Consider the following 230,686-nt stretch of genomic DNA (forward strand, 5'->3'; position numbering starts at 1 on the left):
AAAATCAGTTTAAGGAGCAGTAATGACCATTAAACAGTTATTACAGGAAGCCAATGCCATTCAGGTCGGGGTTGCGGCCAGCGACTGGCAACAGGTGATCGCCATGGCGGCCAAACCGCTGGTGGCGGGCGGCTATATTCGGGCCTCGTATCCTCAGGCTGTCATTGATAACACGCTCACGCACGGTGCCTATTATGTGTTTGAAGAAGGTATCGCCATTCCTCATGCCCGCCCGGAAACGGGCGTTATTCGCGACTGTTTTAGTCTAATTGTGCTGGCAGAACCGATCTCGTTTGAGGGCAGTGAAAAGGCCGATATCGTCATCATGTTCGGTGCCCGTGACAGTAATGCCCACATTGAAGAGGGCATTCGCGCGATTGTCTCGCTGCTTGACGATGACGCGACGCTGGTCAGACTACGCCAGGCCAGTAGCGTGGCGGACGTCATGGAGATCTTATGACCAGACAGGCAGAGAGTAAGCGAGTAGTACTGGTTAACGGAATTCCCGCCTCGGGTAAAAGTACGCTGACCCGGATGCTGTCCGGGCGTTTCACCTTACCGGTATTAACGCTGGACAGCATTAAGGAGCCCTTCATGTCCAGCTTCGCCCCGGTCGATCGTCAGCGTAACCGACAGCTCGGCTGTGCGGCTTACCAGGCGATCTGGAATATTGTGGGCCAGTCACCGGTGAACACGGTTTTTCTGATTGATGCCTGGTTTGGGTTTCAGTCGAAAAGCGTGCTGGAGCAGGGTTTACAGCGAGCGGGCGTGGATGAGGTGCTGGAGATCTGGATGCAGATCTCACCCGATGAGGCGGTGGCGCGTTACCAGGCTCGCCTGGCGCAACGCATGCCGGGTCACCCCGGCGCGGAGTATCTTCCGGAACTGCGTCGTCTGGCGGAAGAAGCACAACCCATGGCACTGGGGCCGCTGCTGCGGGTTAATGCCAGGGCCATCGATGAAGCGGCGGTTTGTCAGTGGCTGGCTCAGCATACGGGAAAGAAGGACTATACTGCGTCTGTTGAGGATGAAACAGAGGAGCCGCCCCATGCCACAGCCCCCTTATCTGCAAACGGGCGAGAGCGTCGTGCTTTATGATGGTGTATGCAAACTTTGTACAGGATGGGTGCGTTTCCTGTTGCGCCACCGGCTGGCGCGGCAGGTCCGTTTTGCTTCCGTCCAGAGTGAGGAGGGCAAAGCACTACTGAGATGGGCCGGCCTGCCTGACGACAATATCAGCACGATCGTCTACATTCGGGATGAACAGCACTGGCTTCGGGCGCAGGCTATTTTTCGCGTTTTTCAGCAGTTGCCGCTGCCGTGGCGCATTATGAGCGTGCTGCGCTGGTTGCCGAAACGCCTCAGTAACCTTTTTTACGACGCCATTGCGCTGAACCGCTACAGGCTGTTTGGCCGCTATGCGACGCAACAGCCCATTCGCGCCGATTATCCAGGCCGGTTCCTGTCGCATCAGGCCTGACGACACCGCTTTACCCGTCATCGCCTGCAAAGGTGAATTAAAACCATCATTTTTCTTCAGGTTTACTAATATTTTACAGGCAGGTTAACAACGTAATGGGAAGGTAATACGTTGTGCCTGGGCTGTATAACTATTGAAAATGGAGAAAATCATGCGCAACACCTCTGGACGATCGGCCATCGCCGTGACGCTTTACGCTCTCCTCGAACCTCTACCGGTGGGCTTTTTTGTAGCGGCCTGGCTGTTCGATATCGTCTATATGAAGACGACTGTCATCTTCTGGTCTGTCAGTGCCAGTTGGTTAATCGCAATAGGTCTGGTCATCGCTGTTCTGCCACGAGTAATTAGTCTTATTTATCTGTTCCGCGGCAGCAGCGCGCCAGAGAAAACCCATTTCTGGATCTCGCTGGTGGCTATCCTGCTGGCTATCGCCAACGCCTTTATTCACAGCCGTGATGCGTACGCAGTGGTGCCCACGGCGGTGATTCTCTCAACGCTGGTGGTGATACTGCTACTGCTGGCGAATGTGCAACTTGCCCTTCGTCAACGCATCGCTTAAGGAGAAGCCCCAATGAAAATACCACAATATTCCCTGATAGCGTTGGCGCTGACGGCCCTGTTAGCCGGGTGTGATAACGGTGCGTCGGTCGCGCCTGAAAAACAGATTGGTGCGAATCCTGAGCTGCCGGAAGCCAAAAATTTTATGGTACCGCCGATGCAGGTGCCCAAAGGTGTTCCGTGGAAGAACGGAGAAATGCCCAAGGTCGCCGAGGGGCTGAAGATAGAGAAGATTGCCGATAAGCTTCAGCATCCTCGTCAGGTCTACGTGCTGCCGAACAACGATATTTTGGTCGCGGAATCCAACGGCACACCCAAACCCACGACCAAGCCGAAAGAGCTGATTACGGGTCTGGTAAAAAATGCCTCAGGTAAAGGGGGCAAAGGCGGTAACCGCATCACCCTGTTGCGTAATGTGAATGGCAAGTGGGAGCAACACCGCTTTATCGAAAATCTGACCGCGCCGTTTGGCATGCAACTGGTCGGGAATACCCTGTATGTGGCAAATGCAGACAGTCTGGTGAAATTTCCCTACAGCGAAGGACAAACCGAGATTCGCACCGCGCCGGAAGAGGTGACCGAATTACCCGGCGGGCCCATTAACCACCACTGGACAAAAGCGCTGTTAGCCAGTCCTGATGGCAGCAAACTGTACGTCGGCGTCGGGTCGAACAGCAACATCACCGAAAACGGTATTGGTGCGGAATACCGCCGTGCCGCCGTGCTGGAGGTCGATGCCGCCAGCGGTGCCAGCCGCATTTATGCCAGCGGCTTGCGTAACCCGACGGGGCTCGACTGGGAGCCGCAGACGAAGCAGCTGTGGGCGGTTGTCAACGAGCGTGACGAAATTGGCTCGGATCTGGTGCCCGACTACCTGACGTCTGTTAAAGAGAAAGGCTTCTATGGCTGGCCCTACAGCTATTTTGGTCAACACGTTGATGTACGCGCTCAGCCGCAGCGACCGGATCTGGTCAAAACAGCCATCAAGCCTGATTACGCTCTGAGCTCGCATGTCGCCCCACTGGGCCTGTTGTTTTATGGTGCAGAGAATATGCCGCAGTACCGGGGCGGTGCCTTTATCAGCGAACACGGGAGCTGGAACCGTAAGCCACTGAACGGCTACAAGGTCATCTGGGTGAAATTCGAAAACGGGAAACCGGTGGGGCAACCGCAAACCGTGGTGTCCGGCTTTTTGACTGAGGATGAAAAAGAAGTGCACGGCTTACCGGTGGGCCTGGCCAGCGATAAGCAGGGCGGGTTAATTATCGCCGATGATGCAGGTGATACGATCTGGCGCGTCAGTTCAGCGAAGTAATTGCGACTGCGCAGGCATAAAAAAAGGATTTGGCATAACGCCAAATCCTTTTTTCTTTTGTTCGTCCTGCGGCGGGTAACCGGAGGACAAACGAGGTGCTCAGCACTCTCCACAGGTTGAGTGTAAAGAGTGACAGCGAAGACTTCAAGTTTGGCCAAAATACTGTATATTTATACATGTGTTGAGCGTCGGGCATCGCACCGTGGTTAACTGATTGCTTCCAGGGGAGCACGGTTATGTAAATCCCGGCAGGTCCCAGGTGGTGCTGGCCTGTGGCTTAAACCATGAGTGCCGCTCAGCCCTCTCCACAACGTTGTGCTCAGGCAGTCGGCGGGTAATGTCAGAGTCCTGGCTGCTGAACAGCGCGCTCCCTAAGCAGGAGAAGGAAAGTGATGGAACTGACTAAGCTGATTCTGGAGATTATCCGGGTCATCTTGCAGATCATCGTTGCCCTTTTGCAACTGACCGGTCATGCAAAATAACCGGAACTTTGACCAAGGCGGAGCTAACCACTCCGCCTTTTTCGTTGTCAATTGTCTGTCATGTTATCCGGCTACAGTGGCGCGGCAGTCAGGCGCCTTACGGGCATCACTTATCCAGACCTCAGACCAGAGCCGGGAGCGTTTCCATGTCACTTGCCGCGGTAAAACCCGCCAAACTTCAGCAAACCGAAATCGATGCCAGCGTACGCATGCGTGAAACGCAGATTGGCGCGCAGTGTGAAATTCTGGCTCACAGCTATCTGGAATACAGCACCCTGGGCGATTTCTCCTATGTAGGTGAACATTGTTGCATTGCCGACAGTGAGATTGGCCGTTTCACCGCGATCGCTAATCAGGTCCGGATTGGCGCGCCGAATCACCCGATGAATCGCGCGTCACAACACCGCTTTACCTATTGTCCGGAGTATTACGACGCGACCGCCACGCGCGACCACGGTTTTTTCACCGCCCGGCGAGAAGACAGAGTGATCATTGGCAATGACGTCTGGATCGGTCATGGCGTGATCGTATTGCCCGGCGTCACGGTGGGCGACGGGGCGGTGCTGGCGGCGGGCGCGGTGGTGACGAAAGACGTTGCAGCCTATACCGTGGTCGGTGGCGTGCCCGCCAAACCGATTCGGGTTCGCTTCCATCCGGCGATTGCCACGCGCTTACAACACATCGCCTGGTGGAACTGGCCACGGGAAAAGATCATGGCAAACCTTGCCGATTTTCAGTCAGAGGATATTGAGCAGTTTTGTGCAAAGCATGGCTGAATGCGACGGGGATAAAACGGTGGCGGATGCCACCGTTTGGCAGGGCGGTTTAGCGTTTAGCCCGCGCGTCCAGTACGGCCGTGGCGATGCGGTCGCCAATGGTTTTGTCGATATTGCGCCAGTACGCAAAAGCCCGCGACAGCACCGGCTCTTCCACGCCGTTTAACAGATGACCCGTAACGTTGTTGACCAGCCGGTCACGCGCGGCGTCATCCATCACCTTATTGATCAACGTATTCGCCTGGCCTACGTCGTCGTCGTCACGGCGCAGAGAATAGGGTGCCCGTACCATATCGCCGCTGGCAGACCAGACCGAGTCGGTTGGATAACGTTCACCATCGGCAACCGGGCCGCCTTTGCTGTTGGGCGCATAAACCGGGTCGGATACCGGGTTAATGCGCATCGCACCGTCTTTGCTGTAGCTGTTGACCGGCGACTGCGGGGCGTTAACCGGAATCTGCTTGTAATTTACCCCGAGTCGGGCGCGGTGGGCATCCGCATAGGCAAACACGCGCCCGAGCAGCATCTTATCCGGGCTCAGACCAATACCGGGCACCAGATTGTTAGGCTCAAAGGCAGCCTGTTCAATCTGCGCATGGTTGTCGGTAGGATTGCGGTTCAGCGTAAGTTTTCCAACCTTGATCAACGGGTAATCGCTGTGCGGCCAGACCTTGGTGAGATCGAACGGGTTGTAGCGGTATTCATCTGCCTCCGCAAAGGGCATGATCTGCATATAGAGCGTCCAGCTCGGAAAGTGGCCGTTTTTAATGGACATGAACAGATCGCGCATATGGTAATCGCCGTCCTCACCTGCCAGCTTATCAGCTTCCTGCTGCGTCAGGTTTTCAATGCCCTGATCGGTATGGAAGTGGTATTTCACCCAGAACTTCTCGCCCTGTGCGTTTACCCACATATAGGTGTGACTGGAGTAGCCGTTCATATGACGCCAGCTTTTGGGAATACCGCGATCGCCCATCAGCCACGTGACCTGGTGCGACGATTCCGGTGACAGCGTCCAGAAATCCCACTGCATATCGTTGTCACGCAGATTGTTGTCCGCACGGCGTTTTTGCGAGCGAATAAAATGCTGAAACTTCATCGGGTCGCGAATAAAAAACACCGGCGTATTGTTGCCCACCAGGTCGTAATTGCCTTCGCGGGTATAAAACTTGATGGAAAAACCGCGTGGATCGCGCCAGGTATCCGGGCTGCCGCGCTCACCGGCTACGGTTGAGAAGCGCATCAGCACATCCGTTTTCGTGCCGGGCTGAAAAACGTTGGCTTTGGTGTAGCGACTGACATCTTCAGTCACCTCAAAAAAGCCAAAGGCACCGCTCCCTTTTGCATGTGGCTGCCGTTCAGGAATACGTTCACGGTTAAAGTTCGCCATCTGCTCAATCAGATAGTGATCGTGCAGTACCAGCGGGCCGTCCGGTCCTACCGACAACGAGTGCTCATCGCTGGCAACCGGAATGCCTGCGTCGGTGGTGGTGGGTTTACGCGCATCGTGACTCATTCAATTAGTCTCCATGTTTATACGGGTATTGCATGGAGTAAGCGTAGCGTAAAACTGAGAAGCGCAACGGTGAATCGTTCATTCTTTATATGACGATCTGTTTATCTTCCTGTTCGCCTCTGACCCAGGCAGGCAGGGCTTTTCACGTCCCAGACCTGACAAACCCACCGGGATGGTGAGTGTTTTTGAATCATTCCACCTTCAGGTGTTGTCGCAAGCTCATCAGGCCGTGATGCAGGAGATCTCTCCCTTTCCGGGCGAGGCGTGGGCGGTGTGTTGCCCGTAAGGTGAGGCTGGTGGGTATGTAGGGGGACGTTTTGGCCGGTACTGGGTCAGACAGCTCGCTGTCGGTCGTGCTCTGCCGCAGGCATTGAAGGCGGCAATAACTGTTTTACCGTCCGGCAGATAAAAAAATGCAACGTCAGTGACGTTGCATTTTTAAGTGACTGGTGGGGTTACGAGGCCACTTTCACGACGGTTTTACCGAAGTTTTTACCGTTCAGCATATCGATAAACGCTTTAGGTGCGTTCTCCAGACCGTCAATCATGTGCTCGCGATAGTGGATCTTCTTACTCTCTACCAGCGGCGTCATGACTTTCAAAAACTCAGGATAGCGGTGGCCGTAATCCTGGAAAATGATAAAGCCCTGCATGCGAATGCGCCGGGTCAGAATACCGGCCATGATGCGTGAGGTACGGTCAGGGCCTGGCGGCAGCTCTTTTTGGCTGTAGGCAGAAACCAGTCCGCAAACCGGCACCCGCGCCGCCGGGTTCAGCAGCGGGAAGACCGCATCGAACACCTTACCGCCCACGTTTTCAAAATAGATATCAATGCCATCCGGGCAGGCATTTTTGAGCTGCTCTTCAAAGTCCTGGCTGTGGTGATCGATACAGGCATCAAAGCCCAGATTTTCCACCGCATGACGGCATTTTTCTTCACCACCCGCGACACCTACCACGCGGCAGCCTTTCATTTTTCCTAACTGGCCCACGGTCGCGCCCACCGGGCCGGTTGCCGCCGCGACAACCAGGGTTTCGCCTTCTTTCGGCTGACCGATATCCATTAATCCCATATAGGCCGTAAATCCGGGCATGCCGAGAATTCCCAGCGCCCAGGAGGGATGCGGCAGGTCGCTATTCAGACGGGCAACGTCTTTACCATCAGACACGGCATATTCCTGCCAGCCGCTCTGGCAAAGCACCCAGTCACCCGCTTTAAATTCACTGTTTTTGGATTCGGCGACCTGACAAACCGTGCCGCCAACCATCGGCTTATCCAGCTCTGCCGGTGGCGCGTAAGATTTCCCTTCATCCATACGTCCGCGCATATAAGGGTCGAGTGACAGATAAATCGTACGCAGTAAGATCTCGCCATCTTTGATTTCAGGTGTCGGCTGCGCAACATAACGGAAGTTGTCTTCCGTTGGTTCACCCTTGGGGCGTGAAGCCAAAAGCCAGGCGTGATTTGTTGTCGATTGTTCAGTCATAAAGTCGTCCTTTGCATGGGCAAACCGCTCAGGGTTGCCGGGAATGAATGGCTAAGTGTAGATGACAGAACAAAGCATGCTTAACCGTGCTGGCGGTCAACGGGCAGGGCAAACAGGACTCGCCCGGCGTACCGCTACGCACAGCGCGCGCCACGTGGCCCGTTCAGATTGCTCCGAATCCAGCGCGTCGTGACGGTGTCACACGAAGAACAGGGGGGCACAACGTTATACCGGTCTTCACGGCGTCTGAAGGGTGTGGTGACGCTGAAAGTCGCGTCAGGTGGCGGGGAAAAAGGGGGCGAAGATGCCCCAGCGTATAACCATGTCGCAGACGGTTCCCGCGCCGTTGGGCGACGGCGCGGGGGTGGGCTTAGTTAAATCGTTCCGGCCGGAAGGTCGCGAGCATGGGATGCCGGACATCGTTGAGGATCTCCTCCGTCAGCAATTCGCCCAGAATCAGTGCCAGCGTCGCGCCCGAATGGGTAAAGGCCACAAAGCAACCGGGGACTTTTTTCAGCTCCCCGACAACCGGTTCACCATCCCCCGGCACGGGTTTCAGGCCAATTTTCCAGCTGTCTGCTTCCAGTGGTGCGCCGTCGCCAAGCAGGTGACCCGCATCCGCCATTAACTGGCGAATAACGGCATGATCGATGCTGTACTGACCATCAGCATGCGCAACGATATCCTCTTCATACCAGTCATGATCGACCGCCAGCGTACGGCCAGGGTTGGGACGTATCGCCGCGCGGGGCGTATTTAATACCACGTTAAGATCGCGTTCCTGTGCGGTAGTGGTAACCAGCATGGACACCGGCGACCCGTTGGGAATGCGTACACCAAGCGGCGCAACGACATCGGGCGTCCAGGGACCACAGGCGACAAGCACCCGATCGGCCATGATGTCGCCCCGTTTCGCGCTGCGAATGCCTGTGGCCCGCCCTCCTGCGGTCAGCACACTGGCTTTGCCTGCCTGTTCAATCACTTCGCCGCCTGCGGCTTTGAAATCCTCTACCAGTTTTGCGGCCAGATGCGGCAGGCTTACCCAGCCCTCACCAGGGTTGGCAATAGCGACGCTGGCCAGCGCGCTGGGGTTAACCTGTGGATCCACCTCATGCACCGTGCGCGGATTAACCAGCCGGGAAGCATAGCCAAGGGCGTTTTCATAATCATGACGCGCTTTGGTGCCCGCCTCGTCATCCGCCGACCAGAACAGCGCGCCGTCAAAGCGCAGCCAGCTGAGATCGGGATGGCGGGCAAACAGGGTGCGGTAGCGGTCAATGCCCGCCATTCTCAGCGCATGGTAAGGCGCGGAACGCTCCCCGGCAGAGTTAAGCCAGGAAAGTGAACGTCCTGATGCGCCAGAGCAGAGTTCGGCTTCGGTGACCAGCGTCACTTTCGCGCCAGCCTGTGCCAGCTGGCATGCCGTGGAAACGCCTAAAATGCCGCCACCCAGTACAACAACGGTTTTGGCCACAGAGTTGTCAGTCATCATGGATTCCTTCTGTCAGAAAATACCCCATTCAGGCAAGGCGTACGCGACTTTGCCGATGGAGTTGCTCAATAAGTTTCAGCACGCCCAGCGCCTCGCTGGCGTCCACTGGCGGCGGGCCGCCGTGTACCAGGGCACGGGCAAGACGGTGATAAAATTCAGGGTAATTGCCGCGCTGCAGCGCCACCGCCTCACTTTGCTCCACGGTGCCCAGCCGGGCTGCGCGTTCAGGCGGCGTTACGCCGTAGGCGCTGTCAGTCGGGGACATGCCCGCGGCCAGTTGCGGCTCCTGGTTATCCAGGCCCCAGTGCGTAAAAGCTCGCTGGCTGCCCAGCAGATGGAAGCGGGGAGCATTAAGCGCGGCCTGGCCATTCATCCACAGCCGCGAACGCACGCCACAGGTATGTAGTAAAGAAACGAAGCAATCCTCATCGCTGTCGGACTGACTGCCGGAATAGCGTGCCAGATCGGCGCTGGCCTCCTGCACCGGACCAAACAGCTGTATCGCCTGATCGATCAGGTGGCTGCCCAGATCCAGCAGCAGGCCGCCCCCTTGCGCAAGCGAAACGCTGTCGCGCCAGTTACCAAATCCGTCAGGTCGCCACCACTCAAAGCGCGACTCAAAGCTTCTGACGGTGCCAAATGCCTCGTCCTGCACCAGACGTTGCAGCGTCAGAAAATCGCCGTCCCAGCGGCGATTGTGAAAGACCGTTAACAGGGTGCCAGCCTCTCGGGCGGCGTCAATCATCGCTTCCGCCGCGTTGACGTCAGGCGCAAAAGGTTTATCCACCACCAGATGAATACCGCGCAGGCTGGCCTGGACAGCCTGCTCACGGTGCTGAGCGGGCGGCGTCGCCAGCACAATAAGATCCACCGCGATGTCGCCGTTGTCGATCAACTGCAGCAGTGACGGCCAGTCCGGCACAATTCGCGCCTGGGGATAATGCGTTTTTGCCGCGGCGACGCGTTGCGCATTACCGGTCACGATCACCTCAAGACGGTAAGCGGCATCGTGTGAAATCAGTGGGGCATGAAAGACCTTGCCGGCAATGCCAAATCCCACCAGCGCCGTGCGGATGGGACCTGTCACCTTATGCTGTGCCATCAGAGCACCTCCGATAAAAAACGTTGTAAACGGGCAGATTGTGGACGTTCAAATAACTGATCGGGTGGCCCTGCTTCGACAATCTCGCCTTCATCCATAAACACCACCTGGTCGGCCACGCGGCGGGCAAATCCCATCTCATGCGTGACCACCACCATCGTCATGCCGCGCTCACAGAGTTCAGCCATCAGCGTCAGCACGCCTTTCACCAGTTCGGGATCGAGCGCCGACGTGGCCTCGTCAAACAGCATCACCTCGGGCTCCATCGCCAGCGCCCGGGCGATCGCGACACGTTGTTGCTGCCCGCCGGAGAGATCGCGCGGACGATGGTCGGCGCGCTGTGCTAAGCCGACCTCAGCCAGACGTTGCCGGGCAATTGTCTCTGCCTCCGTTTTCGAGCGGCCTTTGACTTTCCAGGGGGCCAGCGCGACGTTTTCCAGCGCACTGTGATCGGGGAACAGATTGAAGTGCTGAAAGACCATGCCAATGCGCAACCGCAGCGCATCGGGTTTGTCCTTCAGTACCGAACGCCCGGCCAGCAAGACGTCGCCGCTTTTGGGTTCATGCAGGCGATTGATACCGCGCAGCAGGGTCGATTTTCCCGATCCGGAAGGGCCGATGATGCAGGTAGTGGTGCCGGGCGCGATGGTCAGTGACACATTGCGCAGCACCTCAATCGGGCCGTACGCCAGGGTCAGATTACGCAGCTCCAGGCTTGCGCCGTGAAATGCAGTGGACGTTGCCATCTCAGTGTCCTCGTTCGCTGGTCAGGGAGGCCGTGGGCGTGACGGCGCGTTTTACCGCCACCTCATCAATTTCTTTCAGTCCGCTCTGCGGCGCCGTTGCCCGTCGGCGTCCGGTGCGGTAACGGACGTCAATATGGTTCACCGCATGGGTTAAGGGCACGGTAATCATCAGGTAGAACAGCCCCGCCAGCATCAGCGGTGACAGATTGCCGCTCAGCACCGCGGCATCCTGGCCAACCCGGAACAGTTCGCGCTGGCTGGACATCAGCCCCAGCAGATAAACCAGCGAAGAGTCTTTAATAATCGCGATGAACTGATTCACGATGGCAGGCAAGACGCGGCGGATGCCCTGAGGAATGATCACCAGCCGCATCGCCCGACCATAGCTCATGCCCAGCGCCCGGCAGGCTTCCATCTGGCCTTGCTCAATGCTCTGGATCCCTGAGCGAAAGATTTCGCCCATATAGGCGCTGGCAATCAGACTCAGGGCAAAAATGCCCAGCGGATAAGGTGAGGGGCCAAACAGCTGATAGCTGAAGCGCGCCAGCCCCTGACCAATCAGCAAAATGGTCAGGATAGAGGGCAGGCCGCGAAACAGATCGGTATACAGCCGGGCCGGTACACGCAGCCAGCGCGAAGGCGAAATCCCCATCAGCGCCAGAATCAGGCCGAAAAAGGTGCCCAGCAGCGTGGCGGCCAACGAGATGATCAACGTGTTGACCAGGCCCGTTGCCAGCAGCTGCGGCAGGACGTCCTTCATTGCAGAAAAATCAAAGAAGGTACGGGAAAGAATAGTGATCAGATCCATAGCCGATTCTCTGTTGCGGGTGACGGACAACGCCCGTCACCGAATGTATTCACTCGCACACCGGTTGCGCGGGGACTAATTGTGCTGAGGCAGATACTGTTCAGGCATAGGCGAGCCCGGAAACCACTTCTCATAAAGCTGTTTCCACGTCCCATCCTGCATCGCCGCTTTGATGGCTTTGTCCAGCGCCGCTTTAAAGGCCGGTTTGTTTTTCGCTATCGCCACGCCCGCCGGGGCGTCGAAAGAGGGGATGTTGGCTGCCGTCACCAGTTTGAAGCGGGTGGCATAATCTTTGGCGGCTTCGTAATCGAGGAACATGGCATCAATAGTGCCGTTGTTCAGCGCGGAAACGGCCGCGTTGTTATCGGGAAAGCGCACCAGATCGGTCTGTTTGAAGTTGGCCAGCGCATAGCTTTCCTGCAGCGTGCCCTGAATGACGCCCAGTCGCTTGTGCGCCAGCGTTGCCACGTTTTTCACGCCGGAATCGCTGCGGGTGAGCACCGTCAGGTAACCCGCCAGATAGCCCGTGGAGAAATCAACGGTTTTTTCACGGGCCGGTGTGATTCCGATCGCGGCCACGCCTGCATCATATTGTCCGTTGGCGACGGCGGGCAGGATGGCGGAAAAATCCTGTCCGACAAAATCCACCTTATCAATGCCCATGCGATGGGCGACATTTTTGAAAAATTCGACGTCAAAGCCGGTGAAATTTCCGTCTTTGTCCGTAAAGGTATAGGGTTTCGCGTCACCCAGGCTGGCGACACGCAGATGGCCCGGTTCAATCAGCCCATAGGGATTGTTGTCGCTGGCTGCCCGTGCACTGACGCTGGTTGAGAGCATTACCGCGAGGCCGAAGACAACGGCGGTTATTTTGGTTAAACGTTTATGCGATGTCATAAAGCTCTTCCATTTTGCAGGTGAAACGTCGAAGGTCACTGAGCCAGTACTGTCTGATTGAGACCGGTCTCAATGCGGGTCAAAATGAAACCGGTAGTTGTTGTGAGACCGGTCTCAAGTGGATACAATGATATTAAGCACACGCTTTCAGCAGCGTCAATTACGATGTTATCAACTTGTGATTCAAAATAATTATGACCAGCAAAAAACAGCAAGTACGCGGACCCACTGTGGCCGATGTGGCACGTCAGGCGGGCGTGTCAAAAGCCCAGGCGGCCAGAGCGTTGGGCGGCTATGGCGCCGTAAGTGAAGAGGTACAAATCCGCGTCACCCAGGCGGCAGAAACCCTGGGTTACCGGCCCAATGAGCTGGCGCGCAGCATGAATACCGGGCGTTCGAACACGATTGGCGTGATCGTGGGCGATATTGAAAACCCGCATTTCGGCCTTGCGCTGCGTGGCATGGCGGATGTGGCGCGCCAGGCGGGGTTTCATTTGCTGCTCAGCAACAGCGATGAAACCGTGGAAGAGGAACGGGAAGCCGTGCGCGTCATGCTGGACAAGCGCGTTGATGGCATCATCGTGGCCCCCTGCAGCTCGCTGGCGTGTGATAACGACCATCTTAAACAGGTGCTGACGGAAGGCCGCGCGCTGATGACCTTTGACCGTTCCGTCGAAGGGCTGGACGTGGAAACCATTCAGGCTGACTTTCTTAACGTGGCGAGGGATGCGACGCAGCTGTTGCTTAACGCCGGTCATCACCGTATCGCATACCTTTCCAGTATGCGCATTGCCGCGCCTTACACTCACGCGATGAGCTTAGGACCCACGCCGGTGGCGCAGCGGGTGAAAGGGATGATCGACGCCCACCACGATGCCGGTATGGCACTCGACCCGAATCTGGTGCGCCTGAATGCCCTTAACGAAGCGTGCATCGAACAGATTCTGACGGAGCTTCTCTCGCTTCCCGAACCGCCCAGTGCGCTGATTGCGTCCGACAATTTGATTGCAATGGGAATTCTACGTGGACTAGCCAGACGTGGGTTGCGTGTGCCCGAGGATATTTCGTTTGTTATGTACGATGATTTTCCCTGGACCGAACTGATGACGCCCGCGCTTACGGTCGTGGCCCAGCCGGTTTATGAGATGGGCCGCGAAGCCGCACGCCGGTTAATCTGCCATATCCGGCAGCAGCCCGCCGGCGCGTTACCGGCATTCGACAGCTGGATGGTGGTGCGGGGATCGGTCGGGCCAGTGCGGGCAGGAGGAAAGCCGGTTCCAGCCGCCTGGGCGCTGAGCAAATAGGGGATTGTTCTTACAGCGGTCTTACTGCCGTGTCCCGTCATTATCCTCAGACGAGCAGGCCCGAGCGGTCAGTCAGGCTGCCGAGGTTGCCTGCATGACGCAGTTTGCGCAGCAGCATGCCTTTTGCAGCGGAGTCGTTTACGCATCCTGTTGAAGGTCATACAAAAAATTTATTTTTTATTAGTGAATTAATTTCACCCGGTAATAATCAACGGAAACTATCACAACAATACATAATGCCAGGGTCTTAACAGCCGATAACCAGATTAGTCAACTCAGATTACGGTCGTGGTTATGCGCTTTAATGTATTAAAAAATGTCTTTTCCTTTCTTAACGATCTTCGCAGCGGGCGTAGATCGGCGCCGTTCAGGGCGCTTAACAGCGCGATGCCGGTTATTGAATTCAGTCCTGACGGAACGATTCAGAAAGCCAGCCCGCTTTTCCTGACCGCAATGGGCTACGAGGCGCACGAAATAATTGGGCAACATCACAGCATGTTCTGCCCGTCTTCCCTGACGGATTCACCTGAATACCGCCATTTCTGGCAGCGCCTTGCCGCCGGTGACGTTCGCAGTGGTAAACATCTGCGGCTGGCTAAAGGAAACCGTCCTGTCTGGCTGGAAGCCAGTTATATCCCGGTCAGGAACCGCCGTGGCAGGGTGTGCAAAATCATTAAGATAGCGGCGGACATCTCAGAACGCATAGAGGCAGGGCTGGAACAGGAATCTGTGATCAACGCCATCAACCGGTCAATGGCTGTGATTGAGTTCAGTCCTGACGGTCGTGTCCTGGATGCTAATGACAATTTCCTGAAAACGACCGGTTACAAACGTGAGCAGGTTGTGGGTCAACACCATCGGATGTTCTGTTCAGAACAGCTTTCTGCAAGCGACGAATACCGGCAGTTCTGGAAAAGGCTTAATCAGGGCGAATTTTTTTCGGGGCAGTTTCCCAGACTCAATCATCACGGGAAGCCACTCTGGCTGCGCGCGACGTATAATCCTGTTTTTAACAGCAATGGCGAATTATATAAAATCGTCAAGTTTGCCACGGATGTGACCGAACAGGTTTTGAATAACCAAAAAGAGCACGATGCCGCCGTACAGGCCTGGGAAATGGCTGTACAGACGCTGGGAAATGCGCAGAATGGGGCGAATGTAATTGAGAGTAGTATTGAAGTTGTGGACCGGATCGCGCAGGACATGAACGCGATCTCCGCTGACATCGCGCGCCTCAACAGCCAGTCAGGAAGCATTGACGGCATGGTAGAGACCATCAGACGGTTTGCGACACAAACACGGCTTATTGCCCTTAACGCCGCGATTGAAGCTGCCAGAGCAGGGGCGTCCGGCAGGAGCTTTGCGGTTGTGGCCGCCGAAGTGCGCGCGCTGGCGGCAAGCGTCAGCGGGGCCACAGAAGAAATAGAACAGGTGGTATCAAATAATAATCAGCTGGCCCGGGAAGTGCTGAAAGGTATGGAACTCAACCAGAAAAATACGGAGCAGGGCGTCATACTGATGCGCGAGGCCGGCGAGGTCATCGCCATCATTAAGAAAAACTCGGAACGCGTGGAAGGGGCGGTCAGGGAGTTTACGCATACGGTTGAAACTGAGTAACGAATCCGCTTTAGCCGTTTTATCATTCAGCATTATCCTGCTTTCTGAGCACAGGGATGTCCTTCAGTGCAGCGCCTTGCTTTTTTAACTTTTGCCTTTCAGGGAAAGGATACGCCATGTTGATAAACATTCGTCACGGAGCGCAGTCTTCGCCACGCTCCGCAGACATTCTGCGATTGCCCGATCAGGAGCGTGATGAGGTACTCAACCACTTCGCCGCCCTGACCAGCACGTTGCTGGGCATACCGACCAGCTTTATATCCGTTCTTGATGAGCAGCATCAGACGTTTCGCGCAAAGTACAACACGACGCTGTGTCAGACTGATCGCAAGGATGCATTCTGCCGCTTCGTCGTGGAGAGCGCGATTCCGGTCATTGTGCCAGATACCTTACTGGACGCACGTTTCGCCACGAATCCGCTTGTCACGGGGGAGCCTTACCTCCGCTTCTACGCGGGCGTGCCGTTGATCAACGCGCAAGGAAAGGTTATGGGGACGCTATGCGTCACAGACAGTCAGCCACACGCCTTTCCGGCTGAAAAGGTCAGGTTGCTCAGCCGACTTGCCGCGATGGTGACGGTCTTTCTGAAGGCCTGGCAGGTCGCGGGATTAACGGATGCGGTAACAGGCTTGCCTAACCGTCAGCAACTCATCCGCCATCTGGATCAACTGTCTGAGGCGGGGCATTCCGACGTCCTCAGGCTCACCGTTATCGACTGCATTGATATGCCCCGAGCCTATGAACTGGCCCGGGCACTGGGCATGCCGCCAGTGGAAGCGCTCCTGCGGGACAGCGGGCGTCTGTTGCAAAACAAGCTGGCGCTGGGGCCTGAAAAAATTTTTTACACGGTAGCCACAGGGCGCTTTGCCTTCCTGTCCCGCTCAGATGAGCCGTTTTCGGCCGATGCTGTTCTTGAAGCAATGCGCGACGTGCGGCCTCTCGCGCCCGAAGGTCTTGCTATGGACCTGACATTGTACGCGGGCGATGTCTGCTTTACGCCAGCGGCGCTACCGGCCCAGGAAGCCCTGCGGCGCGCGGTCAGCGCACTTCACGAAGCCATCAGCATCAATGGTGGCGCTCGTTCGTTTAGTGAGGTGAGTGACAGCAGGCGCAATGGCGATTTCATGTTGATGAACGATCTGTCGGCAGCCCTTAAAACCGGTACAGGCGGGCTGTATCTGGTTTATCAGCCCCGGCTTTCCTTATCTGATGTGCAACCGACGGGGTTTGAGGCGCTGATACGCTGGTGTCATCCCGAGCGGGGCGAGCTTTCGCCCGCCGAATTTCTGCCCGCAGCGCAGTTAACCAGTCTGATGAGCGATATCACTGACTGGGTGATCACGGAGGTGATCCATCAGCTGCGCGTCTGGTTATCCGAGGGCATCAGTCTGCCGGTATCCGTTAACGTCAGTGTCAGCGACCTTGCACGAAGTGGCTTTATTGACCACCTTGACGCGAAGATGGCGCAGGCCCAACTGCCACCCGCTCTGCTGGAGTTCGAATGTCTTGAAACGGAGCTGGCCACGGAAAATCCTGCCGCCCTGGCAATGATGGCGCAGTTAAGACAACGAGGATATCGTCTTTCGCTGGACGATTTTGGTGCCGGTTACAGTAATATTGGTTATCTGCGCAGGATGCCGGTGGACGTTATCAAGCTTGACAGGGCGCTGATAGCCGATTTGACCTCGAATGAAGCAAGCCGCATTATCGCATCGAGCGTGATAGGTATGCTGAAATCTCTGAACTATGTTGTTGTGGCTGAAGGCGTTGAAATACCAGAGGCTCTGGATATGCTCGCTTCATGGGGATGCGATCAGGCACAGGGTTTTTACATTTCTCATCCCTTGCTTCCGCAGGCACTAAAAAGCTGGCTCTCCACCTTTAAATACGGTCAGCTGGGCCACGCAACGTAAATAACGTCCGGTTGCTGGCCCGTTGGGTAAAGGATGACGGGCGGTAAGGTGTGGCCTGGCGCTTAACCAAGCCGGCTTATTCCACAGAGGGGGATAATCCTTTAAGTTTAGTCATTCCTTCATGATTAATTTCGTCATCCGCGCCATCGACAGCCCTCGAAATGGTGAGCAGGCTCTGAAATTCACTGAGCAGGAGCGCGGCGTCAGACTTCAGCAGATCATCGCATTCAGCAGAGTCGATGACGGTGTTAATGGCTTTGTTAGCACTTTCAATCATTTCAGTCACACCGCCTTCTTTACTCACCGCCAGCACAAGTGCGCTGATGAGCAGAGACTGCGCCTCAACACGGGCTGTTAACTGCTTCATCCCTGCGTCGATATGCGATATTTTAGCCAGCATGCTAAGTACAACGTTTTTCATTATCGTCCCTCTTAAACTTTCAAACGGAATCGGTCAGCAAGTTGCTCTCAAATTAAAACCGGTCTGTCCGGTTGGCCATAATCAGTGCCATTGTGCTTCTGTGGATAAGATGGGGCACTCTGCCGCCAGCCCCAGCCTGTCATCCCGTCTGAGATAATGACAAAACATCAGGCGTCAGGGTTCCGCTGTTCCGGCAATGCCTGGATAATTTTTTCCTGAACCTGTCTTATCCCGTCGCGCAGGCTGGCCAGGGTTTCAAACGGGATGCCCATTTCACAAATCATCGCTGCAGGTACGCCTGTAGCCCGCCTTTCAAGTTCACGGCCTGCTTCAGTCAGGCGAATAATCACTCTGCGTTCATCATGACCGGTATCGCGCAGGCGACTGATAAAGCCTGCCTGCTCAAGTCGCTTGAGGAGATGGCTGAGCGTGCCGGAGTCCAGTTGCACGCGCTGACCTACCTCAGAGACCGTGATGCCATCCTTTTCCCACAAGACCAGCAGCGCCAGATACTGTGGATAGGTCAGCCCCAGCGGTTTCAGGTGAGGCTGATAAAGCTTTGTCATAGCCAGCGAGGCCGAGTAAAGCGCAAAGCAGAGAAACTCCTCCAGACACTGAGGTTGGGTGTCTTTACTCGCGCTGGCGTCATTAATCTCTTTCATGCCGGGGCTCCAGATATGGGGGAAGCCGGCAAGCGTTCGGTGAATCGTGTGATGCGACAGACGTCAGGAAGCCGGAAACACAAGATATCACGGACACGTCATGGATGCTTTAAACCGCCGCCAAACTGAACGTGACCGCAATCATATCGACGTCAATTAAGTTGTGTTCAATTTATTTTGTAAAGTCTGTGCAGTTGACGCGTCTGCGGCCGATAGAACCTGACAATGACATAACATTCGGGAAAATATAATGAAGGTTTCGACGCGTCTTGCTACAGGCTTTGGTTTACTTGTTCTGCTTTTAATTATCTGTACGGGCACTGCGTTACATGCGCTGACCGATGCACAGCGCGGCATGAATGACGCGATAAACAACAAAATGAAACGGTTTGCGATCGTTCTGGATATGCGTGGTGATATCCGTGATATGGCCATCGCCGCACGCAATCTGGCGTTGCTGACGGATGAGAAGGAGTCCAGGCCCGAATGGGACCGTATGACGACACAGCGGGAAAAATATATCCACGAGCGGGAGCAACTGGTTGAAAGCATGACACACAGCGTCAGTGCACAGGGTAAAACCGTGCTGGATGAAATACTGGCAGCTGAAGATGACGCCATGCAAACCCTGATGACCGCGGCCAAAATGGGGCTGGAAAACCGTCAGCAGGACGCGACTGTCTACCTGATGAAGACCGCGCGACCGGCTCAGCAAAAGCTTCTGAAACTGCTCAACCAACTGACAGAGATTCAGAAGGCGCAGACCGTTCTTACGGTTGGCGAGACCAGCGAGACCGTTTCCCGCACAAGAGCTATGCTGATCGTGCTGACCCTGCTGTCAGTGCTGACTGCCGTAGCGGGCTGCATGATTGTCAGCCGCAGCCTGATGCGCCAGTTGGGTGGCGAACCGGCTCAGGCTCAGGCGCTCGCCGCCGCCATCGCCGCCGGAGACCTGACGGGACCGGTCGTGCTGCGCCGCAATGACACAACCAGCCTGCTGGCCTCACTGGATGGGATGCAGGCGAACCTGCGTGGCCTGGTGTCAAAAATCAAGGATTCGTCCGCCTCCGTTGCGCTGGCCGCCGATGAGATTTCACAAGGCAATACGGAACTGTCATCCCGCACCGAGCAACAGGCCGCGGCGCTGCAGGAAACCGCGGCCAGCATGGAGCAGCTTTCCGCCACTGTGAAAAGTAACGCGGCGGGTGCCCGGCAGACAGCCGAGTCCGCCCGTGAGACCGCGCAGCTGGCCCGCAGCGGCGAAACGGATGTGAAGCGTATGTCAGACACGATGCACGACATTTCCGTCAGCGCCACCAAAGTGCGTGACATCACCTCCGTCATTGAGAGCATCGCGTTCCAGACCAACATCCTTGCCCTGAACGCCGCTGTCGAAGCGGCGCGGGCAGGCGAGGACGGACGCGGGTTCGCCGTGGTGGCGGGTGAAGTCAGAACGCTCGCACAGCGCAGCGCCACGGCCGCAAAAGACATTAAAACGCTGATCGAACAGGCCGTTACGCAGGTGGAGAGCGGCGTCACGGTGGCCTCCTCAACCGGTCAAAGCATCCTGAAAATCGTCGGCATGGTCGGCGAACTGGCTGAATCCATGGACGAGCTTTCCCTGGCATCATCTGAACAGATGCAAGGCATCTCGCAGGTAAGTATCGCCGTCAGCCAGATGGACGGTGTGACGCAAAACAACGCGGCGCTGGTGGAGGAATCCTCCTCCGCCTCACAGTCGCTTTCTGAGCAGGCGCATGCCCTGCGCACGATGGTAGAAACCTTTAAGGTATGACACCCGGTAAATCAGACGCCGCGTAACGGCTCAGATGTATCCCTCTGAATGACGGCGTGGGAGGTCAGGGAGAATCAGCGGAGGTGGGGAATAACCCATTCACTTCCGCTTTCGCTAGCAAACTGCGTCATATGGGCCGGGCGTTAAGCCCGGCCCATCCCAGTGCTGTGTTAACGAGCGGCGCCGGGCAGAGGGGCTGCCTGCGGTCAGGATGTGCGACTGCGAGGGTGAACAATATTTTATGCTGTATGACAGGCCATAACGTGATTGGGCAGCTTCCCGTCAATCACGACTTCAACGTTTCTTATTATCTGCTTCATCTGAACCCCGCCTCAGAGCCTGTTCAGGCGCGACAGATCGCCTTCTCCATGGGGACGTTTTGCTTGCCGCTGGGTTCGGTTGCGGTGATGAATACGCTGCCGGCGGGAAGGGGCCGGACGGCCATCGAAAACGGAAATCATCCTGTTAACCGGGCAGTTTTTTGCGTCCTGCAGGAAGCGGTCCAGCAGGCGCTGCCGGGCCGCTTCGGTCAGGATGCTATACTGTAAGAACGTTTGCTTTACGGAGGCTTCATGGGGTCCAGAGAAGATACCGAAGAAAAAGCGCTTGAACTGGCGGGTAAAGTTATCTCGCAGTTGCTTAGCGAAAAAGCCAGTGTAAAGAAAGAAGAGATTATCTGCGCGCTACACCGCCTGGGGCAGGAAACCGGAGACTGGCGGGTGCGGGCAGGCTGTGAGAAGGCCGTGCTGATGATGAAACGCAGAGTTCACTGACCTCTGCGACACGCTCTGCCACGTGTATCAGCCGATGCTGTCAGGAAGTTAGTGGCCGTTTCCCGCCCATAACTGGAGATGTCTTTCTCCGAAAAAATTGCTGTCTTCACTGGCTGCGCCGCTTAAAAGTCTGCGGGTCTGGCGCAAAGCGTGATCGATAAGCTGACGCCGGGCATCATCAGTTTCCGTTTCGAGCATCCTGTTCAGCTGCACGCGCAGCGCCTCAGAACTTATGTCTGCATCATCTTCAAGCAGCGTCAGCAGGGCTTCGCCGATAACAATGTTTACCTTTTCTTCTTCACTCCTGAACATATCAACCTTCTTGTTGCTGGCAGTAAAAGTCCGTTGCGGCGGACAAGCGGTATTGCGCTAAAGCATCATTTTTGTATGTTTTTCGAGTGTAGTCCCGGCCACCCGAAACTGTAAAATCAGAACATGCCTTGTCCGCCCGGGAGCCAGCATCGTTAATAAGCATACGCTGCGTCAGGTCCCGCAGGCTGACTCCTGCAAGCGCTGTCTCGTAAAGAAGAAGACAAGCAGCAAACCTGTTCGGGATGGTGGTAAGAATCTTCTTAAAAGACCGGGTGTGGAAACTGTACACGACCCAATCATGGTGTACAAATTTTATTTTGTTAACGCTGTTTTAAATAGATAAAAAATCTGTAAAAAGCGAAGCGGTGAATCTAAAACCCTTTATTCTTCCGACGTAAATCTATGTTTATTCCTGTTTTTATTCAAAATTACAGCCATGCTTATATCCTCATCAACATTTTACACAATCAAAAGGTAACAGATATGAGCAACAGACGTGGTGGCGCGGGAAATTTCGCGGAAAATCCCCAGCGCGCGGCGGAAGCCGGAAGGAAAGGCGGAGCCGCCAGTAGCGGTAATTTTAAAAATAACCCGGAAAGAGCGGTTGAGGCCGGACGAAAAGGGGGTAAGGCAAGCCGCCGGGGCAGCGCACAGGAAACCGCTTCCCGGCCTGGTTGAGGGGCCGCCTTTGCGACTTGCGGGCTTGCGGCTTTCCCCGCCTGTTTTAAAGAGGACCTTAGCAGTACTGGATTAACAAGACGAAAGGGCTGTAAATCAGTGGCCCGGTAAGCCTGCCGGGCCGTCTCGTTAACAAGTTTTATACGCTGTTGGCCCTGTTCTTCAGGGCGGGCTCATGATTTTCAGTGAGGATACGCGAAAAGCGCCTGAACGGCTCATCACCCCTGATGATGTTGATTCTTCTCTGTTTTATCGGGATAAAAAAAACCGCCCGTAGGCGGTTAAGTCATCTTCCATGCAACAAGATCTTTCCTTAGAGGGATAGCCTCAATCAGCCTGGTCCTACAGGCACTTCCCTGCAAGCGTAAACGGCAAAAAACTTCCGCATTGATATTCCATCCCGCCCCCCGGTCATCACGCTTTTGTTATCCGTCAGCGTCCGAATGGTCCGGCTTTACGTCATGGTCAGAACTCTGCGCCTGACGGAGGCTGGCGCGAACGGCCGCTTTTTGCGCGTAGCGGAACCGTTACGCGCTCGGCCTGGCTGTGTTTCTCTCCCTCGCCGTACATTAAGAGCGAATTAAGATGCGTGTAATAACGCTTTAAAATAATTGATGTATGTCACAGTTAAAGAAAGTAACTACAGTGACGATAACTTTAAAACGGGATAAACGCGCTTTTACCAGAAGGATTTAACATGACCGTTAGCCACATAACCAGGCTGTCATGGGTTACCCAGACTAACCTCACGCTTTCACCGTCTTCACGGCGCAGGGCGATTGTGCGCCTGTCTTCTGTGCTGACGCAGGCCATGCTGTCACGACTGCGTTAATCAATGCGGAGGGACAGCCTGCGATGCCGTCTGATGCCGTTCCTCACGTACTTACGTCATGAGGAGGCCACAAACACGTATTTCTCTGTGCGGCCAGTCCCGTTAAACAGGGTGTTAAAACGGCACCTGATTATAAATTGTGCGCAGCTTGTTCCCGAACAGCTTAATCATCCTGATCGCTGTTTGCTGAAAGAGAGCGGTAAAACGCGCGCGGGATTAGGCTCGTCAGGTCTGAACCCTGGCTCTGAATAATTTTAATTTTCATATTTTAACCGAGGAAAGGTAATGAACAACATACGCATCGGCATTCGACTGGGTGCCGCTTTTGGCTTTATTCTGCTTCTTCTTATCGGTATTGCGCTGGCCGGTTTAATTCGTATCGACTCCCTGGGCGACACCGTGGATAAACTGGCTGGCGATCGTTTTGATAAGGCGACCGCTGCCAGTAACCTGCGCTTTTACGTTACGGATATGAGTCGTATGGTCCGCAGTATCGCACTGGTCGATGACCCGGCTCAAAAAGAAAGACTGAAACAAAACTATGAGCAGTCCCGCGCCCGGCTTGAAACGGCTTTTAATAAAGTCGATCAGATACTTCATGCGCCCAGAAGCCGTGAGCTCATCGCCGTGATGAAACGGGCCGGTACGCAGTATCTTGCCTACTCTGAACAGGCGGTAAAACTGGGCATGGAAGGTAAGCGGGATGAGGTAACGCGGCTGCTCACCGGACCCGCTTATGAGGCGCAGGACGAATACACAAAGGCTATCACAGACCTTGCGACCTTTCAGGGCCAGCAGATGAAGACCGCCGGTGCCAAAGCAGCGGCAGAACAGCGCAGCGCTCAGGTTGTTCTTGTCTCCCTCAGCGTGGCGGCTATTGTGCTGGCAGCAACCCTGGCCTGGTTTATTACCCGCAGCATTGTCAGGCCCGTAAACATCGCGCTGCAGGCCGCAGAGCGCATTGCTGACGGCGACCTGACCGCAGAAGTGCCGGTCAAAGGACGTGACGAAACCGGAAAACTCCTTATAGCGATTCGTGGGATGCAGCATTCACTGGTACAAACCGTCAGCGCTGTCCGGGCGAACGCGGAGAGTGTTGCCGCCGCGAGCCTGCAGATAGCTCAGGGAAACACCGATCTGTCACAGCGCACTGAAGAACAGGCCAGCGCGCTGGAACAGACCGCCGCCACAATGGGTGAACTGGGCGTCACGGTCAGGAATAACGCAGACAATGCCAGCCAGGCCGCGATGCTGGCGGTAACGGTGCGTGACGTTGCCCGCCAGGGTAATGACATCACCACAGATATCACCGGTACCATGAAGGGAATTGGTGAGAGCTCAGGACGCATTGCGGATATCACGTCAGTGATTGACAGCATTGCTTTCCAGACCAATATTCTGGCGCTTAATGCTGCTGTCGAAGCCGCGCGGGCAGGCGAGCAAGGGCGTGGCTTTGCCGTGGTGGCAGGTGAGGTCCGTTCGCTGGCGCAACGCAGTGCAACAGCGGCAGGGGAGATTCGTCAGCTCATCGAAGCCAACGCACAGCGCGTCAGCGAAGGGACTTCACTGGTGGCGCGTTCTGCTGACACCATGTCTGCCGTGGTTTCGTCGGTCGGTCAACTGACTGACAGGGTGGAGGAAATCACCGCCGCCACCGCAGAACAGGCTCGCGGAATTGAACAGGTCAGCATTGCCGTGACGGAAATTGATGATGTGACGCAGCAGAATGCTTCCCTGGTGGAAGAGTCCGCTTCAGCGGCAGCAAGTCTGCGCGAACAGGCCGATATATTGCTGCAGTCCGTCTCTGTTTTTACGCTGTCAGAGCCGTTATCGCCCGTCGCTCAAACCGCACTGGTTGAAGCGCCGGTCACGGTTTCCGCCTCAACGACAACGCCTCACTCCAGCCGACCAGCCGGGAAAGATGCGGAAGAAAACTGGACAACATTCTGAAACCGCCCCCCGGATTTGAGGGGGCTGATTTGAGCCAGAAGCGGATAACGTTGCGACCGTCTTGCATGCATTATTTTGTGACAGGTAGAAATACCTGTCGCTCTTTTTTCTCTGACTAAATTTTTACAAAATTGTGTCACTGTTTTAGGCCACCGGCGCCGATACTCATCTGTAAAGCAGGATCATCTCCGAACAGGTCGGTGAACTTTTCAAGGACAGCCGCATGAAATCCGTAACCAATGACCAACTGGGGGCCGCCGTGGCCAGAACGTCTCTTTGCGCAATATACCTGCTGTCTTCAACCGGAGAAGTCATGAGCTGGAATCTGGGGTGCCGCGAGATTAAGGGCTGGGACAGCCGTGATATCAGAGGGCAACATATTTCGGTTTTTTATGATGAAGATGAACAGGCCAGGAACATACCTGAGGCAAACCTGAGAGAGGCCCGCGAGCATGGCAAGTTTACAGGCGAAGGCTGGCGGCTGCGGAAAAACGGCAGCGCATTTCGTGCATCCGTAGAAATTGAATTCCTTAATCCCTCCGATCAGGAACATGCGGCATTTATTAAAATCGTGCGCGACGTCACGCATGATTATCAGGAAAGGGCGGCATTACGCATCGCTCAACAGGTTATCCTGAAAAGAGAAACGGAGTTGTCAGACACCAATAAGGTGCTTGACGCGGTTTTCTGTCACACGCCCTGTGCGCTTATCCTGTGTGACGCAAAATCCGGCGACATTATACGCGCCAACCCGACTGCCAGAAATTTGCCCTGTTTGCAGGAACTGGTGCTGAGCGGTAACACGCAAACCTCGCTTCACGCGGATTTGCCAGACGATCTGGCGGGTGTGTTCAGGCAAGCCTTTACGCTTCTTCCCGATGAAGGTTTCAGCGAAACGGTCTCGTCGACGGCGACAGAGCCGGCCTTTTCACTCCGCATCACGGCTGAAAGGCTTAATTCGGGCGGGGGAGAAGACTATCTCCTGTATACCATCCTGGACGTCACCGCGGAGTTTCAGGCTGCGGCAAGGGCGAATCACCTCGCCCTTCATGACCCACTGACAGGGCTCCTTAACCGGCGGGGCCTGATGCCCGAACTGGAGACGCTTCTTAGCGGTGACAGCCCCTTTGCCGTCATGGTGTCCGACATCGATCGTTTCAAAAGTATCAATGACGTGCTGGGACATCCTACCGGAGATGCACTGCTTATTGAGGTTTCCGCGCGGCTGCAATCCGTCCTGCGCCCTGAAGATATACTGGCCCGTACAGGCGGCGACGAGTTTGTTGCCGTCCTGCCAGGTATCAGCTCAGCCTCTGAAGCCAGCGAAACGGCATCACGCCTTACGGCCGTATTGCAGGAGCCGTTCATGCTGAAGGGCCGGAAAGTCACGTCGGGTTGCAGCTTCGGCGTCTGCCTCTTTCCCGGCTATGCGCGGGATGCTGAAAGTATGTTATCGGCGGCGGATATTGCCCTGTATGCGGCCAAGTCAGCCGGACGTAACGGCTGGGTCATCTTTACCGATGAGCTTGCCCGCTCTGCGGCAGAGCGCTTCAGCCTGGAAAACGACCTGCGTGGGGCACTGGAAAACGGTGAGCTACAGCTTTTTTATCAGCCTGTTGTCTGCAGCGTCAGTGAAGAGATTGTGGCTTATGAAGCTCTGCTGCGCTGGCATCATCCTGTGAGAGGAAGTGTGCCGCCAGATATTTTCATTCCTCTTGCTGAAAAAACCGGACTTATCCATGATATCGGTGCCTTCGCGCTTGCGCGCGCCTGTACGGATATGGCGGGCTGGTCAGGACAGGAGCGGATAGCCGTAAACATTTCCCCCCGACAGTTCAGGGACCCGCAACTGTCTGACAGGGTGAAAAACGTTCTCATCCATAGCGGGCTACATCCCAACAGGCTCGAACTGGAAATTACCGAATCGGCCTTGTTCGACAACCCGGATTTCAGTTACGAAGTGATACGGAAGTTTCGGGAGACAGGCATTAATGTCGTTCTGGATGATTTTGGCACGGGGTTTTCTTCACTGAGCCACCTCAGTTCCGGGCTTTTCAGCAGAATAAAGATAGACAGGTCATTTATCAGCGATCTGCACCAGGATGCCGGCGCGGCAGCCATCGTCAGTGCTGTCCTTTCACTGTGCCGTCAACTGAACGTGGAAGTCACTGCAGAGGGCGTGGAAACGTTGGCTCAGGCGGCCTGGCTCAGGACATATGAATGTCCTTTAATGCAAGGGTATCTTTTTGGCAGGCCGGGACCGTACTGGATCCAGACGTAAACGCATTACCGTCCTGAAAACCTGAATAAGAGGTTGCCCGGGCGGCATGACAAAGGTTCACCGGACAACCTGTTTAGTTGATGGCTGGCACAGAGCCTTACATTGACGCGTCCTGGGCGGACTTCAGGTGCTGCTCAACAACCGGAGTATGGGCGTCTGCCAGCGCCTTCACATCGGGATCTTTTATCTTTTTCGCGTCACTTTCCAGCGTCGACAACACCATCTTGTGGTCTTTGACGCCGGCATTTTCCATATACATCTTGTCAAAAGCCTTGCCGCTCTGTTTTTCCAGTTTAGTGGCCATGGCTTTATGTTTAGCATCAGGCGCGGTCGGCAGCGTAACCCCTTTTTGCTGGGCGACGGTCTGCACTTTGGTCAAGGCACTGGTGTGATCATCGATCATTTTCTGCGCGAAGGCTTTGGTTTCGCTGCTTTCAGCCTTACTCAGCGCGATTTTAGCGGCAGCGATTTCATTGATATTTGCCTGCGCCATGTCTTTGATTGCTTTTTCGTCACCGGAACTAAGCTTTGTCCCTGTTTGTCCAGCTGTGGTGCTCTGCGCCGCGCTCGTTGGTGTCTGCGCCTGCACGCTCACGCTGCTGAACATCGCGACGGCAGCTGAAACGGCCAGCAGGCCAGTTAACATCTTACTCTTTTTCATTTCGTTCTCCTGAAGCTTACAGGGAGGCTGACGACAGGGAATTTTCTGTGTACAGCCATGTAGGGAGATAACAAGTGCACTGGTCAGTATAGTGGAGTTTCGGATTTATCCAGCAATTTTTTTTATGTTTTAGGCGGTTGCAGAGAAGCGGAGCTGATATCTTTTTTCTTTTTGTTGTGTATTTAAGCCAAGCGAGACGTTGGATTAAGCCCCCTTTGTACAGCATGGTGACATCTTGGCGGCCTGGAAGGTGAAGTGGTTAATATAAATTTAATTAAAGTTTTTTGGCTGAGAAACGCCCCGGTGATGTTTTCTCGCCGGCTGCATTTTTGCCATAAAGCGTTAAACGCGGCAGCGCGGTAAGCGGGACGTGATGCTGATTGTGTGCTGCCCGTTCTTAACGGGAAACGATAAAACTCCCAGGAGTCAGCCTGTTTTCCTTACGCGTTGACGTCGTAAAGGAAAGAGGCGATAAAGTCAGCACCTTTCTACGGGAAGGGCACAGGCTGCTGTCCTCCAGACTCAGGATGCATGTAAAGCCGGTCAGCAGCTTATCAACGTCAAAAACACGTTTCCGCACAGGGAAAATAGATTCAAATTCCGCCTCTGGTTGTGACCGTAAACCCGGTGTGAGCGAGGCCCACTAAGCCAGAGGCAGGCACACAAATGAAAACCCACCCTGTGCGCGATGCAGGCGCGGGGCGACAGTTTTTTCAGCACAATAAGATCTGACAGAATAGTGTCATTTCCTGACGGGCTGGGTGGGGTAAGACGATGTCTTATATGATGCTGCACTTTCTGGATGCGCAAAAGACACTCACCGCACACAGTGACTGGATTAAGGACTGCCTGACGGCGACGCACAGACGTGCGGATAGCCTTATGTCTCTCCCGGCACTGGATGTGGTGGTTAAAACGGGAAACAGAGTTGTTCCGGAAAAAGGGCATAGCAGATTTTGCCCCGAACCCGGGATCGTGTATGTGACGGTTGATCCTGACAATCCTGCATTCTGCCAAAATGCGGCACATTCGCTTGAACGGATGTTCGCGCATGAACTTCATCATGCCTCGCGGTGGGCAGGTCCCGGCTATGGCACCACCTTGGGCGAAGCGTGTGTTTCTGAAGGGCTGGCCGGGCATTTCGTGCTTGAGCTTTTTGGCGGAGAACCTGAACTGTGGGAATGCATCAACGCCGAACTGATTCACGCTTATCTTCCACAACTGCATCAGGACTGGCTGTGCACCGATTACGATCACAGCAAATGGTTTTATGGCGCCGGCGATATGCCGCGCTGGCTGGGCTATACCCTGGGTTTTAATCTGGTGGCCAGCTATCTTGCTGCCAGGCCGGAACGTCGGGCTTCGCAGCTGGCCTATACAGAAGCCGATGCGTTCAGCGTCTTTATTTAGCATAACGCCGACATATGTATTGGTCTGTGTTCTGCCGCTGAGGGGGCGGGGCCACAATGAGCCCGTCTTTATAAAGCAAACGCCTTTATCCGGCTAAATCCTGCCGCTTTTTATCAGGCGGTGTGAAGCCTGCGGAGCAGGGGAATCTGCCCGTTTACGCGCCCTCGTTTAGCGTTTCGCTTATCCCAATAAGATATTGCATGCGTATTGAACAGGGCTGATGAGTGTTTTATGCTCGGGGGAAACCATGGAAGAAGTGAGGCTTTATGGACGAGCATTCAGTCGGACGCTTTCTGGCGTCTTTGTTAGCCGAATACAATATGAGCGTAGAGCAGCTCTGCCGCCGTTCCGGGCTGCAGATGCATGAGGCCCGGTTCCTCCTGCGCGGCACGCTGACCGTTACGCCAGCCGTGGCTGAAAAACTCGGTCGGGCGTTTTATTCCCCTGGCTTCTGGCTGGTTCGTCAGGCGATGTCTGAGCTTAATAAACTCAGTCGGGAAACTTAAATAACAGGGCTGCGTAGCCCCAAAAGCCTGGCTGGCTCGTCTGCATCACAATGCCTGCCTGGCGGAGTAGGGTCAGCATAAGGCGTGAAGGAATATTCAGTTGACAGGCTCTTCGCCCGACCAACACGAAAGTGCCGTTGAAAAGGGGATTCACAGCCGAAATCAGCACCTGATTCAGGTAAAAAAAATCCCGCCTGAAAAACGCGGCGGGCCATGCTCTGTTGCATGCAGGCTGAAGGCAATCGCGCGGCCCCCCTGAGCGTCCGCGCCATCGTTTATCCCTGTCGGTCTTTCCCGTCTTTCGCCTGCTGTGCGGCGCAGGCCATGAAATTTTCAATGATTTCTACGGCATAACTGATCGCCATCAGATCTGCCGTCAGCCGCACATCCGTGCGCAGCAACGTTTCGGTGACGCCGGGCCGACTCAGCAGGGGCTTTATGTCCTGAACCCGACGTATCAGATGCGCCCAGTTATTGGCAAAGGTGTCCATACTGGCGTAGCCACCGTGCCTGAGCTGAATAAAAATGACATCAATATCGGCCTTCAGCGCACTTATCTTCGCGATGTTAAGCGGATCGTTCTCTGGCGCATCAGGCTGCGGATGGGGCTCAGACACGGAACGCCTCCACCATGCCGCGCAGGGCATGCGCCTGTTCAGAAAGCGAACGCGAGGCCGTAGAAGACTCTTCAACCAGCGCGGCGTTGCTCTGCGTCACACCGTCCATCTGGCTCACCGCCACGCTGATCTGCGAAATACCCTGCATCTGCTCTGAAGAGGCCAGAGAGATGTTATCCATCGCCTCCGCGAGTTCGCCGACCATTCCCACAATTTTCAAAATGCTTTGTCCGGTGGAAGAGGCTACGTTCACGCCGCTTTCTACCTGTGTTACGGCCTGTTCAATCAGGATTTTAATATCCCGCGCGGCCGTGGCGCTGCGCTGTGCCAGCGTGCGTACTTCGCCTGCAACTACCGCGAAACCGCGCCCTTCCTCACCCGCGCGCGCCGCTTCTACTGCGGCATTGAGGGCCAGAATATTGGTTTGAAAGGCGATGCTCTCGATCACAGAGGTAATATCACGCACTTTGGTGGCGCTGACCGAAATGTCATGCATGGTATGTGTCATGCGTTGCATATCAGATTCCCCCTCGCGCGCCAGTTTCGCCGTCCCCCGTGCTGCGTCGGCTGTCTGCTGCGCACCCGCCGAGTTGCTCTTCACCGTTGCGGTAAGTTGCTCCATGCTGGCGGCGGTTTCCTGCAGGGCGGCGGCCTGTTGCTCGGTGCGGGATGAGAGTTCGGTGTTACCCTGGTCAATCTCATCAGCCGCCAGAGAAACGGAAGCCGAGGCATCCTTGATCTGCGAGACCAGCCCGCGCAGGTTCGCCTGCATACTGTCGAGCGAGGCCAGCAGGCTGGTGGTATCATTACGACGAAGCACGACAGGCGAGGTCAGGTCGCCAGCCGCAATGGTCGCAGCCAGTGCCTGGGCCTGGGCGGGCTCACCGCCCAGTTGACGCATGAGGATGCGGATCACCACGACGCAGGCACCCACGCCCACCAGCACCGAAGCCCCGGCGAGCAGCAAAAGAAAAAGGGTATCCTGGGCGGTAGCCGCGCTGTTTTGCTGCACCTCGGCCAGACTGGTTTTCTGCTGAATGTTAGTGACGACCAGCAGATCTTTCAGCATTTTATCCTGGACAGGTTGTACCTCTTTTGTCAGGCACTCGAAAAATTCTTTATCACGGTTGGCCAGCCCAAGCTGACTGGCTTTGGCGAAGATGCTGAAGAACTCGCTCTCGGTATCGGTCAGTCTTTTAAAGGCCGCGCGACCCGGCGGAAGCGAGTCAATCTGCAACAGATCGCCCAGCGCCTGACGATTGGCAATGAAGTCAGCTTTATTTTTTTCCATCTGCGCAGCGACGGGTTTCATAGCAACCGGATCGCTAAGCAGGCCAAGCGTTCTGACATCAATAGCCATCTCCCTTAACTCCCCCAGCATATCCTGCGCAAGCTGATATTTTTTCATCTTGATATTCACGACGATATCCATGCTTGCCCGGGCTTTATGAAGGGCATTGAGCGCCGTGCCTGTGCAGATAATAAACAGAAGGATAAGCAGACCGAAACCTGCAGTCAGACGGGTTGAAATTTTCATTTTGTTCTCGTTATAAAAGTGAATTTTGCTGTGTATCTTTCCCCGGCAACATTTAATGATGCCTGTCAAAGCGATTAAATTATAATTCGCCTTGACAATTTCGTATGTTTCCTGGTTATACCGTTCCTAAACAGACCTCAGATAAGGGTGCAGAATAACGGGATGGCCTTGGAACGACGGAATGCGCCATCCTGACATCCCTGTTACGGCTCGTATTCAGCCCGCCTCGCGTTGTCGCCAGGTACCTCAGCTAGCGTGTTATGAAGTGAAGCATTGAGCTTGACATGATAACCGCTGCAGATTTATATAGGAAATGATCATTTCCTAACTCTAGGCCCTGACAGAAGCGGGCGAACAGGACGGCTCTGTGGCGGCAACGGCGAATGAAACCGCTGCGGCAGAGAGCTTTCTGGCGCTTCACCAGGGAATGCGAGGAGTAGGTAAAGCATCGATTCTTACGCACGATACCGATCTATCGGCCGGACGCTGAAAATACTGGCGTACATCCAACGCTCGCGACGAGGTGTTCTTCCGACTGGAAGCCGGCTTCGATCCCGTACTCTGCGGACCTGACAGCGTACTGCCGAGCCGTTTCCCGACGTTGAGTCCGTTGCTGACCGAGTTAATGAACGGTTCAGGTCACACGAAATGAACAGGCCGATAATGCTGGCCGCTCAGGAAGCTGCGTACGAAAACGGGGCGGTGATCTCGATTGTGCGGGCGACTGCCGGTCAGGTTGGTTCACCAGAAAATCGCACGAGTCCGCCCATCGGATTTATTTTCATTCACGCACCTGTCGGTTGCCGACGAGTGATCGTATGACAAGAGGAACAGGTTATGTCTGCTTCTGTGATCCCTGATGCGCCCGACGGTTTTCGTCACTGCTTTGCACGTGTGGAAGGGTTGCGTTTTCATTATGTCACCGGTGGCCGACCGGATGGCTTTCCGCTGGTATTGCTGGCCGGTTTCCCTGAAAGCTGGTTTGCCTGGCGAAAGGTTATGCCCGGTCTGATGGCGCACTTTCGCATTGTGGCCATCGACTTACCCGGCCAGGGCGATACCGATAAACCGCTTGCGGGCTACGATACTCAAACGGTTGCCACCCGACTGCACGCCTTCGTCGCATCGCTAGCATTAGGCCGGTATTTTCTGGCTGGACACGACGTCGGTGCTTGGGTCGCCTTTACTTATGCGATGCTTTACGGCGAGGAGATCCGGGCGCTGACCCTGATGGACGCCGGTATTCCCGGCATATCGCTGCCGGATACGTTGCCCACAGATTCCCGTCAATCCTGGAAGACCTGGCACTTTGCCTTCAATGCCGTCGCGGATCTTCCCGAAGCCTTACTGGCGGGGCGTGAGCGCATTTATCTGGAATGGTTCTTTCGGGAGAAAGCGGCCGACCACCGTTGTTACGGCGAGACGGAAATTAACGAATATGAACGCCTGCTCAAAGCCCCTGGTGGATTGCGCGCAGGACTGGCGTTTTACCGCGCCCTGTCACAGTCAGCAGCACAGAATGCTGCGCTTGCACAGCAAACACGCCTGACGATGCCGGTACTGGGGCTGTCAGCCGATCAGGGCTCTATTGCGGATATGGCCGCCACCCTGAAAGCGTATGGGGACGATATTCACAGCCAGCGGCTGGCGGATTGCGGCCATTTTCAGCCGGAAGAGCAACCTGAAGCGACGGCCAGGGCACTGATTCAGTTTTTTGGACATTATGCCCATTAACGCCGACCCCTGCATACAACGTCCTGGCGCAAGCAGAAGGGGATTTCTGTCACGGACGTGCCTGATCCAGTCTGTAACGAGGAGCGGGGAATTCGCTGTCACTTTCTTTTTATTAAGGAAGTGACAGATAACGCCACGAGAAGAGTGATAAATATGACCGTGTTTCGTCATCAATGGCGTATATGAAGACGCTGAGCAACATCAAAACACGCGCTGTTATTTCAAAAAAGAAACCTGTTTAAGACATGATGTAATTCTTTTCGCGTCGATAACGTGCCTGATTTTGTCCAATGCTTATTACGCGATTACTCAATACCGCCTTTATTCTCATCTGTAGCAGGGAGTTATGCTGCTTCTGGTGCCACCCTGATGAACGTCATCACTGCTGGTAATATGTATGCAGGCTCGCCTCAGGGCGCGGGATTAACGCATACAGGGTATCTTATATGTACACACTCTATGGAAGCGCACGTTCGGGCGCCGCCGCGATTGAGATGGCGCTCAGTTTGGCCGGGGCGGAATACACAACGGTTGAGGCGAGTTCATGGCACAAAGACAGTGGGTTTGAAACCTTAAAGCGGTTGAATCCGCTGGTCCAGATCCCCACGCTCATCCTGCCTGACGGGGCCGTGCTGACTGAAAGCGCAGCCATCATGATTTATCTTGGTATGGCCTGTCCTGATGCCGGCATCCTTTCAACTGACGCCAACGTTCGTGCTCAGCAATTACGGGGGCTGGTGTATATAAGTGCAAACTGTTATGCCGCCATCGGCATCATTGATTACCCGGAAAGATGGCTGGATATGGGCTCGCCGGATCAGCGTAAGCAGCTGGCCGAGGGGGCGGTCAAAAAACTCTATGACCAGTGGGACATGTTCAGCGATCTCTTTTTTGACACGCGCGCATGGCAGCCTGCTAACCCCAGCGCGCTTGAAATGCTGGCCTGTGTCGTGAGCCGCTGGAGCAATGCGCGTGCGCATCTCAGCCGCACCAGACCCGCTTTCTGTGCTTCGCTGGAAGAGGCAGAAACACATCCTGTCATCAAGGCTGTTGTGCGCCGTCACTGGGGAACCTGACCGCGATGGAGACAGCGTTTTCTCCGCCTTTTCAGGTCTGATAACGCGCCGCTCATCGTACTAACTGAATACTGTCATAGACGAAGCCTGGGCTCAGAAATCCTGTGCCTTTTTGCCCCGAGGCCACATTAATATCCAGTGTGTTAATTCCTGCCTGCAGGGCGGAAGCCGGCAGGACAAAAGTAAAAAGCGCATTATTGCCCCGGAAAGTGCCGCGGGTGATCCCCCGACTCGCAGGCTGGCCAGAAGCCGGCGGAATCGGCGCGGTCCAGCGTTGATTGACGCTGACCTGAGGGCGTCCTCCAGACTGCGCCAGAGTAATAAAAATCCGTAAAGTTAAATCATGCACATCGTGACGGGACAGCATGAAACGGATGCGGGTTGGCGAGTTAATATCCCGCCACTGCGCGGCAGGAAAATCGCTTTCTGATGCGGTTCCCACAAGGTAATCAGCGGCTGTCCAGGGCGACATACGCCGATCGGACGGGTGAGCGGACATCATCAAGCGGGCGTTACGAAACCCCGACGGAGTGCCATCCGGTGAACCCGTCTGCCAAATAACCTGACCCGGTAAGGTCTGGGCGGCTAACGCAATCTGAGCTTGTCTGCCGGCCTGGATATCTGCTGTACGTTGCGCGACTTCTCGTTCCTTATCGTACAGCGTTATCTGATAGTGCCCCTGACGCACGCCCGTCAGTGTAAAACGCCCCTGGCTGTCCACGCGCGTCCAGTATTCGGCGCTGGCGTTTCGCAGGCCGACAACGGCGGCAGGACGATCGCTCATTCCTGTCACCACACCTGACAGCGTGCCGCGTTCAGTCTGATCGACAAACCCTTTCAGCCCCAGTGACGCATGAATAAATCCCACATCGTTTAACGTGGCGGGGGGCTTCTCTCCGGTCGTAAACAACAGCCCATAGATACCATGCAACCCCGGTCGAAACGGTTCTGTCTGGGTATGACTGGAATACATATAGTTGTACAGCTCGTGTGTCATCTGCGTTTTTTGCGTCGCGATGTCCTTAAAGAACGGGCCACCCGAACTGAGCTCATGATTGCCCGTCAGCATAAAGACCGCTACGCCCGGACCGTGGACGCCGTGCAGATCGTCATCAATCATGGGACGGGCGGAGTAAAACTTGGAACTGGTCCGTCCGTCAGGCAACAAAAAGACGTCGTTGCCTTCAATCGCTTTTCCGACGTTTGAATCGTTGCCCCAGTCGGCCTTTGGGAATTTTTTGACATCCAGACGCGTCACGAAACGCAGTTCCCCGACCGGCAGAAGCGCGGGCGCGTAGGTCGCCATATACAGGGCATTACGGCCTTTTTTGGCGATGTAGTAGTGGATAAGTTCCCCCGCCTGCGCACTGATGACAATGACATCGCCTGCCGTTTTCACTGCAACCTGCGCGTGCCCCAGTCCGGAGGCGACTTGTGAGACCTTGTGCTCTGGTGATGCCAGCTCACTGCCATGAAACCGCATTGATGTCAGATCACCGTTGCGGTCATCGATGCTAAACACCAGATCGGCACCGGTATCCACCACCAGAGTGTTGCCGGAGTGTGTCACGCCGAAGGCACTGGCAACGCCCAGCCTGCTGAACAGACAGAAGACAAAAATGCGCAACAATAAACGTGCCATCGGGGAAACCCTCACATTAAAAACTTACCGCACCGGACTGTGAATATGGCCCACGCCAGCTTCACGGGGCACCTGGACGCTGGCCACCTCTGCGGAAACAGGCGAGACGAGCCAGGCACGATCGTATCTGAAAGCCTCCAGGACCGTGATATCTTGTGGGCGATAGTCGGTGCCGCTCTGGGTTTGCAGATTACTGACACAGCGCCTGCCCAGATTTTTCAGACAGGCGTTTTCCCCAGCGGCGGCGTTCGTATCAAAAAGCGCGAAGGCATTACCGGGCTGCCTGATGTCGTTAAACAGCGGATGAGCCACATTCTCAAAGGCGTTACCTTCCACCAGCAGACGCGAAGAGGGTGTTCTGGACATTATCGCGCCCTGATACGTCAGATTGACAAAGACATTGTTAACCAGCTGCGCCAGGACACTAGCATTGCCCATCCCACCGGCATGCGGGGCACGCCCGGAGGTATCATGAACATAATTGCGCGCGACCGTTAATGTGTCATGCTGCCCCAGAAACAGCCAGACCCAGTAATGGTGGCCGTCGCAGGTCGCGGAATAGGGTGTTCTGCCGTCAAATTCGTTATCGGAAAGCGTGACATGGGACGCGGAGCCCCAGCCCGTGACAATCATCTGTCGGCCAATGCGGGCGAAAGTATTGTGATCAATCCACACACCCTCCGCATTATCAACGGTAAGGGCATCCCCTCCCCAGACCAGCTGCGGATTGATATCTGACAGTGTCAGATTGCGGATAATCACGTTGTGAACGCCGCCACCGACGTAAAGCCCGATGCCCTGAATCCCCGCATGTGCCCCTACACCAATCAGCGTCTTATTTGATCCCACCTTAAGACGGTCTAAACCGGCATTATCATAGGTCACCGAAACCGGCGCTTTGCCCTGACAAAACTGGTTGGCACCGTTGCGCGCCAATTGGCCACCGCCTCCTGGGCAGGCATTTGCCATGCAACCCCTTTCCGTGGTCGTGGCTTTGCCGTTGACCATGACCGTTCCACGAAAATCGACGGTATGATCCAGAGCGATGATCCGGGGACGATCATCCGTACAGTTTCCGTGTCGGTCATAGGTGGCGCACAACGCCTTCACCACATCATCAGTGCGGATGGGATGAACAACCGCGCCACCGCTACCGCCCGTCACGCCTTTTGCAAAGCCGTCCGGCAGATCGGCAGCGCGCGATAACGCGGACGTCAGGCAAAGAACCGCAAGGAGGAACATCGTGAACAATCCGTAAAAAGGGCGGAAAACAGCCTGTCTACAGAGCGTGTGAACTGAAAACCTGAAGCGACAGTGGGGGCTTTTCATTCCTGTCCTCTCAACGACGCCGTGTTGCGCTGACATACCGGGCCCGCATCGATATCGAGCGGGGGAAGAGCCTGTCGAACCCACCAGGCCACTCGCATCGTACAGGAAAGTCGAAATGAACGTACAGCCGTGACCCGCAGGTGCGTCACAGGACGATCATGGGCATACAGGCAACGTAAACATGTCCCTGCGCATCAGACCTCGCGCTCAGGGCTGATCGCGTCAGCCGAAAACTGCGCCGTTACCGCGCTGTTCCGCTGCCTGCCAGAAGTGGATGCAAATACAACAGTTTCTACTGTAAATAAGGACGCCATCCTGCCGATGTAAGGTTAAACCTGTCGCAACAACTGGAGCGAACATAAAGACATATGCGTCGTATAATTTATACTTCGCGTAGTGTGAAAAGTGCCATTTGTCATGTCTGCCTCAGGCTTTTACTCACCGAATCTGAACCATGTTGAACGTGCTGTTTATGTCCCCGGCCCAACTTTGTTTTCATCACCTGTCACAGTAATAGGTCATTCTCTGATCATTTTTATTAAATGATATTTTTCTCCCGCCGATAAATCGTCTGAATGTTTGAGTTAGTACTGATATTCATCAGTCATCAGAATCCCTTTATGGCAGGAAATAACATGACCATTACACAGCGTTTACTCTTTACCTTTTCACTCCTTTCTGCTGCCCTGGTGACAATGGTTATCGTTGCAGTGCTGGTGGCGGGCGGCTTTCAGTCCCGCTTTAACTATGTTCAGGAAAATACGGTTCCGTCCATTCTGGACATCGGGAAAATGGTCGACAGCAGTAATGCGCTTGTCATCTCACTTTACCGCCACCAGAGTGCGACAGATCCGCGCCGTCAGGCTGTGCTGGAAAAGGAAATCGAGGGGGCGATTAGCCAGATTAAGTCGCTCAACCAGTATTATCTGAAGAATGATATTTCAAGCGATGAGGACCGTCAGTTAACGGAAAATTCGTTTGCCGCTATCAAAAAAGTTGAGGACACTTTACCGGCTTTTCTGGTCGCCTCTCGTGCACAAAATGATGCGGCTTCACTCGGCTCCCTTCAGGGTAACGACGGCATTGGTGCCGCTGCGCGTCAGCTCAATGCCGGTTTTCAGAAACAGCTGAAACTCAACGTAGACATTGGTAATGCGCTGCGCAAACAAAATGATCACACTTATAACGTAACAGTGTGGAGCCTCATCGGCGGTTCTGCCATAGCCATTATCATTCTCGCATTCTTCGCCCTCAGAACCATTTTTGGCATCAAACGTCAGTTGAACGGCATGCGTCATGTAATGGAAACCGCCAGTGAACGCCTTGACCTGACGCTGCGTGCAGATGTGAGTCGCCGGGATGAAATTGGCCTGACCGCCAGCGCCTTTAACCATCTGATTGAGAATGTGTCAGACTCACTTTCTAAGGTTGAAGCGTCGGCTCAGTCTGTCAGTTCAGCATCGGCGCAGATTTCGGCCGGCAACGAAGATCTGTCTTCGCGCACGGAGGAGCAGGCCGCGTCGCTTGAGCAGACAGCAGCAAGCATGTCTGAACTCAGTGAAACCGTCCGTCAGACCGCAGAAAACACACGGCTTGCCAGCCAGCTGGCCAAAAATGCACAGGACATTTCAGAAGACAGCGCAGGCCGTGTCCGCACACTGCTGTTGACGATGGGCGATATCAAAGACAGTTCCGCAAAAATTACTGACATCATTGCGCTGATTGAAGGTATTGCCTTCCAGACCAATATTCTTGCCCTCAACGCCGCTGTTGAAGCGGCTCGGGCAGGGGAGCAGGGGCGCGGATTTGCCGTGGTGGCAGGTGAAGTCCGTAATCTTGCACAGCGGTCATCCTCTTCAGCCCGTGAAATTAAAGAGCTGATCGAATCGTCTATGAGTTTTGTCCAGGCAGGCTCCGAACAGGCTGAGGGTGTTGGCAGTAACATGTCACGCATGAATGATGCCGTCAGGCAGGTTACCGATCTTGTGGATGAAATCTCTGTGGCCGCCAGTGAGCAGTCACAGGGGATCAGCCAGGTGCATCAGGCCGTTAACCAGATGGATGATGTCACTCAGCAGAACGCCGCGCTGGTTGAAGAAGCCTCGGCTGCCTCAAATTCGCTGATGGAGCAGGCCGCATCACTGAACCAGTTGGTCAATAACTTTACCCTTAAACCGGTTTCACACGTCCCTGCGGTGGTCCGCAGCAAGGTGGTAACTTCTTCACACGCGCCATCGTCTTTTCGTTCAGGTCCTGCCGTTGCAGCAGCAGATGAAAACAACTGGCAGAGTTTCTGATCTTTACGTTAACAGCGTTTCATTTAATTAAGGGCTGACTCAGGCCCTTTTACTTTTTTATGCAGGAAACTTTTTCAGCATAAAAGCCTGAATCTGTTTATTAGTGCGTTTTATCATAAGCACCGTCTGCTATGATCCAGAAGCCGATGCTTAATGCGGGCCTGCATATTTAAATTCTGAATCGTGCAGGAGTGGTGCCAAATACCCTGCGAAACATGGCGATAAAGGCACTCACGTTGTCATATCCAAGTTCCAGTGCAACTGTCGTCACTTGCTTGCCTGCGGCAAGAAGCTCAAGAGCTTTGAGTAACCGTATGCGCTGTCGCCATTCATTAAAGCTAAAACCGGTTTCGGATCTGAAACGCCGTGTCAGTGTGCGTGACGATACTCCCGCCCAGAATGCCCATTCTTCAAGTGTGCGACCGTCATCTGGACTCTCAGACAGCACCTGAGCAACTTTTAAGAGCCGTATATCCTGCGGCATTGGCAACCCAAGATTAACGCTGGGAAGCGAACCGATTTCATCAAGGATAACGTCAGATAAACGTTTTTGAGGCGCATTAAGCTCTGCAACCTTCCAGGAGGCTGCTCGTGTTATCGCTTCGCGTAGCAGATTTGTAACTGAGAGCACAGCAGGCTTATCAGATAATGCGCCACAGGCCGCAGCAGATATATAAACACTCCATCCTGAATATGGGCCGTGCGAGCGCAGACCATGCGGAATATTTGGAGGTATCCACACGGCATGCGTTGCGGGTACGACCCAGCGACACTCTTCCGCATCGATCGTAAGCAGCCCATGCTCAGCGCCGAGTAACTGTCCACGAATGTGATGGTGACGTGGTGTTTCCCTTATTGCATCCGACTGGCGGGCCGCGACAATCAAAGTGGGTCCATCAGAAGAAAAAGCCCGGGAGAATGGAATTAACGGGTCGGTCATATTGGCTTATTTGAGGTATTTATTGTCTTTTATACCGTACCGAAGCCATCAGGTCGATTGTAGAGTACTGATAACTTATGATGAGGACTGACCATGAAAATGATTTCTATTGCTAACGTATTGGATGAGATTATTAACCAACAGGAAATCCCCCTGGAAGAGATACTTAATCGCCACTTTAGTCCCGGTTATCGGCAGCGCACTGATAATGAGTGGGGAAGTTTAGATAGCTTTGCTCATCATGCTCGTAAACTTCGCGAAATAATTTCTTTCGGCAAAATTGATGTGCATGACGAACTTCGTGAAGGCAATCTCTATGCTACCAGACATCGTGTATTGTGTACTAAGCGCAATGGGGAAGAGGTTGAGATGGAAGTTTATATGTTTGCTGAAACAGATGATTCAGGGCTATTTGTTCGTATTGAAGAAGCCACACTTATGCTTAAAGGTCTGGAAAGTGACCGGGACCTGGGTAGCACCAGGTAACAGGGGTTTAAATGTCCGCTTCTCGCTTATAGCGGACAAAGGAAGAGATTTTAGCGTCCGCTTTGTGCCAGAAGCGGACAGGCCAAATGCGCTTTGTATGACCCCGCCTTAACGGCCGGTTAATTGCTGTGTATCAATTTAAGTGACTGCGACAGGAATGTTCCTGCTGGCTGAGAAAGTCGCAAAGTCAGAAAAGTGTTTCCTTAATAATGATTTCATCCACCCGAAGGATTGAAGACATATCGAAACCTTCCATGTCTGACATGAACTCCTTGCTGGCCATATATTTCTGATTTATAGCTTGTATTTCGACATCCTCCTGATAGGTAACGGTTGCAATGACCTGACATTCTTTACCCAGATAAACATGATTTACATATATACCAAAGGCTGGGAGAGAGGCCATATGTCTGGGCCAGTGTCGGTGAAAATAAATTTCTGCTGACTGTTTATCTTTGAGTGTATAAATTCTGACCTGTTTCATATTTTCAATCCTGCTGTTAAGGCTTTCATACAGAACAAAGTCAAAGCATACCTATTCTATTTCTGAGAAATTAGCAAAAGACCACTTTTCGCGCATAGCGGACCTTCAGCTCAGTCAGCCTGTCCACTTTGTGCCAGAAGCGGGCCTTGCTGAAATGATGTCGGATTCATTAACGGCGAGCGCGCCAATGCCGCAATAAGCCGCAGCATACCGCCTGCCGGACACCGATACAAATAAACGGGAATTTGAGCACAGCCATCTGGATAAAGAAAAACCGGGTCGTCGCCCGGTTCGTTTCTCGTACAGCTTTTCTCTGATCTTAGTGAAACTGAATGCCATGCCTCATACCTGTGTCATGCCACCATCCACACAGATTTCAGCTCCGGCTATATAACTGCTTTCATCACTTGCAAGGAACAGGGCGGCACTGGCAATTTCTTCAGGTCTGCCCATTCTTGATAAGGGAATGGTGCTGATTATCTCATTTCGTAGCTCTTCAGAGGCTGCACGCATCATCTCCGTATCGACAGGGCCGGGGGCGACAACATTAACGCGGATGCCACGGGCGGAGAGTTCACGTGTCCATGTGCGGGCAAAAGAACGAAGTGCTGCTTTACTGGCACCATATACGCCATATCCCGGCGTGCCAATCACATCGGCAACCGAACCTATCAAAACGACGCTCGCTCCCTCCTTCATCAGAGGAAGGGCTGCCTGCAGAGCAAAAAGCGGTGAGCGCACATTCAGGCCAAAAACAGAATCAAAATGTGCCGGCGTGACGTCATCAATCGTCGAGTATTCGGCCATGCCGGCGTTGATGACCAGCACATCTATCTGGCGGGATTCTGTCTTGATTAAATCGACTATTCGCGTCAGTTCACTTATCTGGCTGACGTCAGCACGGACTGGCCTGGCAGTGCCCTTTATGGTCTGACTGGCTGCTTCTAACTCCTCATTACGGCGTGAGGTCAGCCAGGTTGTGGCACCTTCACTGGCAAATCGCTGGCTGATAGCCAGACCAATGCCTTTTGCACCGCCGAGTATCAGGGCAACTTTATTCTCTAATCTACTCATCTGCTCTCTCCTGTCAGGGTGGAAAACAGATGATATAATTTGTAAACTTAATAACAATTACGCACTTTATTTATATCAGGTATCGGGGAATATATCGCCATGTCTCAAACTGATTGTAATGACCTGAAAGAAATAGGGAAAACGCGGCCGGTTCTGGAGAACATAACCAATAAATGGTCAATTTTAATTCTCACTGTGCTTTGTAATGAACCTGTGCGCTTCAACGAACTCCGTCGCCGGCTGGAGGGTATTACGCACAAAGCATTGTCTGATGCGCTGAAGCGGCTTGAGCGCAATGGATTGGTGCTGCGAAAGGTGCTGCCTACTTCACCAGTGAGCGTGGAGTACAGCCTTACACCGCTGGCACAGACGCTTCAGGAGCCATTCAGTGCGCTGTATGGATGGGCGTTAAAACATGGAGCGGAAATGGAACGGGCTCAGTTGATGTACGATACCAGACAGGCGGAAGAGATTTGCTGAAGAGTCGTAATGTTGAATCCTGTTGCGATGCGCGCTCAGTTTTACAGGCCAGCATCGAAAAATGTTGATTAATGAAGCCCCACGTTTCCTGACAATGCTTTATGTGGATATCCGCTTTGTATCAGAAGCGGACATTTACGTATGAGGTAAGCACTCTGTCACCATGAGTTTTCCAGATTCATTTTCATCCTTGCGTAAGATGTGATGTATGGTTTGAACCGGGTAAGCTGATTTTCGACTGAATGTGATTTTGCTAACATGAAACGCCATTGCGTTTGTGAGAGGTAATAGTGATTCACTTAAGACAGGCTCAGCGCAGTGATGCCGATGCAATAGCACATCTGCACACCGCCGGATGGAGAGATACCTACACGAAAGTGATGTCTGCGGATTTCCTTGAAAATCAGGCGCAGGAAGATCGTCTTTCACACTGGCGCTCAGCTCTGAATCAGAGCAATGAAAGCGAAACAGTGTTTGTAGCTGAATATGATGGAAAGGTTGAAGGCTTCATATGTATTAAGCTCCACTATGACGCGCAGTGGGGCTGTTATATAGACAGCCTGCATGTAAGCTCTTCACTACGTGGTCACGGTGTAGGAAAACAACTTCTCTGGCGCGCAGCCGAATGGGTCAAGAGCAGGGATGATGAGTCACCGCTCTATTTGTGGGTGTTTGAAGATAACACCCAGGCAACAGCTTTTTATCAGCGCCTCGGGGGCACCATTGTGGAGAGAACATTATCCGATATGCCTTCATCAGATAATGCCCCGGTATTCAGAATCAGCTGGAAAAATGCCGGTCAGCTTCTGACAACTGCTTGCTGAAAGGTTAGCCGAAATGCTTTTTATTTGTATCAACAGCGGGCAGGGCGAAATTCCCCTTTTCGCACCTGACGGACCTTAATCTGTTTCAGAGGTTGCTTTGTACCTGAAGCGGATGTTGTCTGGCACGATACTTTTCTGAACATGAGGCTTGAGTGATACAGGCCTCATTACATATCCAGAACCTGACTGATAAAATAGCGGGTAAGCTCAAACACCTGATGTCGGTTTTTCTCCAGCACCATCATGTGTGTGGCTTCACCGATTTCTGTCCAGCGCTTCCAGGGGGTGCCTGTCGCTCGCAGGAACCAGTCCTGGATTGCATTCACAGGTACATCACGATCCCATTCACCATGTAAGAGCAATACGGGGACGCGGATGTCGGCGGGATCGTAGACGCCTTTATTTTTTGCCCAGTAACACCGTGTATCCTGAATCGGACCGGTGCTAACCCGGATTTTGCGCTGGGCTCTCAAAACCGGATCGGGTTCCTCATTCACTGTTTGCCGGGCCCACTGCATAAATCCGCCGGGACAAATAAGGCTGTTCTTTTTATTGTCTGGCGCGGCCTGAAGCCAGCGTGATTCCACTGCATCAATGTCAATATCGCGCCATGCGCCTATTTCGCCGCCGGGATCCAGCGCATATTTACCGTCCTGAATCCACTGTGGCGCAATAAGCGTCAGACGCCGCACGTTAGCGGTATTCCGTGTGGTGTAAAGCGACGCCACCGTTCCTCCCCATGACATCCCGATGAGGTTCAACTGCGTCAGTCCATGATGTGCAAGAACGTAATCAACCGCACTTCCTAAGTCCCTTACTGCGGTTTCAGCACGCGCTGACGGCGGATTTTCCCGCGCAGGCAAAGAGAAAGAAGGTAGTCTTGATGCGCGGCCGTATCCACGCACATCCACTGCCCAGACATCCAGACCGGCTGCGGCAAGGTAATCAAGGAAAGATTCCCCCTCAAGCGGTGTATCAAACAGACTTCCCGATGAGAAAGTGGCGCCGTGCATCAGCAGAACCGTCTGTGCCGCATCAAAGTCCGTAGTATCAGCGCGCCGCCTGTGACGCAGCCACAATGAAATGTCTCTGGTATCGGAGGGTATGGCGAAAGCTTCGCTGAACAGCGGTGGTGTGTTTGTCATGATATTCTCCTGTCAGGCGTGCTGCCAGGTTAACTGGCCGTTTGTATTGAGAACCCGTCCTGCCGAGCTGTCCGGAAAGTGAGAGGTAAAAACCAGCGCCCGGGTCTGAGCAGCAAAATTCATCATCACTGTCCGGGATTTTTTTGCCGTGTCGGGAAATTCGCAGTAGCGGCTGTTCCACTCGGGGAGGAATATCTGAAGCGGGCTGTGCACGACGTCACCCCAGAACAGGGCCGTCTCACCGCCGTCTGAGAAACTGAATGCCAGGTGATCAACGCTGTGCCCCGGTGTTCTGTGAATCTGCAGCCCGGCAACGACCTCTGTCTCGGCGCTGTCCAGAAACACGGCCTGCCCTGAAGCGACGACCGGATACACACTGTCATCCATTGCACCTGTGCTTTCCGGCATGACATTAAATGGGTTCTGATAAAAATGGTATTCATCTGCGGAGAAGTAGTAGCGGGCGTTCGGAAAAGTGGGGCGCCACTGACCTTTCTTCAAGACAGTATTCCAGCCGACGTGATCGACATGAAGGTGCGTTAAAACAACTGCATCCACCTGCTCAGGCTCAACGCCGGCCGCTCGCAGCGCATGCAGCCAGTGGCTGTTCATTTCATGAAACTTTGCATTGCCGGGGCGTTTTTTGCCGTTACCCGATGCGGTGTCAAGGATGATGACCTTACCGTCTTTTTCAATCAGCCAGCTGTGTGTGCTGAGCGACACGGTCTCGTCTGTAAAGTCCAGATCATGACGTTGAATGTGTTCAGCAAAACGCAAGGCTGACTGACGATCCCACTGTGGAAACAGAGACAACACGGGAATGCCGTTGCTCTGTTGCTCTGGAATCTTTGTGATTTTTGCGCCGGCGACGTGCCAGCTTAACAGCTTGCTCATGTGCTTTTCCGTTGGGGGAATGGACTGGATGGCCGTATATTCAGGGTTGTGGGCGTAATGAACAATCGGGCGCCAGGCAAACTTAAATTGCAGATACAGCAACAATAAGGCGGGGCATGGATAAATTTTCTGCGATACGCAGCTTTCTACAGGTCGTTGAATCCGGAGCCTTCACCCGTGCTGCGGAAAGTCTCGGGTTACCCAAGTCAACGGTGACACGGCAGATTCAGGCCCTCGAAAATGAGCTGGGTGTAAAACTCTTACATCGTTCTTCACGACGGCTAAGCCTCACGGAACAGGGTGAGGTTTACCACAAGGGCGCGCAGGCATTACTTATCCAGGCGGAAAAACTGGACAGCAGCGTTTCGGGAGCGGCTGGAACGTGGCGTGGCCAGCTCAGGGTAGACATGCCGGGCGCGCTGGCATACTGCCTGATTATTCCGAGGTTGGGGGATTTCATGGACCGCTATCCGGATTTACAGATCATCACAAGCGTGGGCAACCGAACCAGCGATCTCATTGAAAATCAGTTTGACTGCGTGATACGCATAGGACGACTTCACGATGACTCGCTTGTTGCCCGCTCTCTGGGAGCACTGCCCATGGTGGTATGCGCCGCGCCCGCATACCTTAAAAGACAGGGTAAACCCTCCCATCCCACGCAGTTAGTGCACTTTCATCATATTCAGGTGCGTTCCCCACAGAGTGGCAGACGTTTTGAGCATCAACTGATGAAAGCCAGCGAATCGTTTCCGCTTAGCGGTCCGTTTCAGATATCCGTCAACGACGCTTACGCGGCATTCAGTGCGGCGCGCGCGGGCCTGGGCATCGTAACGACCTATGATTTTCTGGTGGCAGACGCGCTGAGAGAGGGGGACCTTATCAGGCTGTTTGATGACTGGCTGGTTGATGAACTCCCGGTTCATATTGCCTGGCCGGAGAACCGCCAACTGGCTCCCCGTATACGATTATTTGCGGACTGGGTCAGGGAACAGTTTTCAGTAACAGGTATGACAGGACGTCCCTGAGGCAATGGTTGACGCTGACTATTCTGCAGGCAGGTATATTCGTATTCGCTCCCTGCTTTATGACATCAGCAGGGCACTGAAATATACCTGAACTAAACACCGACGGGTCTGATAAAGAAAGCGGTGCAGTTGCAAAAATACGCAGGTCATTCACAGTGCCAGTGATGATGGTAAGCATCAAGGCTCATCAGGCTGGTGGAAACGCTCAGGAACAGCTTAGCAGGAGACAACAGGGCGCTCAGGCACTCGCTGGTTACAGGACTCAGGGAACAGACAGAGCACGGATAAGATTATCCTTCCTGACGAATGATGATTTTCCTTAACATCCCTTATGTCTTTTAACCTGTTTTGACATGGCTCACTTATCAGGTGAAAAGAGGAATTGTCCGTTCTGTGGCAGAAGCGGACATCGTACAGGAAGGGCTTTATCGGGTTAAAGGGAAGTGATGCACACGGTATTGAACAGGGCGCTTTTTTTCAAAGCGCCATAATAAAATCCGACGTTCGTTATATACCCGAGCGTTTTTGGGTAAAAGCCCAGGTGTAATTTTCTTTATTTATGGGCACGTAACCAAATTTTTGATAAAGCCATGGGGCTGTCGGTGTGAATAAAATAATACTTCTCAATTTTTCACCAACCGGATGGTTGTGAATACATTCCATTAGCCATCTCCCCAGACCTTTACCCTGGTATTCATTGAGTACCTAAACATCACAGAGATACGCAAACGTAGTGTAGTCGGTTATCAGACGGGCAAAGCCTGTCTGTGATTTGTCGAGATAAACACCAAAATTAAGGCTGTTCGCCGTCGACATTTTAACTGTGTCAAAGTCGATTCCTTTCGCCCTCGTCGACTCTGTTAAATAATGATGCACGGCGTGCAAATCCAGTTTCATGCTGTCTGTACTTATCAGACAATTGTTTCCACGCCATTCATATATTGCTGAAAGATCCATTTCGATTATTAGCCTTATGATTCATTGAGAACGGATCTGCTGATTATATTTTTACAATCATGGTGCCAGAATAAGGTTAACCTTTCAGAAATCTGAATAACCGTCAAGCCCGCCCCTGGCGTTCATCCAGCCGTGTCGGGCTTCTTTTAGAACCCATCGGCCCAGCTCATACTGCCAGGGAAAAGTTTAAATATATTCACGTATTAAAGCTGTCACTGATTTATCTCATCCGTTTTGCTTCCGCTCTTCGTGACGAGCTGTACTCGCAACATAAAAATCAAGTTTTCCCTTTATTCGACGATTTAAATATAGCTATGCCTTTTTGTTTTTTTTTACCACACACAGGGTGAACTATGACCATTACACAGCGGCTTTTTCTTACATTTTCACTGCTCTCGGCATCACTGATTTCCATGGTTATCATTGCCATCGTGGTCGTCAGCGGCTTTCAGTACCGCTTTCACTACGTACAGATTAACGCCATTCCCTCAATCATCGATTTGAACGTGCTTATTGACGAAAACAATGAACTTATTATTAAGTTGTACAACTATCAGAGCGCAAAAGAGGCTGACAAACAGGCTGAAATTGCGGCGTATATGGATAAAGCGGTCGAACGCCTTAATAAGCTAAACCAGCATTATCTGGAAAACGACATCTCCAGTGATGAAGACCTGCAACTGACCAAAGATGCATTTGTCATGATAAAAAACATTCATGATAAATTGCCTGCTTTTCTGCAGGCCTACAGGCTGCCGGCGTCTTCACAAATTGCGGATGCTGCTGAAGCCAGTCAGAGCCTTAATGACGCAATCCGTACCCTGACCACCAGCTACCGCAAGCAACTGCAGATAAATATCGACATTGGTACACAGCTGGATGAAACCAATACCCGTATTTACTTCATGACGCTCTGGGGACTGAGCGCAGGCTCTGCCGTTGTCATCTTTATCCTGGGCTTCTTTACGGTCAAAACCATCCTGTCTATACGCAAACAGCTGAACGGCATGCGGCAGACCATGGAGCAGGCCAGCGAGAACCTGGACCTGACCCTCAGGGTTGATGCGTCGCGTCGTGATGAAATCGGCCTTACGGCAAGTGCTTTCAACCATCTGATCGAGAATGTTTCAGACTCACTGTCTAAAGTCGAAGCGTCTGCCCAGTCGGTCAGTTCCGCTTCGGCAGAGATATCAGCCGGTAACGAGGATCTGTCCTCGCGTACCGAGGAGCAGGCTGCCTCACTGGAACAGACGGCAGCCAGCATGTCTGAGCTCAGTGAAACCGTCCGCCAGACGGCAGAAAACACGCGGCTGGCCAGCCAGCTGGCCAGAAACGCCCGGGATATTTCAGAAGACAGCGCCGGTCGCGTGCGCACCCTGATGACCACAATGAGCGACATCCGTGGAAGCTCTGCCAAAATTACGGACATCATAGCGCTGATTGAGGGCATCGCCTTCCAGACCAATATCCTTGCGCTCAATGCCGCCGTCGAGGCGGCCCGTGCGGGTGAGCAGGGACGCGGCTTTGCGGTTGTGGCCGGCGAAGTCCGTAACCTGGCACAGCGTTCATCTTCTTCCGCCCGCGAAATCAAGGAGCTGATAGAGTCGTCAATGAGCTTTGTGCAGGCCGGTTCAGAGCAGGCTGAGGGCGTGGGTGCCAACATGTCCCGCATGAATGATGCGGTAAAACAGGTTACCGACCTTGTGGATGAAATATCTGTCGCTGCCAGTGAGCAGTCGCAGGGCATCAGTCAGGTCCATCAGGCTGTGAATCAGATGGATGATGCCACCCAGCAGAACGCCGCTCTGGTTGAAGAAGCCTCAGCAGCAACCCGCTCCCTGACGGAGCAGGCCTCAGTACTGAGCAGGCTGGTGAGCGCCTTCACTGTCAGCGTGTCAGCAATATCACCTGTTAATAAGCGGGAGAACCGTCGCCCCGAAGTGATTTCTGCGCCTGTCGTGAAAAAAACACAAACTGCTGTGGCTGGCGGACAGGATCAGAACTGGGAACAGTTCTGATAACGCAACACTCGTTATAAACTGAAAGGTAAAAACTGCCAGACGCCTGACGTTATGCGTCAGGCATTTTTTAACCGGAATATAAGACTGCCTGATGGTGCTAATGTCCGCTTTGTGCCATTAGCGGAAGTAGCTAGAACCACTCTGTTATGATTAACGGGGAGCAGGTCACAATCATGTCCCGCAACTGCTCCCTGCGTCAGCCCGTTTTTTATATCTCATTAAACTAACAATGGGCATAAGGCTCAATGTTTTTATCTTTTTATATCCGGACAGACTCTTCTATAGAATTATATTTTTCCGTGGTCGGTTCAAAGCAGAGTTCAATTATATTTTCTGAGCGAGAAAACTTCATGCGGTAGTAGCCAGGAGCAAAGTTTAAGGTTTCTCCTTCTCCATCGTTTACATCAAGGTCAATTGGTTCCAGATCCCCTCCAGACGTGAACTCTCCCGCTCCAATAAAAACGTTGCCTGACGGGAAGTGCAGATTTAGTGTACCTGCTTCACCTTCAATAGTTTCCGACACCTTAATGGTATAGTCACCATCAACTCCTAACCCAAGAAAAGCGATGTTGCCCTTGTTTACTTCAAGGATCTCATTCTCCTCCTCGCTCCACCAGTCACATAAATCTGCAACTCTGTGCTTAATCGCATCAATGTCAAATATTGAAAGAGTTGCAGTATCAGTGAAAATCGAAAATTCTTTTAACATACAGACCTCTTTTAAATATTTACGAACGAGTTTTATAGCTGATGTTTGTGCCTGTTGTTATCGCAGCCAGGCAACCCCAGAAAATCACCTTGCGCCTGCATGAAAAATGTCATGCTATGGTTTTGCAGCAGCGTATAAATTATCGCCATTTCAATTATCTCAGTCAAACGTAGCGCGAAAACGGGTTAGCTGAAGGAGATCCAACATGAATGACCAGCTCCCCGTTAATCAACACACGCAAATGTTAGTCCTACATCTCTGCGGTTATGACAAATGCGAACTTCCGCTTTTCGCTCAAAGCGGATAATGTCTGATGAAGACCAGAAACTTGTTTCATTAACCAACGCTGACGAGACTTACTGCAGGATTTTCACGTCGTACCACGCCAGTCAGCAGCCAGTGTCAGCCACGAAAAGTACCAGTGTAATCCACGCTGCACTTTCATCCAGAACAGCATAGCGAATCCGGCGACAATCAGTAACAGGCCAGAAAGGATATGAAACCAGGTGATTACCGTTTCCAGACTGTGCCCGCCCAGCGCCTCACTTTCGATAAAACTGGAGTTGATGATCTGGGAAAGGATAAGGACGGCGACGAGCAGATGGAGCCAACGAAAAAAAGGTGCATCATGATGAGGGAGCCAGTGCCTGTAAGAAACGTTCATAGCGATCCTGTAACTAAAATATGAGAACGCTATATTTTCATACGGAGATTAGGCTTACCTTAAGCGCTTTTCAGGACGTCCGGCGCTATATTCTCCAAACAAGCGAGATGAAGCTTCGATGAGGCTGCCGGGTAATGTTTCAACTGGCTGAAATGCACTTTTGACAGATTCTTTGTCCCAGCATCCTGTAACAGGGAATTCACTGAAAATCATTATTATTTCCTTTGTAAAGGGCTTCATTTGATTTTGTTATCTGGTTAAAGGTTGTTCAATATGCATGCCATGCACAACACATCATTATGTTGACAATTGGAACATTCATCACTCAGGAGAGTAGTGACATGATGCTTCATCATATTTTCGATAAAATGCGTTCCGATCATGGTTTCCTTACAATCAGCCAGATTGCGTTACTGTGCGAAAAGGGAAATATGATATTTGACCCGCTCTCCGTTTTGATTTCCGTTCATGCTGAAATTGGTACGGGCAATGTTTTTTACTTAGGAGTCACGCTAATCACAGGCTTGGGGTATGGCCTGACTGTGGGGAATCATAATTTTTTTCACAGCAATACTTTCATTGAAGCGACAGCCGGGTCTGTACATATCGGTTCCGAAAATCAGTTTGGCGAAGGTGGATGTACGCTCAAAGCTAATCGCAAAGGCGCACGAATAGAAGTCGGTAACAAAGGACGATATCTCGGCGGCGTTTCAGTTTCAGGACAGACACAGCTTGAAGACGGCAGTCAAATTCTTGGGCCGATAAACGTGGACAACTGTTGTCTGAAAAATGGCAGGAGTTGGCAGGAACCGGTGGCTGACGAGCGTGCAGGGTTATTGAAAGGCTATGGGACCGCCCGAAATCTGACAGTTGGAAGAGGGCGTGTCATTAACGGTAACGGAGCATTCAGCGAGTCAATGATTGAGGCTCAGTCCCGGTACCATCCTGCATCACCTCTGTGACCGATCCGCTTTGTGCCAGAAGCGGGCGGTACTCTTTCGATAGAAACAGCTGTTGAAACGAAACTGTTTAATGATAAAACTATAGAGATGATAGTAAATTCGGTGTAAAGTTTATTGGAAAATCACAAAGGAAAGTGAAATGAACGAGTATTTTCATTCATTTAACGAGATCTTTAAATTTATTATTGAGCATTATGGTTTCGAAGCTAAACCAGTTGATGATAGCAAGATTTTTTTAATAAAAGAAAATTATCAAATAGAATTTATAATGTGGAGGGAGGCTGTTGAAGTCAGCTTCTGTCAGGCTTGCTCAGATACAGAAATGTTAAAATATGATGTAAGGGATTTTATCATTACGCATATGACTGATGAGGATAGGGTTATTTCTGATAGTATTTCTTCCGTTAACGGGACGTCTGTCTATAGAAGAAATGTGAAAAGTCTTCACTATTTCTCTAATGCTCTAAAAAATCACTTTTCCTCTATGCTTGAAGGGAATATGGATTGGTTTCAGGCGTATGAGAAATCAGATTGGTATAGGCAACCAAGAATAGAAAAAATGACGAGAGCCATTCAGTAACTCTTTGTAACTTCTAATAGATCACAGGTGGTTGCTCAGGCTGCCTTCGAACTCGATAATAAAACGGCTCATTAAGAGTCGCCAATTCTGGATCGGCGTAATCTTTAGTACTAAAGTACGATAAAGAAGACAATTTCTCTCTCAGGCTGAAAGAGTTTATAATACTCAGCCACCTAAACGTCCGCTTTTCGCTCACAGCAGAAATTGGCCTGCATATAGTCCGCATTGTGCCAAGAGCGGTTGTTGGCGTGTTATGACGATTTCAGGATTACCCTTAGAATGGCTTTGTAGTTGAGATTAACGTGATCGGAATATTATCTCGCTGTATCCTGACAAAATTGTTTTTGATATCACTCACGCAAAATGTTTTGCGTAGTTGAAAAGAAGGAATTAGTATAATATGTCTCAAATTAAATTTGAACTGAGTCGTGGAGGCGACATATTACGTGATGGCATGTTTCTGGAATTATCTGTCAGCGAGACATCTCCTTTACGGCAAATTGCTGAAGTTTTCTATTCTGATGTTACACACGAATTCTTTTTGACCTGCTACGAAGAGAATATCCCTCTTGAAGCAGTGGAAAAACTGATTTCGGAGGCGAGGATATCTCTCCCGCCAGTGAAGCAAGAACAATCCACATAGCACAGACCACATATCAATGTCCGCTCGTCGCTCATAGCGGACATTGGTCTTTTCATGATTCTGATTTGTGCAAAAGTGGACGTTATAAACGCAACAGTAAGGTAATCAAACGGCGCTGGCCACGGTTACTGACGCTTTTTCATAAAGCGGCTATTGTTGATACAAAGCATTATCAAAGCTGCGCAACTGACTGACAAAAAAGGAATAATCAGTGTCATTCTGAAACCCGTCAGTTGAGCCATCAGTCCGGTAATCCCGTTTCCGGCAATCATTCCTGTACGCATGGCATTGAAGTAGAACGCTGATGCAAAACCGCTGCGTTCAGGCAACGCATCCTGAATAACTGATATGCCCAGAGCGGTAAAAATACCAAAGGACACTGCGTTTAAAATCTGTAATGCAATGAGTTCAGCCCTGTTACTGGCCAGTAGAAGCAGGCAGTAGTAGGCGGAGGCAAAAAGAAAGCCGGCCATAAAAAGCAGCTCTTTACCTGTCTTGTCTGCTAATCGTGAGGCAGCAAGCATAACGGGAATTTCTATGATTGCTGCAGAACCCAGCAAAAAACCGGGGAAAGAAACAGGTAAATTAAGATCCTTCACCAGATAAAGTGGCATAACAGTCATGTAAATTTTATTTGATAAGTTTGCCAGTATAATTACTGCACCTAACGCCCAGATATCACTACTGATACGGGGTTTCCTGACCTCATCTGATTTGGCAATCCCGGGGCCACTTGTTTTTTCCCCTACGGGAAGCATTAAGTGACACAGTAATATTGTCATTCCTGAAAGCAGGGCTGATATCAGGAAATCAAAGGCGAATCCAAATCTGTCAGCGAAGATAAATGCCAGCGTCGGGCCTGCTATCCATACAACAGACACACATGTACGCATCTGGGTATTCAGCCGCGTTGGGTTGATTCCTGCCTCCAGCGAATGCTTACGAATTATCGAAAGAAACAGCGTAACGCAAGCATTACCCGGCCCCAAAAGGAAAATGCCAATGAGCAGTGCCTGGACAGGATAACGGCAGTAAGCGAAAGCGATACCGGTCAGGGAAAGGGCCAAAACGGAAAGAATGAAAAGACGCTTATCCGGATAACCTTTATCCGAAAGGGAACCCATTAACTGGCAAAAAAACAATCCAGACAGTGAAGTTCCGAGGCTGTAAAAGGTAAGAAAAACCGGCGAGGCGTGTAATCCGTTTATCAAAAATATGCTCATCACTGGCAGGATAAACGTATAGGAAACGGCAACCGTTATATTTATCAGAAAGAGTCGCCAGGTAGAGCCGCAGAAAAATGCCATAGCAGTCATGCCTTCATGAAGTTTACTCCTGCGTTCTGAGAAGAATAACTTCATAAGATGCAGGAATAAAGAGAGATCCCGTACCCGCCTGCGCTGCACTAAGTTTTACTGTCATAGCTTTGTCAGCCTGATAATGTTTCCTTACCGGAAGCTGTGTCTCCATTCATCTGCTCTTTTCTCATAGTGTACCTCCATTTAAGTCAGCCTGTCCGCTTTGTGCCAGAAGCGGACACGGGAGCAGGAGTGACATTTTTACTAACGGTAGCACTGAACTGGAAAAGGTTGCTGGCAGTTTTTGCGGCACCGGGCATAACGAACCCGAATGTTAGACTCACGCTCTTTCATCTACTTCTTTTGAAATCTGGCCCGGTAAGGTTATGGTGAGAATTCAACTTAACTGGAAACAGGTGTTGCACATGTCAGCAGTACACTCAAATAAAGACTGGGTCAGAGTTGCACACACGCCGGGAAAAATTGAACGTCTGGAGGCCTTCTTCAGTGGATATGGTTATGAACCCCATCGTCATGATACCTATGCGATCGGCAGGACACTGTCTGGAGTACAAAGCTTTCGTTATCGAGATAGTAAAAAACATAGCTTACCAGGCGGGACAATAGTCCTGCATCCGGATGAAATTCATGATGGAGAGGCAGGAACGACAGAAGGGTTTCAGTACCGGATGGTCTATATCGAACCTGCGTTAATTCAGAAAATTTTGGGCGGAAAACCATTACCCTTTATTCCAGATGGAATATCAACGGATCCCCGGCTTTTTGCCGCCACTGGACCGCTGTTAAAAGCGTCAGAAGATGCTATTGATGTCCTTGAAGAGGAGGACGCCCTTTATGACCTTGCCCAGACTTTGGCCGTCGTGGGAGGGCAACGCTTACGTCGCTGCCTTTTGGATTATCAGTCTGCGGAGCGCGCGCGAGAATATATACAATCTGAATTCAGCCAGAACATTACGCTGGAAACCTTATCCACCGTCTGCGGTAAAGATCGCTGGAGCCTGAGCCGGGATTTTCGGGCACTTTTCGGCACGAGTCCTTATCGCTATGTAACAATGCGTCGTCTCGCATACTGCAGACATCTGATTCAGACAGGTCTGTCACTTGCAGAATCTGCTTTTGAGGCAGGATTCTCAGATCAAAGCCATATGACACGGCAGTTTATAAAGGCATACGGTATTTCTCCGGGCCGTTTGCAAAGTTTCATTCACCCCAACCGTGCCTGAGTTGCACGATCGTTCAAGACGGTCACAGCGACTTTATTTATTTTTGACGTTTCTTAACATTAAGGAATGTCATCATGTCTTTACCGGTAAATCTGGAACACAAATTCTCTCTTTTCGATGACCACTGGCAGCCAAGAGTCATTGCGCAGATGAACGATTACCAGTTCAAAATCGTGAAAATAGCGGGCGACTTTATCTGGCACTCGCATCCTGAAACTGATGAGGCCTTCATTGTAGTAGAGGGGGAATTGCGTATTGATTTTCGCGATAGCCACGTCCTCGTCTATCCGGGAGAAATCTTCGTTGTTCCAAAAGGTGTAGAACATAAAACGTCAGCTCAAACGACCGTAAAAATGATGATGATAGAACCTTGTGGTGTCCTGAATACTGGACACGAAGGGGGGGAACGAACCGCTGAAAACGATATCTGGATCTAGCCCGGTGGTATCAGACAGCCCGGCTGGCCTGTCTGATATATCACGACTACACAGATAACCTCAGGCTCACTACGGGCATGAACTTCCGCTCCTCGCTCATAGCGGACTACGCCTGGTTACCATTTTGATCGCTTAAGTCAGCAAAGTTTCAACTTAACCTGAAGTAGGGCATCCACATTTTTAAACCGTTCCAGACTGAGGCGTTGCTTTTAGAATCGCACGGCGGCAAGACCATTTCGCCTTGTCCGCTCCTGCTTGCGAAAAAGATCTGACCCGCTTTACGTCCGTCTGAACTGGCACTGGCCCGCCTTGACCCGTTTCTGGATGATAATCCCGACCAGTCTGTGTATCCGCGTCGGAGTGACCGCTAAGCTGCACCTCTGGCCGGGCGCGTTTCATGGTTTTAACAACAGCGATACGGCGGCGGTGTCGCTTCAGGTCTGAGAATTGACTCAGAACTGGCTGCACCGCTTTAATCCGAGACAGGGCGGTATTATTCGGCGGTAACCATAGTCAGCACTGGCCCTATGATGTGACCGAAAGTTCTTTTTCGGCTACCTTAAACGAATCCACTACACGATTAAGGTTTATAGTCTCATCCTCAACGACAGCAACCACCGATGAGGTCTCTTCAGCCAGGGCGGAGTTTTTCTGTGTGACAGTGTCGAGTTCAGAAACAGCAATATTAATCTGCTCAAGCCCCTTACTTTGCTCGTCCGAAGCCGTTCTGATGCTGTTCATGACATCATGTATTTCAAGTACAGATTCATATATCCCTGTAATCGAATCATGAGCGACATCAGACAGTCTGGCACCATCCTGAATTTCCGTTACTGAATCAGAAATAAGATTACTGATCTCCTTCGCCGATGATGAGCTTTTTTGGGCAAGGTTCCTGACTTCTGCCGCAACGACTGCGAAGCCTTTTCCGTGTTCGCCCGCCCTGGCAGCTTCAACGGCAGCATTTAGTGCCAGGATATTGGTCTGAAAGGCAATACTCTCAATGATGCCTGTGATATCGCTGATTTGTGATGATTTTTCCTGCATGTTTTTTAACAGGTCTGAAAGGGATAAGACTACAGATTTACCCTGTTCAGACTTGTCTCTGGTATGGTCAATCAGTTCAGATACCGCAGCGGAGTTTTGCGCATTGTTTTTTACAGCCACAGTAATTTCTTCCATACTGGACGCTGTCTGAACGATTGAGGCTGCCTGCTGCTCAGTGCGGGCTGAAAGTTCGCTGTTGCCGGCACTGACCTCACTGATACCTTTAACAATATTCTGTGCTCCCTCTTTAATCTCGGAAATCACCCTGATCAGTCCCGACTGCATCTCGCTGAGTTTCGCGAACAATGCCCCTATTTCAGTTTTACGATGGAATCCTGTCATCACCGCGCTGGTGAGGTCGCCTGACTCAATGCGTTCCAGTTGCGCATAAACCTGTGAAAGAGGCTTAATGAGCACATTTTTAAAAACACCGATGAGTCCGAGGATGAAAATGATATTAAAAATTATCGTGCCGTAGAAAAACACGGTTACATTATTATAAGTTTCGCTACTTTTTGAGGAAATATCAGCACTGATATCTGCCAGCTTGTTTCGCCATTTGTCATAATCGTTTTGCATTTTCTCCTTATAAGGGCCGGCATTTAATGAGAACATAAGGTTTACGTCCTTCTTATAGCCATTTTTCAGCGACTGCTGCAAAAGGGATGAGTAGGCCTGATAGCTTTCCTTTAACGCTTTCTGTATGTCTTCAGGCATTCCCTTAATATCGGCAAGTTGCTGATAGCTGTTGAAGTCATCCCTGGCTTTACTGAGCGTTTTTTCTCCGTGATTAATGAAGAAGTTTACTTTTTCGCTTTCCGTTCCCTCTTTGATTAACCACAGGGCAATCCGGTTAGTGTCCGCCCGCACCTCGTTTAACTGCGTCCATACGTCAGCGATAAGATGGACTTTTTTACTCACAACTTCAGCATTTCTGAAGTTATCCCTGTCAGAGCGTAAGTAATGGAGAAATATCAACCCAACCATCAATTGAATGATGACGATAAACACTGCGCTGATAAGTAATAAATTAGAAAGCCTGGCTTTTCTGATAACGGACATTTTTATCTCCTCTTATACACTAAAAGGGTTATCGGCAGCTTTACCGGTAACATTAGCGTGTAAATCATGAGGGGGAATCTTGTTTTCTTGATTATCTTTATGATTTTAAAATCACTTTGATTTTTAATGTTGCTTATTTTTCATGAAAAAGAAAGTAATGCCTACTTACTGCTCAGTTGAGCAAGATTATGTCCTTACGGTTTTGTTTTCTGCAAAACCATTTTTCCATAACAAAAGAATTAAGATGCAATAATAAGCAAGCAAATTCATTATTTCATTTGATGCTTATTTTTAGAGGCGTTTTCCCTTAAAGTGGTAATGATGAGTTAAAAGGGGGTGTAATGAAATTTCAGCATTTATTTTAATGCCGCGACCGGATTCCGCTAGCTCAGCATAAAAACACTGTGTTTCTCATATTCTAAACTATTCATCGTATAGTGATGGCAGGAAGCTTATTTAAGATGTCCGGGAAAAAGATTATGGGCGGCGGGCTGATCTGGGATTCAGTCAGCGCCACCACAGCGAAAATCCAGACAGAGTTCAGGAATATCGTAACGGAGCGGAGAGCCGTCATCGATAATAATAAATTCTGCCCTGTCAAGCAGGCTGGTCTGGTAGTTTTCCTGTTGCCGAAGTAAGCTGGTTACGGATGAAATCGTCTTTTAATTGCCGCAGAAATGCGTCACACACGTTATGTCAATGTGAGATTTATCCTCAGTATGCCGATTCACTCACTGCCTGATTAAAAGATTTAAAACGCCATCCATTTTCCGTGTCCACACTCAGCATGGAAATCTCTGAGTTCTCAAAGCTGCCATAAAAAAGTAATAAAGATCGCATTAATTAATTTTATACCTACCAGTAATTGTTTAAATCCCTTTGTTTACATCAAGTTATCTCACGTCAGGTTTTTATTACATTTTTACGGTGTTTGCCACGTCTCATCATTTCTTTAGCCACACACTGTTGTTTTGTGATCCATGCAACATTTGAAAGCTTTAGCCGGTGTGCCTTGTAAAGGCTCCCTGATAATCAGCCGATATCTGTGAGTAGGTCTGAGCGCGTTCTTGACAGGGCACAGGCGCGTTTCAGACGACAGATACGTTCCGCCTTCCGTTGAACATCCTCTTCATTTAATTAATTAAAGCACGGGAAACATACTCATGAAATTCAGTCGGGCGTCGGTACGTATGCAGCTTACGCTGGGTTTTGCATCACTCGTCATTATGGTTCTTCTTATCGCCTGCCTTTCTGTCAGGGCTTTGATGAACGCAAATGATACATTCCGAAACCACGTTGAGCAGGTTTCGGCCAGGGAAAGCCTGGTGAATACCATACTCGGGGATATTAAAACCAATTCTCTTGATATTTACGGTCTTGTTCTTGTCAGTGAGCCCGCTGACATTTTAGCGGGCAGGGAACAGGTCAGTCGGGCGGAAGCCAGCATGACGGCGGCGACGGAAAAACTGACCCGTGCTGTTAATTCACAGGCGGATATAACGGAGCGCGACAGACATTTCGTTCAGGCTATCGTTGATGCTGAGAAAACTTATCGTCCCGTGGCTGACCATATTGTTTCACTGGCGCTCGAGGAAAAGAAAGCTGAAGCCATAGACCGGCTTAACCGTGAACTCAGGCCAGGTTTGCAGCGACTCATCAGCGCTGCGAATGACTATCTGGACTACAGCAAACAACAGTCAGAAAACCGGGTGGAAGTTGCGCAGAAAACCTACCTGTCTACCCGGCTCGTCTTCATCTCTGTCACTCTTGTTTCGCTGGTTCTGTCAGTACTGTTGGGCGGAATAATCATCCGGACACTTTTGCGCGCCCTGGGTGAAGAGCCGGGGACATTGAAACATCTTGTTCAGCGGATTGCGGAAGGCGATCTTAATCCTGTACCTAATGCCTCGCAGGCACCGCAGGGCAGTGTTCTGGCCGCGCTGGGGCTGATGCAGAAAAACCTGGCGCAACTGATCAGTCAGGTAGCCCATTCTGCCGACAATATTCTCAAGGCAGCGGAAGAAATTCATCAGGGCAATGAGGACCTCAGTCGCCGTACTGAAGCACAGGCATCCGCACTGGAGCAAACCTCGGCCAGCATGGAACAACTGACGGCCACGGTAAAAAATAACGCTGCGAGCGCTCAGGAAGGCAATGAAAAGGTTTCAGGGGCCGCTCACACAGCACAACGCGGCGGCGATGTCGTGGCACGCGTCGTCTCCACTATGCAGGATATCTCCAGTAGCTCAGGGCATATCTCGCAGATTATCAGTGTTATTGAAGGTATCGCTTTTCAGACCAACATTCTTGCGCTGAACGCGGCGGTTGAAGCGGCGCGGGCAGGGGAGCAGGGGCGTGGATTTGCGGTGGTGGCCGGTGAAGTTCGTAACCTTGCGCAGCGCAGCGCCCTGGCCGCGAAAGAGATTAAAACGCTTATCGACGAATCTGTACAGCGTGTCGATACGGGGTCGGGTCTGGTCAGTGATGCAGGTGAAACCATGTCGGAAATTGTGAGCGCCGTAAACAGCGTCAAAACGCTGATGGCGGAAATTACCATTGCTTCGCGCGAACAGCATGCCGGCATTGAGCAGATAAATAAAGCTGTAACACAAATGGACCAGACCACCCAGCAGAATGCCGCGCTGGTTGAAGAAAGCAGCGCGGCTGCAGCAAATCTTGAGCAGCAGGCCCGGTTAATGCTGCAGGAAATTGCTGCTTTTGACATCTCACATACAGTCCCGGACGTGGCTGCTACAACGCATCTGTCAAGGAGTCTCCCGTGAACAGCCTTCGCCTTTATTTAGTTGTCACAGTTCTGGCGTTGCAGACAGGCTTTACCGGGTACGCTGCAGCAGCGACGACACCCGTTACGGTGGGTCTCATCACAAAAACGGACGCCAACCCTTACTTTGAAAAAATGAAGGCCGGTGCGCAACTGGGAGCAACCGTTCATAACATCAGGTTACTTACTGCATCCGGTAAATCAGACGGGGATGTGGCTTCGCAGATTACTGCTATTCAGTCCATGGTCGCAGCCGGTGCTACCACACTACTGATTACCCCCAGTGATGCCAAAGCCGTTGTGCCTGCCATTGAGGAAGCGCGAGCCAGAGGGGTACAGGTCATTGCTCTGGATTCGCCAACGGACCCGGCCAGCGCGGTTGACGCGCTTTTTGGCACGGATAATTACCAGGCCGGAGAGGCCATCGGTAAGTATGCCAGGGCCGTCATGCCCGTCAGATTCCCCGGGCAGTCAATGAAGATTGCCATGCTGGATTTGTCTCCGGGTAATCTGGTCGGGGCAAGACGTCACAATGGATTTATGAACGGTCTGGGGCTTAAAGCGGCGGACAGCGAGTCTTACATGCTTTCAGGCTCCCCGGAGGTGGTCTGCGCTGGCAGCACCGGTGGGGCGAAGCAGCAGGGACACGATGTGATGGCTACCTGCCTGAAAGATCATCCTGATATCAACCTGGTTTACACCATTAACGAGCCGGCAGCGGCCGGTGCCTATGAGGCACTCAGTGAGGCGGGGAAAGAAAGAGCCGTGTTACTGGTTTCCATAGACGGGGGATGTGAGGCAATCAAAAGTATTGGCCGCGGAGAGATAGCCGCGACAGCCCAGCAGTATCCCCTGACGATGGCGGCCATGGGAGTAGATGCGGCCGTTGCCTATGCGAAGCACGGAAAAAAAGCGAGTGGGTTCGTAAATACAGGCAGCCTGCTGATAGCGGCCAGGCCGGTTCAGGGGGTGCCCGGGGGAACCGTTACGGATGGCATGAATGCATGCTTTGGTGCTAAATAATGTAGCCATTTATGCAAGCCAAAAGGGGGGCTGTATAGTCTGGCCCCCCTGATTTAACGTGAGGTCGATGTATACGTCACTCCCTGGCACACCTTCACCGACACGTAGCAGGTACTCCTCATCAAGGGCTGTTTCTGTATATTTTTACTTCTGCGCCTCAGGAAGAGGAGTGAGTGGCGATAAGCCATACCACCAGTAAAATCTATTTAACAACCTAAGGCATCACTGATTAACGATTATTCCGGAGGGCGTTAATGAAAGAAGAAAATGAAGTGGCTGACCCTGATCACGATTTGCACCACATGAATGAAGAACAGTTGCTACAGGAGATAAAGCGACTGAGGGCAGCCATACGCGCGCATCGTGACGCTACGGGACACGACCTCTGCTGGTTTCATCCTGAATTGTGGTCACTTCTACCTGAACAAAAGAATTCACCGATACAGGTTCCTGACTGGCCGCAATTTATGGAGGGATGTGTGATATACCGCCAGTCGCTGGATGAAAAACCAGATTAAATCATCTGTTCTTCTGGCCCTTGTTTTGGAGAGGGAATACATATCTTCAGAGAAAGGTTAAGCAGACTAAAAAACTGTAGGCACTTTGCTTTTTATTAAAAACAGTACGGTTTGCCAAATCAGGCTAACCGGTGGCAAAGCTTTACATCGTTTACTGAACCGACCATGACTATAACGCTCACGTTGCGCCAGAAGCGATCATTCCTATACTGGAATTAATCACGCATTCTGCTGAATAACCTGCATCCACATTTTCTCTGCCTGCTGTCATGCGGCGGTCACTTTCTGCCAATGGTCATCCTGTAAAAAACGCCGCAAAGCAGCAGAAGTATTTTGCTGCTGCACACTTTTTGTGTTTAAGATGATAGAAATCTATCATATCGGGCTGTGTAATGAAAAAAATATCCATGTCAGCGGTAGCCAGAGCTGCGGGTGTCGGGGTGGCTACCGTTGATCGTGTTCTAAATAACAGAGCGTCAGTGAAGCAGGAAACCCGGGACCGCGTTCTGCGCGCAGCGGAAGCGCTCGGTTACCGGGAAGATCTGCGTAAGGTGATGACGCCAGAAGCCACGGCGGTTAAGAGCGCGGTGCGCACCGGGTTTATTCTGCTGCCCAGTGATTATTCGTTTTATCAGGTGCTGTCAGAGGAAATCCGCCGGTATGCGGACGGAAAACTGGCGACAGAGCCGGCGTTTGTATGGGCTGATATACATGATGTGGAGAAAGTTGTGTCGTCTCTTGAAGCTCTGGCAAAACGCGTCGATATCATTGGAGTAGTTGCGCTCGATCATCCTCTTATACGGCATACCATTAAGCAACTATCCGCATCAGGCGTGCAAATTTTCACTTTGTTTTCCGATCTTTCTCCCTGTGGTCAGGCGGGCTATATCGGTCTCGATAATCTGAAAGCAGGGCGTACAGCGGGATGGTTTGCTGAGCGCATGATGGAAAAAGACAGTGTTATTGATGTGCTGCTCGGCGATCACCGTTTCAACTGCCAGGAAAGCTGTGAAATAAGTTTTCGTTCGTACCTGCGCGAGAACAGACAAGATGCGGTGGTGCTTGAGCCGTTACAGACGCGGGAAAGCATCAGTGGGGGCTATCTGGCTGCCAGCCAACTGCTCAAAAACCATCCCAGTGTGACCATGATTTATGCGCCGTGCGGTGGCATAGAGGGCGTAATCAAGGCGGTCTGTGAAAGCGCGCGACATGATATAAAAATTCTCTGCCATGGCCCGTTCATCGGCGATGAAATGGCGCTTATCGCGGGGCATGTCGATGTGATGATACGCCACCGTATCGATGTTGTGGCTGAGACGATCGTCTCTGTTTTTATCCGCAGACATCAGGAAACCGACCGCAATCCTCTCTCTGTTACCGTTCCCTTCGATCTGGTTACCCGGGAAAATATCTGACGTCTCACGACGTATCACGCAGAGGGTTGTGCTGTCTGAGTTTGATGTAAATCTATCAATAATATGATTTAAAAAAATCATGATCTCTATCAAATAATCCACGAAGGAGGGTTGCTGGTATCAAAAAACCGGCGCAATACTGCGCGCACTGAGTCAGGCATTTGTCGCCTGCATGTCAGTGCTTACCTGTGTTGCCGCATCCGGAGAAAAACCATGACCATTTCCATCGCGACTGCACCCTGTAGCTGGGGAGTGGACGACCCGAAAAACCCGTTTCTTCCCCCCTGGCAGAGCGTGCTAAAAGAGGCCGCGCTCGCCGGATACAAAAGTCTGGAGCTGGGACCATGGGGATACTTGCCTGTTGAGCCCGAAGCCCTGACGTCTGCACTTCAGGAACATCAGCTGTCTGTTATTGCCGGCACCCTTTTCGACGATTTAGTCAGTGAAGAAAACTTCCCGGCAATGATCGATCTGACCCATAAGATCTGCCACAACCTGAGCGCCGTTACCCGGCAGGCTGACGCTGTCAATGAGGGGACATCGCCACCTTATCTTGTCATCATCGACTTTGGTGATCCTGAACGTGCCGCCACAGCCGGTCAGTCAGAAAAGGCCCCGCGGCTTAATCCCAGTGACTGGCAGACGATGATAAGACATATCACCATTCTGAGTGAGATTGCCTGGAAAGCGTACGGTGTCAGGCCGGTCATTCATCCCCATGCTGGTGGCTGCATTGAGTTTGCCGATGAACTGGAAAAGCTGGTCCACGATATTCCCCATACCGTAGCCGGGCTTTGCCTGGATACCGGCCATCTGTATTACGCTGGCATGGCGCCGGTGGCTACGCTGGAACGTTACTGGGACAGGATTGATTACCTGCACTTCAAGGATGTTAACGAGGCTGTCTGGCGCCGGGCAGTTAAAGAAGGGCTGGATTTTTTCACCGCCTGCGCCCAGGGCGTCATGTGTCCTCTTGGCAGCGGTGCCATCCACTATCCGGACGTTCATGCATTTCTGCGCCAGCGTCGTTACAAGGGCTGGATAACCATTGAACAGGAAAGAGATCCGCGTGATGCGGATACAAGCCTGCGTGATGTCACGGCCAGTCTGCATTATCTGCATTCCGTCGGTTTCTGAGGAGAATAATCATGATTAACGGCATTAAACCGCTCGAAAAATCACTTCGGTGGGGCATGGTCGGCGGTGGCGGAACCAGTCAGATTGGCTACATTCACCGCTCATCGGCACTCCGTGATCATACCTTTACGTTAGTCGCCGGCGCGTTCGATATCGATGCCGCACGTGGGCGCGCCTTTGGTGAGGCACTGGGCCTTTCACCAGACCGGTGCTATGCCGACTACGAAACCCTGTTTGCTACAGAAGGACAACGCGAGGACGGTATTCAGGCCGTCTCCATCGCCACACCAAACAATACGCATTTTGCTGTCTGCTGCGCCGCGCTTGAAGCGGGACTTCATGTGATATGTGAGAAGCCGCTGTGCTTTACGGTCGAAGAGGCTGAGCATCTGGCGAAACTGAGCCGGGAGATAAACAAGATCATCGGCGTGACATATGGTTATACCGGTCATCAGCTCATTCTCCAGGCCAGAGAAATGATTGCGGAGGGGCTTCTTGGCGACATCCGCATTGTTAACATGCAGTTTGCACACGGTTTTCACAACGAATCCGTTGAACAAAATAACGCCAGTACCAGCTGGCGCGTTAACCCGCGCTTTGTCGGACCCAGTTACGTGCTGGGGGACCTGGCAACCCATCCGTTGTGCATCGCTGAAACTATGGCTCCCGGCTTAAAAATCAGGCGACTGCTGTGCTCGCGTCAGAGCTTTGTTAAAAGCCGCGCTCCCCTCGAAGATAACGCGTTTGTCCTGATGGAATATGAGAATGGCGCAGTCGGCAGTCTGTGGGCCTCCGCCGTTAACTGCGGCTCCATGCATGGGCAAAAAGTGCGCATCGTCGGCGCTAAAGCCAGTATCGAGTGGTGGGATGAACAGCCGAACCAGCTCCGGTTTGAAATTCAGGGCGAGCCGATACGCATCCTGGAAAGGGGCATGGACTATCTTCACCCGGCCGCGCGTGCAGATGACCGTATCGGAGGGGGACATCCCGAAGGTCTTTTCGAGGCCTGGTCAAACCTCTACAGACGTTTCGCGCTGGCTATGGATGCCACCGATCGGGGTGACGACGCCTTCCTGAAAGATTTCTGGTATCCCGATGTGCATGCGGGTCTGGCGGGCGTCAAATGGGTGGAAAACTGTGTCCGTTCAGCCGAATCCGGCTCGACGTGGGTGGAATGCTGATATCGACTGTAGTGGATGAGCGCATCAGTCTGTTGAGGATGAGCGTAGCGATTGAGTGACTTTCTCTGCCTGAAACCCGACTCAGGCAGCATGAGATAACGTAAAGGTGGCATCAATGAAAATTGCATTCGACGTAGATGTAATCAAAGATCTGGGTATCACCAAAATGGTCCGTCAGGTGTCGGAATGGGGCTACAAGTACATCGAGCAGTCTCCGCATCCGGAAATTAATCCGTTCTATAAGCATCCCCGCGCAAGCCGCGAAATCATTGCGGAGTATAAGAAGGCCCTGCGCGAAACGGGCGTTGAAATTTCCTCTTTCATTTGTGTTTACCGCTGGTCTGGCCCGGATGAACTGCGCCGACAGGCGGCGGTAAAAAACTGGACACGCCTCGTTGAAATCGCCGTCGAAATGGGGGTTCAGGTTATTAATACCGAACTGGCGGGCGATCCTAATCAACCTGAAATCTGCGATGAGATGTTTTACCGCTCGATGGAAACACTGCTTCCGCTGTTCGAACGTGAAGGCATCCGTGTAGAAATACAGGCGCATCCATGGGACTTCTGCGAAGAAAGCGACGAAACCGTTAATATGGTCAGGTCATTCAGGAGTGATAACGTTAAATACGTTTACAGCGTCCCGCATACCTTTTTTTACGATAAAGGAAAAGGGGACGTAGAGAGGATGCTTCGTCATGCGGGGCACGATCTCTCTCATGTTCTCATTGCCGATACGATGAATCACACCAAACATTGCCGCTACATTGTCAATCCACCCGGTGTCGATGCGACCATTCATCAGCATGTTGGCATCGGAGAAGGCGAGGTGGATTTTGAGACGCTGTTCCGCACCCTGCGGGAAATGAAGTTTGCAGAGCAGACGTTCAAAGTGGGTGGCGAACCTGTCGTGGCCGCTTCGCTGTTCGGTTACCCGGAAAAAATGAAATATCAGGCCGTTGAGACCCGGGAGCGGATAGAACGGGAATTGCTCACGCCGTCTCGCTGAGTCATCTGCCCGGCAACATGGGGAAGGTATTTCCGCCTTCACGCCGGGCTTTTAAACGATACCTCTCTGACTGTTACTGCCTCAGTACTGACTGTCTGACCCAACGGTTTATCGCTTCTCCTTGCTCACCGCTGGCTTCAGCCATCTTCGCTGTCCATTTGTTTCTGCATTTGGCATGACATCCAGCCCTTACGGCTGTCTCTGCCTTTATCTGTCGCGAAACGCATTATGCAGAAGTCGCCACATATGATGGGCTGCCGGGGTAAAGCGCCTGTCGGAGTTCCGTAACAGGTGACACTGAGCGCTACTGGCAATCGGGTGATCGATTGGCACGGCGACAAGTGTGCCCTGGCGAATCGGGTCGGCGGCGGCGTGGGCCGTCATAAACGAGACGCCGAGCCCGGCCTGGCTGAGGTTCATGGCGGTCGAGAAGAGGTTACACCGGTAAGCCGGATGGAACTGCAGGCCCTGGCTTTTGAACATCGCGTTCATATGCCGCTGCAGGCCAAAGTTCTCTGTGAGGGCGATAAGCGGGTGAGCAGTCAACGCTTCAATGGTGATGCTGGCAAGACTGGCGACAGGATGCTGCGGCGCGACGACGGCACAAATCGGCCCCCACTTAAAACTGTGCCGCTTCAGTTCCGGTGTGCCAATCGGACCAAACGCCAGCGCCATATCCGCTTCGCCGCTGACGATATCGTTCATCATCTCCTGCATGCTGCCGACCACAATATCGACAAACACCTGCGGGTAAGACTGGGCAAATTCGCGCATAACCCCTTCGATAAACGCCGTGATCAGTCCGCCGCCAATGCGCACCGAAAGCGTTCCGCCGCGCATATGGCGCAGATCTTTAAGCTGGCTCTCCAGCTTTTCGCGCCGCATACGGCTGACAAAATAGTCCTCTGCCAGCAGGCGTCCCGCTTCGGTCAACACCACGTTACGCCCACGCCGTTCCAGCAAGGGAAGCTGTAGCGCACGCTCAAGTTGTGCGATTTGACGGCTGACGACCGACGCATTAACCCCGAGGATATCTGCCGCGCGGCGAATGCCGCCCTGGTTACCGACTTCATACAGATAGCCCACCTGTTTATCCTGGAACATCTGCCACATTTCCTCGTTACTGTTGACCTTAAGGCAACAATAACATCACTACACGGCTATTTATCAAGCTGTTTAAATAGTGATAATCAAATTAACCGTTAATTTTCGCTGGTCAGAAAAGAAAAAAAGCGAACAACATCGTACTGCACCAAAAGTGCGCCCAGAAACGGTGAGAAGTTATTTGCCTGCGCCTTTAGGCAGGCAGAGAAAAAAACACTTTTCCGAAAAGGGATATGACGTTCTCATGTTTTTTTGGGAAGGGGTTTTACTGCACTAAAAATCTTAATAAAAGAGGTTTATTTCACGGCTGGGCTATTCAGGCATGGATCCTGCTTAGTATCAGGACTTTTCCATTACAGATGTAAAGAGAGACGATATGAGCGAATCAAAAACACTGAAGCAGCCAGATAAAGAAGCGACAGAGGAGTGGAAAGTGGGGCCGGGCGCGTGGATTTCACTGATCATTGTGCTGCTGGTCTTTTCCGGCTTCTTTTTTAAAGTTGACGGTATGGCCTGGCTGGGTGCATTCGATTTTACCACGTTAGGTGGCGCGTTCGGCACCATGAAAACGCCGGAAACCAATACCTTTATCGGCAGCGGCGGCCTGAGCGCCAAAGCCGGCTTTCTCTTTGCACTCTCGCTGGTGCCCACGGTAATGCTGGCACTCGGCCTGCTGGAAATCTTCACTCATTATGGCGCGATCCGCGCGGCACATAAATTACTTACTCCGCTGTTAAAACCACTGCTCGGGATTCCGGGTTATACCGGTCTTGCGTTGATTACCGATCTGCAAAGCACCGATGCCGGCGCGGCATTAACCAAAGAGCTCTATGACAGCAAAAAAATCACCCGTAAAGATGTGGTGATTATGGGCTCGTGGCAATACTCGGGTGCCGGGTTGATTAATAACTATTTCTCTATCGGCTCGGCGATGTTCGCTTCATTAACGCTCCCCATTATTATTCCGCTGATTTTAATGTTTGTCCTTAAATTCGTCGGTGCCGCCGTGGTTCGCCTGGCATTAAATACTGTTTATAAGCGAGATTTCGACAATGAATAATCAGGCAAAAGTCTCCGGTAATCCGTTTGATATTTTCGTTATTGGTGCGCGCAAAGGGTTTAATATCGCCATTAATAATCTGATGCCAAATGTATTAATGGCCTATGTCATCGCAGAAATGCTTAATTTGCTGGGCGTGATGCAGATTATTGGGCACATTTGCGCCCCGCTGATGGGGCTTTTTGGCCTGCCGGGCGAGGCGATCACCGTACTGTTAACCGCCTGGCTCTCTTCCTCTGCGGGCACCGGCGTTGCCGTCAGCCTGCTGAGTAAAGGCCAGCTTGATATGGCCCAGATTACCATTCTCGCGCCCGCCATCTTTTTGATGGGCTCGCAACTCCAGTACATGGGGCGCCTGCTGGGCGTGGCCGATGTGCCGAAGAAGTACTGGCCGTTACTGATGGCGGTCAGCATTCTCAATGCCGTAATCGCCATGCTGATTATGCGCGTTATTGCCTGAGCACTAAGGAGTAAGACGTGTCGCGTACACTTGAGCACTTTAATTACCTGCACCAAATCCCGGAACTGGGGTTCGAAGAGTTTAAAACCTCCGCCTATATCGCGGGCGTACTGGAGGCGGCGGGCTACCGGGTCACTCGCCAGGTAAATAACACCACCGGTATTGTCGCCGTCCTGGACAGCGGTAAGCCTGGCCCGACGTTAGCGCTGCGCGCCGATATGGATGCGCTGGGCCATATCATTGACGGCCAACATGTGGCGCGTCACACCTGTGGGCACGATGGCCACTCCACCGTCGTACTGACCACCGCCCAGGAGGTGATGGCTGAAGGATTGGTGAAAAAGGGCCGGTTAAAATTCATCTTCCAGCCTGCGGAAGAGCTGGGCACCGGGGCGATTGCCCTGACCGAAGGCGGCGTGCTTGATGATGTCGACATGTTGCTCGGCTTCCACCTGCGCCCGCTGGAGGAGTGCCCGATGGGCCAGGCCGTGCCGGCGATGTACTACTCAGCGTCCGCTACCGTGGAAGTGATGTTCCACGGCAAAGCGGCGCACGCCGCGCGGCCACATTTGGGCGTCAATGCGCTGGATGCCGCTGCGCACGCGGTGCAGGCGGTGAACGGCATTCATCTTGCTCCGTCGCTGACATGGAGCGCAAAAGCGACGCGGTTTCTCTGTGATGCGGGCGTGACTAACTCGATCCCTGATAAAGCGCAGGTGTGCTGGGATCTGCGTGCGGCAGAGAACGAAGCGATGGCTACCCTCAAACCACAGGTGGTACGCGCGATTGAGAGCAGCGCCGCCGCCTATGGCGCACGCGCAGAGATCCGCATTCTGAAAGAGATGCCCGCCGCCATTATCCATGACGAGGCCACAGACGTGATCGCACGCGGTATTCGCAGCGTATTTGGCGAAACCGGCCTCACTGCGCCGAAGTCGACACCCGGCAGTGAAGACTTCTTTCACTATCTGCGTCTTCGTCCACAGATTAAAGGCGGCTTCTGGGGACTGGGGGCTAACCTGACGCCCGGTCTGCATCATCCGGAGATGCATTTTGACCGTGACGCGCTGGCGCTTGGGGTGAAAGTGTTTAAAGCCTGCGTGCAGGATGTGCTTGGCTGATTATCAGTCAGCAACAGCGACGTGCCGCGCTCGCCGTACGTCGACGTCGGAATCGCAAATGATCCCCTCAACGTGTAGCAGCGATCTGCACGGGATAAAGGGACAAACCTCCGGCGTCGACTATGTTCGGCGCGGGGACTGTTTCCCCTGGCTTTAACAACGTATGGCGCGCCATATCGCTGACATGCGCGCAGACCGTCAGCAAACCCTGTTATCAAGGAACTCGTCTGGGCGTATACGGTATGAATGCTGAAGCCTCTGTTACATCATATTTATGGCGAGACTTAATGAATAACCCATCAGAAGTGAAGTTTATTGATTTCGCTTTGTGTGCGGGATGGTATGGTAAGCACAAATATAAATCAGGAGGAAGAGGTGCATGCGTGCAGTCGAATTATTACAGTACGGCCTGAAACCAGGCACTGGACGAGACTTTCATAAAATCATGGTCGAGAAAAGCGCGCCTTTACATCGTGAAGCGGGAATCGACATCATTGCTTTTGGCAACTCTGCACATGATGTCGATGCTTACTACCTCATCCGGGCTTTCGATAATATGGCGCATATGGAAGCCTCTCAGGCCGCGTTTTACCTGAGCGATGAATGGAAGCGTGGCCCACGAGAAGCCATCATTGAACGTATTCAGACCTGTGTCAAATCTGTATTGATGCTCTCTGAGACAGCAATAAATGCTTTGAGAAACTGACATATTTCGCCCAGCCGTGAGCTTCTTTGCCATTTCTTAAAATTGTAATTAAGTGGCAGACATTTATCAGGTACTACTGTCAGCGTTGGCTTACTCATATCATTATCTTCCCAGACCTGCTTCATCATATTTATTACGCAAGTTCACCTGGCGATCACCGTTACGATAAGTACACATCCTGGTGCGTTCTCATTCGTCTGCGCACAGGTTAATTAGCAGCTCACCCTGCTAATATTTACGTTCCGCTGAGGCCTGCCACTGCTCACGCGTCATCGCATAACACAGGCTTGGCGGGGCATTTTCGACGTCATAAATCTCTTTGATGTAGCGCAACCCGCTTTTCTCCAGCACGTGAATTGACGCCTGATGATGACGTCGTACCGAGGCGGTCACGGACGCCAGCCCCAGCTTGTTGAAGCCGTAATCCAGGGCAAAACGTGACAGCTCAGTAGCATAACCTTTACCCCATGCCTGGGTGTCAAAGCGATAGCCGAGATTATTGGTCAACTCACCGGCAAACTTACGTACGCTCAACCCACCAAAGCCAATCAGCGTATCGGGCGCATCTCGCGTCGATATCGCCCAGCTTTCAAACCCGTACCGTTCAAAAGCGGCCAGCCTCTCGGCCAGCTTCTGCTGCGCGAACGCCAGGCTCGGATACGGGCCCGCCGGGTTAAACGTGTTGGTCGCAGGATCGCCATAAATACGGAACAGATCCTTGTCGTCGGAAGGGCGCATAGCTCTGAGCAACAAACGTGCTGACTGCAGAAACATTATAAACCTCACTGTTATGTCGTTATCCACGCTCACTATTAATAGCCTTTTTACAGAATCAGGAGAAGCAATGGTGATACAACAACTGCGCATTGCGCGCCCGGTCAGTGACCTGACCGCGAGCGCAGACCTGTACTGCACAGGCCTTGGGTTGCATAAACTGGGGGAATTCAGGGACCATGATGGATTCAGCGGCATTATGCTGGGTGATAAGACCTTGCCCTGGCATCTGGAGTTTACGTTTTGTCAGCATCATCCTGTCCAGCCCGTGACCACGGTTGACGATCTGCTGGTGCTGTATCTGCCGGACGCGGCGTGCTGGCAGCAACGTTGTCAGGCAATGACGCGTGCCGGGTTTACTGAAGTGACGTCTTTTAACCCGTACTGGGCAAAAAACGGCGCAACCTTTCAGGACAGGGACGGCTATCGGATCGTTATCCAGCATGCCGCATGGCAGGCCTGACGGCATAAGTAATAAGCAGGCGCTACCACACGGGCTGGTGGGTTGGCGTGCGGCTCTCTCTTACAGAGGAGACGTTTGAATCTGGCGTCGCCCATGGCATGATGAAAACCTGTTTTTACGCCGAGCCCACACATGATCGCCATTGCCTGTTTACATACTGCGGCCAGCAATATTCGCATCTTTGACGATGCAGCGAGCCAGTTGCCGTCGGGAGATCTGCAACTGAGTCATCTGGTGATGCCGCACCTGCTGGCGGAGGCCGAAGCCAGTGGCGGACTGACGCCTGAACTTCATGCACGGATCGGCGCGTTGCTGGTGAGTCTGCAACCCCATTTTGACGCCATTCTGATGACCTGTTCCACGCTCGGACCGGTGGCTGAAAGCTTTACAAACGCATCTTCGCCATGCGTGGTCTGGCGCACAGACAGCATGCTGGCAGAGGCGGTCCGCGAAAATCCCAGGCAAACGGTCGTGCTTTGTGCGGCTGAATCCACGCTGGGCGCCACGCGGGCACTGTTTCACGGTGCCAACGGGCGGGCAGAGGTCGTTCTGATTCCGGGAGCCTGGCAGAAGTTTAAAGCGGGGGATCAGACCGGCTATCTTGCCTGTGTAACAGAAGCGGTTGAAGCGGCCTGGCAGCAGGGCGCGGAGCAGGTTGTGCTGGCGCAGACGTCAATGGCACCGGCGGCGGCGCATTTCGCATCAACACGTCAGCCCCTGACCGGCCCGCATCTGGCGCTACAGCGTTGTCTTCAACACTATCAGTAAGGCCGCACGCCGTGCGGCCATAACGGTTTACTCGTCCGGCGTCAGTGTTCCTTTTGCGCCGTGAGGTTCAGAACGCAGATACTGCGGCGGCGCTTTCACCGTTGCATCGAATGCGGCAGCGGCGTGCCATGGCCAGCGTGGGTTATAGAGCATACCGCGTGCCAGCGCGACCAGATCCGCTTCCCCCTGCTGCAAAATATCTTCGGCTTGCTGCGGCTCGGTAATTAAGCCTACCGCAATCACCGGGATACCGATTTGCTGACGAATATCCCGCGCGAAAGGGACCTGATAGTTCGGGCCGACGCTGATCTGCTGCTGTTCTGACAGGCCCCCACTGGAAACGTGGATATAGGCGCAGTTCAGCGCTTCCAGCTGTTGCGAAAAGGCAATGGACTGGCTTACATCCCAGCCGCCCTCAACCCAGTCGCTGGCAGAAATACGCACGCCCACCGGAATGGCGGCCGGGACGGCCTCACGTACTGCTTTAAAGACCTCAAGCGGATAACGCATTCGGTTCTCCAGTGAGCCGCCGTATTCATCATCGCGGGTATTGGAAAGCGGCGACAGAAACTGGTGCAGCAGATAGCCGTGCGCGGCATGCACCTCAATGAGTTCAAGGCCAAGACGAACGGCCCGCTTTGCCGTAGCGACAAACGCCTCTTTGACACGCGCCAGCGCGCTGGCGTCCATTGCCCTGGGCGGATGATCGCCTTCACTGAACGGCAGGGCGGAAGGGGCCACGGTTTGCCAGCCACCGTTCTGAGGCGAGATGTGTTCGCCGCCTTCCCACGGCACGTCGCAGGATGCTTTGCGCCCGGCATGACCCAACTGAATACCAATCGGCATATCGGAATAGCGACGGATGTCAGCTAATACCGCCGCCAGTGCGGCTTCGGTGTCATCATTCCATAACCCCAGGTCGCCGTAGGTGATACGACCAATATCTTCTACCGCGGTCGCTTCAATGATTAACAGTCCAGCCCCTGAAAAGGCGAGCTGCCCCAGATGGATACGATGCCAGGCGGTTGCGCAACCCTCTTCAGCGGAATACTGACACATTGGCGCAATAACAATTCTGTTATCGAGCGTTAATTCACCGAGTGAAAAAGTGGAAAACAGCGTGCTCATAAAAACCTCATGTCTGAGAATCAATACGTTGAAAAACTATAGTGGCTGAATGCAAAACAGGGGCGACAGGCGGCAAAACAATTTATCCCTTAACTGATATTAGTTACATCATACAATTAAGTCTCTGATTTACACCGCACGATGAGACACCGGAGAAATGTTTAAAAATGCAGACTATGCAGGCGTAAGCAGCAGGAAAAGGATCAAAAAACCCTGCTGTTATCATCCGGATAATCAGCAGGGTTCGGAAGGGCTAAAAACGCGTTGCGAAGATGGAGATGTCACTAGTGTGCTCTCTGCAATGCCTTCTCATCCAGCGCATACAGGGTCGCGGTCGCTTCCAGAATATGCTGCTGGTCATTACCGGGTTTGTGAGAATCAACCTGGGTAATGTGGTAACCCACAGCACCGGCCTCGGTGGCTTTGCGCAGCAGCGCATCAGTCACTTCCTGCATTGAGGTCGCCCAGGTCACCGTCGTTACGCCCATCGGGGTGATGGCATTTTTTTCTTCCTGAGATAAGCCGCTACGGATAAACACAGGGCTGACTGTCTGAGGAGAGAAGATAGACAAAAGATCCTGAACAAGTGCTTTCATTTTAATGCTCCTGAATATCGGAATGTATCGCTATCACGGGCAAACGACGCGACAATGATCGTTACGGGTTTGCTATGTGCTTACGTTTTATTGCCGTGTTAAATACTGTCGGCAGAAGTTATCAAATACCTTTTCAAGTATATGAATTTGGCTTTTCTTGCTAATCAGATGCTTATGAAAGCTTCCGCCACACTTGAGCTGAAATTTGGCAGGATTTTTGTGTCTGCTTACAGGTTGTGAAATTAAGACACAAAATCCCAACGTCAAATTAACAAACAAAGTCGGCACGCCCTGGCATTAACGTTGGGTCATCCGTGTGCTCACTTACAGAGCTTTACACAGCACGCTTTCTGCAGCAGGTTTTTTAAAGTGATGCCTCAATGCATTGATATAAAAGATTTTTATCCGTTACGCTGAAAGCGATGGCCAGACAGGGGGAAGCAGGAGGGGGATTTTCTTCATAAAACTGTCACACGTCGCCGTAATACTGCGCAGCCATCAAAGTTACAAACAGACATTGTTTGACATGGGTTGAAACCTGGCTTGTCTGTCAGGGGCTTGCCGCAATGATAGGGAGAGTTTTATGTCACGCAAACCACGTCTTTACCGTACCGCTGCCGCGTTTTCTCTGGGTAAACTCAGTCTGCTTATGCTGGCAATGGGCGGTATGACCGCCAGCTCCGCCGTGCTGGCGGCAGAAGTGAAAGCCAAAAATGTGATTATCATGATTAATGACGGGGCAGGCTGGGGCACCTGGGATGCAACAGCCTACTGGCAGTATGGCAGCCGTGAAAGTACGCCGTATGCTGCGTTTCCGGCAAAATATGCCATGACAACCTATCCCCTGAATGCCTCAAAAAAAGCCACGCACAATAATGCCTCTCTGGTTAATTACGATCCGCAGAAAGCCTGGGATACAACCCGAACAGATAACAAGGATCTGCCGTTCAGGGGTTACGACTATCTGACGGTGAATCCAACGGACAGCGCCGCCGCCGGCACAGCGCTGGCGTCAGGAATTAAAACCTATAACAATGCCATCAACGTCGATAACAACGGACAACCGGTTGATTTTGTCACACTAACGGCGAAAGCCATGGGCAAAGCGACAGGCGTCGTCACCAGCGTGCCGTTCTCCCACGCCACGCCCGCCGCCTTTGGCGCACAAAACGCGTCGCGTAACGATTATCACGCGATTGCGAAACAAATGCTGACGTCAGGGAAACTGGATCTGATTATGGGAACCGGTTTGCCGGGCTTTAACGCCAACGGCACCGACTGTCAGCATCTGGCTTCAAACGAAACCACCGTGGGGTGCGGAGAAGATGCGCACCGTTACCTGTCTGAAGCTGACTGGACATTGCTCAATGCTGGCAAGCTGGCCCCTGCGGGTGGTCAGCCGTGGAAAGTGGTGCGCAGTACTGAGGCGTTTGCCCGCCTCGCCAGTGGCGCGCTGGTGCATAGCGGCCCGTTACTGGGATCGCCGAACGTTGCCCCCAACGGCACGTTGCAGCAGGGCCGTCAGGCCGCCATTGTTGGTAAAGATGCGGCGAATCCGTCCGGGGATGCGTTTATTGCCACGGTACCGACCCTGAATACGATGACCCGGGGAGCCATTCAGCACCTGAGTAAAAACCCCGACGGCTTTTTTATGATGGTCGAAGGCGGTGCGACTGACTGGTCCGCGCATACCAGCAATGCCTGTAGCGAAAAAGGCGACTGGGGGAATTCCTACAACCCCAACTGCGTCGGCGTGGAATATGGTCGCCTGATTGAAGAAAGTGCAGACTTCAACAACGCTGTTGCCTCCGTGATTGAATGGGTAGAGAAAAACAGTAACTGGAACGAGACGTTATTGATCGTGACGACCGATCACGACAACGGCATGCCAATGGGACCCGATGCGCAGAACATCCCTTTCCAGGCCGTCATTAATAAAGGGAAAGGCATGATGCCCGGCATCTCATTCCGTCCAACCGGCAACCATTCCAACGCGCTTGTGCCGCTGTGGGCAAAAGGCGTTGGGGCCGATGCCTTTGCGGAGCGCGTGCGTGGCAACGATGCGGGCTATGCTAAGCATGTAGGCTACAACCAGGGCGACTATATTGATAACACCGACGTTTTTACCGTTGTGAAGGCGGTGCTTGAAGGCAGGGCGGTCGAAAAAGTGACGCCCGACCACGTAAGTAAATCATGATGTGACGTTGTCACCATGAGCGGGATTTTCGGTCCCGTGGCTTTTACCTCTTGCCCGTTGCCGGTCGGCCTGTGCTGATCGGCAGTGCGGTTATATGCCAGACCTGACCGCCACCTTCCACACTCAACAAATTTTTTTAACGAGCCAGCAATATTTTGCGGGCTCATTCGTCTACCTCATCATGTTAATCACTGCTGAGGTCATACAACTATGAGAAATGTCGATAATCACCCGTTTCACCCTTCTCGCGGCATGGGCAGGCACCGCCTGCCAAAGGCGTTCATTGTCGGGGGCGTGTTAATTGTCGTGCTGTGTCTGCTGGTCATGACACTATGGAATGCCATACTGCCTGCCATCACAGGCGTTAAAACAATTGGTTTCTGGCAGGCCGCCGGACTGCTGCTGCTGTGCCGGATTCTGTTTGGCGGCCTGGGGATCAGACCGGGGATGTTTGGCAAGGCGCGGCGGCGCATGCATGAGCGCTGGATGCAGATGACACCGGAAGAACGGGATGAATTTATGAAGCAACGGCGTGAAGGGTTCGGCCATCGTGCTCACCACCGTCGGGACAGATGCCGGGAAGAGCAGCCACCGTCTGCGGACACTCACTCTGACACCCGGACAGAGTAATGACGATGAAGGCCAGCGCATTACAAGCCGCATCACTGGTAAAAGCGCTTGAACGCTGCAAAACAAAACTCCACGCTTTTATCCGGGGTCGCATCGCCGTTCGCGATGAGGCTGAGGATATATTGCAGGAAGTGACCTGTCAGCTGATCGGGGTAGAACAACCTGTAGAGAATATCTCGGCGTGGTTGTTTCGGGCGGCGCGTAATGAAATGACTGACCGGGCGCGTAAGAAACGAGAACTGCCGCTTTTTCCTTATGAGCAGGATGATGAGGAGGAGGCGGTAGACGTCGAACTGGCGGAAACCCTGTTTGGCACGCCGCAAACGCCCGAAGACGATTATCTCAGGGGGCTGCTTTGGGAAGCCCTGGAAGCGGCACTGTCTGAACTGCCGCCAGCGCAGTTTGAGGTGTTCGATAAAACAGAACTGCAGGGCATAAGTTACAAAGCACTGTCTCACGCCACCGGCGTAAGCGTTCAGACTCTGTTGTCGCGCAAGCACAAAGCTGTGCTGTATCTGCGTATGCGCCTGCGTGCCGTTTATGACGATCTGACAGACGACAACTAAAAAAGGCGGCCAGTGGCCGCCAACACGAACACAGCAGTGGCAAATGATGAAGCTGTCAGCCTTTAACGCCACCGGCGGTCAGGCCATTAACCAGCCAGCGTTGCGCCAGCAAAAACACCAGGGTAATCGGAATGGCAGAGAGCACGGCAGCGGCAGCAAAATCCCCCCACAGATAATTTTGCGGATTGAGGTACTGCTGCATCCCGACGGCCAGCGTATAGCTGTTCACGTCGCGCAGCAGTAAAGACGCTACCGGCACTTCCGTCACGGCGGCAATAAAAGCCAGAATAAACACGACGGCTAAAATGGGCACGGACAGCGGCAGCAGCACCAGACGAAATGCCTGCCACGGCGTGGCACCGTCAAGGGCAGCGGCCTCCTCCAGCGAGCGGTCAATCGTTTCGAAATAGCCCTTAATTGTCCAGACATGCAGCGCAATACCGCCCAGATAGGCGAAAATCACACCGCCGTGAGTATTCAGGCCGATAAACGGCACGTATTGTCCAATGCGATCAAACAGGGCATAGAGCGCCACCAGGGACAGTACCGCCGGGAACATCTGAAAAATCAGCATGCCTTTCAACAGGCTGGCGCGGCCTTTAAAGCGCATACGAGCAAAGGCATAGGCGCAGGTGGTCGACAGCGCCACAATGCCGAGTGCGCTGATCGCGGCAATTTTCACGGAGTTCCAGAGCCACAACAGCACCGGAAAGGGCGGCGGCGTAACGGAACCGTCGGCGTGCTGGACGCTGAACCCCAGCGCCAGCCGCCAGTGCTCCCAGGAGATCTGATCGGGGATCAGGCTGCCGGTGGCAAAGTTACCGGCGCGCAGCGAGATGGCCACGACCATCAGCAGCGGAAAGACGATTGCCGCGATAAACGTCAGCAGCAGCAGATGCGTCAGAAGCAGACGCAACCGTTGCGATTTGGGTTGCACCATAGCCATAACGTCTCCTTAATCAAATTTCATTCGGACAGCTTTCAGATTCAGCACCGCCAGAGCGCCAACCAACAGGAAAATCAGCGTCGCAATCGCGGCCGCCAGACCAAAATCCTGCCCGCCGCCGCCTTCAAACGCGATGCGCCATGTGTAGTTCACCAGCAGGTCGGTGTAACCGGCCGGTGTGGTCGTGCCGAGTCGGTCAGGTGCGCCATTGGTCAGCAACTGAACCAGTACAAAGTTATTAAAGTTAAAGGCAAAACTGGCAATCATCAGCGGCGTTAACGGCTTCAGCAGCAGCGGCACCGTAATTAAAAAGAAATTTTGCAGCGGGCCCGCACCGTCCATCGCAGAGGCTTCATACAAATCCTCTGGGATCGCTTTCAGCAGTCCCATGCACAGGATCATCATGTAGGGGTAACCCAGCCAGGTATTCACAATGATCAGCATCGTGCGGGCCAGCGTCGGATCGCTAAACCATGCCGGTTTGATCCCAAACAGCGTACTGAGCAGCACATTGATTTCGCCGAAGCTCTGATTAAACAGCCCTTTGAAAATCAGGATGGAGATAAACGCGGGCACGGCATACGGCAGAATCAGCAGGACGCGATAAATCGCTTTGCCTTTCAGCGCCTCCCATTGCACCAGACAGGCCAGCACCATGCCGACAGCGACCGTCAACACCACCGTCAGTAAGGAAAAGATCATCGTCCAGCCGAAAATCGCCAGGAAGGGTTTTTGAATCCCCTCATCGGTAAACACCCGCACAAAGTTTTTCCAGCCCGCGCTTACGGTGAAGCCGGGACTTAACTGTTCATTTCCCCATTGCCCCTGCGCAGTGATCGCCTGGTAGAACCCCGTTTCCGGGTTTGCCCGATAGCGAAGGCCGCTTTGCTGATTTTTCAGCGTGTCACGATCCACCACCTGATACAGCGGACGTGTGCCGGAAAACTGACGCAGCGAACTCATCACCAGTTCACGACCATCCGGCATTTCAGCGCGGATCTTCCCCAGGGCCTGGCGATGCGTCGTAATGACACGGAGCGACGCGCGCGTTCCTTCTGGAATCGGCCCACTGACCATCTTCAGGTTTCCGACCGCCGCAAACGAAAAGGGCGCGGAAACCCAGGACTGATTATCTGCGCTGTTCGTCAGGACCAGCTGCCAGCGATCGTTTACCGCAAACAGCGAAAAATTCAGACCTGCGCCGTCCTGATAGTGTCGGCTGAGTAAGACCTGCTCCGCCCGTTCCTGACTCAGCTGATGGGTGCTGCTGTAGTTGGTGAAAGCAATGCCCACCGTGCAGGCCAGGGGAAACAACACAAACAGTGTCATTCCGGCCAGGCCCGGATAAACATAGCGCCAGGCGTAAGCCCGGCGCTGGCTGTAAATCCCGATCCCCAGTCCGCTGATCACCAGCGTGAGCAGGGCGAACAGGTATTCCCCCTGGGCGTACATCAGCACTAACAGGTAGCCGACCAGCAGGCAGCACATGCCCACCACCAGACCTTTCAACAACGAACGATGCCGTCCCGCTTGCGGTTTTTCTGACATGACCCGATTTCCTCAACGGCAAGAGGCGGACCCGTTTTACCGGCCCGCTTTATAAGGTTTATTTATTCAGACGTGACTGCGCATCCTTCAGCGCGGCATCGACGGTTTGCCGACCGCTGAGGGCGTTAAGCGTGGCGGTGCGCATGGCGTACCAGAAGGCCGCCATCTGCGGAATATTGGGCATAATCTCGCCGTTTTGCGCATTGTTCATGGTAGCGGCGATACGGGTGTCTTTTTCCAGTTTTTGCTGGAAAGACTTCAGCGCCACCGCGCCCAGGGGTTTGTCTTTGTTGACGGTTTCCAGACCCGCATCCGTCAACAGGTAGTTTTCCAGAAATTCTTTTGCCAGCTCTTTATTAGGGCTGGCCGCATTGATGCCGGCGCTCAGCACGCCAACGAAAGGTTTAGACGGTTTACCGTTTAACGTCGGCAATGCCGCAACGCCGTAGTGAATACCGCTTTTATCAATATTGCTCCAGGCCCAGGGGCCGTTAATCGTCATGGCCGTCTGGCCTTTATTAAAGGCGGCTTCGGCAATGGAATAGTCGGTATCCGCATTCAGGACCTTTGCCTTGACCTGATCGACCAGAAACTGCAAACCGGCTTTCGCCCCGGCACTGTCGACGCCCGTGTTGTTGACATCGTAATGGCCCGCGTTTCCTTGATAGGCATAAGCGCCACCGGCGGCCAGCAGAGGCCAGGTGAAATAGGGTTCCTGCAGATTAAACATGATGGCGCTTTTGCCTTTTGCGCGCAGTTGCTTATCCAGCGCGGCCATCTCTTCCCATGTTTTCGGCGGTGTTGGCAACAGATCTTTGTTATAAATCAGCGACAGTGATTCCACCGAAACCGGATAGCCGATCAATTTGCCATTGTAGCGAACCGCATCCCAGGTGAAGGGGAAGATCGTTTGCTGAAAAGTCGCGTCCGGCGTGACTTCGGCTAATAAACCCGACTGGGCATAGCCGCCAAAGCGATCATGCGCCCAGAAAATAATATCCGGGCCATCACCCGTTGCGGCAACCTGGGGGAATTTTTCTTCCATCTTATCCGGATGTTCGACGGTGACGTGAATACCGGTTTCCTGCTCAAACTTTTTCCCCACCTCGGCCAGGCCGTTATAGCCTTTGTCACCGTTGATCCAGATGACCAGTTTGCCTTCTTCAATTTTTGCCACGGCTGAGGCCGAGAACAGCACAGCCGCAAGGGCTGACAGAGCCAAAATCTTTGCGCCGGTTTTCATCTTTAACACTCCATCCTGTTAGCGGAAACACATCTGTTGCCTGCGCCACATTGTGGGTGTTCTGTCGGGCTTCTCATCCTCCTGCGGTCTACGCCTGCGCCAGCCGGGCCGTGATCGCCGTAGCAAAATAAGCGCGTTATCACGGTACAGCTCACACAATGGCTCCCACCAGACTGCGTTATCCATCACAAAAAACGGCGCGATGGCACGCAGTCCGTTCACGTCGCCATGTTCTCCTCCTCCCGGCTCCTCCCCCAGCAAAAGCGCGTTTGCGGAGGATGTGACGGGGTAAGGCTCTGCGCATAGTAAACGCCAGAATTTTCCGCTGCCGTGCAGGCCGCATTCGTGAGTGAGAGGAAAGCACTATGGCAAGCGTCGTATTACGCAATGTCACCAAAGCCTGGGGCGACACGGTGGTGTCGAAGAACATTAACCTGGAGATGGCTGAAGGGGAGTTCGTGGTCTTTGTCGGGCCGTCGGGGTGCGGCAAATCCACACTGTTACGCATGATCGCCGGGCTGGAAACCATCACCAGCGGAGAATTGTTGATCGGCGATCGGCGAATGAATGATGTCCCACCCGCTGAACGCGGGATCGGGATGGTGTTTCAGTCCTATGCGCTTTATCCCCATCTCTCTGTCGCTGAAAACATGTCTTTCGGCCTGAAGCTTGCGGGCGTGAAGAAAGCGGACATTGAACAGCGCGTGACGCAGGTCGCCGAAGTGCTGCAACTGGCACATCTGCTTGACCGCCGCCCCAAAGCGCTCTCCGGCGGGCAACGTCAACGTGTGGCCATTGGCCGCACTCTGGTGGCAGAGCCGCGCGTCTTTTTGCTGGATGAACCGCTCTCTAATCTGGATGCCGCGCTGCGGGTGCAGATGCGCATCGAGATCGCCCGTCTGCATAAGCGCCTCGGACGCACGATGATTTATGTCACCCACGATCAAATCGAAGCGATGACGCTGGCCGACAAGATCGTCGTGCTGGACGCCGGACGCGTCGCACAGGTTGGCCGACCGCTGGAGCTGTATCACTATCCGGCCAACCGCTTTGTCGCAGGGTTTATCGGCTCGCCCAAAATGAACTTTCTGCCCGTCAAGGTCACGGCGACCGCCATTGAGCAGGTGCAGGTGCGCCTGCCCAACAACCAGCTGGTATGGCTGCCGGTCGACAGTACCGGTGTGCAGGTCGGCAGCAACATGTCTCTGGGCATCCGTCCCGAACACCTTCTCTCCAGCGAGATCGCCGACGTTACGCTGGAAGGTGAAGTCCAGGTTGTCGAGCAACTGGGACATGAAACGCAGATCCACATCCAAATCCCCGCCATCCGTCAAAACCTGGTGTACCGCCAGGAGGACGTGGTGTTGGTAAAAGAGGGCACCACGATGGGTATTGGCTTGCCGCCCGAGCGTTGTCACCTGTTCCGCGAGGACGGAAGCGCGTGCCGCAGGCTGCATCAGGAACCCGGTGTTGAGCCCGCCAAATACAAAAAGCAATAACCTCAGGAGATCGAAAATGTTAACTCTGCGCAAGCTTTCCCTCGCCGTGGCCGTGGCGACAGGCACGCTGTCTGCGCCGCTTATGGCGGTGGATTTTTCCGGTTATGCGCGCTCCGGCATCGGCTGGACCGGTAGCGGCGGCGAGCAGCAATGCTTTCAGGCAACCGGTGCACAAAGTAAATACCGCCTCGGCAACGAATGCGAAACCTACGCGGAACTGAAGCTGGGTCAGGAAGTGTGGAAAGAGGGCGATAAGAGCTTCTATTTTGACACCAACGTGGCGTACTCGGTTTCTCAGCAAAATGACTGGGAATCCACCTCACCGGCATTTCGTGAGGCCAATGTCAAAGGCAAGAACCTGATTGATGCGCTGCCGGGTTCTACGATCTGGGCCGGTAAGCGTTTTTATCAACGCCACGATGTACACATGATCGACTTCTACTACTGGGATATTTCGGGACCGGGGGCGGGCCTGGAAGATGTCGATCTGGGATTTGGAAAGCTTTCTTTTGCGGCAACCCGTTCCTCAGAAGCGGGCGGTTCGTATACCTTCTCCAGCGATCGAATCCGCAATTACGCCACCAGCACAGCTGACGATGTCTTTGACGTGCGGCTGGCCGGACTGGAAACCAACCCCTATGGCGTGCTTGAGCTGGGCGTGGACTATGGTCGTGCCAATGCCCGTGACGGTTATCGCCTGGACGAGGGCGCCTCAAAAGATGGCTGGCTGTTCACCGCAGAACATACCCAGAGCATGCTGAAGGGCTACAACAAGTTTGTGCTCCAGTACGCCACGGACGCGCTGACGTCACAGGGCAAAGGGTTAGCGCAGGGCAGCAATATCAATAACAACGGCCGGCTGTACCGGATCCTGGATCACGGCGCGATCTCGCTGGCAGAGCGCTGGGACATGATGTACGTCGCGATGTACCAGAACACCGACCTCGATAACAACCGGGGCAACGAGTGGTACACCGTGGGCGTGCGGCCAATGTACAAATGGACACCGATCATGAGCACCCTGCTGGAAGTCGGCTATGACAACGTGAAGTCTCAGGAGGTCGGCGAGCGCAATGGCCAGTACAAAATCACGCTTGCCCAGCAATGGCAGGCAGGTGACAGCATCTGGTCGCGCCCGGCGCTGCGTCTGTTTGCGACCTATGCCAAATGGGACGAGAAGTGGGGCTACAGCAAAGATGCGGCGGGCGATCTCACTACGCTGGCCGCACGTGACAGCAGTGGCAACGGCCTGTTCACCAACAGTCGTGGCAACAATGACGAGTGGACCTTTGGCGCCCAGATGGAAATCTGGTGGTAAGGCGATCCCCGGTTAACGTTCTCTAACCGCATTCTTTTTTCTGGTAGCGGCTGCTATTGCCTGGTGGTGCCGCTGCCGGTTCTGCGAGGTTCACAATGAAAATGCATAAAGTTGGATTAGCGCTGAGCCTGAGCGCAATGCTGCTGGCAGGGCACAGCGCTACTGTCCGCGCCGAAATCAATCTGATGCCGCAGGATGTCTCTGCCGCACCACACTTTTCACAAACCAGTCTGCAAAGCCTGACCTGGCAGCCGCTGGATACTTCACGCGCTCAGGTGACAGTGCTTGATGGCAGCCATTCACGATGGAATGTCCCGGGGATGACGGGCCCGGTCGCGGCTTACAGCCTGCCTGCGACGCTGGGAGAGCTGACCATTACCCTGAGCAGCGAGGTGCAGAATAACCAGGTCTTTGCCCCCAATGTGCTTGTCCTGGATGAACATCTCCGTCCGGCCGCCTGGTTTCCGAGCCGCTGGTTTACCTATCAGCAACCCGGCGTAATGGCCGCTGACCGGCTTGAAGGCGTAATGAAACTGACGCCCGTGCCGGGGCAGCAGAAAATCTATCTGTTAGTGTTCACCACAGAAAAGGATCTGACACAAACCACTACGCTGTTGGATCCGGCAAAAGCCTATGCCAGGGGAACCGGCCACGCGGTGCCGGATATTCCCGATCCCGTTGCCCGCCATAGCCTCTCGGGCAGGCTAAAAATCAACGTCAGCACCAGTTCCGCCTCCTCGATACTGGTCGGGCCGCTGTTTGGCGCTTCCCGTTCAACGCCCGTGACGGTCGGACAAACACAACCTGCCGTGCAGGCCGCGCAACCCACTGCTGCGCCTGACACAAAATCGCAGCCCCTTGTCACCGATACCGAAAGCTATTTTAACCAGAGCATCAGGCAGGCAGTGGCCCAGGGCAATATTGATAAAGCGCTTAAACTGCTCGACGAAGCAGAGCGGCTCGGTTCACCTTCCGCACGAAAAACATTTATCAGCAGTGTTAAAGGCAAGGAGTAATCACTCCACAGTGCTGATTTGCTCCACCTGGTGCGCTGAGGCGCACCTTTTTTTGTCAGTCAGAGAAGTAAATACGAATGTCGGCCGGAAAATTGAACGACTATTCGAAATGATGACATGTTAAGCCATGCTGAAATACTCTCGATGGGTTGTCTTTTTCTGAGGCGGGCCTGCAACTTTCACAATAACTTTGAAGACCTTGAGGATTATTTATCGTTTCACGCGCGGGTGTGGTTCCAAAGTGATTAGGCGTCTGAAAGTAAATATGCTGCCTTCCGTGTGTCACAGAGCATTTCGGGCAACTTTTATATTCAACGTTGTTTTTGACTTTGGGGAGCCCCCTGTTTAAAGCAAGACCGCAACACGCACAGCAACCGATCATCGCACCCTCTCAATATATTAATAAATTTGATTAATATCTTTGCCAGTGTGCAAGTTTCGGTCCAAAGGTAAATTGAACCCGGCCACAGAAATGACATATGAAGCGTAGCCAACACCCAAATTCATTTAACAGTCCATATCGGCATTGTATTTTGGTTGATATGGACCGCATTATTTTCTTATCCGCGCTTCTGCGTCATGGTCGCCAGCAGCCCGTTAATCCGCGCATCGGCAAACATCGCCTCCAGCGGCAGGCTGAGCTTACGTCGCCAGTTCGGATAGGTCTCCACCGTGCCGGGTACATTGACCGGAGAAGCCATATCCAGCCAGTCTTCGGGCTGCAAGCCCAGCAGGGCGCTGTTGCAGTCAGCCAGATAGTAATGAAGCGCGGTATTCAACACCAGACTCATGCGCGGGCTGTCCTGCGCTGGCGATGGAGCCCGGCCAGCACCGCGTTGTCAGGATAGAGCCCCAACTGGCTGCCGAGCGTCAGATCGTCGTGTTGCCACCAGCCGCGCAGCGTTGGCATATCATGGGTGGTGGCTACCGCCATGGCCTGCGCAGGCCATGCGGCAGGCGGACGAAAGGCGCGTTCAGCGGTTCGTTCAAAGTAGAGCACTTTGTAGGAGTAAACGCCGGCATCACGCAGTTTCGCCAAGATGGTATCCGGTACTGTACCCAGATCTTCTCCGATCACCATGCAGCGGTGACGCTGGCTTTCCAGCGCCAGAATGGCCAGCAAATCGTCGACAGGATAGGTCACATAGGCACCTTCCGCTGCCGTTTCACCCGCCGGAATCCACCACAGACGCAGTAACGCCATCACATGGTCAATACGCAGTGCGCCACAGTCACGCATATTCGCACGCAGCAGGGTTATCCAGGGTTCGTATGCCCGGTCATACAATTCCCCGGGATGCAGCGGCGGTAATCCCCAGTTCTGGCCCAGTGGTCCCAGAATATCCGGCGGCGCGCCCACGCTGGCCGCCAGGCAATACAAGGCGCGCTGGCTCCAGGTTTCAGCCCCATTCGCGGCCACGCCGACGGCGAGATCACGATAAAGTCCCAGCGTCATCTGTAGCCGCTGGCTGTCCTGCCAGCACGCCGCAAACTGTCGGGCGGCAAGCCATTGTAACCACTGATAAAAACGGATCTCATCGCCGTGTTCGATGCGAAAGGCGTGCACGGCGGCGCTGTCCGGCTGTTGATACGCAGCGGGCCAGGTATCCCAGCCGTGACAGGTTGGATCCTGACCCACAAACCAGGCCTGTAAGGCATCGAAAATGCCCTGATGCAGCAGGCTTTCACCACCCTGAAGGACAAACGCCTCGAATGCGACAACCTCACTGTCCTCTTTATCACGCTGCAAAAACTGCGCCCACGCAAACCGGAGTGCGGTGAGCTTGAGCGACGCGACAGCGGGATAATCCACCCACTGTGCCGCGCGGGCGCGCTGGAGAACGTCCTGTGTTTCTTCCGTGAGCCACCAGGCCTGTGCGGCGGCGCTCAGCGTAAAATCAGCCACATCGGGCACGCTGATATACAACACATTCAGCCAGCGCCGGGAAGAGGGACTGTAAGGACTGGCCTGATCGGGCAGCGCGGGGAACAGCGCATGTAATGGATTCAGACCGATAAAGGCGCCGCCTCGCTGACCGGTCTCGTTCACCAGCTGCCGCAGATCGGCAAAATCGCCCATGCCCCAGTTGCCCGCTGAGCGCAACGAATAGAGCTGCACACAGGTTCCCCAGCGCCTGCGCCCCTTAAGCAACGCCTCCGGCGCATAGCAACGTGACGGTGTCACAATTATCTGGCAGATAACCCGTTGCGTGCCTTGCGTCAGGCGCAATTGATGGTAGCCGTCAGGCAGTTCCGGTAAGCACAACGGTTTATCCGGCTCACATTGCCCCGACCAGTGCTGCCCGTATTCGCTCGTTAACTGCCAGCGCGTGGGACCGGTCAGCACAGGCGTTAACACTATCGGTTTACCCTGCGGGATAACCCATACGGGGGACAATGGTGTGGATGGGGCCGACTCGCGCGCCATCGCCGTCAGCAAACGCTGACGCGTCAGGGCAGAAACCGTCTGCACCGTTCCATGCGCATCCACATATTCCGTTGTTATGCGGCCCGTCTCCTGAGGGGGGTGAAAAGGCGTCATTGTAATTATCCTTTACGCTGCCAGATGCGCTGCTGGTAATGGCGAATCGCACGGTCCGCGCTGAACATTCCGCAGCGGGCGGTATTCAGGATGGCTGCGCGCGTCCACGCCTGCTTATCGGCCCATAAGGCTTCGGCACGTTGCTGAGCATTCAGATAGTGACGGAAGTCAGCCAGCACCCGCCAGGGATCGCCGTTCTCAGGACCGAGACTGTTTAACAGCAGGTCAAACGCGTGCGTATCGCCCGCGCTAAAGGTGCCGTTTTCCAGCGCCTGTAAGGCCTGGTCGAGTTGGACGTCGTTGGTGCGCCACTGAACAGGATCGTAATGCCCGGCCTTCAGCGCCTGCACCTGCTCCACGGTGTGGCCAAAGATAAAGATATTGTCTTCACCGACCTGTTCGGCAATTTCGACGTTGGCACCATCGAGCGTACCTATCGTAAGCGCGCCGTTCAGGGCCAGCTTCATATTGCCGGTGCCGGACGCTTCTTTGCCCGCCGTTGATATCTGCTCTGACAGGTCCGCGGCAGGGATCAGCCGTTCAGCAACAGAAACGTTATAGTCCGGAATAAACACCACTTTCAGGCGATCGGCCACGCGCGGGTCGTGATTTATGACCTCAGCAACCTGATTAATGGCGTAAATGATGTTTTTGGCCAGCGCATAACCGGGTGCCGCTTTGGCCCCGAAGATCACCACGCGCGGACACAGGTTCGCCTGCGGATCGCGACACAGCATCTGCCAGAGGGCGATGATATGCAGCAGCGTCAGATGCTGCCGTTTGTATTCATGCAGTCGCTTGATTTGTACATCGAACATCGCCGCGGGATTAACGACAATGTCGGTCCGCTCAGCAATCCACGCGGCCAAATCCTGCTTGTTTTGCTGCTTGATCTGCTGATAGTCGGCACAAAAACCGGCGTCATCCACCCAGTTTTCCAGAGAGGCGAGCGCGTCCAGATCGTTGATCCACGGCCGCTTCAGCGTGTGGCTTATCAGGCGGGCAAGGCGGGGATTGCACTGGTTGATCCAGCGGCGTGGCGTAATACCGTTAGTGACGTTATGAAACTTATCAGGCCATAGTGCGACGTATTCCGGGAACAGCTCTTCTTTGACGAGTCGGGAGTGCAGCGCGGCGACGCCATTTACGGCAAAGCAACTCATTACACACAGGTTAGCCATGCGGAGTTGCTTATGATGTACGATCGCCAGTCGGGCCCAGACCGCGTCATCGTCCGGCCAGCGTGCATCCACTTCTGCCTTTAGCTGGGCATTGAGGCGGTGGATGATCAGCATATGGCGCGGCAGCAGGGCGCGGACGATGCCGGTATCCCAGCACTCCAGCGCTTCAGGCAACAAAGTATGGTTGGTATAGGCAAATGTGCGCTGGGTGAGGGCCCAGGCGCTGTCCCAGCTGAATTGGTGCTCATCGATCAGCAGCCGCATCAGTTCGGGGATCGCCAGCGTGGGATGCGTGTCGTTCAACTGAATCACTTCGTAATCGGCCAGGCTGTCGAGCGAACGGCCCGCCTGCAGGTGGCGGCGAAGGATATCAGCCAGCGAACAGGCGCACTGAAAATACTGCTGCATCAGGCGGAGTTTTTTGCCGGCCTGATGATGGTCGTTAGGGTAAAGGACTTTCGTCAGCTTCGCCGCATCCATGCCCTGTTTTTCAGCCCGCATAAACGCCCCGTTGTTGAAGGTTTGCAGGTCAAATGGCTGCGCATGCGTGGCCTGCCACAGCCGCAACGGCTGCGTCACGCCGTTTTCAAAGCCCACCACCGGCAGATCCCAGGCTTCGCCCTTGAGGTAAAACGCGGGCTGCCAGCGGATTGTGCCGTTTTCGTTGCTGACTCTGCCGCCTAAGCCCACCTGGACATCCCGCCGGGCATTGTACGTAAACCAGGGATAACGCTCGCGCTGCCAGTCGTCGGGTTGTTCATCCTGCGCGCCGTCGACAAAACGCTGACGAAACAGACCGTACTGGTAATTGAGGCCATAGCCGGTAGCGGGCTGACCGACAGTGGCCATCGCGTCCAGAAAGCAGGCTGCCAGACGCCCTAAACCGCCATTACCCAGCGCCGGATCGCGCTCGTTTTCCAGTACGTCACTGAGTGACACATCCCATTGCGATAAGGCGGCAGTGACGGCGTTATACCAGCCCAGGTTGAGGAGGTTATTGCCGGTCAGTCGTCCGGTCAGAAACTCCATCGACAGATAATTGACATGGCGTTGATCGCCGGAAGCGGGCCGGGCAGGGAGCGCGCGCAGCATTTCAGCCAGCGCACCACTCAGTGCGTGCCACCACTGATGCGGCGTCATCTCGTGTGCCTCTTGCAGGCCAAACTGTTGCCACTGGCGCGCCAGCGCAGCGTTAAAAAGCGATTGATCAAAGGGATGCTGTGTCATAGCCGAAAATCCTGTTTTAAGGAGAAAAGGGAATAACCCACAGTGTGCTTTTGCGTTCCGGCGCGCGCCTCCTCCCGGCAGAATTTCGCGCAGGCGGAGCCGCAGGGTGGAGAGCCTGAGGGAAGTCCGAAAGTTTTACTTAAGTGTGATTAGATTCGCTTTTGTGAAGATTCACTTAAGCGTCTGCTTGCTTTATCCGAAGGGATAGCTGAACGTGTGAAAAATAATTACGAAGCGTAAAAAAATGATGCGCCGAAGCAAATGGAGAAGCGTGCGTCTATGTTAATTCCCTCAAAACTCAGCCGTCCTGTCCGGCATGAAACCACGGTGAAACGCGAGCGACTGATACGAAAATTATCCGCCGCCGGTAACTATCGCCTGGTGCTGGTGACCAGCCCCGCTGGCTACGGTAAAACCACCTTGATCTCCCACTGGGCAGCCGATAAAGCCGAGCTGGGCTGGTATTCCCTGGATGAAAGCGACAACCAGACGGAGCGCTTTGCGGATTATCTGGTAGCGGCCCTGCAGCAGGCCACGCAGGGATGCTGCCGTCGTAGTGAAGTGCTGGCGCAGAAGCGGCAGTACGTCAACCTTAACGCACTCTTTACCCAACTCTTTAACGATTTGCAGGAATGGCATAAGCCGCTGTGGCTGATCATTGATGATTACCATCACATCATCAATCCGGCGATTCATGATGCCATGCGCTTCTTTCTACGCCATCAACCTGAAAACGTCACCCTGATCGTGCTCTCGCGTAATCTGCCGCAGTTAGGCATTGCCAATCTGCGCGTGCGCGAACAGCTGCTGGAACTCAGCAGCCAGCAACTGGCCTTTACCCATCAGGAAGCGCAGGCGTTTTTTGCTGCCCGGCTGCCCGAACCGCTGGCGTCCGACGAAACCGGGCGCCTGTGCGATGACGTCGCAGGCTGGGCAACGGCTCTGCAGCTGATCGCCCTGTCGGCCCGGCAGGGCGCAGGCGCGGCGCAGCATTCGGCCCGACGTCTGTCGGGTATTAATGCCAGTCACTTAAACGACTATCTGGTCGAGGAAGTGCTGGATAACGTGACGTTGCCCACCCGCCATTTCCTGTTAAAAAGCGCGCTGCTACGTTCGCTAAATGCGGCGCTGATCGCCGAAGTCACCGGTGAGGAGAACGGCCAACGCTGGCTGGAGGAGATTGAGCGCCAGGGGCTGTTTCTGCAACGCATGGATGATTCCGGTCAGTGGTTCAGCTATCACCCGTTATTTGGCAGCTTCCTGCAACAGCGCTGCCAGTGGGAGCTGGCTGCAGAGCTTCCCGCCCTGCATCGTGCGGCGGCAACCAGCTGGATGGCGCAGGGCTTTCCGGGTGAAGCCATTCATCATGCGCGCGCCTCAGGCGATGCTGAGATGCTGCGGGACGTGCTCATTGAGCACGCCTGGTCTCTGTTTAACCAGAGCGAGCTGCCGTTACTGGAATCGTCGTTGAAAGCACTGCCCTGGAGTATGCTGCTGGCGCATCCCAACCTGGTGTTATTGCAGGCCTGGCTGATGCAGAGCCAGCACCGCTTCACAGAGGTGAACAGCCTGTTGGCCCGGTTTGAGCAGGAGAGCCGTTGCGAAATCGATGCGGTCCTGCGCGGCGAGTTTAACGCACTGCTGGCGCAGGTGGCGATCAATGACGGTAATGCGGATGAGGCCGAGCGTCTGGCGATGCTGGCGCTGGACGCACTGCCTGAAAGCCGCCACTACAGCCGGATTGTCGCGACCTCGGTGCACGGCGAAATTCTGCATTGTAAAGGCGAACTCAGTAACTCGCTGGCGCTGATGCGCCAGACGGAGCATATGGCTCGCCGGGAAGATGCCTGGCACTATGTGCTGTGGAGCCTGATTCAGCAAAGCGAGATTCTGTTTGCCCAGGGCTTTCTGCAAACCGCGTATGAAACCCAGGAGCGGGCCTTCGCGCTGGTAAAGGCACAGCATTTGTCTCACTTCCCGTTGCATGAGTTTCTGCTGCGCATCCGTGCCCAACTGTTATGGGCCTGGGGACGGCTGGATGAGGCGGAGCAGGCCGCGCGCGACGGCATGAAAGTCTTACAGGGTTTTCAGCCGCAGCAGCAGATCCAGTGCCTGGGCTTACTGGTGCAGAGCGCCATCGCCCGTGGCAACCTTGATAACGCGCGCACCTTATTAAATCGCCTGGAGAACCTGCTGAACAACGGCCGCTGGCATCATGACTGGCTGGCCAATGCAGATAAAGTGCGGGTGCTGTACTGGCAAATGACCGGCGATTTGCAAAGCGCGCGTGACTGGCTGCGTCAGACGCCAAAACCGGCCAGTGCCAGTAACCATTTTTTACAGGGACAGTGGCGTAACGTGGCGCGGGCGCAGATTCTGCTGGGGCAGTACACTGAGGCCGAGGTGATTCTGGACGAGCTGAATGACAACGCCCGGGCGTTGCAGCTAATGAGCGATCTCAACCGCAATTTGCTGTTGCTGAATCAGATCTACTGGGAAACGGATCAGCGCGCAAAGGCACAGCAGGCTTTACTCAGTGCGTTCAATCTGGCACGCAGCACCGGCTTTATCAGCCATTTCGTTGTGCAGGGTGAAACCATGGCGCAGCAGCTCCGTCAGCTGTTACAGCTGAATACACTTGATGAGCTGGATCACCATCGGGCGCGGCGCATCCTGAACGAGATCAACAAATATCACCGCCACAAGTTTGCGCATTTTGATGAAGGCTTTGTCAGCCGGTTGCTGAACCATCCGGACGTACCGGAGCTGATCCGCACCAGCCCACTGACGCAACGTGAATGGCAGGTGCTGGGATTAATCTATTCCGGCTACAGCAACGAGCAGATCGCGGCCGAGCTGGATGTGGCCGCCACCACCATCAAAACCCATATCCGCAACCTGTATCAAAAACTGGGCATCACCCATCGGGCGGAAGCGATGACGCAGGCGCAGTCGATGCTGAAAATAATGGGGTACGTGTAAGAAAAGCAACAGGCAGCCGGGTGCTGCCTGGACGTTTTACGCTTTTTTGTTTCGCGTGTCAGGCATCAGTAAGGTCACAAAGCCAAGCAGCGGTAAAAAGCCACAGGCGTTGTATACCGTGGTAATACCGTACCAGTCCGCAAATTTCCCCAGTGCGGCCGCGGCGATACCGCCAATCCCAAACATCGTGCCAAACATGATCCCGGCCACCATGCCCGTGCGACCCGGCAGCACCTCCTGGGCATAGACGACCAGCGCGGCAAACGCCGATGAAAACACCAGGCCAATGCAAACGGTTAACACCGCGGTCCAGAACAGGTTGGCGTGCGGCATCAGGAGCGAGAAGGGAATGACGCCCAGAAAAGAGATCCAGAGCACCGCCTTACGTCCGATACGATCGCCCACCGGGCCGCCAACCAGCGTCCCAATCGCCACCGCGGCCAGAAAGGTAAACAGGTAAATCTGGGCTTCCGGCACCGGTAACTGGAAGCGCTCGACCAGATAAAAAATGTAGTAGTTGCTGATCGAGGCAATATAGGTGAATTTAGCCAGTAACAGCACGCCCACAACGGACAGCGCCAGCTTCACATCGCGCGACGACAGGGCGCGCAGTGACCGCTGGTTGTGCTTTTTCATGTGGGCATGACCGTGCTTCACCGTCCAGCGGCTGATACCTGACAGAATGATGACCGCAAACAGCGCGATCAGCATCAGCCAGCCCACCGCCAACTGTCCGTGCGGGATGATCAGCATCGCGGCGACCAGCGGCGCAAAAGCGGTACCGACATAGCCGCCGACCTGGAAGGTTGATTGTGCCGTCCCAAATTGCCCGCCCGAAGCCATCCGTGCCACACGCGACGCTTCCGGATGAAACGTGGCTGAACCTACGCCGATAAGCGCCGATGCCATCAACACCACTGAGAAATGCGGCGCGATGGCCAGCAGCCCGATGCCGATGAGCGTCGCAACCATACCGGACGGCAGCAGCCAGGGTTTGGGATGTTTGTCGGTATACAGGCCAATCCACGGCTGCAGCAGCGAGGCGGTCATCTGATAAATCAGCGTGATCAACCCAATCTGGGCGTAGCTGAGCGCGAAGTTGGTTTTCAGCAGCGGATAAATGGACGGCAGCATGGCCTGGATAAAGTCATTACAGCAGTGGGAAAAGGCCACTGCGCCCAGTATCGACATCACAATTTTCTGACTGTCATCAACGTTGGCGGCCAGTCCGGGCTGACTGGTTTTCACTTCACTTGAGTATTGAGACATGCGCATTTCCGTGTGGGAGGACTTTACGTTTATTGACGTATATTACGCCACGCAGCGAATGCGGTGCTGACAAAAGTGCTATTTTGGGCTGAATAGTAAAATATTTGTTAATGATTTGCGTCAGAGGGCTTTGATCAGACACACAGAAGCGGGCTTATCGACATAAGCGCCGTAAGGGGCGGTTTCCTGAAAATGGCAACGATGATAAAACGCCACTGCGCGGGTATTCACCCGGCGCGTTGAGCACCGCAGCGCGCGATAGCCGCGCGCGCGGGCAATCTGCTCAAGCGCAGCCAGCACGGCCGCGCCCGTACCGGGGAGATCGCGGGTGGAAAACATGCGCTTCAGCTCGGCTGTCTCAGGGGAGACATGCACCAGCGCCCCACAGCCAATTGCCTTGCCCTGGCTGTCTCGGGCCAGCACCCAGGTCGCCGCCTCAGGCGCGCTGAAGTGCTGTGTCCCGGCATCGCCAGTAAGGGCAGACAGTTCCGCTGACAGCCGTGCCGTCAGGACCTGTAACGCCGGGGTTGCTGCCTCGACAACCGCCACGGTTATCACGGCTGTTGCCCCCAGCGGCTGCGCAGGTAATTCACTGCTGGCTGCGTTTGTGGCTGATTCAGGTAGTCTTCCCGGAACAAAATCGTGCCGCTGACCTGCGGCAGGGAGGCGTTAAGGTCAAGCTGACGTTTCAGTTCCGGTACGCCGCCCTGAATCGTCCATTCCGGCTCGTTTTTGGCGGGCACCCCGACTTTGTATAAGGCGATACCGATATACAGACGCGTTTTAGTCGGCTTAACAACGTTAGCCCACCAGTTCGCCAGCACATCGTAACGGGCGGCGCTGCGTGAGAAGGGCCAGTAAATCTGGGGCGCAATATAATCCAGTAAGCCGTCCTGTACCCAGCGGCGTGTATCCGCATAGGACTCATCGTAGGCCGCCGCGCCGCGCGTATCCGAGCCGGCAGCATCGTGCGAACGGTTACGCCAGACGCCGGCCGGGCTGACGCCAAACTCCACCTGTGGCTTGAGCTGCTTGATCGTGTGAGAAACCTGCTCGATCAATAACTGTGTATTATGCCTGCGCCAGTCTGCCTTCGAGGCAAAGCCCTGGCCGTATCGAATAAACGTCTGACTGTCGTTCAGGGGCGAGCCGGGCGACTCGGCGTAGAAGTAATCATCAAACTGCACGCCATCGATATCGTAGTGTTTTACAACTTCAGCCACGATGCTGGTTATCCAGTCACGCACATCCGGAATGCCGGGATCGAGCACGTAACGATCCCCCGACGTGCGAATCCAGTCACGATGCAGAACAAAGACGCTGGCAGGCTGCTGTGACAGGGTGCGGTTCAGCTCGGCGACCGTTGAGGGTTTGGTATTCACGGAAACGCGGTAGGGATTAAACCAGGCATGCACGCGCATACCGCGCTTATGGGCTTCATCCAGCATAAACTGCAACGGATCAAAGCCCGGGTTCTGACCTGTTTCGCCTGTCATCATGTCTGACCAGGGCAGGATCTTCGATGCCCACAGCGCGGTGCCATCCGGTTTGACCTGAAAGAACACCGTATTGATTCCCAGGCTTTTCAGCTTGTCGAGTTTATCGGTCAGCGCACGTTTTTGCTGACTGACGCGCAGCGCCTCATCGCGGATATTCACCGAGGCGATCGGTGGCCAGTCGAGACGGGAAACCGTCGTCAGCCAGACGCCGCGTACAGGCACATTCTCCCGCACCGGTTGGCTGGTTACCGGCGGTTTACTGACGGTCGGAAGGGGCGTGACCAGCGATTTTGGCGGTTCCGACGAACAGCTGGCTAATAACAAAGCCGAGGCGGCGAACAGGCCGGCTCGGCGTCCCGTACGGGCGCGATAAACGTCGCGAAAAGTGGCGATGATAAACTCCGTGTCGCGTAGTCCTTAACTGGAACAGTATTCTGATCCTATTTGGCGTAAAGTCAATCAACCCGGCCTGTCTATACTTATCACCTGATGACAGGAGGCAGACGATGCACACTTTTAAAGGAAATAAACAGGCGCTTCCGGTGCGCTACTGCAGGCAGTGCCATAAACCCATGACCTGGCGTAAAAAGTGGGCAAAATGCTGGGATCAGGTACTGTACTGCTCTGAACGTTGCAGGCGACAGCGTCGAAATACCGCTGACGGAGAATAACATTTTCGCGCGCCGCCTGGCTTTGCCGCCTCGGTGAAACATTTAGCAAAAGTTAACCTGAATTTTACACGACTGTTCTCACGCGCCGTTGCGATTACTGTACCAGGCTTAATAAAAACAAAAACAGTCAGTCTGGAGCAGCAATGAAAGAGCAAAACAGGACGGAAGGTGTGAAACCCTATGATGGCGCAGCGGGCGGCTGGGGTGCCCTGAAAGCGGTAGCAGGGGCGATTCGTGGTCAAATGGCCGTGAAACAGGACGTGATTGCCTTATTTAAAGTTAACCAGCCTGAAGGCTTTGACTGTCCCGGCTGTGCCTGGCCCGATCCCAAACACACGTCCTCCTTTGAGTTCTGTGAAAACGGCGCGAAAGCGGTGTCATGGGAAGCCACCAGTAAACGCACAACACCTGAGTTTTTCGCGGCCCATCCGGTCAGCGAATTGTGGCAGCGCAGCGCCTACGAGCTTGAAGGCGAAGGCAGGCTGACGCATCCAATGAAATACGATCCGGTAACGGATACCTATCAGCCCATCGAGTGGCAAACCGCCTTCAATGAAATTGGTGAGCGGCTGCGCAGTTATCACAATCCCGACAGCGTGGAATTTTATACCTCGGGACGTGCTTCCAACGAGGCCGCCTTTCTGTGGCAGCTGTTTGCCCGCGAATTTGGCACCAATAACTTTCCCGACTGTTCCAATATGTGCCACGAGCCAACCAGCGTCGGCTTACCTGAATCGATTGGCATCGGCAAAGGCACGGTAGAGCTGGATGATTTTGACCATTGCGATCTGGTGATCTGTATCGGTCATAATCCTGGTACAAACCATCCGCGCATGCTGGCCACGTTGCAGGAGGTGTCGAAACGCGGTGCGAAAATCGTCGCGATCAATCCGTTGCGCGAACGGGGACTTGAGCGTTTTACCGCCCCGCAAAATCCGGTACAGATGGTGACGCTGAGTTCAACGGAACTGGCGTCAACCTATTACAAAATCCGGGTTGGCGGTGATGCGGCCATGCTTAAAGGCGTGATGAAGTGCCTGATGGCGATGGATGAAGAGGCCAAAACCCGCGGCAATCCTGGCGTGTTTGACGCCGCGTTTATCGCTGAACATACGCAGGGCCTGGATGCCTTAAAAGCCGACCTTGAGGCGACGGACTGGGCGCATATTCTTAACGTTTCGGGTATGTCACGCGAACAGATTGAGCATATCGCGCAGCTTTACGCTAATGCTGAACGCACGATCATTTGCTATGGCATGGGAATTACTCAGCATCAGTATGGCACGCAGAACGTGCAACAAATTGCGAATCTGCTGCTGTTACGCGGCAATATGGGCAAGAAGGGCGCGGGCATTTGTCCGTTACGCGGTCACTCGAATGTGCAGGGTGATCGTACCGTTGGCATCACCGAAGTTCCCTCCGAAAGCCTGCTGAAGCGTATCGAAGCGGTCTTTGGTTTTACGCCACCGACAAAACACGGACACAGTGCCGTTAAGGCGGTTCAGGCCATTCGCGATGGTGAGATAAACGCACTGCTGTGCCTGGGCGGTAATCTGGCCGAAGCCATGTCGGATCCACAGCAAACCTTTGCTGCGATGCGCAAGCTGGATATGGTGGTGCACATGGCCACCAAACTGAACCGCTCGCATTTGCTGCTGGCAAAACACAGCTATCTGTTCCCGGTGCTTGGCCGCACCGAGATTGACCAGCAACAGTCTGGCGCACAGAGCGTGACGGTTGAAGATTCCATGTCGATGGTGCACGCCTCACGCGGCACGCTCGATCCGGCGTCGCCTCATCTGAAATCCGAACCCGCGCTCATCGCGGGCCTGGCCAAAGCCACGTTGCCGGACACGGTCGTGGACTGGGACACGTTGACAGGCGACTACAGCCTGATTCGTGACGCCATCGAAGCGGTGATTCCGGGTTTTGACAACTTCAACGAACGTATTCAGCAGCCGGGCGGGTTCCGTTTACCGAATGGCGCGTCTGAACGTGTCTGGCATACGCCATCGGGCAAAGCACAATTCCTGGTGATGGAGGGCATCAATGAAGATCCGCGCTCGTTGAAATGTCATGATCTCGTTCTGACGACACTGCGCAGTCACGATCAGTACAACACCACGCTCTACGGGCTGGATGACCGCTATCGCGGCGTTTCAGGCCGCCGCGACATTCTGTTTATCAGTGAAAACGAGGCGGAGAAAAAGGGGGTTCGCATGGGCGATCAGGTTAACATCATTGCGCTGGACCCGGACGGCAATCCCACTCATCGCCGTCTCGATAATCTGACTATCGCAGTGCATGATATGGCCGAAGGATCGGTTGCGGCCTATTACCCTGAAGCTAACGTGTTGATTCCCTTAGACAGTTACGATACAAAAAGCGGTATTCCCTCCTATAAAAGCACACCGGTGAGGATGGAGCTGGCCCGCGCCGACGTGCCGGTTGAGGCGTCCGCAACGCGCCGTTAAACGTCCGTCCAGCTAAACCAATCCTGAACGAAGCGCCATCTGAGTGGAAATCCGCCCTCAGATGGCTATACAATCGCCGCGAATTTTACGCAAGAGGCAACCTACATTGGACACAAGTCCCGAACGATTACACCAGGCTTCTGCAGTAAGATAGTTTTGGCTGTCTTAACTGCACGTTAAGACGGCGGCTGTATCAACATCCTTCCCTGACGTGATGCGCTTTGCATCAACGCCCGCTGTAATCCATTTTATTCATCTTTGTTTTTCCGTACTGCGCCTGCCGCGCGGCGGAGAGAGGTTTATCATGGACTGGAAAATCTTTTTACTGCGCGTATCGGCCGCGCTGATTCTGGGTGCGCTCATCGGTAGCGAACGTCAGCTGCGTCAACGCATGACCGGCTTACGTACTAACGCGCTGGTCAGCACCGGCGCCTGTTTGTTCGTTCTGATGACGCAGTGTGTTCCCGGCATTGCCACCGACGCCACTCGCGTTGCCGCCTATGTGGTTTCCGGTATCGGCTTCCTGGGTGGCGGTGTGATTATGCGCGACGGATTAAACGTTCGCGGCCTGAATACCGCCGCCACCTTGTGGTGTACCGCGGCCGTCGGCGTCCTGTGCAGCATGGGGTTGTTACTCGAAGCCGCGATAGGTTGCATGGTGATTCTCTGTGCCAACATTCTGTTGCGTGAACTGGCGCTGGGCATTAATCGCCAGTCCATCGTGTCGGCCGACGAGGCAGTACAACATTACAAAGTGCAGATCGTTTGTCTGGCGCAGGATGAAGTTCAGGTGCGCAGTTTGATGCTGCATAGCCTGGGCAACAGCGGCCTGCGCCTGCAATCGCTCCACAGTGAAGATTTGGATCCGCCACATCGCATGGAAGTGAATGCCGAAGTGATGGGCCAACCCAGCATGACCGGACAGCTGGAAAGTCTGGTAAGCCGCATTAGCCTGGAGAAAGGGGTCAGTTCGGTGCGCTGGCAGGTATGCGGTCTGGATGCGAGCGAAAACGGATAGCACAAAAAACAGGCGCCGCTACGTGAATTCTGATAAAAGAGCAGGGGAGTTATGCGTCAGATTTCGCGTAGCGTTGTTATTTATTCGCGAAAATCCGTTTCCAGGTGCGCTTTTTTACGCTATATAAAGAGAGCCTGCCGTTTGAGTGTAAGGTTAAGTAAAGCAGAGCGTAGATATTTCTATAAGCGATTGAATGGGTTATAAAAGCCCTTAGCGTTGCTCACCTTGTTATCTTTACTGTGCGGATTATTCGATGAAGCGTAAAACCTCATTCTTTTTTCTTTCCGGCCTTATGCTCCTGCTTTCTGGTTGCAGTCATCATCATTCAGATGAACCCAAGGACACCGCCGCCGCTGACGCATCGCAAAACCCGGATTTGATTCCTATCGTCGCGGCGTTGCATGACCAAATGCACACCTGGCATGATACGCCGTACCAATGGGGCGGCACACAGCTGTCTGGCGTGGATTGCTCGGGCTACGTCTGGCGAACCTTGCATGATCGTTTCAATCTGCCAATGGACCGCGTCACCACAGCCGATCTGCTGCATATGGGCGTTCGTGTCACACCGGAACATCTGCAACCAGGCGATCTGGTGTTTTTCCGCATTGGTGGCGGCATGCACGTTGGCTTCTACGATACGGATAATCAGTTTATTCACGCGTCGGCCAGCAAGGGCGTGATTCGCTCATCACTGAACAACCCATACTGGAAATCGGTTTATTACCAGGCGCGTCGTCTGACGCGAGAATACGGGGCGCAGGTAACACTGAACAGAGCCAGCTAAACGTGAATTATGCCAGGCAACGCTACGTGAAATCTGCCAATCCAGCACAGGGATAAGCGCCAGTTTTTTACGTAGCGTTGTTGTGATTTGTGGGTACAGAAGCGGACAAAAAGAAGCGGTGAGGCAGGAAAGGCGTAAACGGGCTGGCTGAGTGCGTAATCGGATACCTAATTTAACATAATATACATTATGCGTACTTTTTTTTGCATTTGGCTGATTAGGTATGAACAATTAACAACCCGCAAAACCAGTTTCGCATGCCACTCTGACTGCACTTCTTTGTTTTACTTCACTTACTACCTTCATTTTTTCTGCTAGGTGTTTCTCTAACATTTCTAAACGCATAACCCTCCCCCTCTATGCACCGAGCTACTCAGCGAAATCAGCCCCAATGCCATCAAACAGCCTTCGTTGTGAGGACAGGAATTGCCTATTGTCTTCTGATGTGGGGTCAATCCAAACCGCATCGCTTATGCAGATGCGGTTTAACACAATCAGAACATCATAAAGTGCTGCGCAATTTGCCATCCGACAGAAAGCCCAACAATACAGGCCATCACCATCAGTACAACGCGGTTACGAAATCGGAATTTGAAAAAATTCACCTTTAACTCAGCAATAACATTATCAATACCTGTTTGACTATCAGCGTGCTGTGCCACGACAACGGATAACTCATGCTGGAGCGCATCACACTGGTTTACGGTTGATTTGACCGAATTAAATAAATCCAGACGGTTTCGCTCAAGCTCGGCGAGCTGTTGCTGATGTAAAAACTGCTGTTCCTGCAACAAGGACTGTTGCATCTTCTCAACGAAACCCTTTTGAACTGCCTGATTGTCCACCATTGTCTGTTCGAGTATGCTGTGCCGTTTTACTTGTTGATCAAGGCCACTTTGCAATTTTTGCGCAAGATCCGAAGAAAAGTTAGTAATATGCTGTTCAAGTTCAGCCAGCAAAGTTGCGTTTGCCTCGCCAATTTTGTTTTCCGCCTCTGTCACCCGTTTTACGCAGCCAATTAGTTGCTTAGCCTGATCTTGCGTCACTCCTTTTGCATCCATTAATCCCTGGTTGGCCTTATTAATCTCTTTTTGCTGTTCTTCCAGTAGCACCTGCTGTTTCAAGATTTGTCCATGTTGTTCAGCAAGAGAGCGTGTTTGGCTTTCCAGAATGTTTTGTTGATTCAATAAAATCTGTTGTTGCTCGTTCAGTAGTTTGGATAGTGCCGTATTGACAATCAATAACTGAGAAGATTTTTGCGTCAGACGACCAATGGATTTATTGAGATCAATTTGCGCATCCTGTAACAGATCGTCACGATCATTCCACCAATTAGTTATAAAGTTTCCGTCCCTCTGTTCCCTGCGCAGGCGATCAAGGTCCTTTGCACTTTTCTGAACCGTTTGCTGCTCCTCCGTCATACCGGTAATCAATTCTTTAATGTTGCTGTCGCGGAAGACACGTTCCGGCAAATCTGCGGACGAAAAAGCCTGAATAACCTGAAGTTCCTGCTTGTTTAACAAACTCATCTTATTGTTCTCAAATATTTTTTAGAAATTCATCAATTTCAGCCTGGCTTTCATTAATAAACGCAATTGCAGCGATACTCCGCGCCACCTGCACAGCTGTCTCAGAAGTAGTTCTCTGAAGACATGTAAATGTTGCTTTAGTCGAGATCGTGGCAGTAGCCAGGTTTGCCCCAATAGCTTGATACTGGGTTATAGCGGTAGCGTAATTTTCAATATTACCCAGCGAACTTTCTGAAAGTGTCACCAGTTCACTGGCAAACTCTTCACGACGTTTGCTATCTGCGAGCATCTCATCCATCAGTTTTTCGCTTAGCGTAAAACGGGAGCGATCAAAAAACGTGTCAATCTGATATGCGAGAAAGGCTGAAAGCAATCCGGTGACAATGCCTATGAGTACTGGGGTTAATATATCTGCAAACGGTTTCAGAAACGGTACAGCCGTCATAAACGTCGCGATACTTTCGTTCAACAACGTACCGACTGAAGTCACGATGACAGTAGTCAACATTTTCAGCCCTTCCCGTAACGCTTGCTGTGCCGTCATATGTGTCGGTGGGAAGAAAATTATTTTAAATGCACGGAAAAGTCCTAACAGCCCTTCCCGAATCATGGTCACGAAACGCTTTGCGGTTGAGAGAAAATTATTAAGTAAGAAAGTAAGTAAATTACTCATGAATCCACTCACCCCGCCCTGGAACATTTGTCCCAGAGCATCGGGAATTTTTTTTGCCACGGAAGTAACTACTCGCATTAAGCGCTGTCTGACCTCTTCAAAGAATGTTTTTCCCACCTCAACGCCGTGTTGAATGAGCACTTTGAACTCGTTAAACAAGCCATTCACCAGTTGAGTGAGCAATAAACCGAGAGCTTGTCTGAGCCCCATCTGCAACGCTTGTTGGCCGCCTGTTTGCAACAATTCTGCGCTTTGTTTTTTCATCAGCTCCGAGTTAAGTGTTGTTGAAATATGATCCTTCGATTGTTTCTTCGCTGCTGCGACTCGCTCTGGATCCAGCTCAAATCTTTCACCATTTTTTTCTGCAAAAGTATCGAGTTCAGCAGCGCCTTTTGAACGGTTAATTGACTTATGTGTAGTCACCAAGTTTTCGTCGGCATTGGCCATTTTAACTACGTTTTCAACACCTTTTCCGGTTTCCAGAGCAAGATGCACTTTCTTGTTTTTGGACAATGTATTTAGTGACGTGATATGGTCGAGATCCATATCCGCCGCGTTCATTGTTTTTCCCGTATAACCATCAACACCACCGGCACGGAGTTTCTCGCTTTTCTTTGTAAAATCTTTACTTTCATACTGTTTGCGCTGGTAATCCTGACGCGATTTTGCATGACTGGACATGTCTTTATCAACGATGAAATCCGACTCTTCACGCTCAAAATTATGCAGTGTTGTTACATTGCCGCCATTGCGATCCTCAAACATGGCCGTTGATAGCCCAAAAGGCCCAATAATTTGTGACAACACTTGCTGCTGGCAATCGTGGAAGAGTTTTTGCAGACGCTGCTGTTTTAAATCTTCATATGTTAAATCCATTTACCCTCCTGGTTTATCGAATCAATTGCAAAAAATTCTATATTTACTCTACATACTTTCTGAACCAATTAATGAAACTGTCCGCTTTTATTTCACGTGTCCCATCATCATGCCAGAGCGTGATAATCTGTCCGCAAATCCCAGCATCAGTAGGGGCAAGGTCCAAGCAAAGATGATCGCCTGATCCATTGTAAGTAAAGGGGATCCAAGAGGGATTCCACCATTCCGGACGAATACCACTTTGCGCACACGACTCAGCTCCATCAAAATCGCCACCATCAAGTAAACCTTTCCAGACACGCCACTCTTGTAAAATGCGTGAAGTGGATAAGAATTCGCATTTATCAAATAATCCATGGCTCATACCACGCTGACCATTGTGGATTTTCATGAAGGCAACAAAATCGGCTGGCAAGATCACGCCCAGAGCCTGCTCTAGGGCGACGATTTCTTCATCTGTGGCCGGAGGTGCAAGATCTGCTAATACCTCAGGATCGCTGTCTTGCAAAATGTCTTCCAATTTTTCCCATAGTTGCTTCATTGTTTCTATTCCTTTCAATCCATATGATTATTAACGGCATATTCGACGGAAAATTGAATTATTTTTCGTACGTATGACTTTCAGCTAATGAGTTAATCACAACCCACTGTCAAACAGTGTCAACCATTTTAAGCGTTTTTTCGACAATACTCAGGAGGCCCGTCTATCACTCCAAGATTTAATGTCGGTTGGTTTTTCTCACCCTCTCTAGCTGCTATATGAAATAACGATGTCGCGGTGTAATCACAACGCGCGTTATCAAAATATGGCGTGCCTCGAAAAAAGACCGCCCTTTTCTTTTTTATTCTGCGTTTAATGAGCATAGAGAGTGATGGTCAGTCTCAATTAACGTTACCGGACAAGGCAAGTGCCTGTTTATGGCCGATGCACGCTGTCCTCAAATATCGCCAGGTTTTCCTTCGCTTCCGCGTACTGATAAGACGTCAGTTCAATCTGATTTCCGTCAGGATCGCAAAAATAAACGGACATCGACACCTGATGATCGCTGACTGTATAAGGTATGGATTGCGCGACCAGGATGCGTAATAACTGACAGAAACACGTGGCATCCAGGCTAAATGCCACGGTGTTACCCGGCGGCTGATGGGTTCTTAAAAACAGCGATATTACGGCAGCATTATTTTTCAGCACCAGTGGACCGCCCTGCGTAAACCAAAACAGCAACGATTCATCGCGTGAAAAACCCAGCACCCGTTTATACCAGTGTTCTGCTTTCTTCAGGTCATGCACATAAATATGGACGTGGTCGATCTTGAGTAAGTTCACTTTCACCTCTTTGGTCAGGCGTAAAGAGAACCAGCATTAAACAGATTATGCCGTGATGCAAAAGCACGCGCACATAATAGCCTGCTATTTAACATAAATCAGAATTGCAAAAAAAAACGAGGCGAATTAATCAGAGCCGGTCAGAATGCATTCAGGTATATTGCAGAGGCAACAGGCTCATAATATTGACGGGATAAACCGTTTCGGTTGTTTCACTGAGTGCTTTGACGGTCCACCAGCGCGAACTGGCAATGACTGATTTCTCATTTTCACTCCAGCCCAGTGTGTTAATTTCGTTCCCTGCGGCAGTAACAATAAAGAACCGCTCATGTGCCTGCACGATCTCGCCCGAAGGCAGCGTCATGGCAAAGCATCGCTCACCGACAGACGGACCCACATCGGCCCGGTGAATGCCGGTTTCTTCATACAGTTCCCTGACCGCCGCCTGCTCAAAAGATTCGCCCTGCTCTACGCCGCCGCCGGGCGTTGCCCAGTATGCGCTGCCCGCCAGCGCATCCTGCGAATGCACAAAACGAAACAGCAACACCTCATGGGAAGCATTCAGGATCAGTAACCGGGCCGAGCGGCGCGTGCGCATAGTCTCTTCCTTTTATTGGGGGCGTGCTCACGGATAAAGGTTTCTCAACGGGGCCGCAAAAAATCCTGCCAGCGGCGCGTCAGATAGTTATGTTCATCCATCACGGCGTTCCAGACGGCAATGTGGCTCATCCGTTGCTCGTAACTTCCGCCATCGCGCACTTCCCCCTGGGGAATCAGCGGTGCGCCCCAGGCATCCAGCAGCACTTCGCGTGCGGGTTGACCACCGTACCAGAAATCCCATTCCGCTGCCGACAGATGCGTCCGGCTGCGTTCCGCGTTAGAAATGTAATAACCCTGCCGCGCCATGACCGCACCGGGCCAGCCAGACTGCCACCAGTTAAGGTAGTCGTAGGCCGCCTCTTTGATTTTGCCGGTCGCACAGCGTGAAAGCGACATGCCGCCGTACCACGCACGGTAGCCTTCACGTGGTCGCGCCATTTTATAGCCGCGCTGATGGAAATGATGACGAAAATAGATGGGTGCCCAGAGACTTTGTACTTCAACCTGCTGATTGGCAATCAGATCGCATGCCTCATCCTGCGATGCCCAGAAGGCCGCAAAATGGCCGTTACGGTGAAGACGCGCCAGCTGCTGTGTTAACAGGTCGATCTCATCAAGCGTCAGATTACCGATATTCGCAAAGCGTGCCAGCCCGGCCCCCTGCATGGCCAGCGCCGCATCAATACCGCCCATGGCCGCATCTTCCTGTAGCGCCACCTGCCCCGTCAGCGAAGGATGTACCAGCCAGCCCCAGCTCTCTTCCTGCTGTTGCAGCACCGCAGGCAGCCGGTCGGCATGATAGGCAAAACTGTCCACGTTATGGGTAAGCGGCAACATGCTGATATGGTCACTCGCGTGGCTGCCTAAATGCATATCGCGCTGAACATACAGTCGCTCCGAAGGTACACTGCCATCGGCTAACGGCAGATCGGGACCTAGCCTGCCGGTTTTGGCCAGCGGCGTAATCTCGTCCCAGTATGTCAGTCGCTTGATTTCCAGCGGCTGGATTGCCCGGGCAGGCCAGACAAAATCGATATTGTGAAACCACTGATCGTAAAGGTCATAACTTTCCGGATGCATGACCGCAATGCGCTGGGCATCTTCCACGCTGTGCAGCAGATACTCGATGCGAATCCCCAGATCGCTTTCCGCACGGACACGCAACATTTCAAGCAGCGTGACCGAGGTGCCCAGTACGCGCAATGTCAGTTGATCGTTAACTTTCGCCGCAGCGTTCATTGTTTTACTTATCCTTTACCGCCTGCTGAAAACGGTTGAATCCCTGTTTCAGTCGCTCGGGATCCAGTCCGCGCAGAATAAACACCAGTTTTGAGGTATCGACATCGCCGGGCCAGTCATTAAGGTGAACGGGCGGATGTAACGTATGCTGTACGCCATGAATCACCACGGGTGAGCTGCTGCCGCTGAAACGTAAGATGCCTTTCATTCTCAATACAGACTGACCATGGCTATGTAACAGCATTGACAACCAGATAGCAAACGCGGGCCAGTTCAGGGCGTTCTCTAAGGTGATCACGCAGGTTTGCGTAAGCGGATGCGGATTCTCGTCATGGGGTGCAAGACGATAACCGGACGCACCGGCTGCGCCAAGCCAGCGAAACCGCTGTTGCCCGCTGCCTTTTGCCAGGCGCAGGCCAAATAAGGGGTCCGGATCGGCCAGCGCCTGCACGGTGTTACTCAGTTCCGCCATAGGGTTCAGCCCGGCAATCCAGGCCTCAAGCGCCACGCGTTCGGTCTGTCCGATACGGTCGCATTTGCTGAGCAACAGCTTATCCGCCGCGCTGACCTGGGCTATCCATTCCGGTTGATGCATCGACTGCTGCCGGGCATGCTCGGCATCGACCAGCGTCACCAGCGTGCCCTGACTGAAGTGATGTTTAAGCTGGGGATCGTGCAGCAATGTTGACAGGATGGGCGCAGGATCGGCAAGGCCGGTGGTTTCCAGAATGACCTGGCTGAACGGCGGCAGCATGCCGCGCACGCGCCGTTCATAGAGATCCAGTAACGCCGTTTTCAGTTCGCCGCGAATCTGGCAACAGACGCAGCCGCTGGGCAGCAGCACCGTATCGGGCGCGACTTCATTCAGCAGATGATGGTCGATGCCCACCTCACCAAATTCATTAACCAGCAATGCAACGTCGTTCAGATCTTGCTGCGCCAGCCAGCCTTTCAGCAGCGTGGTTTTGCCGCTTCCCAGGAAACCGCTCAGGATATGCAGCGGCAGTTTTTGATCGTGCAGCATAGCCGCTCCTCTTGTATGCCTTACAGCGCCGCCAGCCAGGCTTCATCCAGTGGATCAAGCGGGCGTTTGGTGATCTTCTCGACCTCTTTCCACAACAGGTCCAGTGAATTCACCATCACCTGCTGACCGGTTGGGCTGGAGAGCACCCAACTGGCATGAAACTCAGTCAGCGTGAGCCGCCAGGGTTTAAGCGTTCGGTTGAGCAGCGCCAGCTGCTTTAACCGCAACTGGCGCTGGGGCAGATCGTTTTGTAGCGCATCGCTCCATTGCGGACCGCTGTCCAGTAAACCACAAACGCCGCACATATCGGCTTCTCCTCAGGGCATGACATCGCCGGAATTAGGGCCAAGCGTCTGGCCAACAAACAGGTTACCGCCGGGCTCACTTGCCAGCAGTAACGCTACCGGGGCGACCTCTTCCGCCCGGCCAAAACGTCCCAGCGGCAGTTCGGCTGCCTTGGCCGTTTTCCATGCCTGATTGATGCCATCGATAAGCGGCGTTTCAATCGGACCGGGCGCGATGGCGTTCACCAGCACATTATCTGCGGACACCTCCAGCCCCAGCGATCGGGTAAAGCCTAATACGCCGGCTTTGGCCGCCGCATAATGGCTGAGTTCGGCACCGCCTTTGATACCGAGCTGCGACGCGATGTTGATCACTCTGCCCCAGCGCTGCGCCAGCATGGACGGCAACGCCCGTTGCGTCGCCAGGAAGACACTGCGTAAATCCACAGCCATCATCTCTTCCCACATGGGCAGCGTGATATCGGTACAGCGCGCCTGGGTCAGCATTCCGGCGTTATTCACCAGAATATCGATTCCGTCGAACTGCGCCAGGCAGGCATCCACGCCCGCCGTGGCGCCTTCCACCTCGCCGACATCGGCCACAATGCCAAAACACGGCACGCCAGACTGGCGACAGTGATCAACCACAGTCTTGAGCTTTGTGCTGTCGCGGTCAGTGAGTATCAGATGGGCACCTTCGCGGGCGAACAGCATTGCGATGGCCGCCCCGATGCCGCTGGCCGCGCCGCTGATTACACAGCGTTTCATCCTGAGTTGCATGGGTTCTCCTTAATCCGGCCAGCGAACGGTGAGTCCACCGTCGACAATCAGACTCTGTCCGGTGAGGTAACTGCTCTCGTCGCTGGTGAGAAACGCGATGACCTTCGCCACTTCCTCGGCGCGTCCGACGCGGCCCAGCGGAATCGCCTTCGCCGCCTTCGCCAGCCCTTCCGGGCCAAGCGAATTATCCTTATCCAGCGACTGCGGCGTTTCAATCAGCCCGGGGATGATGGCATTACATCGCACCCCGCGCGGCGCGAGTTCGACGGCCAGCGAGCGGCAAATGCCGGGCACCGCCGCCTTCGCGGCGGCATAGTGCGCATGCGCCTGCCAGCCATATACACCGCCCGCAATCGACGACACCGCAACCAGGCTGGCCCCCGACTGAAGGTGGGCGGCAGCGGCACGGAACAGGCGCATCACGCCGGTCAGATCGACATTGAGCATCTCATCCCAGCGTGCGTCGCTCATCTCCTCAATCTCTGCCCGACGCAGAATGCCCGCATTGGCGACGACCGCGTCAAGCCGTCCAAAGTGCTGTACGCCTTGCGCAATAAACGCGTCCACCGAGTCGGTGGATCCGACGTTAAGCGGTAGCCAGAGCGCGTCACCGCCCGCCGCTTCAATCTGCGCGGCCGCGACGGCCGGATCGTGGGGATCCTGCGGATAATAGCCCGCAATCACCCGCACGCCTCTCTGGGCATACAGCGTTGCCAGCGCCAGTCCAATCCCACTTGCGGCTCCGCTGATCGCGGCAACCGGGGCTGTGTTTGCATTCTGCATAGGGTTTCCTTAGGCCTGAGGTTGAGTGGAGGCGGCGATGTGCGTATTCAGTTGCGTGACCGGCCGGGCGAACAGAATAATGATGCCCGAGACAAAGCACGGAACCGCACCAAACCACAGTGCCGCCTCCTGCCAGTGTCCACCCTGACTCAGCACTGAGGTGGTGCCGACACCGGCCACAATTGCGCCCACCGGCCCCATCGCCATAATTAATGCGCCCGCAGTAGCACGAATGGCGGTCGGGAAACTTTCACTGATAAAGAACAGTGCGGCCGCATACGGACCAATCAGGAAAAACAGACCGACGCTGTACAGGGCCACGATGATGGCAAAGTTGTCCGGGCAGAACAGCATCGCGGCAAAGGCGATACCGCCCAGCATCCAGCCGGCCGCAATGGTGTTGCGACGACCGATGCGGTCACCGAGCCAGCCGTGTGCCAGATAGCCGCAATAGCCCACCAGGTTAGACAGAATCAGGATCAATAAAGAGTTATTGAACGAGACCGCGTGGGTTTTGGTAATTACCGTGGTGCCCAGCACGCTGAAGATCTGAATGGCGAACCAGTTCAGCAAAATGGCAACACCCAGTACCACGGTTGAGCGCAACGCCGTGCCGCGAAATGCCGAGGCAAAACCTGACTTCGGCTGATCTTCATACGGAACCTGATAGTCGGCTGCGACCTGGCGTGCATCTTTTTCTTTACCCTGCTCCCGCAGCGTTTTGATTTTCTTCTGCACTTCAAACTGAGGCGTTTCTTTCAGCTTCAGCGCCAGTAGCGCGATCACCAGCGACGGAAAGGCTGCGAAGATAAAGCTGCCCTGCCAGCCGATAATCGGCAGCAGAATCGCGGTCAGCGCCGAGGCCACCAGCGCACCGACCGGCCATCCGCCCTGCACCAGGCTGTAGACAAATCCCTTCCGTTTGTTGAGTTTGGGATCGTCCAGCGCAGTATAGAGTTCTGATAAATAGGTGGCGTTAACCGTTTGCTCTGCATAACCCAGACCGGCAACGGAGCGAATGGCGGTCAATGCGCCCTTACCCCATAATCCCCCTATTGCGGTCAGCAGCGAACACAGGGCCGCGCCTCCCACGGTAATAACGATGCCCATGCGCCGTCCCAGGCGATCCACCAGCGGGCCAATGGCCAGAGCGATCACTGCCCCACCAAACGCGACCCAGGTAGCAATTTCAGACTGTTCGACTTCGCTCCAGCCAAAATGACCGCCGATCTCCGGCAGCAAAGTGCCGAAAAGGATGAAGTCATAGACGGCGAAGATCCAGGCGAAGAAGGCGATCCATGTAGCGAATTTGACATCCCTGGTGGTTAACTGCTGGGGCTGCCAGCCGTTAACGGATTTTTTTTTGTAGATGCTCATGTCGTGATCACTCTGCAAGAGGAAAAGGCTTAACGCGGTTGGCGCGCTAAGAAGTCGTCAGCAATTTCGTCGAAAGTGACGAAACGCACGCCCTGGTGACTCTGGATGTACTTAATCAGGCGCTCCAGCATCAGCAGCACCTGCGGACGGCCTGATACGTCGGGATGAATCGTCATGGTAAAGACGGCATAGTCGTTTTCGCGATATACCCAGTCGAACTGATCGCGCCAGATCTCCTCCAGATGGCGCGGATTGACAAAACCGTGGCTGTTCGGTGACTTCTTGATAAACATCATGGGTGGCAGATCATCCAGATACCAGTTAGCGGGGATCTCCACCAGGTCGGTCTCTTCGCCGCGCATCAGCGGCTTCATCCAGGTGTCCGGATGCTGGCTGTAGTCAATTTTGGTCCAGCTGTCGCCTACGCGAACGTAGTAAGGATGAAAGTCGTTGTGCATCAGGCTGTGATCGTATTTGATGCCTTTTTTCAGCAGCAGCTCATTGGTCACATTGCTGAATTCCCACCAGGGCGCGACGTAACCGGTTGGACGTTTACCTGCAAGCTGCGTCACCAGTTCAATACTGCGATCCAGCACCGCCTCTTCCTGCGCGGGCGTCATGGCAATCGGGTTTTCATGGCTGTAGCCATGCACGCCAATCTCGTGGCCGGCGTCAACCACCGCTTTCATCTGCGCCGGGAAGGTTTCGATTGAGTGGCCGGGAATAAACCAGGTGGTGCGCAGATTATGTTCAGCAAACATTTTCAGCAAACGCGGTGCGCCCACTTCTCCGGCGAACAGCCCGCGAGAGATATCGTCAGGGGAATCTTCCCCGCCGTAAGAGCCGAGCCAGCCGGCAACAGCATCCACATCCACACCAAATGCACATAAGATTTCTTTCGCCATCTTTTCTTCCTCTGGAGCGTTAAGCGCAGACCGAATCGTCTGCGGTAAAAAGACCTGCCAGTCGGCTGGCAGCGTGAAGGAGCCGGCGATCTTCGCCAGCCGGTAGAGAGAAAAGCAGACTGGTATGCAACCCACGGTCATCGGTACCGCTCGGCAGGGCGATGCCCGGCATATCCAGCAGGCTGCCCGGCATGGTCAGGCGCAGCGTGGCCACGTTGGTCTGGGCGAACAGCGCGCTGTCCTGCATCAGCGGACCGAGTTCCGGTGCGGTATGGGCCACCGTGGGGGTGATCAGTATTGCGCCCGCCAGCTCCGCCGCCAGGGCCTGTTGCCACTGCTGACGTTGGGTCAGAAAGGTATCGAGCACGGCCGGGTCTTGCTCGCTGGCGGCAAGCAGACGTTCGCGCACTCTGGCATCCATGCGTTCTGCGTCAGGTGAGGCTAATAAGAGGCGATGCAGCAACCAGGCTTCGCGCCCACCCGGCCAGCCTTTTTCAGCGATCCAGTCAAGCGCCTGCGTAAACGCGGTAAGCGGCTGGCGGTCAATGGCAAAGCCGGCCGCGTCGAGGCGATCCAGCATTCTCAGGCCGTTATCGCGAACGGCGGGCTGGCATGTCATGAGGAGCGCGTCGTCAACCCGGAAACGGGGTTCAGGAAAGGCGGTGGTACCCGGACCGCACAGGATGTCATCAAGAGCGATAGCATCCCGGACGCTGCGGCATAACGGGCCGAGGGTATCCAGCGAGCGGGCCAGCGGAAAAACGGCGTCCATGGCATAACGGCCACGGCTGGCGCGGTAGCCCGTAATGCCGCTGAATGCGGCCGGAATACGAATGGATCCGCCGGTATCGGTGCCAAACGCGATACAGGCCAGGCCTTCCGCGACTGCCCTGCCTGCCCCGCTGGACGATCCGCCCGGCGCGTGCAGGCTGCCCGCTGATGACCGGATAACCGGTGTACCAAACGCGGGATTCAGGCCGAGTCCGGAAAACGCAAATTCGCTGAGATTGGTTTTGCCGATCGTGACCATGCCCGCCGCCGCGCACCGGGCAACGACGGGTGCATCCTGTCGGGCGGGCGAAACGTGTTGCCGGGTGGACGAACCGGCGGTGGTCTGGCAGTCCTGAAGGTCGAACAGGTCTTTCCAGGCCACCGGAATTCCATCCAGTGGACTCAACGGCTGGCCCTGCCGCCAGCGCTGCATTGAGGCTTCGGCCTCTTCACGGGCGCGCGCCGGGGTGAGCGAAATAAACACCGAAGGTATATTTTCTGCGGCGGTCAGGCAGGCCTCAGTAAACGCCAGGGGTGAAAGGCGGTGCTGTGCATAAAGCGCACTGATTCCCAGCGCATCGATCTGACCCTGAATGTATAACTGACGGACGGTTTCTGGCTGCACACGCTTACCTTTAAATGTATATTGCAATTTAATGTACATTTGAAGATAGCAATAACGATGCCAGGAAAAGGACTGTTAAGTTACATATTTGTGATCTTATCGATCATAAAATAATTTAAATCAGCAATAACAAAAGGTTAAATTTGGGGTGGTGACGGACATTTGTGCAGGCGGAGTAAAATCCTGTCTTTGTATTAAATGTACTAATTTATTTATGATCCATTTTAGAGCGCTGTGCACTAACGCAGTGCTGTGCGTGGGCAGCCGTCGTTATTTCCTCAGATGTGATAATCTGGCGGGCAGGATGGGAGCGGAAAAAGACAATGCGAAACATAATGAATGGAGCAGACATGGATGACGCCGGTTCTGCGCGTTATGAAATCATCCGCCAGGTGCTGCTTAACGTGCTGCAGCAAAACGCTGTTCCTAAAGGCCTGGTGTTGCTGGAAGGTCCGTTAGCACAGCTGTTCGGCACCAGCCGCGTGCCGGTCAGGCGGGCGTTAAGTATGCTGCATGAAGAAGGCTGGATTGCCCGCTTTGAAGGCCGGGGCTTTATCGTGGCCCGTGACGACGAAGACGTCGAACCCGTGCGCATTGCCCTGACGCGCGAACTGTTGGGGCTGGCGCATCATGAGGAACTGGTCGACACCCGCAGTACGGGTGAAAAAGTGCTGGAGCACCTCCAGGGTGTGCTGTCGACCGCGATGATCTTTGGTTGCTATCAGGTGGATGAGCAGGACGCGGCACACTATTACACCACCAGCCGGGGCGTGATTCGTGAGAGCTTAATGCGCCTGCGTGATAAAGGCCTGGTGGAAAAAGAACCCTATTCCCAGTGGCTTACCGGTCCGTTAACGGCGCGCGAGCTGGGCGACCATTTTGAAATCCGGGCCAATCTTGAACCCGCAGCGCTGCGTAAAGCAGGCGAACGGCTGGACGTCGACTGGCTGAAATCGCGGCTGGATAACGCGAAAAAATCGCAGGGTAAGCAGTTAACGGCCAATGAACTGGAAACCCTGGAAGAAGATCTGCACATTCGCTGCCTGGAGCCTGCCGGTAACAAGCTGATGATGCAGATACTGCGACAACACCAGTCGCCCTTCATCGTCACGCGCATTTTCTATGACCTGCTGCGTATCCCTGTCGACAGTGCCATGCTGGATGAACACTGCCTGGTCTATGAATTTTTGCTGAAACGGAACTGGGAACTGGCGGCCGCCTGCATGAAGGATCATCTGGAGCGCGCGCAGGTTCGCACGTTGCAGCGGCTGAAAGTGTTATCTGTGCTGCCTGTTCCGGCCTTTCCGGATTTTATGGCACGGCGCTAATCGCTTATAAAGGTGACGCTGTCACGTAAAAAGCGACGTCTTCTCCTTCTGTCACGCTAGCCCGTCACCGGTTCCCTCTTCAGTGCTGAACGCGTCATGTCGGACATGGTGACTCAGCCTCTTTACCGACGCGCGTAAAACGCTTGAAAAACAGTCACCGGTGCGCTGACCGCCAGCGGCTGAAGCGGAAAACCGGTCGCCAGGCGGGAAGGATGAAACTCGCCCTGAATATGCTGATACAAGTGCGACGCACGTTCTGCTCTGAGGCTACCGTCCCAGCGCAAAAACTGTCCCCAGAGCGGCATATTACGGTAGCGGTCCGTGACCGGCATGGCCGAACGCAGGTACGCGGGCGGAAACAGCCGACGATAGCGGTGATGATGGTAGAGCCACGACAGCCCACGAAGGGTTTTTATCGCGGGCGTGAGGGTCACTATCTGCGCCAGTAAACCGCACAATTCGCGCTGACGCGCGGCGACCTCGCTGTCACACAGGGGCGAAACCGTTCCGTCAGTGCGGTCAAAATGAATGCGTGCGGACCGATCCGTTTCCAGACTGAATGAGAAACAGCCCGAACGACCCACCACATCGGGTGGGGCAACAGGCGGCCGGGATTGCCAGACAGCCAGCGTATACTCAGCATCTTTATCGGGGTTGTGCCGCAGGCCGCGAATATAGTCTGACCAGGCGGGAAGCTTACGATCGAACCGCCGCCCGCACCCCAGACGAATAAAAATGTTCGTGTAATCCATAATCGCGTTGGCCAGCGGCATGCCTGTGCCTGACGCCACCCAGGTAGCGAAACAGAGTTGTATCCTGAAGAATTCAGCGGTGAGCTTCATGCCTGGCGATCTTCTCCTGACGAGCATATGCGCATTTTATCATCCCTTACGGCGATGCGCCGCGGGCAAAGCGCGCCGTTCAACGCGTCTGCACCGCCGTCGCTTCAATCTCTAACAGGACACCATAATGCAGTCCGGAAACCGGCACCACAGCGCGGGCGGGTTTCCAGCTCCCCAGCCACTGCGCGTAAAGCGCATTAAAATCATCCCATAATGCGATGTCAGCCAGATAGACTCTGACCATCACCAGTTGCGATCGGGTAAGGTTCTCCTGGCGCAGGCAGGTATCCAGACTGGCAAAGACCTGCAGGACCTGATCGGCAAAGGGCGCGGCGCTGAGCATCTCCCCTGCGGGCGTGGCCGGTAACAGACCCGAAATAAACATCATTCCTGCCCCCAGACAATAGTGGGAGTAATGACCGGGATGCGGCTGATCATTGATATCACGCGCCTGCAATCGCTGAAGCATATTTTCTCCTTACATCATACCGGGTTGTTTCAGGGCGCTGCCATCGCGGAAACGACTGTAACGGAACGCCGTGGGGTCCACGATGGGATCATCACCGGTCACCAGATCGGCCGTCAGGCGGCCGGCACCGGGCCCGATGCCAAAGCCATGCCCACTGTAGCCCGCCGACAGAACCAGACCGGGAAGCTGTGGCACGGTGGAGATGACCGGTATATCGTCAGGCATACAGTCGATGACGCCGCCCCAGGCCTGCGTGACTCGCAGCCCGGCCAGCGCAGGATACTCACGGCCGATGGCCATCAGCCCCTTTTCCACCACGCCGTCCGACACCGTCGGGTCCAGAATGCGGATTTTTTCAAAGGGGGACGGGCGCTCCATTGACCAGCGCGCCAGCGACTCCGGTCCCTGTAAAAAGGAGGTCAGGCGGATTTTGGTTTCCAGATTGAGCCGACGTGCTTTGTATAACGGGAAGAACTGACGGGCATATTTCAGCCCCTGAATGCCGGGCTCAAGACGACCTGTGCCGGACAGTGCGATGGTATAACCGCCGTCCGATCGTGGCCGACAGGCAAACGCATCCGTATAGAAAGGCCGGGTAATCACCTGTTCGACGGGATAAGTACGAAACGCACTGCCGATGACATTACCCGCAGGTAAATCGATGCCGTGCCGGCGACAAAACAGCGATGTCCAGGCACCTGCGGCGCAGACCACGCGCGAGGTTTTAATCAGACCTCTTTCCGTGATCACCCCGCTCACCTGACCTGCCGAAATATCCAGCCCGCGCACCGCACAGCGCTGAAACAGAAAGGTGCCCTTTTTCACCGCCGCCTCCATCAGGCCTGGCGCGGCGAGTGCGGGATCGGCATAACCGTCATCGGGTGAATGCACGCCGCCTTTCCACGCTGTGCGGCTACCGGGCGTCATGGCTTTTGCCTCTGCGGCATTGAGAATCTGGCTACGAATGCCGTACTGCTTCGCCATTTTACCCCAGTTATCCCAGTTGCGGATGTCCTTTTCCGTGCACGTTGCATAGACCAGCCCGGTGGCGCGGAATCCTACGTCCATGCCGATTTCCTTGCTCAGTTCATGCCAGCGTTGCAGCGCATGCAGGATCAGCGGGATCTCCCGTTCATCCCGGTTAAGCTGGCGGCACCAGCCCCAGTTACGGCTTGACTGTTCAGCCCCGACCAGGCCCTTTTCGATCACCGCCACCCTATAGCCTTTTTGGGTGAGCGCCCAGCAGGTTGCCGCGCCGACAATGCCTGCCCCAATAATCACTACATCCACCGAGTCGGGAAAATGCGTACTGTCCTGAACCAGCCTGAGCGGTGCGGGCATAATATCTGCTCTCCAGCGAAAGGTTAAAAATCGATTAATACGCTTTTATAGCGCTGACAGGCTTCAAAGGCCTGGCGGCCCAGATCTTTACCAAAGCCGGATTCCTGAAAACCGCCGGTAGGGATAATGAAATCCCAGGTGCGGCGATAGCGGTTAACCCACACCGTGCCGCTGTCCAGCGCGCGCATTAAGCGCATCGCCCGTGGCATGTTCAAGGTGTGGACGCCCGCGCACAGACCAAAGACCGCATGCTGCGCCAGCGCCAGGGCTTCTTCCTCATCGGTAAAGGTCTGAATGGTCAGCACCGGTCCAAAAATCTCTTCGTGCAGCGCCACGTTATCCGGGCCGACGTTCTCCAGCAGTGTGGGCTGCCAGAACCAGCCTTCTTTCGTATTGTCGTAGCGTTTTCCACCCACCAGCACCCGCGCACCCTGAGCGACGGACTGCGCAATAATCGTGGCCACTTTTTCACCCTGGCGTGCGTCAATCAGCGGACAATACCGTGTTGACGCGTGCCAGGTCATGCCGGGCACGGGTTTCTGACAGCGTGCAATCAGCTTTTCTGTCACACGTTCAGCAATGCCTTTCTGAATAATCAAGCGTGTTCCGGACACGCAGGCCTGACCGGCATTCACTGTGAATCCCAGAAAGAGGCGCTCGGCAATCTCGTCGGCGTCGCCGGCGTCATCAAAGACCAGCTGCGGGCTTTTGCCGCCCAGCTCCAGCGTGACCGGTTTAGTGCCGTGCAGGGCCGCCTGGCTCATAATCGCCGCACCGGTGGCAGTGGAGCCGGTAAAGGAGACCTTGCGCACCAGCGGATGCGTTACCAGCGCATTACCGGTGACCTTGCCGCTGCCCTGGATCACATTCAGCACACCGGATGGGATCCCCGCCTGCACCGCCAGTTCGGCCAGACGGGCCGTTGAAAACGGCGTCAGTTCAGACGGCTTCAGCACCACCGCGTTACCTGCCGCCAGAGCCGGGCCGCATTTCCAGGAAGCCATTGACAGGGGAAAATTCCACGGCGTGATTGCGCCGATCACCCCATAGGGCTCAGGCACCAGCATGCCCAGGCTACTGTGCTGCGTTGGAAACACGTCACCGCTGTATTTGTCCGCGCATTCGGCATAAAAACGCAGGGCCGCCGCGGTAAAGGGCACTTCGATATTGCGTGCATCGGTGACGGGTCGGGTCGACCCGACGGCTTCCAGCTGCGCCAGGTATTCGCTGTCTTTTTCGATTAAGTCTGCCCAGCGCGAGAGGGCCGCACCCCGTTCTCGTGGCGAACAACCCGACCAGCCGCTGCTGATGCGCCGTGCTTCGGCCACGGTCACGGCATCGTCGACGGTACGGGCATCCGCCTCATGGATCTCTGCATAATGCTGACCGTCAGAAGGCCGTTTAATGCCCATGGCCTGGCCGCTGGCGGATACGAACTGTCCGTCGATAAAGTGCCCGCTGGACAGGTGAACGTCATCGGGATTGAAATCAGTCATACGTGCCTCTTAAAAAAAGAAAGGAGCGGGACATCACCAGCCGGTGACACGATGCCAGACTTCGTGTTCCCCGCTCTGGCTGTCCATCACCTGATACCGGGTGTGCATTCCGGCAGTGGCGCAGGCGTGATTGGGCAAAATCCGCAGCCGGGTCCCGAGCGAGAAATCCGTGACCTGGTGACCGCTGTCGGGCGGAATGGCGATAATGCCGTGTTCCTGATTGGTGGACGACAGCAGGAGTCCGGTGGATCGCCCTTCGCTGTCACATACCAGACCGTAGGCATAGTCGGTTTTTTGCGAGGCGGTGCCACGGTCACGCGACATCGCCATCCAGCCTGCATCGACAAACAGCCAGCCTTTCTCAGCGTTGTGGCCAATTACCGTGGTGACAACAGAAAGCGCGATATCGTCGGCGGTGCAGACGCCGAGGTTGGTCATAAACAGATCGAAAGTGGAAAACACCCCGGCGCGCACTTCCGTTACCCCGTCTAAATCCCTTACGGCATGGGCCGTGGGCGTCGATCCCACGCTCACCACCGGACAGGTCACGCCAGCCGCGCGAAGGCGCTTAGCCGCTTTGATGGCGGCCTGGCACTCCGCCCGTGCCGCCTGTGCAATCTCGTCCTGCGTACGACAGTGATACGATTCCCCCGCGTGAGTTAACACTCCTTCGACATGCATCCCCTTCTGCTGCAAATACGCGCCAATGTCGGTCAGGGCGCTGTCGTCCGGTTTTATGCCGCCCCGATGACCGTCGCAGTCAATCTCAATAAACACGCTAAAGGCCACCTGATGCTGCTGCCCGTATGCAGATACGGCCTGCGCCTGTGTCAGACTGTCGAGCAGAAGATGCACCTGGGCACCTGGACGCAGACAGGCCGCGATGCGCGGCAGCTTGTCCGGCGCAATCCCCACGGCATAAAGGATATTGCGGTAACCTGCGGCAGCAAACGCCTCGGCTTCAGCCAGTGTGGACACCGTGGCCGGTGAAGCCCGGTCACGCAGTAGCCAGGGGGCCGACTGTACCGTGCGTAGCGTTTTCAGATGGGGGCGAATCTGACAGTGCAGGCTATCAATATGATCGTAGAGCCTGCGGATATTCCGCCTGAACTTTACTTTGTCCAGCAGCAGATACGGCGTTGTCAGTGAGGGATCGTTAAGCATCATTGTCTGTCCTGAGGGATTTACTGGATGCTCTCATCAATGCATTTAGTTTAAAATGCAGACACACCCAATTAATGATTAGGTTTGAACCTAATGATCAACAGTGACGATCTGCGGTTTTTTCAGGTGATCTCCGCCAGCGCGACCCTGGCCGCCGCCGCCCGCTATCTGGATATCACACCACCGTCCGTGACCCAGCGGCTGCAGCACATTGAACAAAAAATGGGCATCAAGCTTATTTTGCGTCCGGCAAAACGGATCATTCTGACCGACGAAGGTGAAGCGTTATTAGCACGCGCGCGGCTGATTTTGCATGAGCTGGACCAGCTACAGGATGTGATTGACCAGACCCGAAACCGGATAAGCGGCACGTTGCGGGTACTGGCTCCGCTGGGCTTTGGCTCGGAATATATCGCGCCCTTGCTCTCCGATTATGTTGACCAGCATCCCGATCTCAGCGTGGATCTGATGCTTTCAGATAACCCGAACTGGATGCAGGCCGATAAATGGGACGTGGCGATCTATATTGGCAACCTGCGGGACTCGTCGCTGTACAGCACCCGAATTGCACCTAACCGCCGCGTGCTGTGCGCTTCGCCGGATTATCTGCAGCGCCACGGTGTGCCCACGCATCCCGCTGAACTCACGCAGCACCACTGTCTGGTTATCCGTGAAAATGCTGAGGACGTGACTCGTTGGGTGTTTGCGCATCAGCATGACCCGGTCACCGTCAAAATTACGCCCCGTCTGGCAAGTAACGATGGTCGGGTGATTAAACGCTGGGCGCTGCAAGGCAAAGGGATTATGGTGCGCTCAATCTGGGACATCAGCAGTGAAATTAAACAGGGGCGACTGGTCCCACTCCTGCCTGAATTTATGCTGCCGCCCGCCGACATTGCCGCGCTGACCAGCATGCCAGAAATCAAACGCCTGCCCCGTACTCAGGGCTTTATTACGTTACTGAAAACCACCTTAGCGCGCCGCCGTGGATGCAGAACGAACAGTAGCCACAGGTCTTGTTGGGGGGGATAGGTGTGCTTCGCGGTCCATAAGGCTTATCAGCCGCTCACGCCAGCTGTTGCGAACGGCATGAGGTCTGAAGCACACAGGAAACGGGTTGAGTGTGCTTCAATCGCTTTGTGTTAGTGACGGTATCGCCAGGCCGGACAGCCCGTGAAAATTGTGCTTAAACGGTTAGGCGTGCTTGACCGTACCCGTGCGCCCGCCTCCAGCGGATAAATCTTCGTAAAAAAATTATTTTTTTCTGCATCCAGTGACGACCCTGCTCTCGTATCTCTCTTTGCAAGACACTTACCCACTCTCTCTTATGAGGATTTACGATGAAAAAGTTCTTCGCTGTTGCCGTAGTTTCAAGCGCATTCCTGTTTACTGCCGCCTCATTTGCCGCAATGGAGTCGGGCTCCGTGATGGTCGGTGGCGCTGCGATGTACCCTCAGAAAAATATCGTTGAGAATGCGGTGAATTCGAAAGATCACACCACGCTGGTGGCGGCGGTGAAGGCGGCCGGTCTGGTTGACACACTACAGGGTAAAGGGCCGTTTACCGTCTTTGCCCCAACCAATGCCGCGTTCGCGAAACTGCCCGCCGGTACCGTCGATAATCTGCTTAAGCCAGAAAACAAAGCGCAGTTGACCAGCGTCCTGACCTACCATGTTGTGGCAGGCAAATACGACATGAAAGCGCTGGAGAAAAAGATTAAGCAAGGCGGCGGTCATGCTGAACTGAAAACCGTTAACGGCCAGCCGTTGTGGATTATGAATAATGGCCCACACAATATTCAGCTGAAAGATGCAAAGGGTAACGTGGCCAATATCAGTACGTATGACGTCAACCAGAAAAATGGCGTGATAGATGTGATTGATACCGTATTAATGCCGAAGTAATTCTCTATACTCGAACGGAAAATCACATCATTCAGGATGATTATGGACAAGGTGCGGGCAGTGGAGCAGGTAACCCTGATGCAGGCGATCGTGAAAGGCGATCGCCTGGCGTTTGAAAAACTGTATCGGCAAACCTCGCCGCACCTTTTTGCCATTGCCTTACGGATGTTACGCCATCGCCCCTGGGCGGAAGAAGTGCTGCATGACTGCTTTCTCACCATCTGGAGCAAAGCGGAGACCTATGATCCAGCGCTGAGCGCGCCGATGACCTGGATGACGCAGATCGTTCGTCATCGTTGTATTGACTGGTTACGTAGCGGACAGGCGCGCATGGCCAGTACAGAAGAACCGCATGATGATGCCCTGCTGGTCGTCGATACCGACGAACCGGACAGCAGGCCCGATGATGCCCAGGCTGCGCGCCTGCGTCGCTGTATGGAAAACCTTAGCAGCGAGCAACGGCAGAGCGTTACGCTGGCCTATTATCAGGGCATGTCACACAGCGATATTGCTCACTGGCTACAGCAGCCGGTAGGTTCGGTGAAAAGCTGGATCCGCCGTGCCATGGCCCACCTTCGGGAATGTGTCGGACTATGAACAGACAACAACGTGACGACGCACTCTCTGCCGAGTACGCCATTGGTACGCTGCGTGGCCCCGCCCGGTTACGCTTTCAGACGCGCCTGCTGACCGAGCCAGAGCTGGCCGAACAGGTTGCCAAATGGCAAACGTTACTCGCAGGGCTGGACAGTCAACTGATACCCGAAATCCCGCCGGATCGGGTCTGGAAGAAAATTGTCCTGAATCTGCCCGCAAAACCCTCTGCCTGCCCTGCCCGCCGCGCCGCACTGGGCTGGATGGTAGCGGCGGCCATTGCGGTCCTTGCCCTTTTTTCCTGGCGCATGTTTTACGTGCCAGAGTTTACCCCGCTTACCGTCATGAGTGACGCTCAGCAACACAGCCAATGGGTGGTCAGCGCCGACCACGATTTAACCCAGTTACGGGTGACGCCATTGCAACCGGTAACGGCTGACAGCCACACCAGCCTGCAGTTATGGCTGATTCCAACAGGCAGTCGTCCCATTTCGCTGGGGTTACTTAACGCTGAACAAGCCACCCAACTGGCACTGAAACGGCAAGATTCCCTGAAAAACGCGGTGGTCGCCATCAGCCGGGAGCCGCGGGGCGGCTCACCGACTGGGCAACCCACCGGGCCCGTACTTTACAGTGGTAAAATATAGGCCCGACATGCAGTGACAGTCCTGTCACTGCGTGTCACCGACACATCAGAAATGTTGCCAGTTTGCGTCCTGATTTGCCGCCGATGCGGTCGCCATCGCGAAGGCGGGTTTGAGCGGCGCCACCGTGCGCGCCTGTACAGCGGGAGCCTCGGTCAGCACGAAGGCGGCAACCAGATCATTCAGTGCGCCAGCCTGATCCATCAGCGAGCGCGATGCTGATGACGCTTCCTGCACCAGCGCGGCGTTCTGTTGCGTAACGTCATCCATCTGATGCACAGCCTGATGGACCTGACTGATGCCCAGCGACTGCTCCTGAGACGCAATGGCAATCTCATCAACCAGATCGGTGACCTGGCGAATTGCATCATTCATGCGCCCCATATTTTCCCCGACCTGCTCTGCCTGGCTGACGCCCGTTTCCACATAACGCATCGACGATTCGATCAGATCTTTAATCTCCCGTGCGGAGGCCGACGAGCGTTGGGCAAGATTACGCACTTCACCGGCCACCACGGCAAAGCCACGCCCCTGCTCGCCGGCACGGGCGGCCTCAACGGCGGCGTTGAGTGCCAGGATATTGGTCTGAAACGCCACACCTTCAATCAGCGCGATGATGGCGGTGATTTTCTCCGAACTCTGTTTTATGTCGGTCATGGTGCCTAACATGGTGTGCACTTTGTCAGAGCTGTCACTGGATATCTCACGCGCGTTTTTAGACAACTGGCTGGCAAGACGGGTATTTTCAGCCGTCTGACGAACCGTTTCGCTCAGTTCAGACATGCTGGCCGCCGTTTCCTCAAGCGACGCGGCCTGCTGTTCGGTTCGTGAGGAGAGATCTTCGTTACCGGCTGAAATTTGCGACGAGGCCGTGCTGACCGAGTGGGCGGACCGTTCGACGGCAGACAAAGACTGCGCCACATTCTCCACCAAAGCATTAAATGCTTTTGCCGTTAACCCGATTTCATCTTTACGTGCGTCATCGGCACGCAGCGTTAAATCAAGCCGCTCGCTGGCGTGCTCCATGGTTGTGCGCATACCATTCAGATGGCGACGAATGCTTAATATAGTACGAACAGATAACGCGCCCAATATCAGGATAATGACGCTGGAACCGGCGATTAAGGCCCATAAGGTTTGATGATAAACGCGGTTATTCTCTTTTTGAAAAGCCGCGCCCACCTGCACATTAAACTGCAGTTGGTTCTGATAACTCTCAATGAGATCACGGATAGACTGCCCCACACCGTCTGGGCCTTGCAAGGCGGAAAGAGAATGAGCGTCATCATGCGAACGCGAGTATTCAAGGAAGGCAGGTAAGCGCGTCTGGATCTGTTTAATCAGTGCCAGCGCATGTTCACTTAACTGCTTATCCTGATCGTTGGTAATTTCATTTTTTAAATAGAACAGGGTCAGGCCTTTCAGCGTATCCATCTTCGCAGCGATTTCTTTTTCGAACTCAACCTGCTTAGCCGAATCTTTGGCACTCTGGTGGCGATAAAGCGATACGTTAACCCGATTACTGCCGTTGACCATTTTATCAAGGTCTACAATTGAAGGTAGCGTGTTGTCTTGCACGTACTGAAAACGCGACTGAAAGCCTGCTAACACCATGATGACGATCACTACCATCGCGACCATGGCGGCGGAGAGTAGAGAAAACGTCAGGAAAAGTCGCTGTGTAATAGTCATATTAAAACCCCGAATATTAAGACGGTAATTCTGTAAGTAATGCTGAACAACGCCAGCAATAAATATATCGACGCTTCAGGCATTAGCATTAATGTCAGATGGTGCTGTGTCGCAACGATATCAGGACAAAACGTTTATTTTCATAAAAACAGATTAGCCCGCTGAATGAGAGTTTGACTATTAAAGGCAGAAAGGAAAATTAAAAAGAAGAAGTGATAATGATTAAAAATAAACGAAATTTATTTTCAGCCATCGTTTATCCAACCTTATTTAAAACGACGCACGACATTAATCAGTAAAAGTTGGCTAAAGACAGCGCAAAATCGTCTTCACTCCCTGCCCACGACACCGTATTTGTCTTTTATTTTTTGAAATTAATTAGCCTTAAAAAATCGCCTGCCACATTAATCATAAATAAGGACTATTAAAAAATATTTTTTTAAAACGGCAGAGGCTGCGTGGTGTTTCCTGTACGGGCTGATTACACTTTGAGGAACTGTTCTGAGCGTGCACGGACGCGTCCGCATGCTGTTACGAGGGAGGCAGCGTTGAGATGAGACCTTATCCGCGTGTGTTGACCTGGCAGGCGAATCACGCGTCAGGGGGAAACGGTAGCGGTAAAGGGTCAGCGTCAGGCCTCACTGCCGGATAAATCGACAGTTGTATAAAAATGCCGTAAAAATAAAGCGCAAAGCTGTAAAAATGCAGTACATAACATCACCAGCTACTCCCTAATTCACAGCAAAACGCGTAATGTCATGCTCAGCGTCAACCGGTGTAACTGTCGGTTTGAAGCTTATGATGACGTGAAATACAACAGGACATTAAATGGCCCAGTCTGAAAAGCAATCCCTTCCAGCCGGTATGCTGGCAGCAGCAGGGATCGTATTTGGTGATATCGGTACCAGCCCGCTTTATACCTTAAAAGAGTGTCTTTCTATCCTTCCTTCTGGCGCGGTCACCGAAGAAGCCGTGATGGGCTTTCTGTCGCTGATCTTCTGGGGACTGATGCTGATTGTGACGGTGAAATATGTCATGTTCATCATGCGCGCCGATCACGATGGCGAAGGGGGAATACTGACCTTAATGTCGCTGGCCCGGCAAAATGTTGGCGCCACGCTCAGCCGCGTCATTGTGCTTGCCGGTTTGACGGGCGGCGCCTTTTTTTACGGCGACGGCATTATCACGCCGGCCATCTCAGTGCTGTCTGCCGTTGAGGGGATCGAGGTTGTTGCACCCGCGCTGGATCGCTATATCGTGCCGCTGGCTGTGGTGATTCTGACCCTGTTATTTGTGATTCAAAAACACGGCACTGAACGGGTCAGCCGCGTCTTTGGACCGATTATGCTGGTGTGGTTTATCACCCTGGCGATACTGGGCGTGCACGGAATTCTGATGAATCCCCATGTTCTTCATGCGCTCAACCCGGCATTTGCGCTGAAATTTCTGCTGAATCATGAAGCCCTCTCTTTCGCAGCTTTGGGCATGGTGGTGCTGGCGGTGACCGGTGCGGAGGCCCTGTATGCTGACATGGGACATTTGGGGAAAACCCCCATCAGGCTGGCGTGGCTGATCATTGCCCTGCCTGCTCTGGTGCTGAACTATTTCGGTCAGGGGGCGCTGGTGCTGGCCAGTCCTGCCGCGATACAAAACCCGTTTTATATCCTGGCCCCGGTCTGGGCGCAGATTCCGTTAATCATTCTGTCGACGCTGGCCACCGTTATTGCGGCTCAGGCGATCATTAGTGGGGTTTATACCCTGACACATCAGGCAATTCGTCAGGGCTTTTTGCCGCCGATGCGCGTCATTTTCACCTCGGCAACCGAATCGGGACAAATCTACATTCCGGTAGTGAACTGGTTACTTTTCGGTGCGGTGACCGTCGTCATCCTGGCCTTCCGTCAGTCCTCGGCCCTCTCTTCGGCGTACGGCATCGTGGTGACCGGCACCATGGTTCTGACAGCCTGCCTGGCCGGTATCGTCGCCTTTAAAAACTGGAAATGGCCACTGCCCGTGGCGCTGGTTTTCCTGCTCTGTATGTTGGCGATCGACGTTCCGTTGTTTATTTCCAACCTGATGAAACTGCTGTCGGGCGGCTGGGTCCCCGTGTTGCTGGCGATGACGATGCTGATGCTGATGCTGATCTGGAGCGGAGAGCGTTCAAGGCTCATTCGTCGTCTGACTGACGATCCCGTCAGGTTAAAAGCCCTGATTAGCTCGCTGGAGGCTTCGCCCCCGATGCGGGTTGGCGGTACGGCAATTTTTCTGACCCGCAAAGAGTATGAAATTCCGCAGGCGCTGCTGCATAACCTGAAACACAACCGGGTGCTGCATGAGCGGACGGTTCTTCTGCATATCAAAACGGTTGACCTGCCGCGTGTTCATAACCAGAAGCGCATCGCGCTACGTCAGCTTTCGCCGTCCTTCTGGCAGGTGACGGCCGAATACGGCTGGCATGAACGGCCTTCCATGAAAGATGTGTTGCACCTGTGCGGGCTGGAAGGATTTGGCTGTACGTTAAATGAGGCGTCGTTTTTCACCTCTCACGACACGCTGGTGATGAAGAAGCGACGCGGTCTGGCACATGCCCGTGGTGCCATCTTCCATTTCTTCCAGCGCAATGCGTTACGTGCCCATGAACAGTTTATGATCCCGCCAAACCGCGTCATTGAGCTGGGTGGGCAAAAAGAGTTTTGATTGACGTCCCCGGGCAGCGTCTTCATGTGACGCTGCCCGGTTTATTCCCTCCTCAGCCTTTACGCACCGTGGTGACGGGTCAGTACGTCTGGCCGGAAGCGGCTCAGCCAGTCCTGAGCAAAGCGCGCATAATCCGCATACGCACCGCCCTGGGCAGCCAGTTGCTGGAAAACATTAAGCTGTTCGGGTGGACGGCGATGCTGCCCAAGCTTCAGCGTGCCGCTGATGTGGCTAATCTCTATCCTGACACCGGTGATGCCCTGCATCAGTTTTTGTTGATAATCATCGGGAAGCCGTTGTTTATCCTGCCTCAGGCCCGGTTGAAACGCGGCTAACATTCTGTCCAGCGACTGGCCCAGTTCCGCCTGCGTCATCAGCCTGCTGATGCCTTTCACGCTGACGGCGGCATAGTTCCAGGTTGGAACGGCAGGTGACGCCAGATAGTAATCCGTACTGATAAAGGCATGCGGACCCAGAACGCTCAGCAGGCACGGCTGCTGCGCCAGCGCAACCCGTTGCGGATTATTGCGTGCCAGATGTGTTTCAAGAACGTTTTCACCGTTGAAGCAAAACGGAATATGGCTGATTTGCAGATCGCTGCTCACCAGCGTTCCAAACGTGTGCTGCGTGAGAAAATGTCTGCACTCTTCCGGCGTCATGCTGGTGTCTTTTACGTTAAGCATTCACAATATCCTGGCTGAATTCCCTTTCGTCTTTATGCCATTAACCCCTCACCTCTGTCACGCTGCGAAACGTGACAGGATGAAAAAGGAGCAAGCGATGTCAGAAATCACTTCAGGACAGTGCCACTGTGGTGCGGTTGCGTTTACTGTTGAACTGCTGGATGGACTGAATACGGCCCGACGCTGTAACTGTTCATTTTGCCGGATGCGCGGTGCCGTGGTGGTGTTTGCCCCTGCTTCGGGGCTGACGATCCACAAAGGGAAAGCGGCGCTGAGTGAATACCGCTTCAATTCCGGACAGGCGGTGCATTATTTCTGCTCGGTTTGTGGTATTTACACCTTCCACCAGAGCCGCTCTAATCCCGAACAGTACGGGGTTAACGCGGCGTGCCTGACAGGCGTTTCCCCTTTTGATTTCGCCTCCGTTCCCGTGACGGATGGCATGAACCATCCCAAAGATGGGGGCAAAGGCGGCGTGGCGGGACATCTGATTTACCAGCCGGAAACGTCATGATCCCTTCAGGTCAGCGAACGGACCTGTTCGAGCATCAGCAATGAATGGCTGAAAATCGCATCGGCCACCACCAGAGAAACCTCTTCTGGCAGGCTGTCACGTACCCGGATCATCGCAGCCGGTAAAGCAGATACAAAGCCATTCAGGATAGCGTGCATCTGCTCCTCACTGAACCGCACACTGCGGGCACTGGCCAGAAAGTGCGAAGGCGCGATCTGCGTGATGCGATGCAGCTTGCCCGCCGGGCCAGTGACACCAAGGGGTAACTGGATGTCATCGCGGTCCATTTTGCGCTGAGAGAGCGCGGGCCAGGCGGAGACCAGACACCGAAACGGTGCCAGCCGAAAACTCCCCTCGCGCTCGATGAACAATCTGATATGTCGGGCATCCAGACTGGTGATGCCTGTTAACCACTGAAATACCAGGCAACGCATTATCGCTTCGCGATCGGTAAGCGCGCTGCGCGATCCCATCAGTAATCCCATCAGTGCCTTAAGGCCCGGACCGCCCGATTGTTCATGACTGCACGCGGGCGGGAATCCCAGCGCCTGGCACAGGTTTTCGGTGGGAAGGCGGTAACACTGCGTCCGGTCCGCATTCCAGCGACGGTCGTCACGCGTGATGCACAATTGCCTGCCCCCGCCTTCCTGGCGAAGCGGCCTGGCATCCGGTACAGGCAGGCCCAGTTCACGCGCCAGCGCAAGACACAGAAAGGCGTTGTCGCTGTCGGTATGTGCGCTGGCCATGTCGGACATCATGGATTCATTATCCAGCTCAACGGGCTGCTGGTTTACCGGCAGCATGATGAGTGCACCCGGTAACCGGTATCCCACTTTTTGCAATACGGCGAAAACCCCACAGGATTTTGTCTGGAAAGCCTGGTTCTTTTCCTTTTCTGTCAATGGGGTGGGGCTTAGCAGGTTTTCGAAGAAATAGCTCACCCTGACTGAGTGGTGGGCGGCACGTTGCAGCGGCAGTGACAGTGAGATAGGCCGGGTGAGCGGATGCTGAAGCCAGCTGGCAGCGTACTGGAAGCTCAGCGTCCCGTCATGATGCTGCATTAACGTTCCGACCCGCTCACCGTTCATCCAGGCGATGAGTTTTGCCATTACCAGGCATCCTCCGCTGGCGTGGTCGGGGGCGTTTTGATCTGCAGCGCCAGAGCAATATCCAGGGCCTGCAAAATTTTAAACAGCGTTTCCAGTGAGGTAGACTCAGGATAATTTTCAAAATGAGACAGCGTTGCCTGTTTCAGGCCCACGCGTTTGGCCAGGTCGGTTTGGGTCCAGCCCTGCTGCTGGCGCAGGCGTTTTAGCTGATTGGCTAACTGCCGGGGACTGTAAATCATCTTGCGCGCTCCATCATTTATCAGAATTTATCCCTTAGAGGGGATATTTATAGCGTAGATGCCCCTTCTGATAACGGCAATATTATCCCTTACAGGGGATATAAGGACAAAAATGAGCAGGCCCGTTAACCCCGCTTTTCCGCTGACCGTGACTCACACGCTGAGTGAGCAGGACAAGCAGGATCTCTTTACCGGGCTGCGTGCCTGGAATCATCAGTTTATTGACACGGCGTTATGGGGACCGCTGTCGGTCATGTGTCGTCACGATCAGGGGCCGTTACAAGGCGGGCTGGCTGGCAGCATTAAAGGCCGCTGGCTGTGTATTGATTACCTGTGGGTCAGTGAAGCCCAACGTGGTGCGGGCCTGGGCGGTGAGCTGATTCGTGCTGCGGAACAGGCGGCTGTGGCCAGAGGCTGCCACAGCGCACAAGTGGATACCTTTAGCTTTCAGGCCCTGCCCTTTTACCAGAAACAGGGCTATGTCCTGAAAATGTCGCTGCCGGATTTTCCCGAAGCCGGTATGCAGCGTCATTACCTGACGAAAACGTTGTGCGAGCACACCTAAACGCGCCTGCCCATCCGCTTAATGGGCAGGCGAAGGCCTCAGTCGGCAACGTTGACCGAGCAGGTGCTTAACATCCGCCAGTGTGTCGGCAGCACACGCGTTTCTCCCGTTACCGTTACGGTGCTGACGCCATGAATATCACGGCACGAGGAACCTGTCTGCAACTCGAACTCACCCGGTTCGACAATACGTTTACCATCGCCACGGGTAAAGTTGAGCATATCGACAGGAAGCGTAAAGCACAGTTCGGCTGACGCGCCTGGCGCCAGCGTGACGCGCTGAAACGCTTTCAGTTCCTGAAGCGGGCGTACCCGGCTGGCGATTCGGTCACGAACATAGAGCTGGACCACTTCGCTGCCCTGCCGTTCACCCCGATTGGTCACGGTGATCCGCAGGCGGATCTCGCCATCGATCGCGACCTGATCCTGTTCAGGCTGAGGCGCGCCCCAATCGAACGTCGTCCAGCCCAGACCGAAGCCAAACGGATAGCGTGCGCCAAAATGAAACGCGATGGGCGTTCCACCGCTTTTCAGTTTGTGGTTGTAATAGAACGGCATCGCGCCGACGTTTTTCGGGATACTGACCACCAGTCGCCCCTGCGGTTCTGCCCGCCCCGTCAGCACATCGGCAATCGCCCAGCCGCCTTCCTGGCCCGGCGCCCAGGCGAGCATAAAGGCCGCGACGCGCTCCTCCAGTCCTTGCAGGTTGTAAGGTCGCCCACCCGTCATCACCACAATCAGGGGCTTACCTGTGGCGGCCAGCGCCTCCAGCAGCGGCTGCTGAACGCCGGGCAGAGTCAGGCTGTCGGTATCCGATCCTTCGCCTACGGTGCCGCTTTGAAACAGCCCCGCCAGATCCCCCACGCAGGCAATCACGACATCGCTTTGTCGGGCAACCTCAACCGCCTCGTCAATCAACCCGGTATCCTGAGACACCGGCGACTGCTGCATTGGTTTCGCCCCGCTGTCACCCGGGAAAACCGGCGCACCGGCGGTGCGGGTTTCAATGATATGGCACCCTTTGGCATAGCGGACCTGCTGCTCACCCAGATAGTGTTGCAGTGCGGCCAGCGGCGTGGTGACCTGCGATGTTTCTTCCAGCATATCGCTGATGATCAGGTGAACCGGAAAACTGTAGCCGCTCAGCAAAGCCAGCGGATCGTCAGCACAGGGCCCGACTACCGCCACGCGCGCGCCGGTTTTCAGCGGCAGAATCCCGTTATTTTCCAGCAGCGTAATCGACTGTGTGGCGACCGTACGCGCTACCTGACGGGTTTCCTCGTGCTGAAGACAAATGTCCGCTTCACGGATGTATGGATCGTCGAATAACCCCAGGCGAAATTTTTCTGTCAGGATACGGCTGACAATACGGTCAATCGTTTCCATCGACAGCAGTTGACGGGATACCGCCTCGGCCAGATGACGCGCGCAGTCATCCTTAGGCAGTTCGACATCCAGACCGGCATTAAACGCCAGTGCCGCCGACTCCGCCGCATCCTGCGAAATGCCGTGATGCTGATGTAGCAAACTGACGCCGCCATAGTCCGCCACGATAAGGCCATCGAATCCCCACTGCTCCCGAAGCACGTCGGTCAGTAAAAAACGATCGCTGTGGCTGGGTTGATTATCGATGTCATGGTAAGCGGGCATGACCGAGCCGGCATTAGCCAGCTTTACGGCCATTTCGAACGGCAGCAGGAACGTGTCGTTCAGTTCGCAAAAACCGAGATGGACAGGCGCATGATTGCGCGCACCTTCGCTAAATGAATGGCCTGCATAGTGTTTGAGCGTAGCCAGCAGATCGCGCCGCTCGCCCTGTAAACCTTCGACATAGGCCGTTGCCATCACGCCCACCAGCCAGGGATCTTCTCCAAAGGTTTCTTCCGTTCTGCCCCAGCGGACATCCCGTGACACATCCAGTACCGGAGCCAGCCCCTGCTTACAGCCAACGGAACGCGCTTCGGCACCGATATGCTGTGCCGCCCGTTTCACCAGCCCGACATCCCAGGTAGAACCGTAGTTAAGCGACGACGGAAAGAGCGTAGCGCCTTTGCAGAGTAAACCCACGAGGCACTCCTCATGAAACAGGGCCGGGATGCCAAGGCGCGAGCCTTCAACCAGGTCGCGTTGTAAACGGTTCGCGGCACGCACGCCAGTGACGGCATCAACAATGTGCGTGCCCAAAGGGCGGGTAATCTGACCGACGCCGTGCGTTAACCGCGCCTTCAGGATGGTGTGTTCGCTGACGCCCGTGAAGTCATCGCTCAAATCGCTTCGCGGCTGATGATTGCCCTGTTCATCCAGGATGAGCCAGTAGGCGTGCATCTGGGCGAACTTCTCTTCGGCCGTCATGCGCGACAACAGATCGTCTACGCGTACGTCAATGGGCTGATGAGGATCCTTATACATCTCGGTCATGTTTCTCTCCTTTCGCTGAGATCAAATTGTGTTTTCAGCATCGTGTCGGGCTTCTGCGGCGCGTTTTACCGCCAGCGCTTCGGCAATCGCATTGACTCGCGGGCTGTTAAGTTGGTAGAAAAAAAGCAGAAGCAGCATGGCGATAAACAGCACGCCGGGGATGATGTTATGCATCAGGTTGATGGTGGTAATGACCTGGGGTGACTGTGCAGCGACACCGGGTTGGTAGTGCACCAGACCGAGGATCCAGCCCACGACGGCACCGCCCATGGCCAGGCCAAATTTGATGGCAAATAAGGCGGTTGAGAAAACCAGGCCGTCGAGACGTCTGCCGCTGCGATGTTCTTCATAATCCACGACGTCAGAAAACATATTCCATTGAACAGGCGTGGTCAGATTCTGAACAAAGCCAAAAACAATATTCAACCCAATGATTAACCAGACCTGGGACGGTGGAATTAAATAAATGACCGTCAGAAAGAAAACAAAACTGACAAGACAGACCTGATAAGCACGAATGCGGTCGAATTTTCCTAATATACGTTCTGATAAAAATGCACCGCATAATGCGGCTATCATGCCCGTCACAATAAAAGTAAAGACCAGGTCAGGTCGCCGTAAGACATAATTCATGTAATACAGAGTCGATGAGCCGCGCGTCACGACGGCGGTCAGGAGCAGGATGTTAAAAATAATAATGATGCGCCACTGATTGTTTTTAGCGAGCAGCTTGAGATCCGACCACATTGACCCCGCTGTATCGTTGTGGGGTAAATAACGCTCACGCGTCATAAAGAAGCAGCAGTAGATTAACACCACGCCCAGAAATCCCATCAGGCCCATGGCGTAAAGGTAACCCTTTGCCTTGTCTCCCTGCCCCAGTAATTCGACCAGCGGCAGGCCGATCACCGTGACCACCAGTCCGCCGATAAACGCACAGGCAAACCGCCAGGATTGCAGCGAATGGCGCTCGCGTGGATCCAGGGTCAAGGCTCCGGGCATCGCGCAGTAAGGCACATTGACAGCAGAATAAATAAAACTGAGAATTGCATAGGTGACGCAGGCATAGACAATTTTGGCGGTCGGGCCGGCATCCGGCACGTAAAAGGTGATCAGGCAACTGACGCCGAACGGAATCGCGAACCACATGAGCCACGGGCGAAAACGGCCATGACGGGTTCGGGTACGATCGACCAGTGCCCCAATACAGGGATCGACAAACGCATCGGCCAGGCGCACCACTAAAAACATGGTGCCCATAATCGCGGCCGGTAAGCCGAACACATCCGTGTAAAAATAGGCCAGAAATAAGGTGGCGGTTTGCCATACCATCGAACTGGCGGCATCACCGATGCCGTAACCCAGTTTTTCTTTCGTTTTAAGCTCAGAGGATATAGTCATTATAATTCGCCTTATAATTCGGTAATTACCTGTCTTAATCAGCTATCCCTGGCCCACGCGCAGGCAGGCCCGGCTCAAGTATTAGTAAACTGCGCCAGGTCAACAATTACCGAAATTAACAGCCAAATTATGTTTTTTAGTTTTTTCTGTGGTTTGTGATACAGGACATATTGATTACTCTCTAATATAAAATTTTGCGCGAACCGGGGATGAAAAATAGCGATGTGCATCTGGCATTAATCTGTTAAATGCCCCTTTAGCACAAACCGACTGGGAAAATATGCATTTTTGAAATAGTATTGTTTAGTTACTATTTGTATTGTGTTCTGCCGCGTTATGACAAATAATATCCCTTCAGGGACAGTTTTACCGCTTGAGACGCTTTATCCTGCCCATTGACAGACAGAAAACGACGCCATTCGCTCGAATAATGGTTAATTAACTGAACGTCATAGTGAAAAACTTGTAAAATCAGTGCAGGATAACCGCGAGGGCCGCAGTAACTTTTAAGAGGAAATGGAATGCTTGAACTGTTTGACGTCAGTTACGAAGAACTGCAAACCACCCGTTCAGAAGAACTTTATAAACTTCGCAAGAAAACATTTAGCGATCGTCTGGGATGGGAAGTCATTTGCAGTCAGGGAATGGAGTCCGATGAATTTGATGGGCCCGGTACACGTTATATTCTGGGAATCTGCGAAGGACAATTAGTGTGCAGCGTACGTTTTACCAGCCTCGATCGTCCCAACATGATCACGCACACTTTTCAGCACTGCTTCAGTGATGTCACCCTGCCCGCCTATGGTACCGAATCCAGCCGTTTTTTTGTCGACAAAGCCCGCGCACGTGCGCTGTTAGGTGAGCACTACCCTATCAGCCAGGTCCTGTTTTTAGCGATGGTGAACTGGGCGCAAAATAATGCCTACGGCAATATCTATACGATTGTCAGCCGCGCGATGTTGAAAATTCTCACTCGCTCTGGCTGGCAAATCAAAGTCATTAAAGAGGCTTTCCTGACCGAAAAGGAACGTATCTATTTGCTGACGCTGCCAGCAGGTCAGGATGACAAGCAGCAACTCGGTGGTGATGTGGTGTCACGTACGGGCTGTCCGCCCGTCGCAGTCACTACCTGGCCGCTGACGCTGCCGGTCTGATAAGATCCAGTTCTACACCCAGTCTGATAGCCTGTCGGGCGTTACTGACGCCCAGTTTCACAACCACATTCTTGATGTGAAACTTCACGGTACTCACAGAAATGCCCGTAATAGCGGCTATCTCAGCATAGGTTTTGCCCATACTCGCCCAGTACAACACCTCATTTTCACGCGAGGAAAATATCGTTTTGTCCGCGCTCTGATTTAACGCCGGGGCTCGCTCGCCTTCGGTACCGGCCAGGCGGTACATCTGCTCGTTAAAATCAATCAGCAGCATCTGCATCGTGCCCTGTTCGGCAGCAAGGCGTTGCTCCAGCGCAGCCTGATCGTTGCCTTTAATGATCACGGACAACAGAGCAAGGTTGTTCATGTGGTCGTGCAGGACATAGGTAAAGCCGTTAACAATGTTGTATTGCTTGGATAAAGAGAAAATTTTGGTGAACCGCAGGTCGGACATCAGCGTAATATTCTCATCCCAGGCAAACGGCGAGGTGCGTTTAAAGGCCGTGAGAATAACCGGATCGGTCAGCTGAAAGTTGTTAGCGCGGTATAACCTAATCCATTCGTCAGGATAACTGGAAATAATCAGAACATTTGAAGGATTTTTTTTGCTCACAACAGTGTAAGCGTAATCCGGACTACCCAGCGGAGATAACTTTCTCTGTATGTAAGTCTGAAGCGTATCCGTTATTGTTTGATTTTCAAGGAAAAAAGAAAACATTCAGGCTCCATGCTGCTTCTTTTACTTAACGTGGACTTAACCTGCACTATAGTACAGGTAAGATGATACTTAAGAGTAACTTACAATGAATCATTCAGAGGTTACAATGGCTTCAGTTGTTTAGCGGTAAAAAAAAACCTGACCTGTACGGCCAGGTCGCTAAAACAGCCAACACCAGGGAAAACGTCCGGCCAGACGTCACAAAATATAAAGTGATGCTGGCCGGGACACTCATAGTAACATCTTTGAAACATTTGTACAAACATTCACGGTTACTCAATCTGCAGCAATTCTCCCCCTTAATGACTGTTAATACAATCTCTTATTTTCTCCCGTAATAACTGCTAGTTTCTCAGCCACTTAGGCGCTATTCCCCTTTCGTGCACGCCCTCTCTGTTTCCTGTCAGACTGGTCTGCGCCCCTGAATGCGGCCCCGCTGGCCCTATATTCCACTGTTTCCGCTGCGCTTATCGGTAAATTCAGGGGATTAAAAACGTCTTTTTGCCGTTTTTTAACTGCCTGAGCGCAAATAATAAGCATTTGAATGTGACAAAAATCACATCTGTGCCAGGCTTAAGTTCTCTGACACGACTGTTTAAGGAGCTTACGCATGACAACGTCAAATAAGGCTATTCTCGACCCCGATCGTTTCCCGAAGCCGCCGTTCAGACAGCAGCCGCAGCAGGCACCCGGCCTGGCGAGCGAAATGGACCCGCCACCCGACCACGGTGAAACCAGCTATCGTGGTCACGGTCGTCTGACTGGCCGTAAAGCCCTGATCACAGGGGGAGATTCCGGTATCGGTCGCGCTGTGGCCATCGCCTATGCACGTGAAGGTGCCGATGTGGCAATTAACTATTTGCCAGAAGAAGAGTCCGATGCGGCTGAAGTGATTAAACTGATTGAAGCCGAAGGCCGTAAAGCCGTCGCCATTCCCGGCGATCTGCGCTCTGAAGCCTTTTGCCAGAAACTGGTGAATGAAGCCGCCGACAAACTGGGCGGACTGGATATTCTGGTCAATAATGCCGGACGCCAGCAGTTTAATGAATCCATTCGTACGCTGAGCACCGAAGATTTCGATGCCACCTTTAAAACGAATGTTTACGCGCCCTTCTGGTTAACAAAAGCGGCGCTGGCTCACCTGCCGCGCGGTGCAGCGATTATTAATACCTCATCTGTGCAGGCGTTTAAACCCAGCGATATCCTGCTGGATTATGCGCAGACCAAAGCCTGTAATGTAGCCTTTACCAAAGCGCTGGCAAAACAGTTGGGGCCGGAAGGCATCCGCGTGAATGCCGTTGCGCCAGGTCCGTACTGGACACCGCTGCAGCCCAGTGGCGGCCAGCCGCAGGAAAAAGTGGAACAGTTTGGTGCTGATGCGCCGCTTGGCCGTCCCGGTCAACCGGTTGAAATCGCACCGCTCTATGTCACTCTGGCTTCCGATGAGTGCAGTTTCGCCTCCGGTCAGGTGTGGTGTTCAGACGGCGGTACAGGCACAGTGTAACGCATCGATCTCCGTCGATATGATGGCCGCCCTGTGCGGCCATTTTTAGTTCAGTCCGACGCCAGCATAGCCATGATGGCAACCGCCGCGTTGATACGCTCCGGATTGGGATAGTTTTTATTGGCCAGCAGGATTACCCCGCTGTTTTGTTGCGGGACGAACGCGATATAGGCACCAAAGCCCTTTGTGGAGCCGGTTTTATGCACCCAACTGGCGCGATCCATGGGTTGAGCCGGGCTCAGAATGGTCGCGGGCTGTGTGGACAGCGCGGCCTGAGTGTCACTGGCGGCAACAATCGTCTGGCTGTCAATGGGCCAGGGGTAAATTTCCCACCCCAGCCCCTGATACCGTTCACCTGCGCGCAGGTAACGAGACTGCGCGGTCAGAATGCCATTGCGCAATGCCGTATTCCCGGACGACAATCCATTGGGATTCGCATTGGCCTGCATAAAAGCCATCATGTCGCGCGCGGTGGACTTCACGCCGCTGGTCTCTGCTGACAGCATACCCGGCGAGACGCGTACCGGTTTACCGTCCTGATAACCCCAGGCGTAATCAAACATCATCGACGGGGGCACCGTATAAAAGGTGCGTGTCAGCCGCAACGGCGTGATAACGTCCTTTTGCATCGCCTCCTCAAATTCCCCCTTCACCATCAAATAGCCCAGCAGACCAATACTGACATGAGAATAGTGACGCTGTGTACCCGGCGCGGCGTCCGGTTGCCACTGCTGCGCGTAAGCCAGTAGTTCATCCTGACTGGTTACCTCATCGGGCAGATGTAACGGCAGTCCGCCTGCGCTGTAGGTGACAAGATGGACCATCCGTCGGCTTTGCCACTGCGGGCCGTTTAACGCGGGCCAGTAGCGGGAGACCGGATCGTTCAGACGCAGCGCACCGTTACGAATCAGCACGCCCGCCAGCACGCCCGTGAATGTCTTACTGACGGACCCCAGTTCGAACAGCGTATTTTCTGTTACCCGCCGGTCGCTCGCGGTATCGGCCACACCAAAGTTAATGTACTGAGGGCGACCTTTATACAGCACGCCGACCGACATGCCGGGAATGCCCTGCTGCGCCATCAGCGGATCAATCACGCTTTTCACCCGTTCGGCGATGGTCTGAGACGACAAGTCAGCCGCCTGGGCGCTGGCGGTAAACGCAATCAGTAATGCAGTGAGAAAAGATTTCATCAGTACTCATTCAGGTGACAGGTTATTGACACTGTGCCGCACAGGATTGCACACAGAGCTGTGCCTGAGTACTGCAGTCACTTGAGTTTCGCGTATTACAATGAGATTGCTCAACATAACAGCGAGTCTGACAACTGGAGAGATCACATTTCGCCGCGACGGGCGTGAGTTGCGGCAACGGTGTGCGAGGGGGAAACGTGTGAGCGGGCTGCGCCAGGGCGCTGCTGCCCATGAAGCAGGTCAGCAGCAGAGCATACAAGTTTTTCATAACCGATCTCCAGAGATATGCGTCAGACAAGTATGATGACTCTGACGCATAACGTCTGGTAAATCTTGCTAAATTGAGAGCGCGGGCGGATGTTCCACGGCCTGGACAACGCCACGGCGATAAATATCGTTCAGTCTGGCGCAATACTGACGCGGATCGTGCTGCTGCTTGATGCGCAGAATCGCGCCCTCGCCTTTTTCCGTTAACTGCTGTGGCTGCGCAAGAATGTCCAGCAGGGTTGTCTTAATGCCGTCTATTAATGCCCGACGTAGCCGGTGTTTCTCGGCTTCGCTGTTGACCTGATATTCGCGGTCATCGTTGAGTTCGCCATCAATCAGCCAACCGGCGGTGGGCGGATTAATTTCAGGCAACGCACGAACGTTACTGGTCAATACCGGACAGCCGCTGGCCTGCATTTCCAGTACGGAAAACCCGTAGGTTTCCTGCCAGGTCGGCAGCAACCCCACATCGCTTTGCTGGAACAACTGCATCAGTTCACGATTATCCTTGCGGGAATGGTGCGTGAAGCAGGCATGGCGCGTGATGCGATCTTCAATGTCCCGATAAAAGGCGTCGTTATCCTGGAAAGCGCGATGGGCAACATTATGACGTTTCGTCAGCTCACCAATCAACTGAACGTCGAGTTGGCCAGCATCAATCTGTCCCGTTTCAATCAGCTCGCTGATGGCCAGCACGACTTCTGCGCCGCCTTTACGGTAAAACTCGTTGCCAACGAACACCAGGCGGAGTTTATCGCTTTGCCGTGGGCGCTTCTGTTGCGTAAACAGGGTTTGCGGTGGATGCATCACCAACGTTTTTGCGCGAATTTTCGCGGCGACATCGGGTTTAAACAGCTTCATCTGAATATGCAAGGTGGCATCGGAAATGGCGATCAGGCCAAAACAGTTATCCTTGAGCAAATACGGAATCAGTTGTTTGAGTTCAGGATTATCCTGCTTGGCGACGCCCGCTACCGGCAGGACGCGCGGCAGCTCAGTCTCGAAGGTCGCGACCCAGTTCATGGGCGTAATGGCGACTTCATTAAACAGATGCAGGATATCGGGCTTCTCCCCTATTGCGAAGGGCACGGGGACAAACACAAAGCGTTTATTCTTCTTGAGTAAACGTGTACGCAGCGGATTGAGGAAATAAAACAGGTTGCGCTTTTTCAGGTTGATGTAGTGATTGTCCGGATTCACCAGGATATTGCGCTGCTCCGGATAGTGCGTATTGCTGATGCCAATTTTCATGAAAGATTCCGAAGTCGTTGTCGTAGGGCGTGATCTATATCACGCTCTGAATTGCATGTTTCATAGGCAACATCTTAAAAGCGCGTGGTTTATGTGGTTTACAGAATATTCCTGCACTGGCGCGGTGCGGCCTTTTGCACGGTTTGCGTGCAGGCTGGAAAGATTATTCCTCAATATCAGCGAGTTGCGCCCTGTTCATGCGGGTTGCCGCCTTTTCATCGCCTGGAACAAAAATTGCAAGATATGACGCAATGCAAAGGAGAGAACATATGAAAGCGATCGTTATCGGTGGCGGAATGGGCGGCATGACGGCGGCCCTCGCGCTGGAGCAACAGGGTTTTCAGACGGAAGTCTATGAGGCGGTAAAAACCATTCGGCCCGTCGGCGCTGCGATTTCGGTCTGGCCAAATGGCGTGAAATGCCTGAATTCGCTGGGCCTGAAAGACAAAGTCCGCGCGCTGGGGGGTAATATGGCCTTTATGGCCTATAAGGATACATTGTCGGGTGAAACCCTGACACGGTTCAGTTTATCGCCGCTGGTGCAGCAGGTAGGTGAATTCCCCTATCCGATTGCCCGCGCCGAGTTGCAGGCCATGCTACTGGATGCCTACGGCCGCGACAGAGTGCATTTTGGTAAACGTATCGTGCAGGTGGAACAGCACGCCACGGGCGTTGTCGCCACCTTCGAAGACAGCAGCCAGGCTGAAGGCGATTTTCTGGTCGCGGCAGACGGCACGCACTCTGTTGTGCGGGACTATGTGCTGGGGGAAAAGCTGCCCCGCCGTTACGCGGGCTATGTGAACTGGAACGGTCTGGTGAACATTGATGAATCCATCGCGCCTGCGGATCAGTGGACAACCTTTGTGGGGGATGGCAAGCGCGTATCGTTAATGCCGGTAAGCGGAAACCGCTTTTACTTTTTCTTTGATGTCCCGCTGCCTGCGGGGCTGGAACAGGACCGCACTACCGCGCGTGACGATTTGCGCCGCTATTTCAGCGGCTGGGCAGCCCCGGTACAAAAACTGATTGCGGCCATTGATGTGAACATCACCAACCGGGTTGAAATTCACGATATCGAGCCGTTTCAGCGCTTCGTGAAAGGCCGGGTGGTGCTGCTTGGCGATGCCGCGCACAGCACCACGCCGGATATTGGTCAGGGCGGCTGTGCCGCGATGGAAGATGCCATTGTACTGGCTTCAGCCCTGGCTGCGCATTCGCTTGGCATTGAAGATGCGCTGCTGCGTTATCAGGCGCGCCGCGTTGACCGTGTCAAAGACCTGGTTCTGAAAGCGCGCAAGCGTTGTGATATCACGCATGCAAAAGATCCGGTGATGACGTCGGAGTGGTATCAGTCATTAAGAAATGAAACCGGCGAGCGCGTACTGGCGGGCTTGTGCGAGACCATTGAAGGCGGTCCGCTGGGGTAAAAAAACAAAGGGCGGATTCTCCGCCCTTTGTTGCTCAGTCGGCCAGGCCGCGATTTTTTAACATCGGCTCAAGCTTCGGTTCGCCCCCGCGCCAGGCTTCATATAACGCTTTGAGATCACTGCTGTTGCCGCGAGACAGGATCTTCTGGCGGAAAATATCGCCATTTTTGCGCGTCAGTCCGCCGTTTTCGACGAACCACTGGTAGCCGTCATCCGCCAGCATCTGCGTCCAGATATAAGCGTAATAACCCGCGGCATAACCACCGCCCCAGATGTGCTGGAAATAGCTGGAGCGATAGCGCGGCGGGACGGCCGCCATATCAAGATCATCACTGCGCAGCGCCTGTTGCTCGAATCCGTCAACGGACTGTACCGGCTGACCGCCATCCAGGCTGTGCCAGTGTAGGTCCAGCAACGCGGCGGCCAGCAGCTCGCTCATCTCGTAGCCTTTATTAAACTTGCCCGCCCTGATGATTTTTTCATGCAGCTCGGCGGGCATCGGCTCACCCGTCTGGTAATGGCGGGCATAATGACGAAAAACCTGTGGCTCGCTGGCCCAGTGCTCGTTGATTTGTGAAGGGAATTCAACAAAATCACGTGGCGTAGCTGTGCCAGACAGGCTGGGATAACGCTGGCTGGCAAACAGGCCGTGCAACGTATGCCCGAACTCATGAAACAGGGTTATCACCTCATCCCAGCTCAGAAGCGCGGGTTCCCCCTCCGCGGGTTGCGTGTAGTTGCAGACGTTGTAAATCACGGGTTTGCTGTCGAGGAGCGTGGACTGATTAACAAAGTTGCTCATCCAGGCGCCACCGCCTTTACTGTCGCGTTTGAAGAAGTCCGTGTAAAACAGCGCAAGCCCACTCCCGTCAGCATCGAAAATTTCGTACACCTGTACATCCGGATGGTAAACCGGCAGATCGTGACGTTGCGCGAACGTAATACCATAAAGCTGCGTGGCCGCCCAGAAAACGCCCTGTTCCAGTACCGTGTTGAGCTCAAAATAGGGCTTGATCTGATTCTCATCTAAATCGTACTGCGCTCGCCTGACCTGCTCGGCGTAGAAATTCCAGTCCCAGGCGCTGAGGGTAAAATCCCCCTGCTGCCTGTCGATCGTTTGCTGAATCGCCGCGGCTTCGCGTTCGGCCCTTGCCCGGGCGGCAGGCACAATATTACGCATAAACGCCAGAGCGGCCTCAGGCGTTTTGGCCATCTGATCCTGCAGTTGCCAGGTCGCAAAACTGGCGAATCCTAACAGCCTCGCCTGTTCGGCACGCACCTGTGACAGCCGAAGCACTAACTGTCGGGTATCGTTATCATCGTTTTTCTCACTGCGCGTCAGAGCCGCATGAAACAGTGCCTGGCGCGTTGCGCGCACCGTCAGCGATTGCAGCGCGGGCTGTTGCGTCGTGTTTTGCAGCACCAACAGCCACGCGTTTTCCAGACCGCGCGCCTTCGCGGCGGCCCTGGCGACGGCCAGATCGGACGCGCTCAGACCGGCTAACTGTTGCACATCCTCGACGACCAGACCGCCGGCCTTCGTGGCCGCCAGCAGCTTATTCGTGAACTGGGTACTGAGCCGCGCCGCCTCCTGATTCAGGGTTTTCAGTTGCTGTTTCTGCGCTTCGGGCAGATTGGCACCGGCAAGCTGAAAGCGCTGCCAGAGAATTTCTACCAGACGTCTGGATTCGGCATCCAGCTGATTTCGTTGCACATAGACCTGATCGATGCGTGAAAACAGCGGACGATTCAGCATGATCTCATCATTAAGCGCGGTCAGTTGCGGCGTAATCTCTTCATCGATCTGTTGTAAATAGGGGCTGGTATTCGCCGAGGTCATGGCATTAAACACCAGGCTTACCCGGGTAAGCAGCTGGCCACTTTTCTCCAGCGCTTCACAGGTATTCTGGAACGTCGGGGCATCAGCGGATGTCGCAATGGCCAGGACTTCCTGACGTTTCTCTTCGATACCGGCCTGCAGCGCGGGCAAAAAGTCCGTTTCCTGAATCTGGTCAAACGGTGGCGTGTGATAAGGCAGACTGCTGACGCTAAAGAAAGGGTTTTGACGGGCGTTCATAGGCGCTCCTGATAGTCTACACAGTGTTTCATAGTGGCAGGTCGCCTCGGGCAGAACAACCTATCCGCGTTGTTGCTGGTACACCGCAATAATCTCACCCGCAATCGCCACGGCGATTTCGGCGGGCAGTTTCCCTTTTACATCGGGTAAGCCCACCGGGCAGCGCAGGCGCGCCAGCCGGACGTCGTCGATGCCTTTGCCGGCCAGACGATAGCGAAAGCGCTGGCTTTTTGTCTGCGAGCCAATGACGCCCGCGTAGTGGAAATCTCCCCGCTTAAGAATGGCTTCACAGAGCGCCAGATCCAACGGATGGTGGTGCGTCATCACGATATAATAGCTGCCAGCGGGCGCCTCAGCCACTGCGTCCAGCGGATCGTCAGGCTGCTGGATGCGCACCCCGGGCGGCACGGATAAAAAAATATTTTCCCGGCTGTCAATCCAGTTAATGTGACAGGGTAACGTTGCCAGCACATTCACCAGCGCCTGACCCACATGGCCCGCGCCAAATACCAGGATTTCCGGCTGTGCCTGTAACAGGGGTTCGAATAACATGGTGGTCATACCGCCGCAGCACTGGCCCAGCCGTGCCCCCAGACTGAAATCCTCTGTGTGCGGGCTGGCCTGCCCGCTTTCCAGCAGTGCGCGGGCCTGCGCGATACACTGAAATTCCAGATGTCCGCCGCCAATTGTTAAAAAGGTTTCCTTCGCCGTCACCACCATTTTAGCGCCGCCGTCCCGGGGCACCGAGCCACGATCGCGCAGCACAGTGACCAGTACGCAAGGCTGGCGCGTTTCACGGAGATGGTGCAGGATGCTTATCCAGTCATGGAAAATCATCCGCGCCTCCCGGCCATACGCTGTGCGCCCCAGAATACCCGCTCCGGCGTAGCAGGCGCGTCCAGCCCCGGATGTTGGCGATAGTCCGCGAGACTGGCGACCGCATCCTGTAATGCGCACCAGGCGGCGATCCCCAGCATGAAAGGCGGCTCGCCCACTGCCTTGGAATGGAATACCGTATCCTGCGGATTCTTACGGTTTTCGACCAGTGTGACGCGCATATCGGCGGGCACATCGCTGATTGCCGGAATTTTGTAGCTGGCCGGACCGTTCGTCATCAACTGGCCTTTGTCATTCCAGACCAGTTCCTCACAGGTCAGCCAGCCCAGCCCCTGCACGAAGCCGCCCTCGACCTGACCGATGTCAATGGCTGGATTCAGTGAGGCCCCAACATCATGCAGAATATCCGCCCGTAATAACCGGTATTCGCCCGTCAGCGTATCCACAATCACTTCGCAACAGGCGGCCCCGTAAGCGAAATAGTAAAACGGCTCGCCCCGACCAGCCTGACGATCGTAGTGGATGCCAGGCACACGATAATATCCCGTCGCGGAGAGCGGCACCTGATTAAGCCAGGCAAGCTGGGCGACCTGAGCGAACGTGTAATAGTGATCGCCTGCGCGCACCACGCCGTTGTTGAAACTTACCGCCTCGGGGAGACAGTTATGCAGCGAACACAGCATAGTGCGCATGCGTTCACGCAGGATTTCCGCCGCATTTTGCGCCGCTTTGCCGTTCAGATCCGTACCACTGGAAGCCGCGGTCGGCGATGTATTGGGCACTTTGCCGGTGTCTGTGGCGGTGATCTGGATCTTATCGATATCGATTTGCAGCACCTGCGCGACAATCTGCGCCACTTTGGTATTGAGCCCCTGGCCCATTTCCGTTCCGCCGTGGTTGAGTTGTACTGTGCCATCGGTGTAGATCAGAATCAGCGCACCGGCCTGGTTGAGAAAACTTGAGGTGAAAGAAATCCCAAACTTCACCGGCGTCAGCGCAAGACCGCGTTTTAGCAGCGGACTGCTGGCGTTAAAGGCCGCGATGGCTTCCCGCCGCGCGTGGTAATCACTGCTGATTTCCAGCTGTTCCGTGATCTCATCCAGCAGATTATCTTTTACCTGCTGGTGGTAATGCGTGATATTGCGCTCGTGTTTACCGTAGTAGTTCCGTTTACGCAGCGTCAGCGGATCGATTCCGCGCTCGCGGGCGATATGGTCCATAATCTGCTCTATCGCCACCATGCCCTGCGGGCCGCCAAACCCGCGAAACGCAGTATTGGACGCGGTATTGGTGCGGCAGCGGTAACCGGTAATCCGCGCATCGCCGAGGTAGTACGCGTTATCGGCATGAAACATTGCCCGATCCACAATCGATCCGCTGAGATCCAGTGAGTAACCACAGTTACCTGCCAGATCGATTTTCACGCCACACAAGCGGCCGTCATCCTCAACCCCCACGTCGTAGCGCACAAAAAACGGATGCCGTTTGCCGGTAATACGCATGTCATCACGCCGCGCGAGGCGCATTTTCACGGCGCGCCCGGTCAGCCTGGCGGCGACAGCACACAGGCAGGCAACACCGGCGGCCTGGGTTTCCTTGCCGCCAAATCCGCCGCCCATACGCCGCATATCAATCGTGACCTTGTTCATGGTGATGCCCATGACTTCGGCCACCAGCTTTTGAATTTCAGTGGGGTTCTGCGTCGAACAAAAGACCTGCAATGCGTCGTCTTCGCCGGGAATCACCAGGGCGGTTTGCGTTTCCAGATAGAAATGCTCTTGTCCGCCAATGTGGAACGCCCCCTGAACCCGATGCGGCGCGCGCGCCAGTGCCGCCTCAACGTCACCGCGCTGATGAATATGGGGTTCCTGCACGAAGCTGCCCTGCTTCAGCGCGTCTTCGACATCCAGCAGCGCCGGAAGACTGGCGTACTCAATCATCGCCGCGTTAGCGCCCTGACGCGCCGCTTCAGGCGTTTCGGCCAGTACGGCAATCACAATCTGGCCCACATAGTGGACGATATCCTGTGCCAGAAGCGGATCGCCTGGCTGCAAGGGCCCGATATCATTGACGCCGGGCACATCCTGCCAGGTCAGTACGCGTACTACGCCCGGAACCGCGTAACAGGGTTGCAGATCGACGCGTGTAATACGCGCATGCGCGTGGTCGCTCAGACGCGGACAAAGGTGCAGTAAGCCCGGCTGTTCTGCTTTATCGTCAATATATTGCGCTTCACCGGAGACATGTTTTTCCGCGCTTTCGTGTTTTTGACTGCGTCCTACGCCCGTGGTCATATCGCTGGCGAACAGGACGGGTAACGCAGATTCAGGCAATGCCGGACGATTATGAGACATAGCGGCTTACCTCTGTGATGGCGAGTCCGTTTGAACGGTAAACATAACGACGCAACAGGTTACAGGCGACCTGCAGACGGTAATCTGCGCTGGCCCGGAAATCGCTCAGCGGCTGAAACGTCGCTTCCAGCGCCTGACAGGCTCTCGCCAGCGTTTCCGGCGATAAGGCGGCACCACACAGCGCCTGTTCACAGGCGACCGCACGAAGCGGCGTTGCCGCCATACCGCCGAATGCAATATGCGCACGCGTTACGATGCCGTTATCGGTATGAATATTAAAGGCGGCAAACACCGCTGAAATGTCATCATCCAACCGTTTTGAGACTTTCCAGGCCACAAAATCCGGTGACACCGTCACTTTAGGAATCAGAATGGTGTGAATAAACTCCCCCGGCTTTAGCACTGTCTGTCGGTAGCCCGTGAAAAAGCCATCGAGCGGCACGGTGCGTTGCGTGTCGCCGTGCTGCAGCAGTAGCGATGCATTAAGCGCCAGCAGCGTAGGCGAGGCATCACCAATCGGCGAAGCGTTTGCAAGGTTGCCGCCCAGCGTGCCGAGTTGACGAATTTGTAGCGAGGCAAAGCGCGTCAGCATTCCGGCAAAACCCGGAATGCGCGTCGCCATAAAATCGGCAATGTGCTCCAGCGACGCAGCGGCACCCAGTTGATAGTGTTTATCGTCCTCGCCGCAGGCTTTCAGTGCGTCAACCTGCCCCAGGGCAATCATTTTGGGGAGATGCTGGTCACGCTGGGTAATCAGCAGGCTGAGATCGGTGCCGCCCGCCAGCAATGCGGCATCAGGATGGGCGATACAGCATTCGGCAAGCTGCTGCACGGTTTTCGGGATAAAACAGGTGCGACCGTTCTTTTCCAGCGTCTGGATAGCCTCGTGTGTCAGGTTCATCAGCTGTTCAGTCACCTGCTGCGCCTGACGATCAAAGCTGTCGGGCTGAACATCGCTGAGGCTTTGCTCGGCAGCCGCCATGATGGAGCGGTAGCCGGTACAGCGGCACAGGTTACCCGCCAGCGCATGTTCGGCCTGCTGACGATTCCACTCAGGCTGGTTTTTTTGCAGACTAAACAGCGACATGACAAAACCCGGCGTACAGAATCCACACTGCGAGCCATGGCAGTCCACCATCGCCTGCTGTACCGGATGCAGGCTTTTTCCCTGGCGTAAATCCTCAACCGTAATGAGTTGCTTACCCTGTAGCCCACTGACCAGCATCAGGCAACTGTTCACGGTCTGATAGGTGAGCTTCCCGTCTACGACACTGCCCAATGTGACGCTACACGCGCCGCAGTCGCCGGAGGCACAGCCCTCTTTGGTGCCGCAGCGACGCTGATGCGTACGCAAATACGACAGGACCGTCAGATTGGGATCGAGCTGCTCTTCTGTCACCGGACGGTCATTAAGCAGGAACTGAATCATGCGGCGTTCTCCTTTGCTGCGGATTGCCAGACCGGGCGACCGTTAACCCAGGTTTGTACGATATTTCTGTCATCGCCGAGCGTCATCAGCACAAACAGTTTTTCCCAGATATCTTTACTGTTTGCCATGCGTAACCTCTGCAAGGCGGACACGGCGGGATCCAGCACCACAAAGTCCGCTTCTTTGCCCGGGGCGAAGTTACCGATGTGTTTATCGAGATCCAGCGCATGGGCGCCGCCCAGTGTGGCGTGATAAAACGCTTCTGCGGCGCTCAGTTTGTACTGCTGCAGTTGCCCCACTTTGTAGGCTTCTCCCAGCGTTTGCAGCATATTGAAGGTGGTGCCGGCGCCTACGTCGGTGCCGATGCCCACCTTAACGCCCTGCTGCCAGCTCCGCTGGATATTGAACAGGCCGCTGCCCAGAAACAGATTTGAGGTGGGGCAAAATGCTATGGCGGAGTTCGTATCATGCAGGCACTGCCACTCCTGTGTTTCCAGATGCAGACAGTGCGCGAATACGCTGCGGCGCCCGGTCAGCTGATACTGATGATACACATCCAGATAACCGTTATGGTCAGGAAAAAGCTGCTTCACCCAGGCCACTTCGTGGGGGTTTTCGCTAAGGTGCGTATGAACCCAGACATCCGGGTGACGCTGGCGAAGCGCCTGAACTTTCTCCAGCAGCGCCGGAGAAGAGGTCGGAGCGAAACGCGGCGTCAGCGCATAATTAAGGCGGCCGCGCTCGTGCCAGCGCGCAATCAGCGCCTCCGTCTGGGCATAGCTCTCTTCTGGCGTTTCTGTCAGGTAGTCCGGGGCATTGCGATCCATCATCACTTTGCCTGCGATAATACGCATATTAAGCGCCTCGGCTGCGCTGAACAGCGCATCTACCGACTGCGGGTGCACCGTGCCGAAAATCAACGCGCTGGTCGTGCCGTTCGCCAGTAACTGCTGCAGGAAAAATGCCGACATCTGCGCGGCATGATCCGGGCAGTGATACTGCGCTTCCACGGGAAAAGTGTACTGATTCAGCCACTCCAGCAGTTGCTCGCCAAAGGCACCGATCATTTCCATTTGCGGATAATGAATATGGCAATCGACAAAGCCCGGGATGATCAGCTTACCGCGCAGGTCAATCATGCCGCCTGCATTCAGGCTGTCTGTGCTCTCCTGCCAGGGGCGCAGATCGACAACACGCCCTTCACGCAGCGTCAGCACGCCATCGTCCAGATAGCGTGCCTGCGCCAGTATCGATTCGGGATCGTGTGCCACTGCGGCAAAATCGAAGAAGCTGGCGCGAATCGCCGCGTCCGTATATGTCAGCATAATGTTTCCTCTGCCGGGCGGGGTAAATGTCGCCCTGTGCCTTAACCCTGGTCTCTGTTTAAACATTTTGCAAGAGTCATGCCAGCCTTGTTTATAAAATAAAAAGTTATATATCAGTAACTTAATCAAAATTATTCGTTGCGCAACGAAAAAACGTCTTAATACACGACGCAAACGGTTGCCATCCCTTCGCAATCGGTTGCCTGCATAATGATGGCCAAAATGCGCCCTGCCGGCCTGACGCGCTTGCACAATAACGGGGCGGGCTGCACGAAAACAGCGCAGACCGCGGGCGACCATGCACGTAAAATTCAGCGGACATCGCCAAAAATGCCGTGTTAAGGTGAAAGGAACACCATGAAACGGAATAAGGGAAACACGATGATTATTTTTGTTACGGGGGCAACGGCAGGATTTGGTCAGAGCATTACCCGCCGGTTCATCGAAACAGGACACAAAGTGATCGCAAGCGGCCGTCGCGCAGAACGTCTGAAAGCGCTGAAAGACGCGTTGGGCGACAACCTGTATACGGTGCAACTGGATGTGCGCAACCGGGCCGCCATTGAAGAGGCAATTGCACACCTCCCTGCAGAATGGCGCGACATTGATGTACTGGTCAATAACGCGGGTCTGGCATTAGGCATTGAACCGGCGCACCGGGCAGATGTGAATGACTGGGAAAATATGATCGACACCAACACGAAGGGGCTGGTGTATATGACGCGCGCCGTCTTGCCTGCGATGGTTGAGCGTAACGTCGGTCATATCATTAATATCGGGTCGATTGCCGGAAGCTGGCCCTATGCGGGCGGTAATGTGTATGGGGCCACCAAAGCCTTTGTTCGTCAGTTCAGCCTGAACCTGCGCACCGATTTGCACGGCACCGCCCTGCGCGTAACGGATATTGAGCCAGGCCTGGTTGGCGGCACCGAATTCTCTAACGTGCGCTTTAAAGGCGACGATGACAAGGCTGATAAGGTTTATAAGGGCGCGACGGCACTGACGCCGGAAGATGTGACTGAAGCGGTTTACTGGGTGGCAACCCTGCCTAAACACGTCAACATCAACACCCTGGAAATGATGCCCGTCAGCCAGACGCTGGCAGGCCTTAAAGTGCATAAACCCTGATTAAGAGGCCAGCCCTCGGGCTGGCTTTTTACGTGGCTTTTTACGCTTTGCCCCAGCCCAGCACGATAATCAACATGCCGCTGAACGCAATCAGCGCACCACTCCAGTCCCAGATACTCAGCTTCACCCCGTCTACGATGCGCAACCAGACCAGCGCCGTGAGAACATAAACGCCGCCGTAAGCCGCGTATACGCGCCCACTTGCCGCCGGATGGAGCGTCAGCAGCCAGACAAACAGCGCGAGACTCAATACGGCAGGCACTAACAGCCAGGCCGACGCGCCCTTTTTCAGCCACAGCCAGGGCAAAAAACAGCCTGTGATCTCTGCCAGGGCGGTAATAAAAAACAGTAATGCAGTCTTGATCAGCACGTTAATCTCTCAGGCAGGTAAACGACATGCACACTGCTGGTGAGCATCTGAGCGGCAATGGTATACTATTGCGCACAGGCTGCAAAAGTTTACCCACAGGTAAGCCCGTGTTAACTGAAGGATATTACGATGAAAAAATTGCTTCCGGTTCTGATGGTGGCCCTGCTTTCTGTCACGGCATTTGGCGTGAGTGCAAACACCGATCGCCTGATAATTGAAAATGGCAGTAGCGCGCTGAATAATGAAGCGGCCCGTCAGAGTAAAGAGCAGTGGAATGACACGCACATGCTGCGCAATAAAGTGAACCGCCGGGTGGAAAAAGAGTTTGATAAAGCGGACCGCGCGTTTGATACCCGCGACAAGTGTGAGCAGAGCGCTAACCTGAATGCCTACTGGGAACCCAACACGTTGCGCTGTCTGGATCGCCGCACCGGTCGTCCGGTACTGCCGTAATTTTCAGCTATAGTAATGACTGACGCATGACAAAAGGAAAAGGTTATGAAGATGAAGCATGCATTACTGACAGTGACGTTTTTGGCATTCCCGCTGCTGGCGCAGGCCTCCTGTGAATCCGTAAAAGCGGATATCAGCCAGAAAATTATCCAGAACGGTGTGCCCGAATCAGGCTTTAGTCTGGATGTGGTGCCCAACGATCAGGCCGACCAGGCGGGCGGACAGGTTGTCGGTCATTGCGATAACGACACACAGAAAATCGTTTATAAAAAGCTGGGTCGCGATGACGGGGCGGCGGTCCCTGACAGCGCGGGTAGCTCGCAGGACACCTCAACGCAGTAACGTTCAGGGCGACATTGTCGCCCTTCTCTTTTTCGTTTTCTCTCCTGTTGCCGTCCGAATCGCACCCTGACGACTAAACGGTCCGGTATCAGTCGGCCTGTTGCGGCTGCTGACGCGGCATTTTTCCGGCGACCCACATCGCCGATAACGCGATAACCAACGCCACGATAAACACCCAGTGCAGTGAGGCAGCAATCGCCTGTAACAGGTGCTGCAGCTCATCCGGGGCCAACTGGTCGCGGGTTGTCTGCGACATAATTTGCTGAACCGGATCCTCTGCATGTGGCAACCGCCACTGCAGGTTGAGGTTTAGCACGGCGCCCATCACCGCCGTTCCCAGCGCGGAGCCAATCATACGGCTGAACATTACCGAGGCCGTGCAAATACCGCGAATGCCATATTCGGCATGATTCTGCACAGACACCAGAAACGTCGTGCTGGTCATCCCCATGCCGGTGCCGATGAGGAATGAGGTGAAGCCCGCCTGCAGTAGTGAACTTTCTCTGTGTAACAGCAGCAGTAAGGCGCTGCCTGCAATTAACAATAATGCGCCCAGCTGGGCGGTAAAACGATAGGAAGTGAACAGCATCAGGCGGCCACTGACCGTACTGGCCAGCGGCCAGCCGATGGACATCATCGCCAGCGCGGTGCCGGCCTGAAGTGGCGAACCGCCCGTGACGCCCTGTATCCATGTCGGTAAAAACGCGCTGACGCCCATCATGGTCGCCCCAATCACCAGGTTGCCTATATTGCCGGCAATAATCAGCTTACTCTGCCAGAGACGCATCGGAAACAAGGGCGCCTGTGCCTGCTGTTCATGGCGGGTTAACTGCCAGCCGGCCAGCCCGCCCACGAGTAAAAACAACAGGAGCCAGTAGCCCAGTTGTTCTGCCTGTAACAGGGCAATCAGTACGGCGCTGATGCACAGCGTCAGCCAGCCACTGCCAATCAGATTCAGTGACGGGGCCGGCTGTTTCTGTGGATGTGTTGGCAGCAGGATGGCCAGCAACAGCATACTGATGATGCCAATCGGGACATTGACCCAGAAAATCACCGACCAGTTGAAGTGCTGGACCAGCCACGCGCCCGAGAGCGGCCCGACAATCGCCGCCACGCCCCAGACGCTGGACAGCCAGCCCTGCACGCTGGCCCGCTCACGGGGGGAATAGATATCGGCCACAATCGTGGACGTCAGCGGCATGATGGCCCCCGCGCCCAAGCCCTGAAAGGCGCGGAACACGATGAGCCAAAACATGCTGTGCGCAAAGCCGCATAACACCGACCCTGCCAAAAAAAGCGTGATGCCCAGAAACAGCATCCTCTTTCTGCCCCACAGATCCGCCAGGCGCCCATAAAGCGGTATGCTTATGGCCTGCGTCAGCAGGTAAACCGAAAATACCCAGCCAAACTGCGCAAAGCCCCCCAGCTCGGCGACAATTGTTGGCATCGCGGTGGCCACAATAGTGACTTCGATGGCGGCCATAAACATGGCGAGCATGCAGGCGAAAAGAATCCAGTTGCGGCGCAGCGGCGCGGAAGTGCTGTTGATCATGATGCTCCCTTTTTGCGTTCCCTAAGGCTAGCGCAAATCTGCGCGTCCAGGAATCAATTCAGTGCTTTTGTGACGTTGTCACCTAAATTGGGACGAATCAGGTAGTTTCGCTGTTAAACCAGTTGTAGTAAGGGCTGCGGCGATTTTGCCCCCATGCTATCTCCATGATTTTAGCGATAAAAGCTGGCGCGCTTCGCTTGACGTTGCTATAGGTTTAAAACTGCGTTGACTGTGATTAACGAAATTACGCAGAAATTCGCAAACGTTTTACACGTTTAACAATCGGCATGGTTTTGGACGCGGCGGCCCTTTTTGTGGCGTCTGTCATGTCGGTTCAGGGTTTGATAACAACAGAATGGTCTACAGGGAGAATCCGTATGCATAACGCTTCGCTGGCCAAACGTGCCGGTCTGGCGCTGCTTGCTGTGATAGCAGTGTTGGGCGCACTGGTTTGGGGGCTGGGCTGGGATACACTGGTCGCCCGCCGCGTTGATCTCATCTATCTTGGCCAACAGCACCTGTTTTTAGTGTTCTGGTCAATGCTGTTTGCCCTGCTGGTCGGTATTCCCAGTGGGATCCTGCTAAGCCGTCCCTTTGCCCGTCGCTGGGCAGAATATGTCATGCAAATCTTTAACGTGGGCAATACGTTGCCGCCGCTGGCCGTACTGGCGCTGGCAATGGTGGTGATCGGCATTGGCGATAAGCCGGCGCTGTTTGCCCTGTTCCTGGCCTCGCTGCTCCCCATTGTCCGCAACACCTATGCCGGACTGAGCGCCGTTCCGCCCTCACTGATTGAAGCCGCTAACGGTATCGGCATGACAAAATGGCAACGCCTGCGTCAGGTTGAGCTGCCGAATGCGCTGCCAGTCATTCTGGCAGGGGTGCGCATTGCGACAGCCATTAACGTTGGTACCGCCCCGCTGGCCTTCCTGATTGGTGCCAGCAGCTTTGGCGAGCTGATTTTTCCGGGGATTTACCTCAATGACTTCCCGGTCCTGATTCTGGGCGCGGTGGCAACGGCGTTAGTGGCCCTGATACTGGATATGTTGCTGGCGACGTTAGGCCGTTATCTGAGTCCGCACGCTGCGGCATAAAACAGGAGTTGATGATGCTTACGCGTTGGATTAAGCACTGTACGCTGGCCCTGACGGCGACGCTGGCGCTCAGCCAGAGCGTTCAGGCTGCCGCCCCGCTGGTGCTGGCGACGAAAAGTTTTACGGAACAACACATCCTTTCTGCCATGACCGTGATGTGGCTGCAAAAGAAAGGGTTTCAGGTTATCCCAAAACGCAACATTGCCACGACAATCAGTCGAAATGCCATGATTAACAAGCAAATCGACATGACGTGGGAATATACCGGCACCTCACTGATTATTTTCAACCATATCAACAAGCCCATGTCCTCACAGGAAGCTTACCAGACCGTTAAAAATCTGGATGGCAGGCTGGGTCTGATCTGGCTTAATCCAGCCCCGATGAACAACACCTATGCTTTTGCCATGCAGCGGGCGCGGGCGGATAAAGAAGGTATTTCTACCCTGTCGCAACTGGTGGCCAAAATTGATCAGGTGCGCAAAACCGACCCGAAACATAACTGGCGACTGGGGCTGGATCTGGAGTTCTATGGCCGTTCGGATGGTATGAAGCCGCTGCAGAAGACCTACAACCTCACGCTGGACAGACCGCAAATTCGTCAGATGGACCCGGGGCTGGTGTACAACGCGATCCGCGACGGTTTTGTTGATGCGGGCTTGATTTACACCACGGATGGGCGCGTAAAAGGATTCGATCTCAAGGTGCTGCAAGATGATAAGCACTTCTTCCCCAGCTACAACGTGACGCCGGTCGTACGCAAAGATGTGCTGGAGAGCCATCCCGGCCTTGAGGCGGCGCTGAATCAGCTTTCACCGCTGATTACGGATGAGGCCATCACCGAGATGAACAAGCGCGTGGATATCGATCATCAGTCACCGGAACAGGTGGCGCGCGATTTCCTTCAATCCCAAAACATGCTGTAAGGAGGCATCGTGGATACCCTTCATTACATCATTGATAACTGGAATAACCTGCTCACGCTGACCTGGCAGCATACCTGGCTGGTGCTGGTCGCTGTTGGCTGCGCGATTCTGGCCGGCGTGCCGCTGGGCATTTTAATTGTCCGCATTAAATGGCTGGCCACGCCGGTACTGGGCATCGCCACCATCGTGTTGACCATTCCGACCATCGCCCTGTTTGGTCTGATGATCCCGCTGTTTTCGCTGATCGGTCAGGGAATCGGTGCGGTGCCTGCCATCACGGCGGTGTTCCTGTATTCCCTGCTGCCGATTGTACGTAATACCCATACCGCGCTGGAAAACCTGCCGGATGGCTTGCGTGAGGCCGGTCGGGGCATTGGGATGACGTTCTGGCAGCGTCTGCGCTGGGTTGAGATCCCCATGGCCCTGCCCGTCATTTTTGGCGGTATCCGCACCGCCGTCGTGATGAATGTCGGCGTTATGGCTATCGCGGCGGTGATCGGTGCGGGCGGACTTGGCCTGCTCCTGCTTGATGGCATCAGCGGAAGTGACGTGCGCATGCTGATTGCCGGCGCACTGATGATTTGCCTGCTGGCGATTGTTCTTGACTGGCTGCTGCACCGTTTGCAGCTGGCGCTGACTCCTAAGGGAATTCGATAATGATAAAACTTGAAAATCTGACGAAAACCTTCAGCCAGAAAAATGGCACGCTGATGAAAGCGGTGGACAATGTAAGTCTTGAGGTGCCGGCGGGCGAAATGTGCGTACTGCTGGGCCCTTCCGGCTGTGGTAAAACGACCACACTGAAAATGATTAACCGCCTGATTCCGGCCACCAGCGGACGTATTCTCATCAACGATGAGGACACCAGCACCCAGGACACGACCACGCTGCGCCGCAATATTGGCTACGTTATTCAGCAAATTGGTTTGTTTCCTAACATGACGATTGAGGAAAACATTACCGTCGTGCCGCGCATGCTGGGCTGGGACAAAAAACAGTGCCGCGAGCGGGCCACCGAATTAATGAGCATGGTGGCACTGGATCCCACGAAATTTCTGCATCGCTATCCGCGTGAAATGTCGGGCGGGCAACAGCAGCGTATAGGCGTTATTCGCGCGCTGGCGGCGGATCCGCCGGTTTTGCTGATGGATGAACCTTTTGGTGCGGTGGACCCGATTAACCGTGAAGTCATCCAGAATGAGTTCCTGGATATGCAGCGTCAGTTAAAGAAAACGGTCATGCTGGTCAGCCACGATATTGACGAGGCGCTGAAACTTGGCGATCGCATCGCCGTATTTGGCCAGGGCAAAATCGTGCAGTGCGCCAGCCCGGACGAATTACTGGCGACGCCAGCGAATGATTTTGTCGGGTCGTTTGTCGGTCAGGACCGCACTCTGAAACGTCTGCTGCTGGTGCAGGCGGGTGATGTGACCGATCAGCAACCGACCATCACGGTGAAACGTTCGACGCCACTGATGGACGCGTTCAGCACTATGGACGATAACGATATGCGTTCCATTACCGTCGTGGACGACGATGGTAAACCGCTCGGGTTTGTTAAACGTCGCGAGGCGCGTAACGCCAGCGGTCGCTGTGAGGATATCCTGCACACCTTCCGGGTAACCGGCAAAGCCGAGGAGAACCTGCGCGTGGTGCTGTCAAAGCTGTATGAACACAACACGGTGTGGATGCCGATTGTGGATGAAGAAGGCCGTTACAGCGGGGAAATTTCGCAGGATTATATCGCGGACTACCTCAGTTCCGGCCGTACGCGTCGCCGTCTGAATCCCTGAAAAATCAGGGCCGCACCCCGGTTGCGGCCCTTTTCCATCGAGCGGGTTTCGTGTTTCGCATCCTGTGTCACTGTCTTTCTTATTAGCGTGTGTTTTCAGATGAAGGGCGTCAGGCTATTTTCGCCTTTGCAACCGGCAGCTTGTCGGCATTGAGCAGGGAGATATCCAGGTAGCGGGACACATCACGCTGCTCAACACGCGGCAAATAGGGCAACTCACCCAACAGCGGCGCAGGAAGCTTGTCACGCAGGACTGAAATGATCTCCGCATAGTGCGCCAGCCCCGGATTGATCCGGTTTGCCACCCAGCCTGCCAGCGGTAAGCCATCACCCAGAATAGCCTCAGCCGTCAGCAACGCATGGCTGATGCAGCCCGTTTTAATCCCCACGACCAGGATCACCGGCAACTGTTGTTCCACCACCCAGGCCGATAACGGCTGGGCATCATTCATCAGGCTGCGCCAGCCTCCTGTGCCCTCAACCACGACGCGATCGGCCAGTTGATGCAGGTTCTTTAACCCCTGACTGATTCGCGCATAGTTAACCTCACAAGGCGGATAACCCCCGATTTCTTCTTTTTCGAAAATAACGGGATTCACAGCCTGATAAGGCAACGTCATGGACGAGGCGCTTTGTAAAAACAACGCATCTTTATTTCTCAGGCCCTCTTCCGTTTTGACACCACAACGGGCAACAGGCTTGTAGCCTGCGGCACTGAAACCGGCCTGAATAAAACTCTGTAACAGGGCGCGCGACACAACGGTTTTTCCCACTTCGGTATCTGTTCCCGCAATAAATAGCGTTTTCACTCGACGTCTCCTTCACCAGCGGTTTCGACTCATCGGCGATGAGTCTTTCGTGCGAACAGACATTCTAAGGAAGGAAAAGCACAGGCAGATTGCGTTAGCGCAAGGTTAGTGTTGCTTAACCTTGTAGTAACTTCACTAACAGGTAACCGCTATAGAGCGAATCTTTAATGAGCGCCGCCGCACCGAGTGTGCCAGGCTCAGTAAACTCAGTAGGTGCAAGCTGAATGCCTGCGCTGTAAGCCGGTAACGACTGCTGATGAATGGTGTTTTGTACCGCCGGGAACAGGATATCCGCCGCCTGATTTAGCGGTGAACCGATAAGAATATGTTGAGGATTGAAGATATTTACCATCATGCCAAGCAGCCTGCCCACATGATGCCCTACCGTGGCGATGGCATCGCGGGCCAGCCTGTCACCCGCCTGGGCCGCCTCACAGACCGCCTCCAGCGTTAAGGTTTGATGATGTAACAGGCTGTCGGGCTGTCCCGGCAGACGCTGAGCAACAAGGGCCAGCAGACTGCCGGTACTGGCCACCGTTTCCAGGCAGCCATGATTCCCGCAGTAACATTGCTGACCATAGGGATCGACCTGCGTATGGCCCACTTCGACCAGCGCACGTCCGCTTTTGTGCAGTAACTGTCCGTCCGTGATCACGCCCGCCCCCACGGTTTCATCAATGACAATCTGAATGACATCCTGCGCACCGCGCGATGCGCCAAACAGGGATTCTGCCAATGTCCAGGCCGAGATATCATGCTGGATAAACACCGGCAGGCCGGTTCGGGCCGCCAGGGTGCTACCCAGTGGCATATCATGGCAGGTATAACCGGGTAACCGGTGCACCACGCCTGATGCGACGTTGATCAGCCCCGGCAACGTGATAGCAATGGCGGTCAGCCTTTCCAGCCGCTTTTGATGGCGGATAAAAAACGCATCAACATGGTCGGTCAGTGTGGTCAGTAAGGATTGGGTGGGATCATCCGGGAGGGGCAAATGGTCTTCAACCAGCGCCCTGCTGCTCAAATCGCGAAGCGTCAGGGTTAATGTGCCACGGTGCAGGCGAAGGGCCAGGTAGTGCCAGGCCTCCGTGTCCAGAATTAACCCGATAGCGGGACGACCACGCGCGCCCGGATCCTGGAATTCGGTTTCCTGAACCAGATGGGCATCCAGCATTTCCCGGACAATTTTGGTAATACTGGCTGGGGCTAACTGGGCGCGCCTGGACAATTCAATGCGCGAGACGGGGCCATGCTGATCAATTAATCGGTAAACGACGCCAGCATTGATTTGTTTAATTTGGTCAATATGGCCAGGTTGGCTGTCCGAACTCACACCCTGCTCCGGTTATTTTCGCGCTTCTAAATAAATATCCGCTATGGTGCGGCAGATTCACCTTTTGCGGCAAATATTTGCTTAGATATGTGATTTATCACACATAATTTTTCCGCCTTTAGCGAGAGCGTTCGTTTTCCCGCCGCAACAGCGCCATCATATGGGCCATCTGCGCGCTCATTTCCCGTTGCGCAGACCAGACCAGCCACATTTCCGAAAGTGCATCCGGTTCCTCAAGCGGCAGCCAGACGACATTCGTCAGGCGGGCATGGCTGAACGATGCCGGTAAAATAGACACGCCTAAACCGGTCGCGACCAGACCGAGAATTGTCATCGCCTCGCCCACTTCCTGAGTGACATAGGGTTTGATCTGATAGCGTTGCAGTAAATCGAGTATTTCGCTGTAAAGCGCCGTTCCCACCTGCGGATCGAAAAAGACAAAAGGCTCACTGGCCAGCGCCTGTAAAGAAATCTTCCCGGCGGATGCCAGCGGATGGGCTTTGTGCACCACCGCGCATAGCGGCTCCTGTAACAGCAGTTGATGATGCAGATCGGCAGGCAGCGGCGTGTTGCGCATCACACCCAAATCGAGTTTCCCTTCATGGAGCGGCGTCAGCTGCTGCCGGGTATTGATTTCCTGCATCTGAACATGAACATCAGGCCAGCGCTGGCGAAACAGGTAGAGCGCATCCGAGACGACACCAATAAAAGCGGCAGATGAGGTAAAGCCAATGCGCAGTTCCCCTTCTTCTCCCCGATGTAGTCGTGCCGCACGCTGGGTCGCCTGCTCAACCTGCAACAGAATGGCGCGCGCATCCTGCAAAAATTGTTGCCCGGCCGGCGTGAGCTGCACGCTGCGGTTGGTGCGGTTAAACAGCTGCGCCCCGGTTTCTGCCTCAAGGTGCATGATTTGCTGACTGAGCGGCGGCTGAGAAATATGCAGCCGTTGCGCCGCGCGGCCAAAATGCAGCTCTTCTGCAACGGCAATAAAATAACGCAGGTGACGCAGCTCGATATTCATAGGTTAAAAATATTATTTGAGATTATTAATATATTAGACAACCTAATCCGCTTTTCCTAGCCTTACGTTATTCGTTGTTTTTACTCATAAGGATTACTGTGAATCGCTCTTCATCGGCTGTCGCCCTGGACAGAAATGTGGCGCAGCAGCCTGCATCACCTTCTCAGGCGTGGATCGTGCGCGGCACTCCGCCCTTTATGCGCGTGACACTGGCGCTGTTTTCGGCCGGGCTGGCCACCTTTGCGCTGCTGTATTGTGTGCAGCCGCTGCTGCCGGTCCTCTCTGCACAGTTTGGCGTGTCACCGGCCGCCAGCAGTATTTCCCTGTCGGTCTCCACCGCGACACTGGCGCTGGGCTTACTGATTACCGGCCCCTTGTCCGATGCTGTCGGTCGCAAATCTGTCATGGTCACCGCGCTGATGCTGGCTTCCGTCTGCACGCTGATTTCGGCCACCATGACAAGCTGGCACGGCATTCTGCTGATGCGGGCGCTTATTGGCCTGTCGCTCAGCGGTGTAGCGGCCGTCGGGATGACTTATCTCAGTGAAGAAATCCATCCCAGCGTAGTCGCCTTTTCGATGGGGCTGTATATCAGCGGAAATTCGATTGGCGGGATGAGCGGTCGCCTGATCAGCGGCGTATTAACCGACTTTTTCTCCTGGCGCGTCGCCATTGCCGCCATTGGCTGTTTTGCCCTGGCGGCCGCCCTGATGTTCTGGAAAATTTTGCCCGCCTCGCGGCATTTTCACCCGACATCCCTGCGCCCCCGCCATCTGGCCATTAACTTTCGCCTGCACTGGCGCGACGCGGGCCTGCCCTTGCTGTTCGCGGAAGGCTTACTGCTGATGGGGGCGTTCGTCACCCTGTTTAACTATATCGGCTATCGCCTGCTGGGTGCGCCGTGGCATTTAAGCCAGGCCCTAGTGGGACTGCTGTCCGTGGTTTACCTGACCGGTTCGTGGAGTTCGCCCAAAGCCGGCGCGTTAACCAGTCGATATGGCCGGGGGCCGGTGATGCTGGGCGCAACGCTTATCATGCTGACGGGCCTGCTCCTGACCGCCTTTCATGCCTTGGTTCTGATCTTTATTGGGATGATGCTGTTCAGTGCTGGCTTTTTCGCCGCACACTCCGTGGCCAGCGGCTGGATTGGGCCACGCGCGCGTCGCGCAAAAGGCCAGGCGTCTTCACTGTATCTGTTCAGTTATTATGTGGGGTCCAGCGTGGCGGGTACGGCAGGGGGCTTTTTCTGGCATCAGTTTGGCTGGCCGGGCATAACCGTGTTTATCTCTACCCTGCTGCTGCTGGCTCTGGCGGTCGCGTGGCGGCTGCATCAACGCAAACTCTAGCAAAACTTAACAAATTTTCCGGGCACAATGCGGCCCGGAAAATCCGCTGTACAAGAATTGTCCGTATTATCAGTATCATTGCTAACTACCGGTGTTTCCCCGCTATAATCGGTTTAATCCCAAAGATTAATGCCATCTTTGAATTCACTGTTAGGGGAGACCTCATGGCGCATTACTATTACGTCAATAAACAATCCGGTTACAACGATAACCACGTGGTACACGCCAAAGGCTGTCGCTACCTTCCGGGTCTGGAAGACCGACTGTTTCTGGGCACGTTTTACTCTGCAACAGCGGCTATACAGCAGGCCCGAAAATATTATGCCAGCGCATTAGGCTGCGACGACTGTTGCCCGGTTATGTCTGCTCAAACCCCACCCCTGCATGACAGCGTTGGACTGAAGCACGGTATCGATTTCTGATCACAGCGCATGCCTTTGCGATCCCATTCAGCCGCGTTTTTCCCGAGGATGGCGGAATATCGCCGCCATCTGCCCTGTCAGCCCGCCATTCAGTTGCTGCCGACCTGCCCCTGTAGCCGTCCCGCTTTAAGTCGCCAATTCGTTAAGCATTTTGCCTTTTTTCCGTTATCTTAGAGGCCTTACTCTTCATACAGGGATTTAACATGCGTGATAAATATGCGGCGTCTCAAATTGCCCTTCACTGGCTGACCGTGCTGCTGCTGATTATTGTCTATGCCACGATGGAGCTGCGCGGTTATGTGGAACGGGGCTCCTGGCAGCGCTTTGTGATGACCGTGACACACTTTAGCGCGGGCGCAACCATTCTGGTGGTGATGCTCTCACGGTTACTGCTGAAAATTCGCCATCGCAGCCCCGCGATTACGCCCCCCGTACCGCGCTGGCAAACGGGCCTGGCACACCTGACGCACACGTTGATTTATGCCTTATTTATCAGCCTGCCGGTGCTGGGTATCGCCTCACGTTACCTGAAGGGCCGCGAGTGGTTATTATTCGGCATTCCCATGCCGGTCGCTGCGGAACCTGATTTCGATCTCTCTGATACGCTCGTCGACTGGCACGAAACCCTGGCGCCACTGGGCTACTGGCTCATCGGCTTACATGTCGCTGCAGCCCTGTTCCATCACTATGCGCTGAAGGACAATACGCTGCTGCGTATGATGCCGGGACGCGGGACGCGCCAGCCCTGATTCCCTGACGCTGCACATCGGGCTAAAAAAATCACCATAATCTGCGCCAGGTGGTTCCACCCGGCGCTTGATTCCTACACAATAGCCACTAAATTGTGACGCAGGTCACTTTCGTGGGATGATCGTTGTCATCCTCTTTTGACGCACAGACAGATTTAACTTCTCATGCCTTTAACAACTGTTTCCCGTAAAACGGCCTGGCTACGCGTGGTGCTGCTGGCCATCGCCGCTTTTGTTTTCAATACCACTGAGTTCGTACCGGTGGGTTTACTGTCGGATATTGCTGCCGGGTTTTCGATGAAAACCGCTGAAGTGGGCATTATGCTGACGATTTATGCCTGGGTGGTGGCGCTGCTGTCCCTGCCGTTAATGCTGCTGACGCGTAATGTTGAACGGCGGTTACTGCTTACGGTACTGTTTAGCCTCTTTGTAGCCAGCCATGTTCTTTCGACATTCGCCTGGAGCTTCAGTTCGTTAATCGTTTCCCGCATTGGCATTGCGCTGTCACATGCGGTGTTCTGGTCCATTACCGCCTCCCTGGCTATTCGTGTGGCGCCTGCCGGTAAAAAAACGCAGGCGCTCAGTATGCTGGCAACCGGTACGGCACTGGCCATGGTGCTGGGGGTGCCCATTGGTCGCGTTGTGGGGCAGGCGCTGGGTTGGCGCACCACCTTTGGCGTGATCGGGCTGTCAGCGTTGATCCTGATGATTATGCTGGCGCGCGTCTTGCCGCGTCTGCCCAGTGAACACACCGGTTCATTAAGCAGCGTACCGCTGTTGTTCCGCCGCCCGGCCCTGGCAGGCATGTACCTGCTGGTTACACTCATTGTGACCGCGCACTATACGGCTTACAGCTATATTGAACCCTTTATGCAACTGGTGGCGAATGCCAGCGAAAGTTTTACCACCCTGCTGCTGTTACTGTTTGGTTCTGCCGGCATTATTGGCAGTCTGCTGTTCAGTTCGCTGGGTAAACGCTTTCCCTCAGCGTTGCTGATCAGCGCCATCGCCCTGGTCACCTTATGCATGGGGCTGTTAATTTTTGCCGCCGTGCGTCCTGGCGCGATTATCACCCTCTGCGTCGTCTGGGGAATGGCGATGATGATGATTGGCCTGGCGATGCAAATCCGTGTCCTGTCACTGGCACCCGATGCCACCGACGTGGCGATGTCGCTGATGTCCGGCATTTATAACATCGGCATCGGTGCGGGCGCGTTACTGGGCAGTCAGGTGAGCGTATATATGAGCCTGTCTGACGTCGGTAACGTGGGGGCGATGATCGGCCTGGTCGCGCTGCTGTGGTGCGTGTATATTTTCCGGCGCTACCCACAGTTACGCTCTAATGGTTAACTGAAGCAGGCTTCTGCGCCTCGCAGAAGCCTGCCGATGCGTCTTCGTCTGCTATCATGCACTGCGGCACTGCGGCACTGCGGCACTGAACGGCCAGACGACCTGTTCCGGCGCCCGAAGGGGCAGCGCGTCAGAAAGGTGCTAAACACACCCGATAACCGCTTATATTGTCAGAGGATGCCCTTCTACCTGACTCATCCATTACATCTGTTAACCTCGAAAAAGGATCAACGTTCATGACGAGAAAGTGGTTAACGCTGTACCTGTCGCGTAGCGTCAGCCGGGTGATGTTGCAGGATCTCCAGGCCATCTTACCTGCTGAGGCGGTGAAAATTTTCACGAATGATTTAGACGACGTTCGCTACGCTACAGTAGAATGCGTGCAGGCAGAAACGACCTGCGCCTTGATTGCCTCGGCGATCATCGTCTGGCGTCAACTGGGGCATATTCATCTGCTGCTGTATACACAAGGTGAAGTGCAGCGTCAGATCACGGACGCCACGCAGTTTGAATTATTTACTTTGCTGAAGAACAACCGTGCCGCCTTGCGGCTGGCCTGACGTGGCGTAACCTCACAGGATAATTATGAGAATTGGTCTGCTGTTCCCCATCGCTATCATCGTGGCAGGTATTGGCTTTCTCGCCTGGTTCATCGGCAGCGGCCTGGCGATGCCTGGCTCCTGAGATCAGCGTAGCTGGCTGTCTTTACTCCCACGCCGGTTGTAGAGACTGCTCTCTTTTTTCTGCTTATCGATCTTTTCCTGACAGGAAACGCAATAACGCACGCCCTTGAGTGCCTGACGGCGGGCTTCGGGAATCGGCTCGCCGCACAGTTCGCATTCTGTGGCACTTTCCCCCTGTCCCAGTGACTGACGCACACGTTCGATACCGTCATTAACGGTGCTGTCGATTTGCTCCTGTACTGCCCCTTCTGCTGCCCAGCCGTTTGCCATTTTTATGCTCCACTTCATTACCTGTACAGGTTAACTGTACAACATATCAGGGATTTTGCAGGCAAACCGACTCACCTCCCTGTGAAGCCGGTGACGGACATTACGGCTTAATATCGACCTGATAAAAGATATGTTTGCCGAAGGGATCCACTTCGTAACCGGTCACCGATTTGCGGATCGGTTCGAAAATGGTGGAATGGGCAATCATTACGGCCGGCATCTGGTCGTGCATGATTTGCTGCGCCTGCAGATACATGACCGTACGTTTGGCTTGATCGGGTTCGGCACGGGCAGCGGTAATCAGCTTTTCAAAGGGCTGATAGCACCATTTTGATGAGTTCGATCCCCCTTTCGCCGACGTGCAGCTGTAAAGTGGACCAAAGAAGTTATCCGGATCCCCGGTTGCCGTCGTCCAGCCCATCAGGGCCGCCTGATGTTCACCGCTGCGCACACGTTTCAGGTATTCGCCCCATTCGTAACTGACAATATTGGCTTTGATGCCCACTTTTGCCCAGTCTGCCTGGATCATCTCCGCCATTCTGCGTGCGTTGGGATTATAGGGACGCTGTACCGGCATCGCCCAGAGCGCAATTTCCGTCCCTGGTTTCACGCCTGCCTGTTGCAATAACGCTTTCGCTTTTTCCGGGTCGTAATCGTAATCCTTCAGGTCTTTGTCGGCACTCCAGACGCCGGGGGGCAGAATGTTTTTCGCCACCACGCCAGTGCCTTTAAAAATCGCCTCGATAATAGCAGACTTGTTGATCGCCATGGCCAGCGCCTGGCGAACCTGCACATTATCGGTCGGGGCTTTGGTGGTGTTAAAGGCCAGGAAACCGGTATTCAGTCCCGCGGCCTGTTTCAGCGTGATGTCCGGATTTTGTTTCATTTTTTCGAGATCGGCAGGATTCGGGAACGGCATCACCTGGCATTCATTTTTTTCCAGTTTGGCGTAGCGCACTGCCGCGTCTGGCGTGATGCTGAAAATCAGCCGATCCAGTCTGGCCTTGCCCTGCCAGTAGTCCGGAAACGCCTTATACAGAATGCGTGAGTCTTTTTGATACTGAACCAACTGGAAAGGCCCTGTTCCGATGGGATCGCTATCCACTTTTTCCGGTGTGCCGGCTTTCAGCATCTTGTCTGCATATTCTGCCGAGTGAATGGAGGCGAAATACCAGGCCAGATCGGCCAGAAATGGCGCTTCCGGGTGCGCCAGCGTAAAGCGCACGGTGTGATCGTCAACGCGGTCAATGTGGGTGATTAACGTGGCCAGTTCAAGACTGTCGAAGTTGGAATAGTGCCCGCCCGAGACGTTGTGATAGGGATGGTTGCTGTCCATCTGGCGCATAAAAGAGAAGATGATGTCATCCGCATTAAAATCACGACTGGGCGTAAACAGCTTATTGCTCTGAAATTTAACGTTATGCCGCAGATGGAACGTATAGACTTTGCCGTCGGGACTGATCTCCCAGCGTTCTGCAAGGCCTGGAATTAATTCTGTGGTGCCGGTTTTAAAATCAACCAGGCGGTTAAACACCGGCACGGCACTGGCATCCACGCTGGTTCCCGAGGTGTAAAGTTGCGGATTAAAGTTCTCCGGTGAGCCTTCTGAGCAGTAGACCAGCGTCTTCGCGTTGACACTTCCTGCCAGCACGATACCGGCCGTCATCATTCCCAGGGCTGTAAACCTGTTTCTCATTATTATCCTCGCTTTATGTTGACTTCCATTAATCAGACTCTCTAAATAAACGGTGCAAACAGTGGATTGATAGCATGAATCTTCACCATAGCGAACCCCGCATGTAGTCAACTAATAAGGATTAGTGATGACCGACAAACTTCAGACGCAGTTGATCACGCGTTTTTTCCGTTATCTGGCGGTGAGCAGTCAGAGTGATGCAAAGTCCAGCACCTTACCGAGCACCCCGAGTCAACATGCGATGGCGGCGCTGCTGGCGGATGAATTGCGCGAACTGGGGCTTGAACAGGTCGTCGTTGATGAACAGGCGACGGTAACGGCAGTTAAACCGGGCAACTGCCCTGACGCACCACGCATTGGGTTTATTACGCACATTGATACGGTTGACGTCGGTCTGTCACCTGATATTCACCCGCAGATCCTGACCTGGCAGGGCGAAGATCTGTGCCTTAATCCCGAACAAAACATCTGGCTGCGCCGGGATGCGCATCCTGAAATTGCCCCTTATATGGGCCAGGACATTATTTTCAGCGACGGGACCAGCGTGCTGGGCGCCGATAACAAAGCGGCGGTCAGCGTCGTTATGACGTTAATGGAAAACCTGCAGGATCAGCACGGTGATGTAGTCGTCGCGTTTGTCCCCGATGAAGAGATTGGCCTGCGCGGTGCCAAAGCGCTGGATCTTAACACCCGCTTTAATGTGGACTTTGCCTGGACCATCGACTGTTGTGAACTGGGTGAAGTGGTCTATGAAAACTTCAATGGCGCGGCGGCAGAGCTGCGTTTCACCGGGGTTCCCGCCCATCCGATGTCCGGTAAAGGTGTGCTGGTCAACCCGCTGCTGATGGCCCATGACTTTATCAGTCACTTCGACAGGCAGGCGACGCCCGAACACACGGAAGGCCGTGAAGGCTATATCTGGTTCAATGAAATGCAGGCCAATGCCAGTGTTGCGACGCTGAAAGCATCAATTCGCGATTTCGATCTGGCGAGCTTTGCCGCGCGCAAAGAACAATTGCAGCATGTTGCCAGCCTGATTGCTGAACGCTATCCCACCGGACAGGTCGAGATAACGATTCACGATATTTACAGCAATATCAGCAATGCCATGGGCGACGACCGCCGGGCGCTGGATCTGATTTTTGCTGCCATGCGCGATCTGGACATTACACCCAAAGTGATTCCCATGCGCGGCGGTACCGATGGCGCGGCCTTATCTGCCCGCGGTATTTTCACCCCTAACTTTTTCACAGGCGCGCACAATTTCCATTCACGTTTCGAATTCCTGCCGGTGAAGTCATTCGTTAAGTCGTATCAGGTCGCGGAGAAACTGTGTTATCTGGCGGCGCAATCGGGGAGTACGGCAAAGACAGGCAGTTGAAACATCACCGCCTTCATGATGAAGGCGGTAGTCATATTGATTAGAAGGTGACCCAGTCGCCGTTGTCCGCCGTGGCGGCTTTTGGACGCAGTACAGGAGACGGTGCTGTTGCAGGGCCTGCAGACGCCGCTGGCGGCCTTCTGTCCTGTGTCAGCGCTACCGGCGCATCGCTCGATAACCGGAACTGTGCAACAGAAGCCTGAAGCGCTTCCGTCTGCAGCGCCAGCGCGCTGGCGGCGGCAGAAACCTCTTCAACCAGAGCCGCGTTTTGCTGCGTCACACTGTCCATTTCCGTCACGGCCGTACCAACCTGAGAAATGCCCTTGCTCTGCTCTTCCGAGGCGGCGGCGATCTGCTTCATAATTGCATCCACATCCTGGACGGATTTTAAAATGCCGCTCATCGTGCCGCCGGTGGTACCCACCAGTTCCGCGCCCTTTTCCACGCGCTGCACAGAATCGGCAATCAGCCCGGCGATTTCTTTCGCCGCACCGGCGCTGCGCTGTGCCAGATTGCGCACTTCACTGGCGACGACGGCAAAGCCTCGCCCTTGCTCACCCGCACGCGCGGCTTCTACGGCCGCATTCAGTGCCAGAATGTTGGTCTGAAACGCAATGCCGTTAATGACGTTGGTGATCTCAGCGATTTTCTTCGAGCTGTCGGAAATGCCGTTCATGGTGGTCACAACTTCATCCACCAGGTTGCCGCCCTGCTTCGCCGTCAGCGTTGCCGCTTCGGTCAGTGCACTGGCCTGACGGGCATTTTCCGCATTAAATTTCACGGTCGCGGTCAGCTGTTCCATACTGGCGGCGGTTTGCTCCAGCGCGGCAGCCTGCTCTTCCGTACGGGAGGACAGATCGTTATTACCAATAGAGATTTCGGCGGCACCGCGCGAGATATTCTCTGTGCCGCTGCGAATGGCACTGACCGCATCACGCAGGCTGTCCTGCATCGCACTGAGCAGCGGAACCAGTTTACCAACGCAGTTACGGCCCATATCCTGAACGGGTTTACTGAGATCCCCTTTGGCGATTACGGCAAAATGCTCGCGAATCTTCTCCAGCGGTTTGACCAACATTGTGACCAGATAACGATCGGTAAACAGCAGAATCAGCAGACCAATCACCACGGTGGCTGAAATCATCGTTTTAGTCACGGCGGTCAGACGATCCACTTCAACACGGGTTTGTCCCAGTTTCTTGTTCGCCACGTTGTTAAACGCTTCGGTGCTGGCACCGAAGGCGCGGCTGAGCGCAGGTGTGACGTCATTCGCCTGTTGACGATAGGCATCCAGCGAATCCTGACGGGCACGCTGCAACTGCACGGTGACGCCCTGATCCAGCAGTTGCTGCCATTTATCAATGACCTCATTCGTCACGGCCGCGTCCATAGGTCCGGGTGACAGCTGTTTAAACAGCGCCAGTTGATGACGCATGTTATCTAACGCCTGCTGTACCGGAGCAAAGGCGGTGTCATCCTGGGCGACACCGGCGGCCTTTTTCTCCATCACACGCGACAAACGCGTAATCATACGAAAATACTGGTCGTTACCCTGACTTAACGCGGTCATCTGCTCAACGATATGGCGATCCACATCATTGCCATCACTGAGGGAGTTAAGCGAATGAATGCTGAACAGCCCAATGCCGCTCCACAACAGACTAAACAGTCCCAGAATGGTCAACATAACCGTGCGAATAGTGAAATTTTTAAGCATACCCATACAGAAATCCCTTGAACGTTAATCCGTAAAACCGGACACAGGAGATTTATCGGCAGCTCGCGGGAAAATGTAACGGTATTGTTATTTTTTTTCATCCACCCGCACAGATAATGTGCGGGTGGAAATGTGCAGGCCGGCGTACGTCTGGCATGCACCGCGCTGGTTCACCCTTTACAGTCGCACCAGGCGGGACATCATCAAACGGAACAAAGCGAGGCGGCGGCGCATAAAACCCGGTAACAGTTTGAGAGCCGCTTGACCCTGCCATCCTAGTGACATTGTCACGTCATGCTTTTTGCGCCAGGCGGGCCAGCGTTGTTTGCCTTCAATCATCGTCGTGTGTGGGGTTACATCACATGCGAAACGAAACCAGTAATCGCAAACCTGTTGAGAAAAAGCATGATCTGCGGCGGTAAAGGTGCGATCGTCGTCGGCAGGCGGCATCATCGCCAGCGTATTCATCACGTAAGGGATTTCATTACCATGCCAGGTGCCGTGCGGGTAGAGATCGCGCGATCGTTCTGAAACGTAGTCGAACCAGTAGCGCCAGCCCGGCATGCCCGCTTTCTCCTGCGCACGCATGATCAGCCAGGGAACAATGCTAAACGTCATATCCCGCGCGACAGCCCGCCCCAGCAGCGCATCATCCCCGGTACGGTAAATCCAGCGCAGTAACCGATAATGAAAATGGTTATTACGCCGTAGCTGTCCCACCACGGCGGCAGCCTCCACGCCAAACCAGACCAGTACGCTCGCTTCATCGCTGTTACTGCCCGCCATCAGCGGCAGGCGGTGCTGTTTTCCCGCCATCAACGTTTTCAGGACCGGCTCGGGCAGCACCGTATCACCGGCAATGGCCACCGGACCGAGGCCCAGCGAGCTGTCCAGCGGCCAGAAGGCGTCCGCAGGCAGCTCACGCAGCTGCGCCATGCTGGCATCCGCCGGTAAACCCAGCGCGGTCGCCACCATAACGCCTTTTTCACGTGCCGCGTCGCGGGTGACGTCTGGCAGGCTATAGGCACTTTGCACGATCCCTTTGTGGAACAACCCCCGGGACAGCGGTGAGCAGCAAAGCGAAAGCACACTGCGGGCGCCCGACGATTCGCCAAACAGCGTCACGTTGCTGGCATTCCCGCCAAACGCGGCGATATGCTGCTGTACCCATCGTAATGCCGCGATCTGATCAAGCAGCGCGAAATTGTTGATATGGCCCGTGTCAGCCTGCTCTTTTTCCAGTGCGGGATGAGCAAAAAAACCCAGATGTCCCAAACGGTAGTTAAGGGTCACCACCACCGCACCCCGCGAGGCTAAGGGTTTTCCACTATAGGGTGCCAGCCCACCTGAACCGATCGTAAAGCCACCGCCGTGAAGCCAGACCATGACCGGGAGTGGAACCTCTGGCTGCAGCTCTGGCGTCCAGACGTTGAGGTACAGGCAGTCTTCACTCAATACACCAGGATCGCCTCCGCCAATCGCCAGGCAGTAGTCACGATTCTGCCAACTCGCTGCAGAAAAGTGCTGTGCATTGCGTACACCGTGCCAGGGCTTAACCGGTTGTGGCGCGCGCCAGCGATACGCGCCGACAGGCGGTGCCGCATACGGAATGCCCTTGAATACAAAGATCCCGTCATCAAGGGTGCCCTGCAGTTCTCCGTCAGTCAGCGCGATTTTCAGGCCGTCATTTTTCATGCAGTGTTCCTTGTTAGCGTGCCTTTTCATTATTTCAGGCAATCTGATGTTGTCCAGTTCTGACGCGTTGTTAAGCAAAACGGTAAATACGCTGAAAAATCGCCCGAAGGCGTCGCCGTGATTGACCCCTGTCATGAAAATGTTTTTAGTGGAGAGCGTAACGAAAACGCCTTTGAGGAACTGACAATGTTTAGCGGTATCAATCAGGTTTTTGTGCGCATGACCGATCATCCCGATCTCGGCAAACTGTTGCTACGTCTGACTCTGGGGGGATTATTGCTGTTTCATGGTGAGTTTAAGCTCGTGCATGGCGTGGGCTGGATTGCCCATTTACTGCGACAACACGGTCTGCCGGGCTTTATCGCCTGGGGTGCCTGGATAGGGGAAATAATTGCACCGCTGATGCTGATCGCAGGCTTCATGACCCGGCCAGCGGCGTTTATCATTGCCGTGAATATGGTTGTCGCCACGCTGCTGGTCAAAACCGGCGCAGTGTGGCATCGCACCGATGTCGGTGCCTGGGCACTGGAAACGGAAGCACTTTACCTGTTCGGCGCTCTGGTGGTGATGTTTCTGGGGGCGGGAAGATTTACGCTGGTCCGTGATACGCGCCTGCAGTAAAGGAAAAACGGGGCGGTTCCGCCCCGTTCATATTATAAGGTAATGCCGCAGCGCTGTAAGGACGCCCGCTGCCTCTCTGCATACAGCACCATTTCATCCTGCACGGGGCAGCCCAGTGCGGTTTCAAAGCTGCTCCGGCTTGCCTGTCCCGCCGAACGTGTCGGCGTTTTGTCCCCGAGATTAGACTGAAAAATCCCTGCCGCACTGACAGGCAGAAAATCTTCATAAATAACAGGATCCGCCAGAATCCGCCCCTGCTCAATCAGACTTGCCAGTGATTCCCCACGCTGCGGCGGTTCCGCTCGCCCTTTTTCGCTGAGCCGATAAGTAAACCAGGCTAAGCCGGCTTCACGTAATGCGTTTTCATCATCCGGGAAAGCCGCAAAGGTCGCCGTGAGCTGCTGCTGGTGCTGCTGATTATCCGCACCGCTCCCGGCTTCGCTGAGCAGACGATCGTAAAGCGCGCGGCCCTGCGGCGTTAAGGCCGCGCCGCGCTGTTCGATCTCACCGAAGCGCGCCGTGTGCGTGCCCTCAAAACCGTCGGTGAAAATGACGGGTTCTTCCAGTGCCTTGAAGCTGGTCTGGCGTAACAAAACAGGCACCTTGCGCCGGGGCGGACCTTCGATCACCGTTTTGGGATCAATGCCATACGTCGGCATCAGCGCCTGGACACGATCAATATCCAGCGTGCGTGGCGTAAGATGATTGATATGGCAGGCCGGAAAACATACCACATCCGCGATCAACCGATGTTGTTGGTTCAGCGCCTGATAGGTGCGGCTCTCCACAAGGCTGTGTGAATGCCAGCGGAAGGTTTCCAGCGCTTCGTTGATAAACGCCTGCGCCTGGGGCGCCGTCAGTCCGCCCTGCTGTTGATGCAGCGCGATGAGGTTTCGGCATTCCGGCGTGAAAATATCGCGCGAGGCTAAAATCCGTGCGGCTTCATCCCGAAGCGCCGGGTCGGCAATCAGCTCCAGCCGTAACAGCGAGGTAAAAATACGAAAAGGATTGCGCTGCAGCGCTTCATCATCAATGGGGCGAAACGCGGTGGAGTGCACCGGTACGCCCGCCTGCGACAGATCATAATAGCCCACCGGAAACATGCCCATGACGGCAAACATCTGGCGCAGCATGGCAAGCTCGTCCGCGCTACCGACGCGAATGGCCCCGTGGCGCTCCAGACTGAGGCGGCTGAGTTCATCGGCCTCGGTCAGCCGTTGCTCTAGCACGCTATCAGCTGCAAGCGTTGCCTCATTAACCGCTTTCACCAACTGCATCAGCGTCCCGTAGAGCGGCACTTCCTGCTGATACATGTCCGACATGGCCTGGGAGAAGCCCGTGCGAATCGTATCCGCACTGATAAAGTTATCCATATTTACCACCTGACAGCATGAGCGTTGCAGCTACTGTAATCCAACGCGCTGCGGTCAGCGGAAAATATCATGAATTTGTGATCGGCTTAAAACCGTAGCGATTTTTCACCACCAGCATCACGGTGGTCAGCAGTGCCGGTATAGCGAGCAGCAAGAAAATAACGCTGAACGACCAGCCGAGTGACAACATTTCAGCCCCGACAAAGGCACTGAGGATGGCACCGATTCGGCCCACCCCGTGCATCCAGCTGGAACCGGTTGCGCGGGCATGGGTAGGATAGTAGCTGGCGGAAAGCGCATTCATGCCGGTATTCGCTCCGTTAAAACAAAAACCGCTGCAGAAGGCAATGGCGCTCATGATAACGACCTGCGGCGGTGAAAAACCCAGCGCGACAATAGCGATACCGCCGCAGAAGTAGATCACAGCCAGCGACAGACTGGCATTGAAGCGATCCATCAGCCAGCCGGCAAACAGCGATCCCAGCGTGCCGCCTGCCTGGTACATCGCGGTGATTATCGCCGCTTCCGTCACGGACATTCCCTGTGTATTGACCAGGGATGGCAGCCAGCTGCCGATCAGATACACCAGGAACAGCCCCATAAAATAGCCGCCCCAGAGCATCAGGCTGCCGATGCGGTAGCGAGGAGAAATGACCGTTGCGATGGCGCTGTGTTCAGCAGGTGATTTTTCCGCTTCGGTCGCATGGAAATGCGTATCCGGGCTCGTACTGCCGGGAAGAATACGTTCAAGAATGGCGCGAATGTGCTGCGCGGGCGCACCGCGACTAATCAGGAAACGTACCGATTCAGGAAGCTGACGGATCAGAACCGGCAGGACCAGCAAAGGAAGAATACCGCCCAGCAACAGAACGGAATGCCAGTCGTAACGTGGTAACAACCATGACGCGGCAAAGCCGCCGCTGGCGGCCCCAAAGGTAAAGCCACAAAACACCACGGTGATAATGAATGAACGGCGCCGCTCCGGCGCATATTCAGCCACCAGCGTACTAACGTTGGGCATGGCCGCTCCCAGCCCCAGCCCGGTCAAAAAACGGAACAGGATCATCTGTTCGATACTATGGGAAAATGCGGTCACCAGCGTCCACAGACCAAAAAACAGGACGCTGAAAATGATCATTAACCGGCGGCCAAAGCGGTCGGCCAGCGGCCCGGCGACCATCGCCCCCAGCGCCAGACCAATCAGCGCTGCACTGATCACGACACCCAACTGATGAGTACTGACGTGCCAGGCGGTTTTCAGCGTCGGCGCGATAAAGCCCATCAGGGCAATATCCATACCATCGAGCGCAACCACGATAAAACAGAGTACAATTAACCGAATTTGGCCACCACTCAGAGTACCCTGATTAATTAACTGGCGAACATCTACCGCCTCGACACTGCTCACGGGTAAACTCCTCAACGGCTGACTTAAACAACTATCAGATTTGGTAAAAAAAACGGCACTTATGATAGCTGATCGTTAACGATAAAACGCATGAAATTTTCGGCCGAAGCAGAAGCAATGCGGTAAGTTGATGTTTTTTCAGCAACCGTGAAAAACGCCCTGTCAGGCAAAAAAACAACGCCATCATTAATAATCAACCACTTAAAACGCTCCGCTGCAAAAAGTACACATTGTTAATAAAAATTTGCAGCAAAGTTAACAAAATCCAGCTTAAATAGTTGCCTGTCACCTGGCAATGTCATTAAGTTGGGTAAATGGAAAAAAATATCCTTTTCAATCAGCGCATTCGCTTGCGCCATTTACATGCCTTTGTTGCCGTCGCGCAGCAGGGAACCCTGGGGCGTGCAGCCGAGACCTTAAGTCTCAGTCAACCTGCGCTTTCTAAAACCCTCAACGAACTTGAAGAACTCACCGGCGTCCGCCTGTTCGAACGCGGTCGGCTGGGCGCACAACTCACCACCATGGGAGAACAGTTTCTTATCCATGCGGTAAAAGTGTTAGAAGCGCTGAATCATGCCGGCCAGAGTTTTAATGAACAGATTAACGAGCGTCCGGTAGTCATTCGTCTTGGTGCCTTAACCACGGCGGCGATGGGCATGTTGCCACAGATTCTTGACCGTTTTCACCAACTGCGTCCCAACACGACCATTCAGGTTGCCACCTTACATAATAATGTGTTGCTGGCGGGGCTGAGAGCGGGCGAGTTTGATCTGGGCATCGGCCGAATGGCGGATAAAGAGATGATGACCGGCCTGACCTATGAACTGCTGTTTCTGGAGTCATTAAAGCTGGTCGTCAGACCGGAGCATCCGCTTTTAAGTGACAACGTCACGCTTTCACGTGCCATGCAGTGGCCTGTTGTGATTTCCCCGGAAGGCACCGCGCCGCGCCGCCTGGCACAGCAGATGCTGGATGAGCAAGGGTGCTGTCTGCCGCCCCATTGCGTCGAAACGTCTTCAACGTCGCTGGCCCGTCAGCTGGCGCTGCGCTATGACTACATCTGGTTTGTGCCTTCCGGGGCCGTCAAAGAAGATCTCAGCCACAATGCCCTGATATCGTTGCCCATCACCTCTCCCGGCCCGGGTGAACCCGTAGGGATAATCACGCGCACCGGTAACACCTTAAGCCTGAGCGCCGAAGTGTTGATGAGTACCATTCGTAAGTTTCACAGCTAGCGACTGCGTTTAGCATGGCGCTCCCAGTTTTCCTGACGCGCTTTTTCCGTTTTGCGTAGACCGACATAGAGCGCACCGGAGCCGCCATGCTGCTTCTGTGCGACACAAAAGGTCTGGACGTCGTCAAATTCACGCAACCAGCGGTCAAGATAGCTGCGCACAATGTTGGCATGAGAGTCATTGTCCCGGCCTTTGCCGTGAATAATCAGCAGGTTTCTGTATCCGGCTTTACGGACATCCTGCATGAAGGTAAACAAATTTTGACGGCAGGTTTCAACAGGCTGGCGTAGCAGATTCAGGCTGGCATCCAGCGCATATTGCCCCTTGCGTAATTTATCCAGCACGCCCTGCTGGATGCCTTCAGCTTTAAACTCAAGTTGCTGCTCAAGAGGAATGATGTCCAGGTAACCGCGGGTTAAAAAGTTTTCGTCTTCAGGTTCTGGTGACCGAGGCGGCACTTTTTTGCTGGCGGCGCTGTGATTCCAGCGCGTATTTTCTGCATCTTTGAGTGGCGTAACGTCATTCATCGCGTCACGAAACAGATTGTCATCGTCAAGGTTCATGGCTCGCCCCTGGTAAATGATATGACGCAAAATTGACTTGAAACCAAATAGTAGCAAAATCGGTAAAGCCTGCGCTAATCCCGTTTTTATCGTCCCTTCTGGCCTTTCAGATTAAGATAAATTCTGTATGAGATCAAAAATCCGTAAAGATTTGTTTACGATCTTAATAAGATGACATCAAAAAACCCTGTCATAACAGCCTTTAGCAGTATTGCGGAAACCACACTTTTTGTATGCCTAAAAACTGCTCGGATGAGTTCCCTTACACCGAGAAAATGGTAAAATTGACCCCAGTCAATTATCGTCGAGCAAACTACTATGTTCCCTGAAAAACGTATTCAGTCAGGCGGTTGTGCGATTCACTGCCAGGATTGCAGCATCAGTCAGCTATGCATCCCTTTCACCCTTAATGAACATGAGCTGGATCAGCTTGATAATATTATTGAGCGAAAAAAACCCATTCAAAAAGGCCATACGCTGTTCAAAGCGGGTGATGAGCTGAAGTCGCTCTACGCAATCCGTTCCGGCACCATTAAAAGCTATACCATCACCGAGCAGGGAGATGAACAAATCACCGGTTTTCACCTGGCCGGCGATCTGGTGGGATTTGACGCCATTATGAACGCCAGTCATCCCAGCTTCGCCCAGGCGCTGGAAACGGCGATGGTCTGCGAAATTCCTTTCGATACGCTGGATGACCTGTCCGGCAAAATGCCTGCCCTGCGTCAGCAGATGATGCGCCTGATGAGTGGTGAAATTAAAGGCGACCAGGACATGATTTTGCTGCTGTCCAAGAAAAACGCGGAAGAGCGCCTGGCCGCCTTCGTCTGGAACTTATCCCGCCGCTATGGCCAGCGCGGCTTCTCACAGCGTGAGTTCCGTTTGACGATGACGCGCGGCGATATCGGGAACTATCTGGGGTTAACCGTTGAAACCATTAGCCGACTGCTGGGGCGTTTCCAGAAATCGGGTATGCTGGCCGTAAAAGGCAAATATATCACCATTGAGAACCACGCGATGCTGGAAGCGCTGGCCGGTCAGAGCCACCAGGCGGCGTAATCCTCAGGCCGGGTTAACAAATCTTATTTTGTTGATCCGGCTACATCTTTTCACTTTCTTAGTGCACTTAACATAGGCTATCTTTAAACCAGTCGCGTTGGTCTAAGGAGAGTAGCCTATGTCCCAGTATCAAAACATTCTGGTCGCCATTGATCCTCAGCAGGATGACCAGCCCGCGCTGCGACGTGCGGTCTATCTCAACCAGCTTATCGGCGGCAAAATCAAAGCATTTCTGCCCATCTACGACTTTTCATACGAAATGACCACCCTGCTGTCACCAGATGAACGCACCGCGATGCGTCAGGGTGTGATCAGCCAGCGCTCGGAATGGATTCGTGAACAGGCGCAGGCTTACCTGGATGCTGGTGTGGATATAGACATTAAAGTCATCTGGCACAACCGGCCCTATGAAGCAATCATCCAGGAAGTGCTGGCGCATCAACATGATTTAGTGCTGAAAATGGCGCACCAGCACGACCGGCTGGAAGCCGTTATTTTTACACCGACAGACTGGCACCTGTTACGTAAGTGCCCTTGCCCGGTGTGGATGGTTAAGGATCAACCCTGGCCCGAAGGCGGCAAAGCGCTGGTGGCGGTCAATCTGGCCAGCGAAGAACCGCACCACGATGCGCTTAATCAGAAACTCATTCGCGAAACCGTTAAACTGGCCGAAAGCGTCAATCATACCGAAGTGCATCTGGTGGGCGCCTATCCGATTACGCCAATCAACATTGCTATCGAACTGCCCGACTTTGATCCCAGCGTCTACAACGATGCCATTCGCGGCCAGCATCTGGTAGCCATGAAGGCCCTGCGACAAAAATTCTCCATCAGTGAAGAGTTTACCCACGTTGAAAAAGGCCTGCCGGAAGAAGTGATCCCGGAATTGTCCGCCCATCTTGGCGCGGGCATTGTGGTGTTAGGAACCATTGGACGGACCGGACTGTCGGCAGCTTTCCTGGGGAATACGGCTGAGCAGGTGATCGATCACCTGCGCTGTGACCTGCTGGCGATTAAGCCGGATGATTTTGTCTCGCCCATTACGCTTGACGACGAAGACGAGCACGATTAACGCGGCCTTCAGTAAAAAGGGCGACGGTTATCGTCGCCCTTTTCTTTTACAGCGCTTTCAGAATACTTTCTACGCTGGCTTTGGCATCCCCGAACAGCATGTGAGTATTTTCTTTAAAGAACAGCGGATTTTGCACACCGGCATAGCCCGTATTCATTGAGCGTTTGAACACAATAACGTTTTGCGCTTTCCACACTTCCAGCACCGGCATACCGGCAATCGGGCTGCCCGGATCATCCTGCGCCGCAGGATTAACCGTGTCGTTGGCCCCGATAACCAGTACCGTATCGGTATCGCTAAAATCGTCGTTGATTTCGTCCATTTCCAGCACCACGTCATAAGGCACTTTCGCCTCTGCCAGCAGAACGTTCATATGGCCAGGCAAACGGCCGGCGACCGGATGAATACCAAAACGCACGTTGATGCCGCGGGCGCGGAGTTTTTCCGTGATTTCCGCTACCGGATACTGTGCCTGTGCAACGGCCATGCCATAGCCGGGCGTAATGATCACGGAACGGGAAGATCGGAGCATCTCTGCCGTTTCTTCTGCGCTGATTTCACGATGTTCGCCGGTCTCATCACTTGTCGTTGAAGCTGTGCCATCGCTGCCAAATCCACCGGCAATAACGCTGATAAACGAGCGATTCATGGCCTTACACATTATGTAAGAGAGAATTGCCCCCGAGGAACCTACCAGCGCACCGGTCACGATAAGCAGATCGTTACTGAGCATAAACCCTGCCGCTGCGGCCGCCCAACCGGAATAAGAGTTGAGCATCGAAACAACGACCGGCATGTCTGCACCACCGATGGAGGCCACCAGGTGCCAGCCAAACGCCAACGCAATGATAAGCATGATCACCAGCGCAAACACCTGCGCACCGCGACTTTGCGTGTTAACAAACCACAGTAGCAGTAAAAACGAGACGACCAGCGCCAGCAGATTCAGCTTATGCCGCTGAGGCAACATTAAGGGCCGCGACGAGAGTTTGCCACACAACTTGCCAAAGGCGACCAGCGAGCCCGTAAAGGTGACCGCACCGATAAAGATGCCGATAAAGACTTCGCTGAGATGGATGTTTTCAATAACTGCCGGCAAGCCAGGAGCATGATCGATATAGCTGTTAATGCCTACCAGTACGGCGGCCAGGCCGACGAAGCTGTGCAGTATCGCCACCAGCTCGGGCATTTCGGTCATTTCTACCCGTTTCGCCAGCCGAATACCGATGGCACCGCCAATAACCATCGCCAGCAAAATCCAGACAACATGACTGCTGTCGGGACCAAATACAGACGCGATCAGCGCAATCGCCATGCCGCTGATACCAAATATATTACCCTGTCTTGAGGTCTCATGTTTTGAAAGACCCGCCAGACTCATAATGAACAGAATTGCAGCAACGATATAGGCTGCCGTCACTAATCCGCCAGACATAGCTTACCCCTTACGAAACATTTTCAGCATACGCTGCGTGACGGTGAAGCCACCGAAGATATTGATGCTGGCGATCAATACGGCAATAAAAGAAAGAAAACTCACCCAGCCGCCGTGCCCCATTTGCAATATTGCCCCTACCACAATAATGCCCGAAATCGCATTGGTGACTGACATGAGCGGCGTATGCAGCGCATGACTCACATTCCAGACCACGTAGTAGCCCACCACACAGGCCAGCGCAAAGACGGTGAAATGTGACAGGAATTCACTGGGGGCAACATTCGCGAGGCAGGCGAAGAGCACGACAGCGCCTGCCAGCAGCCCATATTTACGCCGGGGGGAAACGGGTGCCGCCGGGCTTTTCGTTTGCGCCGGTGCAGCGGCAGCCGCGGTCTTCGGCGCGGCGGAGACCTGAACTGGCGGCGCAGGCCAGGTGATCTCGCCGTCTCGAATCACCGTGACACTGCGGATGACGACGTCATCAAAGTCAATGACGATCTCGCCATTCTTCTCTTTACAAAGCAATTTCATCAGGTTGACGAGATTGCTGCCGTAGAGCTGAGATGATTGCGTCGGTAACCGGCTGGGCAGATCCGTATACCCGATAATTTTTACGCCGTTGTCCGTTACAGTGACCCGATCGGCGACGGTAAGCGCACAGTTGCCGCCGGTTTGTGCCGCCAGGTCAACAATGACGCTGCCAGGCTTCATGCTGGCCACCATTTCCCTGGTGATCAACGTCGGCGCAGGTTTACCCGGAATCAGCGCCGTGGTGACAATAATATCCACCTCCTGGGCCTGCTGAGCGAAAAGCGCCATTTCTGCTTTAATAAAAGCATCCGACATGACTCTGGCGTAACCATCATCACTGCCCGCCTCTTCTTTGAAATCCAGTTCAAGGAACTCTGCGCCCATACTTTGCACTTGTTCCTTCACTTCCGGACGCGTGTCAAAGGCGCGAACAACCGCGCCCAGGCTGCCTGCGGCACCGATTGCCGCCAGACCCGCCACGCCCGCACCAATCACCATCACTTTGGCAGGCGGGACTTTCCCGGCAGCGGTGATCTGACCGGTGAAAAAGCGACCAAATTCGTGTGCCGCCTCCACGATGGCCCGATAACCTGCAATATTGGCCATTGAGCTCAGCGCATCCAGCGACTGCGCACGGGAAATACGGGGCACGGCGTCCATCGCCATAACGGTGACCTTACGCGCAGCCAGTTTATCCAGCAGTTCAGGGTGCTGAGCAGGCCAGATAAAACTGACCAGCGTGCTGCCCTCGCGCATCAGTTCAATGTCGTCTTCACCGGGTGCATTCACTTTCAGCACAATATCGGCTTGCCAGACCTGCTGGCGATCGGTCAGCGTGGCGCCGGCGTTGACATAGCTGTCATCATCAAAACTGGCAGGCTTACCCGCACCCTGTTCAATCGTGACGCTAAAACCCAGCCTGATGAGTTGTTCAACGGTTTTCGGCGTGGCAGCCACGCGCGACTCATTGGCTGACCGCTCTTTAGGTATTCCAATTAACATAGTGTTCCCTTTCATCGATTAAAGGATGATGACCCTTGTGGTACAGACTGCTCTGACGTCATCCGCGTTCAGGCGGTGTGAATAAATGCAAGGGCATAATCGTGTCTAAACCTACTGAAAATGTTACAGGTGATCTACTGCACAGACGCACCAATGTCACATTCGCGGTAATATCCAGTTTTGGCCTCGTTATGCCGCATAACGTCACTGTCTGATCGCATCACTGGCAGATAATTAACTAACTAATCGCCCTTCGATACGAATATTCCTTTCGGAAAAACCTAAATTTAACAACGCATTAACGGTTTTGATAAGGCTACGAACGTTTATTTCATCTGCCTGTCTTAAGCGTAAGGTAAAATACCGATTTGTGATGCCGTGATAAAAAAAACCGGATCACAACGAGAGAGAAATCGCAAAAATTGGCTGCGACAGCGTGTTTATAACATGTAATAATCAGCAGCTATTCTGTTATACATCAAGAGTCCAGCACGTTTTCGTACTCATTTTGCGTAAGGCGAAGGATCATTTTTATGAAGCTGAAGAACACTATTCTGGCATCTACACTGTTATCTCTGCTGGCGGGAAATGCGTTTGCCGCTAAAGAGCTGACGCCAGAACAAGCGGCCGCGTTGAAGCCATTCGAACGTATTAATATCACCGGTCGTTTTAATGCAATTGGCGATGCGGCGGATGCCGTCTCCAAACGTGCTGATGAACTGAATGCAGATTCGTATTACATTCAAGGTATTAACGACAGCAACGGTAACAGTGGTAACTGGCGCGTAACCGCGGATCTGTATAAGGCGAATGCGCCTAAAGCGAGTCAGGAAACCGACTACCGGATGTTTAATGGCCTGAAAGAGCTGCCGAAAGCGGAAGCCTATCGCCTTGAACCTTTTGATACCGTGACGGTGACCGGCTTTTTCCCCAGCCAGCCCGATGTGAACGAGGCAATTTCTAAAGCCGCGAAAGAAAAAGGCGCTGCGTCCTTCTTTATTGTGCGTCAGGTTGATGCCAATACCGGTGGCAACCAGTTCATTACCGCTTACATCTATAAGGCGGATGCAAAACAGCGCGCCGTGCAGAGCCCGGATAGCATTCCGGCGGATTCTCAGGCAGGTAAAGCCGCGCTGGCCGCGGGCGGTGCTGAGGCGAAAAAAGTCGAGATTCCGGGCGTAGCCTCCTCTGAAACCCCAAGCAATGCCGTGGGACGCTTCTTTGAAACGCAGAGTTCAACCGGTAAACGCTATTCTGTGACGCTGCCAGACGGCCGGGAAATCCAGGAGCTGAACGCAGTCACCGCGGCACAGATGCAGCCGTTTGATACGGTCACCTTCAGCGGCCATTTCGGCACACCAACCGAAGTTTCGCAGGAAGCCGCCAAACGTGCGGCTGGCAAAGGTGCGAAGTTCTACCACATCACACGCCAGTGGCAGAACCAGAGCGGGGGTAACCTCACCGTGACCGCCGATCTGTTCAAATAAGCAATTAAGGGCGGCGCAAGCCGCCCAACTGTTTGCATAATCCCTGCGCAATTTTGCATAGTCACGCATTGCCATCCTTCACCGCACTCCGTAAAATCCTCCGCCTGTTTTTCAGCGTATTACACGCGATTTACGCAACACAACACCGATATAATAGGGTGTTTATGCTGGTCACCCAGCCACTTATGCTCGCAGGAAGAATGTTTTGGAGAAAAAATTAGGCCTCAGTGCCCTGACCGCGCTGGTACTCAGCTCCATGCTGGGTGCGGGTGTTTTCAGCTTGCCACAAAATATGGCGGCGGTCGCAGGTCCGGCCGCGTTGCTGACTGGCTGGCTGATCACCGGCGCAGGGATTATTTTCCTGTCGCTGGCGATGCTGCTGCTGACGCGACTCAAACCCGATCTGGATGGCGGTATCTTTACCTACGCCCGCGCTGGATTCGGTGAGTTGACGGGATTTTGTTCCGCCTGGGGTTACTGGCTGTGTGCGGTTATCGCCAACGTGTCCTATCTGGTTATTGTTTTCTCTGCCCTGAGTTTCTTCACCGATACGCCAGACAGGGTTATTTTTGGTAACGGGAATACCTGGCAGGCGATGCTGGGCGCATCCGTAGTGCTGTGGCTGGTTCACTGGCTGGTATTGCGGGGCGTTCAGACCGCCGCCAGCATTAACCTGCTGGCGACACTGGGCAAACTGGTGCCGCTGCTGCTGTTTGTGGTGCTGGCCGTCATGGCCTTCAATTATGACCGCTTCCATTTTGATTTTTCCGGGCTGAGCCTCGGCGTTCCGTTATGGCAACAGGTCAAACAGACCATGTTAATCACGCTGTGGGTGTTTATCGGCGTGGAAGGTGCTGTAGTGGTCTCGTCGCGAGCTCGCCATAAAAAGGATGTCGGACGGGCAACGCTGCTGGCCGTGCTGGCCGCCCTGCTGGTTTATCTGCTGGTCACCCTGCTGTCGTTAGGGATCGTGCCGCGCGCGGCGCTGGCCGAAATGCGTAACCCTTCAATGGCGGGCCTGATGACGCAACTGACGGGAAGCTGGGGTAACGCAATCATTGTCGTGGGCTTGATTATTTCTGTCTGCGGTGCCTATCTGAGCTGGACCATTATGGCGGCAGAAGTGCCGTTTATTGCCGCGCAGCAAGGTGCTTTCCCCCGCAGTATTGCCCGCCAGAACGTCCGTAATGCGCCAGCCGCCTCACTGTGGCTGACAAACGGTAGTGTGCAGGTTTGCCTGATCCTGATCGCCCTGACCGGTGCGGATTACAACATGCTGTTGACTATTGCCTCAGAAATGATTCTGGTGCCCTATTTGCTGGTGGGATTGTATTTGATCAAGGTGGTCAAAGGGCAACATAAACCCTGGGCGCTCGTGACAGGCATCGGTGCCAGCGTGTACGGCATCTGGTTGCTGTATGCCTCCGGTCCACTGCATCTGTTTATGTCTGTCGTGCTCTATGCGCCGGGCATTTTGCTGTTTATGTTCGCACGTCGGGGCGGACATGCAGTGGCACTGCGGCCCGTTGAGCGGGTTGCCATGGTCTGTATTATGGTGGCAACCCTGCCTGCGATGTGGGCCCTACTGACTTAGTGAGACTGACCGAGAACCACGCACAGCAGGTCACCCTGCTGTGTCAGCGTCACGGGCTTACGGTACTCTTCATGAATCGCCTCCAGCTGTTTCTCTGACAGCGGATACGGAAGCTGGATATCCACGTGGGCAATGTGCTGCTGCTCGGCTAACGTAATCAGGCGGGCGATGTTGATTTCGTCGCTGACCTGGGTTGATATGATTTGCAAGGCTAATTCTTTCAGGTGATCTTCACTTGCCTGTAAACTGTGCGCAGATTTGCGTGTCACCATGCCGAATATGGGCAGTACGCCATAGATGGCATCCACAAAGCTCCAACGTTTTTTGCAGGATGCCGACAGGAAATCACTGTAGTTAAAGCGGATGCGATCACGGTATACCGCTGATGCCAGCTCTTTATCAAACACTTTGGCTCCTCAAGGTGATCACAATGAATCCGGAACTCATATTAAACGCAGGGTTAATGATTGCATATTTTGCGGATTATATACCAGTTACTCAAGGATATTTCGTGTGATTGGATAGAGCTCTGCGCCAGGAAAAGTTATGCTTTATCCCTCCTTTTTACGTTAGTGTGAATTATGCATAAAATCGTTTACGTAGAAGATGAACCGGAGGTCGGTTCGCTCATTGCCGCCTACCTGGGACGCCATGATATTGAAGTGATTGTTGAGACGCGCGGCGATCGGGCTGAAGCCACCATTGCCGAACAGCAACCCGACCTGGTCATGCTCGACATCATGCTGCCCGGCAAAGATGGCATGTCAATCTGCCGTGACTTACGGGCAAACTGGCAGGGGCCGATCGTGCTGCTGACCTCCCTTGACAGTGATATGAACCATATCCTCGCGCTGGAGATGGGCGCGCAGGACTATATTCTGAAAACGGCCCCCCCAGCCGTTCTGCTGGCGCGATTGCGTCTGCACCTGCGTCAGTCACAACAGGTGCAAAGTGAAGAAGCCCCTGCGCCGACGAAAAATACACGCATGTTGCGGTTTGGCTCACTGACCATCGATGCCCTGAATCGCCAGGTCGTGCTGTTTGAAGAAAATATCGCCCTGTCCACGGCGGATTTTGATCTGCTTTGGGTGCTGGCCAGCCATGCCGGTCAAATTCTTAACCGTGATGCCTTGCTGAAAACCTTACGCGGCGTCAGTTACGATGGCATGGATCGCAGTATTGATGTCGCCATCTCGCGTTTGCGTAAAAAACTGCACGACAGCGCAACAGAGCCATTCCGCATCAAAACCATCCGCAACAAAGGCTATTTGTTTGCGCCGCAGGCCTGGGACACGCGTTCGGTATGAAAAAACTTTTTATTCAGTTCTACCTGCTGCTGTTTGTCTGTTTTCTGGTGATGTCGCTGATGGTCGGGCTGGTCTATAAATTTACCGCCGAACGCGCAGGCCGCCAGTCCATGAACGACTTGATGGCCAGCTCGCTCTACCTGATTCGCAGTGAACTGCGTGAAATCCCGCCGCGCGACTGGAATAAGACGATCAAAAGTCTGGATCTCGGTTTATCATTTGAGCTGCATATTGAGCCCATGAGCCGGTTCGAACTGGATGAAAATGAGTTACGCCGTCTGCGTGCGGGCGAAATCGTTGCGCTGGATGACAAATACACCTTCCTGCAACACATTCCGCGCAGTCATTATGTCCTGACCGTCGGGCCTATACCTTACCTTTTTTATCTGCATCAAATGCGCCTGCTGGATATGGCACTGGTCGTATTTATTGGCATGTCGCTTGGGCTGCCGGTATTTATCTGGCTGCGTCCGCACTGGAAAGAGATGCTGCGACTGGAACATGCCGCTCAGCGTTTTGGTCAGGGGCAACTGGACGTGCGTACTCATTTCGACAGCACCTCCAGCCTGTTTCGCGTTGGCGTCGCGTTTAACCAAATGGCTGAGAATATCAATACGCTCGTCACCAGCAAGAAACAGCTTATTGATGGTATCGCTCACGAGTTGCGTACACCGCTTGTGCGGCTGCGCTATCGTCTGGAGATGAGCGATAACCTGAGCGAAGCCGAATCTGCGGCGCTGAATCGTGATGTGAGTCAGCTGGAAAGCCTGATTGAAGAGCTGCTGACTTATGCCCGTCTGGATCGTCCACGCGTCGACCTTAATTTGCAGTCGCTGGATCTGGCCAGCTGGTTGCGTGAACGCATGGAAGACTTTCAGGCCATCAACCCGGATACGCAGATTGAGCTGGATTTACCCCAGCGGGAAAACTACGGCGTTTCAGACACCCGGCTTATGGAGCGCGTGCTGGACAATCTTGTCAATAACGCGCTGCGCTATGCAAACCAGCGCCTGAGGGTCAGCTTATGGTTTGACGGCGCAGTCGGTAATTTGCAGGTCGACGATGACGGTCCGGGGATCCCCCATGAAGAACGTGAACGTGTATTTGAACCCTTTGTCCGGCTCGATCCGAGTCGCGACCGCGCAACGGGCGGCTGTGGACTTGGCCTGGCCATCGTTCACTCCATCGCCCATGCGCTCAGCGGCCGGGTTTCCGTTGAAACCAGCCCGCTTGGCGGTGCCAGCCTGCGTTTTAGCTGGCCGCTCGATCTCCCCTTTCGGGAACTTCCACGACGTTAACGCATTCAGGAGCTTTGTGTGACTTCAGCCTATCAACACCTTTGTAAGACCTTCCAGCGCCTGTCGCGTTTTAGTCATCTCAGCGCCATCGCCGGATGGGACATGCAAACCATGATGCCCGCCGGTGGCAGCGCCGCACGGGGCGAAGCGCTGGCGGAAATGAGTGTGCTGCAACATCAGATTCTGACGGATAAACGCATTGGCGACTGGCTGGATCAGGCAGAACAGCAATCGCTGAATGATGTTGAACGCGCCAATCTGGGCGAAATGCGCCGCGCTTATGTTCAGGCAACATTACTGCCTGCTGAACTGGTCGAAGCCAAATCCATTGCGGGATCGCGCTGTGAGCATGCCTGGCGCACACAGCGTCCGGCAAACGACTGGCAGGGTTTTGCGACCAATTTGAAAGAGGTCGTACGCTTAAGCCGTCAGGAAGCTGAACTGCGTGCGCAAGCGAACGGCTGCTCCCGCTATGACGCGCTGCTTGACGTGTTTGAACCGGGCATGACCAGCGCCACGCTGGATCATACCTTCGGGCAGTTAAAAACCTGGCTTCCACACTTGTTGCAGCAGGTCGTCGAAAAACAGGCTCAGCAGCCGGTGATCACGCCCCAGGGACCGTTCCCGATAGCCTCACAGCGCGAACTGGGTTTACGCGTGATGGCCGAGCTGGGGTTTGATTTTAACCATGGCCGCCTGGACATTAGCGCGCACCCTTTCTGCGGCGGCGTGCCCGAAGATGTGCGTATTACCACCCGCTACAATCAGGATGAGTTTCTGAGCGCCATGATGGGCGTCATTCATGAGACTGGCCACGCGCGCTACGAACAGAATTTGCCTGAGCAATGGCGCGGTCAGCCGGTTGCGCTGGCGCGATCCACGGCGATCCATGAGTCACAAAGTCTTTTTATGGAAATGCAACTGGGACGCAGCGCACCTTTCCTGCAGCGTATCCTGCCGCAAATCATCAGTCAGCTCGGTGACCAGCCCGCCCTTCAGGCAGATAACTTTGTCCGGCTAACGCAGCAGGTTAAACCGGGCCTGATTCGAGTGGATGCGGACGAACTGAGCTATCCGGCGCACGTCATTCTGCGCTACGAGATCGAACGCGCGCTGATTGAAGGCGAGATTGAGGTTGAAGACATTCCGGCGCTGTGGGATGAGAAGATGCAACAATCCCTGGGTCTGGATACGCGCGGCAACTACCGCAATGGCTGCATGCAGGATATTCACTGGACCGATGGCGCCTTCGGCTATTTCCCGACATACACACTCGGGGCGATGTACGCTGCGCAGCTGTTCCAGGCGTTACAAAACGCAATTCCGCAATCCGCCGAGCTGATACAGCATGGCGACCTGCAGCCGGTATTTGACTGGCTGCAGCAGAATATCTGGCAACATGGCAGCCGTTTCACCACCGAACAGTTGATTGTCAATGCTACTGGCGAAGCGCTCAACCCAGACTATTTCCGCAAACATCTTGAGCAACGTTACCTGAACAGTTAAGGTAGCAGGCGGCCTGAGGGCCGCCTTTTCCTCCCGTACATCCCCTTTGTACAATCGGTTACACAGCGATACCAATCACCCACGGACGCGCCAGTTTTATTTTCATATAGTCTTCTCACCGGCCCCGCAGTGGGCTACACATGAAAAAATAGTCCGAGGATTTTGCAATGAAAAAATTATTTGCACTGGTAATCGCCGCTGCTATGGGTCTGTCTTCAGTTGCTTTCGCTGCTGAGACAACTGCCGCTCCTGCAACTGCTGCTCCAGCGGCTGCGACCACCACCGCTGCACCTGCTAAAGCTGAGCACAAAGCTGCTGTCCATAAGAAGCATCATAAAGCTGCACAGAAAGCGCAGGCTGCTAAGAAACACCACAAAAAAGCTGCCCAGAAAGCGCAGGCCGCTAAGAAGAAAGTAGCGAAGAAAGACACTGCACAGAAAGCGCAGGCTGCTAAGAAACACACCAAAAAACCAGCTCAGAAAGCCCAGGCTGCTAAAAAACACCACAAAAAAGCTGCCCAGAAAGCTCAGGCCGCTAAAAAGCACCACAAAAAAGCAGCCCAGAAAGCTCAGGCCGCTAAAAAACACACCAAAAAGCCAGCTCAGAAAGCCCAGGCAGCTAAAAAGCACCACAAAAAAGCCGCTAAAAAATAAGGTCGCCCTTTAGGGTCCGAGTAAGCGTTAATAATTAAAAACACCCGGTTCTGCCGGGTGTTTCTTTACTGGAGTGGCTAATATGGTCCGTCGCTATCGCTTCGAAATTATTCTGATTGTGATGATCTTATGTGGCGTTATCGCGGCCAGTTTTTTTATTTAGTCGCTGTAGCGTACTGATTCACTGAAAAAACTCCCTTTTTCACGCCTCACTGACTATAGTTATGTCACTTTAGTAATAACAAAAACGTTTTCTTTTTCTCGCTATTGAGAGTTCTATGCGCCTGGCTACCCTGTTAATCGTTGGACTTTTCAGTTTCACCGCGTTTGTTCATGCTGATGATAATGATGATTCACCGACACCCGCCGAAATTAAAATGTTGTTTTTTGGCAAAGATCATCGCCAGGCCATTACCGATGTCAGCGCGGCCCCCTGGGATGCGATAGGACAACTGGAAACCGAGAGCGGTAATCTGTGCACCGCCACGTTAATTTCTCCCCATCTTGCCCTGACGGCGGGCCACTGTTTACTGACACCTCCAGGTAAATTTGATAAACCCGTAGCGCTACGTTTTATGTCTACCAAAAAAGGCTGGCGCTACGAAATTCATGACATCGATGCGCGCGTTGAACCGTCGCTGGTGCATAAGCTGAAAGCGGATGGCGAAGGCTGGATCGTCCCCAGCAATGCAGCGCCGTTCGATTACGGTTTGATTATTTTGCGCAATCCCCCTTCTGCCATTACGCCGATTCCGCTGTTTGAAGGTTCGCGTAGTGACTTAACCGAAGCGCTGAAAGCGGCGGGCCGCAAGGTGACCCAGGCAGGTTATCCCGCCGATCATCTCGACAGCCTGTATTCACACAGCGACTGCCTGATTACCGGCTGGGCGCAACGGGCGGTTTTATCGCATCAGTGCGATACCTTGCCTGGCGACAGCGGTTCTCCGCTCCTGCTGAAAGGCGATAAGGGCTGGCAACTGATAGCGGTGCAGAGTTCTGCCCCGGCGGCGAAAGACCGTTATCTGGCTGACAACCGCGCGATTGCCGTGACGTCATTTAAAGACCGGCTGGAAGCGCTGGCGCAGTAGCTCTCACCGTTACACAAAAAAGCCCGCATTCTTAAATGCGGGCTTTTTTATTCTTACAAGACCCTGTTTGCCGCCGTCAGGCGGTGATCTGCTCCATCGCCTGCATGATGCGCTTATCTGAAATGGGATAAGGCGTGCCAAGCTGCTGTGCGAACAGGCTGATGCGGAGTTCTTCCAGCATCCAGCGAATATGCAGCACATCCTCATCATCCTGACGCTGCGGCGGCAGTTTGTTGCGCCAGGCCTGCCAGGCCTGTTCAACGGCCTGAACCCGGAGCATACGGGCGCGGTCGCTGTGGGGATCAACCGGCAATTTTTCCAGCCGACGCTCAATACCGTGCAGGTAACGTAAGGTATCGGCCAGATGCCGCCAGCCATTTTGGGTCACAAATCCCCGGTACACCAGCCCATTCATCTGCGCCTTAATATCGGCCAGCGCCAGTGCCAGTGTCATATCAACCCGACCTTTAAGGCGCTTATTGATATTGAAGACCGCCGTCAGAATCTGCTCAACCTGCTTTGCTATCTCCACCACGGTATCATTCAGCTCGGCGCGGACCTTCTCGCGCAGCGCATCGAAGGCCGCCTGTTCCCAGGCCGGTCCACCCGCCTCGGCAATCAGCTTATCGATACCGCAGGCAATACAGTCATCGATCAGCTCCATCACTTTGCCATAGGGATTAAAATAGAGGCCCAGCTTGGCTTTATTCGGCAATTTTTCGTGCAGATATTTCACCGGCGACGGAATATTCAGCAACAGCAACCGACGCTGACCGCGCCACATCATTTTCTGCTGCTCATGCTCACTATCGAATAACCGGATGGCCACACTGTCTTTCTCATCGACCAGCGCGGGCCAGGCTTTTACCTGGTAGTTGCCGCGTTTTTGCTCGTAGCTGCGAGGCAAATCGCCAAAGCTCCAGAGGTGTAAACCGCGCTGTTCCAGACCATCATCCGCCACGTTGGACAGCGTTTCCTGCACCTTGCCTTTAAGCAGCACTTTCAGCGCCGCGAGATCTTTACCTTCCTGCAGCTTACGGTTGTGTTCGTCTACCACCCGGAAGGTCATTTTCAGATGATCGGGCACCTGTTCCCATTGCCAGTCGTCCCGCTCCAGCGTCACGCCCGTCATCCGGCGGAACTCGCGCGACAGGGCATCAAGCAGCGGCATTTCCATTGCGGTCACGCGGCCTAAAAACGCCTCGGCATAGTTTGGCGCGGGCACCAGATGACGACGCAGCGGCTTCGGTAACGATTTAATCAGCGCAATAATCAGTTCACGCCGTACACCGGGAATCTGCCACTCAAAGCCGGCTTCATCGACCTGGTTCAGCAGCGGAAGCGGAATATGGACCGTCACGCCATCGGCATCCGCACCGGGTTCAAACTGATAACTCAACCTGAGTTTGAGATTTCCCTGATGCCAGACATTGGGATAGTCGAGCTGGCTGACCGTATCGGCGCCCGCTTTGATCAGCATCTGCTTATCAAAATTGAGCAGTTCCGGGGTGGTTTTGCTGACCTGTTTCCACCAGCTGTCAAAGTGGCGTGCGGAAACCACCTCTTTCCCTACACGTTGGTCGTAAAAGGCAAACAAGGTTTCGTCATCTACCAGAATGTCGCGGCGACGCGATTTATGTTCCAGGTCTTCCACTTCACTGCGCAGCTTCTGATTAGCACGGAAAAATGCGTGGCGCGTTTGCCAGTCGCCTTCCACCAGCGCGTGGCGAATAAACAATTCGCGACTCAGCGTAGGATCGATCGCGCCATAGTTGACCTTGCGCGCGGCCACAATCGGCAAGCCGTACAAGGTGACTTTCTCACTGGCCATGACGGCGCCCTGCGATTTCTCCCAGTGCGGTTCACTGTAGCTACGTTTGATCAGATGCTGTGCCAGCGGTTCTATCCATTCCGGATCGATACGCGCGGCAATACGGCCCCAGAGTCGGCTGGTTTCCACCAGCTCCGCCACCATTGTCCACTTGGGCGGTTTTTTGAATAAACCTGAGCCCGGAAAAATGGCAAAGCGCGCATTGCGTGCACCGGTAAACTCCTGCTTTTCCGCATCTTTCTGGCCGATATGCGACAGTAAACCGGTCAGTAACGCGCAGTGGATCTCGCGATACTCCGCCGGTTCGCTGTTCACCGGAATACCAAGTTCACGGACCACCTGACGCAGTTGGGTATAGATATCCTGCCATTCCCGTACGCGCAGGTAGTTAAGGAAATCGGCTTTACACTGGCGACGGAAGACATTGCCGGACAGCGCTTTTTGCTGCTCGCCCAGGTAGTTCCACAGGTTAACAAAGGCCATAAAATCAGACTCTTTGTCAGCAAAACGCCGGTGTTTTTCATCGGAGGCCTGCTTCTTCTCTGCCGGGCGTTCGCGCGGATCCTGTATCGACAAACCTGCCGCGATAATCATCACTTCGCGCACACAGCCGTACTGCCGGGCAGCCAGCACCATGCGTGCCAGGCGCGGATCCACAGGCAGTTGCGCCAGCTGGCGGCCCGAGCCGCTAAGTTTATAATGGCCTTCTTCGCTCAGGGTCAGCGCGCCCAGCTCCTCCAGCAATCTGACGCCGTCCTGAATATGGCGTTTATCCGGCGCTTCCACAAACGGGAACGCCGCAATATCGCCCAGTCCCAGCGCGGTCATCTGCAGAATGACTGAGGCCAGATTGGTGCGCAGAATTTCGGGATCGGTAAAGGCCGGACGGCTCAGGAAATCCGCTTCAGAATACAACCGGATACAGATCCCTTCCGATACGCGGCCGCAACGTCCTTTACGCTGATTCGCGGAAGCCTGAGAAATGGGCTCTATCGGCAGACGCTGAACTTTGGTGCGGTAGCTGTAGCGGCTGATGCGCGCCGTGCCCGGATCGATGACGTACTTGATGCCCGGCACGGTGAGCGAGGTTTCGGCAACGTTCGTCGCCAGCACGATACGTCGCCCGCTGTGTGACTGAAATACCCGATTTTGCTCACTGTTCGACAGACGCGCATACAGCGGCAGCACTTCGGTATGCGGCAAATCGCGCTTCATCAGCGCATCGGCGGTATCGCGAATCTCCCGCTCGCCGCTCATGAAGATCAGAATATCGCCCCGGCCCTCCCGGCTCAGCTCATCAACCGCATCAAAGATCGCCTGAAGCTGATCGCGTTCCACATCGTCCGCCTCTTCGACGACCGGACGATAACGGACTTCCACCGGATAAGTCCGGCCCGATACTTCAATCACCGGCGCGTTGTTAAAGTGGCGGGAGAAGCGCTGTGGATCGATAGTCGCCGAGGTGATAATGACTTTAAGATCGGGACGGCGCGGCAGCAGCTCACGCAAATAGCCCAGCAGAAAGTCGATATTCAGGCTGCGTTCGTGCGCTTCATCGATGATGATGGTGTCATACTGCATCAACAGGCGATCCTGCTGGATCTCCGCCAGCAGAATCCCGTCGGTCATCAGCTTAATCTGCGTGGTTTCACCGACCTGATCATTAAAGCGCACTTTGTAGCCGACGCAGCCGCCCAGCGACGTTTCCAGCTCTTCGGCAATGCGGTTCGCGACGGTGCGCGCCGCAAGACGACGAGGTTGCGTATGGCCAATTAAACCGGTGATACCGCGTCCCAGCGCCAGGCAAATTTTGGGCAACTGGGTGGTTTTTCCCGACCCGGTTTCACCTGCCACGATCACGACCTGATGAGCGCGAATCGCATCCGCGATATCCTGCTGTTTCTGACTGACCGGAAGATTATCCGGGAACGTGATGCGCGGTGTGGCGGCAATACGCTGAGCCACGCGCTGCTCAGCCGCGAGAATATCCTGCTCCAGTTCGGCGGCAATACCGTGTTGGGCATCAGGATTTTTCACTTTTCTGGCACCGTGCAACCGGCGTTGCAGCCGCTGCCGGTCGCGCAGCATCAGGGCATCAAGCCGCGACCAAAGCGGCGTTAAGGGAGATGAAACCGGAGAAGACATAGTAATGACGTACCTTACTCAGGCGGTGTGGACTCAGCGTACAGTGCTAAGATAACCCGCTGATTAACGATAATAATTGCGCCTATCATAGCACATTCCCGTTTGCCGCGCGGACCTCGCGCATGACGGGTTGTTCAATTAATTCGAATATAGCTCTCGAAATATTGCGCTTTCCCGCTCCGTTCAATGTTTGTAAAGTGTAAGCCATTGAGCGGGAAGCCTTCCGCGTAACAGACAGGAAACTACGATGAGCAAAGTATTAGTTCTGAAATCAAGCATTCTTGCAGGCTATTCACAATCTGGTCAGCTGGCTGACTTCTATGCTGAGCAGGCAAAGGCCAAAGGCGATCAGGTGACCGTGCGTGACCTGGCAGAAAACCCGGTACCGGTGCTGGATGGTGAGTTAGTGGGCGCGCTGCGTCCTTCCGATGCGCCGCTGTCTCCGCGTCAGCAGGAAGCCTTGTCACTGTCTGATGCGCTGATTGCAGAGCTGCAGGCACATGATGTGGTGGTGATTGCTGCCCCAATGTACAACTTCAACATTCCTACGCAGTTGAAGAACTATTTCGACCTGATCGCCCGTGCTGGCGTGACCTTCCGTTATACCGAAGCCGGCCCGGAAGGCCTTGTCAAAGGCAAGCGCGCCGTGATTCTGTCCAGCCGTGGTGGCATTCATAAAGATACCGCTTCTGACCTGCTGACTCCTTACGTCAAGCTGTTCCTGGGCTTTATCGGTATCACTGATGTCGAGTTTGTGTTTGCCGAAGGCATTGCCTATGGCCCGGAAGTCGCGACAAAAGCCACCGCCGAAGCAAAAGACGCGATCAAACACATCGTTGCGGCCTGATTCGCCGATCTTATCTGGAAAACCGGGCTGAGCCCGGTTTTTTTATGCCTGCCGTACAACGTTGTCGCCCGGCTATTTCCTGAGCCACTGTCCGTTGATGCCGCGTACATATTCCCCCGCTGCGGCACGGTTTACCAGCTTCTGTCCGGCGATTCTGGCCACCTCATCCGTTGTCAGGTTGTTCTGCTCTGCCAGACGTTGATACTGTGCAGCACGACCGTCATTAATGCGTTTAACCAGTGCCAGCGTGTCGCTGTCATCTGCGCGCGGCGCAATATATCCTGACAGTGTTTCTCCCACCCGGCCTGACTGACGGGCTTCATCCAGCGTCAATGCCCAGGCGGGCAGGCTCATCGTAAGGGCCAGTAAGCATGTGATGCCGATGCGTTTCATGCGGACTCTCCTCAAAACAGGTCGCTCTGATTTTTCAATAACGCTTCCACATCCTTGTCCACTTTAATGTGGATCTCATGCTCGATTTTCACATTCATGTTGATGGTAATCGGATCTTTTGGCGCGGCAACTTCGATGCGCGGTACACAGCCCGTCAGCGGGAGTCCGGCTATCAGCAGCAGTAAGGCCCTGAGGCTCATGGTGAGGGTTCCTTTTTCGACGGCAGAGTGGCATTTTCCTCCACCCAGGATTGCAAATTATCGCCAAAGCGCAGGCTGCGCCACAACTGGAACAGGTTTTCCTGATGACGATAGTTTAAATTTACGGTCTGGTTGCGGTTGCTGAAACGGCTGGTGCCCTGCACCTGCGCGACCATGGTCAGTTCGCCCAGATTATCCAGATTCAGCGTGGCCCAGGAACGCGAAATCTCCATATAGCGCAGCCAGTCCATCGCGGCGCCTGCCGCAATATTATTTGCGGTGATGGCATCGGCCATGTCTTTATCCATCCGGAAGGTCAGCGGCCCGCTGTTGGCAATCCAGCCATTTTCGATGATCCAGCGCGCATTCGTGATCCACAGCGGTAATTCGCCATTCACCCTGCCCGACATCGCGAACTGCCTGGGTTTAATCGCGCTGACGAGTTTACTCAGGCTGATATCCCGAAGCGACACACGCGCCGGGCTGTGCTGTGGCATCCGCAGAGACGGCATCGTAATTTTCCCGCCCAGCAGATCCATGCTGACATCCTGCAACCAGAGCGGATCGTTTTCCCGCCATGGCCAGGCGCCTTGTAAGTCAGCCTGAATATTCTGCAGGGCAAACTGATTCTTGATTTCTGCGATGCGCAATGAAACCGGTCCACGTAAGCCAAAATGCCACTGTTGGTTTTGCAGACGGAATGGCAGCGAGAAATCGATGCCGTTAATCTGGCTGTCTGGCGTCCAGACGCTGCCGTTTTTCACCGTCCAGTGTCCGCCCGCGTGAAAACCCTGCTGAGCGGCGGCAGAAAACGCCACCTGAGCGCGCAGTTCGCCCGCGCGAATTTTCATTTTCAGATCGGGGCTGAGCAACGGCTGAAAAACCGTCAGCGACTGCGTGGGCCACCAGGCCTGACCGCGCAGGCGCTCGCCATCCCAGCGCCCGTTAACCCGTACCGGGCCGACCTTGCCGGCTTTCAGTTCGCCGCCCCAGACAAAATGACCAGGATCGCGCCCGCGGGCGGCAAAATCCAGCGTCGAGTGAGCCAGCCAGCCCCCGTAGCTGAAGTGTGTCTGACCGGCCTGCATCTGAAATTTTCCGTCAAAGGAAGGCTTGTCCGCCTCTCGCTGCCAGTTCACCGGGGCAGTCAGGGTTAAACGCGGCTTTTCCACCCGCACACTGCCGTATTGCAGCTGGTTAAAACCGGTCGACAAGGTATCAAGATGGATAAGCGTGCCGCGCCAGCCACCGGTTCCCCTGACATCCCATTTCGCCTGTAACGGATGCATCTCGCCTTCTCCCCAGTAGCGCCAGCGCCATTCACCCGTATCCGGCCAGAAGTCACGGGCCCCGCCGTCCAGATGCAGGGTGAAGCGGCCAAAGCTGGGATCGTGCGCGCGCAGAATGGCCTGCAGGCGTCCAGAAATGCCCCGGGACGATAAGCGCACCCCCGCCAGCGGCCAGCGCGCTTCATCCACGTTCAGCGTTGAAAGTAAACGCCCGCGCAGACGCAACAGTGCGTTGGGTTTAACAATCAGTTCGGGATTCAGTAATGATCCGGTCAGTTGCCCAGGAATACTGCCGAACAGCTGCATGGCAGCAAATTTACTGTCGCCGGTCAGTTGTAACGGCAGCTGGCTTTGCGTCAGGCTGAGATGACCCGGACCTATGCCCAGAACGACATTGCCTTTGCCGCCCCGTCCCTGCGTCAGCAGGTTAAGGCGACCAGTGACCGTTGTGGCATCCAGCCCGGCCTGCCAGTTATCCAGCGTCAGCGTCACAAAGCCCGACAAGGGCTGCGCCGTGAGTGGCCAGTAATATTCACCTTTCTGAATAGTGATGCGGTCACGGCTGGCCTGCCACGGAAGACGCAGCAAGGGACGGGCAGCATCCGCTGTGGTGATGTTCAGCAGGCCGCTTTCATGCTGCCAGCTCAGTGCCGCTTTTAGCGGTTGCGGAAACCCGTCCAGGGCCAGCGCGCCCGCGATCTCGCCGTTAACCGGCAGGCCGTTAGCGTATTGCGGCAGTTCAAAATGACCTTTGAGGCTGAGCGGCTCGGGAAGCGCCGGATGGGTGATCGTCAATTGTCTGACCATCAGCTGCTGACCTTCCAGCGTGGCCTCAAGCTGTAAATTATCGCCCCGGTAATGCAGCTGCTGGCTGGCTTTATTGAGGGTCAAATCCAGGCCACCGGCATAGTCCTGCCAGGGCGAGATCGTCAGCTTATCAATGTGAATATCTGCGCCCGGCAGCATGGCCTGCCACTCTGCCAGCGTTTTCGGTGCGGTTGAGGCGGTTTGTGATTCGGGCAGCTGTTGCAGGCATTCGCTTTGCAACGTGACCTGTTGTGCGTTGAGCGTCCAGCGCGACTGTTGCCTGCCCAGCACCGCGTTTTTGACGCTCGCCAGACGACAGTCACCGGCTAAATAATGAAGAGACGGAAAAATGAGTTGCCCGTCATGCCAGCGTGGGCTGTTTTCCAGTTCGACGCGCGTGCCTGCAGGTAGCCAGAGGCCCACCAGACGCGGCAGCCACTGTGTAAGAGTCAGCAGTAATCCCAGCAGCAATAAAATCAGCGCCAGAATCGCGGCCAGGCGTCGACGGAAACTCCGTGGCATGAAAACAAGACTCCTTTTTTTTCAATATCCTGGGCGTAATGATGGCACGTAACACGCCGAAGGTGAAGGTTTGACCGGTAAGGTTAAAGAGGTGTCAGCAAAAAGTAAGAGAAAACGTTATCCTTGTTGCATCCCTTTTCCAGGAGCACCACGATGAAAATCGCCGTATACAGTACTAAACACTACGACCAGAAATATTTTGAACAGGTCAATAAACAGTATGGTTTCGATCTGGTCTTTTATGATTTTTTGCTGAGCGAAAGCACGGCCAAGACCGCCGTAGACTGTGATGCGGTTTGCCTTTTTGTGAATGACGACGGTAGCCGCCCGGTGCTGGAGGAACTGGCGGAATTAGGTGTGAAATTTATCGCCCTGCGCTGCGCCGGATTTAATAATGTCGATCTGAAAGCCGCGGCTGAACTGGGTCTGGAAGTGGTTCGCGTGCCCGCCTATTCCCCGGAAGCCGTCGCTGAACATGCCGTCGGCCTGATGATGACATTGAATCGCCGTATTCATCGCGCCTATCAACGCACCCGCGATGCGAATTTTTCGCTGGACGGCCTGACCGGTTTTAATATGCATAACAAAACCGCCGGCATTATTGGCACCGGCAAAATAGGCATAGCCACCCTGCGCATCTTAAAAGGATTTGGCATGCGTTTACTGGCCTTCGATCCCTATCCTTCGGAACAGGCGTTATCGCTGGGCGCGGAATATGTCGATCTGAAAACCCTGTTTGCCGAGTCGCATGTGATTACACTGCATTGCCCGTTAACGCCGGAAAATCATCATCTGCTTAATGCTAACGCGTTTGCGCAGATGCGCGATGGCGTCATGATTATTAATACCAGTCGGGGTGGGTTAATTGATTCTCAGGCCGCCATTGATGCACTTAAGCAGCAAAAAATTGGCGCGTTAGGCATGGACGTTTATGAGAATGAGCGGGATTTGTTCTTTGAAGATAAATCGAATGATGTCATTCAGGATGATATTTTCCGCCGCCTGTCAGCCTGCCACAACGTGCTGTTCACAGGCCATCAGGCTTTTTTGACCGCTGAAGCTCTGACGGCGATTTCAGAAACCACGCTGGAAAACCTCAGCCGGCTTCATCGTTGCGAAGACTGTCCGAACCGGGTGACGGCCTGATAACGCAGGCCGGTCACAGCCGGCCTCCGCGTTTAGCGGGCGCAGTTACCGCCGAGCAATGCCTGCTCGCTGCAGCGGCGTCCGTTGACTAACTGACACATGCCGATGCACGAGCCGTCCAGTTGATTTGAAAACGCCAGCGTTCCCCCTGCATTGGTACAACTGGCCTCCGCCATTGCAGACATAACCACACGTGGCTGAACGTGGGCGGCGGTGGCTTGTTGTGGCGGCTCGTTGTCATCGCTGTTACTGCTGCAGGCAGACAATAACAACGCGGCACCAGCCAGCAGAAAAGTCGCGGCTTTCATCAATCAGACTCCGGGAAGGTGAGTTAAAGGCTAAGCAAGAATATGTCAGCCCTGACACGGGGTCGAGAGAAGAAATAGCTTTTTACAAAAAATATCCTGACCTATTACAAGCAGAATTATCCTGTTATCACATAGTCACGTGGCGGAATATAGTTTAACCATGATGTCGAACGGAGAAAAAGAATGTTAATGGATATGCTGATTCGTATCGCGCTGGCGGGCATTCTGGGCGGTCTGATTGGCCTGGAACGTCAGATGCGTGCCAAAGAAGCCGGATTACGTACTCATATTCTGGTCGGGATTGGCAGTGCGATGTTTATGCTGGTGTCTAAATATGGCTTTGCCGACATGTTGATGAAGGATCACGTTGCACTCGATCCCAGCCGCGTCGCGGCACAGGTTGTCAGCGGCATGGGTTTTCTGGGTGCCGGAACGATTCTGATCCAGAAACAGGTGGTTAAAGGCCTGACGACGGCAGCCGGGCTTTGGGTTACCGCCGCAATCGGCCTGGTCATCGGGAGCGGCATGTATGAAATCGGCATTTACGGCACCGTGCTGGCTCTGGTGGTGCTCGAGGTTTTCCGCCGTTTGAGTCATTTACTGATTGGTAAACACCATACGTTAATTGTTTATCTCAAGGCGAAAAGCGTGCCGCTGGTGCTGTTGGTCATGCAACGCGAAGGCATCCGCTATGGCAATATTTCGGTCATTAACCGGGACGAGGAAAGCGGTTTATGTGAATTAAGCGTTCAGGTTACCCTCTCCCGGAAATCCAGCGATGCGCATCTGTATGACAAAATCATGGAAGTAAAGGGCGTGCAGTCGCTGGAGATGATGTAGGACATGGATGCTGCGTTGTGCCGCTTCCGCACGATAAAAGCGTAGATGCACGTTCTTGTCGGGCGGGATAAATCCCACCCGACAGTAGACATATCCTTACCCTCACCATGAGATCTTCATTTCTGCTTTCATTGCGGCTTATTGTCGGCGTGAATAACGCCTTTATCTGACCGTGTTTATTCTCTGCTTTTCATCTTATCTCTCTTGCCAGTGCAGTTGGCAAAAATAAGACGGAAGGCAAAATATCGTGGTCAGTCACCATCAGGTTTATGCTTAACGATAATTGATATTGGAAATTGCACGCGTAATCCGTACCATACGCGGCATACTTTGCCTGCTGACAATCTTCGGCGGGTGATAACCTGTCATAAAAGCAAATCAGCGGGGCACGGCAACAGGCTCAAATGTGCCCCTTTGATTATTGAGAAGCGACGTAATGCTGCAAAATCAAGAAATTAACAAGAAAGAACAATACAACCTCAACAAGCTCCAGAAGCGTTTGCGTCGTCACGTAGGCGAGGCCATTGCCGATTTTAATATGATCGAAGAAGGCGACCGCATCATGGTTTGCCTGTCCGGTGGTAAAGACAGCTATACCATGCTGGAGATCCTGCGTAGCCTGCAGAAGAGCGCGCCAGTGAGTTTCAGTCTGGTGGCAGTCAATCTTGATCAGAAGCAACCCGGTTTTCCGGGGCATATCCTGCCGGAATATCTTGAGGCGCAAGGTGTTGAGTACAAAATTGTCGAGGAAGACACCTACTCTATCGTTAAAGAGAAGATTCCAGAGGGCAAAACCACCTGCTCGCTGTGCTCGCGTCTGCGTCGTGGCATTTTGTACCGCACAGCCACAGAGCTGGGCTGTACCAAAATTGCGCTGGGCCACCATCGCGATGACATCCTGCAAACGCTGTTTTTAAATATGTTCTACGGCGGCAAGATGAAAGGCATGCCACCGAAGCTGATGAGCGATGACGGGAAACACATTGTCATTCGTCCACTGGCCTACTGCCGCGAGAAAGATATCATTCGTTTCTCCGAAGCGCGTCAGTTCCCGATTATCCCGTGTAACCTGTGTGGTTCGCAGCCTAACCTGCAGCGTCAGGTGGTGGCAGATATGCTGCGCGACTGGGATAAACGCTATCCGGGTCGGATTGAAACCATGTTCAGCGCGATGCAGAATGTCGTGCCGTCACACATGGCCGACGTGAATCTGTTTGATTTCAAAGGCATTCAGCACGGGGATGCGGTGGTGGATGGCGGCGATCTCGCTTTCGATCGCGAAACCCTGCCGGTGAATCCGGTTGGCTGGCGCAGCGATGAAGACGATGCACCCGATGTCAGTGAACGCCTTGATGTTTTAGAGATTAAATAACGCTGCTGAATACATTAAAGGTAAAGGGCATGCGCGTAAACGCATGCCCTTTTTTTATACGTTGCGGTGAGGCGGCGGGTCCATTATCGGCGGAAACTCCGGATCCGGTGGCGGATCGGGTTGCGGCTGAGGAATGGGGGGCGGATCGGTTGGAATCGGCTCGCTGTTATGTATCGCCTTCATACCGTGCTCCTCTGTAGCGAATGAACATTAAGCTTAGGAAAGATTAGGCCTTTCAGCCAGCAGGTAAAAAAAAAGCCGGCAACAAGGCCGGCGTAGGTCGAATCAACTGTACTATGCAGTTATTCAAAAAAAGGAAGTAAGACAATATGGAGCGCAACGCCCATCGCTTGACGTTGCATTCACCTGCGGGAGAGAGTTTGCGTCAGTTGCCTCCGGCAGGTATTGATGTCGATCAGCTTTACTTCTGTTAAGCCCTCTGTCACTAAGGCAATTCGCAGGCTTTGTCTGTCAAAGCCAACGCCGCTTACGTAAATACCCCGCCACGCCTAACGCCAGTATGACCAGTAAAATACAGAACACGCTGAAGCCGTAGCGCCATCCGCCGCCGGGAATGCCGCCCAGGTTGACACCAAACAGCCCGGTTAAAAAGGTAGCGGGCAGAAAAATCATCGCCATCAGCGACATCGTATAGGTGCGGCGATTCATGGATTCGGCCATTACCGAGGCGACTTCATCGGCCAGCACGGCCGTTCTGGCTACGCCCGCGTCCAGATCGTCCAGGCCGCGCCCCAGCCGGTCGGCAATCTCCTGCATGCGGCGGCGCTCACTGTCGTCCATCCAGGGCAGTTTCTCACTGGCGAGCCGGGCAAAAACATCACGCTGTGGAGCCATGTAACGGCGCATCACAATCAGCTGTTTGCGCAGCAGGCCCAGTTCACCCCGCGGGGGAATGCGTTGGTCCAGTAAGGCATCTTCGAGCTCAATGATTTTGTCATGCAGATCTTCGATAAATTCGCTGGTGTGACCGGTTAACGCATCGCAGACCTCGACCAGCCAGCTGCCACAGTTGACCGGGCCGTTACCATTTTCGAGATCGGTCAGCACTTCATCCACGGCAAACACTTTACGTCGCCGGGTGGACACAATGAGCTGATCGTTAATAAACACCCGCATTGCCACTAACTGGTCAGGGCGCGCATCGCTGTTATGGTTCACGCTGCGCAGGACAATCATAAAACCGTCCCCCAACCGGGACACGCGAGGCCGCATGCTTTCACCGGCCAGCGCATCACGCACGGCATCCGGGATCTGAGGCGTGGATTGCAGCCATTCAGCACTGCGGGGATGAGTATAATTGAGATGCAGCCAGCAGGGATGCTCATCGTGCAGCACCTGGGTTTCATCAATCGGTATCATGCCCCCCTTTCCATCCAACTGGCAGGAAATGATGGCATCTGTTACCTGAAGCGATTTTCCTTTCACACCGTCCACACCGTTACCCCGCTATCAAAATCAATACGATACAGTCTAGCGTGGCGGTGTTGAGTTGCAATCCTGAGCCTGTGTACAAAGATGTCAGAAGGCGGCCCGTGGCAGACCGCTTTAGATCAGTGTTTCTCAATCCACAGTTCACGGCTGTAGGCGACATCTTCCGGGTTGGTGATCGGATAGCCTTTCACCCACGGCTTGATCAGGCGGCCATTGGTGTACTGGTAAATGGGCGCGATGGGGGCCTGTTCCGCAATGATTTGTTCGGCCCGGTTGTAATCTGCATTGCGGGCCTGGTCACTGGTTTCCATGCTCGCCTTAGCGATCACGGCATCATATTCGGCATTTTTGAAGCGCGGAATATTACTGCTGTTGCCGGATGTCAGCAGAGTTAAAAAGGTCGACGGCTCATTGTAGTCCCCCACCCAGGAGGCGCGGATGACGTCAAAGCGTCCAGAGTTACGGCTGTCGATATAGGTTTTCCACTCCTGATTTTCCAGCTTCACGTCCACGCCAAGATTCTTCTTCCACATGGATGCAACCGCAATGGCAATCTTCTGGTGGCTTTCAGACGTATTATACAGCAGCGTCAGCTTCAGGGGTTTCGCCGGCCCGTATCCTGCCGCCGCCAGCAACGCTCTGGCCTGCGCGTCCATCTCTTGTTGATTATGCTGTTGCTGCAAGGCAGGCAGCGGTGTAAATCCGGCGGTCACATCTGGTGTAAAGTGCCAGGCCGGTTTTTCACCCGTGCCCAAGACGTTGTCCGCGATAACCTGGCGATCGATACTCCATGACAGCGCTTTGCGTACGCGCGCATCGGCCGTAGGGCCCTGCTGCGTATTAAACGCGTAATAGTAGGTTCCGAGTTGATCCGGCGTATAAACCTGCCCCGGCAGCGTCTTTTTCAGCAGGGCATACATGTTTTTAGGAAACGATTCGGTAATGTCCACATCGCCCGCGCGGTAGCGCTTGGTGGCGCTGGATTCTTCGTTGATGGGCAAAAAGGTCACTTTAGTTAACACGGCGTGCGCGTTATCCCAGTAGCGGGGATTACGCACCAGTACGATTTTTTCGTTAACCACTCGGCTGTCAAGTTGGTAAGCGCCGTTTCCGACCAGCTTGCCGGGCTGTGTCCACTGATCGCCCTCTTTCTCAATCACGCGTTGCGGGACGGGATAGAAAGCCACATTAGACACCATGGCCGGAAACCAGGGCACCGGGCGCGAGAGCGTCACTTTCAGGCGGTGTTTATCCAGCGCGGTGACGCCCAGTTTGTCCGGTGTTGTCGTCCCTTTAGTGATAGCGTCCGCCTCACTTAAACCACTGAGCGCGACAAAAGAGGCCTGAGACGAACTGGTTTTAGGATCCACTACGCGCTGCCAGCTGTAGACAAAATCCTGTGCAGTGACGGGCTCGCCATCAGACCAGCGTGCATTATTGCGTAGGGTGAAAATCCAGACTTTGTTATCACTGCTGCTCCAGCTTTGTGCCACGCCCGGCACAATTTTCCCGTGAGCATCCTGGCTGGTGAGCCCTTCGTAGAGATCGCGCATCACCTGGATTTCGGGCAGTCCCACGGCTTTAGCCGGGTCAAGTGACGCAGGCTCATCTTTGATGTGACGGACAATCTCTTGTTTTGCGGCGAGCTGCGCGCCTGCGGGCACCTCTGCGGCAAAAACGGGTAAGGTGGCGCTAAGCAGACTCAGGGCGGTTAGCGTTGGAGAAAAGCGAATAATCATGTTCACCCCTTTACGATAAAGAAGTGCTGCATCAGCGTCTCACTGAGTCAGCCTGTTACCGGCCACTTTATCGCAAATTGCTGATTGATAAATAGCTATTTTCCCCCGGCGGCTTTTCCGCTACTTTTAAGAAAACCCTCTGGAGAATGTCACTATGCCGTCAATGCATCCCCGCTCACAGCGCGGAAAACTGGCTATTTCCTGGCAGCAATACGGGCGTTCCGTTCTGGGTGCCCCGCTGCTCTGGTTTCCCGCTAATCAGACTGACAGCAACAGTGGACTGATTCTGGCTGGCACGCACGGTGATGAAAACGCCGCGATTGCGGCCCTTTCTGCGGCGCTGCGCACCCTGTCTGACGGCCTGCGCCGTCATCACGTTGTTCTGGCGGTCAATCCCGACGGCTGCCAGCTGGGGCTGCGGGCGAATGCTAATGGCGTTGACCTGAACCGTAACTTCCCGGCGGCTAACTGGCAGTCAGGTGAAACGGTGTACCGCTGGAACAGCGCGGCAGACGCGCGGGATGTGACGCTTTCGACAGGGGCACATCCCGCCTCAGAGCCGGAAACCCAGGCGTTATGCAGCCTGATTCATCAGCTAAAACCGGCCTGGGTGGTTTCCTGGCATGAGCCGCTGGCCTGTATCGACGATCCGCATCACGCCGAGGTCGGTGCCTGGCTGGCCGCGCAGACGGGTTTGCCGCGCGTCAGCAGCGTGGGCTATGCCACGCCCGGCTCCTTTGGCAGTTGGTGTCACGACCTGAGTCTGCCGTGCGTGACCGCAGAGATGCCCGTCATTGCGGTAGATGAGGCGACGGAAACGTGGCTGGAGGTGATGGTTAATCTGCTGCGCTGGCAGCCGTGATTAATGCTCCGTTCTGTACCTTCAGGGCGGGCTCGACATCGACAGCCAGCCAGGTGGCACCATCCAAATCGGCAAAGCGCACCATAGGTACCAGCGGCAAGGCGGCGCGAATCGCCCGGGACGTACAGATCATGCAGCCCAACATCATCGTAAAGCCCTGATCGCGCGCAGCCTGTGCCAGCGCCAGCGCTTCCGTCAGTCCACCGGCTTTATCAAGCTTGATATTCACCATGTCGTAGCGCCCATGCAGCGCGGGCAGGCTTTCCCGCGTGTGGCAACTCTCATCGGCACAGATGGGTAAAGGGTGAATAAAATTTGCCAGCGCCTCGTCTTCTCCAGCCGGTAACGGCTGTTCCAGCATAGCGATTTCCAGATCGGCTAACAGCTGGCAGCGTGCCGCCAGCCCTTCGGCGTGCCATGACTCATTCGCATCCACGATTAACGTGGCGTCGGGCACCGCCGCACGGATCGCCATCAGGCGCTCGGTGATAAAGTTGTTGTCCATTTTAATTTTGAGCAGCGTTGCGCCATGCTGCCACAGTGCCTGGGCACTGCTGGCCATCGCCTCTGGTGTATCAATGCTGACCGTTTGTGCGGTGACCACTGACGCGATCGGTGCAATGCCGACGACCTGTTCCAGCGTGCGGTGCTGCTGCCGGGCGGCCAGATCCCACAGCGCGCAGTCAATGGCGTTCCGGGCGGCCCCTGCGGGCAACAGCGTTTGCAGTGCCTCGCGGGTCAGGCCCTGCTGAAGCTGGGGCATCACCGTCGCGATGTGCTCCAGCACCAGCGCTTCGCTTTCGCCATAGCGCGTATAAGGCGTGGCTTCTCCCGTGCCTTTTACTCCGTTTTCTTCAATTTCCACCACCACGACTTTGGCTTCAGTGCGGCTGCCGCGCGCGATGACAAACGGCGTATGCAACGGCCAGGCTTCGGGATAACATTTTACCGTCCTCATTAGCGCTCCTTGTTGTCAGCGATTCATCACTGTCATTTAAATTCAGGCAACAATTACACTCGTAAACCCTTAAAATTTATGTCATAAACAAAGGCTATATCTGTACTGATGCCCTATTTTTTTGTCAGATAACATCATTAGAAGGAATTCGTATGTCTCAGACTGTTCACTTTCAGGGCAACCCGGTAGCGGTTGCTGGCCAGTTTCCGCAGCCCGGCGATAGCGCTAAACCTTTTACGCTGGTGGCCAAAAACCTCGCGAATGTCTCACTCTCTGAGTATGCAGGAAAACGCAAGATTCTGAATATTTTTCCCAGCGTCGATACTGGCGTGTGTGCGTCTTCGGTACGTAAATTTAACCAACTGGCGGGCGAACTGAATAATACCGTGGTGTTATGCATTTCAGCCGATCTGCCGTTTGCTCAGTCGCGCTTTTGCGGCGCAGATAACCTGAATAACGTGGTCACGCTGTCCACGCTGCGCGGTGGCGAGTTCAAACAGGATTACGGGGTGGAAATTGCTGACGGTGCCCTGCAGGGCCTGACCGCGCGTGCCGTCATCGTGCTGGATGAGCATGACAACGTGCTGTACAGCCAGCTGGTGAATGAGATCACCACCGAGCCGGATTATGATGCTGCGCTTGCCGCACTGAAATAAGACGGGACACAGCGGATAAGCGCCCGCTTATCCGCTGTGTTGTTATTCGCCGTCGCTGTCCCCGCGTTTCTGCCCTAACCCGTATTCCCGCAACTTATTGGCAATCGCCGTGTGCGAAACGCCAAGCCGTTTTGCCAGTTTTCGCGTACTGGGATAAGAAAGATACAAACGCGTGAGGATGGAACGTTCAAAGCGACGGGTAATCTGATCCAGCGTCCCTTCCATCGCCTCTTCTCCCAGCGACACATCGAGCGCCTGTTCCGGCAGTACGATGTCCTGAGGGCGCAATTCGTGGCCTTCGAGCTGGGTCAGCGCCCGATACAGCGCGTTTTTCAACTGACGCACATTGCCCGGCCAGTTGTAACGCACCAGAAACGCGTTGAGCTGCGAAGAAAGGCGTGGTCGGGGAATCCCCTGTTCATCGGCAAAACGCGCCACAAACATTTCCGTCAGCGGCATGATGTCCTGCACACGCTCGCGCAGCGGCGGCAGGTTAAGCGTCAGGACGTTAAGGCGATAGAACAAGTCTTCCCGGAACTCGCCACGCTGCACCAGTTCGAATAAATTCTTCTGCGTGGCGCAAATGACGCGCACGTTGACATGCACTTCATGCTCTTCCCCGACGCGACGGAAGGTGCCGTCATTCAGGAAGCGCAGCAGCTTGGTCTGCATCGTGGGCGACATTTCGCCAATTTCATCCAGCAGCACCGAGCCGCCATTGGCCTGTTCGAAAAAGCCCTTTTTGCCTTCCAGCGCATTGGGATACGCGCCCGCCGCGTGACCAAACAGCTCACTTTCCGCCACATCATCGGGAAGTGAAGCGCAGTTAAGTGCCAGAAACGGCATTTTTCCACGCGCACTGCGTAAATGGCAGGCACGGGCCAGCATATCTTTACCGGTGCCGGTATCACCAATAATCAGTAATGGCGCATCATGCATTGCCAGTTTACGTGCCTGCTCCACCACCTGACGCATTTTGGGCGTCACGGCGACGATATGATCGAACTCCGTTTCGTCCGTCACCACCAGGTTTTGTAACTGGCGCCCCATCCTGGCGGTGGACTTCAGCATTATCATCGCACCTACCAGTTGATCCTGCTGTTCGCTGTCGGCCGACAGATAGATGGGATGGGCTTCCATCAGAAAATCGCGCCCTTCAATGACCACATGCTGCGCCTGCGCCTGGACACGTTCGCTTTCCAGCCAGCGGCCAAAATTAAAACCGTTGATCAGGTGGTCGGCATTCACATTGCGAATCTTGTTCTCATCCAGATTAAACAGGTTTTGCGCGGCCGGGTTGGCCAGTTCTACCTTGCTTCTGAGATCAACAGAAAAAACCGGCTCGGGCATGGCAACCAGCAAGGCGCTCAGTACCCGATGCTCACGCTCTGAAGGCATATAGGGCACCGTGCGAACATCCGTTACGCCCGGCGTGCGACGGATTTCTGCCATCAGATTACTGAACTGCTCAAACTCAAGCGTGGAGAAATTAAGATAGATGCGGCCTGATGAGGCCACTTCGATGCCGCGAAGATCGATTCCGCGCGCCACCAAAAGATCCAGTAATTCGCGCGCCAGGCCGATTCGGTCCTGACAAAACACTTCTAAACGCATTGCGTGGGCCTTATCCGTTTATTATCCGGCGATAATACGCTAAACCCCTACGCCGCAGAAAGGGGGCTGTCAGGAAAAGTTGACAGCCTTGATGCAAGCGCGTTTTTTTTGAACGGCAGGCTGTAGCGATGGCGGGAGAGCCCTGACGGTGACATTCGCTCAACGTTCAAAGGATAAAGCACAGAAGGCACAGCATCTGCACTCACGTTTCAGTGCACAACCGTTACTGGCGTTTCTCTCCGCCCCTCTGCAGCGCTTCTTTTATCTGGCCGATCAATTCACGACGGTAGTCGCCCAGGCGGGGTTTGTCGTTTTCCAGCCAGGGTAACGGCCGACACAGCTCCATGGCTTTAATGCCAAGACGCGCGGTCAGCAGGCCTGCGCCAATGCCCTGCGCGGCACGGGCGGACAGGCGCGCCGCGATATCCTGCGACATCCAGTCCATGCCCACTTCACGCACCAGCTCAGACGCGCCGGCAAATGCCATATTCAGCAGCACCAGCCGGAACAGGCGCAGTCGGCTAAAGTAGCCCAGTTCAATACCGTAAATAGCGGCAATACGGTTGACCAGCCTGATATTGCGCCAGGCAATAAAGGCCATATCGACCAGCGCCAGCGGACTCACCGCAATCATCAGGGCGGATTCTGCGGCATGACGACTGATTTCCCGCCGGGCCTGGCGATCGAGCACCGGCTGCACCAGTTGGGCATACAACCGCACGGTTTCACCGTCATTATGGGTTTCATGGAGCGAAGCATGCCAGCGTTGTAACGCAGGATGCGCCTGATCGAGTTCGGCCTGGCGAGCCAGTTTTTCGCAAAAATCCCGCCCTTTACCCACGCTTTGGCTGTTAAGCAGTTCCCGACCCAGATCGCGCTCTTCTGCACGCTGACGCAGCTGATACAGTCGTCGCCACTCGCGGGTTAACGCGCCGACACCCGCGGCCACGATCAGTCCCCCGGCCATCCCGCTGCCCAGCGCAAACCAGTCGTGCGCCAGCCAGGCGTTGTGGCTCCACTGCACGCCCTGCGCCACGATGCTGATCCCAAACAGGCCCAGCCCGGCACCGACCATGTTGCGCCACAAACTGCGTTTGGGTTTCAGGGCCGCTTCGACGGCGCGCTCCCCTGCGCTTTCCTCTTCCACCGCCGTCTCGCTTTCTGCAACGGCTAAAAACGCGTTCCGGGCTTCCGCGTCGAAGGTTTGCGCCGGACGCAACACGTCATTCGGCTTGTCGTTCAGCGGCGTGGCAAAATCAATACGCGGCTTTAACGGATCGCTCATCGCAATTTATCTCCCAGTAAAAACTCCAGTGCCGCATCCATGCGGATGTGCGGCAGAGGACGATCGATATCCAGTTGCTGTGGGCGAAACTGCTCAAACTGAAAACCCTGTTGTTGCCAGAACGCCGCCCCCGGCAGGCGCGGGGGAACTTCGCCCGGATAGACCGTCAGTGCCTCGCCATCCGCTAAGCGGTGCCCGCGCAACGCGGGGATTTTTTCACCCTGATGATCAACCTGTCCACTCTGTGTCGCCTGTACCGAAGCCAGACCAGTACAGTCCATGCTGATACCTTCAAACGCGGCATTTTGCCAGGCATCCTGCACCAGTTGCTGTAACAGGGACACCATATTGCCGTGCTGGTCGTGAGTAATGTGATCGGCTTTGGTGGCGGCGAACAGCAGCTTATCGATCACCGGCGAAAAGAGACGGCGAAACAGCGTGCGCTGACCGTAGTGAAAACTCTGCATAAGCTGCGTAAGGGCTAACCGCATATCGTTAAAGGCCTGCGGGCCGCTGTTAAGCGGTTGCAGGCAGTCCACCAGCACAATCTGGCGGTCAAAGCGTACGAAATGGTTTTTATAGAATCCTTTAACAACATGCTGGCAGTAGTAATGAAACCGCTGTTGCAGCATGGCGAAATTGCTGCCTTTGTCCGCCTGCGCCAGTTTCGCCGCCTGGGCATCGTCAGCGGTAGGCCACGGAAAAAACTGGAGTGCGGGCGCGCCCGCCATATCGCCGGGCAGCACGAAGCGGCCTGGCTGGATAAAGTGTAATCCTTCGGCTTTGCAGCGATGCAGGTAGTCAGTCCAGGCCTCGGCAATGTCGGCTAAACGGTTCTCGTCAGCCGGTGCCAGCGGATCGAGGCGCTGACACAGGTCGCGCCAGGGTTGCGCCCACAGGGCGCGATCGCCCTGCAACAAGCCGTTCATCTGGCGTGACCAGGTCAGGTAATCCTGTGCCAGCATTGGCAGATCAAGCAACCATTCGCCGGGGTAATCAACGATTTCAAGATAGAGCGTGGCGGTCTCTTTCAGATGACGCAGCAGCGAGTCATGCGGACGGTAACGTAACGCCAGGCGCATTTCACTTACGCCACGCGTGGGCGTGGGCCAGGCAGGTGGTGAACCGTAAAGCTGCGCCAGCCCTTCATCATAGGTGAAACGGGCCGTGCCCATGTCACGTTGCGGCACGCGTTTCACCCCTAACAGGCGTTCATCACGCACAACGGAAAACAGCGGCAAACGAGCGCCGCTGTGGACAGAAAGAAGTTGGTTGACCAGCGAGGTGATAAAAGCTGTTTTACCACTGCGGCTGAGACCGGTGACCGCCAGGCGAAGGTGGCGGTCGACGCCGCGATTCATTAATGCTATCAGTTCAGTTTGCAGTCTTTTCATCGTTTTCCCTGATGAAGCGCGACGCTACCCGGTTCATCACGCGTTTCAATAGCGGCTCAAGCGCCAGGCCAAGCAAAATGCGCAGTGGACGGCGCGCGACCGATTTGACGGCCCAGCCGGTCACACCGGCAGGCCCGTAAGTAACAGCATTGATAATGATGAATCTGGCGGCTGACTTCAATGCAGGTGTGGCACGATGGCGAAACGTTGCTGCGCGCGAAACGGTCATGAATACCTCCCGGTCATCAGCAGACGGGCCGGTCTGGCCCGTAGCAGACGATAATTAAATCTGACGGAAACGACTGCGCACACTAAACGTTTCAGAGGTGACGTAACGTTCTATGTCGCGAACATTACGCTCATCCTGTTGCAGCGCGGTTTCCAGTTGGTCAAGCAGTTCGCTGGCTGTGGGCTGAGCTTCACCGTTGTCCACGCCAGCAGGTTTTACGTCCAGCACAAAACCCAGCGCAAAGTAGGCGATCACGGTAAACACAAACAGCCCAAAGAACAGCGATAACATCACAATGATACGCAGCAGCCGCACCGGCACATCCAGATACTCAGCCAGCCCGGCACAGACGCCCATCAGCTTTCCTTCGTCAGGCTTACGCCATAATTTACGGCCTCTTATCATGGCTGCCTCCAGTTAGGATGTTCTGCATCCAGGATCGCTTCTAACGCATCAATGCGTTCGCGCATGCGCTGAGCATCCCGGGTCACCTGTTGCAGACGCTGCATCTGACTCTGTGACAGCTCCGCTCCGCCGCTGCGCTTGTTACTGTAGTGTAACCACAGCCAGACGGGGGCCACGAACAGCACAAATATTGTAAGAGGTATCGCCAAAAATAGTGCGCTCATTGACTCTCCTTAATCCTTTCCTACTGTCAGCGGCGGTTTATTCGCTGCGGTTCATTTTGGCTTTCAGCGCATTCAGTTGCTGACTGATTTCGTCATCGGCTTTCAGCTCAGTAAACTGCTGATCCAGGGTTTTAGGTTTACCAAAACCGTGGCTCTCCGCTTCCGCTTCCATATGATCGATTCGGCGTTCAAACGATTCGAAACGCGCCATGGCTTCATCAATTTTACCACTGTCCAGCTGACGGCGGACATCACGGGATGACGAGGCGGCCTGATGGCGCAGCGTCAACGCCTGCTGGCGCGCGCGGGTTTCGCTCAGTTTTTTCTCCAGCTCAGCAATCTCACCTTTCATGCGCGTCAGCGTTTCGTCAACCTGTTCGACTTCGCGTTTGAGCGAGGCGATCAGATCGGTCAGCTTCTGTTTTTCGATAAGCGCAGAACGGGCCAGATCTTCTTTATCTTTGCGAATCGCCAGTTCTGCTTTTTCCTGCCATTCAGCCTGCTGTAGCTCAGCCTGCTCGATACGGCGTGACAGCTGTTTCTTTTCGGCCAGCGCGCGGGCTGACGTCGAACGCACCTCGACCAGCGTATCTTCCATCTCCTGAATCATCAGGCGCACCAGTTTCTGCGGATCCTCTGCGCGTTCCAGCAGTGAATTGATGTTGGCATTAACGATGTCAGCGAAACGAGAAAAAATACCCATAATGATGCTCCTCTTAATGGTCATAGTTTTAGCTTGCTGGTGAGGACTAATTCAAGATGCGTGCCAATTTTTATCTTATTGATTTTAATTACGATAATAAGCTGGCAGTTTTTTTTGCCTGACCTAATATAGTTAAATTGATTAATCAGTGGCGAAATTCATCATGTCTGTGAACAACGACAATTTGCTGGGCGAATCAAATAACTTTCTGGAAGTGCTGGAGCAGGTGTCAAAGCTCGCGCCGCTGGAGAAGCCTGTGCTGGTGGTGGGCGAACGCGGGACAGGTAAGGAGCTGATTGCCAGCCGTCTGCACTACCTTTCTGACCGCTGGCAGGGCCCTTTTGTCTCTCTTAACTGTGCGGCGCTGAACGAGAATCTGCTTGATTCTGAGCTTTTTGGCCATGAGGCAGGTGCCTTTACCGGTGCGCAAAAACGTCATCTGGGCCGCTTTGAGCGCGCGGATGGTGGCACCTTGTTTCTTGATGAACTGGCGACAGCCCCCATGCTGGTTCAGGAAAAACTGTTGCGGGTAATTGAATACGGCCAACTGGAACGCGTGGGTGGAAACCATGTTTTTCAGGTTAATGTGCGTCTGATCTGCGCCACTAATGAAGATTTACCCGCGCTGGCCGAAGCCGGTAAGTTTCGGGCCGATCTGCTGGATCGCCTGGCCTTTGATGTGGTGCAGTTGCCGCCGCTTCGGGAGCGCCGCAGCGACATTCTGGTCATGGCTGACCATTTTGCCATTCAGATGTGTCGGGAGCTCAAACTGCCGTTGTTTCCCGGCTTTACGCCCCGCGCACAGCAAACCTTGCTTGAGCATCACTGGCCGGGCAACGTGCGCGAGCTGAAAAACGTGGTCGAACGATCCGTCTATCGCCATAACACCAGCGATACCGCGCTGGATGAAATCATCATTAACCCGTTTGCCCGCCGCAGTGAAGCCGCAGACAGGGCCGCCCCCTTGCCTGCTACCGAGTCGCCAACCGCCCTGCCTTCACTTCCGCTTGATCTGCGCCAGTGGCAGAATCAGCAGGAACGTGACGTGGTGGAAATCAGCCTGCAACAGGCAAAGTATAATCAGCGCCGGGCGGCCAGCTTACTGGGCGTCACCTATCATCAACTCCGTGCCATCATGAAAAAACACGGTATTCAGGCGCGCGACGGACAACATTAGCGGGCTTTTATATACGTACAGAAGCTGACAACGTGCCGGGGCATGCTGTAATGCATTCAGGCGGGTAAAAAAAGGGCCCGCCGAAGCGGGCAACTGGAAGCAATGTGAGCAATGTCGTGCTCTTCTTAGGTAGAGCCCCGTCGAAGTGCAACTGAATAATAATCATTCCTGTTTGCATCTGTAAAGTGTTATTGAGAATTTTTCTCATCTCCACACCAACGCTGCGCCTTTTTGCCCGGGTCGTTTACACCTGCTGTACGAATCGTCGGCAATCGATGACGCAGAGTTGGGACCACGCGCGCTTTGCGATACACTTTGCCCAATGCCCGAGAATCGTTGAGTTCTATGTTAAAACTAATGCCTTCGCTGTTGCTGAGTCTCAGCGTGTTGAGCGCACCTGTGTGGTCCGCGCCCGCACCTGCCACGGATATTCGTCAAAGCGGCTTTGTCTATTGCGTCAACGGGACGCTAAATACGTTTAACCCGCAGATGGCCAGTAGTGGTTTAACGGTGGACACACTGGCGGCGCAGCTCTATGACCGCCTGCTTGATGTCGATCCTTATACCTATCGTTTACAGGCTGACCTGGCCGACAGCTGGGAGGTGCGTGATAACGGCGCGACCTATCGCTTTCACTTGCGTCACGGTGTGCAGTTTCAGCACACCTCAAACTTTACGCCTACCCGCACGATGAATGCCGACGATGTGGTCTTTAGCTTTGCGCGCATGTTTGACCGTAAACATCCCTGGCATGACGTTAATGGCGGCTATTATCCCTATTTCGACAGCCTGCAGTTCGCTGACGCCGTGCAGAGCGTGAAAAAGATCGATAACTATACGGTCGAAATTCGCCTGAACAGCCCTGATGCGTCGTTTCTCTGGCACATGGCAACCCACTATGCGCCCATCCTCTCGAAGGAATACGCAGACAGCCTGGACAAAACAGGTCATCAGGAAACGCTGGATCGGTTACCTGTGGGCACCGGCCCGTTTCAGCTGAGTGAATACCGCAGTGGGCAATATATTCGCCTGGCCCGCAATCCCTACTACTGGAAAGGCGTACCGCGCCTGCAACAGGTGGTGATTGATCTTGGCGCGGGCGGCACCGGCCGGTTATCGAAACTGCTGACCGGTGAGTGCGATGTGCTGGCCTATCCTGCCGCCAGCCAGATTTCCATTCTGCGCGACGATCCCCGGCTGCGTATGACATTGCGGCCCGGTATGAACATCGCCTATCTGGCCTTCAACACGCGAAAACCCCCGCTCGACAGACCGGAAGTGCGTCACGCGCTGGCGCTGGCCATTAATAATGAACGCCTGATGGAGTCGATTTATTACGGCACGGCAGAAACTGCGGCCTCGATTTTGCCGCGTGCCTCCTGGGCTTACGATACGGATGCCAGCATCACCGCCTACGATCCGAAAAAGGCCAGAGCTGCGCTGGCAGCGGCGGGCGTGACCGATCTTCACCTGCGTCTGGTGGTGCCTGCCGCCTCGCAGTCCTGGAACCCTGCGCCGTTGAAAACGGCAGAACTGATTCAGGCCGATCTGGCACAAATTGGCGTTAACGTCACTATCGTGCCGGTTGAAGGCCGTTTTCAGGAAGCACAGTTGATGGCGATGAACCACGACCTGACCCTGGCAGGCTGGGCAACCGACAGTAACGATCCTGACAGTTTCTTTCGTCCCCTGCTGAGCTGCGCGGCGATTGCCTCACAGACCAACTATGCGCACTGGTGCTCGCCTGCGTTTGACAGCACGCTGAAAAATGCTCTGCTGTCGCAACAGCTGTCCGGACGGATTGAGAACTATGATAAAGCCCAGCAAATTTTAGCTCAGGAACTGCCCGTCCTGCCGCTGGCTTCATCTTTGCGCCTGCAAGCCTACCGGCATGATATTAAAGGCCTGGTACTGAGTCCGTTTGGTAACGCTTCCTTTGCTGGTGTTTATCGTGATGAGCGGGAGGATCGATAAGTGATCATCTATATTTTGCGTCGGCTAGTGTTACTGGTGATTACGCTGTTTTTTCTCTCGCTGGTGAGTTTCAGCCTGAGCTATTTCACACCGAATGCCCCGCTCGAAGGCGCCTCACTGTTCGATGCCTGGTGGTTTTGGTTTAAAGGTATGCTGCAACTGGATTTTGGCGTATCCAGCACCAATGGTCAGGAAATTGGCCTGCAACTGCGCGAGGTCTTTCCGGCCACCATGGAGCTGTGCCTGATGGCCTTTACGCTTGCCTTGATCGTCGGCATTCCGCTGGGGATTTGTGCGGGTGCCCTGCGTCATAAATGGCAGGACAAAGTTATCAGCGCATTTGCCTTGCTGGGTTTTTCGATCCCCGTCTTCTGGCTTGCCCTGCTGTTTACCCTGTTTTTCTCGTTAACGCTGGGCTGGCTGCCGGTTTCCGGTCGCTATGATCTGCTCTATCCGGTCCAGAAAATAACCGGTTTTGCTTTAATCGATGCCTGGCTCAGCCCCTCACCGTGGCGGCATGAAATGATGATCAGCGTGCTGATGCACCTGATTTTACCGGTGACCGTGCTGGCGATGGCCCCGACCACTGAGATTGTGCGTTTACTGCGCATCAGCACCAGCGATGTCGTCGATAAAAACTATGTTAAAGCTGCGGCGACCCGCGGGCTCTCGCGCTTTACCGTTATTCGCCGCCATGTGCTGCATAACGCCCTTCCGCCTGTCATTCCGCGCCTGGGTTTACAGTTCTCCAGCATGTTAACGCTGGCGATGATTACGGAGATGGTTTTTAACTGGCCTGGTCTGGGGCGCTGGCTGATTAACGCCATCCGTCAGCAGGACTATGCGGCCATCTCAGCAGGCGTAATGGTGACCGGTGGACTGGTGATTGTGGTGAATGTGCTCGCTGACATCGTTGGCGCGGCGCTGAATCCGCTGAAACATAAGGAATGGTATGCCGTCCGATAACATCTACGCCGAAAAACGCCTGCCCAGTGCGTTTCGCCAGAGCTGGCACCATTTTTATGGCGATATGCCGGCGATGATTGGCCTGTACGGCTTTGGCACGCTGCTGCTGCTGTGTCTGTTCGGCCATTTTCTGGCCCCTTACAACATCGACCAGCAATTTCTGGGTTATCAACTGCTACCGCCCTCCTGGTCGCGCTACGGTGAGGTTTCCTTTTTTCTCGGGACGGACGATCTGGGGCGTGATTTACTGAGCCGCCTGCTGAACGGCGTGGCCCCCACGGTTGGATCGGCCATTCTCGTCACGCTGTTTGCCACCTTCTGGGCGCTGGTGCTGGGGATTGTGGCGGGCATGACGCACGGTGTGCGTTCTGCGGTGCTGAATCATGTCCTGGATACGCTGCTGTCCATTCCCTCACTCTTGCTGGCCATTATCGTAGTGGCGTTTCTGGGGCCGCGCCTGGAGCACGCATTACTGGCCGTGTGGCTGGCGCTGATGCCGCGCCTGGTGCGCGAAATCTACAGCGCCGTTCATGACGAACTGGAAAAAGAGTATGTCATTGCGGCTCGCCTGGATGGCGCCACCAGCATCAATATTTTGTGGCACGCCATTTTGCCTAACGTTTTGCCTATGCTGATCAGTGAAATTACGCGCGCGCTGTCGATGGCTATTCTCGATATCGCCGCACTGGGTTTTCTTGACCTCGGCGCGCAGTTGCCCTCGCCTGAGTGGGGCGCGATGCTGGGTGATTCGCTGGAGCTGGTGTATGTTGCGCCCTGGACTGTCATGCTTCCCGGTGCCGCGCTGATGGTCAGCGTGTTAATGGTTAATCTGCTCGGTGACGGCATTCGTCGGGCCGTCGAGGCAGGAGTGGAATAATGCCGTTACTGGATATTCGTAATCTGACGATTGAATTTATGACCGCTGACGGGCCGGTCAAAGCGGTAGACCGCATCAATTTATCACTGACTGAGGGCGAAATTCGCGGTCTGGTGGGTGAGTCGGGCTCAGGCAAAAGTCTGGTTGCCAAGGCGATTTGTGGCGTGACCAACGACAACTGGCGCGTCACCGCAGACCGTATGGTCTTTGATGACGTGGATTTGCTGCGTTTGTCGCCGCGTGAGCGTCGCCGCATCGTAGGTCACAATGTGTCGATGATTTTCCAGGAACCGCAGTCCTGTCTTGATCCCTCGGAAAGTGTCGGCCGTCAGTTGATGCAGGCGATTCCGCGCTGGACGTACAAAGGACCGTGGATGAAGCGCTTTTGGTTCTGGCGAAAAAACCGCGCCATCGAGCTGCTGCACCGCGTCGGTATTAAAGATCACAAAGACATCATGCGCAGCTTTCCCTACGAACTCACCGAGGGCGAGTGTCAGAAAGTGATGATTGCCATCGCACTGGCGAATCAGCCGCGCCTGCTGATTGCCGACGAGCCGACCAACGCTATGGAGCCGACGACGCAGGCGCAGATCTTTCGCCTGTTGAGCCGTCTGAATCAGAACAACAACACCACGATTCTGCTAATCAGCCATGACCTGCGTACCCTGAGTCACTGGGCTGACAGGATCAACGTTATGTACTGCGGACAAACCGTGGAAACGGCGCAGAGTGAAGACCTGATGACCACGCCGCACCATCCGTATACCCAGGCGCTGATTCGTGCGATGCCAGACTTTGGCCGCCCGCTTCCTCACAAGAGCCGCCTGAATACCTTATCAGGCGCGATTCCATCGCTCGAAAGCCTGCCCATTGGCTGCCGTCTTGGACCGCGCTGCCCGTATGCACAGCGTAAATGTGTGGAAACGCCACGGCTGACGGGCTCCCGTTCGCATCTCTATGCCTGCCATTTTCCGCTCAACGTGGAGGGCCAATAGCATGGAAACGCTACTGGAAGTGCGCAATCTCAGCAAAACGTTTCGTTATCGTACCGGTCTGTTTCGCCGTCAGCATGTCGAGGCGGTGAAGTCCGTAAGCTTCACGCTGCGGGAGAAGCAGACGCTGGCGATCATCGGCGAAAATGGCTCCGGCAAATCAACGCTGGCAAAAATGCTCAGCGGCACCGTTGCCCCAACGGAGGGGGAAATCATTATTGACGATCATGCGCTGAGCTTTGGGGATTATGGCTACCGTAGCCAGCGCATCCGTATGATTTTCCAGGATCCTTCTACGTCGCTTAATCCCCGGCAGCGCGTCAGTCAGATTCTGGAGCTGCCGCTGCGCCTGAATACCGATCTTGACGCCGAGGCGCGCGAGAAACGCATCATTGGCACGCTGCGTCAGGTGGGATTACTGCGCGACCATGCCGGTTATTATCCGCATATGCTGGCACCAGGCCAAAAACAGCGTCTGGGCCTGGCGCGGGCATTAATTCTGCAACCCAAAGTGATTATTGCTGATGAAGCGCTAGCCTCACTGGATATGACCATGCGCTCACAGTTGGTCAACCTGATGCTGGAGCTGCAGGAAAAACACGGCATCGCCTACATTTACGTGACGCAACATTTAGGGATGATGAAGCATATCAGCGACAAAGTGTTGGTCATGCATCAGGGCGAAGTCGTGGAACGCGGCGGGACGGCCGACGTGCTGGCTTCTCCGCTGCATGATCTGACCAAACGTCTGATCAACAGCCATTTCGGCGAAGCGTTAACGGCCGAAGCGTGGCGACGCGAGCGTTGATTTTTCGGGGTTTTGTGGAAAACTGTGCACAGTTTTCCTGATTTAAGGCAGACGTGCTAGAATCCGCACGTCGATTAACGTCGGTCGTCTATTATTTAAACAACGCGACCGCCAACTACCATGACCATAAGGATTACAGCTATGGGTTTTCTTTCCGGTAAGCGCATTCTGATTACTGGTGTTGCCAGTAAACTTTCCATCGCCTACGGTATTGCACAGGCGATGCACAAACAGGGCGCAGAACTGGCTTTCACCTACCAAAACGACAAACTGAAAGGTCGTGTGGAAGAGTTCGCCAAAGATTTGGGTTCTGACATCGTACTGCCATGTGATGTTGCAGAAGATGAAAGCATCCAGTCCCTGTTCGCTGAGCTGGCAAAAACCTGGCCGAAATTTGACGGTTTCGTTCACTCAATTGGTTTTGCCCCAGGCGACCAGCTGGATGGCGATTACGTGAATGCCGTAACCCGCGAAGGTTTCAAAATTGCGCACGACATCAGTGCCTACAGCTTTGTTGCCATGGCAAAAGAGTGCCGTGCGATGCTGAACCCCAACTCAGCGCTGCTGACGCTGTCCTACCTGGGTGCAGAGCGCGCTATCCCTAACTACAACGTAATGGGCCTGGCAAAAGCGTCTCTGGAAGCAAACGTACGTTACATGGCCAATGCCATGGGACCAGAAGGTGTGCGTGTGAACGCCGTTTCTGCCGGTCCAATCCGTACGCTGGCGGCTTCAGGCATCAAAGATTTCCGTAAGATGCTGGCTCACTGTGAAGCGGTAACCCCGATTCGCCGTACCGTGACCATCGAAGACGTGGGTAACTCTGCGGCCTTCCTGTGTTCCGATCTGGCGGGTGGTATCACCGGCGAGATCGTTCACGTCGACGGCGGTTTCAGCATCGCCGCGATGAACGAACTGGAACTGAAATAAGTTTCCTCATGGGCGAGCGCTGCTCGCCCTGTCCTTCCCCGCCCGCGCCCTCGTTATTCCTTATTGCTATTAATTATCACCGATCGGTCTTTTGCCGTGCCCTGCCCGTGGGCGAGGATAAGTCAGCCCTGCGGCCTGCGACCGGTTCACTGACTCTGTCCCGCATGTGCCGCATCAGATTTTGCAAAAGGACTGATGATGCAACAACGCCGCTATACTGGCCAGGATCACTGGTTTTACGAGAGCCAGACCTGTCCGCGTACCGTTCCGGCTGCCCCGCTTTTTCCTGAAGCAGCGCATATCGACGATCGGTTCTTGTTGGGGTTAGCGCAGGAAACCTCTTCTGTTCAGCCGTTATTGCAGGCCGGACAACCCGTCATTCAGATTGCTAATGAGATTGTTGACCTGCTGTTTCCCGACCAGGTTGACGTTACGCTGACCCATACGCTGACGCTTTACGATCGGTTAAGCAGCGCGCTGACCGTGGCGCAGGTTACGGGCATTCAGCGGCTCTGCAATCACTACTCTGCAAGACTCAATCCTCTGCCTGGCCCTGACTCGTCGCGCGAGAGCAATAACCGCCTGACACAAATTACCCAGTACGCCCGACTGCTGGCCATGCAACCCACTCTGATTACTGCCGACAGTGTGCGCGCCCTTCACGCCGCAGGTCTGAGCGAAGCCGATATTGTCACGCTTAATCAGTTGGTCGGCTTTGTCTGTTACCAGGCACGCGTGATCGCCGGTATTCATGCTCTGCTGAACATGCCGGTACGCTGGATACCCGGCATGTCACCTGCACCGGATGCGCCAGCCACCGATGCCCCCGGCGTCTGGCAGCCAGTCCTGAAACCGCTTGAGCCCCGCTATGCCAGCGAGGCGCAGCATAAGGCTGTGGCGCAATGCCAGACATCGTCTGCGCCAGAGGACGCCCTCTGGTTGCTGGCGCACGCACCGGCGTTATTAGAGCATTGGTACAGGTTGAATCATCAGGAGGAGACGGTCTTCACCGTCGGGGTTGAGGCTACAGCGGCCAGCCTGCTGGGAAATCGCTGGCGTCCACCGTCGTTAACGCCCTGTAGCGGCCAGGCTGGCGCCTTTGATAATGCGAACCTGACCGATGCTGACCGGGCGGTCAGCGCGTTAACCGCCCTGCTGACCCGCCAGCCAGAACGTTTTTGCGCCGCCGATCTCCAGCCATTGCAAGAATCCGGCTGGTCCGTTGCCGATCAGTTCGCGCTTATCCAGGCCATCGCGCGGGCAAACTGGAACAGCCGTTTATTTTATGCCTGTGGTGAGGCGCGCTAAAGATCCAGATGACTGCGCGCTTCGTCATAGAAGTGCTGTGCCAGCGGCGTTGCCCGACCCGGTTCAGCGACCACCAGGGCCGCCTGGCGCGCCATCTTTGGCATTATGACAGGTCGCTGTTCCAGTCCGTGTAAAGACGCGGGCAGCAGATGACCGCGTGGCGAAACCAGTACGCCCAGCCCGACCTGCGTACACTGCAGCAGTTGCATAATGGAGGCGCTTTCTACCACCACGCGCGGCATCAGCGACATCTCCCGCAGCGCCATATCCAGATAGCGACGAAAATAGCGCGTGGGTTCAGCCAGACACAGCGGCTGACGGGCCAGCGTTGGCAGATCCAGGCTTTCAACCTCGCCTAAGTGCTGAAAATGTCCGGGATGAAACACCGCTTCAACGCCACGGTCCGCCAGCAACGCGGCCTGAAAATGCAGTTCACGCAGCGTCGCCATTTCAAAAAAACCAATCCCGACATCGACCGTATGACTGTTCAGCGCCTCCAGCAGCTGGTCGGCGCTCAGGACGGCAATACGGTAATCGAGTTGTGGATAGCGCACCTGAACCGCTTTGAGCAGCTGGGCCAGCGACACGCTGCACTGCGGTACCACACCCAGCCGCAATGTGCCGTTAACGCCGTGTTTCAGTGACTCGACTTCCAGCTTCAGCCCCTGATAAACGGAGACGATTTCCCGCGCCCAGGCCAGCACCCGATCCCCTTCTGGCGTGAATCCGGCAAAGTTATTGCTGCGGTTGATCAGGGATAACCCCAGTTCGCGTTCCAGATTTTTTAACCGCATTGATAAGGTAGGCTGGCTGACAAAACTCGCCTCAGCGGCACGGCCAAAATGGCGTTCGCGTTCGAGGTTGCAGAGGTAGATGAGTTGCTTAATGTCGATTTTTTGTGCCCGCCATAACGTCGCTCAGTTGAACGTCTATTATGTGCCGAGGGTGCAACAGAATGCCAGTCAGTGTGCGTTCAGGACTCCGGTACAGGCAGAGTGCAGTAATGCAGCCCGAGTGTCCGGCTGACAGGAGATACTTTTGGGGGCGAGACGAAAGGCGTAATGGGCGCGCAACAGGCCGGACTCTTTCAGGTCAGGCTGGCAGAATTATTATTTTTTATGGTGTTTTCCCTGGTGTTGTCCGTTGTTACTTCGTTGGATAAGGCCAGGCGTGATCAATGCCCGTTGACGACAGTACGCCCGTCGCCAGTAAATAGATCACGACAAGTGTGAAAACAACAATTGCCGATATTTCAACGACTTTAACTAACCTGTTTTTCGCCATAAATAACCCCCTGTTAATTGCGTGTATTGCACTTTCCACCTCTTACCATAGAGTGTTACCGGTAAAATTCAAGCACAGATCACAAAATGAAACATAAAGCATTGCTTATATTTTTGTGTTAATCGTGAACGTGAGGGGAACGGATAAAAACGGAGCTTAGAACGGAACGGAATGCCGTAATATGTCAGACAGGGAGGGCGCACCTGCTGCGCCCAGTGAGGCCGCCGTCAGCCGACGCCAAGCGTCGACTTCACTTCCTGCGCAATCTTTTCGACCTGAGGACCGTAAATCACCTGAACATCCTGCTCACTGACGCGATTCACGCCATTCGCGCCCGTACTCATCAGGGTGTGATCCACGACCTCTTTCATATCTTTTACCCGCACCCGTAAGCGCGTAAAGCAGCAATCGATGTCCTCTATATTGGCAGCCCCACCCAATCCACTGATAATGACCTGAGTGCGTTCACTGCCATCAACGACCTGCGGTTTTTCCTCCTCGGTTTCCCGTCCCGGTGTTTCGACATTCATGCGGGTAATGACAAAACGGAACCCGTAGTAATAGATCGGTGCGTAGATCACGCCAAGCACCAGCGTCCACCACCAGTGGGTTTTACTGCCACCCAGCACACCGAAAACAACCAGGTCGATAATGCCGCCCTGCACGTTGCCAATCATCAGATGCAGCATTGACATCAACATAAATGAAAGGCCGGTCAAAAACGCATGCAACACATAGAGCACGGGCGACACAAAAATAAAGCAGAACTCCAGAGGTTCGGTGATGCCGGTGGTAAAGGAGGTCAGCGCGCCGGCCAGCACCAGCGCTTTCACGCGTTGTTTATGCTCCGGACGTGCGGTGTGATAGATCGCCAGTGCTGCAGCAGGCAGCCCGAACATCATCACCGGTATTTTTCCCTGCGCCAGGAACTGGGTAGCCGTTCGCAGCGTGGCATCCGGGATGAGGCCAGGATGTGTCAGCGAGGCATTGAAAATATTCAATGCGCCGACAAGGGTCTGTCCGTCCACAACCGCCATACCGCCAATCGGCGTAAAGCGGACCGTTTCATTGAGAATATGGTGCAGCCCGGTGGGAATCAGCAGGCGTTCAGCCGCCCCCAGCAGAAATGCACCGTACTGACCACTGTGGCCAATCATCTGTCCCACCCAGGCGATGCCCTCTCCGAGGGTTGGCCAGATCAGCGCCAGCAATACACCTACCAGCGGCAGAACCACAACGGTGACAATGGGCACAAAACGTCGGCCGCCAAAGAAGCTGATCGCTGTAGGAAGTTGCTGCGTATAAAAACGATTGTGCAACATTACGGTGAGCAGGCCGGCCACCACGCCGCCCAGCACGCTCATGTTGTAGGTAAAAATCCCCAGCATCTGGATATATTCCGCCGAGGTCATCATGGCGGTCGTTTGATCCAGTCCCGCCTGTTGCAGCGCCTGAGGCGTCGTGGTGGCCGCCGTTATGCCTTTTGCGGCCAGCGTCGCATTAATCCCCACGTTCATGGCGATATAGCCAATCACCGCCGCAAAGGCGGCGGTCGGTTTCTCGGCTTTTGCCAGACCAATCGCACTGGCGACGGCAAAGAACAGGGGCAGATTGGCAAACAGCGCCCCTGCGACTTTGCGAATAAAACCGATAATGAGCTGCGCCACCTGCATTTGCGCAAAGGCTTCCCCCGTCACTGCGGGGTTCTGCATGGCCGCGGCCAGCCCCAGAAAAATACCGGCTGCCGCGATCACCGAAATGGGCATCATCAACGCCTTGCCAAATGCATGAATCTGGCTGGTCAGGTGTTTCATGGTTTCGCGCCTTTTTGTGTCATAAACAGCAAGTATTAGCGCGATGTGCCGATAACACCTGATACGGAGAAGTTATGAAAGGGTAAAATATGAACAGCATCACAGTTGTTGTGCCGTCACGATAAACGCGACCTATCGCACCATTAAGTCAATCAATTAGACAAGCTATGTCGTCGAACGCACACTAATCTTCACTATCAGGATATATCCTTGCAACATTCGTCCAACAAAAAAATAAGCCTGCACCTATGATGAAATTTAAGCGCCAAATTAAACCATACCGCGCCGCCGCGGGTGGCTGGGGTTCACTGGAAGCCACGACACGTTTTGTTTTCGACAGTAAAGCTGCCCTGAAAAACCTGCGCAATCTCATGCGTATGAACAAGGCGCGTGGCTTTGACTGCCCGGGCTGCGCCTGGGGCGATGACAATAAAAGTACTTTCAGCTTTTGTGAAAACGGAGCGAAAGCGGTAACCTGGGAAGCGACACGCCGCGTTGTGGATGCCGACTTCTTTGCGAAACACAGCGTGACCACGCTCTATGCTCAAAGCGATTATTTTCTGGAGTATCAGGGCCGCCTGACGCATCCCCTGCGCTACAACCGTGAAACCGATCACTACGAGCCCATCAGTTGGGATGACGCCTATGCGCTTATCGCGCAGCACATCAAAGCGATGGACAATCCAGACCAGATGGAGCTTTACACCTCAGGTCGCGCCAGTAATGAAGCGTCATGGCTTTATCAGCTGTTTGGCCGCATGCTGGGCACCAATAACTTCCCTGACTGCTCGAACATGTGTCACGAAGCCAGCGGTGCGGGACTGAAGCGCAGCATTGGCGTGGGTAAAGGCACGATTCGTCTGGATGATTTTGACCACGCGGATGCGATTTTTGTTTTTGGACAGAATCCGGGCACTAACCATCCACGCATGTTGCACAGCCTGCGTCACGCTGCCGATCACGGTGCAAAAATTGTGACCTTTAATACGCTGCGCGAACGCGGTCTGGAACGGTTCGCCGATCCGCAGAAGCCGCTGGAAATTGTGACCTCGAAAGCCGGTACCATCAGCTCGGCCTATTATCAGCCGCACCTGGGTGGCGATATGGCCGCGGTGCGCGGCATGGTTAAAGCCCTGCTGGAAACGCATCGCGCGCGCATTGCGGCAGGCGAAAGCGGCCTGTTCGATCAGGCGTTCCTGAATGCCAAAACGCACGGCGTTGAAGCCTACTTTGACGCCGTGGATAACACCGACTGGATGCAGATTGTGGCGCAGTCCGGCCTGACTGAAGCGCAGATCCGTGAAGCGGCAGCGATTTACCAGGGCGCCGATCGGGTCATCTGTACCTGGGCGATGGGTATCACTCAGCACAAACATTCCGTCGATACCGTGCGCGAAATTACTAACCTGCAGCTGCTGTTTGGCCAGTTAGGTAAAAAAGGTGCGGGTCTGTGCCCTGTTCGTGGCCACAGTAATGTGCAGGGTAACCGCACCATGGGCATTGATGAGAAACCGGCAAAACCGTTCCTGGATGCGCTGGGTCAGCACTTCAATTTTGAACCACCGCGTGCGGCAGGTCATAACACCGTTGAAGCACTGAATGCCATGCTGCGTGACGAAATCAAAGTGCTTATCGCGCTGGGTGGCAACCTGGCGGCGGCGGCACCGGATTCACCGCGCACCGAAGAAGCGCTGTCACGT

At 54.3% G+C, this 230,686-nt stretch carries 208 protein-coding genes and 4 pseudogenes (2 of these 212 only partly in view); 108 read left to right on the forward strand and 104 right to left on the reverse strand.

Features of this window, described 5'->3' with window-relative positions; translation table 11 throughout:
• The 7 genes from C7434_RS05490 to C7434_RS05525 all read left to right on the forward strand — a co-directional run.
• Positions 1–13 carry the 3' end of a hypothetical protein gene (locus C7434_RS05490; RefSeq protein ID WP_039340416.1) on the forward strand. The gene continues 257 nt to the left of window position 1, outside the view, so the window shows 13 of its 270 coding nt (coding positions 258–270); its start codon lies beyond the left edge, outside the window; it ends in the stop codon at positions 11–13.
• 9 nt (positions 14–22) lie between these two features.
• Positions 23–460, forward strand: coding sequence for a PTS sugar transporter subunit IIA (locus C7434_RS05495; RefSeq protein WP_058701940.1), 438 nt, complete (start codon positions 23–25; stop codon positions 458–460).
• The gene (locus C7434_RS05500; protein WP_039340414.1) at positions 457–1,098 is read left to right on the forward strand and encodes a glucokinase; all 642 of its coding nucleotides are present in this window, start codon (positions 457–459) and stop codon (positions 1,096–1,098) included. Before C7434_RS05495 ends, C7434_RS05500 begins: the two co-directional genes overlap by 4 nt.
• Entirely contained in the window at positions 1,049–1,480 is a 432-nt protein-coding gene (locus C7434_RS05505; protein WP_033741374.1) for a thiol-disulfide oxidoreductase DCC family protein, read from the forward strand. Before C7434_RS05500 ends, C7434_RS05505 begins: the two co-directional genes overlap by 50 nt.
• A 151-nt stretch (positions 1,481–1,631) precedes the next feature.
• Entirely contained in the window at positions 1,632–2,039 is a 408-nt protein-coding gene (locus C7434_RS05510; RefSeq protein ID WP_006119106.1) for a DUF2231 domain-containing protein, read from the forward strand.
• Between the two features lie 12 nt (positions 2,040–2,051).
• Entirely contained in the window at positions 2,052–3,353 is a 1,302-nt protein-coding gene (locus C7434_RS05515; RefSeq protein ID WP_054633811.1) for a sorbosone dehydrogenase family protein, read from the forward strand.
• Between the two features lie 628 nt (positions 3,354–3,981).
• Positions 3,982–4,611 carry a DapH/DapD/GlmU-related protein gene (locus C7434_RS05525; protein ID WP_033741380.1) on the forward strand — a complete coding sequence of 210 codons (630 nt, stop codon included), beginning with the start codon at positions 3,982–3,984 and terminating at the stop codon, positions 4,609–4,611.
• 49 nt (positions 4,612–4,660) lie between these two features.
• Here the strand turns inward: C7434_RS05525 and C7434_RS05530 are convergent, their stop codons facing one another.
• The 7 genes from C7434_RS05530 to C7434_RS05560 all read right to left on the reverse strand — a co-directional run bounded on the left by C7434_RS05530 (position 4,661) and on the right by C7434_RS05560 (position 12,659).
• Positions 4,661–6,127, reverse strand: coding sequence for a catalase (locus C7434_RS05530; protein ID WP_133745219.1), 1,467 nt, complete (start codon positions 6,125–6,127; stop codon positions 4,661–4,663).
• 455 nt (positions 6,128–6,582) lie between these two features.
• Positions 6,583–7,614, reverse strand: a complete 1,032-nt coding sequence (locus C7434_RS05535; RefSeq protein WP_133745220.1) for an NADP-dependent oxidoreductase — start codon at positions 7,612–7,614, stop codon at positions 6,583–6,585.
• 370 nt (positions 7,615–7,984) lie between these two features.
• On the reverse strand, positions 7,985–9,103 hold the full coding sequence (locus C7434_RS05540; protein ID WP_133745312.1) for an FAD-binding oxidoreductase: 1,119 nt from the start codon (positions 9,101–9,103) through the stop codon (positions 7,985–7,987).
• A gap of 31 nt (positions 9,104–9,134) precedes the next feature.
• Positions 9,135–10,208: a Gfo/Idh/MocA family oxidoreductase gene (locus C7434_RS05545; RefSeq protein WP_133745221.1), complete on the reverse strand. Its 1,074-nt coding sequence runs from the start codon at positions 10,206–10,208 to the stop codon at positions 9,135–9,137.
• Positions 10,208–10,954: an amino acid ABC transporter ATP-binding protein gene (locus C7434_RS05550; RefSeq protein ID WP_039340407.1), complete on the reverse strand. Its 747-nt coding sequence runs from the start codon at positions 10,952–10,954 to the stop codon at positions 10,208–10,210. Before C7434_RS05550 ends, C7434_RS05545 begins: the two co-directional genes overlap by 1 nt.
• A gap of 1 nt (position 10,955) precedes the next feature.
• Positions 10,956–11,762, reverse strand: a complete 807-nt coding sequence (locus C7434_RS05555) for an amino acid ABC transporter permease (RefSeq protein WP_033741390.1) — start codon at positions 11,760–11,762, stop codon at positions 10,956–10,958.
• A gap of 75 nt (positions 11,763–11,837) precedes the next feature.
• A complete protein-coding gene (locus C7434_RS05560) occupies positions 11,838–12,659 on the reverse strand; it encodes an ABC transporter substrate-binding protein (protein WP_039340405.1) in 822 nt (273 codons plus the stop codon).
• A gap of 194 nt (positions 12,660–12,853) precedes the next feature.
• Between C7434_RS05560 and C7434_RS05565 the strand changes: the two genes are divergently transcribed.
• The 3 genes from C7434_RS05565 (at position 12,854) to C7434_RS05575 (ending at position 17,493) form a co-directional block, all read left to right on the forward strand.
• Complete coding sequence (locus C7434_RS05565) at positions 12,854–13,963, forward strand: LacI family DNA-binding transcriptional regulator (RefSeq protein ID WP_050504965.1); 1,110 nt, start codon at positions 12,854–12,856, stop codon at positions 13,961–13,963.
• 387 nt (positions 13,964–14,350) lie between these two features.
• Positions 14,351–15,580: a PAS domain-containing methyl-accepting chemotaxis protein gene (locus C7434_RS05570; RefSeq protein ID WP_133745222.1), complete on the forward strand. Its 1,230-nt coding sequence runs from the start codon at positions 14,351–14,353 to the stop codon at positions 15,578–15,580.
• Between the two features lie 116 nt (positions 15,581–15,696).
• Positions 15,697–17,493 carry an EAL domain-containing protein gene (locus C7434_RS05575; RefSeq protein WP_058701930.1) on the forward strand — a complete coding sequence of 599 codons (1,797 nt, stop codon included), beginning with the start codon at positions 15,697–15,699 and terminating at the stop codon, positions 17,491–17,493.
• A 76-nt stretch (positions 17,494–17,569) separates the two neighbouring features.
• Here the strand turns inward: C7434_RS05575 and iraP are convergent, their stop codons facing one another.
• On the reverse strand, positions 17,570–17,914 hold the full coding sequence (gene iraP, locus C7434_RS05580; RefSeq protein ID WP_033741400.1) for an anti-adapter protein IraP: 345 nt from the start codon (positions 17,912–17,914) through the stop codon (positions 17,570–17,572).
• A 167-nt stretch (positions 17,915–18,081) separates the two neighbouring features.
• A complete protein-coding gene (locus tag C7434_RS05585) occupies positions 18,082–18,576 on the reverse strand; it encodes a MarR family transcriptional regulator (protein WP_033741402.1) in 495 nt (164 codons plus the stop codon).
• A 250-nt stretch (positions 18,577–18,826) separates the two neighbouring features.
• Between C7434_RS05585 and C7434_RS05590 the strand changes: the two genes are divergently transcribed.
• The 8 genes from C7434_RS05590 to C7434_RS05620 all read left to right on the forward strand — a co-directional run bounded on the left by C7434_RS05590 (position 18,827) and on the right by C7434_RS05620 (position 27,197).
• Positions 18,827–20,371, forward strand: coding sequence for a methyl-accepting chemotaxis protein (locus tag C7434_RS05590; protein WP_033741404.1), 1,545 nt, complete (start codon positions 18,827–18,829; stop codon positions 20,369–20,371).
• 227 nt (positions 20,372–20,598) lie between these two features.
• Positions 20,599–20,919 (forward strand): hypothetical protein, encoded by a 321-nt coding sequence (locus tag C7434_RS05595; RefSeq protein ID WP_033741406.1) that lies wholly within the window; start codon positions 20,599–20,601, stop codon positions 20,917–20,919.
• 24 nt (positions 20,920–20,943) lie between these two features.
• Positions 20,944–21,144, forward strand: a complete 201-nt coding sequence (locus C7434_RS05600) for a hypothetical protein (protein WP_033741409.1) — start codon at positions 20,944–20,946, stop codon at positions 21,142–21,144.
• A 150-nt stretch (positions 21,145–21,294) separates the two neighbouring features.
• Positions 21,295–21,570, forward strand: a complete 276-nt coding sequence (locus tag C7434_RS05605) for a hypothetical protein (protein WP_133745223.1) — start codon at positions 21,295–21,297, stop codon at positions 21,568–21,570.
• Positions 21,571–21,939: 369 nt separating this feature from the next.
• Positions 21,940–22,134, forward strand: a complete 195-nt coding sequence (locus tag C7434_RS05610) for a general stress protein (RefSeq protein ID WP_033741481.1) — start codon at positions 21,940–21,942, stop codon at positions 22,132–22,134.
• A gap of 697 nt (positions 22,135–22,831) precedes the next feature.
• On the forward strand, positions 22,832–22,966 hold the full coding sequence (locus C7434_RS22320) for a hypothetical protein (protein ID WP_269751028.1): 135 nt from the start codon (positions 22,832–22,834) through the stop codon (positions 22,964–22,966).
• Positions 22,967–23,251: 285 nt separating this feature from the next.
• Positions 23,252–24,916, forward strand: a complete 1,665-nt coding sequence (locus tag C7434_RS05615) for a methyl-accepting chemotaxis protein (protein WP_033741411.1) — start codon at positions 23,252–23,254, stop codon at positions 24,914–24,916.
• Positions 24,917–25,139: 223 nt separating this feature from the next.
• Complete coding sequence (locus C7434_RS05620) at positions 25,140–27,197, forward strand: EAL domain-containing protein (RefSeq protein WP_033741412.1); 2,058 nt, start codon at positions 25,140–25,142, stop codon at positions 27,195–27,197.
• Positions 27,198–27,294: 97 nt separating this feature from the next.
• On the opposite strand, the gene C7434_RS05625 is transcribed toward C7434_RS05620, so the two are convergent.
• Positions 27,295–27,858 carry a DUF4142 domain-containing protein gene (locus C7434_RS05625; RefSeq protein ID WP_033741414.1) on the reverse strand — a complete coding sequence of 188 codons (564 nt, stop codon included), beginning with the start codon at positions 27,856–27,858 and terminating at the stop codon, positions 27,295–27,297.
• A gap of 774 nt (positions 27,859–28,632) precedes the next feature.
• On the opposite strand from C7434_RS05625, the gene C7434_RS05630 reads away from it, so the two are divergent.
• Entirely contained in the window at positions 28,633–29,268 is a 636-nt protein-coding gene (locus tag C7434_RS05630) for a DUF2268 domain-containing putative Zn-dependent protease (protein ID WP_033741416.1), read from the forward strand.
• Between the two features lie 266 nt (positions 29,269–29,534).
• Positions 29,535–29,774: an XRE family transcriptional regulator gene (locus C7434_RS05635; protein ID WP_033741417.1), complete on the forward strand. Its 240-nt coding sequence runs from the start codon at positions 29,535–29,537 to the stop codon at positions 29,772–29,774.
• A 275-nt stretch (positions 29,775–30,049) separates the two neighbouring features.
• Here C7434_RS05635 and C7434_RS05640 read toward each other — a convergent pair whose 3' ends face one another.
• Positions 30,050–30,391 carry a hypothetical protein gene (locus tag C7434_RS05640; protein WP_235318765.1) on the reverse strand — a complete coding sequence of 114 codons (342 nt, stop codon included), beginning with the start codon at positions 30,389–30,391 and terminating at the stop codon, positions 30,050–30,052.
• A complete protein-coding gene (locus tag C7434_RS05645; RefSeq protein WP_033741419.1) occupies positions 30,384–31,928 on the reverse strand; it encodes a methyl-accepting chemotaxis protein in 1,545 nt (514 codons plus the stop codon). The genes C7434_RS05640 and C7434_RS05645 overlap by 8 nt, the downstream gene beginning before the upstream one ends.
• Positions 31,929–32,765: 837 nt before the next feature.
• Between C7434_RS05645 and C7434_RS05650 the strand changes: the two genes are divergently transcribed.
• Together C7434_RS05650 and C7434_RS05655 are read left to right on the forward strand one after the other, a co-directional pair.
• Positions 32,766–33,662, forward strand: a complete 897-nt coding sequence (locus C7434_RS05650; RefSeq protein ID WP_033741423.1) for an alpha/beta hydrolase — start codon at positions 32,766–32,768, stop codon at positions 33,660–33,662.
• A gap of 446 nt (positions 33,663–34,108) precedes the next feature.
• A complete protein-coding gene (locus C7434_RS05655) occupies positions 34,109–34,738 on the forward strand; it encodes a glutathione S-transferase (protein ID WP_033741426.1) in 630 nt (209 codons plus the stop codon).
• Between the two features lie 52 nt (positions 34,739–34,790).
• Here the strand turns inward: C7434_RS05655 and C7434_RS05660 are convergent, their stop codons facing one another.
• Positions 34,791–36,380 (reverse strand): rhamnogalacturonan lyase B N-terminal domain-containing protein, encoded by a 1,590-nt coding sequence (locus tag C7434_RS05660; RefSeq protein WP_033741429.1) that lies wholly within the window; start codon positions 36,378–36,380, stop codon positions 34,791–34,793.
• Between the two features lie 24 nt (positions 36,381–36,404).
• On the reverse strand, positions 36,405–37,622 hold the full coding sequence (locus tag C7434_RS05665; protein WP_133745224.1) for a polysaccharide lyase family 1 protein: 1,218 nt from the start codon (positions 37,620–37,622) through the stop codon (positions 36,405–36,407).
• Between the two features lie 722 nt (positions 37,623–38,344).
• On the opposite strand from C7434_RS05665, the gene C7434_RS05670 reads away from it, so the two are divergent.
• On the forward strand, positions 38,345–40,006 hold the full coding sequence (locus tag C7434_RS05670) for a methyl-accepting chemotaxis protein (protein WP_033741433.1): 1,662 nt from the start codon (positions 38,345–38,347) through the stop codon (positions 40,004–40,006).
• Between the two features lie 169 nt (positions 40,007–40,175).
• On the opposite strand, the gene C7434_RS05675 is transcribed toward C7434_RS05670, so the two are convergent.
• Positions 40,176–40,637, reverse strand: a complete 462-nt coding sequence (locus C7434_RS05675) for an AraC family transcriptional regulator (RefSeq protein ID WP_233255757.1) — start codon at positions 40,635–40,637, stop codon at positions 40,176–40,178.
• 75 nt (positions 40,638–40,712) lie between these two features.
• Positions 40,713–40,946: pseudogene (locus C7434_RS22150) on the reverse strand (AraC family transcriptional regulator); the annotation flags it as partial.
• Between the two features lie 99 nt (positions 40,947–41,045).
• On the opposite strand from C7434_RS22150, the gene C7434_RS05680 reads away from it, so the two are divergent.
• The gene (locus C7434_RS05680; protein ID WP_033741484.1) at positions 41,046–41,432 is read left to right on the forward strand and encodes a hypothetical protein; all 387 of its coding nucleotides are present in this window, start codon (positions 41,046–41,048) and stop codon (positions 41,430–41,432) included.
• 187 nt (positions 41,433–41,619) lie between these two features.
• On the opposite strand, the gene C7434_RS05685 is transcribed toward C7434_RS05680, so the two are convergent.
• Together C7434_RS05685 and C7434_RS05690 are read right to left on the reverse strand one after the other, a co-directional pair.
• On the reverse strand, positions 41,620–41,916 hold the full coding sequence (locus C7434_RS05685; RefSeq protein WP_033741434.1) for a hypothetical protein: 297 nt from the start codon (positions 41,914–41,916) through the stop codon (positions 41,620–41,622).
• Between the two features lie 342 nt (positions 41,917–42,258).
• Positions 42,259–42,990 carry an SDR family oxidoreductase gene (locus tag C7434_RS05690; RefSeq protein ID WP_033741435.1) on the reverse strand — a complete coding sequence of 244 codons (732 nt, stop codon included), beginning with the start codon at positions 42,988–42,990 and terminating at the stop codon, positions 42,259–42,261.
• 99 nt (positions 42,991–43,089) lie between these two features.
• Here C7434_RS05690 and C7434_RS05695 point away from each other — a divergent pair, with 99 nt between their 5' ends.
• On the forward strand, positions 43,090–43,470 hold the full coding sequence (locus C7434_RS05695) for a helix-turn-helix domain-containing protein (RefSeq protein WP_033741436.1): 381 nt from the start codon (positions 43,090–43,092) through the stop codon (positions 43,468–43,470).
• A gap of 290 nt (positions 43,471–43,760) precedes the next feature.
• Positions 43,761–44,294: a GNAT family N-acetyltransferase gene (locus C7434_RS05700; RefSeq protein WP_033741437.1), complete on the forward strand. Its 534-nt coding sequence runs from the start codon at positions 43,761–43,763 to the stop codon at positions 44,292–44,294.
• 167 nt (positions 44,295–44,461) lie between these two features.
• On the opposite strand, the gene C7434_RS05705 is transcribed toward C7434_RS05700, so the two are convergent.
• Both C7434_RS05705 and C7434_RS05710 read right to left on the reverse strand, forming a co-directional pair.
• A complete protein-coding gene (locus C7434_RS05705) occupies positions 44,462–45,439 on the reverse strand; it encodes an alpha/beta fold hydrolase (RefSeq protein WP_033741438.1) in 978 nt (325 codons plus the stop codon).
• Positions 45,440–45,451: 12 nt separating this feature from the next.
• Positions 45,452–46,333 carry an MBL fold metallo-hydrolase gene (locus tag C7434_RS05710; RefSeq protein ID WP_033741486.1) on the reverse strand — a complete coding sequence of 294 codons (882 nt, stop codon included), beginning with the start codon at positions 46,331–46,333 and terminating at the stop codon, positions 45,452–45,454.
• Between the two features lie 116 nt (positions 46,334–46,449).
• Between C7434_RS05710 and C7434_RS05715 the strand changes: the two genes are divergently transcribed.
• Positions 46,450–47,361, forward strand: coding sequence for a LysR family transcriptional regulator (locus C7434_RS05715; RefSeq protein ID WP_133745226.1), 912 nt, complete (start codon positions 46,450–46,452; stop codon positions 47,359–47,361).
• A 507-nt stretch (positions 47,362–47,868) separates the two neighbouring features.
• Here C7434_RS05715 and C7434_RS05720 read toward each other — a convergent pair.
• Positions 47,869–48,318: pseudogene (locus C7434_RS05720) on the reverse strand (GNAT family N-acetyltransferase).
• 353 nt (positions 48,319–48,671) lie between these two features.
• On the opposite strand from C7434_RS05720, the gene C7434_RS05725 reads away from it, so the two are divergent.
• Complete coding sequence (locus tag C7434_RS05725; protein WP_033741442.1) at positions 48,672–50,336, forward strand: methyl-accepting chemotaxis protein; 1,665 nt, start codon at positions 48,672–48,674, stop codon at positions 50,334–50,336.
• 262 nt (positions 50,337–50,598) lie between these two features.
• On the opposite strand, the gene C7434_RS05730 is transcribed toward C7434_RS05725, so the two are convergent.
• The 3 genes and pseudogenes from C7434_RS05730 to C7434_RS21915 form a co-directional block, all read right to left on the reverse strand.
• Entirely contained in the window at positions 50,599–51,048 is a 450-nt protein-coding gene (locus tag C7434_RS05730; RefSeq protein WP_033741444.1) for a DUF6386 family protein, read from the reverse strand.
• A 379-nt stretch (positions 51,049–51,427) separates the two neighbouring features.
• A pseudogene (locus C7434_RS05735) lies at positions 51,428–51,712 on the reverse strand (cytochrome b/b6 domain-containing protein); the annotation flags it as partial.
• A gap of 54 nt (positions 51,713–51,766) precedes the next feature.
• Positions 51,767–51,925: a hypothetical protein gene (locus C7434_RS21915; protein WP_164481930.1), complete on the reverse strand. Its 159-nt coding sequence runs from the start codon at positions 51,923–51,925 to the stop codon at positions 51,767–51,769.
• Between the two features lie 128 nt (positions 51,926–52,053).
• On the opposite strand from C7434_RS21915, the gene C7434_RS05740 reads away from it, so the two are divergent.
• The 3 genes from C7434_RS05740 to C7434_RS05750 all read left to right on the forward strand — a co-directional run bounded on the left by C7434_RS05740 (position 52,054) and on the right by C7434_RS05750 (position 53,897).
• Positions 52,054–52,674, forward strand: a complete 621-nt coding sequence (locus C7434_RS05740; RefSeq protein WP_133745227.1) for a hypothetical protein — start codon at positions 52,054–52,056, stop codon at positions 52,672–52,674.
• A gap of 139 nt (positions 52,675–52,813) precedes the next feature.
• A complete protein-coding gene (locus C7434_RS05745) occupies positions 52,814–53,254 on the forward strand; it encodes a hypothetical protein (protein WP_133745228.1) in 441 nt (146 codons plus the stop codon).
• 400 nt (positions 53,255–53,654) lie between these two features.
• Positions 53,655–53,897: a hypothetical protein gene (locus C7434_RS05750; RefSeq protein WP_033741624.1), complete on the forward strand. Its 243-nt coding sequence runs from the start codon at positions 53,655–53,657 to the stop codon at positions 53,895–53,897.
• Between the two features lie 125 nt (positions 53,898–54,022).
• On the opposite strand, the gene C7434_RS05755 is transcribed toward C7434_RS05750, so the two are convergent.
• Positions 54,023–55,213 (reverse strand): sugar efflux transporter, encoded by a 1,191-nt coding sequence (locus C7434_RS05755; RefSeq protein WP_164481933.1) that lies wholly within the window; start codon positions 55,211–55,213, stop codon positions 54,023–54,025.
• A gap of 407 nt (positions 55,214–55,620) precedes the next feature.
• Between C7434_RS05755 and C7434_RS05760 the strand changes: the two genes are divergently transcribed.
• Both C7434_RS05760 and C7434_RS05765 read left to right on the forward strand, forming a co-directional pair.
• Positions 55,621–56,439 (forward strand): AraC family transcriptional regulator, encoded by an 819-nt coding sequence (locus C7434_RS05760; protein ID WP_033741629.1) that lies wholly within the window; start codon positions 55,621–55,623, stop codon positions 56,437–56,439.
• A gap of 74 nt (positions 56,440–56,513) precedes the next feature.
• Positions 56,514–56,876 (forward strand): cupin domain-containing protein, encoded by a 363-nt coding sequence (locus C7434_RS05765; RefSeq protein ID WP_133745230.1) that lies wholly within the window; start codon positions 56,514–56,516, stop codon positions 56,874–56,876.
• A 525-nt stretch (positions 56,877–57,401) separates the two neighbouring features.
• On the opposite strand, the gene C7434_RS05770 is transcribed toward C7434_RS05765, so the two are convergent.
• Positions 57,402–58,985 (reverse strand): methyl-accepting chemotaxis protein, encoded by a 1,584-nt coding sequence (locus C7434_RS05770; protein WP_033742183.1) that lies wholly within the window; start codon positions 58,983–58,985, stop codon positions 57,402–57,404.
• A gap of 1,163 nt (positions 58,986–60,148) precedes the next feature.
• On the opposite strand from C7434_RS05770, the gene C7434_RS05775 reads away from it, so the two are divergent.
• The 7 genes from C7434_RS05775 to C7434_RS05805 all read left to right on the forward strand — a co-directional run bounded on the left by C7434_RS05775 (position 60,149) and on the right by C7434_RS05805 (position 68,047).
• Complete coding sequence (locus tag C7434_RS05775; protein WP_050504980.1) at positions 60,149–61,768, forward strand: methyl-accepting chemotaxis protein; 1,620 nt, start codon at positions 60,149–60,151, stop codon at positions 61,766–61,768.
• Entirely contained in the window at positions 61,765–62,790 is a 1,026-nt protein-coding gene (locus tag C7434_RS05780) for a substrate-binding domain-containing protein (protein WP_243835875.1), read from the forward strand. Before C7434_RS05775 ends, C7434_RS05780 begins: the two co-directional genes overlap by 4 nt.
• A gap of 254 nt (positions 62,791–63,044) precedes the next feature.
• Positions 63,045–63,308, forward strand: coding sequence for a hypothetical protein (locus tag C7434_RS05785; protein WP_133745231.1), 264 nt, complete (start codon positions 63,045–63,047; stop codon positions 63,306–63,308).
• A 392-nt stretch (positions 63,309–63,700) separates the two neighbouring features.
• On the forward strand, positions 63,701–64,723 hold the full coding sequence (locus C7434_RS05790) for a LacI family DNA-binding transcriptional regulator (RefSeq protein ID WP_133745232.1): 1,023 nt from the start codon (positions 63,701–63,703) through the stop codon (positions 64,721–64,723).
• Positions 64,724–64,936: 213 nt separating this feature from the next.
• Positions 64,937–65,860, forward strand: coding sequence for a TIM barrel protein (locus C7434_RS05795; RefSeq protein ID WP_033741634.1), 924 nt, complete (start codon positions 64,937–64,939; stop codon positions 65,858–65,860).
• A gap of 11 nt (positions 65,861–65,871) precedes the next feature.
• Complete coding sequence (locus C7434_RS05800) at positions 65,872–67,041, forward strand: Gfo/Idh/MocA family oxidoreductase (RefSeq protein ID WP_033741635.1); 1,170 nt, start codon at positions 65,872–65,874, stop codon at positions 67,039–67,041.
• Between the two features lie 115 nt (positions 67,042–67,156).
• Positions 67,157–68,047, forward strand: coding sequence for a sugar phosphate isomerase/epimerase (locus tag C7434_RS05805; RefSeq protein ID WP_058701914.1), 891 nt, complete (start codon positions 67,157–67,159; stop codon positions 68,045–68,047).
• Between the two features lie 207 nt (positions 68,048–68,254).
• On the opposite strand, the gene C7434_RS05810 is transcribed toward C7434_RS05805, so the two are convergent.
• Positions 68,255–69,151, reverse strand: coding sequence for a LysR family transcriptional regulator (locus C7434_RS05810; RefSeq protein WP_033742190.1), 897 nt, complete (start codon positions 69,149–69,151; stop codon positions 68,255–68,257).
• A 376-nt stretch (positions 69,152–69,527) separates the two neighbouring features.
• Between C7434_RS05810 and C7434_RS05815 the strand changes: the two genes are divergently transcribed.
• From C7434_RS05815 to C7434_RS05830, 4 genes are all read left to right on the forward strand, one after another.
• Entirely contained in the window at positions 69,528–70,211 is a 684-nt protein-coding gene (locus C7434_RS05815) for a nucleoside recognition domain-containing protein (protein WP_033741636.1), read from the forward strand.
• Positions 70,204–70,671 (forward strand): YjiG family protein, encoded by a 468-nt coding sequence (locus tag C7434_RS05820; protein WP_033741638.1) that lies wholly within the window; start codon positions 70,204–70,206, stop codon positions 70,669–70,671. The genes C7434_RS05815 and C7434_RS05820 overlap by 8 nt, the downstream gene beginning before the upstream one ends.
• Positions 70,672–70,688: 17 nt before the next feature.
• A complete protein-coding gene (locus C7434_RS05825) occupies positions 70,689–71,792 on the forward strand; it encodes a M20 peptidase aminoacylase family protein (protein WP_033741640.1) in 1,104 nt (367 codons plus the stop codon).
• 379 nt (positions 71,793–72,171) lie between these two features.
• Complete coding sequence (locus C7434_RS05830; RefSeq protein WP_033741642.1) at positions 72,172–72,498, forward strand: NIPSNAP family protein; 327 nt, start codon at positions 72,172–72,174, stop codon at positions 72,496–72,498.
• 228 nt (positions 72,499–72,726) lie between these two features.
• On the opposite strand, the gene C7434_RS05835 is transcribed toward C7434_RS05830, so the two are convergent.
• On the reverse strand, positions 72,727–73,272 hold the full coding sequence (locus tag C7434_RS05835; RefSeq protein ID WP_033741644.1) for a GNAT family N-acetyltransferase: 546 nt from the start codon (positions 73,270–73,272) through the stop codon (positions 72,727–72,729).
• Positions 73,273–73,342: 70 nt separating this feature from the next.
• Here C7434_RS05835 and C7434_RS05840 point away from each other — a divergent pair, with 70 nt between their 5' ends.
• On the forward strand, positions 73,343–73,735 hold the full coding sequence (locus tag C7434_RS05840; RefSeq protein ID WP_033741645.1) for a VOC family protein: 393 nt from the start codon (positions 73,343–73,345) through the stop codon (positions 73,733–73,735).
• 132 nt (positions 73,736–73,867) lie between these two features.
• Complete coding sequence (locus C7434_RS05845) at positions 73,868–74,503, forward strand: aspartate/glutamate racemase family protein (RefSeq protein ID WP_050504981.1); 636 nt, start codon at positions 73,868–73,870, stop codon at positions 74,501–74,503.
• A gap of 27 nt (positions 74,504–74,530) precedes the next feature.
• Here the strand turns inward: C7434_RS05845 and C7434_RS05850 are convergent, their stop codons facing one another.
• The gene (locus C7434_RS05850) at positions 74,531–75,631 is read right to left on the reverse strand and encodes an NADH:flavin oxidoreductase/NADH oxidase (RefSeq protein ID WP_033741647.1); all 1,101 of its coding nucleotides are present in this window, start codon (positions 75,629–75,631) and stop codon (positions 74,531–74,533) included.
• A gap of 284 nt (positions 75,632–75,915) precedes the next feature.
• Positions 75,916–76,227 (reverse strand): DUF1471 domain-containing protein, encoded by a 312-nt coding sequence (locus C7434_RS05855; RefSeq protein WP_033741649.1) that lies wholly within the window; start codon positions 76,225–76,227, stop codon positions 75,916–75,918.
• Between the two features lie 583 nt (positions 76,228–76,810).
• Here C7434_RS05855 and C7434_RS05860 point away from each other — a divergent pair.
• The 3 genes from C7434_RS05860 (at position 76,811) to C7434_RS05870 (ending at position 79,620) form a co-directional block, all read left to right on the forward strand.
• Complete coding sequence (locus C7434_RS05860; RefSeq protein WP_033741651.1) at positions 76,811–78,424, forward strand: alkaline phosphatase; 1,614 nt, start codon at positions 76,811–76,813, stop codon at positions 78,422–78,424.
• A gap of 210 nt (positions 78,425–78,634) precedes the next feature.
• Complete coding sequence (locus C7434_RS05865) at positions 78,635–79,054, forward strand: hypothetical protein (protein ID WP_033741652.1); 420 nt, start codon at positions 78,635–78,637, stop codon at positions 79,052–79,054.
• Positions 79,055–79,059: 5 nt separating this feature from the next.
• Positions 79,060–79,620, forward strand: coding sequence for an RNA polymerase sigma factor (locus C7434_RS05870; protein ID WP_033742194.1), 561 nt, complete (start codon positions 79,060–79,062; stop codon positions 79,618–79,620).
• Between the two features lie 55 nt (positions 79,621–79,675).
• Here the strand turns inward: C7434_RS05870 and malG are convergent, their stop codons facing one another.
• The 3 genes from malG to malE are packed head-to-tail and all read right to left on the reverse strand — an operon-like array spanning position 79,676 to position 83,357.
• Positions 79,676–80,566 (reverse strand): maltose ABC transporter permease MalG, encoded by an 891-nt coding sequence (gene malG / locus C7434_RS05875; protein ID WP_033741654.1) that lies wholly within the window; start codon positions 80,564–80,566, stop codon positions 79,676–79,678.
• Positions 80,567–80,575: 9 nt separating this feature from the next.
• Positions 80,576–82,114, reverse strand: a complete 1,539-nt coding sequence (gene malF, locus C7434_RS05880; RefSeq protein ID WP_033741657.1) for a maltose ABC transporter permease MalF — start codon at positions 82,112–82,114, stop codon at positions 80,576–80,578.
• Positions 82,115–82,172: 58 nt separating this feature from the next.
• Positions 82,173–83,357, reverse strand: coding sequence for a maltose/maltodextrin ABC transporter substrate-binding protein MalE (malE, locus tag C7434_RS05885; RefSeq protein ID WP_033741658.1), 1,185 nt, complete (start codon positions 83,355–83,357; stop codon positions 82,173–82,175).
• A 365-nt stretch (positions 83,358–83,722) separates the two neighbouring features.
• On the opposite strand from malE, the gene malK reads away from it, so the two are divergent.
• From malK to malM, 3 genes are all read left to right on the forward strand, one after another.
• Complete coding sequence (malK, locus tag C7434_RS05890; protein ID WP_033741660.1) at positions 83,723–84,856, forward strand: maltose/maltodextrin ABC transporter ATP-binding protein MalK; 1,134 nt, start codon at positions 83,723–83,725, stop codon at positions 84,854–84,856.
• Positions 84,857–84,872: 16 nt separating this feature from the next.
• Positions 84,873–86,174: a maltoporin gene (locus C7434_RS05895; RefSeq protein WP_033741662.1), complete on the forward strand. Its 1,302-nt coding sequence runs from the start codon at positions 84,873–84,875 to the stop codon at positions 86,172–86,174.
• Positions 86,175–86,269: 95 nt separating this feature from the next.
• Entirely contained in the window at positions 86,270–87,190 is a 921-nt protein-coding gene (gene malM / locus C7434_RS05900) for a maltose operon protein MalM (protein ID WP_039340339.1), read from the forward strand.
• Positions 87,191–87,750: 560 nt separating this feature from the next.
• On the opposite strand, the pseudogene malQ reads toward malM, so the two are convergent.
• Positions 87,751–89,732: pseudogene (gene malQ, locus C7434_RS05905) on the reverse strand (4-alpha-glucanotransferase).
• 5 nt (positions 89,733–89,737) lie between these two features.
• Complete coding sequence (gene malP, locus C7434_RS05910; RefSeq protein WP_133745233.1) at positions 89,738–92,140, reverse strand: maltodextrin phosphorylase; 2,403 nt, start codon at positions 92,138–92,140, stop codon at positions 89,738–89,740.
• 279 nt (positions 92,141–92,419) lie between these two features.
• Between malP and malT the strand changes: the two genes are divergently transcribed.
• Positions 92,420–95,122, forward strand: a complete 2,703-nt coding sequence (gene malT / locus C7434_RS05915; protein ID WP_133745234.1) for an HTH-type transcriptional regulator MalT — start codon at positions 92,420–92,422, stop codon at positions 95,120–95,122.
• A 36-nt stretch (positions 95,123–95,158) separates the two neighbouring features.
• Here malT and C7434_RS05920 read toward each other — a convergent pair whose 3' ends face one another.
• The 3 genes from C7434_RS05920 to C7434_RS05930 form a co-directional block, all read right to left on the reverse strand.
• Complete coding sequence (locus C7434_RS05920) at positions 95,159–96,391, reverse strand: MFS transporter (protein WP_133745235.1); 1,233 nt, start codon at positions 96,389–96,391, stop codon at positions 95,159–95,161.
• Positions 96,392–96,511: 120 nt separating this feature from the next.
• A complete protein-coding gene (locus tag C7434_RS05925) occupies positions 96,512–96,949 on the reverse strand; it encodes a GNAT family N-acetyltransferase (RefSeq protein ID WP_133745236.1) in 438 nt (145 codons plus the stop codon).
• Positions 96,946–98,283: a glycoside hydrolase family 10 protein gene (locus tag C7434_RS05930; protein ID WP_133745237.1), complete on the reverse strand. Its 1,338-nt coding sequence runs from the start codon at positions 98,281–98,283 to the stop codon at positions 96,946–96,948. The genes C7434_RS05925 and C7434_RS05930 overlap by 4 nt, the downstream gene beginning before the upstream one ends.
• 113 nt (positions 98,284–98,396) lie before the next feature.
• Between C7434_RS05930 and C7434_RS05935 the strand changes: the two genes are divergently transcribed.
• The 4 genes from C7434_RS05935 (at position 98,397) to C7434_RS05950 (ending at position 102,840) form a co-directional block, all read left to right on the forward strand.
• The gene (locus C7434_RS05935; RefSeq protein WP_133745238.1) at positions 98,397–98,561 is read left to right on the forward strand and encodes a DUF2256 domain-containing protein; all 165 of its coding nucleotides are present in this window, start codon (positions 98,397–98,399) and stop codon (positions 98,559–98,561) included.
• A 143-nt stretch (positions 98,562–98,704) separates the two neighbouring features.
• Positions 98,705–101,035 carry an FdhF/YdeP family oxidoreductase gene (locus C7434_RS05940; RefSeq protein ID WP_033741674.1) on the forward strand — a complete coding sequence of 777 codons (2,331 nt, stop codon included), beginning with the start codon at positions 98,705–98,707 and terminating at the stop codon, positions 101,033–101,035.
• A 304-nt stretch (positions 101,036–101,339) separates the two neighbouring features.
• The gene (locus C7434_RS05945; protein ID WP_033741675.1) at positions 101,340–102,053 is read left to right on the forward strand and encodes an MgtC/SapB family protein; all 714 of its coding nucleotides are present in this window, start codon (positions 101,340–101,342) and stop codon (positions 102,051–102,053) included.
• A gap of 253 nt (positions 102,054–102,306) precedes the next feature.
• Positions 102,307–102,840, forward strand: a complete 534-nt coding sequence (locus C7434_RS05950) for an NlpC/P60 family protein (RefSeq protein ID WP_033741678.1) — start codon at positions 102,307–102,309, stop codon at positions 102,838–102,840.
• A gap of 494 nt (positions 102,841–103,334) precedes the next feature.
• Here C7434_RS05950 and C7434_RS05955 read toward each other — a convergent pair whose 3' ends face one another.
• The 13 genes from C7434_RS05955 to C7434_RS06015 form a co-directional block, all read right to left on the reverse strand.
• The gene (locus C7434_RS05955; RefSeq protein ID WP_050504983.1) at positions 103,335–104,369 is read right to left on the reverse strand and encodes a hypothetical protein; all 1,035 of its coding nucleotides are present in this window, start codon (positions 104,367–104,369) and stop codon (positions 103,335–103,337) included.
• A gap of 10 nt (positions 104,370–104,379) precedes the next feature.
• Positions 104,380–105,918 (reverse strand): hypothetical protein, encoded by a 1,539-nt coding sequence (locus C7434_RS05960; protein ID WP_033741679.1) that lies wholly within the window; start codon positions 105,916–105,918, stop codon positions 104,380–104,382.
• A gap of 43 nt (positions 105,919–105,961) precedes the next feature.
• Positions 105,962–106,459: an SMI1/KNR4 family protein gene (locus tag C7434_RS05965; protein WP_033741681.1), complete on the reverse strand. Its 498-nt coding sequence runs from the start codon at positions 106,457–106,459 to the stop codon at positions 105,962–105,964.
• Between the two features lie 375 nt (positions 106,460–106,834).
• A complete protein-coding gene (locus C7434_RS05970; protein ID WP_058701893.1) occupies positions 106,835–107,245 on the reverse strand; it encodes a VOC family protein in 411 nt (136 codons plus the stop codon).
• A gap of 151 nt (positions 107,246–107,396) precedes the next feature.
• Positions 107,397–107,843, reverse strand: a complete 447-nt coding sequence (locus C7434_RS05975) for an NUDIX domain-containing protein (RefSeq protein WP_133745239.1) — start codon at positions 107,841–107,843, stop codon at positions 107,397–107,399.
• Between the two features lie 44 nt (positions 107,844–107,887).
• Positions 107,888–109,084, reverse strand: a complete 1,197-nt coding sequence (locus tag C7434_RS05980) for a signal peptide prediction (protein ID WP_133745240.1) — start codon at positions 109,082–109,084, stop codon at positions 107,888–107,890.
• A gap of 4 nt (positions 109,085–109,088) precedes the next feature.
• The gene (locus C7434_RS05985) at positions 109,089–110,108 is read right to left on the reverse strand and encodes a GTP-binding protein (protein ID WP_033741685.1); all 1,020 of its coding nucleotides are present in this window, start codon (positions 110,106–110,108) and stop codon (positions 109,089–109,091) included.
• A gap of 20 nt (positions 110,109–110,128) precedes the next feature.
• A complete protein-coding gene (locus C7434_RS05990; protein WP_006119159.1) occupies positions 110,129–110,413 on the reverse strand; it encodes a hypothetical protein in 285 nt (94 codons plus the stop codon).
• 12 nt (positions 110,414–110,425) lie between these two features.
• Positions 110,426–111,172 (reverse strand): SDR family oxidoreductase, encoded by a 747-nt coding sequence (locus C7434_RS05995; RefSeq protein WP_033741687.1) that lies wholly within the window; start codon positions 111,170–111,172, stop codon positions 110,426–110,428.
• A gap of 9 nt (positions 111,173–111,181) precedes the next feature.
• Entirely contained in the window at positions 111,182–111,955 is a 774-nt protein-coding gene (locus tag C7434_RS06000; RefSeq protein ID WP_006119161.1) for an SDR family oxidoreductase, read from the reverse strand.
• Positions 111,956–111,964: 9 nt separating this feature from the next.
• Positions 111,965–113,332: an MFS transporter gene (locus tag C7434_RS06005; RefSeq protein ID WP_033741689.1), complete on the reverse strand. Its 1,368-nt coding sequence runs from the start codon at positions 113,330–113,332 to the stop codon at positions 111,965–111,967.
• Positions 113,333–113,361: 29 nt separating this feature from the next.
• Entirely contained in the window at positions 113,362–114,237 is an 876-nt protein-coding gene (locus C7434_RS06010; protein WP_033741691.1) for a polysaccharide deacetylase, read from the reverse strand.
• 19 nt (positions 114,238–114,256) lie between these two features.
• On the reverse strand, positions 114,257–115,633 hold the full coding sequence (locus tag C7434_RS06015) for an amidase family protein (RefSeq protein ID WP_050505001.1): 1,377 nt from the start codon (positions 115,631–115,633) through the stop codon (positions 114,257–114,259).
• 284 nt (positions 115,634–115,917) lie between these two features.
• Between C7434_RS06015 and C7434_RS06020 the strand changes: the two genes are divergently transcribed.
• Positions 115,918–116,961, forward strand: coding sequence for a GntR family transcriptional regulator (locus C7434_RS06020; protein ID WP_033741693.1), 1,044 nt, complete (start codon positions 115,918–115,920; stop codon positions 116,959–116,961).
• A 122-nt stretch (positions 116,962–117,083) separates the two neighbouring features.
• Here the strand turns inward: C7434_RS06020 and C7434_RS06025 are convergent, their stop codons facing one another.
• From C7434_RS06025 to C7434_RS06045, 5 genes are all read right to left on the reverse strand, one after another.
• Positions 117,084–117,803, reverse strand: coding sequence for a hypothetical protein (locus C7434_RS06025; RefSeq protein WP_033741694.1), 720 nt, complete (start codon positions 117,801–117,803; stop codon positions 117,084–117,086).
• Positions 117,804–117,882: 79 nt separating this feature from the next.
• Positions 117,883–118,272, reverse strand: coding sequence for a RidA family protein (locus C7434_RS06030; RefSeq protein ID WP_006119165.1), 390 nt, complete (start codon positions 118,270–118,272; stop codon positions 117,883–117,885).
• A 9-nt stretch (positions 118,273–118,281) separates the two neighbouring features.
• Entirely contained in the window at positions 118,282–119,613 is a 1,332-nt protein-coding gene (locus C7434_RS06035; RefSeq protein WP_033741696.1) for an FAD-binding oxidoreductase, read from the reverse strand.
• A gap of 23 nt (positions 119,614–119,636) precedes the next feature.
• Positions 119,637–121,109, reverse strand: a complete 1,473-nt coding sequence (locus C7434_RS06040; RefSeq protein WP_033741698.1) for an aldehyde dehydrogenase family protein — start codon at positions 121,107–121,109, stop codon at positions 119,637–119,639.
• 33 nt (positions 121,110–121,142) lie between these two features.
• On the reverse strand, positions 121,143–122,273 hold the full coding sequence (locus C7434_RS06045; RefSeq protein WP_133745315.1) for an alanine racemase: 1,131 nt from the start codon (positions 122,271–122,273) through the stop codon (positions 121,143–121,145).
• 93 nt (positions 122,274–122,366) lie between these two features.
• Here C7434_RS06045 and C7434_RS06050 point away from each other — a divergent pair, with 93 nt between their 5' ends.
• From C7434_RS06050 to C7434_RS06065, 4 genes are all read left to right on the forward strand, one after another.
• Positions 122,367–123,305, forward strand: a complete 939-nt coding sequence (locus tag C7434_RS06050) for a LysR substrate-binding domain-containing protein (protein WP_133745241.1) — start codon at positions 122,367–122,369, stop codon at positions 123,303–123,305.
• A 308-nt stretch (positions 123,306–123,613) separates the two neighbouring features.
• Entirely contained in the window at positions 123,614–124,177 is a 564-nt protein-coding gene (locus tag C7434_RS06055; RefSeq protein WP_133745242.1) for a fasciclin domain-containing protein, read from the forward strand.
• Positions 124,178–124,219: 42 nt separating this feature from the next.
• On the forward strand, positions 124,220–124,774 hold the full coding sequence (locus tag C7434_RS06060; RefSeq protein ID WP_033741702.1) for a sigma-70 family RNA polymerase sigma factor: 555 nt from the start codon (positions 124,220–124,222) through the stop codon (positions 124,772–124,774).
• Positions 124,771–125,418 carry an anti-sigma factor gene (locus C7434_RS06065; protein ID WP_033741703.1) on the forward strand — a complete coding sequence of 216 codons (648 nt, stop codon included), beginning with the start codon at positions 124,771–124,773 and terminating at the stop codon, positions 125,416–125,418. Before C7434_RS06060 ends, C7434_RS06065 begins: the two co-directional genes overlap by 4 nt.
• Before the next feature lie 45 nt (positions 125,419–125,463).
• On the opposite strand, the gene C7434_RS06070 is transcribed toward C7434_RS06065, so the two are convergent.
• On the reverse strand, positions 125,464–127,107 hold the full coding sequence (locus C7434_RS06070; protein WP_133745243.1) for a methyl-accepting chemotaxis protein: 1,644 nt from the start codon (positions 127,105–127,107) through the stop codon (positions 125,464–125,466).
• An 828-nt stretch (positions 127,108–127,935) separates the two neighbouring features.
• On the opposite strand from C7434_RS06070, the gene kup reads away from it, so the two are divergent.
• Entirely contained in the window at positions 127,936–129,804 is a 1,869-nt protein-coding gene (gene kup / locus C7434_RS06075; RefSeq protein WP_033741705.1) for a low affinity potassium transporter Kup, read from the forward strand.
• Between the two features lie 59 nt (positions 129,805–129,863).
• Here kup and C7434_RS06080 read toward each other — a convergent pair whose 3' ends face one another.
• Positions 129,864–130,487, reverse strand: coding sequence for an FMN-binding negative transcriptional regulator (locus C7434_RS06080; RefSeq protein WP_050504986.1), 624 nt, complete (start codon positions 130,485–130,487; stop codon positions 129,864–129,866).
• Between the two features lie 97 nt (positions 130,488–130,584).
• On the opposite strand from C7434_RS06080, the gene C7434_RS06085 reads away from it, so the two are divergent.
• Positions 130,585–131,001: a GFA family protein gene (locus C7434_RS06085; protein WP_033741706.1), complete on the forward strand. Its 417-nt coding sequence runs from the start codon at positions 130,585–130,587 to the stop codon at positions 130,999–131,001.
• A 5-nt stretch (positions 131,002–131,006) separates the two neighbouring features.
• Here the strand turns inward: C7434_RS06085 and C7434_RS06090 are convergent, their stop codons facing one another.
• Both C7434_RS06090 and hipB read right to left on the reverse strand, forming a co-directional pair.
• A complete protein-coding gene (locus tag C7434_RS06090; protein ID WP_133745244.1) occupies positions 131,007–132,110 on the reverse strand; it encodes a HipA N-terminal domain-containing protein in 1,104 nt (367 codons plus the stop codon).
• Positions 132,110–132,349: a type II toxin-antitoxin system antitoxin HipB gene (gene hipB, locus C7434_RS06095; protein WP_033741710.1), complete on the reverse strand. Its 240-nt coding sequence runs from the start codon at positions 132,347–132,349 to the stop codon at positions 132,110–132,112. Before hipB ends, C7434_RS06090 begins: the two co-directional genes overlap by 1 nt.
• 112 nt (positions 132,350–132,461) lie before the next feature.
• On the opposite strand from hipB, the gene C7434_RS06100 reads away from it, so the two are divergent.
• Positions 132,462–132,914 (forward strand): GNAT family N-acetyltransferase, encoded by a 453-nt coding sequence (locus C7434_RS06100; RefSeq protein ID WP_033741711.1) that lies wholly within the window; start codon positions 132,462–132,464, stop codon positions 132,912–132,914.
• 38 nt (positions 132,915–132,952) lie between these two features.
• On the opposite strand, the gene C7434_RS06105 is transcribed toward C7434_RS06100, so the two are convergent.
• Together C7434_RS06105 and C7434_RS06110 are read right to left on the reverse strand one after the other, a co-directional pair.
• Positions 132,953–135,331, reverse strand: a complete 2,379-nt coding sequence (locus tag C7434_RS06105; protein ID WP_033741713.1) for a glycoside hydrolase family 3 N-terminal domain-containing protein — start codon at positions 135,329–135,331, stop codon at positions 132,953–132,955.
• 21 nt (positions 135,332–135,352) lie between these two features.
• Positions 135,353–136,732: an MFS transporter gene (locus C7434_RS06110; RefSeq protein ID WP_133745245.1), complete on the reverse strand. Its 1,380-nt coding sequence runs from the start codon at positions 136,730–136,732 to the stop codon at positions 135,353–135,355.
• A 521-nt stretch (positions 136,733–137,253) separates the two neighbouring features.
• Here C7434_RS06110 and C7434_RS06115 point away from each other — a divergent pair.
• Complete coding sequence (locus tag C7434_RS06115; protein ID WP_006119202.1) at positions 137,254–137,886, forward strand: acyl-homoserine-lactone synthase; 633 nt, start codon at positions 137,254–137,256, stop codon at positions 137,884–137,886.
• Here the strand turns inward: C7434_RS06115 and C7434_RS06120 are convergent.
• Positions 137,858–138,607 carry a LuxR family transcriptional regulator gene (locus C7434_RS06120; RefSeq protein ID WP_039340302.1) on the reverse strand — a complete coding sequence of 250 codons (750 nt, stop codon included), beginning with the start codon at positions 138,605–138,607 and terminating at the stop codon, positions 137,858–137,860. The two genes, C7434_RS06115 and C7434_RS06120, sit on opposite strands and share 29 nt — an antisense overlap.
• 610 nt (positions 138,608–139,217) lie before the next feature.
• Here C7434_RS06120 and C7434_RS06125 point away from each other — a divergent pair.
• Positions 139,218–140,111: an SDR family oxidoreductase gene (locus tag C7434_RS06125; RefSeq protein WP_033741719.1), complete on the forward strand. Its 894-nt coding sequence runs from the start codon at positions 139,218–139,220 to the stop codon at positions 140,109–140,111.
• Between the two features lie 50 nt (positions 140,112–140,161).
• Here C7434_RS06125 and ampC read toward each other — a convergent pair whose 3' ends face one another.
• Both ampC and C7434_RS06140 read right to left on the reverse strand, forming a co-directional pair.
• A complete protein-coding gene (gene ampC, locus C7434_RS06130; protein ID WP_033741721.1) occupies positions 140,162–141,304 on the reverse strand; it encodes a class C beta-lactamase in 1,143 nt (380 codons plus the stop codon).
• A gap of 336 nt (positions 141,305–141,640) precedes the next feature.
• Positions 141,641–142,822 (reverse strand): glycosyltransferase family 4 protein, encoded by a 1,182-nt coding sequence (locus C7434_RS06140; RefSeq protein ID WP_006119208.1) that lies wholly within the window; start codon positions 142,820–142,822, stop codon positions 141,641–141,643.
• Positions 142,823–143,091: 269 nt separating this feature from the next.
• On the opposite strand from C7434_RS06140, the gene hpxO reads away from it, so the two are divergent.
• Positions 143,092–144,249 carry an FAD-dependent urate hydroxylase HpxO gene (gene hpxO / locus C7434_RS06145; RefSeq protein WP_133745246.1) on the forward strand — a complete coding sequence of 386 codons (1,158 nt, stop codon included), beginning with the start codon at positions 143,092–143,094 and terminating at the stop codon, positions 144,247–144,249.
• Between the two features lie 34 nt (positions 144,250–144,283).
• Here the strand turns inward: hpxO and dcp are convergent, their stop codons facing one another.
• Genes dcp through guaD form a run of 5 tightly spaced genes read right to left on the reverse strand, consistent with a single transcriptional unit; the run spans position 144,284 to position 152,271 of the window.
• Positions 144,284–146,326, reverse strand: coding sequence for a peptidyl-dipeptidase Dcp (dcp, locus tag C7434_RS06150; RefSeq protein ID WP_133745247.1), 2,043 nt, complete (start codon positions 146,324–146,326; stop codon positions 144,284–144,286).
• A gap of 60 nt (positions 146,327–146,386) precedes the next feature.
• Positions 146,387–147,163: a xanthine dehydrogenase accessory protein XdhC gene (gene xdhC, locus C7434_RS06155; protein WP_006119212.1), complete on the reverse strand. Its 777-nt coding sequence runs from the start codon at positions 147,161–147,163 to the stop codon at positions 146,387–146,389.
• Positions 147,160–149,517, reverse strand: coding sequence for a xanthine dehydrogenase molybdopterin binding subunit (gene xdhB / locus C7434_RS06160; RefSeq protein ID WP_033741728.1), 2,358 nt, complete (start codon positions 149,515–149,517; stop codon positions 147,160–147,162). Before xdhB ends, xdhC begins: the two co-directional genes overlap by 4 nt.
• On the reverse strand, positions 149,507–150,946 hold the full coding sequence (gene xdhA / locus C7434_RS06165; RefSeq protein ID WP_033741730.1) for a xanthine dehydrogenase small subunit: 1,440 nt from the start codon (positions 150,944–150,946) through the stop codon (positions 149,507–149,509). The genes xdhB and xdhA overlap by 11 nt, the downstream gene beginning before the upstream one ends.
• Positions 150,943–152,271: a guanine deaminase gene (gene guaD / locus C7434_RS06170; protein WP_033741732.1), complete on the reverse strand. Its 1,329-nt coding sequence runs from the start codon at positions 152,269–152,271 to the stop codon at positions 150,943–150,945. The genes xdhA and guaD overlap by 4 nt, the downstream gene beginning before the upstream one ends.
• 381 nt (positions 152,272–152,652) lie before the next feature.
• On the opposite strand from guaD, the gene ydfG reads away from it, so the two are divergent.
• A complete protein-coding gene (ydfG, locus tag C7434_RS06175; RefSeq protein ID WP_133745248.1) occupies positions 152,653–153,399 on the forward strand; it encodes a bifunctional NADP-dependent 3-hydroxy acid dehydrogenase/3-hydroxypropionate dehydrogenase YdfG in 747 nt (248 codons plus the stop codon).
• A 40-nt stretch (positions 153,400–153,439) separates the two neighbouring features.
• Here the strand turns inward: ydfG and C7434_RS06180 are convergent, their stop codons facing one another.
• Positions 153,440–153,766 (reverse strand): YnfA family protein, encoded by a 327-nt coding sequence (locus tag C7434_RS06180; protein ID WP_033742212.1) that lies wholly within the window; start codon positions 153,764–153,766, stop codon positions 153,440–153,442.
• Positions 153,767–153,898: 132 nt separating this feature from the next.
• Here C7434_RS06180 and C7434_RS06185 point away from each other — a divergent pair, with 132 nt between their 5' ends.
• Both C7434_RS06185 and C7434_RS06190 read left to right on the forward strand, forming a co-directional pair.
• Positions 153,899–154,222: a DUF1283 family protein gene (locus C7434_RS06185; protein ID WP_006119218.1), complete on the forward strand. Its 324-nt coding sequence runs from the start codon at positions 153,899–153,901 to the stop codon at positions 154,220–154,222.
• A gap of 45 nt (positions 154,223–154,267) precedes the next feature.
• A complete protein-coding gene (locus C7434_RS06190) occupies positions 154,268–154,564 on the forward strand; it encodes a DUF1161 domain-containing protein (RefSeq protein WP_033741733.1) in 297 nt (98 codons plus the stop codon).
• 88 nt (positions 154,565–154,652) lie between these two features.
• On the opposite strand, the gene C7434_RS06195 is transcribed toward C7434_RS06190, so the two are convergent.
• Positions 154,653–156,116 (reverse strand): MDR family MFS transporter, encoded by a 1,464-nt coding sequence (locus C7434_RS06195; protein WP_033741734.1) that lies wholly within the window; start codon positions 156,114–156,116, stop codon positions 154,653–154,655.
• A 377-nt stretch (positions 156,117–156,493) separates the two neighbouring features.
• Here C7434_RS06195 and C7434_RS06200 point away from each other — a divergent pair, with 377 nt between their 5' ends.
• From C7434_RS06200 to osmV, 4 genes are read left to right on the forward strand one after another with little or no spacing between them, the layout of a single operon-like run.
• Positions 156,494–157,210: an ABC transporter permease gene (locus tag C7434_RS06200; RefSeq protein ID WP_006119222.1), complete on the forward strand. Its 717-nt coding sequence runs from the start codon at positions 156,494–156,496 to the stop codon at positions 157,208–157,210.
• Between the two features lie 14 nt (positions 157,211–157,224).
• Positions 157,225–158,136, forward strand: a complete 912-nt coding sequence (locus C7434_RS06205; protein WP_033741735.1) for a glycine betaine ABC transporter substrate-binding protein — start codon at positions 157,225–157,227, stop codon at positions 158,134–158,136.
• A 9-nt stretch (positions 158,137–158,145) separates the two neighbouring features.
• Positions 158,146–158,793 carry an osmoprotectant ABC transporter permease OsmW gene (osmW, locus tag C7434_RS06210; protein ID WP_006119224.1) on the forward strand — a complete coding sequence of 216 codons (648 nt, stop codon included), beginning with the start codon at positions 158,146–158,148 and terminating at the stop codon, positions 158,791–158,793.
• A complete protein-coding gene (gene osmV / locus C7434_RS06215; protein WP_133745249.1) occupies positions 158,793–159,929 on the forward strand; it encodes an osmoprotectant ABC transporter ATP-binding protein OsmV in 1,137 nt (378 codons plus the stop codon). Before osmW ends, osmV begins: the two co-directional genes overlap by 1 nt.
• A gap of 109 nt (positions 159,930–160,038) precedes the next feature.
• Here osmV and bioD read toward each other — a convergent pair whose 3' ends face one another.
• The 3 genes from bioD to C7434_RS06230 form a co-directional block, all read right to left on the reverse strand.
• On the reverse strand, positions 160,039–160,737 hold the full coding sequence (gene bioD / locus C7434_RS06220) for a dethiobiotin synthase (RefSeq protein ID WP_033741737.1): 699 nt from the start codon (positions 160,735–160,737) through the stop codon (positions 160,039–160,041).
• A 115-nt stretch (positions 160,738–160,852) separates the two neighbouring features.
• On the reverse strand, positions 160,853–162,070 hold the full coding sequence (locus tag C7434_RS06225; protein ID WP_033741739.1) for an ROK family transcriptional regulator: 1,218 nt from the start codon (positions 162,068–162,070) through the stop codon (positions 160,853–160,855).
• Positions 162,071–162,188: 118 nt separating this feature from the next.
• Entirely contained in the window at positions 162,189–163,091 is a 903-nt protein-coding gene (locus tag C7434_RS06230) for a LysR family transcriptional regulator (RefSeq protein ID WP_033741740.1), read from the reverse strand.
• A 98-nt stretch (positions 163,092–163,189) separates the two neighbouring features.
• Here C7434_RS06230 and C7434_RS06235 point away from each other — a divergent pair, with 98 nt between their 5' ends.
• The 6 genes from C7434_RS06235 to C7434_RS21920 all read left to right on the forward strand — a co-directional run bounded on the left by C7434_RS06235 (position 163,190) and on the right by C7434_RS21920 (position 167,642).
• On the forward strand, positions 163,190–164,437 hold the full coding sequence (locus C7434_RS06235; protein WP_033741741.1) for an MFS transporter: 1,248 nt from the start codon (positions 163,190–163,192) through the stop codon (positions 164,435–164,437).
• Between the two features lie 164 nt (positions 164,438–164,601).
• Positions 164,602–164,859 (forward strand): hypothetical protein, encoded by a 258-nt coding sequence (locus C7434_RS06240; protein ID WP_033741742.1) that lies wholly within the window; start codon positions 164,602–164,604, stop codon positions 164,857–164,859.
• 203 nt (positions 164,860–165,062) lie between these two features.
• Complete coding sequence (cybB, locus tag C7434_RS06245) at positions 165,063–165,608, forward strand: cytochrome b561 (RefSeq protein ID WP_006119234.1); 546 nt, start codon at positions 165,063–165,065, stop codon at positions 165,606–165,608.
• 165 nt (positions 165,609–165,773) lie between these two features.
• Entirely contained in the window at positions 165,774–166,958 is a 1,185-nt protein-coding gene (locus tag C7434_RS06250) for a sugar transporter (RefSeq protein ID WP_039340269.1), read from the forward strand.
• Positions 166,959–167,194: 236 nt separating this feature from the next.
• Positions 167,195–167,518: a hypothetical protein gene (locus C7434_RS06255; RefSeq protein ID WP_006119236.1), complete on the forward strand. Its 324-nt coding sequence runs from the start codon at positions 167,195–167,197 to the stop codon at positions 167,516–167,518.
• A gap of 25 nt (positions 167,519–167,543) precedes the next feature.
• A complete protein-coding gene (locus C7434_RS21920) occupies positions 167,544–167,642 on the forward strand; it encodes a YoaK family small membrane protein (protein ID WP_015700245.1) in 99 nt (32 codons plus the stop codon).
• Between the two features lie 2 nt (positions 167,643–167,644).
• Here the strand turns inward: C7434_RS21920 and C7434_RS06260 are convergent, their stop codons facing one another.
• Both C7434_RS06260 and C7434_RS06265 read right to left on the reverse strand, forming a co-directional pair.
• On the reverse strand, positions 167,645–167,911 hold the full coding sequence (locus C7434_RS06260) for a DksA/TraR family C4-type zinc finger protein (RefSeq protein ID WP_006119238.1): 267 nt from the start codon (positions 167,909–167,911) through the stop codon (positions 167,645–167,647).
• Positions 167,912–168,011: 100 nt separating this feature from the next.
• A complete protein-coding gene (locus C7434_RS06265; protein ID WP_033741744.1) occupies positions 168,012–169,607 on the reverse strand; it encodes an ABC transporter substrate-binding protein in 1,596 nt (531 codons plus the stop codon).
• A 127-nt stretch (positions 169,608–169,734) separates the two neighbouring features.
• Between C7434_RS06265 and pepT the strand changes: the two genes are divergently transcribed.
• Entirely contained in the window at positions 169,735–170,988 is a 1,254-nt protein-coding gene (gene pepT / locus C7434_RS06270; protein ID WP_033741746.1) for a peptidase T, read from the forward strand.
• Positions 170,989–171,028: 40 nt separating this feature from the next.
• Here the strand turns inward: pepT and C7434_RS06275 are convergent, their stop codons facing one another.
• Both C7434_RS06275 and C7434_RS06280 read right to left on the reverse strand, forming a co-directional pair.
• On the reverse strand, positions 171,029–172,711 hold the full coding sequence (locus C7434_RS06275) for a methyl-accepting chemotaxis protein (protein WP_033741748.1): 1,683 nt from the start codon (positions 172,709–172,711) through the stop codon (positions 171,029–171,031).
• A gap of 171 nt (positions 172,712–172,882) precedes the next feature.
• On the reverse strand, positions 172,883–174,400 hold the full coding sequence (locus C7434_RS06280) for a carboxylesterase family protein (protein ID WP_133745250.1): 1,518 nt from the start codon (positions 174,398–174,400) through the stop codon (positions 172,883–172,885).
• 186 nt (positions 174,401–174,586) lie between these two features.
• On the opposite strand from C7434_RS06280, the gene C7434_RS06285 reads away from it, so the two are divergent.
• Positions 174,587–175,021: a DoxX family protein gene (locus C7434_RS06285; protein ID WP_058701859.1), complete on the forward strand. Its 435-nt coding sequence runs from the start codon at positions 174,587–174,589 to the stop codon at positions 175,019–175,021.
• Positions 175,022–175,053: 32 nt separating this feature from the next.
• On the opposite strand, the gene C7434_RS06290 is transcribed toward C7434_RS06285, so the two are convergent.
• Together C7434_RS06290 and C7434_RS06295 are read right to left on the reverse strand one after the other, a co-directional pair.
• Complete coding sequence (locus C7434_RS06290) at positions 175,054–176,394, reverse strand: VOC family protein (protein ID WP_033741752.1); 1,341 nt, start codon at positions 176,392–176,394, stop codon at positions 175,054–175,056.
• A gap of 67 nt (positions 176,395–176,461) precedes the next feature.
• Entirely contained in the window at positions 176,462–177,802 is a 1,341-nt protein-coding gene (locus tag C7434_RS06295; RefSeq protein WP_033741755.1) for an aromatic acid/H+ symport family MFS transporter, read from the reverse strand.
• A gap of 314 nt (positions 177,803–178,116) precedes the next feature.
• Here C7434_RS06295 and C7434_RS06300 point away from each other — a divergent pair, with 314 nt between their 5' ends.
• The gene (locus tag C7434_RS06300) at positions 178,117–179,037 is read left to right on the forward strand and encodes a LysR substrate-binding domain-containing protein (protein WP_033741756.1); all 921 of its coding nucleotides are present in this window, start codon (positions 178,117–178,119) and stop codon (positions 179,035–179,037) included.
• Here C7434_RS06300 and smrA read toward each other — a convergent pair.
• Complete coding sequence (gene smrA, locus C7434_RS06305) at positions 179,034–179,600, reverse strand: DNA endonuclease SmrA (protein ID WP_033741758.1); 567 nt, start codon at positions 179,598–179,600, stop codon at positions 179,034–179,036. The two genes, C7434_RS06300 and smrA, sit on opposite strands and share 4 nt — an antisense overlap.
• Positions 179,601–179,918: 318 nt before the next feature.
• On the opposite strand from smrA, the gene C7434_RS06310 reads away from it, so the two are divergent.
• Complete coding sequence (locus C7434_RS06310; RefSeq protein ID WP_006119246.1) at positions 179,919–180,659, forward strand: FNR family transcription factor; 741 nt, start codon at positions 179,919–179,921, stop codon at positions 180,657–180,659.
• A gap of 118 nt (positions 180,660–180,777) precedes the next feature.
• The gene (gene uspE, locus C7434_RS06315; RefSeq protein WP_006119247.1) at positions 180,778–181,731 is read left to right on the forward strand and encodes a universal stress protein UspE; all 954 of its coding nucleotides are present in this window, start codon (positions 180,778–180,780) and stop codon (positions 181,729–181,731) included.
• A 46-nt stretch (positions 181,732–181,777) separates the two neighbouring features.
• On the opposite strand, the gene pntB is transcribed toward uspE, so the two are convergent.
• Together pntB and pntA are read right to left on the reverse strand one after the other, a co-directional pair.
• A complete protein-coding gene (pntB, locus tag C7434_RS06320) occupies positions 181,778–183,166 on the reverse strand; it encodes a Re/Si-specific NAD(P)(+) transhydrogenase subunit beta (protein WP_033741760.1) in 1,389 nt (462 codons plus the stop codon).
• A gap of 3 nt (positions 183,167–183,169) precedes the next feature.
• Positions 183,170–184,702 (reverse strand): Re/Si-specific NAD(P)(+) transhydrogenase subunit alpha, encoded by a 1,533-nt coding sequence (gene pntA, locus C7434_RS06325; RefSeq protein ID WP_033741761.1) that lies wholly within the window; start codon positions 184,700–184,702, stop codon positions 183,170–183,172.
• A 533-nt stretch (positions 184,703–185,235) separates the two neighbouring features.
• Between pntA and ydgH the strand changes: the two genes are divergently transcribed.
• A complete protein-coding gene (gene ydgH, locus C7434_RS06330) occupies positions 185,236–186,189 on the forward strand; it encodes a DUF1471 family protein YdgH (protein ID WP_006119253.1) in 954 nt (317 codons plus the stop codon).
• A 205-nt stretch (positions 186,190–186,394) separates the two neighbouring features.
• A complete protein-coding gene (locus tag C7434_RS06335) occupies positions 186,395–187,783 on the forward strand; it encodes a basic amino acid/polyamine antiporter (RefSeq protein ID WP_033741762.1) in 1,389 nt (462 codons plus the stop codon).
• Here C7434_RS06335 and C7434_RS06340 read toward each other — a convergent pair.
• The gene (locus C7434_RS06340) at positions 187,780–188,190 is read right to left on the reverse strand and encodes a hypothetical protein (RefSeq protein ID WP_033741763.1); all 411 of its coding nucleotides are present in this window, start codon (positions 188,188–188,190) and stop codon (positions 187,780–187,782) included. The two genes, C7434_RS06335 and C7434_RS06340, sit on opposite strands and share 4 nt — an antisense overlap.
• 174 nt (positions 188,191–188,364) lie before the next feature.
• On the opposite strand from C7434_RS06340, the gene rstA reads away from it, so the two are divergent.
• The 5 genes from rstA to C7434_RS06365 all read left to right on the forward strand — a co-directional run bounded on the left by rstA (position 188,365) and on the right by C7434_RS06365 (position 193,635).
• Positions 188,365–189,090 (forward strand): two-component system response regulator RstA, encoded by a 726-nt coding sequence (rstA, locus tag C7434_RS06345; RefSeq protein WP_006119256.1) that lies wholly within the window; start codon positions 188,365–188,367, stop codon positions 189,088–189,090.
• A complete protein-coding gene (rstB, locus tag C7434_RS06350; RefSeq protein ID WP_133745251.1) occupies positions 189,087–190,388 on the forward strand; it encodes a two-component system sensor histidine kinase RstB in 1,302 nt (433 codons plus the stop codon). Before rstA ends, rstB begins: the two co-directional genes overlap by 4 nt.
• A gap of 18 nt (positions 190,389–190,406) precedes the next feature.
• Positions 190,407–191,894, forward strand: a complete 1,488-nt coding sequence (locus C7434_RS06355; RefSeq protein ID WP_033741765.1) for a carboxypeptidase M32 — start codon at positions 190,407–190,409, stop codon at positions 191,892–191,894.
• A gap of 167 nt (positions 191,895–192,061) precedes the next feature.
• A complete protein-coding gene (gene asr, locus C7434_RS06360) occupies positions 192,062–192,547 on the forward strand; it encodes an acid resistance repetitive basic protein Asr (RefSeq protein WP_006119259.1) in 486 nt (161 codons plus the stop codon).
• A gap of 278 nt (positions 192,548–192,825) precedes the next feature.
• Positions 192,826–193,635, forward strand: a complete 810-nt coding sequence (locus tag C7434_RS06365; RefSeq protein WP_006119261.1) for a serine protease — start codon at positions 192,826–192,828, stop codon at positions 193,633–193,635.
• Positions 193,636–193,711: 76 nt separating this feature from the next.
• Here the strand turns inward: C7434_RS06365 and hrpA are convergent, their stop codons facing one another.
• The gene (hrpA, locus tag C7434_RS06370; protein WP_133745252.1) at positions 193,712–197,611 is read right to left on the reverse strand and encodes an ATP-dependent RNA helicase HrpA; all 3,900 of its coding nucleotides are present in this window, start codon (positions 197,609–197,611) and stop codon (positions 193,712–193,714) included.
• 247 nt (positions 197,612–197,858) lie between these two features.
• Here hrpA and azoR point away from each other — a divergent pair, with 247 nt between their 5' ends.
• Positions 197,859–198,458 carry an FMN-dependent NADH-azoreductase gene (gene azoR, locus C7434_RS06375; protein ID WP_006119264.1) on the forward strand — a complete coding sequence of 200 codons (600 nt, stop codon included), beginning with the start codon at positions 197,859–197,861 and terminating at the stop codon, positions 198,456–198,458.
• A 72-nt stretch (positions 198,459–198,530) separates the two neighbouring features.
• Here the strand turns inward: azoR and C7434_RS06380 are convergent, their stop codons facing one another.
• The 3 genes from C7434_RS06380 to C7434_RS06390 are packed head-to-tail and all read right to left on the reverse strand — an operon-like array spanning position 198,531 to position 201,669.
• On the reverse strand, positions 198,531–198,851 hold the full coding sequence (locus tag C7434_RS06380) for a YdbL family protein (protein WP_033741770.1): 321 nt from the start codon (positions 198,849–198,851) through the stop codon (positions 198,531–198,533).
• Positions 198,852–198,862: 11 nt separating this feature from the next.
• The gene (locus C7434_RS06385) at positions 198,863–199,051 is read right to left on the reverse strand and encodes a YnbE family lipoprotein (protein WP_006119266.1); all 189 of its coding nucleotides are present in this window, start codon (positions 199,049–199,051) and stop codon (positions 198,863–198,865) included.
• Positions 199,048–201,669, reverse strand: a complete 2,622-nt coding sequence (locus C7434_RS06390) for a YdbH family protein (RefSeq protein ID WP_033741773.1) — start codon at positions 201,667–201,669, stop codon at positions 199,048–199,050. The genes C7434_RS06385 and C7434_RS06390 overlap by 4 nt, the downstream gene beginning before the upstream one ends.
• 153 nt (positions 201,670–201,822) lie before the next feature.
• On the opposite strand from C7434_RS06390, the gene C7434_RS06395 reads away from it, so the two are divergent.
• A complete protein-coding gene (locus C7434_RS06395) occupies positions 201,823–202,815 on the forward strand; it encodes a 2-hydroxyacid dehydrogenase (RefSeq protein ID WP_033741775.1) in 993 nt (330 codons plus the stop codon).
• 32 nt (positions 202,816–202,847) lie between these two features.
• Here C7434_RS06395 and C7434_RS06400 read toward each other — a convergent pair whose 3' ends face one another.
• Entirely contained in the window at positions 202,848–203,123 is a 276-nt protein-coding gene (locus tag C7434_RS06400) for a DUF333 domain-containing protein (RefSeq protein ID WP_033741777.1), read from the reverse strand.
• Positions 203,124–203,306: 183 nt separating this feature from the next.
• Here C7434_RS06400 and C7434_RS06405 point away from each other — a divergent pair, with 183 nt between their 5' ends.
• Entirely contained in the window at positions 203,307–203,963 is a 657-nt protein-coding gene (locus C7434_RS06405) for an MgtC/SapB family protein (protein WP_006119272.1), read from the forward strand.
• Between the two features lie 436 nt (positions 203,964–204,399).
• The gene (gene ttcA, locus C7434_RS06410) at positions 204,400–205,335 is read left to right on the forward strand and encodes a tRNA 2-thiocytidine(32) synthetase TtcA (protein WP_054633709.1); all 936 of its coding nucleotides are present in this window, start codon (positions 204,400–204,402) and stop codon (positions 205,333–205,335) included.
• A gap of 54 nt (positions 205,336–205,389) precedes the next feature.
• Here ttcA and C7434_RS22325 read toward each other — a convergent pair whose 3' ends face one another.
• The 3 genes from C7434_RS22325 to C7434_RS06420 all read right to left on the reverse strand — a co-directional run bounded on the left by C7434_RS22325 (position 205,390) and on the right by C7434_RS06420 (position 208,526).
• Positions 205,390–205,518 (reverse strand): hypothetical protein, encoded by a 129-nt coding sequence (locus tag C7434_RS22325; RefSeq protein ID WP_255421282.1) that lies wholly within the window; start codon positions 205,516–205,518, stop codon positions 205,390–205,392.
• Between the two features lie 288 nt (positions 205,519–205,806).
• Positions 205,807–206,790: a zinc transporter ZntB gene (zntB, locus tag C7434_RS06415; protein WP_006119281.1), complete on the reverse strand. Its 984-nt coding sequence runs from the start codon at positions 206,788–206,790 to the stop codon at positions 205,807–205,809.
• Positions 206,791–206,906: 116 nt separating this feature from the next.
• Complete coding sequence (locus tag C7434_RS06420) at positions 206,907–208,526, reverse strand: ABC transporter substrate-binding protein (protein WP_033741782.1); 1,620 nt, start codon at positions 208,524–208,526, stop codon at positions 206,907–206,909.
• A 154-nt stretch (positions 208,527–208,680) separates the two neighbouring features.
• Between C7434_RS06420 and mpaA the strand changes: the two genes are divergently transcribed.
• On the forward strand, positions 208,681–209,388 hold the full coding sequence (mpaA, locus tag C7434_RS06425; protein WP_033741783.1) for a murein tripeptide amidase MpaA: 708 nt from the start codon (positions 208,681–208,683) through the stop codon (positions 209,386–209,388).
• On the opposite strand, the gene ycjG is transcribed toward mpaA, so the two are convergent.
• Entirely contained in the window at positions 209,363–210,346 is a 984-nt protein-coding gene (gene ycjG, locus C7434_RS06430) for an L-Ala-D/L-Glu epimerase (RefSeq protein ID WP_033741785.1), read from the reverse strand. The two genes, mpaA and ycjG, sit on opposite strands and share 26 nt — an antisense overlap.
• A gap of 152 nt (positions 210,347–210,498) precedes the next feature.
• On the opposite strand from ycjG, the gene tpx reads away from it, so the two are divergent.
• Positions 210,499–211,002, forward strand: coding sequence for a thiol peroxidase (gene tpx / locus C7434_RS06435; RefSeq protein ID WP_006119290.1), 504 nt, complete (start codon positions 210,499–210,501; stop codon positions 211,000–211,002).
• A gap of 42 nt (positions 211,003–211,044) precedes the next feature.
• On the opposite strand, the gene tyrR is transcribed toward tpx, so the two are convergent.
• From tyrR to pspA, 7 genes are all read right to left on the reverse strand, one after another.
• Positions 211,045–212,616: a transcriptional regulator TyrR gene (tyrR, locus tag C7434_RS06440; RefSeq protein WP_033741787.1), complete on the reverse strand. Its 1,572-nt coding sequence runs from the start codon at positions 212,614–212,616 to the stop codon at positions 211,045–211,047.
• Positions 212,617–212,839: 223 nt separating this feature from the next.
• Positions 212,840–213,901 (reverse strand): YcjF family protein, encoded by a 1,062-nt coding sequence (locus tag C7434_RS06445; RefSeq protein WP_033741789.1) that lies wholly within the window; start codon positions 213,899–213,901, stop codon positions 212,840–212,842.
• A complete protein-coding gene (locus tag C7434_RS06450) occupies positions 213,898–215,295 on the reverse strand; it encodes a YcjX family protein (protein WP_033741790.1) in 1,398 nt (465 codons plus the stop codon). The genes C7434_RS06445 and C7434_RS06450 overlap by 4 nt, the downstream gene beginning before the upstream one ends.
• Positions 215,276–215,524 (reverse strand): phage shock protein PspD, encoded by a 249-nt coding sequence (pspD, locus tag C7434_RS06455; protein WP_006119296.1) that lies wholly within the window; start codon positions 215,522–215,524, stop codon positions 215,276–215,278. Before pspD ends, C7434_RS06450 begins: the two co-directional genes overlap by 20 nt.
• Positions 215,525–215,578: 54 nt before the next feature.
• Positions 215,579–215,929 (reverse strand): envelope stress response membrane protein PspC, encoded by a 351-nt coding sequence (gene pspC / locus C7434_RS06460; RefSeq protein ID WP_033741792.1) that lies wholly within the window; start codon positions 215,927–215,929, stop codon positions 215,579–215,581.
• A complete protein-coding gene (gene pspB / locus C7434_RS06465; RefSeq protein ID WP_006119299.1) occupies positions 215,926–216,153 on the reverse strand; it encodes an envelope stress response membrane protein PspB in 228 nt (75 codons plus the stop codon). Before pspB ends, pspC begins: the two co-directional genes overlap by 4 nt.
• Before the next feature lie 37 nt (positions 216,154–216,190).
• Complete coding sequence (pspA, locus tag C7434_RS06470; RefSeq protein ID WP_006119300.1) at positions 216,191–216,856, reverse strand: phage shock protein PspA; 666 nt, start codon at positions 216,854–216,856, stop codon at positions 216,191–216,193.
• Positions 216,857–217,019: 163 nt separating this feature from the next.
• Here pspA and pspF point away from each other — a divergent pair, with 163 nt between their 5' ends.
• The 8 genes from pspF (at position 217,020) to C7434_RS06510 (ending at position 225,888) form a co-directional block, all read left to right on the forward strand.
• Positions 217,020–218,033 carry a phage shock protein operon transcriptional activator gene (gene pspF / locus C7434_RS06475; protein WP_033741793.1) on the forward strand — a complete coding sequence of 338 codons (1,014 nt, stop codon included), beginning with the start codon at positions 217,020–217,022 and terminating at the stop codon, positions 218,031–218,033.
• A gap of 345 nt (positions 218,034–218,378) precedes the next feature.
• Positions 218,379–220,007, forward strand: coding sequence for an ABC transporter substrate-binding protein SapA (gene sapA / locus C7434_RS06480; protein ID WP_133745253.1), 1,629 nt, complete (start codon positions 218,379–218,381; stop codon positions 220,005–220,007).
• Positions 220,008–220,973 (forward strand): putrescine export ABC transporter permease SapB, encoded by a 966-nt coding sequence (sapB, locus tag C7434_RS06485; RefSeq protein WP_033741798.1) that lies wholly within the window; start codon positions 220,008–220,010, stop codon positions 220,971–220,973.
• On the forward strand, positions 220,960–221,850 hold the full coding sequence (sapC, locus tag C7434_RS06490) for a putrescine export ABC transporter permease SapC (RefSeq protein WP_033741800.1): 891 nt from the start codon (positions 220,960–220,962) through the stop codon (positions 221,848–221,850). The genes sapB and sapC overlap by 14 nt, the downstream gene beginning before the upstream one ends.
• Positions 221,850–222,845 (forward strand): putrescine export ABC transporter ATP-binding protein SapD, encoded by a 996-nt coding sequence (gene sapD / locus C7434_RS06495; RefSeq protein ID WP_006119309.1) that lies wholly within the window; start codon positions 221,850–221,852, stop codon positions 222,843–222,845. The genes sapC and sapD overlap by 1 nt, the downstream gene beginning before the upstream one ends.
• A gap of 1 nt (position 222,846) precedes the next feature.
• Positions 222,847–223,650: a putrescine export ABC transporter ATP-binding protein SapF gene (gene sapF, locus C7434_RS06500; RefSeq protein WP_039340210.1), complete on the forward strand. Its 804-nt coding sequence runs from the start codon at positions 222,847–222,849 to the stop codon at positions 223,648–223,650.
• Between the two features lie 141 nt (positions 223,651–223,791).
• Positions 223,792–224,580, forward strand: coding sequence for an enoyl-ACP reductase FabI (gene fabI, locus C7434_RS06505; protein WP_006119311.1), 789 nt, complete (start codon positions 223,792–223,794; stop codon positions 224,578–224,580).
• A 198-nt stretch (positions 224,581–224,778) separates the two neighbouring features.
• Entirely contained in the window at positions 224,779–225,888 is a 1,110-nt protein-coding gene (locus C7434_RS06510; RefSeq protein WP_133745316.1) for an oxidoreductase, read from the forward strand.
• Here the strand turns inward: C7434_RS06510 and C7434_RS06515 are convergent.
• The 3 genes from C7434_RS06515 to C7434_RS06520 all read right to left on the reverse strand — a co-directional run bounded on the left by C7434_RS06515 (position 225,885) and on the right by C7434_RS06520 (position 228,986).
• Positions 225,885–226,781 (reverse strand): LysR family transcriptional regulator, encoded by an 897-nt coding sequence (locus C7434_RS06515; RefSeq protein WP_033741802.1) that lies wholly within the window; start codon positions 226,779–226,781, stop codon positions 225,885–225,887. The genes C7434_RS06510 and C7434_RS06515 overlap by 4 nt on opposite strands.
• 253 nt (positions 226,782–227,034) lie before the next feature.
• Positions 227,035–227,172 carry a hypothetical protein gene (locus tag C7434_RS21925; RefSeq protein ID WP_162835482.1) on the reverse strand — a complete coding sequence of 46 codons (138 nt, stop codon included), beginning with the start codon at positions 227,170–227,172 and terminating at the stop codon, positions 227,035–227,037.
• A gap of 227 nt (positions 227,173–227,399) precedes the next feature.
• Positions 227,400–228,986: a PTS transporter subunit EIIC gene (locus C7434_RS06520; protein ID WP_133745254.1), complete on the reverse strand. Its 1,587-nt coding sequence runs from the start codon at positions 228,984–228,986 to the stop codon at positions 227,400–227,402.
• A gap of 251 nt (positions 228,987–229,237) precedes the next feature.
• On the opposite strand from C7434_RS06520, the gene C7434_RS06525 reads away from it, so the two are divergent.
• Positions 229,238–230,686, forward strand: partial view of an FdhF/YdeP family oxidoreductase gene (locus C7434_RS06525; protein ID WP_133745317.1) — the 5' portion only. Its footprint extends 855 nt past the window's final position; 1,449 of the gene's 2,304 nt are visible here — the first part of the coding sequence; it begins with the start codon at positions 229,238–229,240; its stop codon lies off the right edge, out of view.

Origin of the sequence: Pantoea sp. PNA 14-12 (assembly GCF_004364735.1) — a bacterium.
GTDB lineage: Bacteria > Pseudomonadota > Gammaproteobacteria > Enterobacterales > Enterobacteriaceae > Pantoea > Pantoea stewartii.

What these genes read in the sequence shown, in the direction of transcription:
- C7434_RS05495 (WP_058701940.1), top strand. Translation starts at nt 23, where the DNA reads ATGACCATTAAACAGTTATTACAGGAAGCCAATGCCATTCAGGTCGGG.
- C7434_RS05500 (WP_039340414.1), top strand. Translation starts at nt 457, where the DNA reads ATGACCAGACAGGCAGAGAGTAAGCGAGTAGTACTGGTTAACGGAATT.
- C7434_RS05505 (WP_033741374.1), top strand. Translation starts at nt 1,049, where the DNA reads ATGCCACAGCCCCCTTATCTGCAAACGGGCGAGAGCGTCGTGCTTTAT.
- C7434_RS05510 (WP_006119106.1), top strand. Translation starts at nt 1,632, where the DNA reads ATGCGCAACACCTCTGGACGATCGGCCATCGCCGTGACGCTTTACGCT.
- C7434_RS05515 (WP_054633811.1), top strand. Translation starts at nt 2,052, where the DNA reads ATGAAAATACCACAATATTCCCTGATAGCGTTGGCGCTGACGGCCCTG.
- C7434_RS05525 (WP_033741380.1), top strand. Translation starts at nt 3,982, where the DNA reads ATGTCACTTGCCGCGGTAAAACCCGCCAAACTTCAGCAAACCGAAATC.
- C7434_RS05530 (WP_133745219.1), bottom strand. Translation starts at nt 6,127, where the DNA reads ATGAGTCACGATGCGCGTAAACCCACCACCACCGACGCAGGCATTCCG.
- C7434_RS05535 (WP_133745220.1), bottom strand. Translation starts at nt 7,614, where the DNA reads ATGACTGAACAATCGACAACAAATCACGCCTGGCTTTTGGCTTCACGC.
- C7434_RS05540 (WP_133745312.1), bottom strand. Translation starts at nt 9,103, where the DNA reads ATGACTGACAACTCTGTGGCCAAAACCGTTGTTGTACTGGGTGGCGGC.
- C7434_RS05545 (WP_133745221.1), bottom strand. Translation starts at nt 10,208, where the DNA reads ATGGCACAGCATAAGGTGACAGGTCCCATCCGCACGGCGCTGGTGGGA.
- C7434_RS05550 (WP_039340407.1), bottom strand. Translation starts at nt 10,954, where the DNA reads ATGGCAACGTCCACTGCATTTCACGGCGCAAGCCTGGAGCTGCGTAAT.
- C7434_RS05555 (WP_033741390.1), bottom strand. Translation starts at nt 11,762, where the DNA reads ATGGATCTGATCACTATTCTTTCCCGTACCTTCTTTGATTTTTCTGCA.
- C7434_RS05560 (WP_039340405.1), bottom strand. Translation starts at nt 12,659, where the DNA reads ATGACATCGCATAAACGTTTAACCAAAATAACCGCCGTTGTCTTCGGC.
- C7434_RS05565 (WP_050504965.1), top strand. Translation starts at nt 12,854, where the DNA reads ATGACCAGCAAAAAACAGCAAGTACGCGGACCCACTGTGGCCGATGTG.
- C7434_RS05570 (WP_133745222.1), top strand. Translation starts at nt 14,351, where the DNA reads ATGCCGGTTATTGAATTCAGTCCTGACGGAACGATTCAGAAAGCCAGC.
- C7434_RS05575 (WP_058701930.1), top strand. Translation starts at nt 15,697, where the DNA reads ATGTTGATAAACATTCGTCACGGAGCGCAGTCTTCGCCACGCTCCGCA.
- iraP (WP_033741400.1), bottom strand. Translation starts at nt 17,914, where the DNA reads ATGAAAAACGTTGTACTTAGCATGCTGGCTAAAATATCGCATATCGAC.
- C7434_RS05585 (WP_033741402.1), bottom strand. Translation starts at nt 18,576, where the DNA reads ATGAAAGAGATTAATGACGCCAGCGCGAGTAAAGACACCCAACCTCAG.
- C7434_RS05590 (WP_033741404.1), top strand. Translation starts at nt 18,827, where the DNA reads ATGAAGGTTTCGACGCGTCTTGCTACAGGCTTTGGTTTACTTGTTCTG.
- C7434_RS05600 (WP_033741409.1), top strand. Translation starts at nt 20,944, where the DNA reads ATGGGGTCCAGAGAAGATACCGAAGAAAAAGCGCTTGAACTGGCGGGT.
- C7434_RS05610 (WP_033741481.1), top strand. Translation starts at nt 21,940, where the DNA reads ATGAGCAACAGACGTGGTGGCGCGGGAAATTTCGCGGAAAATCCCCAG.
- C7434_RS22320 (WP_269751028.1), top strand. Translation starts at nt 22,832, where the DNA reads ATGACCGTTAGCCACATAACCAGGCTGTCATGGGTTACCCAGACTAAC.
- C7434_RS05615 (WP_033741411.1), top strand. Translation starts at nt 23,252, where the DNA reads ATGAACAACATACGCATCGGCATTCGACTGGGTGCCGCTTTTGGCTTT.
- C7434_RS05620 (WP_033741412.1), top strand. Translation starts at nt 25,140, where the DNA reads ATGAAATCCGTAACCAATGACCAACTGGGGGCCGCCGTGGCCAGAACG.
- C7434_RS05625 (WP_033741414.1), bottom strand. Translation starts at nt 27,858, where the DNA reads ATGAAAAAGAGTAAGATGTTAACTGGCCTGCTGGCCGTTTCAGCTGCC.
- C7434_RS05630 (WP_033741416.1), top strand. Translation starts at nt 28,633, where the DNA reads ATGTCTTATATGATGCTGCACTTTCTGGATGCGCAAAAGACACTCACC.
- C7434_RS05635 (WP_033741417.1), top strand. Translation starts at nt 29,535, where the DNA reads ATGGACGAGCATTCAGTCGGACGCTTTCTGGCGTCTTTGTTAGCCGAA.
- C7434_RS05645 (WP_033741419.1), bottom strand. Translation starts at nt 31,928, where the DNA reads ATGAAAATTTCAACCCGTCTGACTGCAGGTTTCGGTCTGCTTATCCTT.
- C7434_RS05650 (WP_033741423.1), top strand. Translation starts at nt 32,766, where the DNA reads ATGTCTGCTTCTGTGATCCCTGATGCGCCCGACGGTTTTCGTCACTGC.
- C7434_RS05655 (WP_033741426.1), top strand. Translation starts at nt 34,109, where the DNA reads ATGTACACACTCTATGGAAGCGCACGTTCGGGCGCCGCCGCGATTGAG.
- C7434_RS05660 (WP_033741429.1), bottom strand. Translation starts at nt 36,380, where the DNA reads ATGGCACGTTTATTGTTGCGCATTTTTGTCTTCTGTCTGTTCAGCAGG.
- C7434_RS05665 (WP_133745224.1), bottom strand. Translation starts at nt 37,622, where the DNA reads ATGTTCCTCCTTGCGGTTCTTTGCCTGACGTCCGCGTTATCGCGCGCT.
- C7434_RS05670 (WP_033741433.1), top strand. Translation starts at nt 38,345, where the DNA reads ATGACCATTACACAGCGTTTACTCTTTACCTTTTCACTCCTTTCTGCT.
- C7434_RS05680 (WP_033741484.1), top strand. Translation starts at nt 41,046, where the DNA reads ATGATTTCTATTGCTAACGTATTGGATGAGATTATTAACCAACAGGAA.
- C7434_RS05685 (WP_033741434.1), bottom strand. Translation starts at nt 41,916, where the DNA reads ATGAAACAGGTCAGAATTTATACACTCAAAGATAAACAGTCAGCAGAA.
- C7434_RS05690 (WP_033741435.1), bottom strand. Translation starts at nt 42,990, where the DNA reads ATGAGTAGATTAGAGAATAAAGTTGCCCTGATACTCGGCGGTGCAAAA.
- C7434_RS05695 (WP_033741436.1), top strand. Translation starts at nt 43,090, where the DNA reads ATGTCTCAAACTGATTGTAATGACCTGAAAGAAATAGGGAAAACGCGG.
- C7434_RS05705 (WP_033741438.1), bottom strand. Translation starts at nt 45,439, where the DNA reads ATGACAAACACACCACCGCTGTTCAGCGAAGCTTTCGCCATACCCTCC.
- C7434_RS05710 (WP_033741486.1), bottom strand. Translation starts at nt 46,333, where the DNA reads ATGAGCAAGCTGTTAAGCTGGCACGTCGCCGGCGCAAAAATCACAAAG.
- C7434_RS05715 (WP_133745226.1), top strand. Translation starts at nt 46,450, where the DNA reads ATGGATAAATTTTCTGCGATACGCAGCTTTCTACAGGTCGTTGAATCC.
- C7434_RS05725 (WP_033741442.1), top strand. Translation starts at nt 48,672, where the DNA reads ATGACCATTACACAGCGGCTTTTTCTTACATTTTCACTGCTCTCGGCA.
- C7434_RS05730 (WP_033741444.1), bottom strand. Translation starts at nt 51,048, where the DNA reads ATGTTAAAAGAATTTTCGATTTTCACTGATACTGCAACTCTTTCAATA.
- C7434_RS21915 (WP_164481930.1), bottom strand. Translation starts at nt 51,925, where the DNA reads ATGATTTTCAGTGAATTCCCTGTTACAGGATGCTGGGACAAAGAATCT.
- C7434_RS05740 (WP_133745227.1), top strand. Translation starts at nt 52,054, where the DNA reads ATGATGCTTCATCATATTTTCGATAAAATGCGTTCCGATCATGGTTTC.
- C7434_RS05745 (WP_133745228.1), top strand. Translation starts at nt 52,814, where the DNA reads ATGAACGAGTATTTTCATTCATTTAACGAGATCTTTAAATTTATTATT.
- C7434_RS05750 (WP_033741624.1), top strand. Translation starts at nt 53,655, where the DNA reads ATGTCTCAAATTAAATTTGAACTGAGTCGTGGAGGCGACATATTACGT.
- C7434_RS05755 (WP_164481933.1), bottom strand. Translation starts at nt 55,213, where the DNA reads ATGACTGCTATGGCATTTTTCTGCGGCTCTACCTGGCGACTCTTTCTG.
- C7434_RS05760 (WP_033741629.1), top strand. Translation starts at nt 55,621, where the DNA reads ATGTCAGCAGTACACTCAAATAAAGACTGGGTCAGAGTTGCACACACG.
- C7434_RS05765 (WP_133745230.1), top strand. Translation starts at nt 56,514, where the DNA reads ATGTCTTTACCGGTAAATCTGGAACACAAATTCTCTCTTTTCGATGAC.
- C7434_RS05770 (WP_033742183.1), bottom strand. Translation starts at nt 58,985, where the DNA reads ATGTCCGTTATCAGAAAAGCCAGGCTTTCTAATTTATTACTTATCAGC.
- C7434_RS05775 (WP_050504980.1), top strand. Translation starts at nt 60,149, where the DNA reads ATGAAATTCAGTCGGGCGTCGGTACGTATGCAGCTTACGCTGGGTTTT.
- C7434_RS05785 (WP_133745231.1), top strand. Translation starts at nt 63,045, where the DNA reads ATGAAAGAAGAAAATGAAGTGGCTGACCCTGATCACGATTTGCACCAC.
- C7434_RS05790 (WP_133745232.1), top strand. Translation starts at nt 63,701, where the DNA reads ATGAAAAAAATATCCATGTCAGCGGTAGCCAGAGCTGCGGGTGTCGGG.
- C7434_RS05795 (WP_033741634.1), top strand. Translation starts at nt 64,937, where the DNA reads ATGACCATTTCCATCGCGACTGCACCCTGTAGCTGGGGAGTGGACGAC.
- C7434_RS05800 (WP_033741635.1), top strand. Translation starts at nt 65,872, where the DNA reads ATGATTAACGGCATTAAACCGCTCGAAAAATCACTTCGGTGGGGCATG.
- C7434_RS05805 (WP_058701914.1), top strand. Translation starts at nt 67,157, where the DNA reads ATGAAAATTGCATTCGACGTAGATGTAATCAAAGATCTGGGTATCACC.
- C7434_RS05810 (WP_033742190.1), bottom strand. Translation starts at nt 69,151, where the DNA reads ATGTTCCAGGATAAACAGGTGGGCTATCTGTATGAAGTCGGTAACCAG.
- C7434_RS05815 (WP_033741636.1), top strand. Translation starts at nt 69,528, where the DNA reads ATGAGCGAATCAAAAACACTGAAGCAGCCAGATAAAGAAGCGACAGAG.
- C7434_RS05820 (WP_033741638.1), top strand. Translation starts at nt 70,204, where the DNA reads ATGAATAATCAGGCAAAAGTCTCCGGTAATCCGTTTGATATTTTCGTT.
- C7434_RS05830 (WP_033741642.1), top strand. Translation starts at nt 72,172, where the DNA reads ATGCGTGCAGTCGAATTATTACAGTACGGCCTGAAACCAGGCACTGGA.
- C7434_RS05835 (WP_033741644.1), bottom strand. Translation starts at nt 73,272, where the DNA reads ATGTTTCTGCAGTCAGCACGTTTGTTGCTCAGAGCTATGCGCCCTTCC.
- C7434_RS05840 (WP_033741645.1), top strand. Translation starts at nt 73,343, where the DNA reads ATGGTGATACAACAACTGCGCATTGCGCGCCCGGTCAGTGACCTGACC.
- C7434_RS05845 (WP_050504981.1), top strand. Translation starts at nt 73,868, where the DNA reads ATGATCGCCATTGCCTGTTTACATACTGCGGCCAGCAATATTCGCATC.
- C7434_RS05850 (WP_033741647.1), bottom strand. Translation starts at nt 75,631, where the DNA reads ATGAGCACGCTGTTTTCCACTTTTTCACTCGGTGAATTAACGCTCGAT.
- C7434_RS05855 (WP_033741649.1), bottom strand. Translation starts at nt 76,227, where the DNA reads ATGAAAGCACTTGTTCAGGATCTTTTGTCTATCTTCTCTCCTCAGACA.
- C7434_RS05860 (WP_033741651.1), top strand. Translation starts at nt 76,811, where the DNA reads ATGTCACGCAAACCACGTCTTTACCGTACCGCTGCCGCGTTTTCTCTG.
- C7434_RS05865 (WP_033741652.1), top strand. Translation starts at nt 78,635, where the DNA reads ATGAGAAATGTCGATAATCACCCGTTTCACCCTTCTCGCGGCATGGGC.
- C7434_RS05870 (WP_033742194.1), top strand. Translation starts at nt 79,060, where the DNA reads ATGAAGGCCAGCGCATTACAAGCCGCATCACTGGTAAAAGCGCTTGAA.
- malG (WP_033741654.1), bottom strand. Translation starts at nt 80,566, where the DNA reads ATGGCTATGGTGCAACCCAAATCGCAACGGTTGCGTCTGCTTCTGACG.
- malF (WP_033741657.1), bottom strand. Translation starts at nt 82,114, where the DNA reads ATGTCAGAAAAACCGCAAGCGGGACGGCATCGTTCGTTGTTGAAAGGT.
- malE (WP_033741658.1), bottom strand. Translation starts at nt 83,357, where the DNA reads ATGAAAACCGGCGCAAAGATTTTGGCTCTGTCAGCCCTTGCGGCTGTG.
- malK (WP_033741660.1), top strand. Translation starts at nt 83,723, where the DNA reads ATGGCAAGCGTCGTATTACGCAATGTCACCAAAGCCTGGGGCGACACG.
- C7434_RS05895 (WP_033741662.1), top strand. Translation starts at nt 84,873, where the DNA reads ATGTTAACTCTGCGCAAGCTTTCCCTCGCCGTGGCCGTGGCGACAGGC.
- malM (WP_039340339.1), top strand. Translation starts at nt 86,270, where the DNA reads ATGAAAATGCATAAAGTTGGATTAGCGCTGAGCCTGAGCGCAATGCTG.
- malP (WP_133745233.1), bottom strand. Translation starts at nt 92,140, where the DNA reads ATGACACAGCATCCCTTTGATCAATCGCTTTTTAACGCTGCGCTGGCG.
- malT (WP_133745234.1), top strand. Translation starts at nt 92,420, where the DNA reads ATGTTAATTCCCTCAAAACTCAGCCGTCCTGTCCGGCATGAAACCACG.
- C7434_RS05920 (WP_133745235.1), bottom strand. Translation starts at nt 96,391, where the DNA reads ATGTCTCAATACTCAAGTGAAGTGAAAACCAGTCAGCCCGGACTGGCC.
- C7434_RS05935 (WP_133745238.1), top strand. Translation starts at nt 98,397, where the DNA reads ATGCACACTTTTAAAGGAAATAAACAGGCGCTTCCGGTGCGCTACTGC.
- C7434_RS05940 (WP_033741674.1), top strand. Translation starts at nt 98,705, where the DNA reads ATGAAAGAGCAAAACAGGACGGAAGGTGTGAAACCCTATGATGGCGCA.
- C7434_RS05945 (WP_033741675.1), top strand. Translation starts at nt 101,340, where the DNA reads ATGGACTGGAAAATCTTTTTACTGCGCGTATCGGCCGCGCTGATTCTG.
- C7434_RS05950 (WP_033741678.1), top strand. Translation starts at nt 102,307, where the DNA reads ATGAAGCGTAAAACCTCATTCTTTTTTCTTTCCGGCCTTATGCTCCTG.
- C7434_RS05955 (WP_050504983.1), bottom strand. Translation starts at nt 104,369, where the DNA reads ATGAGTTTGTTAAACAAGCAGGAACTTCAGGTTATTCAGGCTTTTTCG.
- C7434_RS05960 (WP_033741679.1), bottom strand. Translation starts at nt 105,918, where the DNA reads ATGGATTTAACATATGAAGATTTAAAACAGCAGCGTCTGCAAAAACTC.
- C7434_RS05965 (WP_033741681.1), bottom strand. Translation starts at nt 106,459, where the DNA reads ATGAAGCAACTATGGGAAAAATTGGAAGACATTTTGCAAGACAGCGAT.
- C7434_RS05975 (WP_133745239.1), bottom strand. Translation starts at nt 107,843, where the DNA reads ATGCGCACGCGCCGCTCGGCCCGGTTACTGATCCTGAATGCTTCCCAT.
- C7434_RS05980 (WP_133745240.1), bottom strand. Translation starts at nt 109,084, where the DNA reads ATGAACGCTGCGGCGAAAGTTAACGATCAACTGACATTGCGCGTACTG.
- C7434_RS05985 (WP_033741685.1), bottom strand. Translation starts at nt 110,108, where the DNA reads ATGCTGCACGATCAAAAACTGCCGCTGCATATCCTGAGCGGTTTCCTG.
- C7434_RS05990 (WP_006119159.1), bottom strand. Translation starts at nt 110,413, where the DNA reads ATGTGCGGCGTTTGTGGTTTACTGGACAGCGGTCCGCAATGGAGCGAT.
- C7434_RS05995 (WP_033741687.1), bottom strand. Translation starts at nt 111,172, where the DNA reads ATGCAACTCAGGATGAAACGCTGTGTAATCAGCGGCGCGGCCAGCGGC.
- C7434_RS06000 (WP_006119161.1), bottom strand. Translation starts at nt 111,955, where the DNA reads ATGCAGAATGCAAACACAGCCCCGGTTGCCGCGATCAGCGGAGCCGCA.
- C7434_RS06005 (WP_033741689.1), bottom strand. Translation starts at nt 113,332, where the DNA reads ATGAGCATCTACAAAAAAAAATCCGTTAACGGCTGGCAGCCCCAGCAG.
- C7434_RS06010 (WP_033741691.1), bottom strand. Translation starts at nt 114,237, where the DNA reads ATGGCGAAAGAAATCTTATGTGCATTTGGTGTGGATGTGGATGCTGTT.
- C7434_RS06025 (WP_033741694.1), bottom strand. Translation starts at nt 117,803, where the DNA reads ATGAAGCTCACCGCTGAATTCTTCAGGATACAACTCTGTTTCGCTACC.
- C7434_RS06030 (WP_006119165.1), bottom strand. Translation starts at nt 118,272, where the DNA reads ATGCTTCAGCGATTGCAGGCGCGTGATATCAATGATCAGCCGCATCCC.
- C7434_RS06035 (WP_033741696.1), bottom strand. Translation starts at nt 119,613, where the DNA reads ATGCCCGCACCGCTCAGGCTGGTTCAGGACAGTACGCATTTTCCCGAC.
- C7434_RS06040 (WP_033741698.1), bottom strand. Translation starts at nt 121,109, where the DNA reads ATGACTGATTTCAATCCCGATGACGTTCACCTGTCCAGCGGGCACTTT.
- C7434_RS06045 (WP_133745315.1), bottom strand. Translation starts at nt 122,273, where the DNA reads ATGCTTAACGATCCCTCACTGACAACGCCGTATCTGCTGCTGGACAAA.
- C7434_RS06050 (WP_133745241.1), top strand. Translation starts at nt 122,367, where the DNA reads ATGATCAACAGTGACGATCTGCGGTTTTTTCAGGTGATCTCCGCCAGC.
- C7434_RS06055 (WP_133745242.1), top strand. Translation starts at nt 123,614, where the DNA reads ATGAAAAAGTTCTTCGCTGTTGCCGTAGTTTCAAGCGCATTCCTGTTT.
- C7434_RS06060 (WP_033741702.1), top strand. Translation starts at nt 124,220, where the DNA reads ATGGACAAGGTGCGGGCAGTGGAGCAGGTAACCCTGATGCAGGCGATC.
- C7434_RS06065 (WP_033741703.1), top strand. Translation starts at nt 124,771, where the DNA reads ATGAACAGACAACAACGTGACGACGCACTCTCTGCCGAGTACGCCATT.
- C7434_RS06070 (WP_133745243.1), bottom strand. Translation starts at nt 127,107, where the DNA reads ATGACTATTACACAGCGACTTTTCCTGACGTTTTCTCTACTCTCCGCC.
- kup (WP_033741705.1), top strand. Translation starts at nt 127,936, where the DNA reads ATGGCCCAGTCTGAAAAGCAATCCCTTCCAGCCGGTATGCTGGCAGCA.
- C7434_RS06080 (WP_050504986.1), bottom strand. Translation starts at nt 130,487, where the DNA reads ATGCTTAACGTAAAAGACACCAGCATGACGCCGGAAGAGTGCAGACAT.
- C7434_RS06085 (WP_033741706.1), top strand. Translation starts at nt 130,585, where the DNA reads ATGTCAGAAATCACTTCAGGACAGTGCCACTGTGGTGCGGTTGCGTTT.
- C7434_RS06090 (WP_133745244.1), bottom strand. Translation starts at nt 132,110, where the DNA reads ATGGCAAAACTCATCGCCTGGATGAACGGTGAGCGGGTCGGAACGTTA.
- hipB (WP_033741710.1), bottom strand. Translation starts at nt 132,349, where the DNA reads ATGATTTACAGTCCCCGGCAGTTAGCCAATCAGCTAAAACGCCTGCGC.
- C7434_RS06100 (WP_033741711.1), top strand. Translation starts at nt 132,462, where the DNA reads ATGAGCAGGCCCGTTAACCCCGCTTTTCCGCTGACCGTGACTCACACG.
- C7434_RS06105 (WP_033741713.1), bottom strand. Translation starts at nt 135,331, where the DNA reads ATGACCGAGATGTATAAGGATCCTCATCAGCCCATTGACGTACGCGTA.
- C7434_RS06110 (WP_133745245.1), bottom strand. Translation starts at nt 136,732, where the DNA reads ATGACTATATCCTCTGAGCTTAAAACGAAAGAAAAACTGGGTTACGGC.
- C7434_RS06115 (WP_006119202.1), top strand. Translation starts at nt 137,254, where the DNA reads ATGCTTGAACTGTTTGACGTCAGTTACGAAGAACTGCAAACCACCCGT.
- C7434_RS06120 (WP_039340302.1), bottom strand. Translation starts at nt 138,607, where the DNA reads ATGTTTTCTTTTTTCCTTGAAAATCAAACAATAACGGATACGCTTCAG.
- C7434_RS06125 (WP_033741719.1), top strand. Translation starts at nt 139,218, where the DNA reads ATGACAACGTCAAATAAGGCTATTCTCGACCCCGATCGTTTCCCGAAG.
- ampC (WP_033741721.1), bottom strand. Translation starts at nt 141,304, where the DNA reads ATGAAATCTTTTCTCACTGCATTACTGATTGCGTTTACCGCCAGCGCC.
- C7434_RS06140 (WP_006119208.1), bottom strand. Translation starts at nt 142,822, where the DNA reads ATGAAAATTGGCATCAGCAATACGCACTATCCGGAGCAGCGCAATATC.
- hpxO (WP_133745246.1), top strand. Translation starts at nt 143,092, where the DNA reads ATGAAAGCGATCGTTATCGGTGGCGGAATGGGCGGCATGACGGCGGCC.
- dcp (WP_133745247.1), bottom strand. Translation starts at nt 146,326, where the DNA reads ATGAACGCCCGTCAAAACCCTTTCTTTAGCGTCAGCAGTCTGCCTTAT.
- xdhC (WP_006119212.1), bottom strand. Translation starts at nt 147,163, where the DNA reads ATGATTTTCCATGACTGGATAAGCATCCTGCACCATCTCCGTGAAACG.
- xdhB (WP_033741728.1), bottom strand. Translation starts at nt 149,517, where the DNA reads ATGTCTCATAATCGTCCGGCATTGCCTGAATCTGCGTTACCCGTCCTG.
- xdhA (WP_033741730.1), bottom strand. Translation starts at nt 150,946, where the DNA reads ATGATTCAGTTCCTGCTTAATGACCGTCCGGTGACAGAAGAGCAGCTC.
- guaD (WP_033741732.1), bottom strand. Translation starts at nt 152,271, where the DNA reads ATGCTGACATATACGGACGCGGCGATTCGCGCCAGCTTCTTCGATTTT.
- ydfG (WP_133745248.1), top strand. Translation starts at nt 152,653, where the DNA reads ATGATTATTTTTGTTACGGGGGCAACGGCAGGATTTGGTCAGAGCATT.
- C7434_RS06185 (WP_006119218.1), top strand. Translation starts at nt 153,899, where the DNA reads ATGAAAAAATTGCTTCCGGTTCTGATGGTGGCCCTGCTTTCTGTCACG.
- C7434_RS06190 (WP_033741733.1), top strand. Translation starts at nt 154,268, where the DNA reads ATGAAGATGAAGCATGCATTACTGACAGTGACGTTTTTGGCATTCCCG.
- C7434_RS06195 (WP_033741734.1), bottom strand. Translation starts at nt 156,116, where the DNA reads ATGATCAACAGCACTTCCGCGCCGCTGCGCCGCAACTGGATTCTTTTC.
- C7434_RS06200 (WP_006119222.1), top strand. Translation starts at nt 156,494, where the DNA reads ATGCATAACGCTTCGCTGGCCAAACGTGCCGGTCTGGCGCTGCTTGCT.
- C7434_RS06205 (WP_033741735.1), top strand. Translation starts at nt 157,225, where the DNA reads ATGCTTACGCGTTGGATTAAGCACTGTACGCTGGCCCTGACGGCGACG.
- osmV (WP_133745249.1), top strand. Translation starts at nt 158,793, where the DNA reads ATGATAAAACTTGAAAATCTGACGAAAACCTTCAGCCAGAAAAATGGC.
- C7434_RS06230 (WP_033741740.1), bottom strand. Translation starts at nt 163,091, where the DNA reads ATGAATATCGAGCTGCGTCACCTGCGTTATTTTATTGCCGTTGCAGAA.
- C7434_RS06240 (WP_033741742.1), top strand. Translation starts at nt 164,602, where the DNA reads ATGGCGCATTACTATTACGTCAATAAACAATCCGGTTACAACGATAAC.
- cybB (WP_006119234.1), top strand. Translation starts at nt 165,063, where the DNA reads ATGCGTGATAAATATGCGGCGTCTCAAATTGCCCTTCACTGGCTGACC.
- C7434_RS06250 (WP_039340269.1), top strand. Translation starts at nt 165,774, where the DNA reads ATGCCTTTAACAACTGTTTCCCGTAAAACGGCCTGGCTACGCGTGGTG.
- C7434_RS06255 (WP_006119236.1), top strand. Translation starts at nt 167,195, where the DNA reads ATGACGAGAAAGTGGTTAACGCTGTACCTGTCGCGTAGCGTCAGCCGG.
- C7434_RS21920 (WP_015700245.1), top strand. Translation starts at nt 167,544, where the DNA reads ATGAGAATTGGTCTGCTGTTCCCCATCGCTATCATCGTGGCAGGTATT.
- C7434_RS06260 (WP_006119238.1), bottom strand. Translation starts at nt 167,911, where the DNA reads ATGGCAAACGGCTGGGCAGCAGAAGGGGCAGTACAGGAGCAAATCGAC.
- C7434_RS06265 (WP_033741744.1), bottom strand. Translation starts at nt 169,607, where the DNA reads ATGAGAAACAGGTTTACAGCCCTGGGAATGATGACGGCCGGTATCGTG.
- pepT (WP_033741746.1), top strand. Translation starts at nt 169,735, where the DNA reads ATGACCGACAAACTTCAGACGCAGTTGATCACGCGTTTTTTCCGTTAT.
- C7434_RS06275 (WP_033741748.1), bottom strand. Translation starts at nt 172,711, where the DNA reads ATGGGTATGCTTAAAAATTTCACTATTCGCACGGTTATGTTGACCATT.
- C7434_RS06280 (WP_133745250.1), bottom strand. Translation starts at nt 174,400, where the DNA reads ATGAAAAATGACGGCCTGAAAATCGCGCTGACTGACGGAGAACTGCAG.
- C7434_RS06285 (WP_058701859.1), top strand. Translation starts at nt 174,587, where the DNA reads ATGTTTAGCGGTATCAATCAGGTTTTTGTGCGCATGACCGATCATCCC.
- C7434_RS06290 (WP_033741752.1), bottom strand. Translation starts at nt 176,394, where the DNA reads ATGGATAACTTTATCAGTGCGGATACGATTCGCACGGGCTTCTCCCAG.
- C7434_RS06300 (WP_033741756.1), top strand. Translation starts at nt 178,117, where the DNA reads ATGGAAAAAAATATCCTTTTCAATCAGCGCATTCGCTTGCGCCATTTA.
- smrA (WP_033741758.1), bottom strand. Translation starts at nt 179,600, where the DNA reads ATGAACCTTGACGATGACAATCTGTTTCGTGACGCGATGAATGACGTT.
- C7434_RS06310 (WP_006119246.1), top strand. Translation starts at nt 179,919, where the DNA reads ATGTTCCCTGAAAAACGTATTCAGTCAGGCGGTTGTGCGATTCACTGC.
- uspE (WP_006119247.1), top strand. Translation starts at nt 180,778, where the DNA reads ATGTCCCAGTATCAAAACATTCTGGTCGCCATTGATCCTCAGCAGGAT.
- pntB (WP_033741760.1), bottom strand. Translation starts at nt 183,166, where the DNA reads ATGTCTGGCGGATTAGTGACGGCAGCCTATATCGTTGCTGCAATTCTG.
- pntA (WP_033741761.1), bottom strand. Translation starts at nt 184,702, where the DNA reads ATGTTAATTGGAATACCTAAAGAGCGGTCAGCCAATGAGTCGCGCGTG.
- ydgH (WP_006119253.1), top strand. Translation starts at nt 185,236, where the DNA reads ATGAAGCTGAAGAACACTATTCTGGCATCTACACTGTTATCTCTGCTG.
- rstA (WP_006119256.1), top strand. Translation starts at nt 188,365, where the DNA reads ATGCATAAAATCGTTTACGTAGAAGATGAACCGGAGGTCGGTTCGCTC.
- rstB (WP_133745251.1), top strand. Translation starts at nt 189,087, where the DNA reads ATGAAAAAACTTTTTATTCAGTTCTACCTGCTGCTGTTTGTCTGTTTT.
- asr (WP_006119259.1), top strand. Translation starts at nt 192,062, where the DNA reads ATGAAAAAATTATTTGCACTGGTAATCGCCGCTGCTATGGGTCTGTCT.
- C7434_RS06365 (WP_006119261.1), top strand. Translation starts at nt 192,826, where the DNA reads ATGCGCCTGGCTACCCTGTTAATCGTTGGACTTTTCAGTTTCACCGCG.
- hrpA (WP_133745252.1), bottom strand. Translation starts at nt 197,611, where the DNA reads ATGTCTTCTCCGGTTTCATCTCCCTTAACGCCGCTTTGGTCGCGGCTT.
- azoR (WP_006119264.1), top strand. Translation starts at nt 197,859, where the DNA reads ATGAGCAAAGTATTAGTTCTGAAATCAAGCATTCTTGCAGGCTATTCA.
- C7434_RS06380 (WP_033741770.1), bottom strand. Translation starts at nt 198,851, where the DNA reads ATGAAACGCATCGGCATCACATGCTTACTGGCCCTTACGATGAGCCTG.
- C7434_RS06385 (WP_006119266.1), bottom strand. Translation starts at nt 199,051, where the DNA reads ATGAGCCTCAGGGCCTTACTGCTGCTGATAGCCGGACTCCCGCTGACG.
- C7434_RS06390 (WP_033741773.1), bottom strand. Translation starts at nt 201,669, where the DNA reads ATGCCACGGAGTTTCCGTCGACGCCTGGCCGCGATTCTGGCGCTGATT.
- C7434_RS06395 (WP_033741775.1), top strand. Translation starts at nt 201,823, where the DNA reads ATGAAAATCGCCGTATACAGTACTAAACACTACGACCAGAAATATTTT.
- C7434_RS06400 (WP_033741777.1), bottom strand. Translation starts at nt 203,123, where the DNA reads ATGAAAGCCGCGACTTTTCTGCTGGCTGGTGCCGCGTTGTTATTGTCT.
- C7434_RS06405 (WP_006119272.1), top strand. Translation starts at nt 203,307, where the DNA reads ATGTTAATGGATATGCTGATTCGTATCGCGCTGGCGGGCATTCTGGGC.
- ttcA (WP_054633709.1), top strand. Translation starts at nt 204,400, where the DNA reads ATGCTGCAAAATCAAGAAATTAACAAGAAAGAACAATACAACCTCAAC.
- C7434_RS22325 (WP_255421282.1), bottom strand. Translation starts at nt 205,518, where the DNA reads ATGAAGGCGATACATAACAGCGAGCCGATTCCAACCGATCCGCCCCCC.
- C7434_RS06420 (WP_033741782.1), bottom strand. Translation starts at nt 208,526, where the DNA reads ATGATTATTCGCTTTTCTCCAACGCTAACCGCCCTGAGTCTGCTTAGC.
- mpaA (WP_033741783.1), top strand. Translation starts at nt 208,681, where the DNA reads ATGCCGTCAATGCATCCCCGCTCACAGCGCGGAAAACTGGCTATTTCC.
- ycjG (WP_033741785.1), bottom strand. Translation starts at nt 210,346, where the DNA reads ATGAGGACGGTAAAATGTTATCCCGAAGCCTGGCCGTTGCATACGCCG.
- tpx (WP_006119290.1), top strand. Translation starts at nt 210,499, where the DNA reads ATGTCTCAGACTGTTCACTTTCAGGGCAACCCGGTAGCGGTTGCTGGC.
- tyrR (WP_033741787.1), bottom strand. Translation starts at nt 212,616, where the DNA reads ATGCGTTTAGAAGTGTTTTGTCAGGACCGAATCGGCCTGGCGCGCGAA.
- C7434_RS06445 (WP_033741789.1), bottom strand. Translation starts at nt 213,901, where the DNA reads ATGAGCGATCCGTTAAAGCCGCGTATTGATTTTGCCACGCCGCTGAAC.
- C7434_RS06450 (WP_033741790.1), bottom strand. Translation starts at nt 215,295, where the DNA reads ATGAAAAGACTGCAAACTGAACTGATAGCATTAATGAATCGCGGCGTC.
- pspD (WP_006119296.1), bottom strand. Translation starts at nt 215,524, where the DNA reads ATGACCGTTTCGCGCGCAGCAACGTTTCGCCATCGTGCCACACCTGCA.
- pspC (WP_033741792.1), bottom strand. Translation starts at nt 215,929, where the DNA reads ATGATAAGAGGCCGTAAATTATGGCGTAAGCCTGACGAAGGAAAGCTG.
- pspB (WP_006119299.1), bottom strand. Translation starts at nt 216,153, where the DNA reads ATGAGCGCACTATTTTTGGCGATACCTCTTACAATATTTGTGCTGTTC.
- pspA (WP_006119300.1), bottom strand. Translation starts at nt 216,856, where the DNA reads ATGGGTATTTTTTCTCGTTTCGCTGACATCGTTAATGCCAACATCAAT.
- pspF (WP_033741793.1), top strand. Translation starts at nt 217,020, where the DNA reads ATGTCTGTGAACAACGACAATTTGCTGGGCGAATCAAATAACTTTCTG.
- sapA (WP_133745253.1), top strand. Translation starts at nt 218,379, where the DNA reads ATGTTAAAACTAATGCCTTCGCTGTTGCTGAGTCTCAGCGTGTTGAGC.
- sapC (WP_033741800.1), top strand. Translation starts at nt 220,960, where the DNA reads ATGCCGTCCGATAACATCTACGCCGAAAAACGCCTGCCCAGTGCGTTT.
- sapD (WP_006119309.1), top strand. Translation starts at nt 221,850, where the DNA reads ATGCCGTTACTGGATATTCGTAATCTGACGATTGAATTTATGACCGCT.
- sapF (WP_039340210.1), top strand. Translation starts at nt 222,847, where the DNA reads ATGGAAACGCTACTGGAAGTGCGCAATCTCAGCAAAACGTTTCGTTAT.
- fabI (WP_006119311.1), top strand. Translation starts at nt 223,792, where the DNA reads ATGGGTTTTCTTTCCGGTAAGCGCATTCTGATTACTGGTGTTGCCAGT.
- C7434_RS06510 (WP_133745316.1), top strand. Translation starts at nt 224,779, where the DNA reads ATGCAACAACGCCGCTATACTGGCCAGGATCACTGGTTTTACGAGAGC.
- C7434_RS21925 (WP_162835482.1), bottom strand. Translation starts at nt 227,172, where the DNA reads ATGGCGAAAAACAGGTTAGTTAAAGTCGTTGAAATATCGGCAATTGTT.
- C7434_RS06520 (WP_133745254.1), bottom strand. Translation starts at nt 228,986, where the DNA reads ATGAAACACCTGACCAGCCAGATTCATGCATTTGGCAAGGCGTTGATG.